Raw genomic sequence first — 225523 nt, forward strand, 5'->3', positions numbered from 1 at the left:
CGCCATCGCCAGCGAGCCGACCAGATGGTGCGTGTGGTGCACCCCGCCCCGCAACAGCCACAGGGCGTGGAGCGCGGCCCCGCAGAAGACGACCGACAGGACCACGGGCCGCCACGCCCCGGAGCCCGCCGGCACGGCCATCACCGCCATCCCGAAGCCCATCAGCGCCTCGCCCGCCGCGCCGCCGCGCGCCTCCCGGCTCGATCTGCGCACCCGCCGCAGACAGTAGGCACCGCTCACGGCGCACAGCAGTACGAGGAGCCAAGCGGAGAGGACGGCGGGCAGGGACAGCGCGGCACCGTGCACGGAGGAACCTCCCGGTTCGTCGGCGTCACGGGAAGAGATGCCCCGGCCCGGACGCCCGCACGCCGCCCCGGGTTAGGCTCTCCGTGCCGCACCGGGCATGTCATATGCCGCTGAGCAGAACGGAGCCCCCCGATGTCGTTCGCCCACCCGACCGCCCACCCCACCACCCTGAACTTCCGCAGTGCCGTGGAGGCGGACGTACCGGAACTGGTGGCGCTCGTCGAGTCGGCGTACCGCGGCGAGGCCAGCCGCGGGGGCTGGACCACGGAGGCCGACTTCCTGGACGGGCAGCGCACCGACCCCGACGGGGTCCGCGCGATCATCAACGCCGCCGACGGCGTCCTGCTCGCCGTCGAGCGCGCGGGCGAGCTCGTCGCCTGCTGCCAGCTCGAACACCGGGGCGACCACGCCTACTTCGGAATGTTCGCGGTCCGTCCCGGGCTCCAGGGCGGCGGCCTCGGCAAGGAGATCCTCGCCGAGGCGGAGCGCCGCGCCCGCGGGACGTGGGACGCCAGGGAGATGCGGATGACGGTCGTGAACGTACGGGAGGAGCTCATCGCGTACTACGTGCGCCGCGGCTACCGGCGCACCGGCGAGCTGAGCCCCTTCCCCTACGGTGACGAGCGCTTCGGCGTCCCGCTCCGCGACGACCTGGCCTTCGAGCTGCTGGTCAAGCCGCTGTGACCGGGGCCTGAGGCGACTGCGGTCGCGGGTACGGGTGCGGGTGCGGGCGGGGATGCCGGTGTCCGCGCGTCAGGCCGTGAACCGGCCCGTACTGCGGATCTCCGGGAAGTCGGTGGCCGCGCCGTCCAGTTCGAGCGCCCGCGCCAGCCGTAGCTGCTCCAGGGTGTTGACCGTCCAGGCGGTCACCCGCAGCCCGGCCCCGTGCGCCGACTCCACCGTCTCCAGGGTGAGCCGCCGCAGGTTCAGGGCGAGCGTTCCAACCCCCGTGGCCAGGGCCCGGTCCACGATGTCCGCGGCCCCGTCACCGCCGAGGTCCGCGACGAGCACGGTCCGGGCACCCGGCACCAGCCGGGCCGCCTCGGCGAGCACCGCGTCGTCGTAGGAGGCCACCTCCACCCGCGCGCTCAGATCGCGGCGCCGGACCAGCTCCGCCAGTGCGCCGACGGCGGCCCGGTCCTGGACCGACACCTGGAGCGGGGTCCGGACCGCTTCGAGGACCTCCTCGAAGACCGGCACCCGTTCGCCCTGGCCGGCGTCCAGCTCGCGTAGTTCGGCCAGGGTCAGATCGGCGACTGCCCCGGCACCGTCGGTGGTGCGGTCCACCTCGGGGTCGTGCAGGACGACGAGCACGCCGTCCTTGCTCAGCTGCACGTCCAGCGCGATGACGTCCATGCCGGAGCGTTCCGCACGGACGAACGACCGCAGGGTGTTCTCCGGTTCGACACCCATGACCCCGCGATGACCGATGGTGAGGAAAGTCAAGGTTCTCTCGCTTCCGTCGACGGCGGCTCTCCGCGCGGTCGCGGTGTCCCGACCGGCCGCGCGCGGTGAGGACGCATGCTAGTGCGCCGACGATGCGATGGGACCGCCCGTGCAAACCCCCGAAAACGGCCTGCGGCCGGTTCACGCCAGGGGTGTGCGCCGCCGAACGCCGGGCCGTGGTCGTGCCGCATCACCCGGGCGTGGGCGCGTCCCCGTCGCCTTGACGTTCCACTGACCGGCCCCGGCCCAGCATGGTGTCCTGCCGTGGGCGTGGGCGTGGGAGCAGCACCTCGGCGGGCGGTCGGTGACGGACGTCACCCGCTCGCCCCGCCGCTGATCGTCGGGGACCGCCGGTGGTCACCGATCCCGCTGAGGCCGCCGCCCGCCCACTTCGTCACCGCTGGTTGCGGTCCGCTCCGCGCCGAGGGGGTGGTGGGCGCAAGGAGGTTGCGCGGGGCCGGTGTTGCAGTGCGCGAGGACCGTTACGCGGGCCTGTTCCCCGCTCCCTCCTGCTCTCCGCACGGCTCCGCGCCGCCCGCAGAGCCACCGAGGAGACGGGTGTAGCCATCACCCGGAGGATGGTCAGACGGGAAGAATTACGGCGCCCATGGGGGTCGAGCAGGATAATTTCCTGAGCAATCTCTTGAGCAGGAGAGGCTTACATGCATACGCTGTCTATACGTGAGGTTCTCCTGTGGAGGAAGTGACATGACGGAAACTCTTGTGGCGGGTTCTGGCGGTGCGGTGATAACCGCCGGTGCGCGGGTGGTCGACCACCCTGCGTGGCCCGAGCTCAAGGCCGCCGTGGAGGAGATCCGCCCCTGGCAGTCCAAGGACGGTTCCATCGACTTCGACGCCGCGGACGCCCCCGCGCCGGTTGTCGTCGAGGCTGCCGTCGAGCGGGCGATCGCAGCGGTCGAAACGCTGTCGCCGCTGCTGCCGCACGCCACCGCGTACCACCAGGCGCTCGTCGGTGACCTGCGCAAGTGGGTCGCGGACGGCTTCAAGGTGCCGGACTTCCTGGACTCCCTGCTGGCCTTCCGCCCGGCCGCCGAGCGCGCCGACGGACTCCAGCACCTGGTCGTCTTCCCCATGTACACGCAGAACGGCAACCCGGACCGCAACTTCGAGGCCGTCGTGCTCAAGATGGTGTGGCCCGAGTGGCTCTCCGAGCTGGAGCGCACCCGGTACGACAACCCGCTCTTCCTCGGCATCACCTTCGAGGACTTCACCCCGGGCTACGACACCCACTCCGCCGTGCTCTTCCCGGAGACCATCGCCGTCCGCGAGGCCCCCGAGCGCTTCACCTGGGGCGGTATCTTCTGCGACCGCGAGGCCGCCCGCTACCGCAAGGTCACCGAGGCCGCCGTCGACATCCTCGGCATCGAGCTGCCCGATGACATCGCCCGCATGGTCGAGGACCAGGAGCGCTGCGAGAAGGCCTTTGTCCTGTGGGACATGGTCCACGACCGTGCCCACAGCCACGGCGACCTGCCGTTCGACCCCTTCATGATCAAGCAGCGCCAGCCGTTCTGGATGTACGGCCTGGAGGAGCTGCGCTGCGACCTCACCGCCTTCAAGGAGGCCGTGAAGCTGGAGTCCGAGGGCAACGAGCACGGCCGTGACGTGCAGTACGCCGTCCTGTTCGACCGGATGTTCCGCTTCCCGGTCTCGGGCGACCGCAACCGCAACTACGACGGTCTCGGCGGCCAGCTGCTCTTCGCGTACCTCCACAAGCACGATGTCGTGCGGTGGACGGACAACAAGCTGAAGATCGACTGGATGCGTGCCCCGCAGGTCACCAACCAGCTGTGCGGGGAGATCGAGGACCTGTACCGGGCCGGCATCGACCGCCCGAAGCTCGTCCACTGGTTCAAGGCGTACGAGCTGGTCTCCACCTACCTCGCCCCGCACCCGGGATCCAAGTGGGCCAAGGGCCCCGACGCCCTCGACCTGACGCAGCCGCCGCGCAAGCTCGTGGACGACGTGCTTCCGGACGAGTTTCCGCTGAGCATGTTCTATGAGGCGCTCGCCAAGAAGCTCAAGGGAGTGATCGCCGCCACGAAGGGCATCACTGCAGTGAACGCCGATTCGGACGAGCGGGCCGCCGCGTGAGCGCTCGCCCACAGGAGGCTGCACAGATGAACAGTGCTGGGAAGTCCGGGAACGGGAACGGCAGGCTCCAAGGGGCTGTGGTCGCGGTGGCCGGGGCCGGTGGCCCCGCCGGCCGCGCCGCCCTGATCCGTCTCGCCGAGGCGGGTGCCGTGGTCGTGGCGTCCGACGCCGACGCGGCGCGGCTCGCGGAGGCCGTGGACGCGGCCCGCTACGCCCACGGTGGCGCCACCGTCGTCGGTGACACCGTGGACCTGCTCGACCTGGACGCCACCAAGGCGTGGGCTGAGCGGACCGAGAAGGAGTTCGGCCGGGTGGACGGCCTCGTCCACCTCGTCGGCGGCTGGCGCGGTAGCGCCTCCTTCACCGAGACGGACCTCGCGGACTGGAACTTCCTCGAGAAGCTCTTGATCCGCACCGTCCAGCACACCTCGCTCGCCTTCCACGACGGCCTGCTGCGCAGCGACCGGGGCCGCTACGTCCTGGTCAGCCAGTCCGGCGCGCACAAGCCGGTGGCCAACAACGCCGCGTACAACGCCGGCAAGGCGGCCGCCGAGGCGTGGACGCTCGCCCTCGCCGACTCCTTCCGCAAGGCGGGGGGCGAGGAGGGCCCGGGCGCCGCAGCTGCGATCCTGGTGATCAAGGCACTGGTGCACGACGCGATGCGCGCCGAGCGTCCCAATGCGAAGTTCGCGGGCTTCACCGACGTCAAGGAGCTGGCCGAGGCCATCGCCGGCGTGTGGGAGCGGCCCGCCACCGATGTGAACGGACAACGTCTGTGGCTCACTCCGCAACCGTGAAGACCGATGCCCGTCGACACCACGATCCGGCGGTGCGTGGTTTCGCGAGCGACAACTACGCGGGGGTCCACCCGGAGATCCTGGAGGCCCTCGCCCTGGCCAACGGCGGCCACCAGGTCGCCTACGGCGAGGACGAGTACACCGAGCACCTGCAGAAGGTCATCCGCAGCCACTTCGGGCCGTACGCGGAGGCCTTCCCGGTCTTCAACGGAACCGGCGCGAACGTCACGGCCCTCCAGGCCCTGACCGACCGCTGGGGCGCGGTGATCTGTGCCGAGTCGGCGCACATCAACGTCGACGAGGGCGGGGCGCCGGAGCGGATGGCCGGCCTCAAGCTGCTCACCGTCCCCACCCCGGACGGCAAGCTCACCCCCGAGCTCATCGACCGGCAGGCCTGGGGCTGGGAGGACGAGCACCGGGCGATGCCGCAGGTCGTCTCGATCACCCAGAACACCGAGCTGGGCACGGTGTACACGCCGGACGAGATCCGGGCCATCTGCGAACACGCGCACGGCAACGGCATGAAGGTCCACCTCGACGGGGCCCGGATAGCCAATGCCGCCGCTTCGCTCGACGTGCCGATGCGCACGTTCACCAACGCGGTGGGCGTGGACGTGCTGTCGTACGGCGGCACCAAGAACGGCATGATGTTCGGCGAGGCCGTGGTGGTCGTCAACCCGGACGCGGTCCGGCAGATGAAGCACATCCGCAAGATGTCGATGCAGCTCGCGTCCAAGATGCGCTTCGTGTCGGTGCAGCTGGAGGCGCTGCTCGCGAAGGACCTGTGGCTGCGCAACGCCCAGCACGCCAATGCGATGGCGCAGCGGCTGGCGGCGGGCGTGCGCGAGACCGACGGGGTGGAGATCCTCTACCCCGTGCAGGCCAACGCGGTCTTCGCGAAGCTGCCGCACGAGGTGTCGAGGCGTCTGCAGCAGCGTTACCGCTTCTACTTCTGGGACGAGGTCGCCGGCCACGTACGTTGGATGTGCGGCTTCGACACCCTGGAGGAGGACGTGGACGGCTTCCTCCAGGCACTGAAGGAGGAGCTGGCCCGCTGACGCGACCGCCCTTCACATGCGAATAGATGTGCCCTCGATCGTAAATTCATTGATCTACGGTCGGGGCATACCTATGGTCCGGGCCATGCAGCTCATCCCGCAGAACCCGCACATCCATGCGTACGTGTCGCTGACGAGGTCATCGACCACGGCCACCCGCTCGTACGGGAAACGGCCGAGGCGCTCTGGACCGCCACCGGGACGCACATTCATACGCCAGGGTCGCATTCGAGTTCGTTCGTGACACCATCCCCCACTCCGCCGATTCCGGGGACCGTACGCCCCGAACTCGGCGAGGTCGACTACCCCGAGCTGTACGCCGCCCCGCACCCGGCCCCGCTCAAGGCCCTCCGGGAGTCCGCCGAGCGGTCGGAGCCGTGGCGGAACCTTCCGACGGCGCTGTAGCCGCCGCGGCGGCCGGTACGGGCCGCTGCCGCGCGATGAGGGCGTGCAGCGGGGCGGCCGCCAGGATCAGCGCGGAGATCCCGGCCAGCAGGGCCTGGGGCGGCGCGGAGGCGGCGAACCCCACGAGGGCCGCGCCGACCGATGCGGCGGTCAGCTTGAGCCCCGCACCGAGGGTGAACACCTGGGTCCGTACGGCGTCGGGGGCGTATGCGGAGCGGATCCGGAGGGTGGCCGTCAGCAGGGGGCCGTCGCACCACCCGGCGGCGGCGAACAGCGCCGCCCCGACGGCGACGGAAGGGGCGAACGCGGCCGCTGCCAGGGCCACTCCGGTGCCCGCCATGGCCCAGTGCGCCAGGCGCCCCGGATCGACGGTCGTGATCCGTCCGAGCGTCAGCGAGCCCGCCAGGGCGCCCACTGCGAAGGCCGTCATCAGCATGCCCCCGGCGCCCGGACTGCCGAGGCGCGCGGCCAGCAGCACCGAGGTCGTGGTGAGCATGCCGATGCCGACGAAGGCCAGCGTCGTGGCCGTGGTGATGGCCCGCAGTTCCCGGATGCGCCACAGCGCTGCCAGTCCCGCGCCCAACCCCGGCGCGTCCGGCGCTGCGTCCCGGTGCGGCGGCGCCCCGTACGGGAGGGTCGCGGCCAGCGCCGCCGCGAGCGCCCCGGCCAACGCGAGCACCGCCATCGCGGGCGCGACCCACCCCAGCGCGGCGGCCAGGCCGATCGCGGCCGGGGCGGTGACGGCTGCCGCGTTGTAGGTGGAGGCGTCCCAGGCGTAGGCCCGATCGCGCTCGGGTCCCGCCGGGACCAGGCCGGCGACCAGGCTGGACATCCCGCCGGTCACCATCGGTCCGCAACTGCCTCCGAGCAGCGCCACCGCGAGCACCAGGGCCGCCGGGGCCCGGCCCAGCAGCAGGGCCAGTGCCGCGACCGCGCAGGCGAACCCGGCCAGCGCGCCCACGTGGAACATGCGAGGTCGGCGGGTCCGGGCCGCAGCGGCCCCGGTGAGGGGAGCAGCCACCACGTGCGGCGCCAGCCAGGCGGTCAGGACGAACGCCCCGTGCGCGGCGCTCCCGGTGCGCTCCAGGGCGAGCAGCACCACCGCCAGGCTCGTGCCCTCCGCGGCGAACCGCGCGGCCAGTGCTGCTGCCAGGTACCGCCCGAACCCCTGCATCCCCGGCCCTCCGCGATGTGTGACCCGCTGGCTGTAACGTGATGGCAGTGCAAGACGTTACGCGACGCGGGTGCGGGGCGAAAGGACGTGGGATGAGCGACTCCGGACAGGGCTTCTCGGTGGTTCGGCGGGTGATCGACCTCTCCGAGGCGGTCCGTGTCGACCCCGACGTCCCGCGCGCCGGGCTCGCGGCGCTGCTCGCGCGGCACGGCGAGCGCCCCGCCGACCTGGCGGAGGGCGTCTTCACCGAGACGGCTGCGGCCGAACTGCGCGCCGCAGCCCGGCGGATGGCAGCGGTGCTCGTCGAGACCGACGAGGACCGCGCCGCCGGAGCCCTCAACGACCTGTTCGAGCAGTACGGAGCCCGGCCCCGCCTGACCCGGCACGACGGTCACCCCTGGCACCTGCACGTGGACCGGGGGCAGGGGGCCGGGTGGGGTGAATGGTTCCTGGCCTCCGGGGCCCTTGCGCTGTCCCAACTGCTCACCGAACACGGGCGGATCGTGTGGGGCGCCTGCGCCGCCGCGGGCTGCGGGAGGTTCTTCCTCGGGACCGGCCCCGGGAGCGCCCGTCGGTACTGCTCCACCACGTGCGCCACTCGGGCGCGGGTCGCCGCTCACCGGCAGCGCAAGCGGGCCGAGAGGGAGACTGGACGATAGGAAAGTTTCCTGTCGGATACGTTGTCAACTTGGCATGCCCATGGGTACTTTCGGCGGCAGGAATTTCCTGTTCCGCCCACCTCCGACCGGAAGGCGCTTCATGCGTTACGGAGTCCCCACCGGGCTGGCCGCCCTCGCGCTCGGTTTAACCGCAGCCCTGGCCCTCACCCCCATGGCACACGCCGGCCCCCCGCGACCTGCCGACGCCCCCGCCCCGGCCGCCGCCCCCGCGCAGTTCGTCCACCCCGGAGTCCTGAACAGCCGCGCCCAACTGGACTTCGTACGCACCAAGGTGCAGGCCGGGCAGCAACCGTGGAAGGCGGCGTTCGACGCCATGCTCGCGAGCCCGTACAGCTCGCTCTCGCGCACCCCCGCACCGCGCGCCGTCGTCGAGTGCGGCTCGTACTCGAATCCCAACATCGGCTGCTCCGACGAGCGCGAGGACGCCATCGCCGCGTACGGCGACGCGCTCGCCTGGTACGTCACCAGGGACGCGAAGTACGCGAAGAAGTCGATCGAGCTGATGGACGCCTGGTCCGCGAAGCTCAAGGACCACACCAACAGCAACGCCCCGCTGCAGAGCGGCTGGGCCGGTTCCACCTGGCCGCGGGCCGCGGAGATCATCAAGTACACCTACACCGGAGGCTGGCCGAACCAGGGGCGGTTCGCGACCATGCTGCGCGACGTCTACCTGCCCGAGGTGATCGACGGTCGGCCGAACAGCAACGGCAACTGGGAACTGATCATGATGGACGCCGCCGTCGGCATCTCCGTCCACCTCGACGACCGCGCCGCCTACGACAAGGCCATGAGCATCTACCGCGGCCGGGTCCCCGCGTACTTCTACCTGGCGTCCGACGGCCCACAGCCGAAGTACCCGCCGCGCTCCGGCATCGACACCCGTAGCGAGCTGATCGACTACTGGCACGGGCAGAGCAGGTTCGTGGACGGCCTCGCACAGGAGACCTGCCGGGACTTCGGCCACACCGGCATGGGGATCGCCGCCACCATGCACGTCGCCGAGACCTCGCGGATCCAGGGCCGCGACCTCTACCCGGAGTTCAAGGACCGCTTCCGCCACGCGCTCGGCTTCCACGCCACCTACGAACTCGGCGCGCCGGTGCCCTCCTGGCTGTGCGGAGGGAACCTGACCAAGGGCATCGGCCCGTCGACCGAGGTCGGCTACAACGCCCTCCACACGCGCCTGGGCGTGGGCATGGAGAACACCCGCAAACTCACCGAAGCGCGGCGCCCGGCCGGCACCGAGAACCACTTCGAGGCGTGGGAGACCCTGACCCACGCCGAGAACCCCAACTGACGGCGGGCACGCCGCGGGCCCCGTCGTGAACGGCGGGGCCCCAGGATCACCCGACCCGGTGGTCCGGAATCAGCCCGCTTCCTTGACCTGCGCGGCGGTCGGCGCGGTGCCCCCCAGGTGCGCCGGCAGCCACCAGGAGTCCTCAGGACCCTTGGGGGCGGCGGGGTAGGCGCGCTGCGCCGCCTCCAGCAGCTCCTGCACCCGCTCGCGCAGACGGCGGGTGATCGCCCCGGCGTACTGGTCGGAGGGCGCCTCGATGGGCTCGCCCACCCGCATCGTCACCGGGATGTGGCTGCGCTTGAGGTTCTTCGGACGCCCCTTGGTCCACAGCCGCTGGGTGCCCCACAGCGCCACCGGGATCAGCGGGACGCCCGCCTCCTGGGCCATCCGCGCCGCGCCCGACTTGAAGCTCTTGAGCGTGAACGACTGGGAGATCGTCGCCTCCGGGAACACGCCGATGATCTCGCCCGCACGCAGCGAGTCCAGGGCGTGCTGGTAGGCCGTCTCACCCTGTTTGCGGTCCACCGGGATGTGCTTCATCGCGCGCATCAGCGGCCCGGACACCTTGTGGCGGAACACCGACTCCTTCGCCATGAAGCGCACCAGGCGCTTTTGCGGCCGGGCCGTCAGGCCGGCGAAGATGAAGTCGAGGTAGCCGATGTGGTTCGACACGAGAACCGCCCCGCCCTTGCGTGGGATGTTCTCCGTGCCCTTCATGTCGATACGGATGTCCAGCGCCCGGAAGAGGGTGTGGGCGGCGCCGATCACCGGAGGGTAGACGAGCTCAGCCATGAGGGGGAGACCCCGCTTTCTGCCTGGGGAGGTGCTCCCGGCCGGAAGTTACGGCTGCGTAGGTACGCGGCCCTTGGGGATCGTGCCCCATACGCGGGCTGCTGGCCAGTCCAGACGTCCGTGCCCGAGGAGATTCTCGTCACGCCGGGAATGCGGCGCGTGCCCGGGGCGCTCGGATCAGCGTACGAACGTACTTCGATGATGCGTGAACGGGGTCCGCGGCGAGGGCGGCCGACCGCCCGACCGCGGCGGTGAACAGCAGCGACGGGAGCAGGAGTGCGCGAGGACCGGGGCGGCAGCGGCGCGGGTGCCGAACGGCCGGACACGGGGCGCCGGGGCGCGGTGGAGCTGGGTGCGCAGCTCGGGGAGCGGGCCAGCCTGGTGCAGTTCTCCAGCGCCTTCTGCCAGCCCTGCCGGGCCACCCGGCGGATCCTCGCCGAGGTGGCGGACATGATCGAGGGCGTCGAGCACATCGAGATCGACGCCGAAGCCCGTCTCGAACTGGTGCGCGCCCTCGGCATCGAGAAGACTCCGACCGTACTGGTCCTGGACTCGGCGGGCCGGATCGTCCGGCGTGCGAGCGGCGTGCCGCGCAAGGCCGATGTGATCGCTGCCCTGGGTGCGGCGATATGACGGGCGCGCCGGTACACGCGCCCGCACACAGCGTGACGCGCCTCGCATCTGCCCGTTGCGGCTTGACTGTGTACACGAGAGATCGCCAGGCTGGCGGTATGCGGTATGAACTCCTGCTTTACGGGCGGGTCCACGTGGACCTCGTCCGCCACGCGAGCGCGCGCTGTCGGGTCTGTGCACGACCCCGGCCCCTGACCTGATCCCGCCCGCGCCCGCCCGCCGCCTTCGCGGCAGAAGGAAGCACCTCCATGACGGCCCCGACGGCCCAGTCCGCACGTTTCAGCTCCGGTCAGCCCGGCTCGCCCGATCTGCTCCGCTCCGTCTTCCGGCAGCACGCCGCGGGAGTGGCCGTGATCACTGCCGGGGATGGCGGCCGACCGGTCGGGTTCACCGCGACCTCACTCAACTCCGTGTCCGCCGACCCGCCGCTGCTGTCCTTCACCATCGCCACCGGGTCGTCCAGCTGGCCGGTGATACGCGATTCCGAGCACCTTGGCGTCCACATACTCGGCGAGCACCAGAAGGAACTGGCCGGTCTCTTCGCCCGCAGGGGGGCCGACCGTTTCGGACCCGCCACCGGTTGGGCCGAGGGTCCGCACGACGTTCCCCTGCTGGACGGCGTACTGGCGTGGCTGGTGTGCCGCGTCGTGGCGCGGGTGCCGGCCGGGGAGCACCGGGTGATCATTGCGGAGGTCGTGGTCGGGGACCCCGTAGGGGAGGGGCGGCCCCTGCTGTACCACCAGGGTCGCTTCAACGCGTTGCGCGACTGAATCGTCCCTGCTGGGGCGGGTTCGGGTGGCGTTGGACAGATCACAGTTCGCGAGCCTTGCAACCGTGGGGGACCCACGGTGTACTGACGAGTAACATTCCCTTCGGGGCGCGGGCCGCCCCGACCGGGATCCGCCCGACAAGGCGCCTATGCTGCCTGCACAAGGCGGTATCAGAAAAAAGACGATGCGGTAGGAGAGCCGGCGTGAGCCTGAGGATCGTTGTCTGTGTGAAGTACGTGCCCGACGCCACCGGCGACCGGCACTTCGCCGATGACCTGACGGTCGACCGCGACGACGTCGACGGTCTGCTGTCGGAGCTCGACGAGTACGCCGTCGAGCAGGCGCTGCAGATCGCCGAAGAGGCCGACGACGCCGAGATCACCGTCCTGACGGTGGGCCCCGAGGACGCCAAGGACGCGCTGCGCAAGGCGCTGTCCATGGGCGCCGACAAGGCCATCCACGTCGAGGACGACGACCTGCACGGCACCGACGTCATGGGCACCTCGCTGGTGCTCGCCAAGGCGATCGAGAAGGCCGGCTACGACCTGGTCATCACGGGCATGGCCTCGACCGACGGCACCATGGGCGTGCTCCCGGCGATCCTGGCCGAGCGCCTGGGCGTCCCGCAGGTCACCCTGCTCTCCGAGGTCAAGGTCGAGGACGGCACCGTGACGGGCCGCCGCGACGGCGACTCCGCCAGCGAGCAGCTGGAGGCTTCCCTCCCGGCGCTCGTCTCCGTGACGGACCAGTCGGGCGAGGCCCGCTACCCGTCCTTCAAGGGCATCATGGCCGCCAAGAAGAAGCCGGTGGAGTCCTGGGACCTGGAGGAGCTGGAGATCGAGTCGGACGAGGTCGGCCTTGAGGGCTCCTGGACCGCGGTCGACTCCGCGGCGCAGCGTCCGGCCCGCACCGCCGGCACGATCGTCAAGGACGAGGGCGAGGGCGGCAAGCAGCTGGCCGAGTTCCTGGCCGGCCAGAAGTTCATCTAAGAGCTTCGGCCGACACCCTCTCGATCGCCCCCTGACTACTTCGCATTCGCAGGAGCACTCCTATGTCTGAAGTCCTCGTCTACGTCGACCACGTGGACGGTGCCGTCCGCAAGCCCACCCTTGAGCTGCTGACCCTCGCCCGCCGCATCGGCGAGCCCGTCGCCGTCGCCCTCGGCGCCGGTGCCGAGAACACCGCCGCCGTGCTCGCCGAGCACGGTGCTGTCAAGGTCCTGACCGCCGACGCCCCCGAGTTCGCCGAGTACCTCGTCGTACCCAAGGTGGACGCGCTCCAGGCCGCGTACGAGGCCGTCTCCCCGGCCGCCGTGCTCGTCCCGTCCTCCGCCGAGGGCAAGGAGATCGCCGCGCGCCTGGCGGTCCGCATCGGATCCGGCATCATCACCGACGCCGTCGACCTGGAGGCGGGTGACGAGGGTCCGGTCGCGACGCAGTCCGCGTTCGCCGCGTCCTTCACCACCAAGTCCCGTGTCTCCAAGGGCACCCCGGTCATCACCGTCAAGCCGAACTCGGCTCCGGTCGAGGCCGCCCCCGCTGCCGGCGCCGTCGAGGCGCTGGCCGTGACCTTCGGCGCCCTGGCCACCGGCACCAAGGTCGTCTCCCGCACCCCGCGCGAGTCGACCGGCCGCCCCGAGCTGACCGAGGCCGCGATCGTGGTCTCCGGCGGTCGCGGCGTCAACGGCGCCGAGAACTTCCACATCATCGAGGAGCTCGCGGACTCCCTCGGTGCGGCCGTCGGTGCCTCGCGCGCCGCCGTCGACGCCGGCTGGTACCCGCACACCAACCAGGTCGGTCAGACCGGCAAGTCGGTCTCCCCGCAGCTGTACATCGCCTCCGGCATCTCGGGCGCGATCCAGCACCGGGCCGGCATGCAGACCTCGAAGACCATCGTGGCCATCAACAAGGACGCCGAGGCCCCGATCTTCGACCTGGTGGACTACGGCGTGGTCGGCGACCTCTTCACGGTCGTCCCGCAGCTGACCGAGGAGATCAAGGCGCGCAAGGGCTGACCTGCGCTCCTCTTCGTAGCCTGACCTTTCGGGGCCGTGCGGTGTTCCTCACCGCACGGCCCCGAGTCGTTGGGGCGCGGTGGCGGAGGGACCATTGACGGGGCGGAACCCCGACACTAAATTCTGCTATGCGGATCTAATCTTCCGTTAAGCGGAAATGAGGAGTGTGCACGATGGGTCAGCAGGAGAAGGTGGCGACGAGCCTCGCAGGCGTGGTCAGCGAGGGCATCAGCGCCTCCCTCGCGCCGGTGGACGCGGAGCTCGCGCGCCGCTATCCGGGCGACCCCGGCACCCGCCAGCCCGTCCACACCGTCTACGTCCCCGGTGACGTCTTCGGCGCGGACACCATCCGCTCCTGGGGCGACCAGGCCCTAGCGGCCCTCGACGAGCACGCCCCGGACGCCGCCACCTTCGCCCGGGTGCTCGGCATCAGCGACGAACTGGCCGTCCCCGTCTACGAACGTGTCCGCGCCAAGCTCCGGCGCGAGCCCATCGAGGACCTCCGGGTCGACTTCGAGGACGGGTTCGGGGTCCGCTCCGACGAGGAGGAGGACCAGGCGGCGGCCCGCGCGGCCCGCCTCGTCTCCGAAGCGTTCTCCAACGGCACGAACGCCCCGTACATGGGCATCCGCATGAAGTGCATGGAGTCCAACGTGCGCGACCGCGGCATCCGCACCACGGACGTCTTCCTGTCCGGGCTGCTGGAGCACGGCGGCCTCCCGGACGGACTGGTCCTCACCCTCCCGAAGGTCACGTACGCACAGCAGGTCACGGCTTTCGTGAAGCTGCTGGAGGCCTTCGAGACCGCCCGCGGGCTGCGTCCGGGCCGGATCGGGTTCGAGATCCAGATCGAGACCAGCCAGTCGATCCTGGCCTCCGACGGAACCGCCACCGTGGCCCGGATGATCGGGGCGGCCCAGGGGCGCGCCACCGGCCTGCACTACGGCACCTTCGACTACAGCGCCTGCGTGGGCGTTTCCGCCGCGTACCAGTCCAGCGACCACCCGGCCGCCGACCACGCCAAGGCGATCATGCAGGTGGCGGCCGCCGGCACCGGCGTACGCGTCTGCGACGGCTCGACCAACGTCCTGCCGATCGGCACCACCGCGCACGTCCACGAGGCCTGGAAGGTGCACTACGGCCTCACCCGCCGCGCCCTCGCCCGCGCCTACTACCAGGGCTGGGACATGCACCCCGGCCACCTCCCGACCCGCTACGCGGCGGTCTTCACCTTCTACCGCGAGGGTCTCCAGACCGCTGCCGCGCGCCTGAAGGCGTACGTGGCCAAGATCGAGGGCGAGGTGATGGACGAGCCCGCCACCGCTAAGGCCCTGGCCGGCTACCTGGTCCGCGGCCTGGACTGCGGCGCGGTGGGCGCGGACGAGGTCACCGCCCTGACGGGGCTGACCCGCGCGGAACTGGACGCCTTTGCCATCCCCCGCCGCTCGGCGACCCTGACCGCGACTTCGTAGGTCCCGCCCGCCGCGGCCCGATCCGGGTCGCACGCGCCGTGCCGAACACCGGCTGTGGGAGATGCTTGACGCCGCTTGCGGTGTCGACGAGTCCAATCCCGTACCCGCCCCCGCGGCCACCCCTTTGCAGCTTATGGCGGCCGACGCGATGCAGCCTGCCGAGCCCGGTCAGACGGACGGCGGGAGTTCGCCCGAGCCGCGGGGGATCAGCCGGGTCGGGAGTTCGATCCGGGTCGCGGGGAGGGAGGCGCCCGCGAGGCGTTGGAAGAGCCGGTCCGTGGCCACCCGGCCCAAGGCCGCCGCGTCCTGGGCGACCACCGTCACGCCGGGGCGCAGCAGGTCCGCCAGCTCGAAGTCGTCGAAGCCGACCAGGGCCACCGGCCGCGGGTGCTCGGCCAGGACCCGTACCAGCGTCACCGTCACCCGGTTGTTCCCCGCGAAGACCGCCGTGACGGGGTCGGGACCCGCCAGCATCGCGCGGGCCGCCGCGGCGACGCGGTCCGGGGAGGTCGAGCCGAGGGATTGCCAGGCGTCCGCCGCCCGCAGGCCCGCGTCCGCCATGGCCGTACCACGGTCTTCAGGCCCACGCCCGCACGGGCCGCCACGTCCTTCATGGTCGGCCGGTTGCCGTAGCGGGGCTCGGACGGGCGGCGGCTCTGCGGCACGGGACGAAAACCTCCGGAGGTGGGGGCGCGGCTGCGACCTTGAGGATAAGCACTGGGCCGGTGACCGGGTTTCCGTGGCAGGGTGATGCGGGCAAGCCACTGGGGGCTCCGGACGAGCCATGGGGAGAGGGGTAGACGTGATTGTCTGGATCAACGGCACATTCGGCGCCGGGAAGACCAGCACGGCGCGCGAACTGACCGCAATCCTGCCGGACAGCACCCTGTACGACCCGGAGCTCATCGGCGACGCACTACGCCAACTGCTGCCGGGCAAACGCCTCGCCGAGGTCAGCGACTACCAGGAGCTGCCGAGCTGGCGGCGCCTGGTGGTGGACACGGCCGCCGCGATGCTTGCGGAGCTGGGCGGGGTGCTGGTGGTGCCGATGACGCTGCTCCGACAGGAGTACCGGGACGAGATCTTCGGCGGGTTGGCGGCACGACGGATCGCGGTGCGACACGTGCTGCTCGCCCCGGAGGAAACGATCCTGCGCGAGCGGATCGCGACGCGGGAGGAGCCAGGGGACCCGGAGGACGTGGACGTACGGGTGCGACAGTGGGCGTACGACCACATCCCCGCCTACCAGCAGGCGTTGGGCGGCTGGCTGGCCGCGGACGCGCACGTCATCGACAACGGCGCGCTGAGCGTGCGCGAGACGGCGGAGCGGATCGCCGACGCCCTGCGCACGGACGCTGCCGGGGTGTGCGACATCGTCCAGACACCGGAACCGACGCGGGAGACGGTGGCGGCCGGGGTGCTGCTGTTCGACGACGAGGACCGGGTGTTGCTCGTCGATCCGACGTACAAGCCGGGTTGGGAGTTCCCGGGCGGGGTCGTCGAGGCGGGCGAGGCACCGGGCTGTGCGGGGGTGCGGGAGGTGGCGGAGGAACTGGACCTGGACCTGGGCACCGTGCCGGAGCTGCTGGTCGTGGACTGGGAACCGCCGGTGCCTCCTGCGTACGGGGGCCTGCGGCTGCTGTTCGACGGGGGCCGACTGTCGGCGGAGACGGCCTCCGGCCTCCGGCTGCCGGGACCGGAGTTGCGGGCGTGGCGCTTCGTGACCGAGGAGGAGGCGCACGGGTTGCTGCCGGCGGTGCGCTACGAGCGGCTGCGGTGGGCGCTGAGGGCACGGGAGCGGGGGCGCCCGTTGTACCTGGAGGGGGGCCGGCCCGTGCCGTAGCCCTGCGTGCCGTAGCTCTGCGGGCCGCGGCCCGCGCTGCGACCGCTCGGCCGCGGCGCGGGACCCGTCGGGCGGGGACCGCGTCCAGTGGTCAGGGGAGCGACGGTTCCGCGGCCGTGGCTGCGCGGAGGGTGGCCGCCGCGTCCCTCGTCAGCGGGTCGCCGTGGCCGAAGCACACCACCGACGGCGACAGCCCCGCCAGCCGGCGGAACGAGGCCAGGGCCCCGGTGCGGTCCACGTTGAAGACGCCCAGCACCACCCCGTCCACCCCTGCCATGCAGTCGCCCACGAACAGCACGCCGTGGGACGGCAGGTGGATCCCGATGCTGCCCGGAGTGTGCCCCGGGGCATGCACCACCACCGCGCCGTCACCGAAGGGGAGCACGTCGCCGTCCTCCAGCTCGCGGTCGACCCGGGTCGGCGGCGCCTGCGGGACCGTCAGACCGTGCTCGTACAGCGGTAGTTCCCAGTCCAGCAGGACCGGCTCGGGGACTGGGAGCTCGCCCCGGATCACCGGGGCCTCCAAGCGGTGCGCCAGCACCTCCGCGCCCCAACGCGCGGCGAGTTCCTCCGCGGCGCCGACGTGGTCACGGTGGCAGTGGGTCAGGACGATCCGCTCCAGCCGCCCCGGGTCCAGCCCGAGGCAGCGGATCGCGTCCTCGACGGCACTCGCGGAACCGGCGTGACCGGAGTCGATCAGGGTCAGGGCTTCGCCGTCGCGCCACAGGTACGCCTGGCCGATCGGGAAGCGCAGCATGTGGAGCCGCTGGGGGAGTACGTCGACGAGATCCATACGACGAACGTAGACGCGCCGCCCCCGCTCCCGGCCGGCCTTTCACCGGGAGCGGAGTTCGCCCGTAGCGCAGGTCAGGCGCGCTTGGACTCCGCGTAGTTGACGAGGAACAGGGCCTCCGCGACCGACAGGCGTTCGAGCTCCTCCGGGGAGACGCTCTCGTTCACCGCGTGGATCTGCGCCTCGGGCTCGCTCAGCCCGATCAGCAGCATCTCGGCCTCCGGGTACAGCGACGTCAGCGTGTTGCACAGCGGGATCGACCCGCCCATGCCGCTGACCTGCATCTCCTGGCCGGGGTAGGCCACCTGCATGGCCGCTGCCATCGACGCGTACGCCGGGCTGTCCGTGTCCGCCTGGAACGGCTGGCCCTGGCCCACGACCTCCAGCTCCAGGCGTGCCTGCCACGGCGTGTGCGCCACCAGGTGCGCCTCCAGCAGCTTGATGGCCTCCGCCGTGTCCACGCCCGGCGGCACCCGCAGGCTGATCAGCGCGCCGGCGCTCGCGTGCACCGACGGGGTCGCGCCGGTCACCGGCGGGCAGTCGATGCCGAGGACGGTGACGGCCGGGCGGGCCCACAGCCGGTCCGCGATCGTGCCCTCGCCGATCAGCTCGACCCCGTCCAGCACCTTCGCGTCGGCCCGGAAGTCCGCCTCCGGGTACTGGAGGCCCTCCCACACCGCGTCCGAAGCCAGCCCGTCCACCGTGGTCGAACCGTCAGCAGCCCGCAGCGAGTCCAGCACCCGGATCAGTGCGGCCAACGCGTCGGGGGCGACGCCGCCGAACATGCCCGAGTGCAGGTTGCCGCCGAGAGTGTCGATCTTCACCTTGATCAGCGTCATTCCGCGCAGGGTGGCCGTCACCGTCGGCAGGCCGAGCCGGAAGTTGCCCGCGTCACCGATGACGATCGTGTCGGCGGTGAGCAGTTCCGGGTGCGCCTCCGCGTACTGCTGGAGGCCGCCCGTGCCCTGCTCCTCCGAGCCCTCGACGATCACCTTCACGCTCACCGGCACGCCATCGTTGGCCTTCAGCGCGCGCAGCGCCAGCAGGTGCATGATGAAACCGCCCTTGCAGTCCGCGGCGCCGCGCCCGTACCAACGGCCGTTGCGCTCGGTCAGTTCGAAGGCGGGGGAGATCCAGGCGGCGTCGTCCAGCGGTGGCTGCACGTCGTAGTGCGCGTAGAGGAGGACGGTGGGTGCACCCTCGGGCCCAGGCAGGAAGCCGTAGACCGACTGGGTGCCGTCCGGAGTGTCGAGGAGCGCCACGTCCTGGAAGCCCTCGGCGCGCAGTGCGTCAGCCACCCAGTTCGCCGCGCCCTCGCTCTCGCTCCGGGGGAACTGGGCCCAGTCCGCCACCGACTGGAAGGCCACCAGCTCGGTCAGCTCCTGCTGGGCGCGGGGCATCAACGAGGCGATGGTCTCGGCGATCGGATTCTGGGACATGGGCACGCTCCTCTTGGGTGCGACGTTGTGGTACGTGTACGCCTCCCGCATCCGCGTGGTGGGCGTTTGCCGGGTACGGCGAAAGACAGTCTCGATCCTCGCACAGCGAGACGGGCCGGTCTCGCGCCGTAGGATTTCCCTGCATCGGAGCAACCGCATGATCAGGAGCAGCAGCACATCGTGAGCAGCGACGACAGCAGTGACGGCGTACCCGACACGTCAGCAGGGCAGGCCGCTCAGGGGGCGGGGGACGAGATGGCCGGGGGGACCGGCGAGGTGTGGGACGTGGTCGTGGTCGGGGCCGGCCCGGCCGGTGCCTCGGCCGCGTACACGGCGGCGACGGCCGGGCGGCGCGTCCTGCTGCTGGAGAAGGCCGAACTGCCCCGGTACAAGACCTGCGGCGGCGGGATCATCGGCCCTTCGCGCGATGCCCTCCCGCCCGGTTTCGTGCTGCCCTTCAAGGACCGCATCCACGCGGTCACCTTCTCCCTGAACGGGAAGCTGACCCGGACCCGCCGCTCGCGGCAGATGCTGTTCGGGCTCGTCAACCGGCCGGAGTTCGATGCGGCGATGGTCACCGAGGCCGAGAAGGCCGGTGCGGTCGTCCGTACGGGTACGGCCGTCGCGCGGGTCGAGCAGCACGGGGCGGCGGTGCCCGACCGGCGTACGGTCGCCGTGGTGCTCGCGGACGGGGAGACCGTCCTGGCCCGCGCGGTGGTCGGCGCGGACGGCAGTGCGAGCCGGATCGGCGCGCACGTCGGGGTCGAGATGGATCAGGTGGACCTCGGCCTGGAGGCGGAGATCCCCGTTCCGCAGACGGTCGCCGAGGACTGGAAGGGCCGGGTGCTCCTCGACTGGGGCCCGTTGCCCGGAAGTTACGGCTGGGTCTTCCCGAAGGGCGACACCCTCACCGTCGGGGTCATCTCGGCGAAGGGCGACGGCGCCGCGACCAAGCAGTACCTGGAGGACTTCATCGCCCGGCTCGGACTCGCCGGCTTTGAACCCGCCCTCTCCTCCGGGCACCTGACCCGCTGCCGCAAGCCCGATTCGCCGCTCTCGCGAGGCCGGGTGCTGGTGGCGGGCGACGCGGCCGGACTGCTGGAGCCGTGGACCCGCGAAGGCATCTCCTTCGCGCTGCGCTCGGGCCGGCTGGCCGGAGAGTGGGCCGTGAAGATCGCCGAGGCGCAGGACGCGGTGGACGCACGCCGCCAGGCCCTCAACTACGCGTTCGCGGTGAAGGCCGGGCTCGGCGTGGAGATGGGTGTCGGCAAGCGGATGCTGACCGCCTTCGAGGCCAAGCCGGGGCTGCTGCACGCGGTGATGACCGGCTTCCGCCCGGCGTGGCGGGCCTTCGCCCGCATCACCCGGGGTTCCACGACGCTGCCCGAGCTGGTGCGGACGTATCCGCTGGCCCGCAAGGCCCTGCACGCCTTGGACGGCAGGCAGGCGCGCACCCGCGCGCAGGAGCCGGGGCAGGGGAACAGGCCTCGGCCGGGGGAGCAGCAGGCTCAGCCGGGGGAGTAGCTCCAGGGCTGGATCCGGGGAGCAGGTCCCGGACCGGGTGCCGGCGCCCTCCGGGGAACGGCGTACGCAGGATCGCGGCGGTCCTGCCCGTATGTGCGGGCAGGACCGTCTTCGTTTCGATACGGACAACCGGGCGGCGCGGGGCGCCTCGTGCCGGTCAGTTCGACACCGTGATCCGGAAGACCGGGTGGTCCCCGACGGTCGCCAGGATCTGCGCGTCGCTGGAGTCCGCGGTGACGCCCTGGAAGTACTGGTTGACCTCCCAGCCCCACTTCTTCAGGTACGCGCGGATCAAGGGGACCTTCAGTGCCGGGTCGGTGACCTCGGTGGCCGTGAACGCGCGCACCTTGCGGCCCACCCGCAGCTCGCCGCGGCCCGCCGCGCGCATGTTGCGGACCCACTGGGAGTGGCCGCGCGCCGAGACCAGGTACTGCTCGCCCTCGTACGTGTGTGGGTTGACCGGGATCCGCTGCATCTGGCCGGACTTGCGGCCTCGCACCGACAGCTCGGCGGAGCCGGCCAGGCTGATGCCGATCCGGGCGAGCTTACCGAAGAGGGAATTGAAGCGGGTGGCGAGCGGGCCGGCCTGGACGTAGTACGGGGTGGGCGCACTCATGACTGCCTCCGGACTGTGGGAGAGCGGTGCTCTCGCTTGAGATCAGTGTGCACGGATCGCCGCACCAAAGCAAGAGCGCTGCTCTCGAAAAGGGGCTGTGCTCCCATTTTTGGGCACTGCTCTATAGGCGTGGCACACTGCTCGCATGAGTACCGTGCGCGGGGCCCGGGAGCGGGCCCGTATCGAGGTCACCGGCGCCATCAAGGACGAGGCGCGCCGCATGCTCGCGGCCGAGGGCGCCGCCAAGCTCTCGCTGCGCGCCGTCGCCCGTGAGTTGGGCATGGTCTCCTCCGCCCTCTACCGGTACTTCCCCAGCCGTGACGAGCTCCTCACCGCGCTCATCGTCGACGCCTACGACAGCGTCGGCGCCGCCGCCGAGGAGGCCGATGCCCGTGCCCTCGCCGTCGGCGCCCCGCCCCGCGCACGCTGGATCGCGGTGTGCGAGGCCGTCCGTGTCTGGGCACTGGAACACCCGCACGAGTTCTCTCTCATCTACGGCTCCCCGGTCCCCGGCTACCGCGCCCCCATGGACACCGTCGGCCCCGCTTCCCGGGTCGGCAACGTCCTCATCGGTGTCGCCCGTGCCGCCCACGCGGGCCGCGGGCTCGCCCTCCCGCCGCTGCCCGCCGGTCTGCGTCCCGAAGCCGTCCGGATGACCGCCGACTTCGCCGAAGGGTTGCCCCCGGAGGTCACCGCAGCCCTGGTCGCCGCCTGGGCACAGTTGGTCGGCCTCGTCTCCTTCGAGCTGTTCGGCCAGTTCAACCGTGTCGTCGAGGACCGTGACGCCTTCTTCACGCATGCCGTGGGCCAACTGGCCTACGGGGTAGGGCTGCCCGCCGCATGACCGCGGCCACGCGGCCACCGGCGGCCGTCGTCGCCGGGGCAGTGGGGCCCACTACCCGCACGATGTGTTCGCGGGCGCCGTTCTGGCCGCTACGGCGGCCCCGGTGCTGCCGCTCCTCGTCCTGACCGCTGCCGTGCGGGCCGGGTCAGCGCTGCTCGGGGGCGCACGCGGCCGCCGTGCCGGGCATGCCGGGCAGGACGTTCCTCGGCGACGATGAGTTCAACGCTTCGATGAGCGGGTACGCGGTGACCGTTGCGGCGGCGGCCCCGGCGCTCCTGCCAGGGCCCGCAGCTTCCGTTGCCGTAGGGTGCCCCGACCGTCAAAGCCAGGAGTAGGCCCCGGACGGGCACGCTGCCCTCGGTCGCCGCCTCCAGCACGGGCCTCGCCCATGAGGGCCCGCCCGCCTCCGCACCAGCACGCGGTAGCCCGTCGCCGACGCACCTCTGGTTGTAGCCCGTCGCCGACGCACCTCCGGTGACGTGCACCGCCCCGTCGGTTCCAGCCGCCGCCCGGCACCAGCAGGAGCAGCGACCCTCCCCCTGCGACCGCCAGCACGGTCGCCGCCGACAACCTCCGCCCCCATCCGTAGTGCCTGATCGTGTTCATGGCTTCGACGCCAGGTGCGACGCAGCGCGGGCATTCGGCCGAACGGCGACCCGCGACCCCGACGATCGTCGGGGTCGCAGCGCCGGGGCGCCCCCGCGGACCGGTCAGACGATGGCAGCCGTCTGGGTCCAGTGCCGGGCCAGCGACTCGTCCCCGGTCACCTCGGGACCCGCCAACGGGAGCCGGTTCCACAATGCCGCGTACAGCCACGAGGCCACGCCGGTCACCTCGCAGTCCGGCGCCTCGCCCGTGTCGCCCTGCACCGTTCGGGGCGGCTCTTGCGACACGTGTACGGTCCATACCGCGCCCGTGTCCGCGGAGCGGATCCGCAGCACCCGCGGCTCCTCGGCCCGCACCCGGCTGCGCGGGCGCGCGTGGAAGCCGGTCAGCAGTTCGTCCACGCCGTCCTCGGCGAACTCGGCTGTCACCGGGGTGTAGAGCGCCCCGAGCGCCGCCTCCGCGTCCATCCGGTGCACGGTCGTCTCGTGCGCCTGGCGCCGCGCCCAGAACGCCAGCGGCGAGGGCGCGGCCGTCGGCAGGAAGGTCCAGCACTGCACGTCGGCCGGGGCCTCGGTCAGGGTCCGGACCAGTGCCGCGTGACCCTCGCGGTACCAGGCCAGCAGCTCGGCGCCGGTCAGCTCCGGGGCGTCCGGGAACGGGCCCGGTTCCACGATCGCGTCCCTGACGTACCCGGCCGCCCAACGGTGCACCGCGCCCGTGTGCCGCAGCAGGTCGGCGACGCGCCACCCCGGACAGGTGGGGATCAGGGCGTCCGTACCCGCGCGTTCGGCCACGTCGGCGAGCAACTCGCCTTCCCGCGCAAGGGTTTCCACATACTCGCTGATCTTCATGCGGGCAGTGTCCCACCGAGCACTGACAATGGAGCCATGGACGGGGAACTCTTCCCGCGCGAGCGTACCGAGATCGCCCCCGGCGCCGTGCACGTGCCCGACTGGCTCCCGCTTGAGCGCCAGCGGGAGCTGTTGCAGGCATGCCGCGTCTGGGCGCGCCCTCCCGCGGGGCTGCGCACCGTACGGACTCCCGGGGGCGGGACGATGACCGCCCGCCAGGTGTGCCTCGGACTGCACTGGTATCCGTACGGGTACGCCCGTATGGCGGTGGACGGCGACGGGGCCCCGGTCAAGCCGCTGCCCGGCTGGCTCGCGCAGCTGGGGCAGGAGGCGGTGGCCGCCGCGTACGGAGAACCGCCGCGGCCGGGCGCCGGCACCGGGGAGGCGTACGACATCGCCCTGATCAACTTCTACGAGGAGGACGCGCGCATGGGCATGCACCGCGACGCCGAGGAGAGGTCCGGGGCGCCGGTCGTCTCCCTCAGCCTCGGCGATGCGTGCGTCTTCCGCTTCGGCAACACCACCTCCCGCGGCCTCCCGTACCGGGACGTCCAGCTACGCAGCGGTGATCTGTTCGTGTTCGGCGGCCCGGCCCGGCGGGCCTACCACGGGGTGCCGAAGATCCTGCCCGGTACCTCACCGCCCGAGCTCGGGCTGACCGGACGGCTGAACATCACGCTCCGGGTCGGCGGGCTGGAGACCCCCCTCGACTGAACCGCGGCTCCGCGCACACCGCCGATCATGCGAGGATCGCTTCCATGAACGGCAACGGGGCCCCGCCACGGGTGGGGGATGTGACCACGGTGTCCGCGGTGTCCGCAGCGTCCGCAGCGTCCACGACGGCTTCGACGTCTTCGAGGACCAAGCTGGAGCGGGGTCGGGGTGCCCTCGGTCCGGCGCTGGAGCTCGTCCACACCGGTCGGGCTCCGACCCGCGCCGTCCTGACGGCCGAGCTCGGCGTCACGCGCGCCACGGCCGGGGCGGTCGCCGCCGAGCTGGAGGCGCTGGGCCTGATCCGCGTCGACTCCCGCCCCGGCGGTGCGGGCGGCACCCAGGGCCGCCCCTCGCACCGGCTCTCCATCGACGAGAACGGCCCCGTGGCGCTTGCAGCGCAGGTCCACTCCGACGGGTTCCGGGCCGCGCTGGTCGGGCTCGGCGGGCGGATCGTGGCCACCGCCCCCGGCAAGGTCACCGTCTCCGCCGACCCGGCGCAGGTGCTGAGCGCGGTCGTCGAGGCGGGCGCGGCGCTGCTCGCCGACACCGGCCGCCGCTGCATCGGCGCGGGGCTGGCGGTCCCGTCGGCGGTGGCGGAGCCGGACGGTACGGCGCTCAACCCACTGCACCTGGCTTGGCCGGCCGGGTCTCCGGTGCGGGCCATCTTCACGGAGTGCGTGAGGGCGGCCGGGATCGATGGCCCGGCCCTGGCCGGGAACGACGTGAACCTCGCCGCGCTGGCCGAGCACCGGCACGGCGCCGGGCGCAGTGCCCAGCACCTGCTGTGCGTGGCCACCGGCCACCGCGGCGTCGGCGGGGCGCTGGTCCTGGACGGCCGCCTGCACACGGGGAGTTCGGGTCTGGCCCTGGAGGTCGGCCACCTCACCGTCAACCCGGAGGGGCGGGCCTGCCACTGCGGCGGTCGCGGCTGCCTGGACGTGGAGGCGGACCCGTTGGCCTTCCTGACCGCGGCGGGCCGCACCCCCGGCCCGGAGGTGTCTCTGCTCCAGCAGGCCCGGGACCTGCTGCGCGACGAGTACACGGAGCCGGCGGTGCGGGCGGCGGCGGAGGAGCTCATCGACCGGCTGGGCCTGGGCCTCGCGGGGCTGGTGAACATCCTGAACCCGGACCGCATCATCCTGGGCGGGTTGCACCGGGAGCTACTGTCCGCGGACCCCGAGCGGTTGCGCGCGGTGGTCGCGGACCGCAGCCTGTGGGGGCGCAGCGGGGGAGTGCCGATCCTGCCGTGCACGCTCGACCACAACAGCCTGGTGGGTGCGGCGGAACTGGCGTGGCAGCCTGTCCTGGACGATCCGCTGGGGACCTTGGGGGCGGCGGCCTAAGCGGTCTCAGGGAAGTGGGGTGCGTTTCCGCGTCGTTCGGTGCGTGCCTCACTTCCCCGAGCCCGCTTAGCAGGAGGGGCCGGTGCCCGGGCGGTGCGAGCGCTGCGTTCCGGACGAGCGTTGCGTTCCGGACGGGCCGGTGGCGCGCTGCCGGGACTGCCCGCACGGACGAACGAGCCTGCATCCCGTGCCGGGCCGCTTCGACGGCCGACCCCGTGGCCGCCCTGCTGCGCGAGCGGCCCGCGGCGCGGCCTGCCGGCCGCGTACGCCGCTCCCCGGACGCACGACGTGACCGCCGAGGTGTACTGCGGCACGGGCTCGCTGCTGCCGCCGCCGCTGCCGCTGCCGCTGCTAACGATGGCGTCCACGGGCCGCGGTACCGCGCACCACCCGGGCCGACGGCGAGGCGCAGGCCGCGCGCCGCGGCCCCGCGCCCACCCTCACCCTCCTGACGCTGCCCGGTCCGGACGGCTCCGGGGAAGGGCGGCGGGGAAGGTCGGGGCGGGCACGGGGCCGTGGCGACGGTGGAGGCCGTCGCCAAGGCCCGACCGGCACGGTGCGCCTCTGGCCGGTGGGGTGCGGCGGCGGAACCCTCACCCGGGCCTGGCGCCGACCGAGGCCGCCACCGACAGGCCGGCCGGTACGGCGCCCGGGTCCACGGCGACGACCACCGCCGGCGCGGGCTCCCGTACCTGCTTGGCTCCGCCCCGCGTCGGGCGCCGTTGCGCCGATGTGGCCGGGGCGGCAGGGGCGGCGCGCAGTGAGAACCACACCACCTTCCCCGGACCGTCGGCCTGGTGCCGAGCACCCCAGGCCTCGCTGACGGCCGCCACGAGGGCGAGTCCGCGCCCGCAGGTCTCCAGTGCGTCAGCGGCGGCTTCCCGTAGCACGGGAAGCCGCGGATCGCTGTCGTACACCGAGACCGTGAGCCGTCCGAGCCGCAGCTCGATCTCGACCGTGCAGGTCTTGTCCGGTTGCGCGTGGCGGTGGACGTTGCTCAGCAGCTCCGTCACACCGAGCGCAGCCCGGTCTATGAGCGGATCGAGCTGCCAGTGGCGCAATTGCGCGGAAACGATCCTCCGGATCTGTCCGATCCGGGACGGCAAGGCCTGCAGTTCGACAACGCAGTGCCTGCGTGAGTGACTGATCACGGCTGCGACTCCCCGACATGAGTGTTACGGGTGCTGCACCCTCAGTAATGCTCCACCAGGGTCACCCACGGTGCGCGTGTATGCAACCGAACGCGATCGAAAGCGATCCGCATGGATACCCAAAGTGACTGTTTGTGCAGGTGAGGGAGGTACATTGCGAAAGCAGGGGGCGAAGCAACGCATGAAGGAGCAAGGCGCATGAGCACCACCCGTACCTCCGGTCCGACGGTCACCACCATCGACGTCGACCGTAGCGACGCGGACTACCGCGCCTGGCTGAAAGAGGCCGTCCGTAAGGTCCAGGCCGACGCCAACCGCTCCGCCGACACCCACCTGCTGCGGTTCCCCCTCCCCGAGGAATGGGGCATCGACCTCTACCTCAAGGACGAGTCCACGCACCCGACGGGCTCCCTCAAGCACCGCCTCGCCCGCTCGCTCTTCCTCTACGCGCTGTGCAACGGCTGGATCCGCCCCGGCCGTCCGGTCATCGAGGCCTCGTCCGGCTCGACCGCCGTCTCCGAGGCGTACTTCGCCAAGCTCATCGGCGTCCCGTTCATCGCCGTCATGCCGCGCACGACCAGCCCGGAGAAGTGCCGCCTCATCGAATTCCACGGGGGCGAATGCCACTTCGTGGACGACCCGATGAAGATGTACGAGGAGTCGGCCGACCTCGCGGCCCGGACCGGCGGGCACTACATGGACCAGTTCACGTACGCGGAGCGGGCAACGGACTGGCGCGGCAACAACAACATCGCAGAATCGATGTACCAGCAGCTGCGCCTGGAGCGGTACCCCGAGCCTGCCTGGATCGTGGCGACGGCCGGCACCGGCGGTACCTCCGCGACCATCGCGCGCTACGTGCACTACATGCAGCACGACACCCGCATCTGCGTGCCGGACCCGGAGAACTCGTGCTTCTTCGACGGCTGGACCGCCAACGACCCGAACGCGAGCAGTGGTTGCGGTTCGCGCATCGAGGGGATCGGCCGTCCGCGGATGGAGCCGAGCTTCGTTCCGGGCGCCATCGACCGGATGATGAAGGTGCCGGACGCGGCGAGCGTCGCCGCATGCCGCGCGCTGGAGCAGGCCATCGGCCGCAAGGCGGGAGGCTCGACCGGTACGGGCGTGTGGAGCGCGCTGAAGATCGTCTCGGAGATGGTGGCGGAGGGGCACAAGGGCAGCGTGGTCACGCTGCTGTGCGACCCTGGCGACCGCTACCTGGACAAGTACTACTCGGACGACTGGCTGGCCTCGCAGGGCCTGGACATCGCCCCGTACGCGCAGACGATCGAGAACCTGCTGGCGACCGGGGTCTGGCGCGAACCCTCGGCCTGACCCGGGCCCCCCGGGCCCGGGCCCTGGCCCTGGCCCGGGCCCGTTCCCGGGCCCGTTCCCGTTCGCGGGCCGACGCGTCGCGGTCCCGCCGGTCCGAGCGTGCGGCGGACCTCCCGCGTTACTGGCCGGCCTAGCGCTGCGCGGACAGGCGGGCGTCCAGGGCCCGTACCGCGGAGCGGAAGGAGTGCCCCAGGCCGGGACGGGTGCCTGCGAGGGCGAGCCGGAAGAGGGCCGGGCCGTCCGCCGCGAAGGTCCAGCGGAGGTGGGTGCCGGACCCGGGGTCGGCGGGCGTGAGCCGCCACTCCTCCAACAGGGCGCGGACTCCCGGGGCGTTGGTCTCATCGACCCGGTACGCGTACCGCTGCTCCGGATCCGCCGCCATGATCGTCTCCTGGAAGCGGACCCCGCCCATCAGCCGGACCTCCCGTCCCGAACCCCCGTGCGTCGGCCGGGCCAGGGTCACCGCCCTGAACCAGTGCGGCCAGCTCTCGACCTCCTCGGCCAGGGCCCGGTACACGGCCTCGGGCGACGCAGCCGTCCGTGCGGCGAAGGTCAGGCGGATCGGGGCGTCCTCGATGAAGTCCAGCCCCACCGGGCGGAGTCGGCGAGCCATGACGGTCCCTCCTGGAGGTGACGATCGGAACACTCGTGTGGTCGTGGTGCGCGTACCCTAGCTGACGGACCATTAGATGTCCGCTGCAGGACCGGGCAGGACCGGGCAGGACCGGGCGGCAGCGGGCGCGGGCGCGGGGCCGAGGGCGGGCAGGACGCGCGCGCACGGCCCGGAAGGTCACCCGGACGTGCTCTAGGCGTGCGGTCCGCCGCGCGGGATGCTGGATCCGCGCTGATCCCGCCCCGCGAGCGGAGGCCACCGTGCCGGACACCCCCAAGCCCCCGCATCCCCTGGCCGTCGAACTCCACACGCCCCCGGGGCCCTTGGCCCTCGAACTCCGCGTCCACGGAGTCCACGGCGCGGCCCCCGACGAGTTGCTCGGTGATCCGCGCACCGTCCGGATCACCGGGGACTCGACCGCCGCCGTCTTCCGCCGCGCCGTCGACGCCGACGCCGAGTCCCACCCCGAGAGGTACGCCGGCCGTCCCGTGACCGAGGCCTACTGCTGGGCCCGGCTCACCTCCGGCAACGGCGCTCGCGCCCTGTGGCTGCTGCTCCTGCCCTTCATGGTGGTCAACCTCGCCCACTGGGCCCGGCCGGCCGCGCCCGTCACCGGTCCGGCACCGTGCGCGGTGCGGACGTACGGGCTCCTCGTACGGATCCTCGCCCTCAGCCTCACCCTGCTGCTCATCGCCGCCGCCTGCGAGGTCGCACTCGATCTGCTCGCCTGGCAGTGCGCGGGCTCGGACACCTGCACCGGCCCCCGCTCCTGGCTCCGGTTCATGGAGCCCGGCGGTTGGTGGGGCCAGCCCGGCCGACGCCTCGCGCTCGGCGCGCTGGTCCCGGCGGCACTGACCGGGCTGCTCTGGTTCCTGTCGAACCGTACGTGGAGCGCGTACGAATCCCAGCCACCGCCCGCGGGAACGGCCGTTCCCGTGACCGGAGGAGACGGTACGCCCGCGCTCGGCCGGCCCGGATTCTGGTACGGCCGGCGGATCGTGGCCCGGTTGCGCGCCGCCCACACCGCCGCCGGGCTGCTCACCGTCGCGGTCGCCGTCGCCGCACCCACCGCCCGCTACGACCGCCGTGCCGGCACCCCCGTGCTGGAGGCCCTCGGCTGGGCGCTGGAGGTGCTGCTCGCCGCAGGCGCGGTCGCCGTCGCCTGGGTCGTCTGCCGGCGCGGCCGGACCGAGGTCCGCGCCGACCACCGCCTCGACCGGGCCGCCGTCACCCTGCTGCCCGGCGCCGCTCTCGCACTGCTCGCCGCCGTACTGCTGTACGCGGGCTGGTCGCGCCCCGGCTGGACCTCCTCCGGGAGGCTTCCGGGCGACTTCGCCTTCGGCGCGCTGATGCTCGGCCAAGGGGGCTGCGTCCTGCTCCTCGCAGCCGTCGCGGTCCGCCTCTACCGGCTTGCCCCGGACCCGGCGACCGCCCTGTACGGCCTCGGCGGTCCCGCCATCGCCATGCTCGGCTGCGCGCTCGGCGGGGTGATGTCCGGCGGCGTCGCCCAGCGGGTCGCCGACTGGCTCGACGGTGGTGCCGCCCCGGGAGCGGCCGGCCCGGCGGTGCCCGCGCCGCCGGTGCTGCTGTCCTGGCAGGCCGCCGTCTTACCGCCGCTGCTCCTCGTCCTGGCCCTGCTCGCCGCCTGGTTCGCGGTGCGCGGTGCCCGCGCCCGGCGCCGCATCGCCGCGGTCGTGGCCGCCGAGTACCCGGGAGAGGCGCCCGACGAGGACCGCAGCCGCCGGATCGCCGGGGCCCGGGCCGCCGCCGCGCTCACCGACGCGGTCCCCTGGTTCGTGGCCGCCGTCTCCGGGATCACGCTGCTGCTCGGCGCGGGGGCCCTCGCCGGAGCACGGCTCAGCGGACAGGTTCCGGGCGAGGCCGCCCGGGGCGCGCACCCGCTGCTGGAGACCGCCGCCCGCGTCGCGCAGGACGCCGGGTCGTGGCTGATCGGATTCGGCATCGCCGCGTTCGTCACCTGGGGGCGCCGCGCCTACCGGGATCCTGCCGCACGCCGCACCATCGGAGTGCTGTGGGACGTCGGCACCTTCTGGCCGCGCGCGGCCCACCCCTTCGCGCCGCCCTGCTACGCCGAGCGCGCCGTCCCCGACCTGACCTGGCGGATGACCGGCTGGACGGGACGCACCGGCGGTCGCCTGGTGATCTCCGGCCATTCCCAGGGCAGCGTGCTCGCGGCGGCAGCCGTCTGGCAGTTGCCGCCGCACGTCCGTCGCCGGGTCGCGCTGCTCACGTACGGCTCCCCGCTGCGCCGGCTCTACGGACGCTGGTTCCCCGCGTACTTCGGCGCGGGGCCGCTCGCGGCGCTGCACCGGGACGTGGACTGCTGGCGCAACCTCTGGCGCGCCACCGACCCGATCGGCGGCCCGGTCCTCGCGGATACCGATGCCCCCGCTCCCGGTGACGGTGCGCCCGCTGCTGCGGGCCCGCCCGGTTCCGTTGACCGGGGGCCGCTCGCAGACCCGCTCGCCTACGGGCGCAGCGCCCGGTACCCGCTGCCGGCGCCGATCCTCGGCCACTTCGACTACCAGGCCGATCCCGCCTTCGCCGGCGAACGCGACGCCCTCCTCGCCCGGTTGGCCCACCCGGATCACCCGGCCAAACATGCCATGCCGGCATGGCCCGCACTGCTTGACGCCGGCGACGTCCCCGGTCCGCCCGCCGTACCGGCCCCGAGGGAGGTCAGCAAGGAGCCGGCAGCGCCGGCAGATCCTCCGGGAACAGCAGAGTGAGCTCGTCCGTGCCCGGGTCCGACAACTGCGCCACCCGCCCCGCATGCCGCTCGACCATCGACTCGAAGGTCTGGCGCGCGGTTCGACCGTTGCCGAAGGCCGGTCCCTTCGGCAGCTCCGTGAAGTACGTCAGCAGCGCCTCCGCGGTGCCCTCGCCGAGCCGGTACTCGTGCTCCTCCGCCTGCTGTTCCACGATCCGCAGCAGCTCCTCCGGCCGGTAGTCGCTGAAGGTGATGGTCCGCGAGAAGCGGGAGGCGACCCCCGGATTGACGGTCAGGAAGCGGTCCATCTCTTCCGTGTACCCGGCGACGATCACCACGACCGCGTCCCGGTGGTCCTCCATCAGCTTCACGAGGGTGTCGATGGCCTCGCGCCCGAAGTCACGGCCCGAGTCCTCGGGCGCCAGCGCGTACGCCTCGTCGATGAACAGCACGCCCCCGCGCGCCCGCTCGAAGGCCTCCTGCGTGCGGATCGCGGTCGATCCGATGTGCTCGCCGACCAGGTCCACTCGGGAGACCTCGACCAGGTGGCCGCGCTCCAGGACCCCGAGGGAGGCGAGGACCTCCCCGTAGAGCCGGGCCACCGTCGTCTTGCCGGTACCGGGGGAACCGGTGAAGACCAGGTGGCGGCGCACCGAGGCGGCCTTGAGGCCCGCCTGCTGCCGCCGCCGACCCACCTCGATCATGTCGGTGAGTGCCCGCACCTCGCGCTTGACGCTCTCCAGACCCACCAGTGCGTCGAGTTGGCCCAGCACCTCGCCGGAACCCCGCCCCGCGGCCTCCTGCTCCATCCCGCCGGTCGGGCGGGGCGACGGCACCTGATCCGTTTTCGCCGCGGAGTCCTGGACCGCGGCGACCGTACGGATGCCCGCGCGCTCGCTGGTGAGGGCGCCGCCCGTCACCGGCTGGGCGGCGAGCCGGGCCCCCGACTCGTCGCTGGTGCACTCCTCGGCGACCGGGCCGTCCTCCGCGAACTCGTACCCCCCGCGCGCGCAGCGCTCGGTGCGGCAGCGGGTCAGCGTGGTGCGGCAGCCGTCGATGACGTGGAAGCCGAAGCCGGAACTGCCCGTCACCCGGCAGGACCGGAAGCTCCCTCGGCCCCCGGCCGACACGTAGAACCCGGCTTCGGAGGGGGAGTTGACCGTGCACCGTTCCAGGGTGGGATCGGCGCCCTTGGTGACGATCACCCCCGTCTGGACCGCGTCGATCGTGCAGTTGGCGAGGGTGCCGCCGCTGCCGTGGTCGCGGAACCAGGCCCCGGTCGCGGCTTCCCGGATCCGGCAGTCGTCGACCTGCGCGGTCGCCCCGTCGCTCACCGAGACGGCCGTGTTGCGCACCTGGGACAGATCGCTGTCGACCACGTCGGCGCGTGAACCCCGGTCCAGCACGAACACTGCGTCCGGCACGTCGTGCACCCGGCAGGAGCTCAGGGAGACGGTGGCCCCGTCGCTGATCCATACCGCCGGATAGTCACCCGTGCTGTCGTGGATCTCGCAGGACTCGGCATCCACCCGCGTGCCCGGATCCCACACGGACAGACCGTTGCGGCCGAACCGGCGGACGGAGGTGCGGCTGAGCGTGAGCACCGAACGGGACCGCAGGTCCACGGCGTTCTCCGGAATGTCGTGGATGTCGCAGTCGGTGAGGCTGAGCACGGCGTCCGTGTCGAGCGTGACCCCGTCCGCGGTGGTGCGGTGCACCGAACAGTCGGTGAGGCGGGCCGCCGCGCGGGCGGCGATCTGGACACCGGTGCCCTTGATCTCATAGACCTCGCAGCCCAGCGCCTCCAGGCCGGAACCTTCGCCGGTGACCGCTATGCCCGCGCCCGAGGCGTGGTGGATCCGGCAGCGCTCCAGACGCGGATGCCCGCCGCCACGGACGGAGACCCCCGCCTGCCCGGCCGCGACGACCTCGCATTCCTCGAACACCCCGCCGCCCCCGTCCAGCACGGCGATCCCGACGCCCGTCGGGTTCTCCACCGTGCACCGCCGCACCACGGGTTGGGCTCCGCCCCGCACCTCGATGCCGGCCGCGGACCGGGTGGTCACCCGCAGGTCGGTGAGCTCGGGGCAGCCCTCCTCGACGAGCAGTGCGGGCGTCGCCCGATCCTGCCCCTCCAGGTGCAGGTCCTGCACCACGGCCGAGGCGCGCACCGTCAGCGCGACCCCGTCGAGCGGGGCGATCCGCACCGAACCGACCGAGCCCTCCGGCCCGCGCAGGGTGACGGCACGGTGCAGCACCAGGTTCTCCCGGTAGGTGCCGGGTGCGATGGACAGCACGTCCCCGTCACTTGCCGCGGCGAGCGCGGCGGCCAGCGTCGGATACTCACCGGAGCGGCGCCGCCAACGCGAAGACCCGCCGTACGTCACCTGGACCGTGCCCTGTGCCATGGTGCTGTCGTGCCCCCGCCCTCGTACTCGCCCTGTAGAAGCGACTGAAACCGTCCGAGCCGCTCACCGTCGTGGCAGCGATCGATCCGGCCGCTCCACCGTAGCGCGCGCGGCGCCGGTGGGCCGCCAGGTCAGCTGCCCGCGCCCGCCCGGCCCCAGTCCGGTCCCGCCGCGGCCCACGCGCGGTCCAGTAGAACGTACCGCCGATACATGAGCCGTCGTACGACGAGTCGCCGGAGCGTCTCCACCAGTGCGGCCGCGCCGAGAGCCGCCGCCAGGCCCACCACTGCCGCGTGGACACTGGCGGAGGACGGGTCGAGCGGTCGCCCGACGAGCCGGCCCTGCATATCCGTCCATATCCGGAACCGTTCGCCCGCGCGGGGCGGTTCCTCGGCTGCCGGCACCGTCCCCTGGTGGCTGCTGCCGTCGGGCGCCGTCCATGACGCCACGATCTGCGTGCGTTGCGGGGTCTGATGCTGCGCCGCCGGTTCCGGGCCCGCCCCCGCGGGTGGTTCCGCAGCCGGCCGGACCACCACCGCCGGTACCAGGTGCCGCTCCTGCTGTTGTTCGCGCGCGGCCCGCTGGAGCGTGCCGTCCACCTCCAGCCCCGCGACCGTGCCGACGGCCGGGGCCACCAGCAGGACGCACACCAGAGCGGCGAACGCCACCCACGCCTCGAAGAGATCGGTCGGGCGGCGCAGTGGATTGCGCCGCCAACGCCATACACCCGTTGCTGTTTTCACGGTCCGGCACCCCCTTGCCTCCGTCTGCCTGCGGTCCAAGCCTCCCGCACGCCCCGGTCACCCGCATTCCGGCACGTGCGGAGGGCCTGTCACCCGATCCGGTCCGGTGCTCCCGGACACCGAAGCCGAGCTCCCGCACCTTCCCGCCACACCTGTCGATTGATCCAACGGCCCGGTCGCGGTACTTGGTTCCTGCCTTCCCCCAGAGCCCCCCGAAGGTGTCATTCCGAGGGGACGTCCGCGCGGCCCCGCTCATTCCAGGACACGGACCTCGTCGCCGACGCGTACCGTGCCCGCCCGCACCGGGACCAGCTGTCGCCCGAAGGCCAGTGACTTGCCGATCCGTCGGTGCCGGGCCAGGGTCTTGAGCGGCTCCTTGCCCCGTTCCGCCGTCGCCTGGTCGGTGGTCGTGACGATGCACCGCCCGCACTCCCGGGCCCCGCGGAAGACGGCGTCGCCGATCGCGATGCGCCGCCAACCGTCCTCCGCCCACGCCTCGGCGCCGGCGACCACCACATTGGGGCGGAAACGGTTCATCGGCAGCGGACCCTCCTCGGGATGGTCCCCCTGTGCGATCAGCGAGTTGAGGGCGTCCAACGATGCGCGGGTGGTCAGCAGCACCGGATAGGCGTCGGCGAGGCTCACCGTCTCGCCGGGAAGCGCGTAGTCCGGGTCCACGGGCCGTCGTACGGCAGGGTCGTCCATGTACACCAGCCGCGCCGGCAGCCCGAGGTAGGCGCTGAACCAGTCGGCCGCGGTACCCGCCGCGACCACGGTCTCGATCTTCTTGCCGAACAGTACGACCGCCTCCAGCGGCCCCGGCTGCGGCACCTCCACCACCAGCTCGCCCATGCCCGGTGCCGACAGTGCGACGGCGCCGCCCCCCAGCGGACGCGCCGCGGCCAACGCCAGCCGTGGCTGCTGGCGTTGGGTGATGACCGTGCCCTCGGTGTCGACCAGTGCCCAGCGCCGGTCCCCGGACAGACCCCAGGGCTCCACGGCCACCTCGTCGGGAGCAGTCCCCGCTACCGACTTGACGGGGTGTACGTGGAGCTCCTGGACACACAAGTTCGACATGGGAGCATCCTGCCAGGAGCTCCCGCCGCAGCCCCAGCGAGTATCCGTGGGGCCGGTCAGTAGGCGCGCCCCTGGTACGGGCGGCCGTACGGGTCCTCGTAAGAGGCGGCCGGGACCGGCGCCGGAACCTGCATCGGGCGCGGGGCGGCCGGCCGCATCGCCTCGTACCCGGTGCCCGTGGCCATCGGCCGGGGCGGCTGCGGCTGGGCCTGCTGCATGTAGCCCGCGCGGGCCGCGACCGGCTGCTGCTGCGGGATGTACGGAGCGGGCGCGTTCTGCAGGGGCATCGGTGCGGGCGCCGCCTGCTGCTGGTACGGGTACCCGTACGCCGGTGCTTGCTGCTGCTGCGGCATGGCCGGCGGCAGCGCGGGCAGCGATGAGGCGAGGGCCGGGAGGTACCCACCGCTCGAGTAGCCGGCGCTCGGAGAGTCGTAAGCGGCCGGAACGCGGATCGGGGCGATCTGCGGAGTGCCGCGTTCGGCGACGAGGGAGTCGTAGATGGGGGTGTCCGGGAAGGAGGGCGCGGAGTAGTAACCGCCGCCATAAGTGGAGCGGGGGGAGGTCATGGGACCTAAGTTAAGCCCACGACTTCACCGGGTCCATAGCGAGGTGTGACCAACACCGCGCTGACCTGCATCTTCGCAGGTCAGGGCCACAGCTTTCACTTCACGTTCACGTGCACGATTCGCCACTTCCACCCCAGCTTGTTCCTACTCGTACTCACCGGTTGGGTGTTGCACCGAGTTGCTGCTGACGCAGCGTCACAACACGGTGACCTGGGATGACATCGGTTCGTGCGGCCACGAGCCGTTTCACGCGTCGCTCGGACGGGCATAGGTCCTCCCCTTCCAAGCCGCCCCGCGTCCCCGGTAGTGCTGGACGGCCGAGTCGACGGTCATCAACAGGTACAGGAACGCCGTGAGCGGAAGCAGCGGAGCCAGCGCCGCCGGCTGCCGGTAGTAGCGCAGCATCGGGAGGTACGTGCCGGCCATCAGCAGCCAGGCGACCCCGCCGGCCCACGCGGTACTGGTACGCCCGGTGGCCAGGCCGGCGAAGAGGGCGACCGGCGGGACGAGGTACACGAGCGCGAGCCCGGCCACCGTCCCGGCCAGCAGTAGCGGCTGGTGGCGCAGTTGCGCGTAGGCGCTGCGCGCGATCATCTTCCAGAGGTCCGCGAGGGCGGGGTACGGGCGCACGCTGTCCACCCGCTCCGCCAGCCCGAGCCAGATCCGCCCGCCCGAGCGCTGGACCGCGCGGGCGAGGGAGACGTCGTCGATGACGGCCTGACGGATCGAGTCCGGTACGCCGGCCCGTACGGCCGCCTCGGTGCGCAGTAGGACACAGCCACCGGCCGCGGCGGCGGTCCGGCCGGTGGGGCGGTTGATCCAGCGGAATGGGTAGAGCTGGGCGAAGAAGTACACGAAGGCCGGTACGACCAGGCGCTCCCAGGGGCTGACGGCACGGAGGCGGGCCATCTGGGAGACGAGATCGAGGCCGGCGCTGGTCGCGGCCGACACCAGCTCGCGGAGGCTGTCGGGCTCGTGCGCGATGTCGGCGTCGGTGAGGAGCAGGTAGTCGGGCTCGGTGTCACGGGCGGTCCGGGCGAGCGCGATGCCGTGCCGCAGCGCCCACAGCTTGCCGGTCCATCCGGGGGCGGGGTCGCCGGGGGAGGCGACGGTGAGGGGCAGCCCGGGGTGCTCCCGGGCCAGGCGCAGCGCGAGGGTGCCCGTCCCGTCGGTACTGCCGTCGTCGACCAGGATGACCTCGGCTTCGCCGGGATAGTCCTGGGCGAGGAGCGAGGGCAGGCTGCGGGGCAGCACCTCGGCCTCGTCCCGGGCCGGGACCACGACGGCGACGGACGGCCAGTGGGCGGGGGCGGAGCGGGCAGGGAGCCGGACATCGGTCCGCCAGAACATGCCCTGGGCGCACGTGAGCCAGATCCAGACGGCGAGGGAGGCGTAGGCGGTGCAGAGAAGGCCCATGCCGGCAGTGTGCCGAACCCCGCGGGGCGCGTCGCGCATTCGGGTGGGCGCGGGAGCAGCGTGGCGCGGGGCGGACGTGGCGGGTCGGCGGGGAGGGGTCCGGGCCGGAAGGTGTGGGCCGGGCCGCGGGAGGTGTGGGCTGGGCCGCGAAGGCGCGGGCCGGGGCATCCCGCCCCGTCCGCGCCTCCTCCGCCCGGTGCGTCGATTAAGGTGACCAGGTGAAGATCGCCCTCATGGACTCCGGAATCGGCCTCATCGCGGCGGCCGCGGCGATGCGGCGGCTGCGGCCGGACGTGGATCTGGTCCTCTCCTCCGACCCCGCCGGCATGCCCTGGGGGCCGCGTACTCCGGCCGACCTGACCGAGCGGGCCCTAGGCGTGGCCCGGGCCGCCGCCGGGCACCGTCCGGACGCGCTGATCGTGGCCTGCAACACCGCCACCGTGCATGCCCTGCCCGCGCTCCGGGCCGAGCTAGAACCCGGCATTCCGGTCATTGGCACCGTGCCGGCGATCAAGCCCGCCGCCGCGCCGGGTGGCCGCATGGCCATCTGGGCCACCCCCGCCACCACCGGCAGCCCCTACCAGCGCGGGCTGATCCGCGACTTCGCGGCCGGGGCGCGCGTCACTGAGGTGCCCTGCCCGGGACTCGCCGACGCCGTCGAGACCGGCGACGACGCGGCCGTCGCTGCGGCCGTCGCCGCAGCCGCCGCGCTGACCCCGGCCGACGTCACCGACGTCGTTCTCGGCTGCACCCACTACGAGCTCGTCGAGGAAACCATCCGCGCCGCCCTGGCCGAGCGGACCGGTGGCGCGGAGCTCAGCTTCCACGGCTCCGCCGAACCCGTCGCCGTCCAGGCGCTGCGCCGCCTCGGCGCCCTCCCCGAGCCGGGACTGCCCCGCACCGGCTCCCTGACCGTCCTGCTCAGCGGACAGGAGGGTGCACTGCCCGCCGCCGCGCTCGGGTACGCCGAGGGGCGGCTGCTCGTGGGGGAAGGTGCGGTCGTCGGGCGATGACCCCGCAGGGCCTCGCCCTCGTCGCGGTCGCCACGGAGCCGGCCCGGACCCGCTGCCACGGTGAGGACCACACCGTGGCGTCCGTGGCCCGTGCCCGGGACGGCCGGACCGTCCAGGGCGTGAACGGGTACCACTTCACCGGCGGTCCCTGCGCCGAGCTCGTCGTCCTCGGTGCGGCCGTCGCCCGGGCGTCGATGCGCTCGCCACGATCGACGCCGTCGGGGACGGCGATCTTGGCGTGCTCCCGCCGTGCGGCTGCTGCCGTCAAGTGCTCCTCGACCTCCACCCCGGGCTGCGGGTGATCGTCGGGTCCGGCGACCTGCTGCGGTCCGTGCCCGTGGCGGATCTGCCCCCCCGAGGGCTACGTCCGCCCTGCGAGCGCCTGAGCCAACTCGCACAACTCGTCCGCGCCCAGCACCCGGCCCCCGAACCCGGGCAGCGGCACGTGCAGCGGCCCGGTCCACTGCCGCGGGATCGCCGCCTGGCCGTAGCGGGCGCCGGCCAGGGTGCCGGTGACCGCCGCCACGGTGTCGGTGTCCCCGCCGAGGTCCACGGCGGCCCGTACGGCCCCGGCGAACCCGGTGGTCGTGCGCAGCGCCCACACCGCGGAGCCCAGGCACGGCCACACGGCCCCGTTGAACTCGGTGGCCAATCCCGGATGCCAGTCGGGATCGAGCACGCGTGCGTACCGCTCGCGGTGGTCCGGGTGGACCGCGCCGAGCGCGTCGGGGACGGCGGCCAGCGGATCGCTTCCGTCCAGGGTCACCCGTACGAGTTCGTGCAGTACGGCCGTGCCCTCCCAGGCCGCCGCGTCGCCGTGCGTCAGGGCCGCGATCCGCCGGGCGGCGTCCATGGTCGCCTCCCGCCCGGCTGCGGCGAAGTACACCGCCGAGGTCGAGGCCCGCATGAGGGAACCGTTGCCCGCCGCCCGTGCGTTGAGCTGGAAGTGAAGCGCGGCGGCCAGGTCCCAGGCCTCCCCGTTGGTCAGCACGTCCTCGGTCTGGAGCCCGATGTCCTTGGGGGCTCCGGCCGCCCAGCGCTGGAACCGCCCGAAGATGTCCGCGAGTTCGAGACCACCGTGCTCCAGTAGGGACTCACCGACCAGCACCGCCATCTGCGTGTCGTCGGTCGCCTCGCCCGGATCCCAGCCACCGCCCCCGCGCATCTCCTCGCCGCGTGCGCTCAACTCCCCGGCGGGGCCGAACTCGTAGGGCGCACCGAGCGCGTCGCCGACGGCCGAGCCCAGTACGGCGCCCACGGCGCGGTCGAGTCGAGTGATCACGGTTCCTCCTCGGGCTGGTTCGGGGCACGCGCAGGCCGGTACACCGTGTGCGAAGCCTTCCAGATCGTCCGGGCCGGGCTCGACCGGCCCGCCCCGGCCCCACCCCGACTCGCCCCGGTTCGGCCCAGGTTCGGCCTGTGCGGGTGCTACGCGCCCGCCAACCGCCGTGCCAGCTCTTCGCCGGACACGTCCTCCAGGTGGGTCAGGAAGACCCACAGGTGCCCGGACGGGTCGCGGAGGATGGCGGTCCGGTCGCCGTGGAACTGATCGGCCGGGGGTTGGAGCAGCTCCGCACCCTCGGCCGTCGCCGTCCGTACGAGCGCATCCACGTCCGGTACGTAGACGTGCAGGGCGGCGGAGGTGCCGCCCAGCGCCGGCGGGGCGGAGAAGGGGCCCTCGGAAGCGTCCCCGAGCATCAGCACTGCCTCACCGATCCGTATTTCCGCGTGCAGCACCCCGCCCCCCGGGTGGTCGAGCCGGACGTCCTCGACCGCGCCGAAGGCCCGTCCGTAGAAGGCCAGTGCGGCGGCCGCGTCGGCCACCATGATGTGCGGCACCACCGCCGTGCGGTAGCGCTCCGGAATGATCTGCGCCGTCGGCGCGTGCCCTGCCGTGTGAGTCGTCATGCGGCGACCGTAGAACCTGAAGTTTGCTTGAGGTCAACACCGGACGGTCACGCCGACGACCGCGCGACCGCGCATGACCGTGCACGACCGCGCATGAGCGTGCACGGCACGTACCGAGAGCGCGGCGAGCGAGGCGACTGCGGCCACGGACAGTGGCGCAGATGCGGAACGTGAGTACGCTGCTACACATGACGGTTCACCCCCCGGGTCCGCTGTGGACGGGCCGGGCCTCCAACCGCGCGCAATGGGTGCTCGCCGCGGCCGGTGCGGCCTGCCTGGCGCTCGGCATCGAGCTCGCCGTCGACTCCACCTGGACTGCGGGCATCGTCCCGCTGCTGATGGCTGTGATCGGCTGTGTCGCGGTCGGGCTGCTGATCCTCTACGGCACCCTCGCCTTCGTGTACGTCGCCGTCACCGTCGACTCCGAGGCCGTGGAGGTCCGCTGCGGCCACATCGGGCTGCCGCGCCGGAAGATCCGGCTCGCGGAGGTGACGTCCGCCGAGTTCCTCCCCCGCATCACCCCCCAGCAGTGGGGCGGCTGGGGCTACCGCTGGCGCCCCGACAAGGGCACCGCGGTCATCGTCCGGCGTGGTGAGGGCCTGGAACTCAGGCTCGTCGACGGCAAGCTGTTCACCGTCACCGTCGACGACGCCGAGCACGCGGTCCGCGTCATCCGCACCCACCTGCGTGCCCTCACCCAGTGAAGGTCCGCTCCCGCCCGATACGGGTGGGGACGTACACTCCGCCAAATGAGCAGCAGTGTCACCCGAGAGCCCGGCCGCGCAGCCGAACCGGACGCCGGAACCGAAGCCGTCGCATCCCCGAAGAGGGGGCGGGCGGCTTCCTGGTCGGTGCGGGCCCTCCTCGCCGCCGGCTCCGGAGCACTGCTCTACCTGAGCTTTCCGCCCCGCCCGCTGTGGTGGCTCGCCCCCTTCGCCCTCGCCGTGCTCGGCGGCTGCCTCCACGGCCGCCCAGCACGCGCCGGCTTCGGCCTCGGCTTCCTGCACGGCCTCGGCTTCCTGCTGCCGCTGCTCGTCTGGACCAGCGAGGGCGTCGGCCCGGTCCCGTGGATCGCCCTCGTCACCCTCGAAGCCCTCCTGGTCGGCCTCACCTGCCTCGGGATCGCCCTCGTCAGTCGCCTCCCCGCCTGGCCGCTGTGGGGCGCCGGCGTGTGGATCGCGGGCGAGGCGCTGCGCGCCCGGGCCCCCTTCGGCGGCTTCCCGTGGGGGAAGCTGGCGTACGGCCAGGCCGACGGCTTCTTCCTGCCGCTCGCCGCCCTCGGCGGCACCCCACTGCTCTCCTTCGCCGTCGTACTGTGCGGGTTCGGGCTGTACGGGGCCCTGCGCACCGCCCGCAACCACCCGCGCCGGGCCACCGCGGCCCTCGCGGCGCTCACCGTCGCAGCCCCGATCGGCGCGGCGTTCGCGGCCCGCCCCCTGGTCTCCGACGCCGCCGAGGACGGCACGGCCGTGGCCGCCGTCGTGCAGGGCAACGTCCCGCGCGCCGGGTTCGACTTCAACGCCCAGCGCCGCAGGGTCCTCGACAACCACGCCAACCGCACCCTGGAGCTCGCCGAGGACGTCGTGGCCGGCCGGGTCCGCAAGCCCGACTTCGTGGTCTGGCCGGAGAACTCCTCCGACATCGACCCGTACACCGAGCCCGATGCGTACGGCGTCATCGACCGCGCGGTCAAGACCATCGGGGTGCCGGTCGCGATCGGCTCCGTCCTGGCCCCGGAGACCGGCCCGCTGCGCAACACCATGATCCTCTGGGACCCGGTCAAGGGCCCCACGGACACCTACGACAAGCGCAAGATCCAGCCCTTCGGCGAGCGCATCCCGATGCGTTCCTTCGTCCGGCTCTTCAGCGCCGACGTGGACCGGGTGCGGCGCGACTTCGGCCCCGGCAAGGAGCCGGGCGTCTTCGCCATGGGCGGCAGCCGGGTCGGCATGGTCACCTGCTTCGAGGCCGCCTTCGACGACGCCGTCCGCTCCACCGTCCGGGCCGGCGCGCAGGTGATCGCCGTACCGAGCAACAACGCCACCTTCGGCCGGTCCCAGATGACGTACCAGCAGCTCGCCATGGACCGGGTCCGTGCGGTCGAGCACAGCCGGACCGTGCTCGTCCCCGTCACGAGCGGGGTGAGCGCCGTCATCCGCCCCGACGGGAAGATCGTCCAGCAGACGGAGATGTTCACGGCGGACGCGCTGGTCGCCGAGATCCCGTTGCGTTCCACGCAGACCCCGGCCACCCGCGTCGGCCCGCTAACCGAGTACGTGCTGCTCGTGCTCGCCGCCGGCGGCCTCGGCTGGACCCTCCTGCGCCGGGTCCGGGCCCGCCGGATGTCCTGAGCGGAGTCGGCGCGCGCAGCCTCGTAGGGTCGGGGGATGACCACACCTGACTTCATCCGCGCGATCCGCGCCTCCGCCGGGAACCAGCTGCTCCTGCTGCCCGGCGTCACGGCCATCGTCTTCGACGACCGGGGGCGGGTGCTGCTCGGCAGGCGTTCCGACACCGGGCGGTGGTCCGTGGTCGGCGGGATCGCGGAGCCGGGGGAGCAGCCCGCCGAGACCGCGGTGCGCGAGGTGTACGAGGAGACGGCGGTGCGCTGCGTCCCCGAGCGGGTGGTCCTGGTCCAGATGTTGCAGCCGATCACGTACCCGAACGGCGACGTCTGCCAGTTCCAGGACATCACCTTCCGCTGCCGGGCGACCGGCGGAGAGGCCCGGGTCAACGACAGCGAGTCGTTGGAGGTGGCCTGGTTCGAGGTGGACGCCCTGCCGACGCTGGAGCCGTTCGCGGTGGACCGCATCCACCGTGCCCTCCAGGACGGGCCGACCTGGTTCGAGTCCCCGTCCGGGGGCTGACAGCGAGCCCGGAGCGGGCCGGTCGGAGGCCCCGGCCCGAGGGGTGGACCAGAGCGGGGCCGGTCGGAGGATCAGCCCGCCGAGACGGCCGCCTCGCGGTAGAGCTCCAGCGCCTGGTCGCCCATCACCGCGCTGTACGAGACCTCCGGGACGGTGCCGCCGGCCTCGTAGCCGCCGAGGACCCCGGCCAGGGCACCGTCCGCGAGCCAGGGGCTGCCGCTGGTACCGCCACTCAGGTCGGGGCAGTCGATGCGGCGCTGGGTGTCGGAGAACAGGCTGGTGGTGTTGGCGCAGCGCAGCGGAGTCTCGTCGGTGCTGGGGTATCCGATGATCGCCACCGTCACATCGGCCGGCTGCTCGGTGACCACCGGGAAGCCGCCCACCGCGTCCTCGATCCGCCGGGCGCCGCCGTCGGCCGGGGCGACCGTGGCGAAGGCGACGTCATCGTCCGGGTCCTGCCCGTCCGTCCAGCTCGGGGCGACGTACGTGCCGGTCAGCTTCCACAGCCCGTACGGGGCAGTGCCGTCCCGGTAGCCGGGTGCGAACACGGTGGTGTCCGGGTGGTCCAGGCAGTGCGCGGCGGTGGCGATCACATTGCGGTCCGCACTGCGCACCACGGCCGCGGTGCAGAAGTGCCCGCCGTCCAGGCCGCCGGCGAACAGGGCTCCCACCCGGTTCGCCGCTGCGTCGGACCCGGCCTCGGCGGTGACCCCGAGCGGCGGCACCGCCGCCGCGTCGGGCAGGTCCACGCTCAGTAGGGCGGCCATCGCGGCCAGCGTCGGCAGGATCCGGTAGGCCCGCCGGCTGTGCGCGGCGCGGTGGGCCGGTCGGGAGGGCATGAGCGCGATCATGCACCGAGCCTGCCCACCGAAACTATGTCCGGAGCTCGGAGTTCCATATGAATGCGCTGTGAATCGCGTACGGAATGCGGACCCGCGCGCCGCGGGCGACGGGGCTCCGCAGGCGACGGGGCTCCCCGCGCGCGAGACTGACAGGGGCTGCCGAAGGGTCAGGAGGTGTCCCGTCATGACCGCACGGCACCGCACGCCGGTGATGTTCATCCATGGGCTCTGGCTGCATTCCACGAGCTGGCAGGGCTGGGCCGACACCTTCAGCGACGCAGGGTACGAGCCCCTGCTGCCGGAGTGGCCCGGCGAGCCCGACACCGTCGCCGAGGCCCGCCGCAGGCCCGACGACCAGGCCGGGGTCGGCCTGGTCGAGATCTCCGACGCACATGCCAGGATGATCCGGGCCCTGCCCGCCCCGCCGGTCCTCGTGGGGCACTCGGTGGGCGGCTTCATCGCCCAGCACCTGCTCGGCGAGGGCCTCGCCGCGGCTGCCGTGGCCATCTGCCCCGGGCAGATCAAGGGCGTCATGGCCATTGCCCCGGCCCAGGCCAGGTCCACCTTCGCCGTCCTGCGCGACCCCGGCAACACCCGACGGGCCATCTCCCTGAACCGGGAGCAGTTCCGCTACGGCTTCGCCAACGCCGTCACGGAGCAGGAGTCCGACGAGCTCTTCGAGGAGTGGACCGTCCCGAGTCCCGCCCGCCCCCTCTTCCAACTCGCCCTCGGCAATTTCACCCCGCACTCCCCGGCCCGGGTGGACACCCGGAACGAGACCCGCGGCCCGCTGCTCCTGCTCTCCGGCAAGCTCGACCACACCGTCCCGGACCTGCTGATCCGCTCCACCTACAAGCAGTACCGGCACTCGCGAGCGACCACCGAGTTCCAGTGCTTCGAGGACCGCGGCCACTCCCTGATCATCGACCACGGCTGGCCGGACCTGGCCCGTGCCTCGCTGTCGTGGCTGGGATCGCACACTCAGGCGGCCCACCCCCGGGCGGCCTGAGCACCCGCCTTCGGCGTTCGTACGCGCACACCCGCGGCGAAACGACCGGCCGGTCTATGGACGACACGGACGGTTTCCGGACCGGCTGTTGTGCACCGCGGAGCGTGATCGCCGGACCCCACCGCCCCTAGCCTCGCCGCAGGAGCACGAACGAGGGGCGGTACCCGGTGAACTGGCTGATCCACGACTACCGCGAGAGCGATCTCGCCGCTGTCGTCCACCTGATCGACACCACGGCCGAACTCGGCCAGGAGTCCGTCTTCTCGCTCGCCGAGTGCATCAGCGCCCTCACCGACCGGCAGCCCTGCGTGGTCGCAGTCCACCAGGGAGTCCCGATCGGCGCGGCCCTCGCCTGCGTCACCGGCGAGCGGGCCTGGGTGATGCGCATCGCGATCGCCGCCGGCTGGCGCGGCCGGGGCCTGGCCAGTGCGCTGCTCGTGGAGCTGGAGCGGCGGCTCATCGCCGCCCGCGTCGGCAGGATCGCGTACGTCCTGCCCGAGGAGGACCTGTTGGGGGAGGGCCTGCTCAACGCCGGCTACACGCGCCAGCCCGCCGTCGCCTACTTCGAGAAGACCGAGCCGCTGCACGGACCGGCGGCCGGCCTCCTCGACGACCTCGGCGGCCGATTCCTCCCCAACGACCTGTGGTCCAAGGTCGCCGGCATGGAGACGGAGAAGGACCTCATCGAGCGGCGCGTGGTGCTGCCGCTCGCCGAGCCCGAGCGGGCCGCCGCGCACGGCGTGCAGCCGCCGCGCGCCATCACCCTCTTCGGCCCGCCCGGAACCGGCAAGACCACCTTCGCCCGCGCCATCGCCTCCCGACTCGGCTGGCCGTTCGTGGAACTCCTGCCCTCCCGCCTCGCCGACGAGGGCAACCTGGCGGCCGCGCTGCGCGACGCCTTCGCCCGGATCGCCGAGCTGGAACGGGTGCTCGTCTTCATCGACGAGGTGGAGGAGATAGCGCCCGTGCGCACGGAGCCCGCGCAGCCCGGCGGGATCCACGGGGTGACCAACGAACTGCTCAAGCTGATCCCCGGATTCCGGGAGGGCGACGAGCGACTGCTCGTGTGCGCCACCAACTCCGTCCGCTCCCTGGACCCGGCCTTCCTGCGGCCCGGACGCTTCGACTACCTGATCCCGATCGGCACCCCGGACGCCGGGGCGCGCGCCGCGATCTGGTCCCGCCACACGGCGGGTCGGGCCGACGTTGACGTGGCCGCGCTGGTGGCGGCGAGCGCGTTGTTCACCCCGGCCGACATCGAGCACGCGGCACGGATCGCGGCTCAGGTGTCCTTCGAACGGGACCTGGAGGCGGTGGGCGCACGGGGCACGGCGGCGACCCAACCCGGCGCGTCCACGGGGGACTACCTGGCGGCGGTCGCGCAGTGCAGGCCGACGGTGACCCCTGCGATGACGGGCGAGTTCGAGGCGGACATCACCGCCCACGCCCGCTTCTGACCGGCCTGCCACGGACAGGTCGCGCGGTGGCCCGCAGCTGCTCCCCCGAGCGGCTGCGGGCCACCCCCGCGGACGGGGCACCCGTACGGGTTCCTACGGCTGGCGGGCGCAGCGGTACGTGAACTGCGCCGCGGCGGTGCGCTGCCCGGGCGACAGCAGCTCGACCCTGGCCTCTGCCGCGTAGGTGCCGCGGCCCTGGAAGGTCCACAGCAGGTGCAGCCGGGCCTCTTCGTGCCCGCGCGGCACCCGCTCGGTCAACTGCTCCGACCGTGTGCCGTCGCTGCGCACCCACCGGTACGTGAGGGTCCCCGGACGCCCGTTGGTCCGTACGACGGCCACCACGTCGGCCGTCGCGTCGCAGCCGGGACCCTGTGGATCGGCGATCGCCACGCTCACGTCCCGCACCTCGAGGGCCGGGCCGTACCGCTGCCAGGCCAGGTAGGCGAGCACCGCGAGCAGCACGACGGCGGCCAGGGTGTACCGGCGCCATTCGCCCAGCCGCCGGCGCCGTACCGGTGTGGCGACCACCGGGAACGGAGCGGGCATGGCCGCGGTCACCCCGGGCCCGAACCGCATGACCGACCCCTCGACCCGGTCGGGCACGGCCTCCTGCGGCTGCGGCGGACCGCTGAACCAGTGGCTGCCCAGGACGGTGGCGCTGTAGTCGTCGTCGCTCATGAGATCGTGCACCGCCTGATGAAGACCTGGGCCGTCGAGGAACCGTTACCGGCGGCGGGCTTGGTGGTGGCCCGCACGCCCCAGTAACAGCCCCGGCCGGAGAAGGTGTGCGCCTGGCCGAGCGACACCGCGGCGCCCGGCTGGTAGATGAGGGTGTCCGGTGAGCCGTCGGGCGTGCCGAGTTTGCCCGCCGCGTCACCGGTGAACCACTCCAGCACCACCGTCACCGGGCCCGTGCCCTTCGCCTCGACGGTGACGGTCGCCTGGCCGACCCACGACCCCGTCTGGCGGATCGTGACGGACACCGCCCCGACGACCACCGTCGGCTTCGGCGAGGGCGGCGGGGTGGTCGGCGGCTTCGTCGTGGGCGGGGTGGTCGTGGGCGGCGCCGACGGCGAGTAGCTCGGGCTCGGGGTGAGCGAGGGCGAAACCGACGGGGAGGGGGAGGGGGAGGGGGACGGGGAAGCTGACGGGGACGGCGTGGTCGAAGCGCTCGGCCCCTGAGCCGGCGTCGGGCCCGTACCGGAGGGGCTGGCGCTGGACGTCGCGAACGCGTTCAGCGCCGAGGCCCCGCCGGGCTCCGCGCCGGCCGCACTGTAGGTGAGCGCGGCCACCGCTCCCAGGACCAGCGCCGCGCCGGCCGCGATCAGGCCGCGCTTGCCGGGGGCCCAGCCGGAGCCGTTGCCGAGGGAGGTCGTCGCCACCGCCGTGGTCCCGGAGGCCGGGGCGCCGGCGGAGGGGAACAGCAATGGCAGCAGCGCGGCCAGTGCCGCGAGCTTGCGCTGCCCGCGCTCCTCCCAGTCCGGCCCGTAGGCGGCCAGCGCCACGCCCTCCAGCTCCGTCACGAACGCCTCGGCGTTCTCCGGCCGCTGCTCGGGGACCTTGGCCAGACCCCGACGGATCAGCGGGCGCACCGGCTCGGGCGCCTCGGTCTCCGGTACCGGCGCCTCTATGTGCTGGACGGCGAGCTCCGCGAAGTTCTCCCCGGCGAAGGGCTTGCGCCCGGTCAGGCACTCGAAGAAGGTTGCCGTCGCCGCGTACACGTCGGCCGCGGGCGAGGCCGGCCGGCCTTGCCACTGTTCGGGGGCCATGTAGGCGGGCGTGCCCGCCACCCCCGGCGTGGTGCCGCGCCGGGCCGCGATCCCGAAGTCGACCAGCTTCGAGGAGCCGTCCGCCGCCACCAGGACGTTCTCGGGTTTGTAGTCACGGTGGACGACGCCGGCCCGGTGCGCCGCGGCCAGGCCCAGCAGCGAGCCCTTGAGCACCACCAGTGCGGCCTCGGGGTCGGCTTGCCCGGCCTGCTTCAGCAGGGCGCGCAGGGAGATCCCGTCCACCAGCTCCATCACGATGGCGGCGCCGCCGGGCGAGTCCGTGTGCTCGACGTATTCGTACATCCGAACCACGTACGGCGTGTCCAGTCCGCCGAGCAGTCGGGCCTCGGCCCGGAACTCCCCGACGAACGCCGGGTCCTCGCGCAGCCGGTCGCTGAGGTACTTCACCGCGACCGGTGTGCCCGTGGCCTCGTGGACGGCGAGGACCACCCGGCCACTGGCGCCCGAGCCGAGCTCCCGGACCTGCGCATAGCCGGGCACCGTCCACACGTTCTTCATCGTCTGCCCCCGTCCGTGGCGTCACCGAGTTTCGAGCGCGGTCACGCTCCGACCGGCCACACCCAGGGACACGTTTCCGCCACGGCTGGTTCCCAACCCTGCGGGGTATTTCACAGGGCGGTTACGCCGCGGCCCGCGCCGCGCCGATCATGGCGTGCAGCCGGTCGGCCGCCGCCCGCCCGAAGGCCGGGTCGTTGATGTGGGTGTCGTAGTCGTAGAGGCGGGCGGTGCTGCCCCGCAGCCCCTCGCGCAGCGCCGTGAACAGGGCCCGGTCCGCGGTGGGGTCGTAGTACGGGCCGCCCGGCGCACCGAGCGTGGACAGGCCGCGCAGCGGGAGGCAGACCGCGGTGGGCCCGGTCGCCGGGCGGAGTTTCGCGGCGATGCGGCGGCCGAGTTCCGTGCACTCGGCCTCGGTCGTACGGATCACCGTGATGGACGGGTTGTGTACGCGGACCCGCCGGTAGCGGACCCGTTCGGGCAGCGAACCGGGCGGCCCGAACTTCACCATGTCCAGCGCTCCCAGGCTCACCACCTGCGGGATCCCGGCCCGCCCGGCCGCGCTCAGCCGGTCGGGGCCGGCCGTCAGGATGCCGCCGCACAGGTCGTCGGCGAGCTCGCTGAGCGTGAGGTCGAGCACGCCCGCGAAGATGCCCTGGCCGGCCAGGGTCTCCAGGGTGCGTCCGCCGGTGCCGCTGACGTGGAAGACCAGCACCTCGTAGCCGAGTTCGGTCATCCGCTCGCGGGCGGCGTCCACGCCGGTCGTGGTGACGCCCGCCATGCTCGCCGCGATGAGTGGACGCGAGCCGGCTCCCAGCCGGGCCGGGCGGCGCAGCTCCAGGGAGGCCCGTTCGAAGGCCTTGGCCATCCCGGCAGCCGCCTCCACCGCGTTCGCCAGGACCGGCGCCGAGATGCTGTTGATCCCCGCGATGTCCACCACGCTGTACATCATCGTGATGTCCGAGGATCCGACGTACGGGGCCACGTCCCCGGACGCCATGGACGAGACCATAAGCTTCGGCACGCCCAGCGGCAGTGCGCGCATCGCTCGGGTGGCGATGGAGGTGCCGCCGCTGCCGCCGATGGCGAGCACCGCGTGGAGCCGGCCCTCGGCGTGCAGGCGCAACAGCGTCGCCTCCGCGCCTTCGGCCATCGTGGTCACGGCCGCGCCCCGGTCGGCGTCCGCGCGCAGGTGTGACAGTTCCGTTCCCGCTGCCCGGGCCACCTCCTCGCGCGGCACATCGGCGGGCACCCGGGGTTCGCCCATGATCCCCGCGTCGACCATGATCACTTCGACGCCGGTGCGCAGCAACCCCTCGCGCAGCCAGCCGTACTCGACACCCTTGGTGTCCAAGGTTCCCACCAGCACGACGCTCGTCATATGTGCAATGTCCATGCAGCTGGGGTTTGTTGGCAAGTCAAGGTCGAGTCAACCCTCCAGTAGCCCCAACAGCCTCTCCAGGAAAGGAATCTGAGAGAGAATCAGCTTCTTTCTGGCCACGGAGGGAGCGAACCAGGCCACCCGGTCCAGTTCGGGGAACTCCTCCGTCCGACCCGATCCCGGGGGCCACTCCATCGTGAACGTCCCGGGCGCCATCAGCGTCGGATCGAGGTCCGCCCGCACGGCCCAGATCGTGACCAGCTTGCCGCCGGGAATCCGCAGCTCGCCCAACGGCAGGTACGGGCCGTCCGGCGGCGGCAGGCCGATCTCCTCGGTGAACTCGCGGCGGGCCGCGTCGAGCGGGGCTTCGTCCGCTTCGTACTCGCCCTTGGGGATGGCCCAGCCCCCCTCGTCCTTGTGCTCCCAGAACGGGCCGCCCATGTGGCCGAGCAGCACCTCGACGTCGCGGTCTGTAGGGGCGGTCGGTCCGGGGGCCGTGCGGAACAGGAAGAGTCCGGCGCTGCGCTTCTGCGTCATGCGTCCATGTATGCCCCGCGAGCGCGCGTGCCAGCGCCGCGATCCGCGGTCAGCGGCCGGTGGTCGGCCGTCCGCTGCCGGCGGTCAGTGGTCGTGCGGGCCCTGCCGGTGCACCGGCCCGTGCGCGTCCGCGCAGTGCGGATCGGCCGGGTCCTCGCCCGGGCGGCCGACCGTGAGCAGGGCCTCCTGTGCATGGTCCACCTGGAGGGTGGTGTGCGTGATCCCGTACTCCTTGTCCAGCAGCCGCTCCAGGTCGCGACGTACGGCGTGGCAGTCGCCCGCCGGCTCGACCAGGACGTGCGCCGACAGCGCCGCCTGCCCGGAGGTGATGGTCCAGATGTGCAGGTCGTGGACCTCGGTGACGGGCGGGTGTCCGGCGAGCCGGTCACCGACCTCGTCCGGGTCCAGATGGGCCGGGGCGGCCTCCAGGAAGATCCGGCCGGACTCGCGGACCAGCCCGTAGCCAGCCTTGACCATCAGCACCACGACCACGAGCGTGGCGATCGCGTCGGCCTGGACGAACCCCGTGGTGAGTACGATCAGGCCGGCCGCGGCGGTGCCGATGAAGGCGAACAGGTCGTTCAGGATGTGCTGGTAGGCGCCCTCGACGGCGAGCGAGGAGCGGTTCGCCTTCGAGATGCACCAGGCGGCGGCGATGTTGACGACGATGCCCGCGAGCGCCGTCGCGAGGACCAGCCCGCCCGCCACCGGCGGCGGGTCGACCAGCCGCCGGACCGCCTCGTACGCCAGCCAGAGCGCGAGCAGGAGCAGGGTGAGGCCGTTGGCCTGGGCGGAGAGTATCTCCGCGCGCTTGAGGCCGTATGTGAATCCGCCGCGCGCCGGGCGGGCCGCGAGCCGCATCGCGATCAGGGCGAGGACGATCGAGACGGCGTCGGTGAGCATGTGGGCGGCGTCGGAGATCAGCGCCAGCGAATGGGCCACGACGCCGATGGCCACCTCGACCGCCATGAACGCGCCGATCAGGCCGAGGGCGATGGCCAGCCAGCGCCGGTCGGCATCGGCGGAGACGCCGTGACTGTGCCCGCCGTGGCCTCCGTGATCGTGGCCGGCGGCAAGGCCGCGGTCGTCGTGCGCGTGATCGTGCCCACTCATGGCGTCCCCCGTGTGTTCGGTTCCGACGCGTGAAGTGAAGCGCACCGTCAGGCAATGGGCAAAGGCTGCAACGGGGACCGTTGTCATTACCCATAAGAGGTCGCTGACCTGCGGTTATGCTGGCGCGGTCGGATCGTGGGAAAATCTGCTCATGGCCCAGCGCCCCGGTGTGCCGACCGCACCCGAGCTCGTCCTGGAAACCGACACGGGCACCACCGCGATCAGCCCGGGCCGGACGTACCACGTCGGCCGGGACCCCCTCTGCGAGATCTGCCTCGACGACGCCCGCGTCTCCTGGCACCACGCGATCCTGCGCCCCGAAGGCGACCACTGGACGGTGGAGGACGAGAACAGCACCAACGGCACCTGGGCCGACGGCCACCGCATCCACGAATGGAGCGTCGGCGCCGGCAGCGAACTGCGCTTCGGTAGCGCCTCCGACGGCCCGCGCGCGCTGCTCCTCGGCCCCGCCCCGACCGGCACGCCCGTCGGCTCGCGACCGTCATCGGTTTCCAACCCGTCCCTGACCGGTACCTTCCGCCAGCCGACCACCGTACGCCCGCTGCCCGCCCGGACCGCCGTCCGCATCGGCCGGGCCCCCGAGAACGACCTCGTCATCGACGACCTCGTCGTCTCCCGCCGGCACGCCGAACTGCACGCCCTCGCCGACGGCAGCTACGAGATCGCCGACCTCGGCAGCCACAACGGCACCTTCCTCAACGGCACCCGCATCGAACGCGCCCCGGTCGCCGAGGGCGACATCATCGGCATCGGCCACACCGCCCTCTGCCTCGTCGGCGACCAGCTTCAGGAGTACGTCGACACCGGCGAGGTCTCCCTCGATGTCCAGGACCTCTCCGTCGCCGTCGACCACGGCCGCAAGACCCTCCTCGACCGCGTCTCCTTCCCCGTGGGCGCCAAATGCCTGCTCGCCGTCGTCGGCCCCAGCGGAGCCGGCAAGTCCACCCTCCTCGGCGCCCTCACGGGACTGCGCCCCGCCGACCACGGCACCGTCGTCTATGACGGCCGCGACCTCTACCGTGACTACGCCGAACTGCGTAGCCGCATTGGCCTCGTGCCCCAGGACGACATCCTGCACGCGCAGCTCACCGTCCGCCGCGCCCTCACCTACGCCGCCGAACTGCGCTTCCCACAGGACACCGCCCCGGCCGAACGGCAGGCCCGCGTAGACGAGGTGATCGGCGAACTCGGCCTCCAGCAGCGCGCCGACCAGCCCATCCACAGCCTCTCCGGCGGCCAGCGCAAACGCGTCTCCGTCGCCCTGGAACTCCTGACCAAGCCCTCCCTGCTCTTCCTGGACGAGCCCACCTCCGGCCTCGACCCGGGCATGGACCGCTCCGTGATGCACATGCTGCGCGGACTCGCCGACGACGGCCGCACCGTCATCGTCGTCACCCACAGCGTGCTCAGCCTCGACGTCTGCGACCGGCTGCTGGTCCTCGCCCCGGGCGGCCGGATCGCGTACTTCGGGCCGCCCGAGGAAACCCTCGACTTCTTCGGGTTCGCCCAGTGGCCCGAAGCCTTCGAAGCCTTCGAGAACCAGCAGGGGCGGGACTGGGCGGGCGAGTACCGCCGTTCCCCGCAGCACCGCACGTACGTACGGAACGCCACGCGGCAGCCCCGCGTCGGCGGGGACCACGTCGAGCCGACCGGCTTCGTCGCCCCGCCGCCCAAGGCACAGAGCTGGGGCTCGCAGCTCTCCACGCTGATGCGCCGCTACGCCGCCGCACTCAGCGCGGACCGCACCTTCCTCGTCATCATGATCGCGCTGCCGTTCGTCATGGGTGCGATGGCCCGGGCGCTGGCCGGCAACACCCTCACCGCGGAGACCGCGATCAACGCCCTGCTCATCCTGTGCGTCGGCGGCGTGCTGACCGGCGCCGCCAACGCCGTGCGCGAGCTGGTCAAGGAGCGCGTCATCTACCAGCGGGAGCGGGCCGTCGGACTGTCCAGATCCGCCTACCTGATGTCCAAGGTGATGGTGCTCGGCGCCATCACCGTCGCCCAGGGTGTGGTGCTGACGCTCGTCGGACTGTTCGGTGTGGACCTCAACGCACCGGACGGGAAGGGGGTCCTGCTGCCCCCACTCGTCGAAATCACCATCGCGGTGGCCCTGTTGTCCTTCACCGCGATGATGCTCGGCCTGCTGGTGTCCGCCCTGGTCAGGAAGGAGGAGGTCACCATGCCCCTGCTGGTCCTCCTCGCCATCGTCCAGGTCGTCTTCTGCGGTGCCCTGTTGCAGCTGGACGGCGTACCGGTGATCGGGCAGCTGGCCTGGCTGGTGCCCTCCCGTTGGGCACTCGGCGCCATGGCCGCCACCATCGACCTGGGTGCGATCGTGCCCGGGAAGCTCACCGACGACCCGCTCTTCGCACACAGCGTCGGCGTGTGGCTGCTGGACCTCGGGATGCTGGTGGCGCTGTCCGTCCTGTTCGGGGTGCTGGTCGTACGGCTGCTGCGCCGCCACGAGCCCGCGATCATGCGGAAGTAGGCGCGATGACCAGCTTGCCCGGGCCCGTCGACTTCCACCCCTCCCACGTGGTCCCCCCGGAGGGGCTGCCCGCCTGGGAGGAGCCCGACACGTCCCGCCAGACGGTGTCCCTGGACCCGTTCTTGCCCGTGCAACTGCTGTCCCGGCGCGGGGAGTGGGGCGAGATCCTCTGCGCCAACGGCTGGTCGGCCTGGGTCGACGGCCGGCTGCTGGTCGCCGTGCCCCAGCCGCCGCCGACCGGCGGGCGACCGCTGACGCGCACCGAGGACCCTCTGCCCCTGCTCGTGCGCAGCGCCGAGGCCCTGGACCGCTACCGGCGGGCCGCCGAGGAACTCGCCTCGGGGCGGGGGGACACCGAGGCCTTCCGGCGGGCGACCCGGGGGCTGCGGGTCGGGATCGTGGTCGACGCAGAGTCCGTCTGGCTGTACGAAGGGTCCAGCGGACGGTGGATGTACGGAGACGGGACCCGCCTGATGACGTACGCCGTCGGCGCGAGCCCGGGGGACCCGGCCGCGCAGGAGCCGTACGCGTCCCCGGAGCAGCGGGAACCGTCGCACGTGGCGGAGGCGGGGCACGCCGAAGGGGCCGACATACGGCCGGACACGGCGCAGCGCCCACCGGCCGGCCCGGAAGCCGGGCACGAACCGACGCGGGTCGTGACGCCGCCGGAGAGCGGAGGACGGTGATGACCGCCGAATCCCTGGGCGGGCGGCCGTCCGACCTGCGGGGCAAGCAGATCGCCGGCTACGTGGTGGAGAGCGAGATCGGCCGCGGCGGCATGGCGGTCGTCTACCTCGCGCGGGACCTGAAGCTGGACCGGCGGGTCGCACTGAAGCTGCTCGCGCCGGAACTGGCCCGCAACGACGTATTCCGGCAGCGCTTCGCCCACGAGTCGAAGGTCGCGGCAGCCATCGACCACCCGCACATCGTGCCGGTCTTCGAGGCGGGGGAAACCGACGGGCTGCTCTACATCGCGATGCGGTACGTACCCGGGCAGGACCTGCGCGCGATGCTGGACCGGACCGGGCCGCTGCCGGTGGAGACCGCCGCCCGGATCGCGGGCCAGGTGGCCTCGGCCTTGGACGCGGCGCACGACCACGACCTGGTGCACCGGGACGTGAAGCCGGGCAACATCCTGGTCGCGGCGGGAACGGACAGCGAACACCCCGAGCACGTGTACCTGACGGACTTCGGACTGACGAAGAAGTCGCTGTCGCTGACCGGGTTCACGAGCGTCGGGCAGTTCGTGGGCACCCTGGACTACGTGGCGCCGGAACAGATCTCCGGGAAGCCGGTCGACGCGCGCTGCGACGTCTACAGCCTGGGGTGCGTCGTGTACGAGACGCTGACCGGGAGCCCGCCCTTCCAGCGGGACGACGACATGGCGTTGCTGTGGGCCCACCAGTACGATCCGCCGCCCCCGGTGAGCGCGCGGCGGCCCGATCTGCCGGAGGCGGTGGACGAGGTGCTGGCGAAGGCGTTGGCCAAATCGCCGGACGACCGGTGGAGCAGCTGCCTGGAGTTCACCAGGGCGCTGCGCCTGGCGGGAGCGCGAGCGGGCCCCGTGCCCGGCGAGGTCGCCCCGCGGCATCCGCCGACGAGGCTGTCGGTGGAGGCCCCGGGCCGCGACCCGGAGCCCGTGCCCGAGCCACCGCGCTGGGCGGCTCCGGTCTTCCGACCGCGAGGGCGGTGACGTCCACGGGTGCGTCGGGGCGGTCGGCTGCGGGAGCGCGGGAGCGCGGGACCGCGCACGGGCACGGCCAGGTCACTACGTACGGGCACGGCCAGGTCAGGCGGGGTCAGGCGAGGTCACCGGTCACCGGTCGACGACCGCAGGCTGTTCCTCGACTCCTCGACGAGACCGCGGCGGTGGATCGGGCGGGCCAGCAGGGCGCCGAGGAAGCCCGCGAGCGCGCCCCAGAGCAGGGCGAGGCCCACGTTGCGCCACAGCACGGGGCTGAGCTCCACCTTGGCGCCCAGCCCGCCGACGTCACCGATGCCGAGCAGGGACAGCCCGAACCGGGCCTGGAGGGCGGCCAGCAGGCACGTCGTCAGGGCGGCGAGGGCGAGGGCCACGCCCAGGTGCAGCGCGTGCTGCCAGGGTCGGACGTGAGCGGGGGAGCGTACGGCTGCCACGAAGCCCGCGCCGAGCAGCAGCGCGGCGGCCACGACCACCAGCCACCAGGCCCGGGAGTCCCGCTGCGCGAGCGAGGCCACGTCTACCGTGGACAGGTCGGGTCCGCGCAGTACCTGGTCCACCAGCCGTGGCATCGGTAGCCCGAACGGACCCTCGACCTTGCCCTCCCAGGCTCCGCCGAGACCCAGGGTGAGCGCGGGCCAGGCGAGGTTCGGCAGGCCGAGCAGGATCACGGCGAAGGTCCGCGACGCGTGGCCCTGCGTGGCGGCCACCACCAGACCGACGCCGACGCCGAGGACGACGTACGCGAGGAGCAGCGCCACGGTGGCGAAGGCGGCGGGCCGCACCGCTGCGTGGAAGCGGACCAGCTGGGTCGGGAGCGGTGCGCGACGCGAGATCAGCAGGGCGATCAGCAGCAGGCCGAGTATCCAGAGCAGTCCGAACAGGAGCGTCGCCGGGACCGCGGCCCGGAAGCCGACCGTCGGGGCGGAGTCGAGGAGTTCGCCGATGTCCCCCAGAGGGGAGTCGCCGGTGGAGATGCCGAAGGTCTGCCGGGCGAGGAGCGCCGTGCCGGTCAGGGCGAGCAGCCACAGCACGACCAACGGGACCGCGTGGGCCAGCAGTTCGCGAGGCCGGGCCACGGCCCGGTTGTGCAGGGGGCGCAGGAAGAGGGAGCCGACCGCGAGCGCGCCGGCGAGGCTGACCGAGAGCGGGAGGAAGGACAGGCTCGCGTCGGCCTCGGCCAGGAAGCCCGCCCCGCCGGTCACCTCGACCGTACCGCCGGCCGCCATCACGACGACCGCCGCGACCACCCGGGGGAACGCGCCGTCCGGCAGGTCCGTCGCTCCTGCACAGGCCAGTCCCGCCGCGGAGACGGCGATCATCGCCACGAAGCCCGCCACGACGGCGACGAGGGCGTCGCGCCATGCCCGCGCGGAGCCCTCGGATGTCGACCTTGGTGACGACGGACTGCTCACGGTGCCACGGTAGGCACGCTCGGCTTGCGGCCACCATCTGAACGGCGCACACAATGGTCCGCAGGAGTGCAAGAAATCCGGATATTTCCGTACGAGAGCTGCGGAACGTCCACAGCGGACCGGAACTCCTCCGCCTGGGAAGAAGAGCCCGTGACCACGCAACCTTCCGGCCAGGAGCCGCAGCGGCCGACGCAGTCCTCGCAGCCGCCGCCCTCGGCCTCGCCGTCTCAGCCGTCCTCGTCGGAGCGGCCCACAGGTCCGCCGTCCGGCCCGCTCTCGGGCGGGCAGCAGGGGCCGCCGTCGGCCCCGCCGCCCGCTCCGCCCGGGGCAACGCCCCCCGGGCCACCAGGGGCCGGCGGCCCCTGGTGGCGGTCCGTTCCCCGGCTGGCCGTCGTGCTCGTGGCGGTGGCCGCCGTCGTGACCCTGGTCGTCGTGCTCACCAGGCCGAGCGGTTCCCCCTCCGCCCGTGGCGAGGTGTTCCTCCAGCCCGCCGCGGCCACCGGCCCGGCCCCGTTCACCGAGTCCACCGCTACGAAGGAGGCCACTCCCGTGCCGCCGGCCCCGCCGTCGTCCACGCAGAGCGCGGCGCCCACCGCGGCCACCCGCAGCGTCAGCGGTTCGGCGCCCGGCCTGTACGGCGGTACCAAGGACGTGGCCAGCTGCGACGTGGAGAAGCAGGTCAGGGCGCTGTCCGCCGAGCCCGCCAAGAACGAGGCCTTCGCCGGTGCGCTCGGCATACGGTCGGCGGCCGTGCCCGGCTACCTGCGCTCGCTCACCCCCGTACGGCTCATGGTGGACACCCGGGTCACCAACCACGGCTACAACGACGGCAAGGCCACCCCGTACCAGGCGGTGCTCCAGGCCGGGACGGCGGTGCTCGTCGACGGCCGGGGGGTGCCGCGGGTGCGGTGCGCCTGCGGGAACCCGCTCGGTGCCCCGGTGGCGCTGACGGCCGAACCGAAGCGGCACGGGCAGCCCTGGCCCTCGTACCAGCCGTCGAAGGTGGTGGTCATCGCACCGTCGCCGACCGTCATCGAGAAGTTCGTGATCTACGACCACCACGACCGGCGGTGGTACGAGCGTGACCGGGGAGCCCATCAGCAGGGCAGGCACGACAAGCCCGTGGCGCCGCCGGTGTTCCCGACCCCGCCGGTCACGCCGACGCCTCCCTCCCCGGCGACCTCTTCGCCCCCGCCGACGCATCCGACCCCGCCGGTCACCTCGTCCTCCCCGGTGGAGTCCCCGGCCACATCTCCGGCCGAGTCCCCGTCGACGTCGCAGTCCGAGTCGTCGTCCGCGCCGCAGTCCGCGCCGCAGTCCGAGTCGTCGTCCGCGCCGCAGTCGTCGTCGGCGTCCACGTCCGGTTCCCCTTCCGGTTCCCCGTCGGGGTCCGTCACTCCGTCCGCCTAGGGTCTGGCGTCCCCCTCCGAGCCCCCGTCCACGGAGACGACGGTCCCGCCTTCCTCCGTGCTGGAGCCGACCTGAGAGCGCATTCACCCGCCCCCGGGTCGGAACCGACCACCGGTCGCGGGGGCCGCATCCCCGCCGGGAGCCTTGTGCGGGCGCCCGTCCGGGAACGGTGAGACCCTGACTGCATGGCCGAAAGGGGAGCGAGTCCCGAGGTCGACTGGCCCGCGCAGCCGGACATGAGCCTCGCGCTCAATCGCATGGGCACTTTCGACTGGGACCTCGACAGTGGGCAGATGCATCTGGACCCCACTGCCCTGGAAGTCCTGGACCTGCGCCCGGAGGAGTTCAGCGGAACACCCGACGGGTTGCGCGAGCGGGTGCCGCCCGCCGAGGCGGCCCGGCTCGACGCACGGGTCGCCCAGGCGCTCAAGGACGGCCGGAGCCATTACGGGGCGTACGTCCGCACCAGGGGACGGGACGGCACTGCGGTCTGGGCCCACATCCAGGGCCACATCCTGCGCGAGCCGAACGGCCGCCCGTACCGGATCATCGGCATCCTCCGCGACGCGGCCCACGACCCTGGGGAGCCCGGCGCAGGTGGGGAGCAGGTCGAGGGGCGGCGCCGGATGACCGGCGTCGTCGAGCGGACCAGCGCGATCCTGGCCCACGCCCGCACCGTCAACGACGTGACCGACGTCCTCAAGGACCCCGAGGCGCTCGGTCACCTCGGTGCCGTCAGCGTGATGCTCGGCATCGTCGAGGGCGGCCGGATCCACCTCGTCGCGGAAGGGCAGCTGGGTTCGTACGTCCCGGAGATCGAGTACACGCGCATCGACGCGCAGTTCCCGATGAGCGAGGCCGTACGGAACCTGCAGCCGGTCTTCATCGCCTCGCGCGAGGAGTTCCAGCGGGGCTATCCGGAGCTCTGGCCGTACATCGAGCCGCTCGCCGTGCGCAGCGGCGTGTACCTGCCGCTGATCGCCCAGGGCCGCGCCGTCGGGGCGCTCGGGCTGCTCTACACGAGGGAAGGCGACTTCACCACCGAGGAGCGGAACCTGCTCGTCGCGCTCGGCAGCGGCCTCGCGCAGAGCCTGCAGCGCGCCATCCTCTTCGAGCAGGAGCATGATCTCGCGGAGGGACTCCAGCGGGCCATGCTGCCGCGCCGGATCCCGGAGGTGCCCGGCGCCCGGATCGCCGTGCGCTACCGGGCCGCCGGGATGGGGCGGGACATCGGCGGCGACTGGTACGACGTCGTTCCCCTCGGCGAGGGCCGCGTCGGAGTGATGATCGGTGACGTGGAGGGGCACGACACGGACGCCGCCGCCGTCATGGGGCAGCTGCGGATCGTCCTGCGGGCCTACGTAGCCGAGGGGCACACACCCGGTACGGCCCTGGCCCGGGCCTCCACGTTCCTGCGGGAGCTGGAGACGGACCGCTTCGCCACCTGCACGTACGCCCAGGTGGATCTGAACACCGGCACGGTCCAGATGGTCCGTGCCGGCCACCTCGACCCGGTGGTGCGGCGCGGCGACGGCAGCTGCCACCGCGTCCAGGCGGCCGGCGGACTTCCGCTCGGGCTGCCGCAGCGCGAAGAGTCGGGCACCGGCTCCGGCTATCCCGTCACCACCCTCGAACTGCACCCCGGCGACACTCTGGTGCTGTGCACGGACGGCCTGATCGAACGGCCCGACGGCGACCCCGGGGCAGGCATGCGGGAACTCATGGAGGCGGTCTGCAGCGGGCCCGTGGACGTCGAGGAACTCGCCGACGTCCTGTGCGACCTGATCGGGGACGCCGGTGGTGGGGACGACATGGCCCTGCTCGTGCTGCGCCGCCGCGGCACCCCTGCCCCGCGCGGCGCGGGCCCGATGCGGCTGCGGCTCACCCCGGGAGACCCGGCGGGCCCGGCGATGGCCCGCCACCTGATTCGGGCGGCAGTGGCCGCCTGGGGCGCCTGGGCGCGGGCCGATGAGATCGAACTGTCCGCGGACGAGCTGATCACGAACGCCCTCGTGCACACCGACGGTGGCGGTCACGTCAACGTACGGACGACCTCGGAGGGTCGGATCCGGGTCGAGGTCGAGGACTTCAGCAGCGCCCTGCCGCGCCGGCGCGAGGCGGGCGACTGGGCGGTCTCGGGGCGCGGACTGATCCTGGTGGACCAGCTCGCGGACGAGTGGGGCGTGGAGCCCCGGGGCAGCGGGAAGTGCGTGTGGTGCGAGTTCGCCGTCCCGGGGCACGCCGCGGCGCCCGGCCACCACGCCGCGGCGCCCGGCCACCACGCCGCGGCGCACGACGCCTGACGCCTGACGGGGGTCACACCGCCGCGTAAGGGCCCTGCGCCGCCTTGACGGCCTGCATGGCCGTCAGCCTGCGGACGAAGAGGATCGCGAGGACCGCGGCGGCGACGGTCAGGACGTCGGCGACGGCTCCCACGGTGGCCGCGTCGCGCAGGGCTTCCGGGGTCTCGGCCCGCGTGTACCGCTGGTTGAAGAGAAGGTGGAACAGCAGCGAGGCGATCCACATCGCCCACCAGGCGCCGATCGGAGCGGTGGAGACGTGGCGGTAGGAGCCGTCGGGTCCCCACTGGGTGCTGGCGTTCCAGATCTGCTTCGCGATCCGGAACGGGATGAAGAGGTTGCCGACCGGGACGAACCAGCTGCCGATGGCCCAGCCGCGGGTCTGATCGAACGCGTCGGGCTGGAAGGTCTCGCCGTTCACGCGCACGCGGTGGAACCAGATGATGAAGACGACCGCCGTGGCCAGCAGGGTCAGCCGCTGGAGGCCGCCGGCGAGCGTGGTCAGGTCGTCCGCCCGGTCGAGCGTGGCGTCGGCGACCTTCGACGGGTCCGTGAGCAGGCGCTGCATGAGTGAGAACAGGTACACGCCGGTGGCCGCCGAGAGCAGGTTGACCACGGCCGCGATCGAGAGCAGCACGGTGAGGGCGATCGCCAGAGCCTGCGGGGAGCGCAGCACGGGGACGCCGGGCGGCGGCCCGGGGTACCCGGGGTGGGGCTGCCCCGGGTGGGCCTGCGCCGGGTACGGGTGTTGGGGCGGAGCCGGCGGGCCCGGTGGAGCGTTGAAGGACATGCGGTGTGTACCCCCCACGGGAACGTATGACGTGCGAACGGATGGCCGCTGAGCTGCGGCGGACGTGCATCGAACCATGCCAGCCCGGCATGCCGCGGCAAAATCCTTTCTCCGAGCCGGGCGTGAGTCCCCGGTGACGGGGTGTGACGGCGCGTGCGGGCGGTCACGGACGCTCCGAGACGCGGGGTCGGGGCGCGGGCGCGGCGCGAGGTGAAGGAACCGTGGAGTGGCCAAGTCCCCTTGGCTTGCGCGAAGTTGCCATGCATATGATCAGCACCAGCCGACGGGGAGGCGCACGGGATGGCAGAGCACATAGGCCAGGAGCGGGAAGTGGGCCGCGCGGGCGGCGCGGATCAGCTGGTGGACATGCGGTTGAACCACGTGCCGCTGGACCCTTCGGGCTCGGGCGGCGGATCCGCGGACTTCGCTTCGACGCCCGCGGAGAAGAAGGCTGCGGCGGGCACGATCGAGACCGAGCTGGAGCCGAACACGAAGAAGGCCGCGGAACACGCGGACGACGCCACCAGCACCGCCCAGAAGGGCTTCGAGGGTTGGGAGACGTCCGCCGCCCTGAAGAAGGTGGCGGACACGTGGGACCAGCAGGTGAAGACCCTGATGGGCCGCCTGTCGGCGGAGAAGACCGCACTGCGCGGAGCCTCGGGTCTCTTCGTGCGCAATGACACCGGACTGGGCAACCAGTTCCTCTCGTCGCCGTCGAAGTTGAACGGGCTGTAAGGGGTTCGGGTGCTGAATTACCACGAGGTCATGACCACGGATCTGGGCCTCCTGACCACGGCCGCCTCCAAGTGGGAATCGATGGCGGGCGAGCTGAAGAAGGTCGAGACCCGCTACGGCGACTCCGTACAGAAGATCACCATGGGCCAGAACTGGTCCGGAGTCAGCGCAGGGACCGCTCATTCGAGTTTCGCGGCGACCCGCTACGAGTACTCCGCCGCGCAGGTCCAGGCCAAGGCATCGCCAGCCTGCTGCGGGAGGCCCACGAGAAGTTCACCGACCTCAAGAAGAAACTCGAAAGCGCGCGCGATGATGCGATAGCCGCCGGCATGACCGTCTCCGAGCAGGGAACCGTTGCCTTCGACTACGCCAAACTCACTCCCACCGAGCGCAGTGCCTACCACCACGACCCCGACGGCCAGGCCACCATCCGCGAAGCGGTCACCAAGTGGCAGCAGCACATCGACGACCGGGTCAAGGCCGTCGCCGAACTCGACCAGAACGTCAAGATCGCCCTTGAGAGCGCCGTCGTCGACAGCAACAGGGACGCTTTCGGCAAGGGCGCGGACGAAACGTTCAACGGGTTCAACGCCTACGCCGAGGGCGACTTGTCGAAGGTCAAGAAGCCGGACGAGGCCAAGACCGAGACGAAGACCGACGGCGTCACGGTGACCGGTCCCGCCGCAGGCTTCTCCGTCAGCGGCACCAAGTACGGCAAGGAGGGCTCGGTCAAGGCCTACGCCGACCTCTTCCACGCCACCGCGCAAGGATCTGAGACTTACGGGGGGGCTGAAGCTTTCCGGGATCGAGGACGTCTACGGGGGCGCCCGAGCCACCGCGAACTACGGCTTCACCGGCAAGGGTGTCGTCGGCAAGGCCGAGGCGTCCGCGGGCATACGGATGCTGGAGGAGGGCCGGGCCGAGTACGGGCCCGTCGGTGCCTACGGACGGGTCGAGGGGTTCGCCGGCGCCGAGGCCGGGGTCAGCGTCAAGGCGACCAAGGAGGAACTCACCGTCGGTGCCAAGGCGTTCGCCGGAGCCAAGGCCACCGCGGCCGGAGGCGTGGAGGTCGGCGGGATCGGCTTTGGTGGGACGGCCGAGGGATGGGCCGGTCCCGGCGCGGAGGCCTGGTGGGGCGTCAAGAAGGACGATTCCGGCGTCTGGAAGCTCGGCGGCAAGGCGGGACTCTCGCCCGCCTTCGGCGGCGCAGTGGGATTCGAGATCACCGTCGATCCCGACAAGGTGGCCAAGACTGCCGGCGACGTGGCCGATGTCCTCGGGGACGGGGCAGAAGCGATCGGCGATACCGCCGGCTCGGTCAAGGACACCGTCACCGGCTGGTTCGACTGATGTACGTTCCCCTGGAAGGAGGGCCCCACATGCTCACGTCACTGCCGGTGCCGATCGAATTCCGGCTGCCGGAAGGCTGGCTCCCGGCCGCGCCTGCGGACGAGGCCGACGTCCCGGGCGTGGCCTTCGCCGCGGTGCATCCGCATCCGGACGCCGGCTTCACCGCCAACATCACCATCGACGGCGGGTTCCTCGCGGACACGGAGACGCTGGCCGGGCTCGCCGACGCGTCGGTCGAGCGGCTGGGCCAGGTCGCACAGTCGGTGACGGTGGCCCAGCGCCGCGAGCTCGGCTCCGAGGACGCGCCCGCCCTGACCCAACGGGTGACCTTCTCGGCCGTCGCGGGCGGCGCGCGCCGCGACCTCGTCCAGTCCCAGGTGTACCTGTCCATGTCGGACGTCGAGGACCCCCACAAGCGGGCGGCGATCCGTCTGGCCCTGACCGCCACCGCGGCCCAGCACGACGCCGTCCTCGAAGACTTCCAGGACTTCGTGCGCTCGGTGCGCCCGGACACCGGGGCGGAGACGTAGCGATGGGCCGGCTGTGGGACAAGATGACCGGCACCCGGTACCCCGGCGGCGGGGTCGCACCGCTGACCACCCTGGAGGTCCGGACCGCCCTGTTCGCGCTCAACGGGCCGGACGTGCCGTTCCGCGTGCGCAACGGCACCCCGAAGGAAGGTGCCGAACACCGAGCCGGCCCTCCGTCCCACGGGGCGAATGGCTGAAACGCGGGCAAACCACGGGGCGTTCACGCCTTCGCGGCCCGGCAGCAGGGCCCGAGGGGCGATCCTGCCCGTGTGCTGACCCTCCGTCCGCTGCTGCCGGTGCTGCTCGCCGTCACGCTCGCCGCCCTCGGTCCCCCCGCCACCACGGCTCCGGCGCATGCCGCCGGCTCCGGCACCGACTTCGGCTCCGACGGCATCGAGACGGCCCGTACCGGCCGGCAGATCGCCCCCGGCGTGCGGCTGGAGTCGTACGACCGGCTGGAGACCGACCGCTGGCTGCGGATCGACGAGCTCGTCGTCGACCTCGGCGGCAGCAGCGGCGTACGGGCCGAATACCTGGGTGGTCGCGGCCCGGCCACCGTCGCCGACACCGCCGCCCGCCACCCCGCCGGTCCCGGACGGCGCGTGATCGCCGCGGTGAACGGGGACTTCTTCGACATCCGCGGTACGGGTGCCCCGCTCGGCCCCGGCATCGGCGCCGGGCGGCTGCTGCACTCCTCCACCCCCGGCCCAGGCCCCGCCCCGGCCGTCGGATTCGGCGCCGACGGCACCGGTCGGGTCCTGCGCCTCGGACTCGGCGGAAGCGTCACCCTGCCCGGCGGAGCGGTTCGCGGGCTGGCCGGGTACAACGCGGCCCGGCCGCCCGCCGAGGGCCTGGTCGCGTACACCGCCGACTGGCCGGGCACCGCGTTGCCCGCCCTCGGCAGCGCCGTCACGGTCCGGGACGGACGGGTTACGGCAGCCGTCCCGCCGGTGGCCCCGCCCGCCCCGGCCGAGCGCCCCGAGCCCGGTACCACCCTGCTGGCTGCCACCGGCGCCGCAGCCGCCGTCGAACTCGCTGCCCTGCGACCGGGGGACGCCGTGGCAGTCGCCGCACGGCCCGTCCCCGTCGCCGGGCCGGTGCCGATCGCGGCGGTCGGCGGCAGGGAGGCGCTCGTCGTGGCGGGCGTCCCGCAGAACCACGACGGCGCACCGAACAACACCGCCGCCCCCCGTACGGCCGTCGGGCTCTCCCGCGACGGCCGAAGGCTGAGGATCCTGACGGTGGACGGCCGCCAGGCCGACAGCGGCGGCCTCACCCTGACCGCGCTCGGCCGGTTGATGCACCGGCTCGGTGCGTACGAGGCCCTGAACCTGGACGGCGGCGGCTCCTCGACCCTGCTCGCCGCTCTGAGCGGGGCCAAGGCCCTCGCGCTGGAGAACTCCCCGTCGGACGGGCAGCTGCGGCCCGTCCCCAACGGGCTCGTCCTCACGGCCCCGGCGGGCACCGGCCGCACCACCGGATTTCGCGTCGAACCCGCCGGCGGCACCACTGAGGAGCTCACCCGGGTCTTCCCGCGGCTCACCCGGACCCTCACGGCCACCGGGTACGACGCGCTGCTGGGCCCGGCCCCGGGCGCGCCGCTCTGGTCCGCCGACGGGGCCGGAACAGTCGACTCCGCCGGAGTGTTCCACGCTGCGCGCTCCGGAAGTGCGACGGCGCACGCCCAGCGCACGACGGCGCACGGCACGCTCCGCCTTGAGGTGCTCGGCCGACTGATCGGGGTCCGGCCCACACCGGCGCGCATCGGTCTCACGGCGCAGGGCGAGAGCACCGCATTCCATCTGATCGGATACGACGCACAGGGCACGGCCGCAGTCGTCGAACCCCGCGACGTCACCTTGGACTTCGACCGGTCGCAGTGGAGTGTCACCGACGACCGCCGAGGGGGCTTCACCGTCACCGCCCTCGTTCCGCAGGCCGCCGGGCGGCTGAAGGCCACCGTCCGGACCACCGGCGCGGCCAAGGCCGGCACTGCCCCCGGCACGACTGCCGAACTCGCCCTCGGCGTGGGCCTGGAGACCCGCCCCCTCGCCGAGCTGGCCGACGCCGCCGCCTGGACCGGCCCGGGCGCCTCCCCGGCCGCGGGGCACCCCGGCCCCGGGCTCGCCCTGGATCTGCCCGGGGCCGGAGCCCGGGGGAGCGCTGCCCCGCCGCGGCCCCTTCCCGTACCGGAGCTCGCCCGCTCGCTCACGCTCTGGGTGGACGGCGACGGCTCCGGGGCCCGACCCGCCGTGGAACTGGCCGCTGCCGGTGGGACCGCGGTCACGGTCCGCGGACCCGCCGTCGACTGGACCGGCTGGCGGGAACTCACCCTGCCGCTTCCGGCGACCGCCGAGCTGCCCCTCACCGTGACCCGACTCTCGGCGGTCGCGGGCTCCGGCCCCGGACGGTTGTCGCTCGACACGCTCGGCGTCCGGATCCCGCCGACCGGACCGGATCCCGCGCCGCCGGTGCGGGATCCGATCGTGGCCACCGAAGCGGGGATCCGGGCGCGGCCTTGGCGGTTCGCGGTCCAGCCGGTCGGGGGAGGTCGGGCGGGCACCGCGGACCCCGGTGCCGACTTCGTGCTGACCGGGGCCCGACACCCGGCGTTCGTCCACCGCGGCGTACGGTTCCTGTCGCTCGACACCACCCGGCGCACCGTGGCCGGAGGCGGTCTCGACCGGATGCGGGCCCTGCGCGACGCTCTGACGGTCGCCGCCTGCGAGCCCGACACCGGCGCACTGGCCGTCGTACGGGCGTATGCACCGGACACCGTGGACCGCAAGGAAGCAGCCCTGACGGCGCACCTGCTCGCCGAGTTCCGGCGCACCACCGGCAAACGCGCCGCGTTGATCACCATCGGCGCCCCGGCGTTCGCCGCCGGCCGGGCGGACGGCGTGCTGTCCGTCGCCGCCCCGCGCACCGGCCGGACCGCGGTGGGCGTCGACGCCTTCGCCCCCGGGGACTGGCTCGCCGTACGGCAGGTGTGTTAGAGCCGTACGAGCGTGACCTCGGTGGCCTTCACGCTCGTCCACACCTTCGTGCCGTCGACGAGGCCCAGTTCGGCCGCCGCCTCCGGCGTGATCTCCGCGACCAGATCGGGCACCTCGGCGGAGCCGACCAGTACGCGCAGCCGGCTGCCGACCGCGGTGATCTCCCGTACGGAGCCCTGCCAGACGTTGCGGGGACTGCCGCCCGGGCGGTAACGGTGCACGGACACCGCCTCCGGGCCGATGATCGCCAGCGCGGAGGCCCCCTCGGGCAGTGGCTCCGCCACCACCAGCCGGCCCCCGGTGGCCAGTACGAGTCCGTCGGCCGACGCGATGCCCGGCCAGGCATTGCGACCGAGCATCCGGGCCACCCACGGGGAACGCGGATGTCGGGTGACCTCGGCGGGCGGCGCGTCCTGGAGGGTGCGCCCGTCGGCGAGTACGAGCACCCGGTCGGCCAGCGACACCGCCTCGACGGGGTCGTGCGTGACGATCAGGCAGACTCCGCCGAAGCCGGCCAGGTGCGTGCGCAGCGTGTGGCGCACGTGGGCCCGGGTGGTCTGGTCGAGTGCGGCGAGCGGCTCGTCCAGCAGCAGCAGGCGGGGCCGGGCGGCGAGGGCGCGGGCCAGGGAGACGCGCTGGGCCTGGCCGCCGGACAACTCGGCGGGCTTGCGGGCGGCGAGCCCGCCGACGCCGAGCCGGTCCAGCCACCGCTGCGCCTCCCGACGCGCCTCGGCGCGCGGCACCCGGCGGGCCCGCAGCCCGTAGGCGGTGTTGGCCAGGGCGCTCAGGTGCGGGAACAGCGCCCCGTCCTGCGGGACCCAGGCGACCTGGCGCTCGTGCGGGGGCAGTGCGGTGACGTCGGTCCCGCCGAGCCGGAGTTCGGCGTGGGCGCGCGGGGTGAGGCCGAGGAGCGCGCGCAGCAGGGTGGTCTTGCCCGCGCCGTTCTCGCCGACGACGGCGATGGTCGTGCCGGGGTTGGCGTCGAGGGTGAGCTGGTTGAAGCCGGTGACGTCGGCGTGCAACGGCCAGTGGTCGACGTCGTTGCGGTCGCCGGATCGAACACCGGACCGAACATCGGACCGGTCGGTGGCGAGGGCGCCGGCCGGGTGGGCCGGCTCGCCCGCGTCGGCTGGCACGGCGGCCCGGGCCGGCAGGGCTTCGGGAGACGGCACCTCCTCGGGGACCCGCGACGCCCCGTCGGGCCTGCGGGCGCTGCGGGCGCCGGGGGCGCCGGGGGCGCCGGTCCAGCGTCCGCGCAGGGCGATCAGTACGCCCATGGCGATCGCGAGCAGCAGCAGGGAGACGGAGGTGGCGGCTTCCGGGTTGTCCTGGAGCAGCAGGTAGACCTGGAGCGGCAGGGTCTGGGTCGTGCCGGGCAGGTTGCCGGCGAAGGTGATGGTGGCGCCGAACTCGCCGAGCGCGCGGGCCCAGGTGAGCGCGGCCCCGGCGATCAGCCCGGGGGCCACCATCGGCAGGGTCACGGTGAAGAACACCCGGACCGGCGCGGCACCGAGGGAGGCGGCGGTCTCCTCGTAGCTCTGCTTGAGGCCGCCGAGCGCACCCTCCAGGCTGATGACGAGGAACGGCATGGCCACGAAGGTGGCCGCGACGACCGCGCCCGACGTGTGGAAGGGCAGGGTGACGCCGAACGTGTCCTCCAGCCACGGCCCGAGCAGTCCGCGCCGGCCGAAGCCCAGCAGCAGCGCCACACCGCCGACGGTCGGCGGCAGCACCATCGGGAGCAGTACCAGTGAACGGACGAAGGCCTTCCCCCTGAAGTCGACGCGGGCCAGCAGCCAGGCCAGCGGCACGCCGAGGAGCAGGGAGAGGCCGAGGGCCCAGAGGGACACGTACAGGGAGAGTCGCAGGGCCTGGACCACACCGGGGCTGGTGAGGTGGGCGTCGAGCTCGTCCCACTGGGTGCGGGTGAGGATGCCGATGAGGGGCAGCAGCAGGAACGCGACGGCGAGCAGTGCGGGCAGCGCCAGGGTCACGGGGGGTCGGGTGCGGGTGCGGGGTCTGCGCATGGGGGTTCCTGGCTGAAGCGTACGGGGGTGGGAACGGAGCGGCGCGACGCACCTGGAGGGGCCGCACCTGGAGGGACTCCCCCCCCCGAACGGGGCAGTGCCTCTCGGGCCTCGCGACTCCGGTGCCGGCTACGCCTTCTGGAAGCCCGCATCCTGGAGGATCTTCTGGGCCTCGGGGGTGCTCAGCCAGGCCACGAACGCGGCAGCGGCCCCGGCGTTCTCGGACTGCTTGAGCGTGGCGGCCGGGTAGGAGGCCACGGCGTTCTGGTCGTCCGGGATCTCCACGGTGTCGACCTTGCCTGCGGACTTGGCTGAGTCGGTCTTGTACACGAGGCCGGCGTCGGCCTCACCTAGTTCGACCTTGCTCAGCACGGCGCGGACGTTGGGCTCCTGGGAGACCGGCTTCACCTCGACCTTCTGGGCGTCGAGGATCTGCCTGCTGTAGCGCCCGACCGGGACCTCGGGGGCGGCGAGCACCACCTTGAGCTTGGTGTCGGCGAGGTCCTTGAGACCGGCGATCTTGAACGGGTTGCCCTTGCCGGTCGCGATGACCAGGCGGTTCTTGGCGATGACCGACGCAGCGTTGGTGTCGGCCTTGAGGCCGTCCATCGTCTTGGTATCGGCGGTGACCAGCGCATCGGCCGGAGCGCCCTGCTTCACCTGGGCGGCGAGTTCTTGGGAGCCGGCGAAGGAGAAGGTGATCTTCGTGCCCGGGTGGGCCTTCTCGTATGCGGCCCCCGCGGTCTTGAAGACGTCGGTGAGGGAGGACGCCGCGAGGACGGTGAGGTGCGCGGCCTTGGCTTCGGCGGCTTTGTCGTCGCTGCTGTCGCAGGCGGACAGTGCGGGCACGAGGAGGGCGGCGGTCAGCGCGGCGGCAAGGGCACTGCCGCGGTTCGGGGTCGGGGACACGTGGTGCTCCTCGGTCGGGTCGGTGCGGGCCGGGTGCCGGTTCCGCGCGGTGGTGACCCGCGCCGGTGACGGGCGGAGCGGGTGGGGGGACGCGTTCAGGTGCAGGTGCTGGCCGATCAGTGACCTGCCGGTCAGGTGCGGTCGATGTGCACGCTGGTGGACTTCACGCGGGCGGTGGCTTGCATGCCGACCTCCAGTCCGAGCTCCTCGACGGCCTCGCGGGTGAGGAGGGAGACCAAACGGTGGGGACCCGCCTGGATCTCGACCTGGGCGGCCACGTCCCCGAGCTTGACGGCGGTGATGAGGCCGGGAAAGGCGTTGCGGGCCGAGGTGTACGGCTCGTCGTCCTCGGCGGGCACGCCCTGCCCCACCTCCACGCAAAGGGCGGCGAGGTCGCGGCCGTCGACCAGTCGCCGGCCGGCCTCGTCGCGATGCGTCGCGACCCGGCCGGCGTCGGCCCAACGGCGGGCGGTGTCCGGGCTGACGCCCAGAAGGCGGGCCGCCTGCCCGATGGTGTATGACTGCATGTGCGACAAGGTAGGGGCACCTGTCCCGCATTTGCAATTCTATTGGGATGATCTACATGGCAGATGCTGCACCTCTTGGTGAATCCGCCAGAAGCATTCCGGATCCGCCGGACGCGCTCGCTAGAGTCGTGGCATGGCTGATGAAGCAACGGGAACTGCTGCGGGAACCGGAACGGCGACGGGCACGAGCACGGGCACGGTTCGGGTGGACGCCTGGATCTGGTCGGTCCGCCTCACGAAGACCCGCTCGGTCGCGGCGACCGCCTGCCGGGCGGGCCATGTGAAGGTCAACGGGGAACGCGCGAAGCCCGCGCAGCCGGTGCGGGCAGGGGACGAGGTACGGCTGTTCCACGCCGGGCGCGAGCGCATCGTGGTGGTCAAGCGGCCCGTGGCGAAGCGGGTGGGTGCGCCGGTGGCGGCCGAATGCTTCGTCGACAACAGCCCGCCCGCGCCGACACGCGTCGAGGCCGCGGTGGTCGGCATCCGCGACCGGGGTACCGGCCGCCCGACCAAGCGCGACCGCCGCGACATCGAATCCCTCCGCGGCCGCTGATACCCGCTGGCCCTGCCCTGCCCTGCCCTGCCCGGCCCCGTCCCCGTCCCCGCCCGTCCCCCGCTGGGCCTGACCGCTGGGGACGGGCGCGAGGGGACGGGCGTGAGGGGACGGCCGTGAAGGGGCGGGACCCCGAGGCCCCCGGTCAGGACTTGCGGTACGCGTAAGCCTCCGTGGCCGCGGAGGCGACCGCGTCCAGCGGCGCGCCCGCCGATGCCGAAACCACCGCCGCCACCGCGCCCTCCAGGAACGGTGCGTCCACCAGCTTGGACCCGGGGGGCAGCTCGTCCTCCAGTAGCAGGGCCTTCACGGTCAGCACCGAACTGCCCAGGTCGGCGAGGAGCGCGACCCCTGCGCCCCGGTCCACCTCGCGCGCCGCCGCCACGATGTGCTCCGCGCTCGTGCCCAGACCGCCGCCCGAGGCGCCGCCCGCCGCGGCCACGGGGACGACCGGACCGCCCGCCGCCAGACCCCGCGCGAGTTCGGCCACGGACTCGGCGACCGCCGCGCTGTGCGACACCAGTACGATCCCCACCACCGGCACGGTCATCCCGCGTCCGCCACGTCCGCGAGGGCGGCCAGCACGAGTGCTGATGACGTCGCCCCCGGGTCCTGGTGCCCGATGCTCCGCTCGCCGAGGTAGCTCGCCCGCCCCTTGCGGGCCAGTATCGGCACCGTCGCCCGGGCGCCGTTCTCCGCCGCGTCCCCGGCCGCCCGGTACGAGGTGCTCAGCGCCGCCACCCCCGGCACCAGCGCATCCAACATCGTCTTGTCGCCCGGCGCCGCCCCGCCCAACTGCGCCACCGCGCCCACCCCCGCGTACAGGGCCTTGCGGAGGTCGTCGTCGGAGACCTCGACCGCGTCCCCGAGGTCCTTGCCCGTTCTCCGCAGCAGCATCCCGTACAGCGGGCCCGACGCTCCGCCGACCGTCGAGATCAGGGTGCGCCCCGCGAGTTGCAGCACCGCCCCCGGTGTCGTGGGAGGGTCCGCCTCCAATGCCACCCGTACCGCCGTGAAGCCGCGCAGCATGTTGCTTCCGTGGTCGGCGTCCCCGATGGGGGAGTCGAGTTCGGTCAGCCGGTCCGCCTCGCGCTCCACCGCTGCCGCGGTGGTCGTCATCCAGCGCCGGAAGAAGTCCGCGTCACGCAATTCCGTCTCCTCGCCCTGTTCCGGCATCAGCCGGACGGTGCCCCGACAGCCTCACCTTACGTTCAGCGGCCCCAGCGCAAGGCTGCCGTCTGGACCGGCGCGTCCCACAGCCGCAGCAGTTCCTCGTCAACGCGGCACAACGTCACGGAACACCCGGCCATGTCAAGGGAGGTGACGTAGTTTCCGACCAGCGTCCGCGCCACCGGCACACGCCGCTGCGCCAACAGCCGGGCCACCTCCGCGTGGAACCCGTACAGCTCCAGCAGCGGCGTCGCCCCCATACCGTTGACCAGGGCGAGCACCGGCCCGTCGGCCGGACCCGTCTCCGTCAGCTCCTCCAGTACGGCGCCCACCGCGATCTCCGCGATCTCCCGGGCCGACATCACCGCCCGCCGTTCGCGGCCCGGCTCGCCGTGGATTCCGACCCCCAACTCCATCTCCCCGTCCGGGAGATCGAAGGTGGGGCTGCCCTTCGCCGGTGTCGTGCACGCGCTCAGCGCCACGCCGAAACTGCGCGAGGACTCGTTCACCCGCCGGGCGAGCGCCGCGACCCGCTCCAGCGGGGCACCCTCCTCCGCGGCAGCCCCGGCGACCTTCTCGACGAACAGCGTCGCCCCGGTGCCACGGCGTCCCGCCGTGTACAGGCTGTCGGTCACGGCGACGTCGTCGTTGACCAGCACCCGTTCGATCCGCAGGCCGTCCTCCTCGGCGAGTTCGGCGGCCATCTCGAAGTTCAGCACGTCTCCGGTGTAGTTCTTGACGACGAACAGCACGCCCTGCCCGCAGTCCACAGCCGCAGCCGCCCGCACCATCTGGTCGGGCACCGGCGAGGTGAACACCTCCCCGGGGCATGCCGCCGACAGCATGCCGTGCCCCACGAACCCGGCGTGCATCGGCTCGTGCCCGGACCCGCCGCCGGACACCACCCCGACCCTTCCTCCGACCCGCGCGTCCCGCCGTACGACGACCCGCCGCTCGACGTCGACGTCCAACTCGGGATGCGCGGCGGCCATCCCGCGCAGCGCGTCGGCGACGACGCTCTCGGCACTGTTGATCAGCATCCTCATGCGTATCTCCCGGTGAGGTTGAGGTGACTCTCTGAGCGGTCTTTTTCGCAGGTCAGAGCAAGTGATCGGTCCTTGGTGCCCGGAAGTGGGATCTGGCGGTACTGATGCTGACCTCTTGCTGACCTCTTGCTGCCCTCGGTGACGCCCAGCCAGGCGGCGTGCCGACTGCGCACCGCTCGCTTCGACGGTAGGCGAGCCCACCCCGCATCGACAGGCAGACGGGTTCCGCACCGGTCGGTGTTTACCCGTCAGGACCCTGCTCCAGCGGGCAGGGGAAGAAGCTGGCGGCGCGCACCGCGGCGCCGCACCGCGGGTCCGGGTGGTCCGAACCGGTGTCGGGCCGCGTGGGTCGGCCGGGGAGAGCGGCCCGGTAGTGGTGGCCGGGTTACGGTCGGTCCGGTCCGCGAGCGGTTGGCGAGCGGTCGGCATTGGCCGACGTACGGGAGGTACTGCTGTGTCGACTGCGGAGCCGCGATCCATCATCGCGCTGCTCCCGATCATCTCGGGACTCTCCCTCGCTTTCACGATCACGGCCGTCGACCCGCTGGTCCTCAGCCTGAACATGCCACAGATCAGCCGGGCGCTCGACGTGCCGCCCGACGTCATCGGGTTCCTGGGAGGCGCGGCGACGCTGGTCGTGGCCGCCGCCGTGCTCGCCGTGGGCAGTCTCGGGGACGCCTTCGGGCTCAAGCGGCTGCTGATGCTGGGGCTGGTCGGCGACATGGTCGTCAACCTGTTGTCCGCGCTCTCCCCCGGCTACGTGTTCCTGCTGGTGATGCGCCTCCTGGACGGCCTGGCGCTGGCCGCGATGCTGGGAGTATCGCTGGCCCTGCTCAAGGTATCGGTGCCGTCGGAGAGACGACCGGCGGCCATCGGCATCTTCATGGCCATCGAAATGGTGCTGTGCGGGCTGACCCCCGCGGTCGGGGGCTGGGTGGTGGACACCGTCGGCTGGCGGTGGCTGTTCCTGCTCGCCCCACTGCTGTCGCTGATCGCGCTCGGGCTGACGGCCCGGTACGTCGTCGAGCCCCCCGTCCTGAAGCGCCGCGCAGTGGACGTCGTCGGTGTCAGCCTGGTCGGCGTCACCCTGCTGACCCTCGTCCACGGCATCGCAGAGGCGGAGAACGGGATCTCCCAGGTCCAGGCCTGGCTGCCGTTGGTGATCAGTGTGGTCGCCGGCGTGCTGTTCGTGATCCGTGAGCGCCGGACACCGGAACCGGTCCTGGACCTGTCGCTGTTCCGGAGCGGCCCGTTCACCGTGGCCGCACTGGCCAGCCTGACGCTGAACTTCATCGTCGCGGGGTTCAGTTTCGTCCTGGGGCAGTTCGGCAGTGTGATCCTGGCGCTCTCCCCGCGCACGATCGGCCTGCTGTACCTGCCCGGCACGCTGGCGATCGCGGGCGCCGTCATCCTCGCCGGGCGCCTGATCGGGAAGTACACCCCCCGGCCGGTCCTCATCACCGGCCTGCTGGTGCTGGTCGCGGGCGGGTTGTTGATGACGGCCACCGCCGAGCCCACGATGGCGCTGTGGATCCTCGTACTGGCCACCTGGCTCACCAACCTCGGATCGCTGGTGACCTCCTCCGCAGTGGCCGAGACCATCCTCTCGCACGCCCCACCCGGAAAGTCCGGCGCCGTGGCCTCCGTTCAGCCGGCGTTCGGTATGACCGGCTATGCGCTCGGGCCCGCCGTCTACCTCCTTCTTCTCAACCTCTTCTTCCAACAGCAGTGGCTCAACGACGCCGAGGCGCGCGGTATGTCGGCGGCCCAGGCCGATCAGGCCGTGGACGCGACACGAAGCGCGATGGCGCACAGCCCGGGCACCGCCGGATACGACCCGAACCTGCTCCGGCAGTCCGGACTGGACCTCGGGCTGGACTTCACCAACGGCCTGAGGCTGACCATGCTCGTCGTGTCCCTCCTGCCGCTGGCCCTGGCTGTGGCGGCGTACCTGCTCATGCCCCGCCGCCGGACCCCCACCACGCCGTAGGAGCCGTCCGGTCACCGGGGCCACCCACCAAACCACGGGTGATGCGGCCGAGTTGGGGCAGAGCTCTGCTGAGGTCCCGGTCGGCCGCTCGTCAGGCGCCCGCTGCCCCGCCGGGCTGCACGGTCGGACACGGCGGGTCAGCATGGAAGGAAAAGCATGTTTCCCGAGTGGAGGTTCCCATGGTTGACAACGAAACTTTCGTCCGTGACATGTTCCAGGCGTGGAACGACCGGGACTACGACTCCATCGCCGCTTCCGTCGCTTCGGACTGCACCCTCATCGAGGAGGGCAGCGGAAGGACGTTGCAGGGTCCGGAGGGGTTCACCCAGCTCGCGAAAGCCATGTTCGATGCGATGCCCGACGGAAAGTTCACCCTCGACCACCTCACGTCCCAGGGAGACACGGTGGTCGTCGAGTACACGGGCAGCGGCACGCAGACCGGAGACCTGGTCCTGCACGCGGGCACCGTGCCCGCCACGGGGCGTCACGTCAAGGTGCACGCGTGCGACATCTACGAGGTGAAGGACGGCAAGATCCACGAGGGTCGCGCCTATCTGGACACCGGCGCCATCATGAGCCAGCTGGGTCTGACCAAGCAGCTCCAGAGCTGACCGGACGGCCGCGGCGGCTGCCCGCAGGGCGTCGCCGTGGCCCGGCCGGCACGATCGCACCTGGTCAGCTGTTCTGGGCGAACGGGGCCACGCCGTCCTGCTGAAGCGGGACCTGGCTCCTTAGGTGCGGCACTCGGCATTCGGCACGCGGTACGGGTGGTCGGTGCGGGCGTCGACGACCTGTGCCACGGGGTCCTGAAGACGCGGCGGGCTCAGCGGGACGCCAGGTTGCACCGCACGCCGACCACGCCCTCCACGGCCTCGGCGAGCTGGGTGGCCACGGGGATGAGGGCCGTATCGCGGACGCGTCCCGTCAGGGTGACGATGCCGTGCGTGACATCGATCTTGACGTCATGCTGCGAGACGGGGAAGACGCGCGAAACGACTTCGCTGCGTACCTCGGCGGCGAGTTCGTCGTCGGAGCGGAGGAAGACTTTCAGGAGGTCGGCGCGGCTGACGATGCCCTTGAGGGTTCCGTTGGCGTCGACGACGGGGAGGCGTTTGACGTGCCGGTCGGCCATCAGCCGGGCCGCTTGGGGGAGGGTGGCGTTCGGGCGGATCGTCACGGCCGGGGCGGTCATCAGCTCATCGGCCCGCAGCGAGCCCGCCTTCACGGTGTCGCCGAGGTGTCGCACGTGTTCGATGAGGCCGGGGCGGTGTGCGTGGAACTCCTCCTTGGGGAGGAGGTCGGCTTCGGAGACGACGCCGACGACACGGCCTTCGCCCTCGACGACGGGGAGTGCGGTGACCTTCCACCGCTCCATGGCGGAGACGATCTCCTTGAAATCTGCTGCCGGTGCGACGGTGACGACGGTCCTCGTCATGACGTTGCCGACGGTGCACGGGGTGGGGGTCATGGCACGGTCCTCAGCGGGCGGGGGCGAGCGGGGCGTCGCATCCGGGCCGTCCAGGCCGTCCGGGCCGGATCCTCGATGGAGTCCTCATGTAGCCATGGTGCGCCTCCGGGCCCCAGCCCTCCTGCGCGCATCCGGGGGCCGGGGTGTCCGCACTGGTGGGAGGCGGGTTCCGACGCGTGGCGTGCCACCATCCGCCACCGCCTCCTCTGCCATGCTTGCGCGGGCGCGCCAGCCGCCGTGGCCGGCAGCCGCGGTGCAGGAGCAGGGGTTCGATATGAGTGGCAGAGACCTGGAGCACACGGAGCGGGCCCTGCGGCGCGTGGCGCACATCCTCCGGCTGGCCCACACCGCCGTGAGCCGGGCGACGGCCCTGCCGACGATGCCCGGGGCCGGGCTGGAGCGGGGGATGGTCGCGCTGAGCGGAGCGCTGGGCGAGCTCCGGCACGAGACGGACGACCTGGCCGCGGCAGACGCCTCGGCCGGCACGATCGAGGATGCCGACCTGCGCTCCGTGGTGACGGACATGTACGTCGGTCAGGACGCGGGACGCATCGGTCTGCTGGTCCGACAGATCGGTGACATCGCGTGGGCGCGCCGGTCGAGGGGGCCGCTTCCCGACGCATTGCGGTTCCGCGTGCGTGACCTGGGCGATGACTGCCTCGCTCTGGTGGGACGGGCCGCGGACGTGGTCGAGCTGTCCGCCCCCCGTACGGTCATGGACCGGCAGGCGGAGGGCATCGACCGCCGCCAGCAGGAGCTCTGCCGCGTCCTGCTGTCCGGCGGGGACTCGCTCGCCGTCCGCGACGCCGTCGACGCGGCGGTCCTCGGCCGCTGCTACCAGGAGTGTGCCCAGCGCGCCGTCGCCGTCGCCCGTCACGTCGCGCTGCTCCAGGAGACCGCACCCGGGCGGTGAACGGGCCGGGCCATGGATCGGCGGCAACCCGGCCGGGGCGGTCCGGTCGGGGTACGGATCTCCCGTCGGGCGAGTCGGACGGTCACCGGGCGTACCCGGTGGGTGATGCTGGGAACCTGCCCGCGGTCGGTCGTGGACAGGAAAGGGAAGCGCGACATGGCCGCCAGTACCGATCTCGGATGGCAGTTCTGGGTCGACCGAGGAGGTACCTTCACCGACATCGTGGCCCGGTCCCCGGACGGCGGGCTGCTGACCCGCAAGCTCCTTTCGGAGAATCCGGCCCGCTACCGCGACGCGGCCGTCGCGGGAATCCGAGCGCTGCTCGGTGTCCCGGAGCACGAGGGGATTCCCGGCGGCGCGATCGATGCGGTGCGGATGGGCACCACGGTGGCGACCAACGCCCTGCTGGAGCGCACCGGTGAGCCGACCGCGCTCGTGATCACGCGCGGCTTCCGGGACGCCCTGCGCATCGGCTACCAGAACCGCCCCGGGATCTTCGACCGGGAGATCGTCCTCCCCGAGGCCCTGTACGAACGGGTGATCGAGGTGTCCGAGCGTGTGGCCGCCGACGGCGCCGTACTGGTCCCGCCCGACCTGGAGGGCCTCGCCGCCGAGTTGGGGCGCGCGTACGCCGACGGCGTCCGCGCCCTGGCGGTCGTCTGCATGCACAGCAGCCTGCACCCCGCGCACGAGCGGGCGATCGGCGCCCTGGCCCGGCGGATCGGTTTTCCGCAGGTCTCGCTGTCCAGCGAGGTCAGTCCGCTGATGAAACTGGTCCCGCGCGGGGACACCGCCGTCGTCGACTCCTACCTCTCGCCCGTCCTGCGCCGCTACGTGCACGAGGTGGCCGGGGAGCTCCACGGCGTACGGCTGATGTTCATGCAGTCCAACGGCGGTCTGGCCGAGGCGGGTCACTTCCGCGGCAAGGACGCAGTCCTGTCCGGTCCGGCCGGCGGCATCGTCGGCATGGCGCGCATGTCACAGCTGGCCGGTTTCGAGAAGGTCATCGGCTTCGACATGGGCGGCACCTCCACCGACGTGTCCCACTTCGCCGGCACCTACGAGCGGGTGTCCACCGCCCATGTGGCCGGAGTCCGGCTCCAGGCGCCGATGCTCGACATCCACACCGTCGCGGCGGGCGGCGGGTCCGTCCTGCACTTCGACGGCATCCGCTACCGCGTGGGACCCGATTCGGCCGGAGCGGACCCCGGCCCCGCCAGCTACCGCGCGGGGGGCCCGCTGACCCTGACCGACGCCAACGTGATGCTCGGCCGCGTCCAACCGGCCCACTTCCCGCACGTCTTCGGCCCCGACGGCGACCAGCCACTGGACCACGAGGTCGTGCGACGGCGCTTCACCGAACTCGCGGCGAACATCCACGAGCAGACCGGCGACCGACGCCTGCCGGAGCAGGTGGCCGAAGGCTATCTGGAGGTGGCGGTGGCCAACATGGCGGCAGCGGTCAAACGGATCTCCGTACAGCGGGGGCACGACGTCACCGGCTACGCCCTGACCTCCTTCGGCGGCGCCGGCGGCCAGCACGCGTGCGCCGTCGCCGACTCCCTCGGCATCCGCACCGTCCTCGTACCGCCCATGGCCGGAGTGCTCTCCGCGCTCGGCATCGGACTCGCCGACACCACCACCCTGCGCGAGCAGTCCGTGGAACTGCCCCTCGAAGAGCCGAGCATGCACCGGATCCAAGCGGTGGCGGGCGCCCTGGAAACCGCGGCCCGCACCGTACTCCACGACGAGGACGTCCCCGCCGACCGCATCCGGGTGACGCGGCGGGCACGGTTGCGGTACGACGGCACCGACACGACGGTCACGGTGCCGCTGGCCGACCCCACCACCATGACCGGGGCGTTCGAGGAGAGCCACCGGGCGACGTACTCGTTCCTCCTGGACCGCCCCGTGATCGTCGAAGCCCTCTCGGTGGAAGCGACGGGGCTCACCCCGCAACCCGATCTCGGCCGCCTTGCGGAGCCCGCCCCGGCCGCTGCGACCGCCGCTGCCACCGCCGTCGGCACCGGCGCCGCAGCACCGGACACCGTCCCCCTCCACACCGGTGGAACATGGCGGGAGGTCCCCCTGTGGCAGCGCGACCACCTGCGCCCGGGGACGGTCGTGACCGGTCCGGCCGTCATCGTCGAGGCCAACGCCACCACCGTCGTCGACCCCGGCTGGCGGGCGACCGCGACCACCACCGGGCATCTGCGCCTCGACCGGGTCGCCGGGTCCGGGGGAGCCGACGTCGAGACCAGGGCCGACCCCGTCATGCTGGAGATCTTCAACAGCCTCTTTGTGTCGATCGCCGAGCAGATGGGGGGCCGCCTGGAGTCGACCGCCCAGTCCGTCAACATCAAGGAACGACTCGACTTCTCCTGCGCCCTGTTCGATCCGGACGGAAACCTCGTCGCCAATGCGCCGCACATTCCCGTGCACTTGGGTTCGATGGGCACCGCCGTCAGGGAGGTGGTACGCCGCCGCTCCGGTGCGATGCGCCCCGGCGACGCGTACGCGGTCAACGATCCGTACCACGGCGGCACCCACCTGCCCGACGTCACCGTGGTGACCCCGGTCTTCGACGAGCGGGACGGCGCGCCGGGCGCGGAGATCCTCTTCTTCGTCGCCTCCCGCGGTCACCACGCGGAGATCGGCGGCCTGACACCGGGATCCATGCCGGCGAACAGCCACGAGATCGATGAGGAGGGAGTCCTCTTCGACAACTGGCTGCTGGTCGAGGACGGCAGGCTCCGGGAGGCCGAGACGCTGCGGCTCCTGACACGGGCGCCCTACCCGTCGCGGGACCCGGCGACCAACCTCGCCGACCTGCGGGCCCAGATCGCCGCCAACCGCAAGGGCGTCGAGGAAGTCGGCAAGATGATCGGCCATTTCGGTCTGGACGTGGTCCGGGCGTACATGCGTCACGTCCAGGACCATGCCGAGGAAGCCGTCCGCCGGACGGTCGTGGCGCTCGCCGACGGCGCGTACCGCTACGAGATGGATTCGGGCGCCGTCGTATGCGTACGCATCACCGTGGACCGCGAACAACGGTCGGCGACGATCGACTTCACCGGAACGTCGGCGCAGCTGGCGACCAACTTCAACGCGCCCACGGCGGTGGTGAACGCGGCCGTCCTCTACGTCTTCAGGACGTTGCTCGCCGAGGACATCCCGCTCAACGACGGATGCCTCAGGCCGCTGCGCATCATCGTCCCGGCCGGGTCGATGCTCGCGCCGGTCCACCCCGCGGCGATCGTCGCCGGGAACGTCGAGACCTCGCAGGCGATCACGGGGGCACTCTACGCAGCCCTGGGCGCGCAGGCCGAGGGCAGCGGCACCATGAACAACCTCACCTTCGGCAACGACCGGTGCCAGTACTACGAAACCATCGCCTCCGGTTCCGGTGCAGGCCCGGGGTTCAACGGGGCGTCGGCGGTGCAGACCCATATGACCAACTCCAGGCTCACCGACCCCGAGGTGCTCGAATGGCGCCTTCCGGTGCTGCTGGAGGAGTTCTCCGTACGCACCGGCAGCGGCGGCGGAGGCCGGTGGCACGGCGGCGACGGCACCGTGCGCAGGATCCGCTTCCGCGAACCGATGACGGTGAGCCTGCTCTCCGGGCACCGCAGGGTCCCGCCCTACGGCATGGCCGGTGGCGCCCCCGGCGCCCTGGGCGCAGGCCGCGTGGAGCGGGCCGACGGAACCGTCCTCCCGATGGCGGGTTGCGCCTCCGTCGACGTGGACATCGGCGACGTCCTCGTGGTGGAGACCCCAGGGGGAGGCGGCTACGGCGCCCCGACACGAAGCGACGACCAGAAGGCGGTGAGCGGTGATGAGTGACGGTGACGGCCGAACGGCTCCTGTGCAGGATTCGCGGCAGCCCGCACGGATGTTGGCCCTGGCCACGATCGGATTCACGCTCTGCTTCTGGGCGTGGGCACTGTTGGCGCCGCTCGGGCCGGCGCTCCGCGACGAGCTGGACCTCAGCTCCTTCGAGCAGTCCCTCGTCGTGGCCGTGCCGGTCATCGTGGGCTCGCTGGGCCGCATCCCGGTCGGCGCCCTCACCGACCGCTGGGGGGCCCGCCGGATGTTCCCCGTCGTGGCGGCCCTGACGGTCCTGCCCGTGCTGTACCTGGGACACCTGGCCGACTCCTTCGCAGAAGTGCTCGCGGGCGGGTTCTTCCTGGGGCTGGGCGGCACGACCTTCGCCATCGGCGTTCCGTTCGTCAACGCCTGGTACCCGCCCGAGCGGCGCGGCCTCGCCCTGGGAATCTTCGGCGTCGGTACCGGTGGCACCGCACTGTCCTCGTTCACCACCGTCCAGTTGGCCGACGCCGTCGGGCGGAGCTTCCCCTTCGACCTGGTGGCCGCCGCCCTGGCCGTGTACGCCCTGGCCGCCCGCATGCTGCTGCAGGACAAACCGGGTCGGGCCGTCACCACGGGGTCGATGCTCGCGCGGACCGCGGCCACGCTGCGGCTGCCCATCACCTGGCTCCTGGCCTTCCTCTACGCCATGTCCTTCGGCGGCTTCGTCGCCTTCAGCGTCTACCTGCCCACCTACCTCACCACCGCCTACGACCTCGGTCGCTCCGACGCCGCGTTGCGCACCGCGGGGTTCGTCGTCCTGGCCGTCGCCATGCGCCCGGTCGGCGGATGGCTCTCCGACCGGGCGCACCCCGTCCCCGTGCTCGTCGTGACGTACACGGTGGTGTGTGCGTGCGCGCTCGTCGCGATGTTTGAGGCGCCCTTGATCCCGCTCGGTACGGTCGTCTTCCTCGGGATGGCCGCCGCTCTGGGCGCGGGATCGGGCGCCGTCTTCGCGCTCGTCGCCCGCCTGGTGACACCGGAGCGGGTCGGGGCGGTCACCGGCGTCGTCGGAGCCGCCGGCGGCCTCGGCGGGTTCTTCCCCCCTCTGGTGATGGGTCTGGTCAAGAGCATCACGGACGACTACGCATGGGGCTTCGCCCTCCTTGCCGCCACCGCCGCCGGCGCCGGGGTGTTCTCGGCTACGGTCGTGCGGCGGCGCGCCCGCGCGGCAGAGCGGAAGTGAGCCGCCCGCGCAGGGTGCCCGTCGGCGCCTGGGGCCTCAGCCCGCCCCGCACCGCACCGCACGCGGCGCGGGCCCGCCCCCCGCTCAGGGGCGTCGCTCTCGGGCCCGCGTACCGGTGCCGGCGGCGAAGTCCGCTTCGAGACGGCCGCGCACCGCGGCGGTCAGGGACCGCAGTCCCGGGGAGGTTTCCGGAACGGGAGCCTCTGGAGCGTGGACGCGCCGTGCCGCCGCGGGTAGTTCGGCGAGGTCTGCCTCGAAGCGTGCCCGGGCGGCGGCGAGCGAGTCGGGCGGTCCGGTGCGGCGCCCGGCCCGCATCACCGTGTGCAACAGCGGTACGGCGCCCTCGGGAGGCTCTTCCTCCTGCAACGCGATCACATCGCGACCGCCGGGGCTCCGGTACACCTGCTTGGGGGCGGGTGCGGTGACCTTCGCGGAGGACAGCTTCATCACCGGCCTTCCGTCGTACTGCACCAGCTTGTAGGCGGCGTCGAGGTACGGGGCGTCGGCGGCGACGCCCACGCGCGTGCCGACCGCGAACACGTCGATCGGAGCCCCGTCGTGGACGAGCTCGGTGACGGCGTACTCGTCCAGGCCGCCGCTCGCGATGATCCGTACGTCCGTCAGCCCCGCGGCGTCGAGCTGGGCCCGGGACCGGTGGGCGAGCGCGCCCAGGTCGCCGCTGTCGAGACGGATGCCGCAACCCGGCCCCCGCCGCAGGTCGGCGAACACCCGGGCGGCGGTCTCCACGCCGCGCTCCGTGTCGTAGGTGTCGACGAGGAAGGTCAGGGGCCCCGGGTGGGCGCGGGCGAACGCCCGGAAGGCGTCCTCCTCACAGGCGAAGGACTCGATGTAGGAGTGCGCCATGGTGCCCGATGCGGGGATGCCCAGTGCGGTGGCGGCGGCCACGTTGCTGGTGCCGGCGAAACCGACCAGAGCACCGAGCCGGGCGGCCTGCCACCCGGCCTGAGGACCGTGGTTGCGCCGCAGGGAGAAGTCCACCACCGACCGCCCCTGCGCCGCGATCATGCAGCGCGCCGCCTTCGAGGCGACCGCGGTCTGGTGGCACAGCTGCGTGAGCAGGTACGTCTCGACCAGCTGGGCCTGGGGCAGGGGAGCAGTGACCTCCAGCAGCGGCTCGCCGGCGAAGACGAGACGGCCCTCGGGGACGGCACGGACCTCCCCGTCGAAGCGGAGGCCCAACAGCGGGGTCAGCTCCGCGGGCGGTCGGTGCAGCGCAGCGGCGAAGTCCGCCACGTCGTCCGCTTCGATCCGGAAGCGTGCGAGGTAGTCCAGAGCCGGCTCCAGGCCGGCCGCGACGAGGAAACCCCGCCCCGGTGGCAGCTCCCGGACGAAGAGGCTGAAGGTGGCCGGCCCGCGCATACCCTCTCGCAGGTACGACACGGCCATGGTCACCTCGTACAGGTCGGTGGTCGTCACCTCGGACATGTCCCCAGCCTGAACGGCGCGGGCCGGGGCCGCACGGGCCCATCGGGCCCCCGATTGCCCCGTGCGGCCCTGGCCGGAGCGCGGCGCCGGCGTTCTCCTTCAAGGAAACGGTCGGCCCGGCCGCAGTGAATCAGAGGGGTGTCCCATGAGCGTCCTGGTCTGTTACGCCACCGAGCACGGATCGACCCGGGAGATCACCGAGCGCATCGCGGCCCGGCTGCGCGCAGCGGACCACAGCGTCGAGGTGCGCCGGCTCTCCCCGCAGGAAGCTCCGCGACCCGACGTCACGCGCCACGCCGCCTGCATCGTGGGCAGCGCCGTCCACGACGGATCGTGGCTCGCCCCTGCCGTCGCGTTCGTCCGGGCCGAGCAGCGGGCCCTCGTCGGCGTGCCGGTGTGGATGTTCAGCGTGGGCATGACGGCCGCGCTGCCCGGTCCCCTGCGCCGGCTCGCCGCCAGGGGGCAGCAACGGCCGCTGGTCGAGATCGAGCGACTGCTCCGGCCGCGCGATCACCACCGCTTCTCCGGTGTGATCCGGCCCGAGCACCTCAGCCGTACCGGCCGGTTCCTGTTCCGACTCCTGGGATGCCGCTACGGCGACTACGTGGACGGGCGTGAGATCGACGCCTGGGCAGACGGGATCGCCCTGGCCCTGCGGGCCGACGCCACGGCTTGAACGGTGCCGCGGAGGCGCATCGGATTCCCGCCCGCCCGCCGGCGGGAGAGGGCCGAACGGCCCCATCCGGGACCTGATGGTCCGATGCGCCGAAGCCGTGTCGGGCGGACAGTGAAGGCATCCGGCACCTGCCCTGCGGGACCGATCGAAGGAGGAGGGCCATGACCTCGAAGCGGGTACTGGTCGCCTACGGCAGCAAGCACGGCGCCACCGCCGGCATCGCGGAGCAGATCGGAAGGTCGCTGCGCGAGGACGGCCTCGACGCCGTGGTGCTCCCCGCCGACGACGTGGACGACGTACGCGGATACGACGCCGTGGTGCTCGGCGGCGCTCTGTACGCAGGGCACTGGAGCGGCAAGGCGAAGCGTTGCGCCGAACGCAATGCGGACTCCCTGAAGCACCGCCCGGTCTGGCTGTTCAGCAGCGGCCCCGTCGACAGCTCCGCCGAGCAGCACGACATCGCGCCCGTGCCGGCGGTGGCACGGCAGATGGAGCGGCTCGGCGCACGGGAGCACGTCACCTTCGGCGGCAGCATCACCGCCAGTACGCCGGGACTCATCGCCCGGGCCATGGTCCGCAAGGGCAAGGGCGGCGACTTCCGCAACCCCGAGCGGATCCAGACCTGGGCTCATCACATCAGCGCCGAGCTCGCCGCTTCCCGGTGAGCGGCTCGGCAGCGTCACAGCGCGGAGGCGCGACATGTTCGAGGCCGACTCGCCCGGATCCGGGCCCGCACGATCACTGACCGTGAAGAGAGGTCCGCTGCACCGACTCCTCGATCGCCGTACGAACGAACTGCGGCGATCGGCCGACCGCATACGCGGCCATTGGCTCGCCGTCCTGGCGCTGTCCCCCCTCGTGGCCGTGCTGTGCGCGATCGCCGTCGGGCTGGCCGTCTGGCAGGCCGAGAGCCGTACGGCCCAGGCCGAGGCGCTGCACCGGCACCAGGTGTCCGCGACGACGGTCGGCGAGGCGGACCGCGCGCTCCCCCTGCGGTTCAACAGCACCCCGCTGGCGATGGCGCGGACCACCTGGGAGTACCCCGCCTCCCACCGGCACACCAACTCGGTCGCGGTTCCCGCCGGCACACCCGTGGGCGGGACGGTCAAGGTCTGGGTCGACGACGCGGGCCAGGTGGCGCCGGCACCCCGTGCCAGCGGTGAACTCGCCTCCACGGCCGTGGCCACCGGGGCGGGTGCCTTCGGCGTGGTCGTCCTGGCCGCCGGGGGCCTCGTCTGGCTGAGGCTGCGCAGCGTCGAGGCACGCAGCCTCGTGCAGTGGGACCGTGAATGGGAGTGCGTGGAGCCGCGCTGGTCCGGTCGGACGCGCCGAGGACCGGGAGCCAACGGATGACCGAGGCCGCCACCACCCCCCGGGAGGCCGGTCAGGAGCCGCTCCTGAGCCCGGACCCGCTGGAGCCGCTGCCGCTGCTGCGCCGTGAGCTCCACACCGGCCCGAGCGGCCTGTCCGCCCGGGAAGCCGCCCGGCGCCTCGCCGTCTACGGCCCGAACGAAGTCCGCCGCAAGGCGCGCCCGTCGCTGTGGCGCGAGCTCGTGAGGCAACTCGTGCACCCGCTCGCCCTGCTGCTCTGGGCAGCGGCGGCGCTGGCGTTCGTGGCCGACATTCCGGTGCTCGGCTGGGCCATCGTCGCCGTGGTCCTCGTCAACGCGGCGTTTGCGCTCCTCCAGGAACGGCAGGCCGAACAGGCGGTGGAGACCCTCGCCCGGTACCTGCCCGAGCACGCCCTGGTGATCCGCGACGGCCGCCCGTCGGCCGTGGAGGCCCGTGAACTGGTCCCGGGCGACCTGATCGTGCTGGAGGAGGGCGCCAAGGTCCCCGCCGACGCACGACTGACCGACGGAGGCATCGAGGTCGACCTGTCGATGCTGACCGGCGAGTCCACCCCCGCCGAACGCGTCGCCGGCCCCGGACTCCGCGGCGCCACGATGCTGCAGGAGCCGAACCTCGTCTTCAGCGGCACCACCTGCACGGAGGGCCAGGCACGGGCGATCGTGTTCGCCACCGGCGACCACACCGAGCTCGGCCGCATCGCCGCCCTGAGCCAGCGCACCCTGCGTGACCCGAGCCCCCTGGAGAGGCAGGTCAAGAAGGTCGCGTGGCTCATCGCCGGCGTCGCGGTCGCGATGGGCGTGGTGTTCCTGCTCCTGGGCGTGGTCGTGGGGCTGCCGCTGACCGACTCGCTGATGTTCGCCATCGGACTCCTCGTCGCGAACGTGCCCGAGGGCCTGCTGCCGACCATCACCCTCGCCCTCGCCGTCGGCGTGCGCGTCCTCGCCCGGCAGGGCGCGGTGATCAAACGGCTGAGCGCCGTGGAGACCCTGGGATCCACCAACGTCATCTGCACCGACAAGACGGGCACGCTCACGCAGAACCGGATGCGGCTCCAAGCCGTGTGGACTCCGGAGCACGGGACGGAAACCGGCCCCTGGACAGAAGCACTGCTACGGGCCGGCGCCCTGTGCACCATGGTCTCCCGGGACGAGCAGGGTGAGCTGCACGGAGACCCGACGGAAACCGCCCTCGTGGAGGGTGCCGGGGCCCCTACGGCGCCCGTGGACCTCGACGGCCGGGACGCCGGGCGCCGGGCCGTCTTCCGGTTCGATCCGAGGCTGCGCCTGATGTCGGTGGTCCAGGCCGACGAGGCGGGCGGCCTGCGCGTCATCGTCAAGGGCGCGCCCGAATCTGTACTCCGCTGCCTGTCGGACGGGGATACCGAGGTGGCCGCGACCGCGGCGGAAGGACTCGCGCGCGACGGCATGCGCGTCCTGGCCGTCGCCGTACGCGAGCTGCCGAGCGGGTCCGAACCGCCGGCCCGGCGGCAGGACGCGGAGACGGGGCTGCGCCTGCTGGGGCTGGTGGGCCTGTACGACCCGCCGCGTCCCGAGGTCGCCGACGCCGTACGGCGCTGTCACCAGGCCGGTCTCCTCGTGCACATCGTGACCGGAGACAACGGCGCGACCGCTGCCGCCGTGGCCCGCGCGGTCGGCATCGGCGTGCCGCGGCTGGCCGTCGTCGCGGAGTCCGAGTCGATCGGCGACCACGAACTGGACCGGCTCCTCGCGGACGGCGACGCGGAGGTCGTCTTCGCCCGTTCCTCGCCGGAGACGAAGCTGAAGGTGGCCGACGCCCTGCGGGCCCACGGGCAGATCATCGCCATGACCGGTGACGGGGTCAACGACGCCCCGGCGCTGCACCGCGCCCACATCGGCGTGGCGATGGGCCTCTCCGGCACGGACGTGGCGCGCGAGGCCGCCACCATGGTGCTGACCGACGACAACTTCGCCACCATCGTTGCCGCGATCGAGTCCGGCCGCCGCGTCTACGACAACGTCCGCAAGTTCATCGTCTACATCTTCGCCCACCTCACCCCCGAGGTGGTCCCCTTCCTGGTCTTCGCGCTGTCGGCCGGCGCCATCCCGTTGCCGCTGACGGTCCTCCAGATCCTCGCCATCGACCTCGGCACCGAGACCCTTCCCGCACTCGCCCTCGGCCGCGAACGGGCCGAGCCCGGAACGATGAACCGTCCACCCCGGCCCAGTAGCCAGAGCGTCATCTCCCGCGACATGCTCATCCGCAGCTGGGGCTACCTCGGCGCCGTCTCCGCGGTCCTGGTCATGGGCGCGTTCTTCTACGTGCTGTGGCGAGCCGGCTGGCACCCGGGCGACGCCACCGGTAAGGGCAGCCCCCTGCACCACGCGTACATCACCGCGACGACCGCCACCTTCGCCGGCATCGTCACCTGCCAGATCGGCACCGCCTTCGCCGCCCGCACCGACCACGCGGCCCTGCGCGACATCGGACTGTTCACCAACCCGCTGCTCCTGGCGGGCATCGCCTTCGAGCTCGCCTTCACCGCCGCACTCGTCTACGCGCCGCCGCTCCAAGGCCTCTTCGGTACGGCAGCCCTGCCGCTCGACGTCGTCGCCCTCATCGCGACCTTCCCGGTCCTCGTCTGGGGCACCGACGAACTGCGGCGGTGGGTCCGTCGCAGGAACCACAGTTCGAAGGCCTGAAGAACCCAACGGAGGAAACGTCATGTCACACACCGCTGAATGGAAGGTTCGTCTCTACCTCTTCGAGGACGACGCCCACACCACGAAGGCCCGCCTGGAACTGGACACCGGCGCGAACAAGCTCACCGGCCACGGCACGGCCCGGTGCGCTCCCCAGGACGAGGACGTGCCGGAGATCGGCGACGAACTCGCCGTCGCACGGGCCATGGAGAACCTGGCGGACCAGCTGAAGCGAGCGGCCTACGGAGACATGCAGGCCGTCGGTGCGCCGTCGCTCGAAGCCTCCCTCAAGCCGTACACGGGGTGGCTGGACATGGAGGCCTCCTAGGGGCCGTTCGGAGTTGAGGTCACGCGGCTGCCGGTCCGTGACCGCCGTCGCGCTCAGTCGTGGGCGACCACGGCGACCGGAGAGGTCGCGTGGTGCATCACCGCGTGTGTGATGGGGCCGATGTGGGTGCCGAGTGCGGTGTGGCGGATGCGCCGGCCGACGACCACGAGGGCCGCACCGGAGGCGGCGTCGAGGATCTGGATCGCCGCCTGGCCGATGGTCAGGCGTGGTTCGACGGTCACCGAAGGGAACTTCTCGCGCCACGGGCTCAGGATCTCGTCCAGCGCCGTGTCGATGCCGTGTTCCATCTCCGCGTACACCCCGGGGTCGAGCGCCGGCGCGTAGCTGAGGATCGGTGGCAGGGACCATCCGTGGACGACGATCAGCCGTCCGTCGCGACGGGCGGCCTCTTCGAAGGCGAAGGCGAGGAGCCTGTCACAGGGCCGGCCGACGTCCAGCCCGGCCACGACCGGCCCCCGCTCGGGGACGCTGTCCGACGGGGTTTCCTCCGTACGGCCCGCGGACCGTACGAGCACGACCGGGCGCTCGCTCTCGGCGATGGTGGCCGAGCCGGTGGATCCCACGAGGAAGCCGGCGACGCTACCGAGCCCCCGGGAGCCGAGCACGAGCATGTCGGAATCCTTGGCGGCGGACGCGAGGGCCAAGGAGGGCAGCCCACCCACCCGGCGCGTGGCGATCTCCAGCGCCGGGTGATCGCGGCGGAGTTCGGCGGCGATGTCGTGCAGCACGCCTTCGGCCCAGCGCTGGCGTTCCTCGGTGGTCGCGGCCGGGAAGAGGGGATCATCGAGCCACTCCTCGGCGTGCACCAGGTCCAGGGACGCACTGCGCAGCTCGGCCTCGCGGGCCGCCCAGCGGGCGGCGGCAGCGCTCTGGGAAGACCCGTCCAGGCCCACGGTTACTCGGCTCGTCATGCTCCACAACTCCTTCTGTGACGCGACTTGCGCCCCCTCCGCCAGACTGGCCCCGAGGGAGCTTTCCTGTTGAGGGGCCGGTCGGTCCCGCACGGGCCCGACCGGCCCTGTCCGCTCATTCGGCTCCATCGGCCAGACGTACCGCCGTCACCTTGTACTCGGGACAGGACGTGGCGGTGTCGACGTGGCCGGAAGTCAGCCGGTTCACCCCGCTGGCCGGGAAGTGGAAGGTGCAGAAGACCTGACCGGGGGAGGTGCTCGGGCCGACGCGGGCCACCAGGCGGGCCTGCCCGTGACGACTGTGCACGGTGACGGGCCGGCCGTCGCGGACACCGTGGTGCGCGGCGTCGTCGGGATGGATGTCGAGGTGACCGACGGAGTCCAGGTCGAGGTTGTCACCCCGCCGGGTCATGCTGCCGGAGTTGTAGTGGGCCCAGCTGCGGCCCGTGACCAGGATCAACGGGTAGTCCGCGTCCGGCACTTCACCCGGTGGGAGGTACGCCACGGCCGCCAGGTGGGCGAGGCCGTCCGCGGTGGCGAAGCGTTCCCGGTACAACTTCGGCGTGCCCGGACCGGCCGCATCCGGACAGGGCCAGGCGACGGCCCCGTCCCGCTCCAGACGTGCGTGGGAGATCCCGGCGAACAGCGGGGCCACTCGCGCGCACTCGGCCAGTGCGTCGGACGGGGTCGCACAGCCGAGGTCGCCGCCCATCGCAGTGGCCACGGCCTGTACGGCTGCGAAGTCGCTGCGGGCCTCGCCGGGCGGCCCCACGGCCGGTCGGACGCGCTGGAACCGGCGGTCGAAGTTGACGAAGGTGCCGTCCTTCTCCAGCCAGGACGCCGCGGGGAGCACGACGTCCGCGCGCTCGGCCGTTTCCGACGGGAACAGCTCACTGACGACGACGAACGGGCAGGCGTCCAGTGCCCGGGCCACGTTCTGCGTGTCCGGGTCCGTGGCGCACACGTCCTCGCCCATGACCCACAGGGCCTGTAGGGCCCCCGACCGGGCTGCTGCGAACATCTCCGGGATGCGCAGGCCGGGACGTGCCGGGACCGGCACGTTCCAGACACCCTCCGCACGTGCGCGGGCCACCGGGTCGGTGACCTTTCCGTAGCCGGGCAGCAGATCCGGCAGGGCCCCCATGTCGGAGGCTCCCTGCACGTTGTTCTGGCCGCGCAGCGGGTTGACGCCGAAGCCGCGCTCCGTGCCGACGGCGCCGCGGAGGATGGCCAGGTTGGCGAGCGAGCGGACGCCGTCGGTGCCGTGCAGGTGCTCCGTCACCCCCAAGCCGTAGACGATCGCCGGCCGTGCGGCCCGCCCGTAGAGACGGGCGGCGCCGATCAGGTCCGCGACCGGAACGCCGGTGATGGCGGCCACCCGATCGGGCGGGTAGTCGGCCAACAGGTCGGTGAGTTCGGGCAGGCCGCGGGCCCGGTCGCGCAGGAAGGGGGAGTCGACCAGGCCCTCGGCGATCAGCACGTGGGCCAGTCCGTGGAACAGTGCCACGTTCGTCCCCGGGCGCGGCCGTAGATGGATGTCTGCGTGCAGGGCCAGACCCACGGCCCGTGGGTCGGCGACGATCAGATCGGCGCCCTTCAGCGCGCGTTGGAGCAGCCGCGCCCCCACCACCGGATGGGCCTCCACCGGATTGGCGCCGACCACCAGCAGACAGTCGGCCTGCTCCACGTCGTCGAAGGAGTCGGTTCCGCCGGACAGACCGAAGGAGGCGACGAGGCCTGCTGCCGAGGGGGCGTGGCAGAGCCGGGAGCAGTTGTCGACGTTGTTCGTCCCGATGACGGTGCGCATGAACTTCTGGAAGAGGTAGTTCTCTTCGTTGGTGGCCCGGGCCGAAGAGATGGCGGCCACGGCGTCGGGGCCACCCGTCGCGAGGGCCTGCGACAGGCGGTCGGCCACGTGCCCGACGGCGGTGTCCCAGTCGACCGGTTCCAGGCGGCCCCCGCGGCGCAGCAGGGGACGGGTGAGGCGGTCGGGGGAGACGCGGTACCCGTAGGCGAAGCGACCCTTCACGCACGCGTGCCCGCGGTTGACCGGCCCGTCCCGGGCCGGCAGTACCGCTGCGACCTCCCCGTCGCGCACGACGACGTCGAGGGAGCACCCGACGCCGCAGTACCCGCACGTCGTACGGGTGGCACCGTCGGGGGCCGCGCCCGAGGTCAGCCCGCGGCCCGCACCGGGCTGGGTGAGCGCACCCGTCGGGCAGGTGTCGACGCAGCCGCCGCAGGACACGCAGTCCGACCCCGCCCAGGCCCCTCCGGTACCGGGGGCGACGACGGTGTCCGCCCCGCGGCCGACCAGGGTCAGGGCGAACGTGCCCTGCACGTCGGAGCACATGCGCACGCACCGGCCGCAGGCGATGCACAGGTCGGCGTCCAGCTGGACGTACGGGTGCGACGTGTCCGCGTCCCGGCCGCCCGAGCCGTGCGCACTCTCCGGCCCGATTCCCAGGGACCGGCAGACGTGCGCGAGCTCGGACGGGTTGCCCGCTGCCAGGGAGCGCGGCGGGAGGGCGGACACGATGACCTCCACCGCCCCCCGCCGCAGCTGCGTCAGGTCGTCCGCGGCCGTTTCCACCGACGCGCCGGCGGTGACCGCAGTGACGCAGGCGGCCACGAGCCGTCCGTCCGACCGCACCATGCAGGTACGGCAGGAACCCGCAGGGCTGAGCCGGTCGTCCGCACAGAGCGCGGGGAGCCGTACGCCCGCTGCTGCGACCGCGGACAGCACCGACGCCCCCTCGGGCACGTCGACGCCCACGCCGTCGACCTCGACCCGGATCACGCGTCCCACCCCGGCAGCCGGCCCCCGTACGCCCGCGCGAGGCTCCCGACCGCCGCCGGCAGCCGGCGGCCGAACGCGCAGAGACTCGCCTGCTCCATGACGCGCGACAACCGCGCCCACTCCTGTCCGGGCGCGGACCCCGCCGTGGCGAGCTCCCGCCCCCGGCGCGCGCCCACCCGGCAGGGCGAACACGCCCCGCAGCTCTCGGCAGCCGCGAACTCCCAGAAGTGCCGCAGCACCTCGACCGGATCGACACTGCGGTCCAGGGCCACGAGCCCGGCGTGCCCGAGCGCCGCCCCGCGGGCCGCCAGGTCGGCCTCGGTGAGGGGGACGTCCAAGGAGTCGGCGGACAGGAACCCGCCGAGCGGTCCGCCGATTTGGAGGACCGCCAGCTCCGCGCCGCCCTTCAGCCCGCCGCCCAGCTCGGTCACGATGTGTTCCACGGACGTTCCGATCTCGACTTCGTACGCACCGGGGCGGGCGAAGCGTTCGGACAGGCTGACGAGCTTGGTGCCGGTCTCCGAGGCGGTACCGCGCCGGGCGTACGCGGCGCCGCCCCGGCTGACGATCCAAGGGATCGCCGCCAGCGTCTCCACGTTGTTGACCACCGTCGGCCGGTCCCACACGCCCCGCTCCGTGGGGTACGGCGGCCTGACCCGGGCGCACCCGCGACCGCCCTCCAGGCCCGCGATGAGCGCGGTCTCCTCGCCGGCCACGTACGATCCGGATCCGCTCACCACGTCGACGTCCAGCGCGGTCGCCGTACCGTGCACGGCGGCTCCGAGGTGTCCGTCCTCGTAGGCCCGCGCCACGGCCCTGCGCACCGAATCCAGCGCACGCGGGTACTCGGAGCGCACCAACACCAGCCCTCGACCCGCCCCGCACGCGAAGCAGGCCAGAGCCAGGCCCTCCAACACGCGCTCCGGGTACCGTTCCAGGAGCAGACGGTCGGCGAATGAACCGGGATCCCCCTCGTCCCCGTTGGCCACCACGACCCTGTCCGGACCCGGGGCCCGTCGGACCGCCCCCCATTTGGCGGCGACCCGGAAGCCGGCCCCGCCGCGTCCTCGAAGACCGGACGCCGCGACCTCCCCGTACACCTCGTCGGCGCTGGCGCGGGCAACGGTCCGCGGCCACACCTGCCACGCGGTTTCGTCCGGCGTCCCGGCCACCAGCAGCACGGGGTCGCCGGTACGGTCGGACGCGGGGATCTCGGGAGCGGCGGGCGGTTCCCGGCCAGCCAGCTGTGCGGCGAGCGAGGCACCGGTGCACGGCACGGTGCCGTCCAGGGCTGCGGGGGCGGCGTAGCAGTAGCCGAGGCACCGGACGGCTTGCAGAGATGTCGCAGCGTCGGGGGTGACGCACCCCGCGCGCACGCCCAGTTCCTGTTCCACGGCATCGACGTGGCGCCCGCCGAGCGCGGCGAAGCACGCCGTGGCGGAGCAGACGCGTACGTGACGGCGGCCGTGCGGGGCCGTCAGGTCCGCGTAGTAGGTGGCGGGCCCGAGCGCCGCGGCGTGCGGCAGGCCGAACCGGTCGGCCACCTGCGGGGCCCAGTGCGCGGGAGCGGACGCCTGCTCCTTTCGGGCCTGCGCCAGGGACTGCACCAGCCGGTCTCCCGGCCAGCCCCGGCGCCGGGCAAGCGCTCGGGACGCATCGAAACGGTCGTCGTGGCGCGGAGTAGCCATGCCCCCATGATCGGCCCGGTCGCGGTGGTCCGCATCCGGCTCCCCGGCCACCGGGCGAGGGCGGCGGCCGGGGACCAGACTGGACGGGGGAGCCCGGCGTCGGGCGGATCGCGCTCCGGGGCCGGCCGAGGCGAGGAGAAGACCATGACCACTGCGCGGAACATCATGCACGCCGGCGCCACCTGCGTACAGGAGACCGAGACGCTCATGGACGCGGCGCGCCGGATGAGCGAGTTGGACGTCGGCGCCCTGCCGATCTGCGGCCCCGACGACCGCCTGCACGGCATCATCACGGACCGCGACATCGTGCTGAAGTGCCTGGCCAAGGGGAAGGACCCGCACCACATGACGGCGGGCCAGCTCGCGCAGGGCAAGCCCGTCACGGTCGACGCGGATGCCGACATGACCCAGGTGCTGCGGACGATGCAGGAGCACCGGATCCGCCGTGTGCCCGTGATCGCCGACCACCGTCTCGTCGGCATGATCAGCGAGGCGGACCTCGCCCGCCACCTGTCCGACGAGGAGGTGGGGCACTTCGTCGAGGCGATCTGCGCCTCCGGATGACCGGCTGCCGGATGACCGGCTGCGCTGGGCGCCCACCCGCCACGCGTGCCTAGGCGTGCGCGATGACGGCCACGGGTGCCTTCGCGTGGTGGAGGACCGCATGGGTGACCGGTCCGATGTGCGCGCCGAGCGAGGACCGGCGGATGCGGCGGCCGACGACGATGAGGCCGGCTTCTGACCCGCTCTCCAGCAGCTGTCCCGCCGCACGGCCGACGGCCGTGTGTGCGGCCACGTCCACGGTCGGGTACGCCGCGCGCCAGGGTTTCAGTACGTCGTCCAGGGCGGCGCGTGCGCTGAGGTCGAGTTGCGCGTGAACGCGCGGGTCGTACGCCGCCCCGTATCCCGCGAGCGGCGGCAGCGTCCAGCTGTGCACGGCGCGAAGGGTGCAGGACCGCCGGGACGCCTCCTCGAAGGCGAAGGCCAGGAGCGCGTCGCAGGGGGTGTCGGTGTCGACGCCCACGAGCACCTCGCGGTGCCGGTGGCTGCCCTGGGCGTGCGCACCGGCGTCCTCGCCGGCGCGCACCAGCACGACGGGGCGTTCCGTCATGTGGATGACCGCCATGCCGACGGAGCCGAGGACGAACCCCGCGAGGGTGCCGAGGCCCCGGGAGCCGAGGACGAGCATGTCCGCGCTGGCCGCGACGGCGGCCAGGGACGCGGCCGGCCGTTCGTCGAGCGAACGGGTGGCGACGTCCAGCCCGGGATGGCGTTCCCGCAGCTCGTCAGCGGTGTCGCGCAGCAGCGAAGCCGCCCACTGCGAGCGCATTTCGGCGCTCGTGACGGGGGAGATGTCCCGCGACGACGACCATTCCTCGCTGTGCACGAGGTCGAGCGGAACGCCGTGCAGGAGCGCCTCCCGCGCGGCCCAATGGGCTGCCGCGAGGCTCTCCGCCGATCCGTCGAGGCCGACGGCAATACGACCGGTCATGCTGCCTCAGCTCCTACGGCGTGACGGCCTCGTCGACCGTGCGCGGGTGTCCGGACGATGTGCTGGGAAAGGGTGCTCTGGGAGACGAGGACGACTCCTCGGGTCATCGGCTCGCGTGCCTCTCGATGTCTCACGGTCCCTTCCTACCGTTCGGTGACCTTCGGCACGCCGACCGACATGTCGTCCTCCTCGTAGGTGAGCCGATCGATGACGTCCACCACTCCGTCGACGCTCTGGCACAGCCGAAGGACGATGATGATGAGACTGCGCCGGCTCACCGTGCCGCTGAGGGTCACCACGCCGTCGTTGACCTCGACGGACAGCGCCGACGGACTGAGCCGGAGCGTGTGGACCAGGACGTCTTCGAGGATCTCTTCCTGGATCGCACGGTCCCGCCGCAGGAAGAGCTGGATCAGGTCGCTGCGGCTCAGGATTCCGATCAGCCGGCCGGTGTCGTCCACCACGGGCAGTCGCTTGACCATGTGCTTGCGCATGACGCGTGCGGCCCGGACGACGCTCCACTGCGGGGCGGCGGTGACGGCGGGGCTGCTCATGAGGCCGGCCGCGGTGGTCGTACCGTTGCCGCTACCGCGTCTGCGGAGCAGGTCGGCTTCGGAGACGACGCCCACGGGACGCTCCGACTCGTCCACGACGGGCACGGCCGTGATGTCGAACTCGTCGAGGAGCCGGGCGATCTCCTTGAACGTGGTACCGGGCTGGACGCTGACGGCGGTCGGGGTCATCAGGTCGGCGACGCTGCGGTGTCTCATGCTCGTCCTCCCTCAGGCGGGTACGTCGTCGGCGTCGAAGTGCGCCGTGACGTCCACGACTCCCGGGACCGTGCGGGCGACGCGCACCAGCACGTCCGTCAGGGACTGGTCCGGGACGGAGCCGTTCAGGTGGACGATGCCGTCGGCCACGTGGACGTTCACCAGGGCGGAGCCGACGGGAATGAGCTCCGCCATGATCATCTCGCGGAGCTCCTCGGCGATGTCGGCGTCGGGGCGCAGGTAGATCTTCAGTAGATCGCCCCGACTGACCACGCCCACGAGGCGGCCGTCGTCATCGACGACGGGGAGCCGCTTGAGGTGGCCGCGTGCCATCAGACGTGCGGCGCCGGCGATGGTGGCGTCCTTCGGCACCGTGACGGCCGGTACGGTCATCAGGTCGCCGGCGGTGACGGCGCGGGACTCGTCCGCGCCTTGCGCCTTGAGCAGCAGGTCGGCTTCGGAGACCACCCCGGCGACCCGTCCTTCCTGGGAGAGCACCGGCACCGCACTGATCCGCCATTGCCGCATGGTCTCCACGACGTCCTTGAACCGTGCTCCGCGATCGACCGAGATCACGGCGTGCGTCATGACGTCGTCGACGGTGCGCAGGTGCTTCATGGTTCCTCCCGGTGCGGTGACCCGCTAGGTCGAGCGTCGGCACCGCCGCCCCGCCCCGGGTAGGGCCATCCGGGACTCACCGGGGACTGAACGGCCCTGTTGCCCCGCCGCCGGCGGTGGTTCTATGGAATTGACGGAAAGAGTCCCTGTGAGGATGCGGAGAAGCGGCTCGTGGCCGTGCACCGCACGATCGGGACCCGCGAGAAGCGGGCTGGGCTCTTTCCGCCTCTACGTGTGGCCCGACGCTCCGCGGGGGACGGCACGGAGCCCCTCGCACGCGGGGCCGTCAGCCGTGGGTGATGACGGCGACGGGTACCGCGGCGTGGTGCAGGACGGCATGGGCCACCGGCCCGAGGTGCGCGCCCAGGGGCGAACGGCGCTGGTGTCGGCCGATGACGACGAGGTCCGCATCCGCCGACGACTGGACGAGGTGGCGGCCGGCGGGCCCCATGAACGCCCGGGAGATGACGTTCACCGACGGGAACTTGTGGCGCCAGGGCAGCAGCATGTCGTCCAGCATCTGCGTGACGCTCAGGCCGATGTCCCGTTCGTTGTCGGGGTCGAAGAAGGGGACGTACTCGTAGGCCGCGGGAAGCTTCCAGCCGTGGACCGCGCGCAGGGTGCAACCGCGGCGGGCGGCTTCCTCGAAGGCGAAGGAGAGGACCCTGTCGCCGGCTTCGTGAATGTCCACGCCCACGACGATCTCGCCGTACCCGGCCGACTCCGCGTTCCGCGGTCGGCCCGTTGCCCGTACGAGGGTCACCGGGGTATCGGTGGCGGCGAGCGTCGACATGGCCACCGAGCCGACGAGGAAGCCCGCCAGCCCGCCCAGTCCGCGGGACCCGAGGACGAGCAGCCCCGCGTCGGCGGCCTCCGCCGCCAGGGCCGCGGCAGGCCTGCCGGAGAGGCAGCGGATGGTGGCCTCCAGCTGTGGGTGGCGGCTCCGCACGTCCTCCAGGGCCTCGGTGAGGGCTTCATCGGCCCACCTGTCGGCGCCTTCGCGGCCCAGTCCCGGAACGGCCGGGCGCACGGGCCAGTCGACCGCGTGCACGAGTCTCAGCGGGACCTCCCGCAGAGCCGCCTCGCCGGCGCCCCAGCGGGCCGCGGCCAGGCTCTCCCGCGATCCGTCGATCCCGACGGTCACGTGGTGTTTCATGGCGGGAACCTCCTGAAGTCCGCGCGACCCTCGTGGCTCACCCGTACGGTCCATGCTCGGCCGTTGTCGTCACCAGGGCATGTCGTGGGCGCCCCGCTGTGGGGGAGTGACCAGGGAGTCGTCCACGCGCGCGGTCAACTGTGGCACGACCGCGACCACCCCTTCGAGCTGCCACGTGAGGCGGATCAAGATCGGGATGTCACTCGCCCGTTCGAGTCTGCCCTCCAGGGTGACGACACCGTCCAGCACGTGGGCGGTCACGGCGTCGGCGCTGAGCCCCATGGTGTCCGCGATCACGTCGTCGACCACCCGGCGGCGTATCTCCGCGTCGGGCCGCAGGAAGAGCCTGAGCAGGTCCCGACGCGTGACGATGCCGACGAGTCGGTCTTCGTCGTCCACGACCGGCAGTCGCTCCACACCACGGCGCGTCATCAGCCGGGCCGCGTCCGCCGCCGTCTCCTGAGCACGGACCGTCACCGCCGGCGCCGACATGGCCTCACCGGCGGTGAACCTCGCCGCGGGCGCGCTGACGGCGTCCGCGGGGACCCCGGCAGCGGGCACGTCCTCCGGTTCCGGATGTTCCTTCGCTTCCCGGCCGATCAGGTCGCTCTCGGAAATGACGCCCATCACCCGCTCCTCGTCGTCGAGGACGGGCAGCCCGCTGATGTCGTGCTGTGCGAGCAGCTTCGCGACATCCTTGAGTGAAGTGGCGGAGACAACCGAGACGACCTCGTCGGTCATCAGGTCTCCCACCTTGATGCGCTTCATGGAGACACCTCCTGTCGTCACAGCGATCCGTACGGACGACGGCGCCGGAGGCCGCTGAGAACCCACGATCCGCCAATGCACCCGAGATGAAGGAGGGCCGAACGGTCCGAAGCCGGGACCGATCGGACCCGCTCCTGGGAGCCGCACCGCACCTTCGGTACACGGGGCCACCAACGGGCCTGAAGGGGCCCTTGGGCCCGCCGGAGACCCGAGCGGCCCCGTGCGGAGGCGAGCCCGCGGTGTCAGCGTGATAGCTGAAGGTTGGCGGCACTCTGAGGAGGAACCATGGAAGGCACCACGAGCAGTTCGGAACTCGGCGCCGTCGTCGTCGGCGTCGACGGCTCCGAACCGGCCCGTCGGGCGGCGCTGTGGGCGGCGTCCGAGGCCGCGCGCCGTGAGCGCCCGTTGCACATCGTGTACGCGGCCGACACGGACGGCCGAGCGCTCTACGCTTCGGTGGAGACCATCGAGCGCGTCCGCAAGGCCGGCCGGGAGCTGCTGGACGAAACCGCCGCAGCGATCGCGGAGCAGCATCCCGAACTGGCCGTCACCACCGAGCTCGGCCGCGGCAAGCCCGTACCGAGCCTGACCCGGTCCGCGGCCCTGCGCGGCACCATCGTGGTCGGCAGCCGCGGGCTCGGCGGGTTCAGCTCCCTCATGCTCGGCTCCGTCGGCCTGAAGGTCGCGGCCGGAGCGACGACCCCGGTCATCGTGGTCCGAGGACCCGACGAGCGGGCCGAGGCCGGCGTGGTGCTCGCCGCGGTCCGCGACGAGAACGACCTCGACGTCGCGCGGTACGCGGCACGCGAGGCCTCGCTACGCAAGTCCTCGTTGCGCCTGCTGCACGTGTGGAACGTCCTGGAGTCGGTCGGGAACGTCGTGACCATGCTCGACAACGTGGAGGAGATCGCCGGCGAGGAGGTCCAGCACCTGACCACGGTGGCGGACCGGATCCGCGAGGAGTTCCCGGACCTGACCGTGCACGCGACCGCGGAGAAGAGCAGGTCCGTGGCCGGTGTTCTGGTCGAGGCCTCGCAGAACGCAGATCTGCTGGTGATGGGCGGCCGGCGGTCGTCCGGCTACATCGGACGCACCCTCGGGCGGGTGACCCACACCCTCGTGCACTACGCGGACTGCCCCGTGCAGCTCATTCCCCGGCGCGACGGCGAGGAGGGTGACCAGTCGTGATCCGGCGGCTTCCGTGCTCGTGCTCGGCGCCGCGGGCCGAGCCGCGGGCCGAGCCGTACCGCGGAGCTCCCCGGTGCACGTTCACCGGCCGTTCCCGGTACGGCGGGGGCGGACCGTCCGACAGACCCACAACGCTTTTCCGAAGGAGATGACGACGTGCCCGGACATGGCGACGAGAGTGGAATCCATGCCGTTGTCGGCGACGAAATCGTGGTGGACGGGCCGACCGTGGGCAAACACGGCCGTGACGGCGAAGTCGTCGGCCTGCGGCACGCCGACGGGACACCACCCTATGAGGTCCGGTGGTCCGATACCGGTCGCACCACCCTGTACTTCCCCGGCCCGGACGCCCACGTCCGCCACCTCGGGTCGGACGGCGACGGCGACGGCCACGGCCACGGCTGAGGTACGGGCCGGCGTCGCCCTCCAGCCCGCGCGTCGCGCCGACGCTCCGGAGCTACGGTGAAGGCGTAGGGGACGAGTTCCGTGCCGCGCCGCGGGAGGTGGACATGACTGGGGACCCCGCCGAGGGCAGCAGCCTCCCGCGGCTGAGGCTGGACGAGCTGATCGACGAGCTCCAGGTCCGCATCGACGAGGTGCGCGGCACCCGGGACCGGCTGAACGGGCTCCTCGAAGCCGTCATGTCCGTCGGCCGTGAACTGGACCTTCCCCAGGTCCTGCACGGAATCGTCGAAGCCGCCGTGGCGCTGGTCGACGCGCAGTACGGAGCCCTGGGCGTCATCGGCAGCGACAAGAAGCTCGCGGAGTTCCTGCCCGTCGGCATCAGCGACGAGCTTCGGGCCCGGATCGGCGAGCTGCCCTCGGGGCACGGCATCCTCGGCGAACTCATCCGGCACCCCGAGCCGTTGCGGCTCTCGGAGCTGTCCGAGCATCCCGCCTCGTACGGCTTCCCGGCCCACCACCCGCCGATGCACTCCTTTCTTGGCGTCCCCATCCGCGTCCGTGACGAAGTGTTCGGCAATCTCTACATGACCGAGAAGCGCGGAGGTGCGGAGTTCGACTCGGAGGACGAGTCGGTCCTGTCGACGCTGGCCGTGGCGGCCGGCATCGCCATCGAGAACGCCCGCCTGTACGAGGAGGTCCGGCTGCGGGAACGATGGCTGGCGGTCAGCGCGGACTTCACCAGTGCACTGCTCTCGGGCTCCTCGGAGTCCCAGGTGCTGGAAGGCATGCTGGAGCGGGTCAAGAACATCACGTCGGCCGACACGGGCGTCTTCTACCTCGTGGGTCCGAGCGGCGACCTGCGCGGATCACTCGCGCTGGGGGACGATGCGCGGGCCCATCGCGGGATCGTGCTGCCCGACGCCGAAGGCACCCTCGCCGCGGCAGCCCTGGCCGAGGACGGTCTGGTCGTCGTCCCGAGCGTCGAGGCCGACGAACGGATCACCGTGCGGACGGAGCGTTGGGACGGGTTCGGCCCGGCGGTGGCCGTCACGGTGGGGACCAAGGAGAGGCTGAGCGGCGTCCTGGCGCTCGCCCGCCGCCGCGACCGGACCCCGTTCGCCGCCCCGGAGGTCGCCGCGCTGCCCGGTTTCGCCAGCCAGGCCGCCCTTGCCCTGGAGCTCGCGGAACGTCGCCGGGACGTCGAGCAGATGAGTCTGCTCGCGGACCACGACCGGATCGCGCGCGACCTGCACGACCTGGCGATCCAACGTCTCTTCGCCATCGGAATGACCCTCCAGAGCGCCCAGCGCTTCGTCGAACACCCGGAGGCGGCCGAGCGGCTGGCGCGCGCCATCGACGACCTGGACTCCACCATCAAGATCATCAGATCGACGATCTTCGGCCTGCGGGAACACGAGGCTCCGGGAGCCGCTCCCCGGCTGAGGCTCCGCGCCGTGAAGGCGGTGGACGAAGCCGCCGGAGTGCTCGGCTTCGCCCCCGCCTTGAAGCTGGAGGGCCTCATCGAGACCGACGTGCCGCTGCCCGTGGCGGACGAGGTGCTCGCCGTGATCGGCGAGGCGTTGACGAACGTGGCGCGGCACGCCCGGGCGACCCGGGCCGAGGTCTCGATCTCGGTCGCCGAGGGCGTGCTGACCGTAAGCGTGAGCGACGACGGCATCGGGCTCCCCGACGGAGGCCGCCGCAGCGGACTGCGCAACCTCCAGGAGCGCGCCGACAGGCTCGGCGGGGAACTGTCCGTCTCGGGCAGGGGGACGGAGCGAGGCACCACGCTGAAGTGGCGGGTTCCGCTGACGAACCGGGCAGGGCCCCTCCCGTGAGCCGGACTGGCCCGGCCGGCCCGGCCGGCAGCGGCAGACAGGGGCAGACAGGGGCCGATCGGCCCCCCTGCGGGTCCCGACCGGCACCTGACCGACGGGGGGCGGCGGGTGGACGGTGGTGTCAGGCCCGCGGCCCCGTTCACGGGCCGCACCACTCGGTCTTCGCCGGAGGAGCGTGAGGACATGTACTGGTACGACCACGGCATGGGCGCATGGGGTTGGTTGTTCATGTCGTTCAGCGCGATCGTCTTCGTGGCCCTGATCGTCATCGTGACGGTGTTGCTGTTCCGCAACACGCCGCGCGCTCCGCAGGGTCCGCAGCCGCCTTCCGCGGCCTCGGCGGAGCAGCTGCTCGCCGAACGGTTCGCCCGCGGTGAGATCGACGACGACGAATACCAGAAACGTCTGACGACGCTGCGCCGGCACGGGGCCGGACCACCCGGTCCCTAGCGTGTTCCGGCAGCCTTTCCCCGCGAATCCGTCCGGACCCGGGAGGTCCCGATGAACGCCGACCCGATCGCCGACGAGACCGCCGCCCCCCTGCTCCTCGACGGTGTCCTGCCGGAATTCGCCTGTACCCGGGTGGAATGCGTGGTGGTCCCGGCACGGCCGTCCGTGGCGTACCGGGCCGCGCGCGATCTCGACCTCCTCACGGTCCACGGCCCGCTGCTCGACCTGGCCATGTGGGTCCGCGGCGTGCCGGACCGGGTCCGCCGCCGCCCGGTGCCCCTGCCCACGAGCCTGCGCATCGCCGACCTGTTCGACACCGTGGGCGACGAAGACCAGCCCTGGGTCGGCCTGGGCGAGGATCCCGGGCACGAGATCGTGTTCGGCGCCGTCGGCACGCCGTGGAAGCCCTCCATCACGTGGCGACGGATCGAACCGGAGGCGTTTGCCGCGTTCGACGAGCCCGGGTGGGCGAAGATGGCCGCCGCCCTCGTCGTCCACCCCCACGGGACGCACCGCTCGCTGCTCGTGTACGAGGTCCGGACCAGCTGCACCGATCCCTCGTCCACCGCCCGCTTCAGGCGCTACTGGACGTTCGTTGCGCCGGGGGTCGGGCTCGTCCTGCGGGGTGCGCTCCGAGCCGTGGCAGAGGCCGCTGCGGACGTCCCACGTTCCGAAGGAGATGACCTCTGATGCGTGCCGTGATCGTGTACGAGAGCCTGTTCGGCAACACGCGCCAGGTGGCCGAGGCGGTCGGCGCGGGCGTGCGGGAAGCCCATCCGGAGGCCGAGGTCGACTGCGTACGGGTGGACGAGGCCGGCCCGGAGCGGATCGGGACGGCCGACCTCCTCATCGTGGGCGGGCCGACGCACATGCGCGGGATGACTTCCGGCCTGTCCCGCAAGCTCGGGCTGCGGTCCGAGAAGGAGCAGGCCGATCAGGAGCCCGAGCAGCCCCGCCATACGGCCGAGGAAGGTGCGGAGGGCCCCGGCCTGCGCGACTGGTTCCATGAACTGGGCACGACACATGAGGCGATCCCCGCGGCGGCGTTCGATACCCGGGGAGACTTCCGGTTCGCCGGCGGCGCCGCCCCCGCCATCGCCCGCAGACTCCGCAGCCACGGCTACCGCCTCGCTGCGGACCCGGAGGGGTTCATCACCGACGACGCCGAGGGCCCGTTGCGCGAGGGGGAACTCGATCGGGCCCGGGCCTGGGGCGCGACCCTGGGCTGATCCGCCGGGACGACGCCGTCCGTCCAGCGCTGCCCCTGCCGGACGCCGGCCGGCGATCCACTCGGCCGGCGCGAACGACCCCTGACCCCGACCCGCTCGCGCACCAGGGAGGTGAACGGGTATGGCACATCCACCGGGACACCGACCGGCGCACGAGCCGGACCCGCCGGACCCGCCGGGCAAGGAGCGCAGTACGGCCGTGCTGGACGTGCGGGGCATGGTCTATGCCACCCAGCAGAACACCGTCGCAGCCGTGCTGGGGCGACGGCCGGGCGTGCTGGACGTCGAGGTCAATCCCGTGGCCCAATCGGCCACCGTCGTCTTCGACCCGCGGCGCACCTCGTTGGCCGAGTTGCGCGGCTGGGTGACCGAGTGCGGCTACCACTGTGCCGGCCAGTCGGTGCCCGCCCACCTCTGCGACCCGATGGACGAACCCGACCCGCCCGGCCCCGGAGTGGTAGCCGCAGGTGCACCGGCCGTGGCCGGTGAGCAGGAGGCGGAGGTCCTGCGGTCACCCCATGAGGTCATGGGTCACGGTGGCGGGGCGGGGACGTCGATGTCGGACATGGTGGCCGACATGCGCAACCGCTTCCTGGTCGCGCTGCTGTTCTCCGTCCCCATCGTGATCTGGTCCCCGATCGGGGAAGAGGTCTTCGGCTGGCACGCCCCCGTGCCGTTCGGGCTGCGCCAGGACGTCTGGGCCCTCCTCCTGAGCCTCCCGGTGATCTTCTACTCCTGCACGATCTTCTTCGACGGCGCCGTACGGGCCCTGCGCGCCCGGACGCTCGACATGATGGTGCTGGTGGCGGTCGCCATCGGAGCGGGCTGGCTGTACTCCCTCGTCGTCACGCTCACCGGGGGCGGCGACGTCTTCTACGAGGCCGCCACCGTGCTGGCCTCCTTCGTCCTGCTGGGCCACTGGTTCGAGATGCGCGCCCGCGGCGGTGCCAACGACGCCGTACGGGCCCTGCTCGACCTCGCCCCTCCCCGGGCCGTCGTCCTGCGGGACGGCCAACCCGTGGAGGTGCCCACGGCCGACGTGAGCGTCGGCGACCTGCTGCTGGTACGCCCCGGAGCGAAGATCGCCGCGGACGGGATCGTGGAGGACGGCGAGAGCGAGGTCGACGAATCGACCGTGACGGGCGAGAGCCTGCCCGTGCACAAGGAACCCGGCTCCGCCGTGGTCGGCGCCACGCTCAACGCCAACGGCACCCTGCGGGTGCGGGCCACCAGGGTCGGCGCCGACACGGCGCTCGCGCAGATCGTCAAGCTCGTCCAGGAGGCCCAGAACTCCAAGGCCCCGGGCCAGCGGCTCGCGGACCGCGCCGCGTTCTGGCTCGTCCTCGTCGCCCTCATCGGCGGCGCCCTCACCCTGGCCGTCTGGCTGCTCGCCACCGACGAGCCCTTCGGTACGGCGATGCTGTTCGCCATCACCGTCGTGGTCATCACCTGCCCGGACGCGCTGGGCCTGGCCACCCCCACCGCGATCATGGTCGGAACCGGGCTGGGAGCCGAACGGGGGGTCCTGTTCAAGAACGCCGCGGCCCTGGAGGCATCGGCGGGCATCCAGACCGTGGTCATGGACAAGACCGGCACCCTCACCAAGGGCGTACCCGAGGTCACCGACGTCATCACCGTCCCCGACCGGGCGGAGGACGACCTCCTGTACCTGGTAGCAGCAGTCGAGCGGGAATCCGAACACCCGCTGGCCGAGGCGGTCGTACGCTACGCGGAGGCCCGCGGCGCGCGCGTGGCGCAGGCCCGCCACTTCGAGAACTTGCCGGGCCTCGGGGCGAGCGCCGTCGTGGACGGCCACCGCGTCGCGGTCGGCAACCGTCGCCTGGCAGAGCACGAAGGCGTGGACCTGGGCCCGTTCGACGACCGGCGCGCGGAGCTGGCGGCAACCGGCCGCACCGTCGTCATCGTCGCCGTGGACGGCCGGGTCGCGGCCCTGATCGGCATCGCCGACGCACCGCGGGAGACCGCTGCGGACGCCGTGCGCGCCCTGCACGCCCTGGGCATCGACGTCGTCATGCTCACCGGAGACAACCGGGCCACTGCCGAACGGATCGCGCAGCGCCTGGGCATCGACACCGTCATCGCCGAGGTCCTCCCCGGTGACAAGGCGGCCACCGTCGCCGAGCTCCAACGCTCCGGCCGCAAGGTCGCCATGGTCGGCGACGGGGTCAACGACGCCCCCGCGCTCGCCCAAGCGGACCTCGGCATCGCCATCGGTGCCGGCACCGACGTCGCCATCGAGACCGCCGACCTCGTCCTGATGCGCTCCGACCCCCTCGACGTCCCCACCGCCCTGCGTATCGGACGGGGGACCCTGCGCAAGATGCGACAGAACCTGGGCTGGGCCATCGGCTACAACGCCATCGCCCTGCCCATCGCCGCCGGCGTCTTCGAACCGGCGACCGGCCTGATCCTCCGCCCCGAGATCGCCGCGCTGACCATGTCCGGATCCAGCATCATCGTTGCCGTCAACGCCCTCGCCCTCAAACGGCTCCGGCTGCCCCGTCCTGCTCCTGCGAGCCCGGCCGACGGAGGTGGTCGCCGTGGCCCGTGATGCGGCTCGGCTCCCGGCCCGCGGCACGGGCTCCCTCCCCGTCATCCATCCGGAGGCGACATGAACACGAACCGATCCCTGCCGCTCCGCGTCGCCCTGGTGGCCCCTGCGGTGGCCGCCGGTCTGGTCCTCACGGGCCCCGGTGGCGCCGGCGCGCACCCGGCCGGTAGCCCTACGGTGACCACGACCACGACCACGACCACGACCCCGACCACCCCGCCCCAGACGGAACGGCACAACCAGGCGGACGTCACCTTCGCGCAACGCATGATCCCCCACCACCGCCAGGCCGTCATGATGACCGCCATGGTCGAGTCCCACGGAGCCTCCGACCAGGTCAAGGCCCTCGCCGAAAGAATGGAGAAGGTACAGAAGTCCGAGATCGAGACGATGACCGGATGGCTCAGGGCCTGGGGGGAGAAGGTCCCCGTAGGCATGGGCGGCATGGGCTATACAGGTGAGATGCCCGGCATGGGGCACGGCGACGACGACTTCACCGGGCCCGGGATGATGAACGACGAAGACCTGCGCCGCATCGACAGGGCCGAGGGCAACGCCTTCGACACCATGTTCCTGACCAGGATGATCGAACACCACGAAGGCGCGATCGCCATGGCCAAGACCGAACAACAGCGCGGTGCCTACGGGCCCGCCAAGGCCCTCGCCGACGCCATCGTCACCTCCCAGACCGCCGAGATCGCCCAGATGCGCGCGATGCTCGGCGCGGGCTGACCGAAGGCGAGGGCGCCCCTCCCTGGGCGCGCCGGTCGGCGCCTTCGACCGGGACGGACCCGCCGTGTCTCGTTCCGCCTCATTCCGCCAGCTCCCGCACGTCCAACGGCAGCCGCCAGACGTTACGGCGGCGGACGGCGTCGAGTGAGGCCTGGAGCGGGGACGGCGGCACGGCCAGTACCGGGCAGGGCGCGTGCGCCGTGCAGTAGCGGGCCACCGAAGGCCGCAGGAAGCGGCGCAGCCCGCGGCGCGCGCCCGTCCCCACGACGAGGAGGTCCTCCGGGCCACGTACCGCGCCGACGAGTGCCGCGCCGGCCGTGCCGTGCACGGCGTGACCCACGAAGGCCACGCCCGGCCCGCCGGGGCCGAACGCCGTGTCGAGGGCCTCGCGCAGCCGCGCCACTGCCGCGGACCGCGAGGTGACCAGGACCGAGACGCCGACCGGGCCGCGGCTGCCGATGTCCCCGCCCGAGCCCTGCCAGGCCAGGACCACGCGCAGCTCCGCATCGCGCATCCGGGCCTCGGCAGCGGCCCGGTGCAGGGCCGTCAGACTGCCGGGTCCACCGCTGACACCGACCACGACTCCGTGTCGCATGGGTCCACCCCTCATCGACCTGCTGGCGTTTTCCATGCAAACGCCGGGCGGGGGAGCGTGATAATCCCGCTGACGGCTTTCTGACGCGGAAGCCACGCAGCATGACGGGTTCTTGACGCTTGACGTCAGCCGGCGTGGGCGTGGGCCGTGCCGGGTTGACGACGGCGGACGGGAGAGCGAACTGCGGCCACCCCTACTTCAATCGAGCACGCGTTCGATTGAACGGTTAGGCTGGATCCGTGCGTACGATTCCGGGCCTCCAGGGCTCCCTCTTCGACCAGGGCGACGAGATCCGCCTCGGCCCGCTCTCGGACCTGCGTCGCACCCTGCTCGGCGCCGGGGCCTGGGTCGACCACCTGCCGGGCTGGCTCTCCGGCGCCGACACGCTGTTCGAGCGGCTGGCCGAGGAGGTGCCGTGGCGGGCCGAGCGGCGGCAGATGTACGAGCGCGAGGTCGACGTGCCCCGTCTGCTGGCCTTCTACGAAGAGGGCCGGCCCCTGCCGCATCCGGTGCTCACCGAGGCCCGCGAGGCCCTGACCCGGCACTACGCCGGCGAGCTCGGGGAGCCCTTCGCCACCGCCGGGCTGTGTCTCTACCGTGACGGCCGGGACAGCGTCGCCTGGCACGGGGACCGCATCGGCCGGTCCGCCACCGAGGACACCATGGTCGCGATCGTCTCGGTCGGCGACCCGCGCGACCTCGTCCTCCGGCCCCGTGACGGCGGCGCCACCCTGCTCCGGCTGCCCCTGGGGCACGGGGACCTCGTCGTGATGGGCGGTTCCTGCCAGCGGACCATGGAACACGCGGTGCCCAAGTCCGCGCGCGCCGTCGGCCCGCGCATCAGCATCCAGTACCGCCCGCGCGGCGTCCGCTGAGCCGCCCCTCAACCGCCCCCGTCAACCGCTCCCGGGCTCAGTACCCGTACACGCTCAGCTCGACGATGGACGCGAAGAGGTGTTCCCAGACCTCGGCGGCGGGCGCGTCCGGATCGAGGGCGTCCGGCTCCAGCTCCGTCACCTCGCGGAGGAAGGAAGCGTGGCCGAGCTCGCCGGGGTACGGGTCCCAGCAGGCCCCTCCAGACGTGCCGCGTCGAGCGGTGAGGTGCTGGGCGCGGGGTCCACGAACCACGGCTCGCCCACCCCCGCGTCGCAGGAGCTGCTGTCGGCGCCGCCGGTCGGCCAACCGGCCTCCGCCGCCGCATTGCGTTCGACCACCACGATCCCGCGTGCGTCGGTGAGCAGGAACCGGCCCGCGCCGAGGGCCGTGGGTTCCTCCCAGGCGCCGGGGCAGTGCAGGGCCCAGGCGTCCTCGTCCCCGTCGAAGAGGAGCGGCCCGTCCTCCTCGGCCTCCTTCGTGCGCCGGACGGACTCCCCGTCGGCGGGTGCCGGGCACGGTGCGCCGGTGGCCAGGTCGAACCAGCGTTCCTCGGTCCACAGGGACGAGACCTTCAGCAGGCTCCGGCCGTCGGCTCCGTCGAGGACTTCGGAGCTGGGGTCCCCGCTGAGGTTCGGCTCCGCCCGGAAGGCCCCGACCGGGCGCCACCAGGCCCAGACGGTCCGCCACGGTAGTCCGGGCTCGGCCGCGGCGACCTGCTCGGCGTAGCCGTCGTGTCCCAGCACCTTGGCGGCGAAGTGCAGCCACGAGGCGAACTCCGCCCGCGACACCTGCGCCCGCCCGAACACCGCGTCCGCCTGGGCGAAGACCTCGCGGCCACCCCTCCGCCCTCCTTGGCGCCGGGCCATTCCCGCACCCGGGCGGGACCGGCCTCCAACAGGGCGGCGGGGGAGGAGAACAGGGCGTCAAGATCTTCACGAGGCATGCGGACATGGTGACACCGGGCACCGACAGCCCCGGATCCAGGGGGCGTTGGTCCACCGGCCGAGGGCCGGCGCGTCGCGGGCGCCTACGGTGCGCCCCGCGGGCGACTACGCGGCGCCGGGGTCCTTGGCCCGAACCACGCCGGGTCGGGCCGCGGACGCCGCCGCGTGCAGGGAGCGCAGGGCCAGCAGCAGAACGCCGATGTCGTCGAGGTACACCGGGTCCGGGATCAGGTCGACGGGCGAGACGGTGTAGATCACCGCCACCCAGAAGAGCGCCTTGTCGCGCAGCGGGATACCCGCGTCGATCAGCAGGCGCCGCGCCGCGAAGACCCGTACGAGCAGCACGGCGGCCGTGATCGCCAGCCCGAGGGCGACGACTGCGGTGACCGTCAACCAGACCGTTGCGTCCATGACACCCCTATACCCCGTTGGGGGCGATCATCCGCCGTGTTCGCGCAGTCGGCGGCTGACCTCGCCCAGCCCGTCGGCCAGCGCCTCCAGCTGCTCGGGGGTGAGCGCGTCGATCAGTGCCTCCCGGACCGTCGCCACGTGCCCGGGCGCGGCCTCTTCCAGTCGGGCGCTGCCGGCGTCCGTGAGGACGGCGAAGACCCCGCGCACGTCGGAGGGGCAGCTGCGGCGGCGGACCAGGCCCGCCTTCTCCAGTTGGGTGACCTGGTAGGTCAGCCCGCTCTTCGAATTGATCAGGCCATTGGCGAGTTCCGTCATCCGTAGCTCGCGGTCCGGAGCGGCGGCGAGTCGGACGAGTATCTCGTACTGCGGGTGCGAGAGCCCGGAATCGTCCTTCAGCTGTTGATCGAGGCGGCGGTTCACCAGTGCGGATGCGGCCAGGAAGCCGCTCCAGGCGCGCATCTCGCGCTCGTCCAGCCATCTCGTTTCAGCCATGCCCCCAGCCTACACGGGTTGTTCCAATTTGAATCACTGGTTAAGGTCGGGCTGGCGGTTCGAATTTGAACTACTCCATTACGAGCCACTCCATCCCCCGCCCCGAACCGCCCGACCGGAAGGATCCCCATGACCAGCCCCTCCGTCACCGCGACGAAGCCGCAGGCCGCTGCACCGGCCGTCCCGCTCGCCCCCTCCACGCCCGCCCACGACGTCGGACTGCTCCTGCTGCGCGTCGTCCTCGGACTCACCATGGCCGCCCACGGCACCCAGAAGCTCTTCGGCTGGTTCGGAGGCGGCGGCATCAGCGGCACCGGCCAGTTCTTCACCGCAAGCGGCTACCCCGCCGGCGACGCCATGGCCGTCCTCGCCGGCCTCACCGAGACCCTCGGTGGCCTCGGCCTCGTCGTCGGACTGCTCACCCCGCTCGCCGCTGCCGCCCTGGTCGGCACCATGATCAACGCGCTCGCCGTCCACGGCGCCGGGGCGTTCTTCGCCCCCGAGGGCATCGAGTACGAGCTGCTTCTGACCGCGGGCGCCGCCGCACTCGCGCTCACCGGCCCCGGCCGGTACGCCGCCGACCGCTTCCTGCCCGTCCTGCGCGACCACCGCCTGGCCCACGGCGCCCTCGCCGTCGCCCTCGGCGTGATCGTCGCCGCAGCGCTGCTCCTCGTACGCGACTGACCGGACGCGGAACGGGGCCCCCGGGCCCGGGTTGATTGGGCTCGGGCAATGGGGGGAACAGCGCACAAATGACACAACCCATCGAAGACTACGCACTCATCGGCGACCTCATGACCAGCGGGCTGGTCGGCCGCGAAGGGTCCATCGACTGGCTGTGCCTGCCGCGCTTCGACTCGGCGGCCTGTTTCGCCGCGCTCCTCGGGGACGAGGAGAACGGCCACTGGCGCATCGCGCCGGCCGGGGCCGCCGACGGCGAGCGGTGCACCCGCCGCGCCTACGTCGACGGCACGCTGGTCCTGGAGTCGTACTGGGACACCCCCGATGGCGGCTCGGTCAAGGTCACCGACTTCATGCCGCAGCGCGACAGCGCCCCCGACGTGATGCGCATCGTCGAGGGCCTGGCGGGCGAGGTCACCATGCGCAGCACCCTGCGCCTGCGGTTCGACTACGGGCACGTCGTCCCCTGGGTCCGGCGCTCCGTCGGCCAGCGGGTCGCCGTCGCCGGGCCCGACTCGGTGTGGTTCCGCAGCGAACCCCCCGTACGCACCTGGGGCGAGGACAACAGCACCCGCTCCGAGTTCACCGTCGTTGCGGGGGAGCGCGTCGCCTTCGTCCTCACCTGGCACGCCTCGCACGAACCGCGCCCCGAGCCCATCGACCCGTACGCGGCCCGGGAGATGTGCCTCGCCGACTGGCGGGACTGGTCAGCCCAGTGCCGCTACGAGGGCCCCTACCGGGAAGCGGTGATCCGCTCCCTGATCACCCTCAAGGCCCTCACCTACGCCCCGACCGGCGGTATCGCGGCCGCCGCCACCACGTCGCTCCCCGAGGAGCTCGGCGGCGTCCGCAACTGGGACTACCGCTACTGCTGGCTGCGCGACTCCACCCTCACCCTCGGCGCCCTCATCGCCACGGGCTTCCTCGAAGAGGCCCGCGCCTGGCGCGAATGGCTGCTGCGCGCGATCGCCGGCGACCCCGCCGACCTACAGATCATGTACGGGATCGGCGGCGAGCGGCGGATTCCCGAATCCGACCTGCCGTGGCTGCGCGGGTACGCCTCCTCCGCGCCGGTCCGGATCGGCAACGCGGCCGTGGACCAGCTCCAGCTCGACGTGTACGGAGAGGTCCTCGACTCGCTCTACCTGGCCAGGTCGAGCGGGCTGCCCGCGGAGAAGCACGCCTGGCAGATCCAACTGGCCCTCCTCGACTTCCTGGAGCGCAACTGGCGCCGTCCCGACGAGGGCCTGTGGGAGGTGCGCGGCCCGCGCCGTCACTTCGTGCACTCCAAGGTGATGGCGTGGGTCGCCGCCGACCGGGCCGTACGCACGCTGGAGCGGGACCCCTCGCAGCGCGGCGAGGTGGAGCGCTGGCGGGCCATGCGGGAGGAGGTGCACCGGGAGGTGTGCGAGAACGGCTACGACCCCGAGCGCAACACCTTCACCCAGTTCTACGGCTCCCGCGAGCTGGACGCGGCCGCCCTGCTCATTCCCCGGGTCGGCTTCCTGCCGCCCGACGACCCGCGCGTGATCGGCACCGTCGACGCGGTCCGTGCGGAACTCGGCGGCAACGGGTTGGTCCGGCGCTACAGCACCGAGGGGCCGTCGGTGGACGGGCTCCCCGGTGACGAAGGGGCCTTCCTGGCGTGCTCGTTCTGGCTGGCCGACGCGCTGCACGTGACCGGTCGGCAGAAGGAGGCGCGCGCCCTCTTCGAGCGGCTGCTGGACGTGTGCAACGACGTGGGGCTGCTCGCCGAGGAGTACGACCCCGTGCTGGGCCGCCAACTCGGAAACTTCCCGCAGGCGTTCAGCCACGTCGGCCTGGTGAACACGGCGATCACCCTGAGCCGGTAGGGCCAGGCCCCGGCCCCGCGCGGACGGCCTCGGCCTGCGGCAAGTTCGTCATCAGCATCGACGGGGGCGACGGGAGGTCCCCCGTCGCCCCCGTCGGCTCCGTCGGCCCGCTCCCGGCCCGTCGCGGCGGGAGCGGGAGCGGGGGCTCACGCAGCGGCCGGCTCGGCGTCCTCCGGGATGCTGACCAGCCAGCGGGTGTCCTGCCGCGGGCGCAGGTACAGCGCCCAGTAGAGCGTGGCGACGGCGGTGATCCCGCCGGTCCACAGCAGGTACTGGGTCTCCTGCTGGGTCAGGATGTACGCGAGCACGGCGATCAGCGCGATCGGTACGGCCGGCCACAGCGGCATCCGCCAGGCGGCCACGTGGCGGTGCGTCCCGCGCCGGGCGAACAGCGCGGCCACCGCGACCAGCAGGTACATGCCGGTCACCGAGACGCCGGTGACCCCGTACAGGGTGTCGAGGTTGACGAAGCACAGCGCCGCACCCGGGACACCGACGAGGAGGGTGGCCACCCACGGGGAGCCGAAGCGGCCGAGCTTGGACAGCGCGTGGTTGACCGGCGCGGGCCAGGCCTTGTCGCGGGCGGAGGCGAACAGCACGCGGGAGTTCTGGATCACCATCACGATGCCGGCGTTGATGATGGCGAGGGCGACGCAGAGGCTGACGAAAGTGCCGACGGCCGAGTTGGACCAGGCGGTGACCATGGCGCCGAGGTCGCCCTCGGCCAGCGCGTCGAGGTCCGGGGCGCCGACGGTGATGGCGATGACCGGGACCAGAATGACGGCCGTGGAGATGGCGAGGGTGGCGAGCACCGTGCGGGCGACGTTGCGCCGCGGGTGTTCGAGCTCCTCCGAGAGGTACACGGCGGTCGAGAAGCCCTGGGTGATGAACAGGGCGATGGCGAGCCCGGAGACGACCATCATCGCGGTCACCGTGGACGTACCGCCCTCACCGGCGACCACGCCGTGCACCAGCGCGTCGGTGCCCCGCTCGCTGTGCGCGAAGCCGAGGACGGCGACCAGCGCGGCGGCGATGACCTCCAGCACCAGGAAGATGCCGGTGATCCAGGCGTTGGCCCGCAGGTCGAGGAGGCCGGCGAGGGTGGCGAGCAGCATGACGCCGCCGCCCGCGACCGGGGCCGGTATCTGCACGATCGGCGCGAGGTAGTCGGCGGTGCCCATGGCGATCACGGGAGGCACGATCATCACGACGAGCAGGGAGAGGACGAAGACCAGCCACCCGGTGAGCCGGCCCGCCAAGGTCGAGACCATCGCGTACTCGCCACCGGCGCTGGGGATCAGGGTGCCGAGCTCCGAGTAGCAGAACGCGACGCCGATGCAGAGCAGCGAGCCGATGGCGATCGTGAGGGCGGTCCACGTGCCGAGACTGGAGAACAGGTCGGGTACGACGACGAACAGGGTCGAGGCGGGCGTCACGCACGAGAGCGTCAGCAGGGTGCCGCCGACGACGCCGATGGAACGCTTGAGCTTCTGGGGGACGGGCCCGGTGGCGGGGGCGAGGGCCTGAGGGGCGCTGATCGTTTCAGACATCGGTTCGGGGTTCCGATCGGCAGGTGCGGTGAACTGAGGTGCGGGAGCGGTATCGCCTCCGAGGCGGTGGTGAGCAAAGCGGTTCGAGTGGCTCCCGGGCCGTCATCGAAGCTCTGCGAGATCGGCAGGTCAAGAGCCGTTCTCCTGCGGATTCCATCGTTCCGACGCGGTGCGACAGGCTTGCGGTGGTGTGAAGACCGCGTAAACGCTGAGCAGAGTCCAGGTGCGGGAACCGCAACTCCCAGCCGGCAAATTTTCTTCCGCTTTGCCGACATGTGTTCGTGGCGACACCACCTGCCCAAGGGGTGGTCACCCCGCAGGAGCCGCACGGCATCGAACGAAGCGGATCGTATGATTCCGGGTCGTCGCGCTACGAGGTCACCGGCGCGCTACGAGGTCGCAGCAGGCCGGCGGCCCGGACGCGAGGCCAGCAGCAGGGCGATGTCGTCCGGCCGGTCGGTGGCGTCCCCCGCCTTGGCGACCAGCCGGTCCGCCATCTCCGTCAGCGGCCACGGTCGGGCCGCGGCCAGCGCCGCCCGCAGCCGCTCCACGCCGGTGTCGATGTCCGTGCCCGCCTCCTCCACCAGCCCGTCGGTGTACAGGGCGAGCACCGCGCCCGGCGCCAGCCGCAGCTCTGTCACGGGGTAGGCGGCATCCAGGTCGACGCCGAGCACCACCCCGCCCGGCAGGTCCAGCACCTCGGTCCGCCCGTCCGCGTGGCGCAGCAGCGGCTGCGGGTGCCCGGCCCGGGCGGCCCACGCGCGGCCCGACAGCGGGTCGAGGAGCACGTAGCAGCAGCTGGCGAACTGGCCGGGGTCGAGATCGATCAACAGCCGGTTGGTGCCGGTCATCACCTGCTCCGGCGTATTGCCGCCGAGCGTGAAGGCCCGTACGGCGCTCCGCAGTTGACCCATGGTCGCGGCAGCCGCCACCCCGTGGCCCTGGACGTCCCCGATGACCAGGGCCAGCAGGCCCTCGTTGGTCTCGACGACGTCGTACCAGTCGCCTCCCACGTCCATGCCGACGGTGCCGGGCAGGTACCGGGCCACCGTTTCCACGTGCTCGTGCACCGGCAGCCGGTGCGGCAGCAGCGCCGCCTGCAGCCCGCGGGCCCGCGCCGCCTCGGAGTCGTAGCGCTGCGCCCGCTCCAGGGCCTGAGCGATCAGTCCGGCCAGCGCGGTCAGCACCGTCCGCTCCTCGGGACTGAACCCGCGCGGCGCGTCGAAGCCGAGGATGCACGAACCCACCGGCCGGCCCGAGGCGATCAGCGGCAGGAACGCCCGCGCCCCGACGTGCGCGTCCATCGGGATACCCGGATATGCGGCGGCCAGGTGCCCCATCGACTCGAAGAACATCGGCCGGCCCGAGGTCAGGGTCTCCACGCCCGGCAGCCGGACGTCCAGCCCCACCCCCTCGAACCGGTCCAGGAAGCCCTTCGGGAAGCCCGTCTCCCACGCCATGTGCAGGTGCCGTTCGTTGAGCAGGTAGATCGCCAGCTGGCGGCCCCCGAAGGCGGGCAGCAGCTCCTGGGTGACCACCGCCGACACCTGGCGGGCGGTGACCGCCTCCGTCAGCGCGATCGCGAGGGCCACCGGCCGGTACAGCGCCGAGGCCCGGTCGGCCGGCGAGCCCAGACCCGCATCGGCACGGATCACCTGCCCGGGCGCGCGGGGAGGCTGCTCGCCCTCCCCGATCGTCACGGTCACCCCGTCCGGGGCCGGGTACAGGTCCACCGTCACCCAGTCCTCGTGCGGATGCCGGCTGCGCCGGGCCGCGAAGCGCACCCCCTCCGCGGACATGAACACGCTCCGGAAGTGGTCCTCGTACGCCGGCTGTCCGAGCCAGGGCACCGCCTCCCACACCACCCGCCCGCGCAGCTCCCGCCCGCCCATCCCCAGCAGGTCGGCGGCGGCGGAGTTCATGTACCGCACCCTGCCCTCACGGTCCAGCGACAGCACCGCCAGCGTGAGCCGCTCCAGGGCCTCGCGGGCCCCCTGAGCCCGTTCCGGAGGTGGTACGCACACCGGATCGCCCTTCCAGCGGACCGCGTCCCCGGCTGCGGTGAGCTCGGCGAGCGCCCCGGTCAGCCTCTTCGCGGCGGCCCGCATCCGCTCGCGGTCGGCGGCGTCGACCGGGACTCCGGGTGTCGCGGGGCGCAGGACGAACAGCACCCCGAACCGCTCGGACCCGCTGACGAGCGGCTCGTACAGCGAGGCGAAGGGGAACGGCAGCCCGGCCGCCATCTGCGGGAAGCGCTGGGTGGTGGCCTCCGCGTCGGGCAGGTGCACGGACTGGCCGGATCGGTAGGCCTCGGCGGTGGGGTACGGGCGGTTCACGTGCATCCGCCACCACGGACGGAACAGCTTGCCGGGCAGCCCCGTGACCACGGCCAGCAGCAGCGTCTCCTCGATGCCGGAACGCAGGTAGACGCCGCCCGCAAACCCGCCGACGGCCGGCACCGCATCAACACAGGCCCGCGCGAGCACCCGGGCCGTGGCGTCGGTTGTGGGGCGGCCGCTGTCCGCTCTCGCCGTCACACAGTCAGCATGCGCCTCCAACGTCCTATGCGGCACCCCGGCGCTCGTGCCCCGTGTTCCGGTAGCCGACCACCACCGCGACCGCTGCCAGCAGCAGTACGCAGGCCACCGTGCGCAGCGCGACCCCCATCGCGTCCGTGAAGGCGCCGACCTGCGCCGGATCGTGCGGATCGCCGTGGAAGCGGGAGGCCAGCACCGTGCCGACCACCGCCACCCCCAGCGCGGCTCCGATCTCCCGGGCCGCGGTGTTCAGCCCGGAGCCCAGCCCGGCTTGGTGCGCGGGCAGCTCGGCGACCACGGTCAGGGTCAGCGTGGGCGCGCACAGGCCCGTTCCGATCGACAGCACCAGCAGGTGGCAGGCGTACACCGGGTACGGGGTGCCCGCGTCGGCGGTGGAGACCAGCAGCAGGCCCGCCGCGATCAGGCCCAGCCCGGCGCCGACCGGCAGCCGCGGCCCGGTCCGCTCGGCCAGCCTGGCGCCGAGCTTCGGCACCACCGCCATGCCGATGGTGAGCGGGATGATCGCCAGTCCGGTCCGGGCGGGCGAGAAGCCCTTTGCGTACTGGAGGTACTGGGCGTTGACGAAGAAGAGCGAGAAGAGCCCGAAGAACCCGGCGCCGATGCCGAGCGCCCCGGCGCGCAGCTTGCGCGAGGCGAAGATCCTCGGGTCCAGCAGCGGATGCGCGGCGCGCAGCGCGTGGCCGGTGAAGGCGGCGAACAACCCTGCGCCGGCGCCGAAGGCGGCCAACACCGCCGTCGAGGTCCAGCCGTACGAGGGCCCCTCGACGATCCCGTAGACGACGGCGATCAGCGCCCCGGCCAGCAGCAGGGCCCCGAAGGGGTCGACGGAGGCTTCGGACCGCGCCGGCGTACGGGGGACGGCACGGGCGACGGCGACCGCGAGCAGCGCGCCGAGCGGCACGACCGACCAGAACAGGGCCCGCCAGGTCAGGTACTCCCCGGCCAGGCCGCCGCCGACGTTGCCCGCCAGGCCCCCGAGGCCGACGGCCAGCGTCCAGGTGGCCAGGGCCCGGCCGCGGTGCTCGGGCGGGCTCAGGTGGACCAGTACGGACATGGTGGCCGGCGTGATCAGGGCCGCACCCGCACCGCACAGGCCGCGTCCGGCGATCAGCGCCGCCGGGGCCGTGGCGAGTGCGCTGACCGCCCCGCCTGCTGCGAACAGCGCGAGCCCGGCCAGCAGGGCGCCTTTGCGACCGTACCGGTCGCCGAGCGCGCCGGCCGGGATCAGCAGCGCGGCGAAGACGATGACGTAGGCGTCGACGGCCCAGACCAGTTGGCCCGGGGTCGGGTGCAGGGCGGAGGCGGCGAGCTGCGGGATCAGCAGGTTCACGGCGGCGACCATGGCCTGCGCGACCAACACGCAGGCGCACAGGACGAGCAGCGCGGACCGGGTGAGGACGGGCTCGGAATCCCGCACCGCGCGGGCTGGCCGTACGGGATCAACAGGGCGTACGGGGTCTGCGGGGCTTGCGGGGCTTGCAGCGTCCCGTTTGCGGGCATGGCGGAGCACGGCTCCTCCTCGGAGTCGGTGACGGTGGAGTGGAACGGAACGGGGGAGGGGCCGCCGCGCGGCCCTCCGTCCCCCGTGGCCCACCGTAGGGTTGGCGTGACCTGCTTTCCAGTGCAACTTGTGCAAGGGATGAATGCGTGTGACGCAATCCGGGCTGGACCTCAATCTCCTCGTGGCCCTGGACGTCCTCCTGGAGGAGTCGAGCGTGTCCCGCGCGGCGAGCCGACTGCACCTGTCCGAGCCCGCCATGAGCCGCACCCTCGGCCGGATCCGCAAGGCCCTCGGCGACCCCGTACTGGTGCGCGCCGGCCGGACCATGGTCCCGACCCCGCGCGCCCTCGCCGTGCACGGCGAGGTCAGGGCCGTCGTGGAACGGGCCCGCGCGCTCTTCCTGGCGGGCGGACAGGTGGACCTGCCCACCCTCACCCGCACCTTCACCGTCATGGCCCACGACGCCTTCGCCGCCACCTTCGGGGCCACGCTGTTCTCCCGGGTGGCCAGGGAGGCGCCCGGGGTGCGGCTGCGCTTCCTGTCGGAGAGCCACGTGGACGTCCCGGCGCTGCGCGAGGGCGTCGCCGACCTGGAACTCGGCGTCGTGGACAGCCGTTCACCGGAGGTGCGCGTGGAGCACCTCTTCGACGAGCACATGCTGGGCGTCGTTCGTTGCGGCCACCCGCTGCTGCGGGGTCGGATCACCGCGCGCCGGTTCGCTGCCGCTGAGCACCTCATCGTCTCGCGGCGGGGCAGGCTGGAGGGCCCGGTGGACACGGCCCTCGCCGAACAGGGCCTGTCCCGCCGGGTGGTGGGGAGCGTGGGGTCGTTCCCCGCCTCCCTGTTCGTCCTGGGCCAGAGCGACCTCGTCGGCCTGATCACCACCCAGGCCGGGCCGCTCGCCGCCGGACTGGGACTGGAGACCTTCGAGGTGCCGCTCGACCTGCCGACGTTGCCCTTCGGCATCGCCTGGCACCCGCGCCACGACGCCGACCCGGCCCACGCCTGGCTGCGCGCCTGCGCCCGCGAACTGCTCCCGGCGGACGCCGGACACCCCGTACGCCGTACGCACTGACCCGAACGCCTCCCCGTCCGGGGGACGGGCCGCGGCTCGGGCCCTTGCCGACCCCGACCCGGGGCACGATACGCACGCGTCCCACCCCGGCACGGAAGGCAGAGCATGCGGTTCCAGTACGACACCATCGGCGAGCGGTTCGTGGAGCCGAAGAACACGGCGGCCTTCTCGGCGGCCGACACCCACACCCTGCTCGGGGCGCTCGACGCCCTCGGCGGGGTGCGCGGGCTCGACACCCTCGACCTCCCCTGCGGGCACGGCTACAACACGCGGCTGCTGGCCCGCGGCGGGGCCCGCCGGACCGTGGGCGTGGACATCTCCGAGGAGATGATCCGCCTGGCCCGTGCCCACGGAGTGCACGGCCCGGAAGGCGGGGACGGCGCCGGCCCGGCCGTCGGGACGCCGGCCGCGCGCACGGCCCCCGCCCCGGCCGCACCCGTGGAAGCCGCACGCGTCGCACCCGCCGAAGCCGCACCCGCCGAAGCCGTGCAGATCGAAGCCGCGCAGATCGAAGCCGCGCAGATCGAGTACGTGGTCGCCGACGCGGCCGAGCTACCGCAGATGGGGCCCTTCGACCTGGCCACCGCCGTGTACCTGTTCAACGACGCGACCGACCGGGCCGCGCTGCACGCCATGTTCCGGTCCATCCGGGCCAACCTGCGTGACGGCGGCCGTCTGCTGGCCATCGTGCCCAACGCCGGCGCGTACCCGAGCGTGGACTGGTCACCGTACGGGGTCCGGATCGTCGACCGCGTTCCGGAGGGCGACGCACCGCTGCTGAAGGCGCAGTTCCTGACCCAGCCCTCGGTGGACTTCGAGTTCCGCGAATGGGCGCACGCCGACTTCGCCGAGGCCGCCGTGGAAGCGGGCTTCTCCACGGTCGGCTGGCAGCCCAACCGCACCCCGCCCGCGGACGGGGTGCGGGACGAGGCCTACTGGACCGCCTACCGTGCTTGGCCGATCAGCTCGCTGATGACCTGCACGGCCTGACGGCGCGCCCGCCGACCCGGCCGGCCGTCACTCGTCGGCGACGGTCCTGATCAGCTCGACGATCCGGCTCCGGGCCGCCCGCCCCTCGGGGACCGGCAGCAGGGGGTACAGGTGCGGCAGCCCCGGCTCCTCGTGGAACTCCACCTCGACCCCGTCCGCCCGGGCCCGTCGCAGCAGTTCCCGGCTGTCGGTGGTCAGCACGTCCCGGGTGCTGGTGAACACCGTCAGCGGCGCGAGTCCCGCGAACGAGCCGTGCAGCGGGCTCACCTGCGGGTCGTCGGTGTCCAAGGTGCCGGCGTACAGCCGGCCGGCCTCCAGCAGACCCGGCCGGGCCTGCACCGGGTCGGCCGCCTCGATGGCCGCCTGGTCGGGGTGGCTCATGGTCAGGTCCAGCCAGGGCGAGATCAGTACGATCCGGGACGGCTGCGCCCCCGTGCGGTCGCGCAACCGCTGGGCGGCGGCCAGCGCCAGCCCGGCCCCCGCGGAGTCCCCGATGAGCACGGTACCGCCCGCTCCGCCGCTCTCGATCAGGCCGCTGAGCAGGTCCGCGGCCACCGGGACCGTCCGGTCGGCCGTCCCGCGCGGAGCCAGTATGTACGCCGGTACGACGACCCGCGCCTGCGCCTGCGTGACCAGGGTCCGGATCATCGACCAGTGCGGCCGGACCAGCTCGTTGATGTACCCGCCGCCGTGCACGTACAGCACCCGGGCCACCGGTTCGACCTCGCGCGGCGAGGCGTCGTACACCGGCCAGGCGCCGACGAAGGTGCGGGAGACCTCGGCGATCCGCCCCAGGGAGCGCGGCGGCAGGTGGGACGCCGGCCGACGGGCCGACTCGGCCACCTGAGCGCGCACCGCTTCGGCACTCGCGAACCGTCTTCGCCGTCCCGCCGCGATCAGCGCGACCGAAAGCGCCCTGCTGCGCAGACTCGGCACGCCCCTCACCTCCCCATCCCCTGCCCCGACCGCAGGCCCCTGACCAGGCCACAGCCCTTCACGTGAGGAGCATAGGCGTGAAGCTGGGCTGTCGACCCGCTTAAGAAATCCTCGATGGACTGATCACCTCCGCGCTCGGCAGATTGGTGCCCGTCGATACGTCGCACCAACCCCAGTGGTCGCTGCGTCCCCTCCCCATGCCTGGAGCCACCCCATGAAGGCACTCGTCAAGCACAAGGCCGAGCCCGGGCTGTGGCTCATGGACGTTCCCGAGCCGGAGTACGGTCCCGGCGACGTGCTGATCAAGGTGCTGCGCACCGGCATCTGCGGCACCGACCTGCACATCCGCTCCTGGGACGGTTGGGCGCAGGGCGCCGTCAAGACCCCGCTGGTACTCGGCCACGAGTTCGTCGGCGAGGTCGCCGCCCTCGGCGCTGACGTCCACGACATCGAGATCGGCGCGTTGGTCAGCGGAGAGGGCCACCTGGTGTGCGGCAAGTGCCGCAACTGCCTGGCCGGTCGCCGCCACCTGTGCCGCAGCACGGTCGGCCTCGGCGTCGGGCGGGACGGCGCCTTCGCCGAGTACGTCGTCCTGCCCGCGCAGAACGTGTGGGTGCACCGGACCGCCGTCGACCTGGACGTGGCGGCGATCTTCGACCCGTTCGGCAACGCGGTGCACACCGCGCTGTCGTTCCCGCTGGTCGGCGAGGACGTGCTGATCACCGGTGCCGGCCCGATCGGGATCATGGCGGCTGCCGTCGCCAAGCACGCCGGTGCGCGCAACGTCGTCATCACCGACGTCAGCCCCGAGCGCCTCGACATCGCCCGTAAGGCGGGCGCCACGCTCGCGCTCGACGTCTCGCAGGCGACGATCGCCGATGCACAGGCGCAGCTTGGCCTGCGCGAGGGCTTCGACATCGGTCTGGAGATGTCCGGCCGCGCCGAGGCCATGCGCGACATGATCGACAACATGACGCACGGCGGCCGGATCGCCATGCTGGGCCTGCCCGCGCAGGAGTTCCCGGTGGACTGGGCGAAGGTCGTCACCTCGATGATCACCATCAAGGGCATCTACGGCCGCGAGATGTTCGAGACCTGGTACGCGATGACGGTGCTGCTGGAGGGCGGGCTCGACCTCAGCCCGGTCATCACCGGTCGTTACTCGCACCGTGACTTCGAGGCCGCGTTCGACGAGGCGGCGACCGCCCGCAGCGGCAAGATCATCCTGGACTGGACCGCGTAACCACGCGCACGGGGACCGGCAGCTCCGTCCCGTTCGGTCCTGCCCCGTCCCGTCGGTCCCGCCCGCGACGTCCCGTTCGCTCCGCAGACCATTTCCCTCCGGCCGGGCCCTGCCCACCCTCCCCCTCCGCGGGGCCCGGCCCCCTCCTTCCTCTCCCTCCGCCGCACCAGGAGAAAGCGAGCACCGCACCATGTTCGAGACCGTCCGCGAGGACCTCCGCACCACCCTCGACGAGATCCGCGCCGCGGGCCTGCACAAGCCCGAGCGGGTCATCGGCACCCCGCAGAGCGCGGCTGTCGCGGTGACCGCCGGTGGCGCTCCCGGTGAGGTCCTCAACTTCTGCGCCAACAACTACCTGGGGCTGGCCGACCACCCCGAGGTGGTCGCGGCCGCCAAGGACGCGCTGGACCGCTGGGGCTACGGCATGGCCTCGGTCCGCTTCATCTGCGGTACGCAGGAGGTGCACAAGGAGCTGGAGGCACAGCTGTCCTCGTTCCTCGGCCAGGAGGACACGATCCTCTACTCCTCCTGCTTCGACGCCAACGGCGGCGTCTTCGAGACCCTGCTCGGCGCCGAGGACGCGGTGATCTCCGATGCCCTCAACCACGCCTCGATCATCGACGGCATCCGGCTGTCGAAGGCCCGCCGCTTCCGGTACGCCAACCGCGACCTGACCGAGCTGGAGGCGCGCCTGAAGGAGGCCACCGAGGGCGGTGCCCGCCGCAAGCTGATCGTCACCGACGGCGTGTTCTCCATGGACGGCTACGTCGCCCCGCTCGCCGAGATCTGCGACCTGGCCGACCGCTACGACGCCATGGTCATGGTCGACGACTCGCACGCCGTCGGCTTCGTCGGCCCGGGCGGCCGCGGTACGCCGGAGCTGCACGGGGTCATGGACCGCGTCGACATCATCACCGGCACCCTCGGCAAGGCGCTGGGCGGCGCGTCCGGCGGCTACGTCGCGGCGCGGACCGAGATCGTCGAGCTGCTGCGCCAGCGCTCGCGCCCGTACCTCTTCTCCAACTCCCTCGCCCCCGTCATCGCGGCGGCCTCCCTGAAGGTCCTGGACCTGCTGGAGTCGGCGGGCGACCTGCGTGAGCAGCTCGCCGCCAACACCGCGCTCTTCCGCACGAAGATGACCGAGGCCGGCTTCGAGATCCTCCCCGGCGACCACGCCATCGCCCCGGTGATGATCGGCGACGCGGCGGAGGCGGCCAAGATGGCGGAGCTGCTGCTGGAGCGCGGCGTGTACGTGATCGGCTTCTCGTACCCGGTGGTGCCGATGGGAGCGGCGCGGATCCGCGTCCAGCTCTCGGCGGCCCACTCCACGGCGGACGTCGAACGCGCGGTCGCGGCCTTCGTCGACGCCCGGACGGCGCTGTCGGCTTCCGGGGCCTGAGAAGCCTGCTCCACCTGCGAGAATGGTGGGGTGATCGACCCCCGCCGGCTGCGCATCCTGCGGGCCGTGGCGGACCACCGAACGGTGACCGCCGCGGCCGCAGCCCTGTACCTGACCCCCTCCGCCGTGTCCCAGCAACTCGCGGCGCTGGAGCAGGAGAGCGGCCACGCCCTGCTGACCCGCAGCGGCCGGGGGGTACGGCTGACCGCGGCCGGCGAGATCCTGCTCGGGCACGCCCACGAGGTCCTGGCCCAGCTGGAACGGGCCGAGGCCGAGCTCGCGGCCTACGCGGGCGGCACGGCGGGCGATGTCACGGTGGCCGCCTTCGCGACCGGCATCGCCGAGGTCCTCGCCCCGGCGATCGCCAGCCTCGCGCGCGAACACCCGGGCATCCGCCTGCGGGTGCGCGACGCGGAGGGCGACCAGAGCCTGCCGCTGCTGTTGGGCGGCGAAGCCGACCTCGCGCTGGCGGTCGAGTACCGCGGCGCCCCGGGTGCCGACGACGGCCGCCTCTCGATCCTGCCGCTGTACGCCGAACCCTTCGACGCGGTGCTCCCCTCGGGGCACCCCCTGGCCGACCTCCCCGAGGTCTCGCTGGCCGACCTCTCCGACGCGGAGTGGGTGGGGCAGTACCCGGGGAACCCGTGCCACGACGTGACCCTGCTCGCCTGCGAACTGGCGGGCTTCCAGCCGCGGTTCCTCCACTCCTCCGACGACTTCCGCGCCGTGGCGGCCCTGGTCGGCGCCGGGGCGGGGGTGGCCCTGGTCCCGCGCTCGGCGCTGCGGGGCATGGACCTCAAGGAGGTCCAGGTCCGTCCGGTGGCGGGCGCGGCGCCGACGCGGAGGGTCTTCGCGGCCACCCGCCGCGGGGCGGAGTCGCACCCGTTGATCGCTCCCGTCCTGTCGGCCCTCGGCCGGGAGGCGGGGAGACTGCCCACGCACTGAGCGGTCGGGCCGCGCCTGACCCGATGCGCGCGGGCCACCGCTCCCCGCGCCTCGCCTCGCCCCGGCCGTGCGGGCCCCCGGGCCACTGGCGCGCCGTCTCGGCCCGGCTGCCCGGGTCACCGGTCGGTTCTGCTGCCCCGAGGCCCAGCCGTGCGGGCCGGCCGGGGCGCCGGTCCAACCGCCTCGATGGCCCGACCACCGTACGCCAGCGGACCCGCCGCTCCGGTTCCCCGCCGGCGCAGCCGGCCCTGCGTTCCTCGGGGTCGCGGCGCCCCTAAACCCTCCGCACCTCCACACCCGCCGCCTCGAATCCTTCCGCGACCGAATCCGGCAGGCCGGTGTCCGTCACCAGGACGTCCACCGATCCCGTGGGGCAGATGCGGGCGAAGGCGCGGACTCCGAGCTTGCTGGAGTCCGCCGCGATGACCACCCGGCGGGCCCGCTCGCACAGCAGGCGGTTCATCGCAGCCTCGTCCTCGTGTCGGGTCGCTGCCCCGTCGGCCGGGTCGAAGGCGTCCACTCCGACGACCGCCGTGTCCATCGTGAGCTGCCCCAAGACCTGCTGGGCCAGCGGACCGGTCAGCTCGTACGACTGGGGGCGGGCGACCCCGCCGGTCAGGACGATCTTGAACTGCGGTCTGATGACCAGCTCGCCCGCGATGTTGAGGGCGTTGGTCACCACCGTCAAGGCGGGTGAGCCCTCGGCCAGGTCCGGGCGAGCGGCCAGGGCGCGGGCCACCTCCGTCGTGGTGGTGCCGCCGGTCAGGCCGATCACCTCGCCCGGGGTGATCAGCGCCGCCACCGCCTCGCTGATGCGGTGCTTCTCGGCGGCGCGGCGGGAGGTCCGGTAGCGCAGGGGGAGTTCGTACGAGACCCCGTGGACCACCGCCCCGCCGCGGGTGCGGACCAGTAGCTGCTGCTCGGCCAGCTGGTCGAGGTCGCGCCGGATGGTCGCGGCGGACACGCCGAGTGCCTCCGCCGCCGGCTCGACCTCCAGCTCGCCCCGCTCCACCAGGAGGTCCAGCAGCGTCTGCCAGCGTTCCTTGCGGGTCATGGACCCCACGGCGATCGACCCCCTCGGGTGTGGTCCGACGGATCTCCGTCGGGTGCTCCATTGGCGTACCCGATGACATTAACTCAGGCGATCACGCCCGAGATGCTTGAAGTTGCGCGAAATCGACCGCTACCTTGCAGGAAAACGCATCAACAGGGCTAGGGAGCCACCATGAGCCACGTCGCGTACGAGTTGGGCACGCAGCCCGAGTGCTGGGAACGGGCTGCCGAACTGGCCCCGGCCCAGCGGCCGGTGCTGCCGAAGCCGGGGGAGCGCACCGCGATCGTCGGGTGCGGGACCTCGTACTACATGGCCCAGGCCGCCGCCGTCCTGCGCGAGGAGGCGGGCCAGGGGGAGACTGACGCCTTCCCCGCCTCGGAGTTCCCCCGGCACCGGCGCTACGACCGGGTCGTGGCGCTGACCCGGTCCGGCACCACCACCGAGGTGCTGGAACTGCTGGCCGGGCTGCGGGAGGCGGGCGTGCCCACGACCGCCGTCATCGGTGATCCGGCAACCCCGGTGATGACCCTCGCCGACGAGCTGGTCGTCCTCGACTTCGCCGACGAGCAGTCCGTCGTGCAGACCCGGTTCGCGACCACCGCCCTGACGCTGCTGCGCGCCCACGTCGGTCGGCACACGGTCGGTGCCGTCGCCGACGCCCGGACCGCGCTGACCGAACCGCTGCCCGAACAGGCCCCGAGCCGGAGGCAGTTCACCTTCCTCGGCCGCGGATGGAGCGTGGGCATCGCGAACGAGGCCGCGCTCAAGATGCGCGAGGCGTCCCTCTCCTGGGCCGAGTCGTATCCGGCGATGGAATACCGGCACGGGCCGATCAGCGTCACCGGGCCCGGCTCCCTCACCTGGTCGATCGGCGAAGCCCCCGAGGGGCTCGCCGCACAGGTGCGCGCCACCGGGGGCCAGTGGGTGGCGGGTCGGCTCGACCCGCTCGCCGAGCTGGTACGCGTCCACCGGCTCGCGATCGCCGTCGCGGCCCACCAGGACCTGGACCCCGACCAGCCGCGGAACCTGACCCGCTCGGTGATCCTCACCGCCGGCGAGGAGGCGGTCCGATGAGCCTCGTCCCGGCCGGAAAGCTCGTTGTCGAGGCGGCTGCCGGGGGCCGCGCCGTCGCCGCGTTCAACATCATCACGCTGGAGCACGCCGAGGCCGTCGTCGCCGGGGCGCAGCAGGCCGCCCTGCCGGTCATCCTGCAACTGAGCGAGAACGCCGTGAAGTTCCGCGGTGGACAGCTGCTGCCCATCGCGCGTGCCGCCGCCGCCTGCGCGGAGGCCGCCACGGTTCCGATCGGCCTGCACCTGGACCACGTCAAGAGCACGGACCTGCTCCGGCAGGCCGTGGACGCGGGGTTCAGTTCGGTGATGTTCGACGCCGCGCAGCTCCCGTACGCGGAGAACCTGGAGGCCACCCGCTCCGCCGTCGACTGGGCGCACGCCAACGGGCTCTGGGTGGAGGCCGAACTGGGTGAGGTGGGCGGGAAGGACGGCGCCGCCCCGCTGGACCCGCACGCGCCCGGCGCCCGGACCGATCCGGACGAAGCCCGCCGGTTCGTGGCCGACTCCGGCGTCGACGCGCTGGCGGTGGCGATCGGCAGCAGCCATGCGATGACCAGCCGTACCGCCTCGCTGGACCACGTGCTGTTGGCCCGGCTGGCCAAGAGCGTGGACGTGCCGCTGGTCCTGCACGGCTCCTCGGGCCTGCCGGACACGGAACTCGCGGCAGCGGTGGCGGGGGGCATCCGCAAGGTCAACATCGGCACCGCCCTGAACCTGGCCATGACCGAGGCCATCCGCACCCACCTGACCCCGGCGGACCCCCGACCGTACCTGGCGGCTGCCCGTACGGCGATGGCGGCGACGGCCGCAGCCATGATCACCGCCCTGAACTGAACGCGCCCGAGGACGCGGGGTCATCGGGGGAGGAACCGGGCCTGGTGGCAGCGGATGCTGTGCCACCGGGCCCGGTCCGGCGTCGCGCCACGGTCCAGGGTCCGGTCGGCCTCGATCGCCGTCACGTGGCGGTCGGTGGAAAGGACGAGGGTGACGAACAGAGCGGTGTGGCGTGTCTCGGCGGTCTCGTAGTAGTACCAATCGGCCGTGACGTTGCGGCCACCGGCCAGGAAGGGGCGCTGCAGGAAGTCCTGCACGTCGAGCGGGAAGTGGCCGATGACCCCCTGCGCCTCCGGCGGATCGAGGACGAGCCGCTCCACCCGTACGCCCGACGGACCCGGGCCCGGGCCGGTGCTCGTACCCGGCTTCGGTGACCCGCCGTCGAACGAGCGGTGCCGCAGCGACCCCGGCTCCACCCGGGTCCGCTCGCCCCGGTAGCCGAGTTCGGCGCCCCGCGGCGCCGGATCGACCCGGCACAGCCCGCGGTCCCCGAGCAGCACCGCGAACGGACGGCCGTCGGGCGTGAGCCGGGCCCACCAGACGAGGACCGTGCCGGCCTTCTCCAGCGTCCTGGAGCGTACGTCGGCCGGCAGCAGGCTCCAGCACCTCTCGCGGTCGGGTACCTCGGGATCGACGGGCAGGGCCCCCGGCTCGTGGATCTGGGTCACGCCCCCGGGCTGCTCCGGCCGGGCCGCGGGCAGCCCGTCGGCGGGCGGTGCCGGTGACCGCTCGGCCGGCGAGCGGTCGGCCGGTGACCGGTCCGCCGCGGGGTCTGCTCGCCGGTTGCGTGCGGACATCGCGCGTTCCCATGCGGCGATCTCCTGCTTGCCCGCCTCGTTCATGCGTCCCCCGGAAGGTGCTCGAACTCGCTCTGCCCAGAAGGCCATTGTCGGACACCGGCCTGCGCCTGTCAGCGAGCGACGCAAACGGGGTCCCGCGAGTCCTTCCGCATTCTTGGAACACGTTCTACTCTGTGCGCCGCCACCACAGCGACCGGCTGGACCGCGAGACACCCGGAGGGGCCGTGCACCTCGAATACACGCCTGAGCAACAGCAGTTGCGCACCGAGCTGCGTGCCTACTTCGCCGAGCTGGTGCCGCAGGACGTCCACGCCCGCTACCAGGATCCGGCCGCCCAGAAGCGCTTCTACCGGGAGACCATCCGCCGGCTCGGGGCCGACGGATGGCTCGGCGTCGGCTGGCCCGAGGAGTACGGCGGGCGCGGGATGACGCCCATGGACCAGTTCATCTTCTTCGACGAGGCCGCGCAGGCCGTCGTACCGCTGCCGCTGATGGCGCTCAACACCGTCGGCCCGACGATCATGCAGTTCGGCACCGAGGAGCAGAAGGCGTACTTCCTGCCCAAGATCCTGGCCGGCGAGATCGACTTCGCCATCGGCTACAGCGAGCCCGACGCCGGCACCGACCTCGCCGCCCTCAAGTGCAGGGCCGTTCGCGAGGGCGACGAGGAGACCGGTACCTACGTGGTCAACGGGCAGAAGATCTGGACCACCAACGGCGATACGGCCGACTGGGTCTGGCTCGCGGTCCGCACCGATCCGGACGCTCCCGCGCACAAGGGCATCACCATGCTCCTCGTGCCGACGTCCGACCCCGGCTACTCCTGCACCCTCATCAACACCCTCGCCTCGCACGACACCACCGCCAGCTACTACGAGAACATCCGTGTTCCGGCGAGCCGCCGCGTCGGCCAGGAGAACAAGGGCTGGCGCCTGATCACCAACCAGCTCAACCACGAGCGCGTCACGCTCGCCGCCCACGGCACCATGGCCATCCGGGCCCTGCACGACGTGCAGCGCTGGGCGGCCGAGACCAAGCTCGCCGACGGGCGCCGCGTCGTCGACCTCTCCTGGGTCCGCGGCCTCCTCGCCCGCACCCACGCCCGGCTCGACGCGATGAAACTGCTCAACTGGCAGATGGTCAACGCGGTACAGGACGGCACCTTGACCCCGCAGGACGCCTCCGCCGTCAAGGTGTACGGATCCGAGGCCCGCAGGGACGCGTACGCCTGGCTGATGGAGGTGGTCGGCTCCGCGGGCTCCCTCAAGGACGGCTCCGCGGGCGCGGTCCTGCACGGCGAACTCGAACGCGGTTACCGCAGCGCCGTCATCTTCACCTTCGGCGGCGGCAACAACGAGATCCAGCGCGAGATCATCTCCTGGATCGGCCTGGGCATGCCCCGCGTCCGCCGTTAGGGCCTTTGCCGGATCGCCGCGGTGGCAGGATGTTCCCCCGGAGGCGAACGGCATTGCTGGGGGCGGACCTTGCGTGAGCTCATCTATCTGAGTACGTACAAAAACTGTCGATCTGCGCGCAGTGCACCCAGAGCAGCAGTTCGAGGTCGTCGACGGGGAAGCGCCGACCGGCGCCTGTCGCGTACCCGTCAAGGCCGCCGCGGCCACGGCGATGCGGCTCCGGACGGACGGGACCGCCACGGAAGGGCGGTTCGAGGCCGCGCTCCCGCGGCCAGCGGCGCGGGGCATGGCAGGGGCCGGGTGTTGCCCCGCGCGGTGATCGAGGAAGCGGACGAGCCCGTCGCGCACGCCCGGGCGGGCACGGGCCGACCGTCCGGCTCCTTGGCCAACGTAGCGAGGACGGCGACGACCGGGTGGATCCTGCAACTGCGGCGACCCAAGGACCTCGTCGACCCGGCCGATCAACCTCTGGAACTGGCCGAAACCTGCTGTGGCGCCCGGTAGCAGCCTTGGCTTACGGTTCCCTCCCCGACGACGCGCACAGGCTGTACGGACGTGCCGCACCGCCCCCACCCGTCGTCAGCCGGCACCTGCGCCTCACCGGTACCCTGCTGCGCAGCATTCCCGCAGGTCTGCGGTGGCAGGTGCCGCCAGGTCACATCTTGAAAGCGATGCGCCGCACGGGCCCCGGGAGCCGCCCCTCGGCGTACACACTGCGTACATCAGCGGCCATACTGGACCGGCCGGGGAGGGCGTAGGACGTAGCACGACAACGGGGGCGGCTTTAAGACATGGCGGAGTCCAGACTGATCCAGGGCCGTTACCGGTCGCTCGATCTGATCGGGCGCGGCGGCATGGGCGAGGTGTGGCGAGCCCGGGACGAGTCGCTCGGCCGGCAGGTCGCCGTGAAATGCCTCAAGCCGCTCGGGCCGGAGCAGGACAACCACTTCACCCAGGTCCTGCGCGAGCGCTTCCGCCGCGAGGCACGCGTCGCCGCCTCCCTCCAGCACCGCGGGGTCACCGTCGTCCACGACTTCGGCGACGACAGCGCCACGGGCGGCCCGCTCTACCTCGTCATGGAGCTCCTCGACGGCCGCAACCTGAGTCAGCTCCTGGAGGACAACGGGGCGCGCCCGCTCCCCGTCGACGTGGTCGTCGACATCGCGGAACAGTTGTCCGCCGCCCTCGGCTACACCCACGACCAGGGCGTCGTCCACCGCGACCTGAAGCCCGCCAACATCATGCGGCTCACCGACGGCACGGTGAAGATCTGCGACTTCGGCATCGCCCGCCTCGCCCACGACATCGGCTTCACCGCCAAACTCACCGGCGGCGCGATGGCCATGGGCACCCCCCACTACATGTCGCCCGAACAGATCGCGGGCGGCGAGGTCGACCACCGCAGCGACCTCTACTCCCTGGGCTGCGTCCTGTACGAGATCGCCACCGGCGCCCCGCCCTTCGACCTCGGCGACTCCTGGTCGGTGCTGGTCGGCCACCGCGACAACGCCCCCGTGCCGCTCCGCGACCACCGTGCCGAGCTGCCGGAATACTTCGAGCAGGTGGTTCTGGACCTCCTGGCCAAGCGACCCGAGGACCGCCCCGGCGACGCCCGCCACCTGCACCGTCGGCTCGTCGAGGCCCGGCTCGGCCCGGGCGGGCTGCCCGGCGCCCAGGCCCCGCTGCCCGCATGGGCCCACGGGATGACCGCCGGCCGCAAAGCGGGCATCGACGCCCGTCCCGCGAGCGGCGAATGGGCCGTGCTCACCGGCTCCTGGACCGCCGTGCGCCCCAGCGGCGGACACCGGATCCTGCGCCCCGCAGCCGCCGAGGACCCGCGGCTCACCGCGCCGTACGGGGTCCCGCGCACCCCCGGATCCGACGGGAACGGCTTCGACGGGGCCGGCCCCGACGCCCTCGCCGCCGGCCACACCCGCGCCTTCGCCCTCAGCCGCGCGGGTCGCCCCGAGGAGGCCCTGGCCGCGTACCGGGCCGTCGCCGAGGGGCGCACCCGCGTGCTCGGTGCCGACCACCCCGACACCCTCGCCGCCCGGCAGGAGATGGCGTACGAACTGGGTCGACTCGGACGCCACCAGGAAGCCCACGACATCTACCGTGCGGTGCTCGTCGCCCGGGAGCGCAGCATGGGCCCGCTCCATCCCGACACGCTGCGCTGTCGCCACAACCTGGCCTGCGCCCTCGGGGCGCTGGGCCGGTTCGCGGACGCCCACCGCACCGCCGCCGAGGTCGCCGCCGACCGGGCGGCTGTGCTGGGCGCCGAACACGCGGACACGCTGCTGACCCGGTACGAGGTGGCGTACGCGCTGGGCCGCCTGGAGCGCTGGCAGGAGGCCTTGTACGGTTTCCACCAGGTGGCCGCCGTACGGGAACGGGTGCTGGGCCGGGACCATCCCGACACCCTCGCCGCCCGCTACGAGGTCGGCATCGCGCTCGGACGCACCGGGCACGCCGCCCAGGCCCTGGACCTGTTCCGGGGCCTGGTCCGCGACCGCACCCGGGCGTACGGGGCCGCGGACCCGGAGACGCTCCGCGCCCGGCACGTGCTCGGCGTCAACCTGGGCCGGCTCGACCGCTGGGAGGAGGCCGTGACCGAGGCCCGACAGGTGGCCGCCGCCCGGGCCGCGGTGCTCGGTGCCGAACACCCGGACACCCTCGTCAGCCGTCGGGAACTCGCCGTCGGCCTGGGCCGGCTGGGCCGCTGGGACGAGGCCCTGCCGGTATACCGGGAACTCTCCGGCATCCGCGAGCGCACCCTCGGGGACGACCATCCCGACACGGTGCTGGCCCACGCCGACGAGGCGTACTGTCTGGAGCGGCTCGGCCAGGTGTGCTACCAAGAGCCATGACGAGCTTCGGGCGCGATGTATACGACGACGTGATCGTGGGCGGCGGACACAACGGACTGGTCGCCGCCGCGTACCTGGCCCGGGCGGGCCGCTCGGTGCTGGTCCTGGAGCGGCTCGGCAACACCGGCGGCGCCGCGCTCTCCACCCGTCCCTTCACCGGAGTGGACGCCCGCCTCTCGCGCTACTCGTACCTGGTCTCCCTGCTCCCGGCGAAGATCGTGCGCGAGCTGGGGCTGAACTTCGCGGTCCGGGGGCGCACGGTCTCCTCGTACACCCCCGTCGAGCGCGACGGCCGGGCCGGCGGGTTGCTCGTCGGCGGGGACGAGGCCCGCACCCGGGAGTCCTTCACGCGACTGACCGGTTCGCAGCGGGAGTACGAGAGCTGGCGCGCCTTCTACGGGAGGACCCGACGGCTCGCCGGGAAGGTGTTCCCGACGCTGACCGAGCCACTGCCCACCCGAGCGGAACTACGGGCCCGGATCGACGACGAGGCGACCTGGCGGATGCTCTTCGAGGAACCGATCGGGCGGGCCGTCGAGGAGCACTTCGCCGATGACCTGGTCCGCGGCGTCGTGCTCACGGACGCCCTGATCGGCACCTTCGCTGACGCGCACGACCCCTCGCTCGCCCAGAACCGTTGCTTCCTGTACCACGTCATCGGTGGCGGCACGGGCGACTGGGACGTCCCGGTCGGCGGCATGGGCGCCCTGACGGACGCCCTGGCCGCGGCGGCACGGGCGGCCGGGGCCGAGATCGCGACCGGGCGCGAGGTGATCAGGATCGACACGGACGGGAGGGCGCCGGCCGAGGTGACCTTCCGTACGGCGACGGGCGAAGGGCGCGTCGTCGCGCGGACGGTGCTCGTCAACGCCTCACCGCGAACCCTGGCCGAGCTGCTCGGCGAGGAGGCGCCGTCGCCCGCGGCGGAGGGGGCCCAGCTCAAGGTCAACATGCTGCTGCAGCGGTTGCCGCGGCTCCGGGACACCTCGGTCGACCCCCGCGAGGCCTTCGGCGGCACCTTCCACGTTGCCGAGGGGTACGCGGAACTGGCGCGGGCCTACGCCGAGGCCGTCACCGGGGAACTGCCCTCGGTGCCACCTTCCGAGATCTACTGCCACTCCCTGACCGACCCCTCGATCCTGGGGCCGGAGCTCGTGGCGCAGGGGTACCAGACGCTCACCCTCTTCGGCCTGCACACGCCGGCCCGGCTGTTCGAGAAGGACAACCAGGGTGCGCGCGAGGTACTGCTGGCCGGCACCCTCGCACAGCTCGACGCGCACCTGGCCGAGCCGATCACCGACTGCCTGGCATTCGACGCGGACGACCGACCCTGCATCGAGGCCAAGACCCCACTGGACCTGGAGCGCGAACTGCGCCTGCCCGGAGGGCACATCTTCCACCGGGACCTGTCCTGGCCGTACGCGGACGGCGACGGGCACGGGGGCGCCCCGAGCGGAGCGGGCCGCTGGGGCGTGGAGACCCCGTACGCCAACGTCCTGCTGTGCGGCGCGGGTGCAGTGCGCGGCGGTGGCGTCAGCGGGGTCCCCGGCCACAATGCGGCGATGGCCGTGCTGGGGCACTGACCGCCGTTACGCGGTGAGTGCGGTGGCCTCGATGACGACGACCGGGATCTCCCGGTCGGTCTTGCCCTGGTACTCGTCGTACGCGGGCCAGTGCTTGATCATCACGGGCCAGTACGCGGCCCGCTCCTCGGCCGTCGCGGTGCGGGCCGTGCCTTGGAGGATCTTCGGGCCGACCTGGATGCGGACGTCGGGCCGGGCGGTGAGGTTCCTGTACCAGAGCGGGTGCTCGGGCGCGCCGCCCTTGGAGGCGACGACGAAGTAACGGCCGTCGGCCTCGCCGTAGATGAGCGGGGTGCGCACCGGGTCGCCGGAGACCCGGCCCACCGTGGTGAGCAACAGGGTCTGGGTGCCGTTCCAGTAGTGGCCCTCGGCCCCGTTCGACTCGACGTACTGCTTGACGTGGTCGAGCTGCCAGCCCGGCTTGGGGTCCTTCGGGTGGTCCCAGTCGATGTGGGTGGTCGCCATGTGCCTGTACCTGCCTTCGTCGTCGAGCTGCCTGCGGGGGTTGCCCGCGGGGTTGAACCGTCAACGAAACTCAACGAAGGTCAACGGCGCCGGGCACGGTTTTATGCCGTCGGCCGTGGTGCTGGTGCCGGTGCCGGTGCCGGTGGGGTCGTGGTTGTGGGCGTGGCCGTGGTTTCGGGGAGGACGAAGCCGTCGAACAGGTCGTCCAGCGCGCGCAGGGCGGCGCGGGCCGGGGTGGCGCGTACGGCGAGGTCGCGGGCGGCCACCGCGAGGGGGTGGGCGAGCGCGGCGAGCTTGCCCGCCCTGCGGGCGCGGATCCGGATGGCGTTGGTCCGGGCACATCGGGCCGCGCTGTAGGCGGCCAGGGCGGCCGGAGTACCGGCCCCGTCCGCCGCGTCCAGCAGGTGCGCGAGGACGACGGCGTCCTCGACGGCCTGGCAGCCGCCCTGGCCGAGGTTGGGGGTCATGGCGTGGGCGGCATCGCCGAGCCAGGCCAACCGGCCGCGGTGGTATCGGGGGAGCGGAGCGGCCAGGTCGTACAGGTCGTGCTGGAGGACGGCCGCCGGGTCGATCCGCTCCAGCAGCGCGGGGATCGGATCGTGCCAGGAGCCGTAGCGGCGCAGGAGCTCGCCCCGGACGTCGGCGGGGCGGTGGCCCTCGGGTACGACGGCCGTGGCGTAGAGGTACGTGCGGCCGTCGGTGAGCGGGACGAAGCCGAAGCGCTGGCCGCGGCCCCAGGTCTCGGCGGAGGCCGGGGAGCCCTCGGGCAGGGCGTCGCTGGCCAGTACGGTCCGCCAGGCCGTCTCCCCGCTGTAGTGCAGCCCGGGGTGGTCCGGGAAGTACGCACGGCGGAGCGGACTGTGGATGCCGTCGGCGGCGAGGACGACGTCAGCGGTGAGGTCGCCGGCGGAGGTGCGCACCACGGGGGTGGTCTCGTGGGCGCCGTCGACGCCGGTGACGGTCACTCCGTGGCGGATCGCGGAGTCCGGGAGCGCGGCGGCCAGGCTCGCGGCGAGGGTCGGGCGGTACACGGCGAGCGGGGGTCGGCCGTAACGGGCAGCCAGCGTGGCGGTGTCGGCGCGGTTCAGCCAACTGCCGCCCTGGCGGCGCAGGCCCATGGCGGCCGGGACGGCGCGGCCTGCGGCGAGGCCGGCGTCGAAGCCGATGGCCTCGAAGGCGCGCAGGGCGTTGGGAGCGAGGACGATTCCGGCGCCGGTGGCGGACGGTCGGGGGGACCGCTCGCACACGGTGACCCGCCAGCCGCGGCGGTGCAGGGCCACCGCCGCGGTGAGTCCGCCGATTCCTGCTCCTGCCACCACCGCATGACGCTGAGACATGACGGTCCTCCCCTGGACGATCCATCCTCTACATCCGTAGAGGTAGTGGCGTCACTCTACAGCTGTAGAGTGACGCCATGTCCACCCCTCCTGCCGGCCGTGCCGGCCGAGCAGACCGCAGAACCCTGATCGCGGACGCGGCGATCGACCTGGTGGCCGCCGCCGGACTGCGGGGTCTGACCCACCGGGCCGTCGACGCCGCGGCGCAACTGCCGGCCGGCAGCACCTCGTACTACTTCCGTACGAGGACGGCGCTGATCGGCGCCTGCTACGGGCGGCTGGCCGAACTGGACCTCGGTGACTTCGGTGACGCAGGTGACGCAGGTGACGCAGGTGACGCCGGGGGCGTGGTGGACGTGGTGCGTGCAGCGGGTGACGGGGATGGCGGGGGTGACGGCGGTGACGCCCCGGCCGCGATGGTGGAACGGGAGGCGGTCGCGGTGGCGCTGGCCGGGGTGCTGTACCGGTGGCTGACCACCGGGCGGGCACGGCAGCTGGCCCGCTTCGAGCTGAGCCTGGAGGCGGCACGGAACCCGGATCTGGAGCCGGAGTTCCACCGGGCGGGAGAGCTCGCCCGGGCCCGGACCGCGGAGGTCCTCGCGGCGCTGGGTGCGCGACGGCCTCGGGAATCCGCGGACCTGCTGGTCGCCTGGACCGACGGACTGCTCCACGACCGGCTCGTCGGAGCCCTCGCCCGCTCCCGCCCGGCCCCGGATCCGGCCGAACTGACCTCGGTCGCCCGCCGGATGCTGGATGCCGCCCTGGGGCTCTGAAGAGGTCGCGCAGGTAGGCGGCGCGGTGGTGGTACCCCGCTAACAGAACGGCTCGGCGTCTTCACCAAGCTCAAGCAGATCGCGCTGGATGCCTACGGCCGGCAGCCTTGGGCGAAGCCGGGTGTCAGCCTGGCCGATGTGGGTTGCGGTATTGCTGACCGCCTCGGCCGGTGCTCCCGGCCCTGACGTCGGACCGGCTTCCGTCCTTGGTCGGGGCGGTGCCGCCCGGGCGTGGCCCAGTCTCTCCTGCGTTCACTGCCTCAGGAGTTCGGCGAAGCGGTCCAGTGCACGATCGGTGCGGTGGCGGTCGCCGGTGGCTGTGAGATCGAACAGCAGACCGCGGACAACGGCCATGACCAGCGTGGGTGTGACGGTGTCGTCAGAACCGGTGGAGACGTCGCGGAACGTGGCGCCGAGGGTGTCGAACCAGTCCGTGATCGCCTGGCCCCGGTCGGGGTAGGTCTCGGGGTGGCCCAGGCCATCGGCGTGCACCTCGAAGAACAGCCGGACGAACGGCGCACGTTCGTCCGCGCTGATCCACGCCCAGATGCCACGCAGCCGTTCCTGAGCGGAGCCCGTCGCCGGCGGAAGGTGTTCGGCCAGGCGCACCGCACCTCGGCGGCGGGCCTCGGCGAGGACCGCAGCGACCAACTCCTGTTTGCTGCCGAAGTCGTAGAGCAGCATCCGTGGGCTGGTGTCGAGGGCCGTGGCCAGTGGTCGCAGGCTCAGCCCGGCCAGGCCGTGTGCCAGCACGTAGTCGGTCGCCCGCGCCAGTGTGCGCTCGCGCCGGGCTGGATCCACGGGTCGCCCCACGGTGATCTCCTTCCAATAGCTCTGAAGTGAAACAGTGTCAGCGAATATATGGTACGACTGTTTCAATAACGAGGGGAGACCACCTTGCACGCCTTCGACCGAGCACTCGTCCTGGGTCCGGGGAGTCACGTCGGCACGGCCTGGATGGCCGGGCTGGCCCACGGATTGCGCCGCGACGGCGTGGATCTGGGCGAGGCCGACCTGATCGTCGGCACGTCGGCCGGCGCGATCGTCGGAGCGATACTCGCCACTGGGCAGGACCCGGGGCGGCTCGCGACTTCAAATCGCCCGGCGGCTCACAGGCTCAAGGCGGACCCCGGGCGGATGGGCCAGGTGTTCGCCGTGCTCGGAGACCGCAGCCTGGGACCCGGCGAGGCCAGACGTCGCGTCGGCCGGCTCGCGCTCGACAGCACCGACCCCCAGGCCGACGAGGCGCTGATCGCGGGGCGCGCCGCCTTGATCGGTGCGGACGAGTGGCCGGAGCGGCGACTGCTGATCACCGCGGTGGACGCAACCACCGGTGAGCCCGTGGTGTGGGACCGCGACAGCGGCGTTCCGTTGGTGCGCGCGGTGGCGGCGAGTAGCGCCTTCCCCGGAGCCGCGCCGCCCGTTGCCATCGACGGTCGGCGGTACATGGACGGCGCGCTGCGGTCGGGCCCCAATGCCGATCTCGCTGCCGGAGCCCGCACGCTGGTCGTGGTCGAGCCGATGGCCCACCTCTTCCCCCGCGAGCCACTCAACCAGCAGCTGGCGGCCGTGGAGGCGGACACCGTGGTGACCATCAGCCCCGATCCGGCCTCGGTGCGCGCTTTCGGCTCGGACCTGGGCGACCTGGCAGCCTGGGAACCGGCCTACCGGGCGGGTCTTCGCCAGGCCGGCGACGTCGACGCGCAACTCCGCTCCACGTGGGGAACAGAAGCCGACGCGGGCTGACCGCCGACCAGGTCGGTGATGCGTGGGCGGTGGCTGCCCGGCGGACGGCTCGCCGCGTAGGCCGCCCCTCGGGTCGCACAGCGGCGAATCGACCCCACGGTGGTTCAGCCTGCCATGACGGCAGACGCCCGCCCCGACGCCGGCGGCTGGCGCGTCTACGCGGACCCGGCGGGTCACCCGTTCTGCCTGGCGGCCACTGAATCGGAACGGCTCGTGTGACGGGGCCGACCTGCCGACCGTCCTCCCCCGGCGCCACGGCCGCCGCCGTCCGGTCGGTCGGTCAGTCCGCCGAACGGGTCCAGCCGACGGCCTCGATGCGGGACGCGTCGGCCGGGCGGTCCTCCGTGAACCGGAGCCGCGCCGGTTCCGCCACCCGTACGACGTCCACGTACACCCCGCGGCCGACGTAACGGCCGGTGGCGGTGTGGCGGAAGCGCAGGCGCACCGGACGCCCCGCCCAGGCGTCGAGCGGGGCTTCGAGGCGGTGCCAGATGCGGCCCGACCAGCCGCCTGCGGAGCCCTGCGGCCATTGTTCGGGGGAACCGCCGGTGGAGCGCAGGGTGCTGAACGGCAGCGGCTCCCAGTTGCTCCCGTCGGCCGACGCCTCGACGTGGAAGGAGCCTTCGCCGGGCACGGTGTCCCACCACACGCCGCACCGCAGTCGGGCGGCCGTCGTGGCCGGGGTCAGCGGTGGCAGGGTCAGGGTGCCGGAGCCGCCGGTCTCCATGCCGGAGTACCAGGCCGGGCCGCCGTGCTTCGTTCGGACCGGGACGGCGCGGGCGAAGCGGTTGCCGACCGCGACCCGCGGCGCGCTGCCGGCCCGCCAGGTGCGCACGGGGTGGACGGAGTTGCCGAGCAGGACCAGGAAGGAGTCGGTGGACGGGTCCAGGACCAGCGAGGTGCCGGTGAAACCGGTGTGGCCGGCGGAGTGCGGGGTGGCCATGGCCCCCATGTACCAGTGCTGGTAGAGCTCGAAGCCGAGGCCGTGGTCGTCGCCGGGGAAGGCGGTGTTGAAGTCGGTGAACAGCAGCTCCACGGAGGCGGGGCGCAGGATGCGCTTGCCGGCGTAGGCGCCGCCGTCGAGGAGGGTGCGGGCGAGGACGGCCAGGTCCCAGGCCGTGCCGAAGACGCCGGCGTGGCCGGCGACGCCACCGAGGGCGTGGGCGTTCTCGTCGTGGACCTCGCCCCAGACGAGTCCGCGGTTCAGGCCGGACCAGGGCGGGCGCTGCACCTCGGTGGCGGCGGTGACGCGACGCCAGGAGAGCGGTGGGTTGTAGCGAGTGCGGTGCATCCCGAGCGGAGCGGTGATCTCGTCGTGGAGCAGGACATCCAGAGTGTGACCGGTGATCCGTTCCAGGAGCAGCTGGAGTGTGATGAGGTTCAGATCTGAATACCGGTACACCGTCCCCGGGTTTTCCTGCGGACGCACGGACCACAGCAGCCTCAACTGCCCCGCACGGGTGGACTGCTGGTAGAAGGGCGCCCAGGAGCGGAGCCCTGACGTGTGGGTGAGCAGTTGGCGGACGGTGATCAGTTCTTTGCCCCCGCCCGTGAACTCGGGCAGGTACCGGTCCACCGGGGTCTCCAGCTCCAGCTGGCCGCGCTCCATCTGCTGCACGGCCAGGAGCGAGGTGAACAGCTTCGTCAGTGACGCGAGGTCGAAGACGGTGTCCTCGGCCATCGGGATGCGCTCCGCCGCCGGGAATTCCCGCACCCGGTCGGTGCGGCCGTCGTAGTCCGCGTACCGGACCGCCTCGCCCATCGCGCGGTGCAGGGCGACGGTGCGGCCCCGGCCGGCCAGCACCACGGCCCCCGCGTAGTACGGGTGCTCGGGGGACGGGCCGAGGAAGCGCCGGGCCTCGTCCGCCACCCCTTCCAGGTGCCTCTCGATCAGCCCTGCCTGTCGTGCGGACCCGTACCGCAGCCTCAACCCCTGGAGTGCGCGCCGTTCGGCCGGGCTCCCCGCGGCGCCCGCGGCCCCGGGCAGCGCGGCTTGGAGTACGAGCACTCCGCCGAGCGCCAGCAACCGGGCTCCGAGCCGCCGCCGACTCACCCCCGTCCCGGCCGCGCCTGCCTGCGCGTGGGGCTCGCGCCAGGTGCGGTCCTCGGCTACCGCTCCGCTGCGCGCCCCCACGCCGGCCCCGGCAAGCGCCCCGCCCGCGGTCCCGGCCCCGGCCCTGCCCGCGGTCCCGGTCCCGCCCGCGGACGCGGCGCCGGCCTCGGCGTCGGGGCTAGCGCCTGCGTCAGCCGGGGGATTCGGCTGTCCATTGTGGGCCCGCGCTCCGGCCGGAAGCTCGCTCGCGTTCCCGCCGAGGGGTGTCACGGCCGCTCCCGTGGCGCCCCTCCCGTCTGCTGCCCCGTGGTCCTCCATGACCGGTCCTCCCGTCAGTGCCGCACCCTCCCGAAGTATCTGCCCGTCGGCACGACGGGCCCCGCACCGACGGGCCCGTAAAGAATCTGACGCTGCATCAGAAAATCTCTTCCCTCGGCCGCCGCGCTGCGGCATGCTGCCGCCCATGGAGACGGAGCTGAGCAAGAAACTGGGAGTCGAACACGCCATCTTCGGTTTCACGCCCTTCCCGGCGGTTGCCGCGGCCATCACCCGCGCGGGCGGATTTGGCGTCCTCGGCGCCGTCCGCTACACCGCCCCCGACGACCTCAAGCGCGACCTCGACTGGATGCAGGCGCACACCGGCGGCAAGCCGTACGGTCTCGACGTCGTCATGCCCGCGAAGAAGGCCGTCGACGGCATCAGCGAGGCCGACATCGAGGCGATGATCCCGGCGGGGCACCGCGCGTTCGTCCGCGACACCCTGGCCAAGCACCACGTCCCGGAGCTCGCCGAAGGCGAGGCCTCCGGCTGGCGGATCACCGGCTGGATGGAGCAGGTCGCCCGCAACCAGCTCGACGTCGCCTTCGACTACCCCATCAAACTCCTCGCGAACGCCCTCGGTTCCCCGCCCGCCGACGTCATCGCGCGCGCCCACGACCACGGTGTCCTCGTCGCCGCCCTCGCGGGCAGTGCCAAGCACGCCCGCCGTCACGCCGACGCCGGCATAGACGTCGTCGTCGCCCAGGGCTACGAGGCCGGCGGCCACACCGGCGACATCGCCACCATGGTCCTGGTCCCCGAGATCGTCGAGGCCGTCGCCCCGCTCCCGGTCCTCGCCGCCGGCGGCATCGGCAGCGGCGAGCAGATCGCCGCCGGGCTCGCCCTCGGCGCCCAGGGCGCCTGGCTCGGCTCCCTCTGGCTCACCACCACCGAAGCCGACCTGCATTCCCGCGCCCTCACCGAGAAGCTGCTCGCGGCCGGTTCCGGCGACACCGTGCGCTCCCGCGCCCTCACCGGCAAGCCCGCACGCCAACTGCGCACCGAATGGACCGACGCCTGGGACGACCCGGACGGCCCCGGCGCCCTTCCGATGCCGTTGCAGGGCCTCCTCGTTGCCGAGGCCGTCTCGCGGATCCAGAAGTACGAGGTCCAGCCGCTGCTCGGCACCCCCGTCGGCCAGATCGTCGGCCGGATGAACACCGAGCGCAGCGTCCAGGCCGTCTTCGACGAGCTCACCAGCGGCTTCGAGCGTGCCCTCGACCGCATCACCCGCATTGCGGGCCGGGCCTGAGGGGCGAGGACCATGACCGACACGAAGCGTCCCAACGGCTTCTGGGCGCAGGCCGCCGCCGACCCGGAGCGCACCGTACTGATCACCCCGGAGGGCGAGGAGTGGAGCGCCGGCCGACTGCACGCCGACGTCAACCGCCTCGTCCACGGGCTGCGGGCCGCGGGCCTGAAGAAGGGCGACGCGTTCGCCGTCGTCCTCCCCAACGGCGTCGAGTTCTTCACCGCCTACCTCGCCGCCTCCCAGGCCGGTTTCTACCTCGTCCCCGTCAACCACCACCTCGTCGGGCCCGAGATCGGCTGGATCGTCTCCGACTCCGGCGCCAAGGTCCTCATCGCCCACGAGCGCTTCGCCGACGCAGCCAAGGCCGCGGCCGACGAGGCGGGCCTGCCCGAGAGCCACCGCTACGCAGTCGGAGCCGTGGCGGGTTTCCGCCCGTACCCCGAACTCCTCGCCGCACGGCCCGCCACGCCCCCCGAGGGCCGGACCCTGGGCTGGGTCATGAACTACACCTCCGGTACCACCGGGCGCCCGCGCGGCATCCGCCGCCCGCTGCCCGGCAAGCTCCCTGAGGAGACGTACCTCGGCGGCTTCCTCGGGATCTTCGGCATCCGGCCCTTCGACGACAACGTGCACCTGGTCTGCTCGCCGCTCTACCACACCGCGGTCCTCCAATTCGCGGGCGCCGCCCTGCACATCGGACACCCGCTCGTCGTGATGGACCGGTGGACCCCGCAGGAGATGCTGCGGCTCATCGACACCCACGCGTGCACGCACACCCACATGGTCCCGACGCAGTTCCACCGGCTCCTCGCGCTCCCGCAGGAGACGAAGGACGCGTACGACGTCTCCTCGATGCGGCATGCGATCCACGGGGCCGCGCCCTGCCCCGACCACGTCAAGCGGGCGATGATCGACTGGTGGGGCAGCTGCGTGGAGGAGTACTACGCGGCCAGCGAGGGCGGCGGCGCCTTCGCCACCGCCGAGGACTGGCTGAAGAAGCCGGGAACGGTCGGGAAGGCCTGGCCGATCAGCGAACTCGCCATCTTCGACGACGAGGGCAATCGGCTGCCGCCCGGCGAACTCGGCACCGTCTACCTGAAGATGAACACCGGCGGGTTCAGCTACCACAAGGACGAGGGCAAGACGAGGAAGAACCGCATCGGCGACTTCTTCACGGTGGGGGACCTGGGGCTGCTGGACGAAGAAGGTTACCTCTTCCTACGCGACCGCAAGATCGACATGATCATCTCGGGCGGGGTGAACATCTACCCGGCCGAGATCGAATCAGCCCTGCTCACCCACCCGGCGGTCGCCGACGCCGCGGCCTTCGGGATTCCGCACGCCGATTGGGGCGAGGAGGTCAAGGCGGTCATCGAACCGGCCGAGGGCTTCGTGGCGGGGGACGCCCTCGCCGCGGAGATCCTGCACCACTGCGAGGGCCAGCTCGCCGGCTTCAAGCGCCCCAAGTCGATCGACTTCATCGAAACGATGCCGCGCGACCCGAACGGCAAGCTGTACAAACGGCGGCTGCGCGATCCGTACTGGGAGGGGCGCGAACGCGCCGTGTGAGCGACCGCCCCGGCGACCGGGCTCCGCCCCGTGGCCACGACACCCCCCGGCTCCCGGCTCCGGGCGCCCGGAACCGGGGAGCGTCGCCGCGAGGGGCGCCACGCCCGAGGATTCGTGAGAAGTGCCACGTCACCGCATCGGAAGCGCCCCTCGCGCCGCACCGAGAGGACACTTCTGGCAAGTTGGCTGATATGCCTACGGGAACCCGCACATCCCCCCTGACCGACTGGACCGTCGTGGTCCCCGTCGTGGCGCTCGTCGCGCTCGTCTTCAGCTGGGGGCGCGATCTCCCCGGACTCGTCGTGGCCCTGGTCGCCCTGTGCCTGGGTGGCGCGGTGCTGGCGGCCGTCCACCACGCCGAGGTGGTCGCCCACCGAGTGGGTGAGCCCTTCGGCTCGCTCGTCCTCGCCGTCGCGGTCACCGTCATCGAAGTGGCTCTCATCGTCACTCTGATGGCCGACGGCGGCGAGAAGACCGCTTCCCTCGCCCGGGACACCGTCTTCGCCGCCGTCATGATCACCTGCAACGGCATCGTCGGGCTGTCCCTGCTCGTCGGCGCCCTGCGCAATCGGGTGGCCGTCTTCAACGCCGAGGGTTCCGGCGCGGCACTGGCCACCGTCGCGACCCTGGCCGTCCTCAGCCTGGTCCTGCCGACGTTCACCACCACGAAGCCGGGGCCGGAGTTCTCCAACGCCCAGTTGACCTTCGCCGCCGTCGCCTCGCTCGCCCTGTACGGGCTGTTCATCATGGTGCAGACGGTCCGCCACCGGGACTACTTCCTGCCCGTGGCCGTCGACGCCACCGCGCAGGACGAGGCCACCACGGACCCCGTGGACGAGGCGGGCCACGCGGAGCCGCCCACCTCCAAGGCCGCCCTGGTCAGCCTCGGCCTGCTGCTGGTCGCGCTCGTCGCCGTCGTCGGCGACGCCAAGGCCGTCTCGCCCACCATCGAGGCGGGCGTGGTCAAGGCGGGGCTGCCCAACGCCGTCGTCGGCGTGATCATCGCCCTGTTGGTGCTGTCCCCCGAGACCCTGGCCGCGGTCCGCGCCGCCCGCCGCGACCGCGTTCAGACCAGCCTCAACCTCGGCTACGGCTCGGCCATCGCGAGCATCGGCCTGACCATCCCGGCCATCGCGCTGGCCTCGGTCTGGCTCTCCGGGCCGCTGCTGCTCGGCCTCGGCCCGATCCACATGGTGCTGCTCGCGCTGACGATCGTGGTCAGTGCCCTCACCATCGCCCCGGGCCGGGCCACCGTGCTCCAGGGCGGCGTGCACCTCGTGGTGCTGGCCGCGTACCTGTTCCTCGCCGTGAGCCCGTGAGCCCGTGAGCCCGTGGGTGCCCGGCGGGGGCGGGCCGCAGCCGTCCCCGCCGGGTCCGGGTCGGCTCAGCGGCGCTCGTGCGCCCGTACCACCGTGAGCTGCGGCGAGGCCAGGATGTCCCGCTCACAGAACCGCGAGGTCACCCACCGCTCCTGGGAGAACAGCCGGGTCTGGTCGGCGTAGTGCGGCGAGGCCGGGTTCGACGACTGGCTGTACGTCAGCAGGGTGCGCGCCACCGGACAGCGGCCGCCGTCCCAGCCGACCGCTTGGATGTGGCTGGAGCCGTGCACGACCTCCGGATAGCCCCCGGCCGCCGCGTTCCACGGGGCCTCGATCTTGTTCCAGACGCCCAGTGCCTCGGTGCCGCCCGCGACCGGAAGGCGCTGCCCGCCGCGCACCACGAACTGGTGCTCGCCCAACGGCGCGTCCAGGGCGATGCCCGCCGCCGTCAGCTCCGCGACCGTGTCCGCGAGTGCCCGCCCGATCCCGGGTGCCGCCGGGTCGAGCGTACGGGGCGTGCGTACGGGATCGGCCGCCGAGAACGGCACCAGCCACAGGTCCTTGGCCGCCGTGCCCGCCGTGAGCCGGCGCCAGAACCGGTCGAAGAGCAGCGCGCCGCGGCTGGCACTGTCGGCCGTGCGGTCCCAGTCCGCCAGTACCGCGCACGCGGCCGACACGTCCACCGCGGCGCCGTTGCTCGCGGTCGCCGTCCCGCCCGGCAGCGCCGCGCATGCCTTCGCCGCGTCGGCAGCCGCCAGGTCACCGGCCGGGACCCGGTTGGCGAACTGCTGCTGCTGGAGGTCGGCCACGGTGAGCCGGCCCTTCCCGGCCATGGCCGCCACGTCCTCGACGGCCCCGCGGGTGCGCAGCGACCGCGGGGCGGAGACGTTGCCCCAGATCCGCTCGTATCCGGTCAGCGGTCGGTCGGCATTGGCCAGCCAGGCGCTGTCGTTGGAGTTCTCGGCAACGCGGGGCAGAGTACCGCGTCGAAGCGAGGCAGTGATCAAACAGGTGAGCGACGGGCGGAACGGGTCGGCGGCGATGGCGACGTTGACGGACCGGAAGAAGGCGTCGTGCCGGTGAACCTGGGTGTGCCCGTGGCAGCGAGCACATTCAGCACACCGCGCCGGTCGATCCAGGCCCTTCCCGCCTCCACGTCCGCGATCCAGGCCTCGGCAAGGCCGGTGAGTGCTGCCAGGCGGGCCGACTCAAGGCCCCGGGTGGTCGCCATCGGTGGCTCGACCCGCTGTGGCCCGCCGGCCACTGGGTACCCGAACAGATCGCCGCGGCGGGCGGCGAGCCGCTGCTGGCCGAGCCGGGTGAGCACACCAAACCGATGACGTGGGAGGCGGTACGCGAGGCGCACCCGGACGTGATCCTCGTCCTGCCCTGCGGCTTCCCGCCCGAGCGGACCCTGACGGAGCTCGACCTGCTCACGTCGCTGCCCGGCTGGGAAACAGCTGCCAGCTGTTCGGGCAGGGGATGTGTGGGTGCTGGACGGCCCCGCGTACTTCAACCGGCCGGGCCCCCGCGTGGTCCGCGGCGCCGAGGTGCTCGCCTACGTGTTCCACGGTGTGCGGGCGGGGGACCCTGTGACCGCGGCGGAGGCGCTCCGGCTGGGCTGAGCCTGGTGCTTACCCCCGGTCGCGGGCGACCGGGTAGGGGATGAAGGTGCTGCTGTTCTCGTCGACCGCGAGCGGGCGGCCGAGGGGCGGAACCGCGCGCTGCGGGCAGTCGAGGCGTTCGCAGAGCCGGCAGCCCATGCCGATGGGGGTGGCCGCCGCGGCGTTGCCGAGGTCGAGCCCGTCGGAGTAGACGAGCCGGGGCGCGTGGCGGATCTCGCATCCGAGGCCGATGGCGAAGGTCTTGCCGGGTTCGCCCGAGCCGCCGCGGTGGCGGGTGACGGCACGGGCGGTCCACAAGTACCGCTGTCCGTCGGGCATGGCGGCGATCTGTACGTGGATCCGGCCGGGCGCGGCGAAGGCCTCGTACACGTTCCACAGCGGGCAGGTGCCGCCGGCCCGGGAGAAGTGGAATCCGGTGGCGGACTGTCGCTTGGACATGTTCCCGACCCGGTCGACGCGGACGAAGGAGAAGGGAACGCCACGCAGCCTGGGGCGTTGCAGGGTGCTCAGGCGGTGGACGAAGGCGGCTTGACCTATGGAGAGGCCGCCTACTTCGGCCTGGGTCCTGAGGGCTGTCCCGTAACTGATCTTTGGCACGAGAGTGGCAGGCTGAGATCGGATCCTGGGTCCCACCCTTTGGGAGAGGCGTCGACCTCGGTTCAGCCCTGTGATCGCACGACACAGCAGCGGATGGCAGGGGCCGTCCTCCCGGCAACGTGTGGATCCACCCGCCCGGGGAGATGAGCAGGGCCCCCTGTTATCGTGCGCCGATGTCAATGATCAGGCAGATCCAAGTGACCTTCGACTGCGCGGGACCTGCGGGCCTCGCCGCTTTCTGGTGCGAGGTGCTGGGGTACGTCGTACCGACAGTCCCGGAGGGCTTTACCACGTGGGAGGAGTACCACCACTCGCTGCCGCCTGAGGATGAGATCTACTTCGCGTGCACTGATCCCTCGGGTGTGGGCCCGCGCGTGCTCTTCCAGCGAGTTCCCGAAGGCAAGGTCGTCAAGAACCGCGTGCATCTCGATGTGCGGGTCGGCACCGGCCTCGTGGGTGACGAGCGCCTGGCCACACTCGAGGCCGAATGCGCACGGCTGATGGCGCTCGGCGCGAAACACGTGCTGACGCAGCGCGCCGATGGCGTCAACGAGTCGTGCATCACGATGCAGGACATCGAGGGCAACGAGTTCTGCCTCGCCTGATTCTCGGATCACGTCGCCCTGCTCGAGGAGCCATCCGCCAGATCCGTCAGCGACCAGGTCCCGGCGGCCGGCGCCCGCGCTGCGGGTAGCTGCGGAGATCGGCCCGCGCTCGTACGTGATTCGCCGCACCCGCGCCTTCGTCCCGCGGGCAGTGTTCTCGGGGATCTCCCAGGCCAGATGCGCCTTGGACGGGTAGTCGCCAGGGTCGGCATCCTCAGCGAGGACCGGAAAGTAGAACCCGGGATCAAGGGCGCGCAGCCGGACGCGCCCCTTCTCGGAGTCCCAGGCCAGCAGGTACACGGCGTCACCGAGCAAGACCGCCTTCCGCTCGGCGGCCTGCATCCGCAGGGGCAGCAGCTCCGTCTCAGCCCACTCCCGAAGGCGCTGTTGGACCTTCGCTGCCGCGATCGCTTCTGGCATCGGATCCTCTTCGCCCGCGTGCTCGGCACACGGCGCCACGATCTGCTGGTTCTTTCCGAGCAGGTGCGCGAGGGTGGTGTTCACGAACACGGCCGCATCACCGAACTCACGTCGCTCACCACCGGCTTCGTTGCCGGTGAGGACGGCCAGCTCACCTGCCTGGTTGGAGTCGTATGCAGCAAGGATCTTGTAGGCCGCCAGGCGGCGGGCCGCTTCGGGTGGCAGCCAGCCCGGCCGAGCCGCCGGAGAAGGGGCCCGGTGGGGAAGCCGGTGCTGGCGGTGGTCATCATCGGCTTGTAGTTCAGCCACGACCAAGCGTCGGATACGAACGTGCGCAGGCCCAAGGGTCCCACTCCTCAACGGCCCCGCGCCGAGATCAGCCTAGGCCACCTGGTAGCGGCGGGCTGGAGGAGAGCGACAGGCCGCAGGATCGCGGCTACCAGGCGCGTTGCATCGTCGTGGGGCGGCCCCGGCGTGACCGCCCCACCACTACTACCGGCGCTGCTCGTAGATCACCAGGAACGGGGAGACGAATCCCGACGCCTCCAGCGGGGTCACGTCCCCGACCAGGACCAGCAGGACGCCGGCCGCCAAGGCCCCTCCGTACATCCACGCCCTCGCGGGGTCGGGTTCGCTGGCTTCGACCTGCACCGTGCCATCGCTCATACTTAGTGTGCTCCTGTTCTTCGCTGGACATGGGTATCGGCAGCCACAGCGCCTAGTACTCCAGCCGTAGATCGTGATCTTCATGGCTGGGCGGCTGCTTGCCGTCGGTAGTGGCAGTCGCGGGCGCGGGCCTGGTGTCGGCGTCGCCAGTGTGACCAGCGGAGTCGGTGCGCGAGGTCGTGGGCCCGGCTGTTCAGGGTGGTGAACAGGCGTTGGATCTCGTTGCAGGTCGGTATGGACCGAGGCCGGCCTGTGGCGTCGGCTGCACCGGGCGGTGCTGGACGAACTCGGGAACGAACGGCTCGTTGGATCTCGAAGGATGTGAGGGCCGCCGGGAGCGGCCCGGAACTGAACTGGTGCAGCACACGTCTCCCGCACCATGATCTCAAGTGAGCGCCAAGAGCACACGATCTCCACCAAGCTGGTCTCGCCGTCCGCAGTGAGTGCGGAACCGTCGAAGACCAACGACTACAACAGCTTCGCCGAGGCGTACGAGGCCGCAAACGAAACCAACCTGGTCAATGCCTACTACGAGCGGCCCGCGATGCTGGCCCTCGCTGGAGACGTGGCCGGCCGACGGATTCTCGACGCCGGCTGCGGCTCGGGGGCCCTGTTTGCCGCGCTGCGCGACCGTGGCGCCGTTGTGAGTGGCTTCGACACGAGTGCCGGGATGCTGGAGCTGGCTCGGCGGCGGCTCGGCGGCGGTGCAAACCTGCAGGTGGCGGACCTGGGCAGCCCGCTTCCTTACGCTGATGACACATTCGACGATGTAACGGCGTCCCTGGTGCTGCACTATCTGGAGGACTGGGGGCCGGCGCTGGCCGAGCTGCGACGCGTACTCAGGCCCGGCGGTCGGCTGATCGCATCTGTCGACCATCCCTTTGCCATCAACCTCATACACCGCGAGGCCGGTCGCGAGGCCGAGCACAACTACTTCGACACCACCAAATGGACCGTGGAGTGGACCATTGGCGGCCATACCGCCCTCGTGAGCAGGTGGAACAGGCCGCTGCACGCGATGATCGAGGCTTTCATCGGGGCCGGTTTCCGGATTACGGTCATCAGCGAGCCGGAGCCTGATCCCGCCGCCCGCGAGATGTTCCCCGAGGCCATAGCGGCCAAGCCGCGCTTCCTGTGCTTCCTGTTCTTCGTACTGCAGGCCGACTAGTACTCCAGCCGTAGGTCGTGATCTTGCTGGTCGGGGCCGGTGCGGAGACGGCTGCGGCCACCGTTGATCATCGTGAGTTGTGTCGACCAACGAAGATCAGGCGGTGGCCGCAGGTCACAGCGTAGTGCCTGCCCGGTGGCGGTCGATGTTCGACCAGCTGACGGGCCGCATCGCGGGCCGGTTCGCGCGGGTCGAACCACGCCGCCACGCAACGGCGTTGGTGCTGGGCCTGCTGGCGGACCTGCCAAGGAAGAACTGCTGGACGCTGGCCGAGCACGCGGGCGACTCCACCCCGGACGGCATGCAGCACCTGCTGCACCGCGCGAAGTGGGACGCCGACGCGGTCCGCGACGACGTACGCGCCTACGTGGTCGAGCACCTGGCCGATGACGAAGCCGTGCTGGTGGTCGACGAGACCGGCGACCTGAAGAAGGGCACCGCCACGGTCGGCGTCCAGCGCCAGTACACCGGCACGGCGGGCCGGATCGAGAACTCCCAGGTCGCCGTCTACCTCGTCTACTCCGCCGCCTGCGGGCATGCCGCGATCGACCGGGCCCTGTACGTCCCGCGCTCGTGGACCGACGACCTCGACCGCTGCCGGACCGCCGGCATCCCCGAAGACCTCACCTTCACGACCAAGCCGGTACTGGCGGCTCGGATGATCACCCGGGCCCTGGATGCGGGAACGCCCGCCCGCTGGGTCGCCGGCGACGAGGTCTACGGCGACAACCCGCACCTGCGGGCCGCGCTGGAAGACCGCCGGACCGGCTACGTCCTGGCAGTCTCCAGCACCCACCAAGTCACCACGGTGGCAGGGAAGTTCCCGGCCAAGGCCATCGTGGCGAAGATCCCGAAACGGGCCTGGCAGCGGCGCTCGGCCGGAGCGGGCGCCAAGGGCGAGCGGTACTACGACTGGGCCCAGGTCGACATCCACGGCCCCGCCTACCGGCCCGGGCACTGGTGGCTGCTGGTCCGCCGCAACCGGAGAAGCGGCGAACTCGCCTTCTACCGCTGCTTCTCACCCCACTCCGTCCCGCTGTCCGACCTGGTGCGGGTGGCCGGACGGCGCTGGACGGTGGAGGAGACCTTCCAGGCCGGCAAGGGCCTGGCGGGACTGGACGAGCACCAGGTCCGCCGCTGGACCTCCTGGCACCGCTGGGTCACCCTCGCGATGCTCGCCCACGCCTTCCTCGCCGTCACCGCAGCCGCCGAACGCCGCGACCACCCCGCCCCCGACGACCTGATCCCCTTGACCTGCAACGAGATCCAACGCCTGTTCACCACCCTGACCAGCCGGGCCCACGACCTCGCGCACCGACTCCGCTGGTCACACTGGCGACGCCGACACCAGGCCCGCGCCCGCGACTGCCACTACCGACGGCAAGCAGCCGCCCAGCCATGAAGATCACGATCTACGGCTGGAGTACTAGGAACCCTGTGGAAGCCGCGAGGCGGTTGAGACGGCGACGCATGTCAGTGCGCTTGCCGCCTCAACCGTCAGTCATCACTCGATACAAACCCCCCGTTTTCGCCGCGCCAGATGACCTCAACGCACAGGGACGCGCAGAGATCGAGAAGGTCCTCGCGTGGCTTGTCAGGAACTAGCACCGCGAGCCGTGGTGTGGGGTTGAGGAAGCGCCGGTAGTCCATCAGGGCCCCGATGGCTGCTCGTACCGCGCTGCGGGTGGCGCTGGACTTCACTTCGATCAGCCGGTTCTCGGTCTTATCAAGAAGATCGATCACCAACGCGCCGGCTTCGCCTGCGACGTTGATCTGCATTTGGGATACGTCACGCCCCAGAGAACGCAGGTGGTGGGCGTACTCCTGGAGCAGCAGACCTTCCGTACGGGCGGTGGAAGGCCGCATCACCCTAGTCACAGGCTCTCGGGATAGACGCAGAGGTGCAGCCTGAATTGTCAGTTCCTGTGCTGGTGTAACTGCGAGCCGAGGTCCGTAGGTGCTGACCTTCCCCACCGGGCGAAGGCGGAAGATGATCACGCTTCGCATGGCTCCGTCGTAGCCGACCGCGTCCGCCTTGTAGTGCGGGTTGGACGGGTCAAGTTCGAACCGGCCGACGTAACGGTACAGCCTTGGGCTGCCCGGGTCCGGCGCCAGGATGAAGAGGTGCAGCTGGCGGCCATCTTGCTTGTGGTTGGCCAGGGAGCGGTTGCCCTGCTTCATGACCTGATCGCCGGACGCGCCCAGGCCCATGAAGTGGTAGCAACCGTCGGAGCCCCAACCTTCGAGTTCGTTGGTCTCGGTGGACGGTCCCGTGAAGAGCATGATCCTGTCGCTCGTCTTGGACGGCGAGATCCCCCCTTGGGTGGGCCCCCCGTACAGCGCGCGTACTTCCTCACGGGTGATGTCGCAACCCAGCGGCAGTGAACCGTCGTCCATCGCTCCTCCTCTCTCGGCCGTGCTTACAGGATAGATAATCCAGCCTGGAAAACCAGGCTGGATTATCGAGGTGGAGCCTGGATCTGGTCGGGGACTGGCCCAAATCGACCGGGCAAATGCCCACTAAGCACCTCAAAGAGGGAGGCTTGCGTGTTATGTAAAAGTTACCTGCGGCCGTTGAGGCGGTCGTCACTGCACCCCGAAGTCGGCACAGAGCCGTGCTGCGGACTCGCGAGCTCCGTCAGGGCGTGGACAGCTGCATTGGTCGCTCTACATGCAGCAGCCGCCCTCAAGACGGCGGCGTCTGGGACTGGACGTGGATCACCGACCACCGCATCTTGGCCGCCCAGCTGTGCGGAATCGACCTCAGCAGGATCGTGGTGGCGGTCGACCCGGCTGGCGGCGAGTCCGCCATCGGGGACGAGACCGGCATCATCGCTGCGGCGCGCGACACGGACGGGCACCTGTACCTCCTTGATGACCGCAGCGGCAACCTAGCGGCGGGGGCGGGGTGCGCCGGTGCGGACGTTGCGGGCGACATTGCGCGTGATCTCCTCCTCGCGCACTGCGTGCTCAAGGGCGGACTTGAGGACCGAGTGGATGTACGCCAGCGTCAGCAAGGAATATCGGAAGACAGCCCCGTGGCGGCAGCCGCTGTCAGCACGTCGCACTGCAACGTCTCACGGCACTGGTCCGTCTTCGGGCCGGTCACAGCGGCGATGAAGGCCCTCGAAGACTCCATGGTCGTAGGCGACGTACGCGCCGTGGTTCGCAAGGTCGGGGACCAGGAGGAGCTGTCACCCAAGGCGTGGAAACGCATGGGCAGGCCCAGCACGAACCACGGGAACCGCTTCACCCTCGACGTGGCGCGCGCCCACACGCGGACCGGGGACCTGTCGGCCGCGATGGATGAGCTGACCCGAGCCCGGTAGGCGGCACCGGAGTGGATGCGGCACCAGAACATGGCCGCCGAGACCATGCAGGAGATCCTGGGCAAGCGCAAGCGCACCCTCACAACAGAGATGCGCGAGATGGCCGACTACCTGGGCGTCGTCGGATAGCTAGCACGCAACGCGATACTTCCGGCACGGTCCGCCGCCAACTGGCATGCTTCATGGATGGAGTGATGGACAGTCGGCCCCTACGGTCGCCGTATTCCATTCGGCGACCCAGGTGGGGGTGCACGGTGAGCACATCCAGGACCGACGCGGACCGCGTGCGCCGCAGAGATCTCCACGACGCGGCAGCAGGCGTGACCGGTCCTCGCTTACTGCCATGGACCACTTAGGACGGGAACCCCTGCTACCTCAGTACCGACGGCAGGGGTTACCTCTCCTCACTGGCCGACAGCATCGAAGAAGTACAACTCGACATGGGCGAAGAACTCCTGGGGTACGCCCGTCAGGTCGTCGCCCCCGGAGCCAAGGAGTTGTCGGCCGTCGAGTACCGATGGCTCGCCTGCCGGCTGACCGAAGCCCTGACCGACCCTGGGTATTCAGCGGAATAGGGCGGCCTGACGGATCAACAGCGAAAGGTGCCGCCTGGCCTGCGACGATGTGAGTGTTGAGTTCGCATCACGGCACGAATCTGGGGCACCTTTCTGGTGGCGAAGACTACTGGATGGGACCGGGGGCTGGTCGTGACGGCCACCTGCAAGGGATTGATCGGGCACGCGGGTGCGGTGCTGCTGCGACGGCTGGCGGACCGTACAGGGCTGACGGCCGCTCTCGCGGGGGTGTTGCCGGCCGACACCGCAACGGGCTGGCGGGAACGGGCCTCGGTGGTGGTTCAGCTCGCGGTGGCGATCGCGCTCGGCGCGACGAATCTGAGCGAGGCCGAACAGCTTCAGGCCCATCATCAGGGCCTGTTCGGACCGGCGGTCTCCGACTCCACCACACGCCGCACGCTGGCCGCGTTCGATACGGCCACGCTCGCGAGGATCGCGAAGGTGCGGGCGGGAGTGCGCCGTCACGTGTGGTCGCTGTTGTGTCTGCGACCCGGCGGGTTCCCCTGGCTGACCATCGCGGGCAAGCGTCTGAACGGCTGGATCGTCATCGATCTGGACGCCACGATCACCACGGCCGCCTCGAAGAAGGAACAGGCGGCCGCGACGTTCAAGAATTCCTTCGGGTTCCACCCCCTGGCCGCATGGTTCGCGAACACCGGCGAGTGTCTGGCGATGCTGCTTCGGCCCGGCAACGAGGGATCGAACACCGTCACCGACCACATCACCGTCCTGAACGAGGCACTCGCCCAGACCCCCGGCGCCTCCACGGCCAAGATCCTCGTCCGCGTCGACGGGGCCGGCGCCACCCATGGTCTCCTGGAACACCTCGTCGCGCTGAACACGATGCGCCGCACCGTCCGCTACACCGTCGGCTGGAAGATCACGCCCGAGGACGAGAAGGCGATCGCCTGCCTGCCCGAGCAGGCGTGGGAGACCTCCCTGAACCAGGACGGCACGCTCCAGGAGGGCTACTTCACCGCAGAGCTGACCGGCCTGAACACCCGGAACGGCTGGCCCGAAGGGACACGGCTGATCGTCCGCCGCGTCAAGCCGTCCGGCCGGCAGATCAAGAACCTCACCGCGTTCGAGCGGCAGGCCGGCTGGCGGTACTCGATCACCGCGACCAACATCCGCAAGATGACCCGGATCCCCGGCTCCCACCAGGCTCAGCGGCTCGACGCCGTGCACCGCTCCCACGCCGGCGTCGAAGACCGCGTCCGCACCAACAAGAACATGGGCCTGGCGAACCTCCCCTCGAAGTCCTTCCCCGTGAACCGCGCGTGGATGCTGACCGCGAACCTCGCGTGTGACCTGGACGCCTGGCTCAGGCTCCTGGCCCTGCACGACCAGGCGGACCTGGCCGACGCCGACCCCGACACCATCCGCTTCCGCCTCTACCACCTGCCCGCCCGCCTCGCCCGTCACGCGCGACGCCGCTGGTCGCGGATCGAGCAAACCTGGCCCTGGGTCCACGCGTTCACCACCGCCTGGACCCGGATCGACGCTCTCCCCGCCATCACCTGACGGCCGACACCTGATAGCAGCGAGGACCAAGAAGGAGAACACGAGTACGTCCCGGGAGTAGTGGAACCCCGGCGCAGCCGCAGCGACACGCGAAGGCCCCACCCGACACCAGCCGGGACAAACCGGGCGAAGTCGCCACCTCGCACGGCAGCGATCACCGCTGACGAATCGAGGTTAACGTCGCACGACGGGTTCGGGAGGAGGTCTCTGGGAAAAGGAGCAGCTCCGCTGCCACCTCGCCCGGCGGCCCACCTCACACTGCCGCGCCAAGTGACCCGTGTTCTCCCGGGGTTCCACGTTAATGATCATTACCTGCGGTAGCGCCTTACGGTGGTCCGCGACCAAGCGCATTACGCGCGAGTAACAACGGTGGCTGTCGCCGCCGTGCGGGGAACGCGGCCCTTGTGGCCGCGTCGTAGGGAACGCATGTTTCAGCACGTCAAACAGAAGATCGTCATACTCCTCACCGTCCTGAGCCTGACGGTGGGGGCGGCCGGTACGGCTGCGGCCGCGGAGCCGCCGCTCGACCGCCCGGCCACGCTGTTGGAGATCGCCGCCCGGGTCTCGCAGTACGCGAACTGCAAGAAACTGCCGCTGCTTGAGCGGCCGAAGTGCGCCAAGGAGTTCGCGCTCAAGTCGATGAAGGTCGGGCTCGTTCTGGGCGTGGTCCTCTACACCTTCAAGGACGCGATGGAGGCCGACGAGCAGCCGGCCTTCGCCGAGATCACGAAGGAGGTGGCCGCGCTCCAGAAGCTCCAGCCGGAACTCCTGCTCCACCCGACGGCGGAGACGGACCCGAAGAAGAGGCAGGCGGCGCTGGAGCAGTTCGTCAAGACGTTCAAGGCGGCCAAGCCGGCCGTGGACTCGCTGCGCACCAAGCTGGAGCTGGCGGCGCGCGTCAGCGGAACCGCGAGCGACTCGGTCGAGATGCTCGCCTTCATGACCGCCGTCCAGTTCTTCCCGCCGGGTGAGGAGCGGCCGCCGGTCGTTGCCGACGGGTCGTTCGGCCGGTGGATCGACGACGTCCTCGGTGCCCTGGACCAGATCAACCGTGGCCTCGACGAGACGAACGAGGCGCTGGACGAGATGAACGGCATCATGGTCGATGTCAACAAGAGCATCGACGGCATGAACGAGGGCCTGAAGCAGGCCAATCGGGGGATGGCCCAGCTCAACGAGGGCGTCGGCCAGATGAACGAGGGCATGGGGCAGATGAACACGGCCGTCGCCGGGTTCAACAAGGCCGCCGACAAGATCCTCGCCGTGCCGGACTTCAAGTTCGACTTCTCCCAGGTCGCCGACCGGGTCGGTGCGCACCCCCAGTCGCCCGAGGAGCGCGCCGCCGAGAACCGCAGGGTGGGCATGGTGCTCGACCTACTCCCCGGCATCAGCAGCGGCAAGGGCGTCGTGGAAGCCATCACCGGGGATGACCTGGCGACCGGTGCGCGCCTGAGCACCATCGACCGGGTCGTGGGCGGGCTCGTCGTGCTGAAATGGGTCAAGACCGGTGGCACGCTCACCGCGGAGGCCATCCGTGCCGCCCGCAAGACCGAGAAGGTCGCCGGGTGCTTCAACAGCTTCCCGGCCGGTACGCCGGTGCTGATGGGTGACGGGGCGACCCGTCCCATCGAGCAGATCAAGGTGGGCGACACCGTCCTCGCGGCCGATCCCGAGACGGGTGCCGGCGGCCCCCGCCGGGTCGACGGCACGATCTACACCCCCGACGACCGTGACTTCACCGGCATCACCGTCGGTCAGGGGGCGGGCTCCCTCACCGCTACGGACCACCACCCGTTCTGGGTGGAGAACCGCGGGCAGTGGACGGACGCCGCCGACCTCAACTCCGGTGACACCCTCCGCACGCCGGACGGCACCGCCGTCGCGATCGACAAGGTCACGCACTGGAAGGAACTCCAGGGCGCGTACAATCTGACGGTCAATGACCTGCACACGTACTACGTGCTCGCGGGTGCCACGCCGGTTCTGGTCCACAATTCCGATGGACTGTGCAGCAGGCCGGCCGCCATCGCGAAGGCGACCGGCCTTTCGGTGAAGCAGGTAAAGGATGCGATCCACAAGGTGAAGGCCCAGGGAGCGTGGCGCGGGATCGGCGGCAACAAGAACCCGGACATGCTCATCGACCCCAAGACCGGAGAGGTCTACCCCCAGATGCCCGACGGTTCTCCCGGTGACAGCATCGGCAACATCTTCGACCACATCCCGGGCCGGTCGTGATCGAGGACCTCGGCGACCGCTGGCGCATCGGACTGCGGGGCAGCCCGGTGCTGGCCGTCTCCCGTACGGAGGCGGCCCTCTCGGTGACGTTCGCCGACGAGGTGGTGCTCACGGTCTCCGGCCCCGTACTCCTGACGGACGGGCCGGCAACCGCTCCGGGGGCCGTAGCGGTTGCCGGTGAGGAGTGGGGCCGACTCGTCGGTGCCACCGTCCTGTCGGCGATCGTCTTCAAGTTCGGCTCCCTGCGCCTGGTGTTCAGCACCGGCCATCACCTGAACGTCCGGGGCGCGGAACCCGGTACGGAGGCGACCCTGCGGAAGCCGGGAGCGTTCCGCTGGTCGTGCCGTCAGGGGGTCGGTGAGATGGAGACCCCCGGGGCGCAGGACTAGGCAGTGTCTGATGGCTCTTGCCCGGCATGGTGGATCTACCGCTGTTCCGGGCAGGAGTCCGGCATGGTGCGTCGGCATGAACCAGCACGCCCTGACGAGAGCAGACACCCCGCAGGGAACTGGTCATCCGCTCCTTGCGTTCATGCGAGCGCCCGCCCGGTGGCAACGTGCGACGGCTTCCCGGGCGGGCTCCATCGCCGATCACGCCTGCCCCCCCATGCCCGGAAGATACGGGCCCTGGGACCGGGCCTACGACCTGTTCAGGCGCTGGCAGCGGGACGGAACGTGGGCCAGGATCCTCACCCGGCTCCAGACCGAGGCGGACGCAAAAGGCCTGATCGCCTGGGATGTCAACGCCGATTTCACCGTCTGCCGGGCTCATCGGCACTCACCGGCCGGGCGGACTTTCCAGTGATGGGCTGCGTCGGTACGCGTGCTGGCCTCGAGTCGGGATTGAGTACCGGTGGCAGAAAGGAGATCGGAGCCGGAGGCCTATGCCGGAGGAGTCCTTCGGGAGGGGCCCATCCACGACTTCGGCGAGCAGTCGTCCCACCTCCGCCCAGGATGTACCTGCCGCCAGGCAGGCTTGGACGAGACGGGCCGTGCTCGAGGCCAACTCCTGGGACTGCTCCCACGCCTCGTGCGCTCTCCTCACAGCCTCGTAGTGCTCTTCGATGCAACGGGTCAGTGCCGCTACGTACTGACTATCTGTCACACCCATTGAACGCCGGAACTCCGCTGGAGACACGGGTCAGCACGCTCTACCATCGGGCGGAATATCCAAGAGGGAAGACACGGCAGAGGCCAAGGGTGACTCGGACCATCGGCGCGTACGAAGGTCACCAGGCCCCTGAAGTACTGGACTCGCCAGCCCTCGTCACGCTGGAACTCAAGTTTTTCAATGGCAACTGACGGGCCCACAGGGCCTCCCGCGCATCAGGTGCTGATCCACACCTGCAACGACCCTCGGTCGAACGAGTGAAGGCTCACCGAAGGAACGCCGTCCTGTGACGCCTCGCCGCTGAACGCGCCGCGTGAGGAGAGGAGGACTCGAGGCGTCAGGGGCGGCGGGCGAGGACGTCGTCGATGCGAGAGGCACGGTGGACCCAGGCCGCAGCGGCCAGTGTCATGTAGCCAAGCACGGTGTGGATGTCGTCCCGGCGGGCTTCGAGGGGCAGGTGCCAGATCCCTTCGTGGTGAGCGATGGGTATGGGCGGAACGCAGCTCCGGAACAGGCCGGACAGCGGGTACGTACACCGAGGTTGTAGGGGCGCGCCAGGCACCCCAGTACGAGCCCAGCCCGGTGCAAGGAGGAGCACCGCCGTCCCCTGTCATCAGGTTCCTTCTCTCGCAGCTCCCAGCGGCCCAGGAGGTCCATGTACGCGCGCGGGAGGAGCCAGCCCTCCCCGGACCACTTCAGGAACTGACGAGGCCGGGTACCTGCGATGTTCTGCAGGTACTGGTAGCGGCTGCTGAACGCGACGAACTCGTCCCACTCCAGACCGCTCGGCGGGCCATTCGCATGGAGAGCCCGCCAATCGCCCGGCTCGACATGACCGGCCGCCTGGACGTGCCTGTGACGGCCCTCCAGGGCCTCCTTACGGAGGGCCTGGTTGAACACCCACGAGACCAGTCAGCCTCGCCAGGTGGGCCGGGCCCACTCCTCAAGGCCGCACTCCTGCCGATCGCCGAACGTGAGCACCGCCACGTCGACGACGTCGCCCAGCGACCACGGCCAACCCGGCGAGTTCCCGGCCGGCAGTGCGGATATCGCGTTCGTCTTACATCCAGCGGCCTTTGTGCTTGTAGCAGAGCACCGGGACGTCACCGAAGAAGACGTGGCCGTGCTGCAACAGGGCTCATATGTGGGGGAGTTCGTCGGGATCCAGCAGGACCGAGCCGCTCTGGGTCAGCTCCGAGAAGAGGGAGCGCGCGTATGGCCGAATGGTGGCAGCCATCCAGGACCAGCAAGACCCGGTCCTGCCCGCACCCGCCCTGACCTGCTGCTATTTACACGTCAAAGCCGCGTGATAACTATGCCTTGATCATGGTCTTGGAGTTCTCGACGTACGGTGCGTCGCGCAGCGTCGGCGCCCTCCCCGGGCCGAACACCCCGGGCTGCACCGCGTCCGGGTCCGAGCCGAGCGCGCAGTCGCCGCGCGCACCGTCGATGACCGCCAGGCCCGCGACGGGGTACGTGGCCCTGCCGAGCGGGGTGGAGCAGTGGGCGACGAGTTCGTCGGTGATCCGGGGGAGCACCTGGGACTGGGTGAACAGCGTGCCGCCGGCCGAGTCCGCGGCGACGGTGTTGACCCAGGGCAGGCCCTGGGTGCGCTTCAGCGCGTCCTGGAGACCGGCGACCGAGCGGGCCTTGCCCAGGGCGAGGGCGGTGTCGGAGCCGCGCAGGTTCGCCGCGTTCGGATCGTTCAGCGCGTACGCCGTACCGGCCGTCCAGGGCAGCGGCAGGCTCGGGCCGAGGCCGGTGATCACGGGTCCGTAGCGGGTCCACCACTGGGTGCGGGTGACGGGGGCGCCGTCCGCCACCGGGACGCTGACCGTCCGCTGGGTCATCTTCTCCGGCTTTCCGTCGACCAGGTAGGTCGTCGGGTCGGCCGGGTCCAGGGTGAGCTGGTGCAGGTTGACGGGGGTGCCGGTGGCCACGGTGTGGCTCCAGGCCACCTTCTCGTTGAAGCCGATGTTCACCACGGCGGTGCCCAGCAGGGAGGCGCCCGAGACGTTCAGTTCGCCGGGTATCGTCTGCTGCGACTGCCAGAACCGGCGCCCGCCCTGCCAGGGGTAGTGGGGGTTCCCGAGCAGCAGGCCGCGGCCGTTCGCCGTGGTGGAGCCGGCGAAGGCCACCGCGTTGGAGCCCATGTCGTAGCGGCCGGTGTCGAAGAAGGCCCGGGCGGCCTCGGCGGCGGTCGCCGGGTCGACCTCGGCCGCCGGCGAGGTACGAGCAGCCGCGTCGGCGGGCCGATCAGCCGTGGTGCCGGCTCTGGCGCCGGCCGTCGTGCCCGGCGGCCGAGCCGCGGCGATGTTGTCGACGGCGCGCCCCTGACCGCCGAGCACGGAGATGGCGAAGCCGCGGGAGGCCACGTCGAGGGCGCTGACCGGGTGCACCCAGCGTGCGCCCTTGCAGGCCGGGTCGGTGATCTCGTGCTGGGCCAGCCAGGCGTTGTAGCCGGCGGCCCAGCCGCGCATCAACTCCTTGAGGTCCCGGGTGGGACCGGCCGGGGCCGGCGTGGCGAGGAGCTTCTCGATGGTGCCGGACTCGCGTACGCCTTTGAAGTACAGGTCGCTGGTCAGGTTCTTGGCCGCGGAGGAGAGCGAGCCGTCGGGCGCCGCTTCGGCGCCGAACCAGCGCGAGCGCTCGCCGGCGACGGTCACGAATCCGTCGGCGAGCAGACAGACCTGGTCGGAGGCCTGGGCCCAGCCGGTGCCGAAGCCGAGGTTGGCGTAGTCGCGGGCCAGGATGTGCGGGACGCCGTTCTCGGTGTACCGGATGACGGCGGACAAGCCGCCGCCCGACGGCCCGCGGTCGGCAACAGCCGCGGCCGAGGCCTGCGGAACTGCGGCCGTGACGGCAAGCAGGGCGGCTCCGGTGAGAGCGGTGCGCCGGAGGAGCGGGCGGGTGCGGAAGTGCAACATGCCTCCCAAGTAGCCTGCGGGTGGGCCGGATTGGCCGGTGAAAGGGGTGCGCGTGTGCGCTCACACTCATGCAGGCGTTCTGGCGGTATGTCAACATCCCGTTTGGTACCCCGAGGTGGCGGTCCGCTGTCGCGGACGACGGTTCGGGTGGCCCGACGGGTCGGACGGGGCGGGCCATTGACGACGCGGGACGGGCACGGTTTCCTGCGGTCATGAACGATCTTCGTATCGAACGGGTGGACGGCGACGGCCCCGTGCTCCTGGACTGGCAGCAGGTCCACAACCTGATCATCCCCACTGACCCGCTGTCGCTCGACGACGTGCGGGAGCGCGCCGGGCGCAACCTGCTGGACGTCGCGTACCTCGACGACGTCCTCGTCGGCTGCTCGACGGTGCGTCCGCCGAGGGACGGTGCCGCCGTGGCCACGGTCATCGCCCGGGTGCTCCCGGCCCACCGGCGTCGGGGGTTCGGCGCTCAGCTCTACGCGCAGGGGCTTGCGGCGGCGCGCGGACTCGGCGCCGAGACGATCGAGACGGTGGTCCTGGAATCCAACGGGGACGGTCTGCGTTTTGCGCTGGAGCACGGGTTCGTGGAAGTGGAGCGGTACCTACTGCCCGGTGACAGCGTGCGCTTCATCGACCTCCGGCTCGCCTGAGCGGCACCCTACGGGACCTGCACCCTCCCGCCCCGCCCCGTCCCGCCCCTGCTTCCCCCCGCCTTCGCACTACCCCGTCTCACTCACCCGGCTCTCGCTCGGGTGCGAGGTCGGTGCGTCGGAGGCGGCGCAGGGTGAGGTGTTCGTGGATCACGCGGCCCACCAGGGCGCCGCCGTAGACGACGAAGCCGACGCCGACCAGCCAGGACTGGACGACGAGCAGCGTGCCGAAGGGGCCGTAGGTGACGGCGTTGGAAGCGATCAGCGGGGAGAACACCAGCTGGGAGAAGACCCGCAGGCCGAGCAGGCCGAGGCTGGTCGCCACCGCGCCCGGCAGCAGGGCGCGCCAGCGGACCCGGCCGCCGAGCAGCAGCCGCTGCGAGCCCCAGAAGAACAGGCAGGTGCCGAACAGGTCGCCGCTGGTTCCGAGGACCGTGCCGAACGCGTTGTGCGACGGCGCGGGGATCTCGACGAGCAGCGCGAGGTAGCAGACCAACAGGGCGAGCCAGACGACGTGCCGCCACATGGTGTGCCAGCGGGCGGTCGGCAGGTCCCAGACCTTCTCGTACCCGGTCTGCACGGCCGAGCCGAAGGTCAGGCCGAAGACGGCGAGGGCCGCGAGCCCGAATGCGGTCGTCCGTTCGAGTGCCAGGTCGGCCGCGCTGAACAGCATTTCGACCCGGGCCCGGGAGGACTCCGTGACCCCGAGCGCCTGGCCGAGCCAGCGGCCGAAGCCCGAGCCGCTGCCGGGGGCGGCGGCAGCCACGACCACCAGCAGCGGCACCAGGGTCAGGAACCCGAGCGCAGCGAAGCCCATGGCCCGGTGCATGAGCTCCATCTCCCGCCCCCGGCTCCACACCAGCCCGGCCATGGAGGCCTGGAACCGGTCGTGGAACTGTCGGAGGATCGAAGTCACGCCTCTTGGACTACCCCCACGGGCCCGCAGGCTCTCGGAGGCTGCACCGAAGTGGGCCCGAAGGGGTGGTTTCGGCCGCCCGCGCGGCAGTCGGCGGAATGCGCTCAGCCCTTCGTGCGGCGCCGGTACTCCTCGGTCGGCAGGCCCCCGACACCCCAGTCCTCAAGGGCGACCTCGTCGATGAGGACGAACGTGGTGGCGGGGTCCTTGTCGAGGACGCGGACCAGGAGATCGGTGACACCGGCGATGATCTCGGCTTTCTGAGCGGCGGTGGCGCCTTCACGGGTGATCTTCACGTTGACGTACGGCATGTTTCTTCCTGTCTGGGCGGTGGCAGCTGAAGGGCGAGGGGCGGGAGCGAGCGGGCCAGGATCAGGGGCGGCCGGTGACGTGGCCGCCGTCCACGCGCAGGACGTGACCCGTGACGAACTCGGCGTCCGCGAGGTAGAGGACGGCCTCGGCGATCTCGGAGACCTCGCCGACGCGGCCGAGCAGTGCGAGGCCGCCGTACGCGTCCACCTCCACTCCCGCGTGCAGCGGGGTGCGGACGATGCCCGGCGCGACGAGGTTGACCCGGATCCCCTCGGCCGCGAGCTCGGCCGCCAGGCTCGTGGTGAGGCCGTGTACCCCGGCCTTGCTCACCACCGGCGCGGAGGCCGGGTACCCGGCGATGCCGTGTTCCACCAGGACCGTGCCGATGTTGACGACGCTCCCGCCGCGCCCCTGCTCGCGCACGGCGCGCACGAAGGCCTGCGTGGTGAGGTAGGTGCCCTTGAGGTTGTGGGTGAGGTAGCCGTCCAACTCCTCCTCGGTGACGTCGGTGAAGGGCCGGGACGCGAAGGTGCCGGCGTTGTTCACGAGGACGTCGACGCCGCCGAAGCGGTCGAGCGCGGTACGGACGAGGGACTCGCCGGTCGCGCGGTCGGCGATGGTGCCCGCGACCCAGGCCGTGCGATCCGGGTGGCCCAGCGCCGCCGAGGCCTTGGCGAGGCGGTCCGCGTCGCGGCCGTTGAGGACCACGTTGGCACCGCGGGCCAGGAAGGCGCGGGCGATGTCCAGGCCGATGCCGCTGGAAGAGCCGGTGACCAGGGCGGTGGGGGTGTGCGTGGAGGTGCGGGCGGTGCTGGCGTCGGACATGGGTCGGCTGCCTTTCGGGCTGATGGGGTGCGTGCGTCGAAGTGACGGACAAGCACCAACGTAGGAGCCCCGAACCCATAAGGCCACGACGGATTTTGAAGCATGTGATAATCCCGTGTTATGGATGTGGATCTGCGTGACCTGGAACTTCTGGCCGCCACCGCCGAAGCCGGATCGCTGACCGCGGCCGCCGAACAGCTCTACGTGAGCCAGCCGGCCCTCAGCCAGCGGCTCACCCGGCTGGAGGACCGTCTGGGGATGAGGCTGTTCGACCGGGTGGGCCGCCGTCTGGTGCCGAACGCGGCCGGCCGCAGGATGCTGGTCGCGGCCCACCGCATCCTGGGCGAACTGGACTCGGCCACCCGGGAACTGCACGACATGCGCGACGGCCGGGACCGCCGGGTGCGGTTCGCCGCGCAGTGCAGCACCACCTTCCCGTGGCTGCCCCCGGTGCTGCGCGCCTTCCGCGCGCGCCACCCGGAGGCCGAGGTGCGGATCGAGACGGTCGCCGACGACGCGCCCATCACCGCCCTGCTCGCCGACCTCGTTGACGTCGCGCTGGTCACCAAGCCGGACCTGCAGATGGACCGGGTGGACCTGATCCAGCTGTTCGAGGACGAGATGGTGGCCGTGGTGCCCGCCGCACACCCCTGGGCGTCCCGCCGGCACGTGACGGCCGCCGACTTCACCGGCGTGGATCTGGTCCTGTACGACGTCTACGACCAGAACCGGATCCCGTCGAACCCGCTGCCGATCCCGGCCCAGGCCCGCCCCGCCCGGATCACCACGATGCCCCTGGTCACCGACCTGGTGATCGAGATGGCGGCGGGCGGCCAGGGCATCGCCGTACTGCCGAACTGGGTGGCGGCACCGTACGCGGCCTCCCACGGTCTCGCGCTGGTGCAGATCGGCGCCCGGCCCCTGACGCGCACCTGGTTCTGCGCCACCCGCCCCGGTCCCCGACCGTCCCACGTGGAGGCCTTCGTCGAGGAGCTCGTGGCCCGCCTCGGCCCCGTCGGGGCCAGCTGACGAGGATCAGGGCGTCGAATCGCGCAGGTCCACCAACCGCTTGATCTTGCCCACCGAGCGTTCCAGCGTCTCGGGGTCGACCACCTCGACCCCGACGGAGACCCCGATGCCCTCCTTGACCGCCCGGACCACGGCGGCGGCTGCGGACTCCCGCTGACCTGCATCCGCTTCGCGGCGCGCCTCCACCCGTACGGTCATGGCGTCCATCCGGCCCTCCCGGGTCAGCCGCAGCTGGAAGTGCGGGGCCAGGTCCGCGGTCCGCAGCAGGATCTCCTCGATCTGGGTCGGGTAGAGATTGACCCCCCGCAGGATGATCATGTCGTCGCTGCGGCCGGTCACCTTCTCCATCCGGCGGAAGGCCGGCCGGGCGGTGCCGGGCAGCAGACGGGTCAGGTCGCGGGTCCGGTAGCGGATGACGGGCATGGCCTCCTTGGTGAGCGAGGTGAACACCAGCTCCCCGGGCTCGCCCTGCGGCAGTACTTCGCCGGTGAACGGGTCCACCACCTCCGGGTAGAAGTGGTCCTCCCAGACATGCAGACCGTCCTTGGTCTCCGCGAACTCCTGCGCCACACCGGGACCGATCACCTCGGACAGGCCGTATATGTCCACCGCGTCGATGTCGAGGCGCTGCTCGATCTCCCGGCGCATCTCCTCCGTCCACGGCTCCGCACCGAAGATCCCCGTTCTCAGGGACGTGCTGCGCGGGTCGATCCCCTGCCGTTCCATCTCGTCCAGCAGCGTGAGCATGTAGGAGGGCGTCACCATGATGACCTCCGGCCGGAAGTCCTGGATGAGTCGGACCTGACGGTCCGTCATCCCGCCGGATGCCGGAATGACCGTACAGCCGAGCCGCTCCGCCCCGTAGTGGGCGCCGAGCCCGCCGGTGAACAGCCCGTACCCGTAGGCGATGTGCACGATCTGGCCCGGTCTGGCGCCCGCCGCCCGGAGGGACCGGGCCATGACGTCCGCCCAGGTGGAAAGGTCCCCGTCGGTGTACCCGACGACGGTGGGGCGGCCGGTGGTGCCGCTGGAGGCGTGGATGCGACGCACCTCGGAGCGGGGAACGGCGAACATGCCGAAGGGGTAGTGGTCGCGCAGGTCGGCCTTGGTGGTGAAAGGGAACAGGGCCAGGTCGGCGAGGGAACGGCAGTCCTCAGGGTGGACCGCGGCCTTGTCGAAGGCCTGTCGGTAGAAGGGCACCTGCTCGTAGGCACGGCTCAACGTGGCACGCAGCCGCTTCAACTGGAGAGCGGCCAGCTCGTCACTGCTCAACCGCTCGCCGTCGTCGTGAACACCTGCGTGCGCCGTCATGCCGTCACCCCATCGCGAGCCGAGAAAGCCGACCGATCATTCGGTAGATTGCCGCAGCTCCGCAGGTAAATCAATGACTCGAACGAGTGATCGCATGGTGAAGTGGTGCCGTGTCGATCTTCCACAGATCACGCCGACCGCCCGGTCCGGGTCGTCCGGGCGGGGCTCTGCGCACCACCCCTGGCTCGGCGACCCGCACTGGTTCGCGGACCGGGTGGAGGCTTCCTCGCCACCGGGCTCTGAGCGGCGGCCGTCCCGGCGCGGGCGTACGGTCGAAGGAGACGTCCCCGTCGAAGGGGCGCGAAGGGAGGCGGCGGCGATGTCCGTCATCGACCCCGCAGTATCGGTGCCGCTCAGGGCCTCCGGCGCCCGCCGCCTGGTGGGTCTGCTCGACGAAGCGGTCCAGCTGCTGGAACAGCCGGGTCCGCTACGGCTCACCGAGGAGCAGGTCGCCGTACTGGGACAGGGTGCGGACCGCGAGGAGCTCGCGGCCCGGCTCCGTGACCTGGCGGCCGAACTGCGCGCCCACCTCTGAGCTGCTCCGGCTCCGGCTCCGAATCGGCTCCGGATCGATTCGGCGGGCTACCGGGCGCCGCCGTCTCCCTGTGCCGTCAGCCGTTCTCCGCGAGCCGCGTCGTCCGCCTCCGTCGCCACCGACTTCGCCCAGCGGTAGTCCGCCTTGCCGCTGGGGGAGCGTTGGATGGCGGGCGCGATGACCAACTGTCGCGGGATCTTGTACCCCGCCAGCCTGGTCCGGCAGTGGCTCTGGATCTCGTCCAGGGTCGGCTCCGCAGCGCCCGCCCGGACCTGTACCACTGCGGCGACGTGGGAGCCCCACCGCGGGTCCGGGACGCCGGCGACGAGCGCGTCATACACGTCCGGATGGGACTTCAACGCCTGCTCGACCTCCTCCGGGTAGACCTTCTCGCCGCCCGTGTTGATGCACTGCGAGCCGCGCCCGAGCACCGTGACGATGCCCTCCTCGTCCACCGTCGCCATGTCGCCGAGCAGCACCCACCGCTCGGAGCCCTTCTGGAAGAAGGTCTCGGCGGTCTTGGCCGGGTCGTTGTAGTAGCCGAGCGGGACGTGGCCGCGCTGCGCGAGCCGCCCCGGTGCGCCCACCGGCACGGGCTCGTGCGTCACCGGATCCACCACCTGCGTCCGGTCGTTGACGACGAGGCGGAAGCCCTTCTCCGGGCCCGAATCGTCGGCCGCCCTACCGTTGGAACCGGACTCGGAGGAACCGAAGTTGTTCAGGAGCAGCACGTTCGGTACGAGCCGCTGGAACTCGGCCCGCACCGAATCCGACATGATCGCCCCGGACGAGGACACGCTGAACAGCGAGGACAGGTCAGTTCCCCTGAGTGGGCCGTTCAGGGCGTCGATGAGCGGCCGGAGCATCGCGTCGCCCACCAGCGACACGCTCGACACCTTCTCCTTCTCGATCGTGCGGAGCACCTCCTCGGGCACGTACTTGCGGTGGATGACCACCCGCTGGCCGTAGTTGAAGGCGATGAAGGAGGTCAGCGTCGAGGTGCCGTGCATCAGCGGGGGAGCGGGGAAGAAGGTGAGCCCGGCGCCGCGCGCCGCGACTCGCTCGGCCAGTTCCTCGGGCCGTTCGACCGGTTCGCCCGAAGGCTCGCCGCCGAAGAGCCCCGCGAAGAACAGGTCCTCCGCCCGCCACATGACGCCCTTGGGCATGCCCGTGGTGCCGCCGGTGTAGATGATGAACAGGTCGTCGGGGGAGCGCGGCGGGAACCCGCGCGCGGGCGAGCCCGCCGCCGCGGCGTCCGCGTACGGGACCGGTGCGAGCGCGGGTTCCGGAGCGCCCCGTGGAGCCGCGCCGACGCGGATCAGGTGGCGCAGTTTCGGCGCCTGCGGGAGGGCTGCCGCCACCCGCTCGGTGAACTCGCCCTCGAAGACGAGCGCGGCGAGGTCGGCGTCGTTGTAGAGGTAGACCAGCTCCTCCTCCACGTAACGGTAGTTGACGTTCACCGGTACCAGGCGGGCCTTCAGGCAGGCCAGCACGGTCTGTAGGTATTCGATCCCGTTGTAGAGGTGCAGCCCCAGGTGCTCGCCGGCCTTCAGCCCGCTGTCCAGCAGGTGGTGTGCGATGCGGTTCGCCGCGGCGTCCAGCTCCGCGTACGTCAGGCGGCGCTCGGCACCGGTGCCGGGGTGGTCCACGTACACGAGGGCCTCGCGGTCCGGGACCACGTCGACGACTGACTCGAACAGGTCGGCAAGGTTGTACTCCACCGTTCCTCCTCACCCCCGAAATGCCCGTGGCTGTTCTGCTCGGCGGTCATTAGAGCGCCGCGCGGCCGAAGTGGGAAGGGCGAGGCCCAAGAAATCTGACTGTGTGTCAGAAAACTATTGAACTGCACCCGCCCCTCCTGCAACCTGTTCTAGGTCTTGAGACGGGAGGACGGCAATGGGTGGGACCGAACACCTCACCGTGGAGCGTCACGGCGCCACGCTGGTGCTCACCATGAACAGGCCCGAGGCGAAGAATGCGCTCTCGCTGCCGCTGCTGGTGGGGCTGTACGACGGCTGGCTGCAGGCGGACGCGGACGACACCGTCCGTTCGGTGGTCCTGACGGGCGCGGGAGGCGACTTCTGCGCCGGAATGGACCTGAAGGCACTGGCCGGGAGCGGGATGGCCGGCGACCGGTACCGGGACCGGCTCAAAGCCGACCCCGACCTGCACTGGAAGGCGATGCTCCGCCACCACCGGCCGCGCAAGCCCGTGATCGCGGCGGTGGAAGGCTACTGCGTGGCCGGCGGTACGGAGATCCTCCAGGGCACGGACATCCGGGTCGCGGGTGCGGGTGCCACCTTCGGACTGTTCGAGGTCAGGCGGGGCCTGTTCCCGATCGGCGGCTCCACGGTCCGGCTCCCGCGCCAGATCCCGCGGACCCACGCACTGGAGATGCTGCTGACCGGCCGACCGTACTCCGCCGAGGAGGCGGCACGGATCGGGCTGATCGGCCGGGTTGTCCCCGCGGGGATGGCGCTGGCCACGGCCCTGGAGATCGCGGAGCAGGTCAACGCCTGCGGGCCGCTCGCCGTCGAGGCGGTCAAGGCCTCGGTCTACGAGACGGCCGAGCTGCCGGAAACGGACGGACTGGCCGCCGAACTGGCGCGCGGATGGCCGGTGTTCGACACGGCCGACGCCAAGGAGGGGGCCCGGGCGTTCGCGGAGAAACGCCCGGCGGTCTACCGCCGCGCCTAGCCGCTGGCCGCGGGTCGAACGGTCCACGCCGCCACGGGCCGAGGCCCCTCCGTCCCGGAGAGTCCCGCCCAACCCCGGCCACCGCGGCCGGTCGGCCATCCGGCCACTCGGGCGGTCGGTCTCGGTGGAGCCGGCTGGCCGGGGCGCCGAACTCGGCGCGTCCGGCGGGAGGCGGTGCACGGACAGTTCGACCAACACCCCGCGACGCCCCCGTCCGGGAGAATCGGAGAGACCGCCATGACAGCCGCGTCCCCGCCAGAGGTGCTGCGCGCCCCCCTCGTCGTCGAGTTCCCCTTCACCCGCTCCCTCGGTCCCGTCCAGAGCGCCTTCCTGACCGGGCTGCGCGAGCGCGTCGTCCTCGGTGTGAAGACCTCCGACGGCGCGGTGATGGTCCCACCGGTCGAGTACGACCCCGTCACCGCCGAAGAGCTCCGCGAGCTCGTCGAGGTCGCCGCCACCGGCACCGTCACCACCTGGTCCTGGAACGGCGCCCCGCGCCCCCACCAGCCCCTCGCCACCCCCTTCGCCTGGGTCCTCGTCCGCCTCGACGGCGCGGACACCGCGATCCTGCACGCCCTCGACGCCCCGGGGCCCGACGCCGTGCACAGCGGGCTGCGGGTGCGCGTGCGCTGGGCCGAGGAGCGGACCGGTGCGATCACGGACATCGCCTGCTTCGAACCCCACGAGGGTCCCGAAGGACGAGGAGCCGTACCGCACGACGGGCAGTTCGCCGGCGCGGGCGCCGTCACCGGCATCGTCGCCGAGGCCCGCCTCGACTACACCTACAGCCCCGGCCGCGCCCAGACCGCGTACATCAACGCCCTCGCCGAGCAGCGGACCGTCGGAGAACGCTGCCCCTCCTGCCACAAGGTGTACGTGCCCCCGCGCGGCGCCTGCCCCACCTGCGGGGTCGCCACCACCGACCGCGTCGAGGTCGGGCCGGCCGGCACGGTCACCACCTACTGCATCGTCAACATCAAGGCCAAGAACCTGGACATCGAAGTCCCCTACGTCTACGCCCACATCGCCCTCGACGGCGCCGACCTCGCCCTCCACGGCCGGATCGGCGGCATCCCGTACGACCGGGTCCGGATGGGCCTGCGCGTCGAGCCGGTGTGGACCGAGGGCGGCCGTTACCCCGACCACTACCGTCCCACCGGCGAGCCGGACGCCGACTACGACGCGTACAAGGAGCTCATCTGATGTCCCGCTACGCGCGCGAGGTCGCCGTCGTCGCCTTCGCGCAGAGCGACCACCTGCGCCGCACCGACGAACTCAGCGAAGTCGAAATGGTCATGCCGGTCCTGCACCAGGTGTTGGCCCGGACCGGTCTGAAGGCCGGCGAGATCGGCTTCACCTGTTCCGGGTCCAGCGACTACCTCGCCGGCCGGGCCTTCTCCTTCACCATGACCCTCGACGGGGTGGGCGCCTGGCCGCCGATCTCCGAGTCGCACGTCGAGATGGACGGCGCCTGGGCCCTCTACGAGGCCTGGGTCAAGATCCAGACCGGTGAGGCGGACACCGCGCTCGTCTACGCGTACGGGAAGTCCTCGCCGGGTTCCGTGCGTGACGTCCTGACCCGGCAGCTCGACCCCTACTACGTGGCACCACTGTGGCCCGACTCGGTGGCCCTGGCCGCCCTCCAGGCGCAGGCACTGATCGACGCGGGCGAGACCGACGAGGCCGCCCTCGCCGCCATCGGCGCCCGAAGCCGGGCCGCCGCGGAGGCCAACCCGCACGCCCAGCTCCGCGGCGCCGTCGGGCAGGGCGCCTACCAGGTCCGGCCGTTGCGTACGGGCGACTGCCCGCCCATCGGCGACGGCGCAGCCGCCGTCGTGCTGGCGGCCGGTGATGTCGCGCGCCAGTTGTGCCGGCGCCCGGCCTGGATCACCGGCATCGACCACCGGATCGAGGCGCACAGCCTCGGCGTGCGCGACCTCACCGACTCCCCGTCCACCCGGCTCGCCGCCGAGCACGCGGGGGTCTTCGAGCGGCCGGTGGACACGGCGGAACTGCACGCGCCGTTCTCTTCCCAGGAGGTCGTACTCCGCAAGGCGCTGGGTCTCGGTGACGGCGTGGCCATCAACCCGTCCGGCGGGCCGCTGGCCGCCAACCCGGTCATGGCCGCCGGACTGATCCGGATCGGCGAGGCAGCCGCCCGGATCCACCGCGGCGCGTCCGACCGGGCCGTCGCGCACGCCACCTCCGGTCCCTGCCTACAGCAGAACCTGGTCGCCGTCCTGGAAGGGGACCGAGCATGAGCAAGGAGCCCGTGGCCGTCGTCGGCATCGGCCAGACCAAGCACGTCGCCGCCCGCCACGACGTGTCCATCGCGGGGCTCGTCCGCGAGGCCGCGGCCCGGGCCCTCGCGGACGCCGAGCTGACGTGGGCGGACATCGACGCGGTCGTCATCGGCAAGGCCCCCGACTTCTTCGAGGGCGTGATGATGCCGGAGCTCTACCTGGCGGACGCCCTCGGCGCGGTCGGCAAGCCCATGCTCCGCGTGCACACGGCCGGTTCGGTCGGCGGCTCCACCGCGCTCGTCGCCTCCAACCTGGTCGCGGCGCGCGTCCACCGCACCGTCCTCACCCTCGCGTTCGAGAAGCAGTCCGAATCCAATGCGATGTGGGGCCTGTCGCTGCCCGTCCCGTTCCAGCAACCCCTGCTGGCGGGCGCCGGCGGATTCTTCGCCCCGCACGTGCGCGCGTACATGCGGCGCACCGGCGCACCGGACGCCGTCGGCTCGCTCGTCGCGTACAAGGACCGGCGCAATGCGCTGAAGAACCCGTACGCGCACCTGCACGAGCACGACATCACCCTGGAGAAGGTCCGGGCCTCGCCGATGCTGTGGGACCCGATCCGGTACTCCGAGACCTGCCCCTCCTCGGACGGGGCCTGCGCGATGGTCCTCACCGACCGGGCGGGCGCGGTCCGTTCGCCCAGGCCGCCGGCCTGGGTGCACGGCGGTGCCATGCGCAGCGAGCCGACGCTCTTCGCGGGCAAGGACTTCGTCTCCCCGCAGGCGGGCAAGGACTGTGCGGCCGACGTCTACCGGCAGGCGGGCATCACCGATCCCAGGCGGGAGATCGACGCCGTGGAGATGTACGTCCCGTTCTCCTGGTACGAGCCGATGTGGCTGGAGAACCTGGGCTTCGCGGAGGAGGGCGAGGGCTGGAAGCTCACCGAAGCCGGGGTCACCGAGCTCGACGGCGACCTCCCCGTGAACCCCTCCGGGGGGGTCCTGTCCACCAATCCGATCGGGGCCTCCGGCATGATCCGCTTCGCGGAGGCGGCCCTCCAGGTCCGTGGTCAGGCCGGGGAGCACCAGGTTCCGGGTGCCCGCCGTGCCTTGGGGCACGCGTACGGCGGCGGCGCGCAGTTCTTCTCGATGTGGCTGGTGGGGGCGGGGGAGCCGACTTCCTGATCGCGACGGAGGCTGCGGATGCGGTACCGGACGGGCCGAAGGTGACTCACCGTGGCCTGTGCGGCATCCGTCGCGATGGTTACCCTGGCTCCCGGACGACGTACCGGGAGGAGCACGCACGTGGCCGAGAGCATGACTTCGCAGCCTCTGGCCGGCTGGGGCAAGCCGGACCTCGATCTCAGCGGGGCGGACTGGCAGTCGAGCAGCCGGGGAGCGGGAGACGTCCAGATCGCCTTCGTCGAGGGGTTCATCGCGATGCGCAACAGCGAGCGCCCCGAGAGCCCCTCGTTGATCTTCGCGCCGGACGAGTGGCGCAAGTTCGTCCTGAACGCGCGGGGCGGCGAGTTCGACCTTACGTAGCCGGAGACCGACCGGCCGTCGGCCTCCGGCCGGCAGCACGGGAAAGGGCCGGGCATCCCCGCGGGGTGCCCGGCCCTTCCGTAGGGTCCGGGCCGGTTCAGCCGGGGGTCGCCGCGGGGGACGGGCCGTCCTTGCGATCCGGGTTCATGCAGTCGAAGACGACCTGGCCGGACACCGCGTCGACGTAGAAGTCCCCGTCGTAGTGGCCGCCGGTGACCAGGGCGTCGAACGTCTCGCTGGACACCCACCGGGCGCCGGTGGGCAGGACGTCGCGGATCTTCTCCGGTACGTCCTGGGGTACGGCCGCGGCGAAGGCGTACGAGGGATCGTCGAGGTACGCACGGACAGCGGCCACGTCCTGGGGCCTGAGCACCCCGAACAGCCGTACGTCCGTGGGTCCGGGAGCACCTGCCAGCCGCCCAGCGGAGGCCGGCTGCATACCGCACCAGGTGGTGGACCCGATCCGGCCGAGTTCGGGAAACCTGCTGGCGATCGGATCGGTCTCCGTGCGCACCGTGCACGTTCCCGTCAGCCGGCCGTGGCCCGAAGCCGTGGGCGGGGCGGCGTGCGGGGCGCCGCCCCGCCCGGTGCACGCGCAGAGCACCGCGCCCACCGCCACCGCGGACAGCACACCGCGCAGGAGCCCGGTCCCCCTCATCGACGCTCCCCTTTCCCCTGCCTACCGGAAGTCGACGAGCCTATCCGGCCCCGTCGTACCCCTCCACCGCACGCGTCCACGCCGTCGCCAGGACCAGCAGCCACACCAGTTGGACGGCCGTGGCCTGCCGGTCCACGGTGCCCGCCACCAGGACGACGGCCAGTGACGGCCCCACCCGCAGCAGCGCCCCGCGCACCCCGCGGCCCGAGCAGGCCGTTGCCGTCCCCGTGATCACCAGGTACACCGCCGGACTCGCGCACAGCAGCCACCGCACGGACGCCGGAACCGGGTGGGTGGTCCGTGTACTCCACCGAGTCGCCGAGGGCAGCCGCCAGCACCGTCACCGAGCCCGCCACGAAGCAGTGCAGCGGCAGGACCAGCCGGACCGGAAGGCGTCCCGCGCCAGGAGCGGCACCCCGTTCGCCCCGTGCCGCAGCGACAGCGACCACAGCAGGAGCGGCAGCAGGAACGCGCCGGCGCCGACCCCGTAGAGCGCCGCGTCCCATGCCACCTGGGAGGCCGCGGCCACGAACATCACCGCGTACAGGGCGACCTCGTCCCCACCCGGATCGCCGCGCAACAGGTGCGCCAGCTGGGCGACGCCCGCCACCGCCGTCAGATCGAAGAACAGCTCCAACCAGGAGGCGTGCCGCTCGCCGTCCGCAGGCGCCGACTCCGCAGCCGCTGATTCGGTCATATCGGGATGACAGGGAGGCGGGGCGCGCGAGTGGCGAGAGCGACGTGCGGAGTCTCGTCGTGCACGCCAACGCCGCCGTACAAGCGAAACAGGCCACCCTTTCGGCGCAGGAGGAGCACCCGAAAGGGCCGGATCCCAAAGAAACCGATCTTTCCCGGCCGAGTGCCTTCCCCAGCGCGTACGCGGGCGTACGCTGATCACCCGAACAGGCCTGGGGGGTACCAGCCATGACGGAACGCCATACCCGAAGACGGCGGAAAATGTTCGAACGTACTGCGGAGCTCGACACCGTGGACGAGGCACTGGACCAACTGACCGGTTGCAGCCCGGGCAGCCCCGGCGCCGGCGGCGCGCTGCTCGCCTTCTCCGGCTCCGCCGGCCTCGGCAAGACCACCCTCCTCGCCGAAGTACGCCGCCGCGCCGTCGCCCGCTCCTGCACCCTGCTGGCCGCCCGCGGCGGCGAACAGGAACAGAGCCAGCCCTTCCACGTCGCCCGCCAGCTCATCCAACCCCAACTCGCCGCACACTCCGATAGCGAACTGCGCGCCGCCCTCGGGAGCTGGTACGCCATCGTCGGCCCCGCACTCGGCCTGTGCGCCCCCGAACAGGGCGCCCCACCCGACCCCCAGGGCCTGCGCGACGGCCTCGACTGGGTCCTCACCCACCTCACCGTCCAGCGCGCCCCCGTCGTCCTCGTCCTCGACGACGCCCACTGGGCCGACCCCGAATCCCTCTCCTGGCTCGCCGCCTTCGCCCCGCGTGCCGAACACCTCCCGCTACTCCTCGTCGTCGCATACCGCCCTGACGAACTGCCCGGGCACGCCCAGGCCTTCCGTACGCTGCCCGGCCGTGCAGGACAGCGCCCCCTGGCCCTGGCGCCGCTCACCCAGGCCGCCGTTTCCACCCTGGTCCGCGAGGCCGTCGGTGACCACGCCGACGACGCCTTCTGCCGGGAGGCCTGGGCCGTCACCAACGGCAACCCCTTCGAGGCCGTCGAGCTCACCGCCAAGGTTCGCGACAAGGACCTCGCCCCCACCCGGGACAGCGCCCCACTGCTGCGCGACCTCGCCGCCGCCCAGCGCGGCAGCGGCCTGATAGCCCGCCTCGAACGCCTCGGGCCCTCCACCGTCCGCTTCGCCTGGGCCTGCGCCGTCCTCGGCACCGCCATTCCACAGGAACTCGCCGCCCGGGTCGCCGGACTCGGCCCCGAAGAGGCAGCCGACGCCACGCGCCGGCTGCGCGAGGCCCGCATCCTGTCCGCGCCGGGCGAGGAACCCCACTGCGGACTGGAGTTCGTGCACCCCCTCATCGCCACCGCCCTCTACCGGGCCATCCCCGACGCGCTACGGGTCGCCCTCCACGGGCAGGCCGCCGTGGCCGCGATCGACGCCGGACTCGGCCCCTCCGCCGCCGCTCGCCACCTGCTGGAAACCTGCCCCCAGAACGACCCCTGGGTGGTGCGGACCCTGCGCGCCGCCGCCGCCGAGAACCTACGGGCCGGCGCCCCCGAGGCCGCCCGCCGCCAGCTCGCACGGGCACTGCGCGAGCCACCGGACTTCGCCGAGCGCGCCGCCGTGCTGTACGAGCTCGGCTGCGCCTCCCTGCTCACCGAGCCCGCGAACACCGTGAACCACCTACGGGCCGCGCTCGCCGAACCCTTCGACGACCCCGCCCTGCGCCAGGGCATCGTCATCCGCCTCGCCCAGGTCCTCGCGCACAGCGACCGCCTCGCCGAGGCCTCGGAATCGCTCGCGCGGGAGATCCCGTACACCCAGGACGTCCGGGCCCGACTGCGCCTGCAGTCGGAGCAGTTCATGTGGGACGCCTTCGACGCGGCCGAGCCGGACTCCCCGGCGCGCTCGCGCCGGCTGGCCGGGCTCGCCGACCGGTTGACCGGCCGCGACCTCACCGAGCGGTACGTCATCGGGCTGCGCGCCTGGGACGCCTGCCTGCGCGGAGAGCCGGTGGACGTGGTCCTGCACCACGCTCGGCGCGCCCTGAGCCCGGCGCTCAGCTGGGCGCACGAGGACCGCGGCTTCGAGGTTCCGGCGCTCACCGCCATGGTCCACATGTACGCCGACCGGCCCGGGCGGGCCGAGGAACTGTTCGAAGCAGGCACCGCCGAGTTCGAGCGGCAGGGCTGGCGCGGGGCCCACCTGTCCTTCGCCTACAGCCTGCGCGCGTACGTCCGCTACCGGCGCGGGCGGCTCGTCGAGGCCGAGGAGCTCGCCCGGGCCGGGCTGCACCTCGCCGAGCGCGTCGGCCGCCGGACGCCGGTGCACTGGTACGCCATCGCGATCCTCGTTACCACCCTGCTGGCGCGGGGGCGGGCCGATGAGGCGTGGGAGCTCGCCCGGGAGCACGCGTACGCAGAGCCCTTCCCGGCGGCGGTGGTCTTCCCCGATTCCCAGACCGTGTACGCCGAACTGCTGCTGGCTCGTGGAGAGACGAAGGCGGCGGCAGCGGAGCTGGAGGCCGTGGACCGCAGACTGAGCCCGCGCGGGATCCAGAACCCGTCCTGGTGCCCGTGGCAGCTGCTCCTCGCGTGCGCGGTGTCAGGGGAAGAGCCGGCGAGGGCGCGTGACCTGGCGGCCGACGCGGTACGACGGGCTCGCGCGTTCGGGGCCCCGTCCGGCATCGGACAGGCGCTGCGGGTGGCCGCGCAGGTGGCGGCCCCGCAGGACCGGGTGCCCCTGCTGACGGAAGCGGTGGAACTGCTGTCGGCCTCGCCGGCCGGATACGAGCTGGCGTGTGCGCTGGCCGCGCTGGGAACGGAACTCGGGGACGTGGAGGTGCTGGCGCGGGCCGTGGTGACGGCGCGCGAGTGCGGGGCGGACGGGCTGGAGCGGACCGCGACGAACGCCCTGCTCGGGCTCGGCGGGCAACTGCCCTGCGGGCCGGCCCGCGAGGAGCGCCTGACCGACGAGGAAATCCGTGCGGCGGAGCTGGCCGTACGGGACGATCCGGCGGTGCGCGACCGGGACCTGTCCGCGGTCTTCCGCAAACTGGGCACGGACCGCTCCGGACTGGCCGACGCACTGGAGGCGTCCGCCCGCAGCACAAGGTGATGCACACGGCATCCCGAGGGGGCAGGGTGACGTCCATGGATCATAACGAGAGGCTCTCCCACTTCCACGACGAGACACTGGCATTCGAGAAGGCAGTCCAGCGGGCGATCGCCGACGCGGGCGACGGCCCGCTCCCCCTGGTGCCCTCCTGCCCCGGCTGGTCGGTGTCCGACCTGCTCGGGCACCTGGGCGCGGTGCACCGCTTCGTCGGTCGCATCCTGCACGACCGGCTCTCCGAAGCCCCGGACCGCACCGACCCCGCCCTCTTCGAGCACCCCGAGGGCCCGGCGGCGCGCGCGGCCTGGCCGCTGCCGGAGCAGGCGCCGAACCGCGGGCCGTTGCCGGAGGCAGTGGGGGAATGGTTCGCGGAGGGTGCGCGGAGGCTGGAGGGCCACTTCCGCGCGCTGGGCCCGGACGTACCGGTGTGGACCTGGTCCCCGCACACCGCGGACCACACCAGCGGCTTCTGGCTCCGCATGCAGACCATCGAGCTGGCGGTGCACCGCTGGGACGCCGAGTCCGCGACGGGTCCGGCGGTGCCGATCCACACGGACATCGCCGTGGACGCGGTACCGCAGAGCTTCGAGACGATGGCCCCGTTCCGCCGGACGTGGACCGACGCGCCGGCGGGGCGGGGGGAGCGGTACCGCTTCCGGCGGACGGACGGGCCGGAGTCCTGGACGGTCACGTTCTTGGGCGAGGAGGTCCGGGTGGAAAACGGGGGCACGGACCCGGTGGACGTCGAGGCCGCGGGCACCGCCTCGGACCTGCTGCTCTTCCTGTGGCAGCGGACACCGGCGGCTGCGCTCCGGGTCACGGGTGACGAGGACATGCTGACGCACTACTTCACCCTGGTCCCCCCGGTGTAGTGCTGTGGCCGGGAAGGTTTGCTGGTGGGCCCGCGGCGTGCGGTGCGGTGCATCGCGAGGCGGAGGGTCACGACTCGTACGTACGTGCGTGGTCCGACAACGCGGCGAGGCGCCGTGCCGGCGTCGCGGCCGGTGAACCTCTCCGGTCACAGCACTATCCTGCGCCGTCGCTTCCGCGCGGAGGTGGGGAGCCGGGCGGACGAACGAGGACGGTGGGGAACGGCGGGGCGGGAGGGGGCTCCGCGCCCCGGCGCCCCCGCGGGCCCGCTCGGGCGGCCTCCGTTCCGGTGGGTTCCGCCTCGGCGCCCCGGCGCCCCCGGGGAGGGCCCGGGGCCGGAAAGCCGCCCGGCCACGTACCATGGCGGCATGTCCTTCCTCCGCCGCAACCGCGCCGCCACTCCCGCCGGCCCGGACTTCGACGTCCTGGCCATGGACCCGGGGGACTGGCCGGGCAATCTCGGGGCCGGGCTGCTGCCCGCGCCCGACGGCACCTGCCAGGGCGTCTTCCTCCGCTACGACCTGTTCGGCGGACGCGGCCCCGCAATGATCATCGGCAACCTCCCCGAGGGCTCTCCGGCCCGGGACCTCGCCGAGGGCCAGGTCCCCTTCGAGGTGGCCCAGCTCCTCGACGCCCTCGAGAACGAGGAGGACGTCCAGGTCGCCGGTGTCGAGGACTGCCCCGTCATGCAGGGCGACAACCTCCTCATCGTCCGGAAGATCAAGCTCTCCGAGGGCCGGATCAGCTGCGTCCAGTTCGACCGCAGCGACAACGTGCTGGTCACCATCGCCAGCTGGGACCGGCCCATCACCGACGACCTGTACGCCCTCCTGAAGCCGCTCCCCGCCGAGCTCTTCCAGCAGGGATGAGCCCGGTCGGCGGCCACGCGGTCGGCGGCTACGCGTCTGCGATGTCATTCGCCGCCACGTAACCGAACGTCATCGCGGGGCCGATCGTCGATCCCGCCCCCGCGTAGCTGTGGCCCATCACCGCCGCGCTCGCGTTGCCCGCCGCCCACAGGCCCCGGATCACCGAGCCGTCCGGGCGCAGCGCGCGGGCCCGCGCGTCCGTGACGATGCCGCCCTTCGTGCCCAGGTCACCCGGCACGATCTTGAAGGCGTAGAACGGCGGGGCCCAGACCGGGGCCAGGCACGAGTTCGGCTGCACGCCCGGATCCGTGTAGTAGTGGTCGTACGCCGTGTCACCCCGGTGGAAGTCGGGGTCGGTCCCGTTCCACGCCTGTGCGTTGAACCGGTTCAGGGTGGCGCGCAGCGCCGCCGCCGGCACCCCGATCTGGCCGGCGAGCGCGTCCCAGGTCCACGCCCTCTTCGCCGCGCCCGCCTCGTACCAGGCGTCCGGAAAGACGAGGGTCGGCAGGACGTCCTTGAACAGGTACTTGTTGCGGTAGTTCTGATCCACGATCAGCCAGGCCGGAATGTGCGAGCCGGTCGCCGCCCGGTCCTTCTCGTACATCACGTGCACCACATCGCTGTACGGCGCGGCCTCGTTGACGAACCGCGCCCCCGCCCCGTTCACGATCAGCCCGCCAGGCAGGGTCCGTTCGGCCAGACAGAAGTACGGCTCACCCGGCAGCGGGATCGACGGACCCCACCAGGCGTCCTCCATCAGCGCCAAGGCCGCGCCGGCCCGCTGCCCCGCCCGGATGCCGTCGCCGGTGTTCTCCCGGGCGCCCACCGACCACTGGGTGCCAATGGGCTGCTGCTGGTACTGCGCCCGCATCTCCGCGTTGTGCTCGAACCCGCCCGAGCCGATGACCACCCCCCTCCGGGCCCTTACGACACCCCGTACGCCCTCCTTCTCCACCACGACCCCGGTGACCGCCCCGCCCTCCTGTACCAGGTCGACGAGCGGGCTGTTCAGCCATACGGGCACCCCGGCCTGCAGCAGCCCGGCCCGCAACCCGGCCGCCAGCGCCTGGCCCATGGTGAGCGGCTCCTCGCCGCACAGCGCCGCCTTCGTGCCGCGCGCCAGGCACTCGGTGGACACCGCCAGTCCTCTGGCGTTCACGGCCGCGAGGTTCAGCCACTTGTAGTCCTGGCTGAACACCACCATCCCGGCGGGCACCGGCATGTACGCCGGGTTCAGACGGGCGAGCTCGGGGCCCAGGACGTGGCCGTCGATTTGATCGGGCTCGATGGACCTACCGTTCGGCAACCCACCCGGCAGGTTCGGGTAGTAGTCGCTGTACCCGTCCATGTACCGGAAGCGCAGCGGGCTGTTGGCCATCACGAAGTCCAGCATCCGCGGTCCGTTTGCCAGGAAGGCCGCCTGGCGGTCGGCCGGCACGTCGGGCCCGACCACCGCCGCGAGGTACGCCGCCGCCTTCTGCGGTGTGTCCGGCACTCCCGCGGCCAGGATCACCGAGTTGTTCGGCAGCCAGATCCCGGCCCCGGAACGCGCCGCCGATCCGCCGAAGGTCGGAGCCTTCTCGACGACGAGCACGCTCAGACCCCGCTTGGCGGCGGTGAGCGCGGCGGTCATCCCGGATGCGCCGGACCCGACCACGACGACGTCGTACTCGCCGAGCGGGGCCCCGCCGTCGGCGCCGGCCGCCCGCGCCATGGCGGACGGCAGCACGGTGGCGACGAGCGCCCCCGCCCCGGCCCCCGCGAGGACCGTCCGGCGGGAGGGCGCGGCAGGGTTCGCGGGCTCGGGGCGGCCGGGTCCGGGGCGCGCCGGCTCGGAACTGACCGGCTCGGAACTGACCGGCTCGGGCCCGGCCGGCTCGGGCCCGGCCGGCTCGGGCCTGACCGGCTCGGGGCTCGTGGGCGCGGGAGTCACGGGATCGGGGCTTGCGGACATGGGCAGGCTCCAGCGGAGTGGGGAGGGCGGGTAAGGCGGGGATGGCGGCTCCAGCACGTCTGATGCTGAGTCAGAAAAGGTGTTCGCGGGATCATGTGATGTCAAGGCACGCGCAAGGGTGGCCTGCCGGCCCCACACGCACGAAATCCCGTGGTACGCACACCACATGCGTACACCACGGGATTTTCGTACGGGGTTCGGACCGCCGGGATCAGCGGGTTCCGACCGCCGCTCGGACGGCCCTGCGGGCCATGCCGCAGTCGTCGTGCAGGCGGCGCAGCAGCAGTCGCTGCTCCTCGCCCGAGGACAGGGCGCCCGCTGCCAGGGGCTGGGTCGGGGCGGTCGCCAGCATGGAGCGCTGGACCGCGGTCTCGCACATCCGGATCTCCCGGGTCAGTACGAGCATCAGGTTGACCAGGAAGGCGTCCCGGGCGGCCGCGCCGGCCGACTGGGCGAGCCTGCTGATCTGACTGCGGGCGGCCGGGGCGTCGCCCAGGACCGTCCACAGCGTGGCCAGGTCGTATCCGGGCAGGTACCAGCCCGCGTGCTCCCAGTCGACCAGCACCGGGCCGGCCGGTGACAGCAGCAGGTTCGACAGGAGCGCGTCGCCGTGGTTGAACTGCCTCTGGACGCCGGACAGTTTCAGCCCGCTCAGCAGCTTCTGGAGATCACCCAGATCCCGGTCGGTCAGCAGCCCCAGCTCGTGGTACCGGGCCACCCGCTGCGGGTAGTTCAGCGGATCCCCGAACAGCTCGGTCGGCGGACGCCACTGGTTCACCCGGCACACCGCGCCCAGGGCGGCCCGTACGTCGGCCCGCGGCGGAGCCTCCACGGGATGCCGCTGCAATGCCGCGACCCGGCCCGCCATCCGTTCGACCACCAACGTGCAGTTCTCGGGGTCCGCGGCGATCAGCCGAGGCACCCGGACCGGCGGGCGGTGTCGGACGAACGCCCGGTACGACGCTATTTCGTGCCGGTACCGCTCGCGCCACTCGGAGGAATGGTCCAGTAAAACCTTGGCGACCGCGGTCATCCGACCCGTCGTCCCCACCAGGAGGACGGACCGGCCGCTGCGCCGCAGAACCTGTACGGGCGCGAACTCCGGACAGATCCTCTGTACCGAGGCCAGCGCGGTGCGCAGCTGTGCTCCCTGCGGCCCCGACAGGTCGATTCTTCCGCTGAGCGGCTGTGGTCCGTTCCCCGGCATCCGACGCGCCCGAACGGCGCCCTGCGCCACGGCCGCCGGGCGGCCGGGGTCGAGGTAGGGGCCGCTGCCCGCCTGGAGCGTGCGGTGCGGCCGGACCGGGGCGGACACGGAGGACGTTGCTGCGTACATGGCGTTACGGATCCCTTCGTGCGCCGACGAGTTGCGTACGCCGCCCCGCCGATCCCGTACTTCACCCTGGGGAGTTCCGCCGGTGACCGGGTCGGGGAGGCGCATTCCTACCTGACACCCGGCTGTGGGTGGCGGACCATCTTGCGCGGCCTGGCGAAGCCTGGCGAATAGTCGCTGGGCATCTGACAGCGGGCTAGGGTCAAGTCAGCCGAGAACCTGGGGGCTTGACGTGAGCAAAGGACCAAACACCCGCCTGAACGACCTGTTCGGCCTCGCCGGCTGGTCGAAGGGCGAACTCGCGAGGATGGTCAACCGGCAGGCGGCGGCCATGGGCCACCACCAGTTGGCCACCGACACCTCGCGGGTGCGGCGCTGGATCGACATGGGGGAGACCCCGCGCGAACCGGTTCCCACCGTACTGGCAGCCCTGTTCACCGAGCGGCTCGGTCGTGTCGTGACCATCGAGGACCTCGGGTTCGTACGGCAGCGGCGCACCTCCAAACGGCAGCCGGACGGGGCAAAGGAGAACCCCGACGGAATGCCCTGGGCGCCCGAACGCACAGCCGCGGTCCTCACCGAATTCACGGGAATGGACCTCATGCTCAACCGTCGCGGGCTGATGGGCGCGGGCGTCGTGCTCACCGCCGGATCCGCCCTCACCCATGCCATGAACGACTGGCTGCACACCGATCCCACCCCCACCCGCGCCAAGGCCCCGCAGCGCCACGGCGACTCCTTCCAGGCCGACCCGGCCAGCTACGACCGCTACGAGGCCGCCCCCATCGGCTCGGAGGAGATCGACGCGCTGGAGCGCTCGGTGGAGGTCTTCCGCGCCTGGGACGCGTCGAGAGGCGGCGGACTCCAGCGCAAGGCCGTGGTGGGCCAGCTCAACGAGGTCGGCGGGATGCTCGCCTACCATCACCCCGACCACCTGCAGCGGCGACTGTGGGGGGTGGCGGCCAACCTGGCGGTGCTGGCGGGCTGGATGTCGCACGACGTGGGCCTCGAACCCACCGCGCAGAAGTACTTCGTCATCGCCGCCCACGCCGCCCGTGAAGGCGGCGACCGGCCGCGCGCCGGCGAGGCGCTGTCCCGGGCCGCCCGCCAGATGGTGCACCTGGGCAAGCCCCACGAGGCCCTCGACCTCATGAAGCTGGCACAGTCCGGCTCCGGCGAGCGGACCCTGCCACGCACCCGCGCCATGCTGCACACCATCGAAGCCTGGGCGCAGGCCGCCATGGGCAAGGGCCAGGCCATGCGCCGCACCCTCGGCGAGGCGGAGGACCTGTTCGTGTCGGACAAGGGCGACGTACCCCCGCCCTCCTGGATGCAGAACTTCGACGAGGCGGACCTGCACGGCATGCAGGCCCTGGCCTTCCGCACCCTCGCCGAACACGAACCCTCGGCCGCCCCGATCGCGCAGCGCCATGCCAGGGAGGCCCTGCGGCTGCGGTCCGGTGGCCACCAGCGCTCGCAGATCTTCGACTACATCTCCATGGCCTCGGCGTGCTTCATCGCCGACGACCCGGAGCAGGCCGACCGCTACGCCCGGCTCGCGCTGGTCTCGATGAACGAGACCTCCTCGCACCGGACCTGGGACCGGCTACGCGAGATGTACCGGCTGACCGGCCAGTACGCGGGGTACGGGCGCATCGAGGACCTGCGCGAGGAGATCAAGCTGGCCCTGCCGAACAGCCCGACGCAGCGCAACGCCTAGGTGTACCCGTGCGCGTACCGGCATCGACACCCGTACGGAGACGAGAAGGGCCACGCCTCCTGCGCGGCCCCGAAGCAGTACCCGTAGCGGTGTCCGTAGCAGTCTCCGCCCGTCCGTGGTCGGCGCTCAGACCCCGGCCCTGGCCGCCCCGACCCGGGCCACCAGGACGCAGGCGTCGTCCTCGCGCTCGCTCCGACCGAACTCCTCCACCACCATCCGCACGCAGTCCTGCGCCGACCGCGCGCCCGTGAACCGGGGTGCGAGGGCCAGCAGCCGTTCGGTCCCGTCCGCCCGGCCGAACTCGATGCTGTGCGGCGTCAGTGCATCCGTGTGCAGGACGAGTACGTCGCCCGGCTCCAGCCGTTCCTCGGCCTGCCCGTACGCCGCTCCGAAGGTCGCGCCCAACAACACGCCCTCCGGCGGCTGTAGGGCGCGGCCCGAGCCGCCGCGGAACAACAGCGGCGCGGGGTGGCCGGCCTGCGCCCAGGACAGTAAGCGGCGCTCGGGATCGTAGCGGCAGCACACGGCCGAGCCGAGCGTCGGCTGCACCGAGGCTTCGAGGAGCTGGTTGAGCCAACCCATCAACGGGCCCGGTTCGATCCCAGCCATGGCCATGCCGCGCAGGGCGCCGAGCAGCATCGCCATCCCGGAGGTGGCGGTCACCCCGTGACCGGTCAGATCGCCCACGGTCAACAGGGAGCAGCCGCCTGGCAGTTCCAGCGCGTCGTACCAGTCGCCGCCGACCAGGGCGCTGGTCGCGGAGGGGAGGTAGTGCGCGGCCACGTCGAGCGCGCCGGTGGTGTGGTGCGGGAACCGCAGGGAGCCGCGCCACGGGGGGAGCACGGCTTCCTGCAGCTCGACCGCCAGCCGGTGTTCGGTCTGCGCGATCTCCTGCCGGCGCTGGAGCGAGTCACGGGACTCGCGTACGGCGCGCTGGCTACGGCGCAGTTCACTCACGTCCCGCAGCACGGCCCACATGGAGGCCGTGCAGCCGTCGGAGTCGAGCACCGGCTCGCCTCTCATGTGCAGCGTCCGGACCCGGCCGTCGGCGCGGACGATGCGGAACTCGCCGTCGATCGGTTTGCCGTCGACCAGGCAGGCCGTCACCATCGCGGTCAATAACGGCTGGTCCTCGGAGAAGAGGGTGGAGCCGAGCTCGTCGAGGGGGAGGGGGCCCGCCTCGGATGACCGGCCGAAGATCTGGAACAGCTCCTCGGACCAGCTGACTTCGTCGGTGAGCAGGTTCCACTCGGCGCTGCCGACGCGGGTCTGCTGGACCTCCGGGCCGGTCGCGGACGCCGCGTGCGGCAGTTCGTCGAGGTCGGCGGTGGGGAGGTCGGCGGTGGACGCCAGTCCCTCCTTGAGCTGGCCCAGGTGCTCGCGCAGGTCGTCGAGGTGGTGTACGGCGAGGTCGCACAGCGCGCGCTGCCAGCGGCCCCGGGCGTCGTCTTCGTCCACGGTGTCGCGGCGCACCGCGTCCACCTCGCCGCGCAACCGCCGGGTCTGTGAGATCAGTGCGTCCACCGACCCAGGCTCGGGCGGCTGCGCGGGACGGTCCGCGAACAGGTGGGACGGCATGAGAACTCCGATACAGGCGCGGCACGGCCAAGTCTGAAGGAAGGACCGGTTACGACTGTGGCACAGGCCACGACGGCCTGTAAGGAGTTTGGCAACATCCGCAAAGGGCTTGCTCCAGGCATATGCCAAAGGCCTTTCAGCCTCTACCCGCCCGTACGAATACTTCCGGCCAAGGGTCGGCGGAGCTAGACGGACAGCGGCACCGGGTGCACCTCCGCAGCCGGGTGGCCGGTCAGCTTGTGGATGCGCTGGACGGCATCCGCGGAGGGCGCCTCGGAGAGGCAGTACACCGTCCCCGACTCGGGGTCGGCCCAGGCGTGCTTGAAGTGCACGCCTTCCTGCGCCTCAACCTCCAGGTCCGCCCGGTGGGCGGCCGCCAGCTGCTCGGCGGTGATGCCCTTCATGCCGGTGTGCACATCCATGAAGGTCGCCATGGCCGCACACCTCCTCACTGTCTCGGTGGGTACCTGGTCTGCTCCTCCCATCGTCCACCTGCGGCCTGAATCCCGCTGATCCGAAGCGACGCTTCGCTCGTACGAGCGAGATGAACGAACGGGTGGACCGCCGCACGCCGGCCGTCAGCTCCGGGGCGGTACCCCTCGAACGGAGGACCCGCCCTGCGCCTTCGCTCCCACCGCGCCGGCGATCGTTACCCTACGTGTCGGTAATGAATCGGGAAGGGCCGTACGCGGGCCCCGTCCATGGGTAGGGACAGCAGCATGACCGGGCAGAGCCGTCGTTCCCTCCGCACCCACCTCGGCAAGGTGCCGACACTGGCCCTCGTCACCCTCGGCGTGCGTCGGACGAGAGCGAGAGGGGGCCCCGGCGACTCCCCCGTCGTTCCCGGGGCCCGACCGCTCGTGGCCCAATCTTGGCGGGCGGCGGCCGGCGCAGCAGGATCCGTCCTGCCCAGTGAGAGGGCGAGACGGGTGTCAGGACGCACAGTGGGCGGCGGGTGGTCGAATGCGGCGGCGTGATCCGGACCGTAGGGAACCTCCCGTTTCGCAGCTTCGCGCCCCGATGATTCCCGCCCCACTGATGCCGGCGACGACGTCCTCGGCCACGGACCGGTCCCGCATCCGCTCCGAAGACGTGCTCAAGGTGCACCGGCTCGCCCACTTCGGAGGCTCGGCCGCGGTGGTGCAGTGGCTCGGCGCCCGGCTGGGCGGCTGGACCGGAGTGGTGGACGGCGCGGTAGCCACCGCTCCCGAGCTCGCCCGCCGCGGAGCCGCGGAGATGGCCGCCCGGGGCGTACGGTCGGCCGTCCTGCACGGCGAGGGTTCGGCCGCCCTGCTGTTCGCGCTGGACGACGGCCGGGCGCTGGCCGCCGTACTGGACCTGCCGCACCCCCCGGGAGCCTCCGTGCTGCTCGCGGACGCCGCCGTACCGCTCGCCCTGGTCCTGCGCGCCGAAGAGGCCGAGCGCCGCGAGGAACGGGCCGAGCTCGCCGAATCGCGGGCCCGCGAGGCCGTCCTGCACCTGCTGATGAACGGCCGGCTCTCCACCGCCCATCAGATCGCCGGAACGCTGCACCCCCCGTTGCCCGAGCCGATGCGGCTGTACGTGGTCGAATGCCGGGCCGGTCAGCGGGGCGAGGTGGCCCGGCTCTGCGAGGAACTGACGGCCGGCCGGGCCTGGACCGTGCGCTGCCCGGTGTACGTGCGCCACCTCATCGTGCTCGTCCCGGGCGATCCGGCGGCCACCTCGGCCGAACGCGATCCGCTGGCCGAGGCGCTCGTGGCGGTGGCCGGGGACTGCGCGGTCGGGGTCAGCGGACAGCTGGGGCTGCGCGAGGCCCCGGCCGCCTACACGCAGGCCTTCCACGCCCTGGCCGTCGCCCGCAGCCGCGGTGAGCGGTACGCCCGCTTCGGCCCTGGGCCCGAGGTGGAGCTGGCCGCCCACGCGGCCGGAACCGGCTGGGCGCGGGCCCTGCTCGCGCCGCTGCACGGCTACGCACCCCGGCGCCCCCAGGACCCCGGCGCACAGGAACTGCGGGCCACCGCCCACGCCTGGCTGGACTTCGCCTCGCACGCGACCCGGCTGCTGAAGATCCACCGCAATACCTTGGCCACCCGGCTGCGCCTGATCGAGTCGGTGCTCGACGTGGACCTCGCGCGGCTTCCCGAGCAGGCGGCGCTCTCGCTCGCGCTGCGGCTTACCCAGGGCGGAGCGGGTGGCGGGGCAGGGTCCCTCCTCGACCGCGAGGGCGCCACTCCCGCCGACCTGGACGGTGTACTGCGTCATCCCGACCTGGCGGCCTGGGCCCGGACGCACCTGGCGCCGCTGACGGGTCCGGACGCCCCGCCCCGGGCCCGGGAGACCGTACGGGAGTGGCTGCGCCACGACGCCCATCTGGTGCCGACAGCAGCCGCGCTCGGCATCTCGGTGCCGGGCACGCGCAAGCGGCTGACCCGGATCGAGGTCCTCCTGGACCGCTCGCTGCTCCAGTCGCCGAGCGCGCGCTACGACCTGTGGCTGGCTCACCGGGCCGAGGAACTGGCCGGGCTCGCGGCATGACACAGCCTCACATAGGGTCACATTTAGTGGAATATGCACGATCATTCCGAGATGAGGCGTATCAATCTCAAGCGCGTGCTGGTGGGCGAACCCCTCGACACCGCGCGGCTGGGCGAGACCCTGCTCCCCAAACGGCTCGCACTGCCGATCTTCTGTAGCGACCCGCTCTCCTCCGTGGCCTACGCCACCGAGGAGATCCTGCTGATCCTCGCTCTCGGCGGCGTCACGTTGCTGCACCTCACCTGGTACGCGGCCGCCGCCATCGTCTTCCTGCTGGTGGTGGTCGTCGCCTCGTACCGACAGACCTGCCACGCCTACCCCGGTGGGGGCGGTGCCTACGTCGTGAGCTCCGAGAACCTCGGCCAGACCGCCGCTCTGACCGCCGCCAGTGCGCTGCTCGTCGACTACGTGCTGACCGTCGCCGTCTCCGTGGTCTCCGGCGTGGCCGCCATCACCTCCGCCGTCCCCTCTCTCGGCGACCACGAAGTCGCCCTGTCGGTGGGGTTCGTGATGCTGCTGATGCTGATGAACCTGCGCGGTGTACGGGAGTCGGGCCGCGTCTTCGCCGTTCCGACCTACGGCTTCGTCCTGGTCATCTACCTCATGTTCGCCGTGTCGGCGGTCCGGATCGCGAGCGGCCAGACCATCCGCGCCGAGTCCGCCGGATTCCCGATCACCGCAGAAGCCACCTTCACCGGCCTGGGCCTGGTGCTCCTCACGATGCGCGCCTTCGCCTCGGGCTGTACGGCGCTGACCGGTGTCGAGGCGATCAGCAACGGCGTGCCGGCGTTCCGGAAACCCAAGAGCCGCAACGCCGCGAACACCCTTGCCGCGATGGGCGCCCTCTCGGTCACGATGTTCCTCGGGATCACGGTCCTCGCCATGGTGTACAAGGTGCACGTAGCCGCCGACCCCACGGAACTGGGGCTCCCGCCCGGCACGCCGATGTCGACCGCGCTCGCCCAGATCGGCCGCGCCACCTTCGGTGACTGGCACTTCCTGTTCTACCTGCTCCAGGCGGTCACCGCGGGCGTGCTGATCCTCGCCGCCAACACCGCCTTCAACGGCTTCCCGATGCTCGCCTCGATCCTGGCCAAGGACAGGTATGCGCCGCGCCAGCTCTTCAACCGCGGCGACCGGCTCGTCTACTCCAACGGCATCGTGCTGCTCGCGCTCGCCGCCGGCGCCCTCATCGTCGCCTTCGACGCCGAGCTGACCCGCCTCATCCAGCTCTACATCATCGGAGTCTTCGTCTCCTTCACCCTCTCGCAGGCGGGCATGGTCCGGCACTGGAGGCGGGAACTCGCCTCGCCCGCCACGCCCGGGGAGGAGCGGATCCACATCCACCGCCGGCTCGGGATCAACGCGGTCGGCGCCACCCTGACCGCGCTGGTCCTGATCATCGTCCTGATCACCAAGTTCACGCACGGCGCCTGGCTGGTCGTCATCGCGATGCCCGTGCTGTTCCTCGGCATGAAGGGGATCCGCCGGCACTACGACCGGGTCGCGGCCCAGGTCGCCGTGGTCCCCGGGGTGACACCGCGCAAACCCTCCCGCCACCACGTCCTCGTGCTGGTCTCCGCCGTGCAGGCTCCCACGCTGAAGGCCCTCGGCTACGCGCTCGCGCTACGGCCGGACACCCTGACCGCCGTCACGGTAGCCGCCGACGAGGAGACGGCGCAGCGGCTGCGCGGGGCGTGGGCGGAGCACGCCCCGGGGGTGGCGCTGAAGATCCTGCACTCCCCGTACCGCGAGGTGGTCGGGCCGGTGCTCGCGCACGTGCAGGAGCTCGCCGCCGAGGGGACGGACATGCTGTCCGTGGTGATCCCCGAGTTCGTGGTCGGCCGCTGGTGGGAGCAACCCCTGCACAACCAGAACGCGCTGCGTTTGAAGGCGAGGCTGCTGTTCACCCCGGGGATCGCAGTGATCGACGTACCCTACCTGCTGGAATCGGCCAGGTCCGCCGTACCGCCCGAGCCGGCGGCGCCGCCGACCCCCTAGCCGGGCGGGCCCCGTTCACCTGTTTCGGCGCGACGGGCGTCCGGGCGGCCTCGGGCCGGCCGGGGCCGGCTCGCCCGCGGCCCGCTGGAGCACCGCCGCGTGGGCCAGCGCCAGTTCCACCACGTGCGCGGGGTCGGACAGGGTGCGGCCGGTCAGGTGCTCCAGGCGGCGCAGTCGGTTGGAGACGGTGTTGCGGTGGCAGAACAGCCGCCCGGCGGCGTACGTCGTCGAGCCCTGGCAGGCCAGCCAGGTACCCAGCGTGTTCAGCAGCACCCGGCAGTCCTCTGCGGGAAGTGCCAGCACCGGCCCCAGCACCACCTGCCGCAGCCGACCGGCGAGCTCGGCCTGGGAGGCGACCAGCGCCGTCGGCAGTCGCTCGTCCAGCAGGGCGGTGAACGGGCCACCGGACACGGGGGCGGTGCGCAGCGCGAGCGCTGCCAGCCAGCGCGCCCGGGCCAGGTCGCCGGGGGCCTCCACGACCGGGCTGACCCCGGCCCGCACTCCGAGCGGATCCAGCAGCTCCCGTACGGACTCCAACGGATGGTGGCCCAGGTCCACCAGGCCGGTTTCCCCGTCGGCCCGGATCCGCCACAGCACGCGCAGGCCGCTCGCCGTCGGATCGGCACCGGGCCGGCCGGAACCGCCGGGGACGCCCCCGCCCCCCGACCCCTGGGTGCCGCCGGAGCCGAGCACGACGACCGCGAACCGCCCGCGCTCCGCAAGCCCCAACTGGGCCGCAGCCTCCGAGACCGCCGGCCCGTCCGGCAGCCCCGCACCGTCCAGCAGCGCGTCCAGGAGGGCCGCCCGGCGCTCCCGGTCACGCTCGCAGCGCGCGGCCTCCGTGCAGCGGTACGCCTCGGCCACGGCGTCGGTCATCTGGTCCAGTACGTCCCACAGCGCGGACGCGGCCGGCAGCAGCCGGGGCAGTGCCGCCGGGTCGTGCGCGGTCACGGCCTCCGTGAGGGTCTGCCACAGCAGTCGCCCGCCGCGCCGGTAGGTGCGCAGCAGCGAGGCGAGCGGCAGACCCTGTTCGGCACGGAGCGTGCCGGTGGCCCGCGCGTCGGAGAGCTCCACGGGCAGGCCCCGGACGCTACGGACCAGGCCTTCGACGGACTGCCGCAGGTTGTGGTGGATCCGCTCGCGCAGCTCGGCCCGGCCGAGCAGGGCGGCGTACGAGGGATCCTCGGCCAGCGTCCGCTCGGCGAGCCGGTCCGCCGCCGAAGCGATTCGGCGGGACAGGTCCTCTCGTATCTCCTCGATGATCCGTTCCATGACCCGCAGGGTGACACGTGCGGGGGGCCGGTGGGGAGGGCCTGGACCCTGCCGGGTCTGCCGAGCTGTTCGAGAACCGCCCCGGCTCCGCACTCGAGACCTCCTCCCGCGGGGCCCCACCCAGTGCGATGTCCGGAGACGAAGCATGGTGATCTTATGCCCGGGCGTGCGCGAGTCAGCTGGGATTACGGGCGGTAAGCGACTTTCATGGGGGTGCCAGGCCTCGCACCGCAGCAGGGGGAGTATCCATGGGCACCGAAGGCAGTCAGAAGGACAGCGCACCCACCCTGATCGGTTCCGTGCAGCGTGCACTGCGCCTCGTGGAGGCGATGCACGCCGAGGGCGGGGCGACGGCGAAACGGCTCTCCCGCCTCACGGGTATTCCGCTGCCCACCGTCTACCACCTACTGCGCACCCTGAGCCACGAGGGGTACGTCCGGCACGAGGGCGGTTCCTTCCGGCTCGCGGACCATCTTCCGCTTGCTTCGTGAGCCCCCGTGCGCCTCTTGCGCCCGGCGAGTGGCCGGCGGGCGACCGGCGGGCCGTGACCGACGGTTTGACCCCGCGTGATCAACATTCGTGATCAGAAGTCGACCGGTTCCGGCCAAGCTGCCACGCGGTTCCGTGCATGTTCCCGCGGAAAATGCCAGAAGCCCCTTTCGCACTGTGGAAGTTGAGTAAGTTCCCTCCTGTCGCGCCGAAGACCGTGCACCACGCACGTCTGGCCGGGAGGGGAGCCCGCGTGCCCGGGATCGACGAATGCCTGCTCGAAGCCATGGCCCTGCCTGGTGCGCGGGGGGCCGCGCTGGTCGACTGGAGCAGCGGACTGGCCCTCGGCACCGCCGGGGAGTCGCCCGTCGGCGACCACGAGACCACCGCCGCCGAGACCGCCGAGCTGGCCCGGGCGGCGGCCGAGTACGAGTCCTTCGCCCAGGCGGTCCCGGAACCCGCACCGGGTGAAGCCGGCCAGCCCGTAGAGGACGTGATCGTCACCACCCGGACCGGATACCACGTCCTCCGCTTCGTCGAAACGAGCTTCGACAGCAGCGTCTTCCTCCACTTATGGCTCGACCGTACCGACGGCAACCTCGCGCTGGCCCGGCACAGACTCCGTGCGCTCGCCGAGGAGCTGGTGCTCAGATGACCCGCACGCAACTCAGTGGCCTTGCCGCCGTCTCCCCCTTGTTGAACCGGCTGGCCGCCGAGCGCGCCACCGGCGCCCTGCTCCGCGACCGCGGCACCCTCTTCCTGGAGGACGGCCGCGTCGTCCACGCCGAGAGCCCGGCCACTCCCGGCCTCGACGTCCTCCTCACGACCGGCGGAGGCCTTGCCCCCGAGCGGTGGCGCGAGGCGGTGGACCAGGCCGGTTCGCGCCGCCAGGTGGCCCGCTTCCTCGTGGACAGCGGCGGACTCGCCGGCGGCGAACTGGAGATATGCCACCTCGCCGCCATCTTCGACGCCGCCTTCTTCGCACTGTCCCCGGGCAGCGGGCCCTCCCGGTTCCGGCGCGGGGCCACCCACTGGATCGGCTCCGTGCGGTCGGTCCCGGCCGCCGCCGTCGAACGCGAGACCCGGCGCCGGCGGGAACTGCTCGACGCGGTCTGGCCGTACCCCTTGCTGGACACCTCCCCCGTAGTGCCCCGGGCCGCCGCCCCCGGACAAACCGTCACCGCCCGCCAGCGGATGCTACTGGCCCAGGCGGACGGCGTACGGACTCCCGCGGACCTCGCGTGGGTGCTGGGCAGGCCGGCGTTCCACACGCTGCTCGACGTACGGCGCCTCGCGGCGGCCGGATTGGTCGAGACTCCGCACCCACCGGTTCTGACACCAGCGGAAACACCCCTGCCCGACTGGATGACCGAGACCCAATCCCCGGACGTGGCGCTGCTTCGCCGGTTACGCGACGCACTGGAGGCAAGCCTGTGAGGCTCCCGCTGCGACCGGCTCTGCGCTCCGAGCGCGCCGACCGCTCCGAGCGGAGGCAGCCCGAAAGGAGAAAGGACGACATGAGCACGGCGATGATCCCCGCCGAGGCAGAAGCCGACATAGTCGCCGAGCTCCGTCGGCTGCGGGCCCGAGTTCCCCAGCTCACCGGCGCCCTCGCCGGAAGCGCCGACGGCCTGGTGCTCGCGCAGGACAGCGCCGCCACCGAGGTGGAAGCCGTCGCAGCCCTGACCGCAGCCGCCCTCGGGGTGGCCCAGCGACTGAGCGACAGCACCGGTCAGGGCAGCTTCCGCGAGCTGCTGATACGGGGCGAGCACGGATACGTGGCCACCTATGCGGCCGGGGAGGCAGCCGTCCTCACCCTGATCGCGGAGCCCCGCGTCAACGTCGGCCGGCTCCACCTGGAGGCCCGCCGTTCGAGCCTGCGGATCGCGGAGCTCATCGACCACGTCCTCGGGCGCCGCGGCCCCGAGGTCCCGTCCGCCTGAGCCGACCTGCCGGCACCCTGCCGAACCGGCACTTCGTGCACATCCGTGCGGGCCGTACGAACCGGCACACACCCTGTTGGAAACCGTAGAAGAAAGAGGAACACCTGATGGCAAACGTGGAGACAGCCCTCAAGGAAGCCACCACCATCATCGACGGTGCGCTCGGCGTCGCCCTGGTCGACTACGACAGCGGCATGGCCCTCGGCACCATCGGCGGCGGCAAGGAACTCGACCTCGGCGTGGCCGCGGCGGGCAACACCGACGTGGTGCGCGCCAAGGTCCGCACCATGGACATGCTCGGGCTCAAGGACGAGATCGAGGACATCCTGATCACCCTCGGAGGCCAGTACCACCTGATCAGGTTGCTGAAGGGGCGCGGCTCCAAGGGGTTCTTCCTCTACCTCGCGCTCGACCGCAGCCGCGCCAACCTCGCGATGGCCCGTCACCAGCTCAAGACGATCGAGGCTGAGCTCGAAGTCTGAGCAACCGTTCGGTCCGACCCCGACGCCGAGGTGGCGGGCGGCTGAATTCTTTGCCGTCCGCCCCGGGGGCCCAGGGTTATATGTCCAGGATGGGGCGACTTTATCATCCCGTTACCGAGTAGGATGCTCTCATCAACTGATCATCGAAAAAGCTTGAATCGCTGGAGAACCCGCCACCCATGCCCCCGCGCCTGAGCATCGTCGTCCCCGTCTACAACGTCGAGCTCTACCTCGACGAGTGCCTGGAGTCCATTGCCGCCCAGACGTTCGAGGACTTCGAGTGCGTCCTCGTCGACGACGGGTCCACCGACACCAGCGCCGTCATCGCCAAAGCCTTCGCTGCGAGGGACAAGCGTTTTCGAGTCGTCATGCAGGAGAACGCCGGACTCGGCGCCGCCCGCAACGTCGGTGCGCGGCACATCTCCAAGGACAGCGAGTTCCTGGCGTTCGTCGACAGCGACGACACGATGCCGGACTACGCCTACGAGCGCCTGATCGCCGCCCTCGACGAGACGGGTTCGGACTTCGCCGCCGGCAACGTGAAGCGCTTCCGCTCCGTCGGCATGCAGCAGTCCTGGGGGCACCGGGTCGCGTTCGCCAAGACGCAGCTGAAGACCCACATCTCGAAGTTCCCGGCTCTGGTCACCGACCGCACCGCGTGGAACAAGGTCTACCGGCGCAGCTTCTGGAACGAGCACGGCTTCCAGTACCCGGAGGGCATCCTCTACGAGGACGCCCCCGTCAGCATCCCCGCGCACTACTTCGCCACCAGCGTCGACGTCATCAGCGACTGCGTCTACCACTGGCGCGTACGCGAGACCGGCGAACGCTCGATCACCCAGCGCTCCACCGACCCGGTTTCCCTCATCGACCGAGTGACCTCGGTCCGCCTGGTCCGCGAAGCGCTGAAGGCCAAGGACGACGCCAAGTACGCCCGCTACCTGCGCGATTACGACCGCAACGTGCTGAGCGAGGAGCTCCCGCTCATCTACAAGTACGTCGCCGAGGGCGGCCCGGACTTCCGCGCCGCCTTCGTCAAGGAGGTGGGCGGACTCATCCGGGAGATCGGCACCGACACCTGGTCCGGACTGACCGTCGCCGACCGCCTCAAGGCGTACCTGGCCCGCGAAGGCCGCGTCGAGGACTTCATCGCCCTCCAACACCACCAGCGGGACTACGTCTACAGCGTTCCCGTCAAGGGACTGGCCCGACCGCAGGCCGACTACCCCTTCCTGCGTGGGCGCCCGCCGGTCCCCGCCAAGATCCTCACCCTCGGCCCGCGCGAGCGCCGCGTCGTCAGCCGCCTGGAGCAGGCCGTCTGGAGCGACGGCAAGCTGCTGCTCCGCGGCTACGCCCTGCCCGGTCACCTCGGCGCGGAGAGCCGTCTCGGCTCGCGCAAGATGCTGGTCTTCCGCGAGGCGGGCAAGCGCCGCCGCACCGTCCTCAGCACCCGCACCGTCGCCTCCCCGATGGCCACCGTGAACTCCCCGCACCTCGCCCTGCGGCACGCCGACTGGGCAGGTTTCACGGCCGTCCTCGACCCCACCGTCTTCCAGTCGGGCGGCAAGTGGAACGACGGCATATGGACCACGTCCGTCGCCGTCACCGGCGCCGGCGGTCTGCACCGCGCCCGCCTCAAGGGAGGCGAGTCCGACAGCGGCCAGAACCCGCCCGCCCATTGGGTGGCCCCGGACGTCCGCATCGTCCCGAACGCCGCCGGCGCCCTCACCGTGCAGGTGGAGGTCGTCCGTGCCCGAGCCCTGGACGTCCGCCCCGCCGGTGACGACGCCGTCGAGGTGACCGGCGAGCTCGCTGCCGAGGTCGGCGCCGGCGCGACCCTGCGTGCGGAGCACGCCACCACCGGCACCGTCCTCTCCTTCCCGCTGGAGACCGCCGCCCCCGGCGGCGCCGGCCGGATCCCGTTCACCGCCCGGATCCCGCTGGCCGGACTGGCCGCCGTGGCGGACGCCCCCTGCGAACCCGGCGACTGGACCCCCGAGCCGTGGAGCCTGACCGTGGTCGGCACCGACGGTCGTAACCACCGGCTGGCCCACGACGAACGAGGAGGCTTCGCCGGCCTGGTGGTGCTCCTGCCCGGTGGGGACACCGACCGCGCCCTCTTCGTCAAGCGCGGCAACACCGGACACCTCACCCTCGCGGTGCAGCCCTCGCCGCCGCTGGTCGACTCGGTCGCCACCCAGGACGGCACCGTGACCTTCGAAGGCCGGTTCGTCGCGCCCGCCGACGAGCCGTACGAGCTGGTCCTGCACGACGTGACGGGAGCCGAGTTCAGCTACCCCGTCACCCGGGACGGCGACCGTTTCACGTGCTCCTTCGAGCCCGTGCTCCCCGAGGCGTACGCCGGCCGCACCACGCTGCCGAAGGGCCGCTGGTGGCCCACCCTGCGTCCGACCGCCCTGGGCGGCACCACGGCCGGCCTGCTCGGCGTCGACCGCGGGGCCCCGCTCCAGTTCGCGCCCACCGCCCTGCACTCGGGACCGCACGCCTTCACCACGGAGGGCCGCCGGATGCGGGTGGAGGCCCGCTTCTACGACCGCATCGCGCTCGTCGCCGACCCGCTCCTCAGCCCGCACGACCGCTCCCGGTACGCCCAGCGCGTCATCCGGTTCGAGACCTACCCGGCCCAGCGAGCCCTGCCGGTCAAGGACATGGTCGTCTACGACGCCTTCCAGGGGACGGGCGCCGGCGACTCGCCCCGCGCCCTCCACGAGGAGCTCGTGCGGCGCGGCGAGAAGCTCGACCACGTCTGGCTCGTCCGCGACGGACGCGCCGAGGTCCCCGCGACCGCCCGCGCCGTCCAGTACGACAGCGTGGAGGCCTGGGACGCCCTGGCCCGCGCCCGCTACTACGTCGTCAACGACAGCGTGCCGCTGCGCTTCCAGCGCCGCGCCGGCCAGGTCGTCGTCCAGACCTGGCACGGGACGCCGATCAAGGAGATCGGCCACGACTTCATCCACGACTACTACACGAGCCCCGAGATCCTGGAGGCGCTGGAGCACGACAGCGCCCAGTGGTCGCTGCTTGCCTCCCCGAGCTCGTACGCCACGCCCGTCCTGAAGCGGGCGCTGGGCTACGACGGCGAGGTGATCGATTCGGGCAGCCCGCGCACGGACGCGCTCGTACGGCCCGACGCGCAGCGGATCGCGGAGGTCAGGCGGCGGCTCGGCCTGCCCGAGGGCAAGAAGGTCGTCCTGTACATGCCCACCTGGCGGGAGAACCGCCAGGGCTGGGCCGGCGGCTACAAGCTCGACCTGCAGATCGACCTCGATGCTGCACGGCGCGAGCTCGGCGAGGATCACGTCCTGCTGATCCGCGGCCACCACTACGTGACCGAGCAGGTCCGCGACGGGGGCCGCGACGGTTTCGTCCTCGACGTGTCCCGCTGGCCCGACGCGACGGACCTGCTGCTGGTCGCCGACGTGCTGATCTCGGACTACTCCTCCGTGCTGTTCGACTTCGCACTCACCGACCGGCCGATCCTGCTGTTCACGTACGACCTGGAGCACTACCGCAGCACGCTGCGCGGCTTCAACTTCGACCTGGCGGCGAAGGCGCCCGGGCCGCTGCTGGCGGACTCGGCGAGCCTGATCGAGGCCGTGCGCAACGCGGACACCGTCGGGGCGGAGTACCGGGAGGCGCGGGCCGCGTTCCGCGCCGAGTTCTGCGACCTGGACGACGGCCGCGCCGCCGAGCGTGTCGTCGACCGGATGCTCGCTCTGGGGGCCGACCCCGCGGTGTGAGCCGTACGAGTGGTTTCAGGACGCGATGAGGACTGGCCCCGGGCCCACCGATGAGTTTCGGGCCCGGGGTCGGTCTGTAAGGGGTAACGAGAGGAACGGGACGGTGCCCACCGGCACGCACTCGACCACGCACTCGACCACACATTGCGCCTGGAGGCGGTCATGAGCAGCAGCAACGGATTCACCACGTGCCTGTGGTTCGACGGCAACGCGGAGGCCGCCGCCCACTACTACCTGTCCGTTTTCAAGGACGGCAAGCTCGGCCGGATCGGGCGCTACACCGAGGCGGGTCCCGGCCCGGCCGGTGAGGTGATGGTCGTCGAGTTCGAGATCAACGGCCAGAAGTTCGTCGGTCTCAACGGCGGCCCGCAGTTCCCCTTCACCGAGGCGATCTCGTTCCAGATCCACTGCGCGGACGAGGCGGAGTCGGACTACTACTACGAAGAGCTGACGAAGGACGGCGGGGAGGAATCCGCCTGCGGCTGGGTCAAGGACAAGTTCGGGGTGTCCTGGCAGGTCATCCCGCCCGGGGCCATTGACCTGGTCACAGACCCGGACCCGGAACGGGCCGCCCGGGCCACTGCGGCGATGCTGAAGATGAAGAAGCTGGACGTGGCGGAACTGCGACGCGCGGCCGAGGCCGCCTGAGGCCGCTGGGGCCGCGCCCGGTTCACCGCGTGCTACGCGTCTGATCCGGAGGGCGGGCCCGGGGGCGGGCCGAGATCACCGATCCGGGCCAGTAGAGCGGGCAGAGCGGTCCCGATCGGCTCGCGGATCACCTCGTCGGCGAGGGCGTCGTACGGGGTCTCCTCGGCGTTCACGATGATCAGGCGGGCCCCCGCCTCGGCGGCCATACTGGCCAGCGAGGCGGCGGGCTGCACCTGGAGCGTCGTCCCGACGGCGATGAAGACGTGACAGCCCTTGGCCACGGCCACGGCCTTGCTCAGCACCTCGGGGTCGAGCCGCTGGCCGAACATCACGGTCGCCGACTTCAGGACCCCGCCACAGGCAAGGCAGCCGGGATCCGGCTCTCCGGCGGCGACGCGCGCCAGCGCTTCGTCCATGCCCGACCGGGCGTGACAGGCCGTGCAGACCACCGCCCGTGCGGTCCCGTGCAGCTCGAACACCTTGCGCGAGGGCATTCCGGCGAGCTGGTGCAGCCCGTCCACGTTCTGCGTGATCACCCGCACCGGCGTACCGCCGCGCTCCAGCTCGGCCACGGCCAGATGCGCGGCATTCGGCCGCGCAGCGAGCGCCTCGACCTCGGCACGCATCCGCCACGAGCGGCGTCGGACCTCAGGATCGGCCATGTAGTACGCGTACGTCACGACCTTCTCGGCTTCAGGATCCCGGCGCCACAGCCCCTGCGGCCCCCGATAGTCCGGAATCCCGGAATCGGTGGACATCCCGGCCCCACTGAACACGACAACGAGCGGCTTCCCCATGGTGCGACCCTACGTACGACCGGTACGCAACCGCGAGCCCGTTTACCGGGGGCCGGCAACCGTGGCCCACACCCGCGGCCCACGATCCCCGGCCGCCGGCGCGAACGGAGCCCAGCCGAGGGAGGCCGTTTCGGCGGTGAATCCCGCCCCCACAGGAGTGAGATCCGCGGTCCACCCCCGGCTCCGAAGACCCCCGGTGGTTACACATCCGGCATGAAGATCACGCCGTACAGCCTCGGTGCCCTGCTGCTGACCCTGCTCGCGTTGCCGGCCCCGACCCCCGCCGTCGCCGATCCCACCCCGGTCGTCGCCCACCGTCGGCACAGCGCCGCCGAGATCGCCACCTTCCTCACGTCCTTCTACGGCCACCACGGCCCCTCCACGCACGACCGCGACCAGCGCGTATCGCAACTACTCAAGGAGAAGCAGGCATACAGCCGAAACGCGGACGTCCTGCTCTGCGCCCAGGACGAACCCCAGGACATCGCCATCGGCGCGGTCACCATCGCCCCGTTGGCCGGTATCGGCTGGGCCACCGTCACCACCCACTGGGGAGCGGGCCGCACCGACACGTTCACGGCGTACGTGCGCCTGGACTCCCGGCCCATCAAGCTCGACGACGTGATCTGCGCCGGCTGACCATCCGTACGCCGTCTGGTACAACACCGGACATGACGGGATTCGAGATCACCGGCGCGAGCGCAGCCGACATGGAACTCATCCGTACCTGGGCCGACGAGGAAGGGTGGAATCCGGGGGACTCCGACCGGTTCGCGTTCGCGGTCGCAGATCCGACCGGCTTCCTCGTCGGCCGGATCGACGGCGAGCCGGTGGCGTCCATCTCGGCCGTTCGCTACGGGACCGGCTTCGGGTTCATCGGCTTCTACATCGCCCGCCCCGCGGTCCGCGGACAGGGCTACGGGATCCAGCTGTGGCACGCCGGGATGAAACGGCTCGACGGGCGGCTGATCGGCCTGGACGGCGTCGTCGACCAGCAGGGCAACTACCGCAAGTCCGGGTTCCGTTCGGCCTGGAACAACGTGCGGTACGAGGGCGTGCCGCGGACGGACGACGCGGGAACCGGCGGTACCGGTACCGGTACCGGTACCGGTACCGGTACCGGTACCGATGCCGGTGCCGGCGCGCGTGCAGGTGCAGGTGCAGGTTCCGGGATCGAGGTGGTGGACGCGGCCTCGCTGCCCTTCGGGCTCCTCGCCGCCTACGACCGCCGGTTCTTCCCCGAGGCGCGCGACGCCTTCCTGTCCGCGTGGACCAGCCTGCCCGGCCGCACCGCCCTCGCAGCCGTCCGCGACGGCCGGATCGAAGGCCTCGGCGTGATCCGCCCGTGCAGCGGAGCCTCGCGGATCGGCCCGCTGTACGCGGCCACCCCGGCCGTCGCCGCCGCACTGCTGCACCGGCTCGCGGAGCACAGCCCTGACGGAGCGGTCGCCGTGGACGCGCCGGACGCCAATCCGGCGGCCACCGGCCTGCTCTCCGGCCTGGGACTGGTTCCCTCGTTCGAGGCCGCCCGGATGTACACGGGTCCCGCCCCGGAGGTCGAACTGGCCGGGATGTACGGCGTGACGAGCCTCGAACTGGGCTGACGGGGCGGGTCACTTGCCGGGCCGGAAGGCCGTCGCGGATCGCGAGGGGGCCGGACGAAAGGGGGCCATGCGGGAGATGGGGCGGCTCGTGAACCGGCGGACGGACTCGCTGCACGAGGCCGAGCCGCGGTTCCGGAAGGCCGCCAGGGATGGCCGCCCGTTCGCGCGGTGGGAAGCCGGGCGGCGGTCGCACGTCGCCGCCCGGCCGGTCGGGTGGGCCCTGGGCCCGGTCAGAAGCCGAACAGTGCGCCGGCGGTGTGCCGCAGGCCGCACGGGTTGCCGAAGGTGTACGAGTAGGAGAACCGGTGACCCTGCCACACCCCGTCGGCGGTCACCGTCATGGGATTCCACTCCCGGGTGCAGTCGACGTTGCCGCGCGGTGCGGTTACGGCGTCCAACTGGGCCGAGTGTGCACGTAGTTCGGCGCAGGCGCGGGCCGGGGCCGGGTGCGTCCCGCCCGGGGTGGGCGCACACACGAGGGTGACGGCGCGCAGCGCCGTGCCATAGGTGGCGTCCTCCCCGGCCGTGATGCTCAGGACGAGGGCGGACGGCGCGTACAGGCTCTCGGTGGCGGACGGTGCGGCGTCGGCAGCTCCGGGCCAGGCCAATGCCGTGAAGACGGTGAGCGCCATGGCGGCGGAACCGAGGCCGAGACCCTTTGCGATGGACCGCATTTCGAACTCCCTTTGCGTGGTTGCTTCGGATAGCGGACAGGAGTCTTGCCCAGACCCGCCGCGAACGCCCGTTCGCACCCCTATTTTCCGTCACTGATCGTGAGCGAATGTATGCAGACCGCAGCGGTGCCGGGGTGCTGACCTGTACGGGACCGGGCCGCCGAAACGGCCGAACACACGCGCTGAAACATTTTCCCGGGAGGGTCCGCCCGGCCTGCGGGGGTTCGCCGGCGGTCTACCGGGACGACCCGATGCGCGGGGCGTAGAGGTCCATGAGCCGGGTGCGGGTCTGCTGGAGCCGGATCGCGAGCACCCGCCCGACCCAATGCCCGATGGCGGACCCGAAGGCGGGGTCGGCGTCCATCATCATCCGTACGGCGGTCGCGTCGAACTCGTACGACCGGACCGGGGTCATGGCCTCCGCGCTCAACTGCCACCTGTACGGCGGGAAGAGCCAGGACCAGCCCACCAGCTCACCGGGGCCGAGGTTCTCGACGGGCGCGGGCCGGCGGCCGGGTACGGGGATCTGGAGCGTCACCGTGCCGGATCGCACGATCCAGAACGACTCCGCGACGGCGCCCTCCTCGAAGATCGTCGCGCCTTCGGGGAAGTTGACCTCACGCGCCTGGGACATCAGCCGTCCGCGGTGCTCGGCGGAGAGGACAGCGGAGATTCGGATGGGGGAAGGTGTGCTCACGACGGCCTCCGATCAGGGCCCCCCGCTACCCCCAGTGTCGCCGACACCCGTACGATTTCACGCGCGGCACATCCCCCCGATTCTCCGGGCCCCCGGCACCTCCCACCGGCCCCGCGGGACAGCGCCTGCCCGCGGGGCTGCGCCCGCCAGGGTGTGCCTTGCCCGGCCGTGCTGGCCGAGTGGCTCCAAGGGGCACCCGGCACGTGCGCCCCTGCCGCGCCGCGCCGGTCCGCCAGCGCCTACAGGATGCCTTCGGCGGTACGCCCGGTGCGTACGCCCTCAGGGGGCTCGTGCCCGCCCGCAGGCGTCTGTCGGGTTTCCCAGCGGTACGCCTGGCGTGGGCACTCTTGCAGGGCGGTGCCTGCTGGCACCTCCAGAGCATGCCCGACGCGAACGCCCGTCGTGATCACCCTTGCCGGGGCGTGCCTGCCGGCCCGCGGCTGCTGCGCTACGTGTGGTCGGCCGCGTCCGCCGAGCGCTTCCGGCGGTACGCCCGGCGCGGACTTCTCCGGCGCGCGGTCGTCTCCGGCGCGGAGACGACCGGCGGGGTCACTCCTCGACGTTGGCCTCCAAGCAGGCCAGCTCCATCGCGTCGAGGACCGCCTCGTGGCTGCGCCGGCTCAGCTCGGCGACGTTCTCGATCTGCGCCGTGGCCCAGGCCGCCAGGGTCATGACCAGCACGCGCAGCCCGTCGGTGCCGTGCTCGGCCAGGATCGCGTCGGCGACGATCATCGCGTCCTCGGGCACCTGCTCCGGCGGCTCTAACCCGGCGAGACCCCGCAGCATCGTGAGGGTGCGGCGGGAGATCTCCGGAGTCATCCTCGCCAGCCGCATGTCTTCTTCTTCGTCCATCCGCCCCACCCTCCCGTGCATGCCCGGCCCCCCAGGGCACGGTAGAGGGAGCCGGCCCCGCGCGGGGCGGTTTCGCCAGGGTGGCCCCACGCAAGGGCCTGCGGCGGTCGACGGCAGCAGCCGCGCGACCTCCCCCACGCCCCCTCCCCGAGCTGCCCCCCGCCCCGGCTACCCGATGCGGTCCTCCGCCCGGATCGACCGTGTCCTCGTCCCGCTAGCCCGGGCCGCTCGCTCGCACTGATGAGCGTCAAGGGCAGGAGCGGAGAGTCCGACCGCGGGCCGCCGCGTCGTCGTGGCGCATCCGGGCCGGGTGGAGTGCCCGCCGATGCCGATGCGCCCCACGGCGCGTGGGTACGGCACCCGGCACGGCGCCGGCCGGCTCGCGCCGCAGCATGCCGCCGCTTCGTCCGACCGTGGCCCGGAGGTCGAACTCGCGTTCTCAGAGGGGGAGTACGGCCGAATATGACTGGTGGTCACGGGGCGGAAAGTCGCCGATCCGCTGGGTTCCCTGCTCGGCGACCGGCCGGTAACTTGGCCGCGGCGCCCGTTCGGTGCCCGTTCGATGTCGTCCGGCACACGCCCGTCCGGGCCGGACGTCCCACCCCCCACCCCCCCCTCGCAGGAGCCACATGAAGAGCCTCATACGCGCGGTCCTCGGCGCACTCGTCCTGCTGGCGGGAGCCCTGCCCACGGTAGCCGCACCCTCGCCCGCCCTGGCCGCTCCGACGGCTTCGACGGCTCCGGCGTCCGCGGGAGAGGCGTGGACCCCGCCGCTGTCCACCCGCGGCCGCTACATCGTCGATGCCCAGGGCAACCGCTTCCGGCTCCGGTCCGGCAACTGGGACGGTGCCCAAGGTTCCTGGAACGGCTCCGGCGATCGCAACGACCCCGCCACGCACCACGCCGGCCAGAACTCCTACGGCATCCCGATCGGCCTGGACCGGGTGCCCCTGCCCACCCTGCTGGCCGATTTCCGCGCGCTCGGCCTCAACAGCATCCGGCTGCCCTTCTCCAACGAGATGCTCCGCACCACGAACCCCGTGCCGGACGCGGCCGTCGCCGCCAACCCGGCCCTGCGCGGCCGTACTCCGCTCCAGGTCTACGACGCCGTCGTGGCCGCGCTCACCGACGGCGGGTTCGCCGTCATCCTCAACAACCACACCGGCACCACCCGTTGGTGCTGCGGTCTGGACGGCAACGAACGCTGGAACAGCGGCCGTTCCACCGCGCAATGGGCCGACGACTGGGTGTTCCTGGCCCGCCGCTACCGCGACAACCCGCGCGTGGTGGGGGCGGACCTGTACAACGAGGTCCGCCGGGACACCTTCGACGACCCCAACTGGGGCCTCGGTGACGGCCACGACTGGCAGGCCGCCGCCCAGGAGGCCGGAGACCGGATCCTCTCCGAGGCCAATCCGAACCTGCTCATCGTGGTCGAGGGCATCAACTGGACCGGCATCCCCCTGGACGGCCTTCCGCACGGCCGCCCCACCCTCACCCCCGTGCGCACCCTGTCGCACACGCTCGTGGTGTCCAACAAGCTCGTGTACTCGGCCCACTTCTACGGCTACACGGGCCCCCGGCACACCGGCGCCACCGGCCTCGGCGAGACCCATGACGCGCGCTACCAGGACATGAGCCGGGCCGAGCTGGAGCAGACCCTCTACGGCCAGGCCCTGTACGTTTCGGCGGAGAGCGGCACCCACTTCACCGCCCCCGTCTGGATCAGCGAGTTCGGCATCGGCGCCGATGAGACGGGTACTGCCCCGCGTGCCTGGTTCCAGCACCTCACCGGCTATCTGAGCGCCGTCGACGCCGACTTCGCGTACTGGCCGCTCGTCGGCTGGAGCAGCACCGCGCAGGGCACCCCGGGCGGCGATGCCTGGGCGATGCTCCGCTACGACGCCTCCGGCCTCCGGTCCGGCGTGCTCGACGCGGCGGACTGGCGTACGCAGCCGTGGTCCGGCCTCGTCGCCACCGCGGGGCGCACCGGGCCGGTCCCGGCCACCCCCGCCTGGTACCAGTTGGCCACCGACCATCGCGACCACAACGCCTCGCTGCGCACATTGGCCACCGGTGACTGGGACAGCGGGGCACGCAAGGCGGTGTGCCCCGACGGCGCCCGCCTGGCCGGCCTCGGCCACACGGGCGGCCGCGGTCTGTGCAGCACGTCCGACCTGCGGGCCCCGACGGGCGGGCACACGGTGGTCCGCGACGAGGCGTACGTCCCGCCGGGCGGCGACTGGGCCTCCGGCTACACGAAGTTCCAGTGTCCGGCGGACCAGTTCCTGATCGGCTACAGCCTGCGCGGCGAGCGGGTCTCGGCGGCTCTGTGCGCCCCGGCCCGGTCGGCCCTGCCGGCGGCCGGCCGGACGCTCTGGTTCGACCGTGGTGACAACCGCCCGCCGGCCGCTCCGGGCGGCGAGTTCGCGTACGGCGCCTACAAGGGCCAGTGTTCGCCTACCGAGTACGCCGCGGGCATCGCCTTCACCACGCGGCTGGCGTCCCGGCCGGGCCCGGCGGCGCTCCTTTGCCGTCCCCTGCCGCCCGCCTGACGGCGCCCACCGGCGCCCACCGGCCCCGCCGCCCGTGGCGGGGCCGGCTCGGCGCTCGTCGGTTCCGTCGTCGGTTCGGCGGCCGGGAACCGCGCTGGAGGCCGCCCGACCGTGGCCGTCACTCGGGCTGGACCACGGCGAGGCCCCACCGTATGCCCGCGTCCGACGCGGTCACCCGGACGCCGAACGAACCGGACAGCCCGTCGCCCACCGGTACGGTCCGCCGCGCCACGGACCCGGCCGGGCAGTCGAGCGTGAAGGTTACCGGCGTGTACCCCGGGACGTCGGTGGCGTCGAAGCCCACCTCGACGCTCCCCCCGCCCTCGCAGGCGACCGTGATCTCGGTGCTCAGGTGGGCGTTGAGGCCGCCGCTGACCAGGCCTCCGGATCCGGTCCACGCCGGCAGCCACACGACCGCGTCCGGCCCCTGGTACGGCAGGAGTTCCCCGCCGTCGGCTGCCTGCGCGAGACCCGTGCCCCCGACCAGCGCCACTGCCGTTGCCACGGCCACGGCCGTCATCGCCGCCACGCGCGCGTGCTTCATGGTTCCCCCTCGGATCGTTTGCGACCTTTCCGCCACGACGTTATCGACCGCCACTGACAATGAATGCGCGGCGCGGGTCGGAGGGTGGACCGCACGCCCGCTCACCCCCGTACGGATCCCGCGGCGGTGAGCAGGCCGGGGAGCTCGCGCATGTCGGTGAACAGCACCGTGCCCGGGCCGGCGAGGTCGGCTGCCGCGGTCAGGCCCCCTGCGTATCCGAAGGAGCGCATGCCCGCCGCACGGGCCGCTTCGACCCCCGGGCGGCTGTCCTCGACCACCACGCAGGCCGAGGGTGCGACGCCCATGCGCCGGGCGGCGTGGAGGAAGAGGTCCGGGGCGGGTTTGCCGCGCTCGACCTCGGTGGCGCTGTGGATGCGGCCCGCGAAACGCTCGTACAGGCCGGTGCGACCGAGGGTGTGCCGCATCTTCTCGTGGGTTCCGCTGGAGGCGACGCAGGTCGGGAAGGTGATGGCGTCGAGGGCCTGGGGCAGGCCGTCGACCGGGGTGAGTCCGGCGTCGACCGCCTCCGCGTGCATCCGTGCGAACCGCTCCTCCCATTCCCGGGCCGCTGCCGCGCCGAGCCGGTCCGCGACCAGCTGTCGGTTCGAGGCGCTGGAGCGGCCGATGAACAGGCTGATGGCTTCCTCCTCGGTGAGCGGCCAGCCGAGTTCCGCGCCGAGCGCGACGTTCACGCGGGTCGCGATCCGTTCGGTGTCGACCAGTACGCCGTCGCAGTCGAATATGACGAGTTCGATCGGTTCGCGCGCTGCCGCGGGCCGGTCGGGTTCGGTGGGCACAGGTGGAGTGATCATGGGGGAAGCGTAGGCCGGGGCCGGGCAGGGCGTGCTGGGGCGTCGGTTCGGGAACCCGGTGGAGCTCGCGCCCCACGGTCCATGGCGGTGCAATTTGGCATCCGATACGTCAAGTGTGGTGAACCCATCCGCACATCGCCCTAGGGTGCGCACGTACGCACGGTCGTGACCGGCTGTACGCCTGTTCCGGCCATCTCCGCACAGTGACACCGAACTTGGGGGGTTCATGCGCAGATCCAGAGGGCTGGCGGCCGCTCTCGCCCTGTCCCTGGCCGGGACCGGCGCGGGCATAGGCCTCGGCCTCGTCCCGCAGGCGGCGGCCATCACCCCACCCGTGGCGTTCACCGCCGATGCGCTGTCCACCTGGCAGCCCAACGGCGTCGTCTGGGCCCTTGCCGAAGCGGGCGGCACGGTCTTCGTCGGCGGCACCTTCTCCACCGTACGTCCTCCCGACGGGGCCGGCGGAACCGAACAGACGGCGGTGAACTTCGCGGCGCTCGACGCCGCGACCGGCGCCCCGACCTCCTGCCAGCTGTCCTTCACGGTCGGCGGCGGCACCGCCACCGTCCGCGCCCTCGCCCTCTCACCGGACAAGAAGACGCTGTACGCGGGCGGCTACTTCGGCGCGGTCAACGGCACCCCGGTCTCCAGCCTCGCCGCGATCGACGTGGCGACCTGCACGGTGAAGACCTCCTTCCGCCCGGCCTTCGCGGCCACCGTGCGGGCCCTGGCCGTCACGAACGACACCGTCTACGCGGGAGGCGACTTCCTCACCGTCTCCGGTCAGCAGCGCGAGCGCTTCGCCGCCGTCGGCGCGACCGACGGTGCACTGCGGCCCTTCACGGCCAATGCCGACGAGCCGGGCCGTGCCGTCGAGGTCACCCCGGACGGCAGCAAGGTCGTGCTCGGCGGCGACTTCTTCACCGTCAACGGCACGAACACGCACGCATTGGCCGTGGTCGACGCCACCAGCGGCGCGCTCGCCAAGGCCTACCCCGGCTTCATCGAGACCAACTCCGTCGTCAAGGACATCGCGACCGACGCGACCGGCTTCTACACCGCCAACGAGGGCACCGGCGGCGGAGTCTTCGACGGCAGGATCGCGCTCAACCTCAGTGACTTGGGCCAGCGCTGGCGCGACACCTGCCTCGGCGCCACACAGGCCGTGCTCCCGTACCAGAACGTGCTGTACAGCGCCTCGCACGCACACGACTGCTCCAGCGTGGGCGAGTTTCCCGACGGCCAGCGCCACCACCTGCTCGCGCAGCCGACCACCACCGTCGGCAAGCTGGGCTGGGCCCCCGACACCAACGACGGCATCGGCGAGGGCATCGGTCCGCGGGTGATGACGGTCGGTTCCAAGGGCGGCGTCGCGTACCTGTGGGTCGGTGGCGAGTTCACCACCGTCAACGGGACCGCGCAGCAGAGCCTGACCCGGTTCGCGTCCACCGGCGACACGGGTGCTCCGACCGTCCCGGTCGCGAGCGCGGCGAGCTTCAAGCCGGGTGAGGTGCAGGTGCGCTGGCGCACCAGCCTCGACCTGGACGACAGCGCCCTGACGTACCGGGTCTACCGGGGCGGCGCTGCCACGCCGATCGCCACGGTCACGGCGGACTCGCTGTTCTTCAGGCGTCCGCAGGCCTCGTGGACCGACACCACCGTGACGCCGGGCCAGTCGTACACGTACCGGGTGACGGCGACCGACGCGGCCGGAAACACCAGCGCCCTGTCGGCGCCCGTGAGCGTGACGGTCGCGACCTCCGTCGACGGGTATCCGAACCAGGTCCGCACGGACGGCGCCCAGCTGTTCTGGCGCTACGACGACTCGGCCCTGCCGAACGTGGCCGACTCCTCGAACGGCGGCAACCAGAACGGCGTGCACCTGAACGCCCCGTCCCTGCGCCAGACGCCCGGAGCGGTCACGGGCGCGAGCACGGCGATCGGCTTCAACGGCACGGACACCCGGGTCTACGGCGACCTGCGCCAGACGGTGGGCAGCAGCTACACCATCGAGACCTGGTTCAAGACGAACACCACCCGGGGCGGCAAGCTGTTCGGCTTCGGCAGCAACCAGGTGCGCGGCAGCAATCAGTACGACAAGCACATCTACATGACCAATGACGGCCGGCTCGTCTACGGCGTCTACACCGGTGCCACCCGCACCATCACCACCAGCGGCGCGTACAACGACAACACGTGGCACCACGTCGTCGCCACCCAGGGGCCGGGCGGCATGGTTTTGTACGTGGACGGCGCCCAGAAGGGCACCCTCGGCGTCACCGCGCACGAGAACTACTCCGGCTACTGGCATGCCGGCGGCGACAGCCTCGGCGGCTGGCCGGACCGTCCCCTGAGCGAGTTCTGGGCGGGCCAGCTCGACGAGACCGCGGTCTACCCGAGCGTCCTGAGCGCGGCCCAGGTGCAGAACCACTACGCGCTGGCCTCCGCCCCAGCCGACTCGGTCGTCCAGGTGACGGCCACCGAGGACACGTACGCCAATGCGGGTGCTCCGGACGGCAATTACGGCACGTCGTCCTCGCTCGCCGTACGGGGCACCTCGCTCTACACCAGCTACCTGCGCTTCAACCTGCCCACCGCACCGGCGGGCACGGTGCTGAAGTCAGCCGCCCTCAGCGTGAAGACCAGCACGATGACCGGCGCCGGAACGGCCGACACCATCTCGGTGGTCCCGGTCACCGGCACCTGGACCGAGGCCGGCACCACCTACAACAACCGCCCCGCTACGGACCCTTCGGTGCTCGGTAGCTTCGCGGGCGTCCCCGACGGTTCGGCGGTGCACACCACCGGGCTGACCACGACCGCCCTCGCCGGAGCCCTGGGCACCAGCTACAGTCTGGCGCTGACCAGCACCGGTACGGACGCACTGTGGCTGTGGTCCTCCGAGGCCCCGGCGAACGAGGGGACACCGCAACTCACCCTGACCTTCGGCGCGCCGTAGCCGGAGCAACAGCAACGGGGAAGGGGCGCGGGCCGTTGCGGTCCGCGCCCCCTCTCGCGCGGGCGGGGCCGACCCGCCTCGGGGCCGACCCTCTCAGACCCGCCCCCCGAAGACGGCGTTTAGGCCATCGCGTAGGTGAACTCGTACGCGACGGACGGGGCACCGGAACGGTACGTGAACGAGCCGGAGCCCGACAGCCCGGCCAGCTCGCCCGTCGCGGAACCGGGAACCACCTCGAAGGTGCACCGGGTGCCGGCGGCGTCGAAGGCGCCGCGCTGCTCCAGGACGAACGTGCCCTTGCGGCCGTCAACGGCGCCCGACAGCAGCTCCATGCCGGTGAAGGAACCGACGCCCTCCCCCGTGTACGTGAACGTGTAGCCGGCACTGGTCGCCTCGGCGGCGATCCCGCCGGCGAAGGAGTTGACGACCGTCGAGCGGGCGAGGCGCGGGGTGGAGCCGGCCGAACCGATCGGGTGCTCCTCCCATTCGGCGAACGTGAAACGGCCGGTGGTACGGGTGGACATGGCGGACCTCCTGGTTCACGGCCGGGCGGAGTTCCCCGGCGCGAGAACAGCCTGACCGCGGTACCTGACACCCCCTGTCAGGTACCGCGGTCAGGTAGCGGGAACAATGGCCCCATGCGCGCCGACCGGCTCCTCTCCCTGCTCCTCCTGCTGCAGAACCGCGGCCGGATGACCGCACCCGAACTGGCCGCCGAGCTGGAGGTGTCGGTCCGCACCGTCTACCGGGACGTCGAAGCCCTCGGTGCCTGCGGCGTCCCGGTCCACGCCGAGCGCGGACCCGCCGGCGGCTACCGGCTGATGGACGGCTACCGCACCCGCCTCACCGGCCTCACCGACGCCCAGGCCGGCTCCCTGTTCCTCGCCGGCGCGCCCGGCCCCGCTCAAGAGCTGGGCCTCGGCGCCGATCTGGCCGCCGCCCAGCTCAAGCTCCAGGCCGCGCTGCCCGCCGCCCTCGCCGACCGGGCCCGCCGGCTCCAGGACCGCTTCCACCTGGACGCCCCGGCCTGGTTCCGCGACGCCGACCCCGTCCCGCACCTCGCGCAGATCGCCCAGGCGGTCTGGGACCAGCGCGTATTGCTCACCCACTACCGCCGTTGGAACGGCGAGGAGCGGGCCGGGCGCCCGCTCCACCCGCTCGGCCTCGTCCTCAAGGGCGGCATCTGGTACCTGGCGGCCAGCGCCGCCGACGGGCCCGTACGCAGCTACCGGGTCTCGCGGTTCCTCACCGTGGACACCGCGGCGGACGGCTTCGAACGCCCCGCCGGCTTCGAACTCGCCGCGTACTGGGCCGAGTCCGCCCGCCGGATGGAGGAGGCGTGCCGGCAGCAGACCGCCCGACTGCTGCTGTCCCCGCGCGGGCGGCGGCTGCTGCCCATGCAGTTCGGAGCGGCCGGCGCACGCGCCCTCGCCGACGCAGGCCCGGCCGACCCCGCGGACCCGGACGGCTGGATCCGCGTCGACCTGGAGGTCGAAACCCCGGCCGTCGCCGTCGGTGACCTGCTCCGGTTGGGCACCGAGGCGGAGGTCCTCGGGCCGCCCGAGCTCCGACAGGCCCTTGCGGAGACCGTCGCCGCGCTGGCCGGGCGGTACGGCTGAAATCGGTTGTGCTCCCGGCTCCGGCCGGAGACGATCACGGCATGACGATGCGAAAGGGCGTACTGCGCCCGGGCCGATGAGGCCCCTACCGCCGGCCCACGGACCGGCCGACTGCGTACAGACCTGGATCCGGGAGGCCCGCCGCGATCCTGCGGGCGCCGGCTACGGGGTCGCACGGAATGCGATCTTCGATGCCGTCCGGGCGGACCGGGCCGGCCCGGTGGCCGTCCGGCTGCTCGCCTCCACCACCGATGCGCGGGGCGACGTACGCCTCCTGCTGCTCCGCCTGCTGACCGACCTGTGCGGCAGCGACGGCGCCGTATGGCCCGAAGCGGCGTCCGCCGCCGTCGCCCGGCTCCGGGACCCGGACGAGCCCGTGCGGCGGGCCGCGGCCTGGCTGCTGGCCGAAGCGGACCACCGATGGGCCGAAGAACTGCTGACCGGCCCGGGGCCGGAACCGCGGCCGGAACGGGGGCCGGAACGGGGATCGGAACGGGAGCGGGCCGGGCCGGCACCGGATGCCGTCGTCCGGCTGGCGTTGGCCGAGGCCCTCCTCCTACGACCGACCGTGCAGGTCCGGCAGCGGATCCGGGAGGCGCTGCGGTCCGACCGCGACCCGGCGATCCGGCTGCGGGCCGCCCCGCGGCCCGACACCGACGCGGTGCTGGCAGACCTCGACGCGGGTGGGGCACGGCTCGGCGGTCCCGGTGGCCGGGTTCGGTGGGCCGCGGGCACCGTGTGGGGGCTGGCGGCCCGATCGGGAGCCGAGGAGACGTGCTACGAGCACGTCGGGCTGCTCACCGCACGGACCACCGCGGTGGCGCAGCGCGCGGCGGTCGACATGGCGGAAGAGGCCCTGCGGGAATGGCGGGCCGCCCCGCGAGCGCTCGCCCCGCAACTGCGGCCGCTGCTGGGCCCCGGAACGCACCCCGAGGTGCGGGCAGCCGCCGCCGCAGTGGTCGGGGCCCCGCTGGAGAGCGCCCGGCTCTGTGCTGGCGAACTCGCCGACCTGCTCGACGAACTGCCCCGTACGGCAGCCCCGGCACTCGCCCGGATCGGCGACGCCAGGGCGCTGGCGCAGCTGAGCCGGCTCGTCGCCGAAGGCACGCCCGGGCCGGAGCTGGCGGATGCTGCGACGGGCCTGGCCGACGCCGGCGTCGACGTCGGACCGCTCGTGGCGGCAGCCGCGGCCTTCCTCGACCGGCACGAGGACGGGAAGAAGGCCGCCGTGGTGGCCGGCGTCGGGGCCGCCGTGGGGGTGCTGCGTGCCTGCGGACCCGCAGCGGCGGCCGCCGTACCGCAGGTGCTGCGCCTGCTCGGTCCGGACGAGGACGCGGCGGTGCGCACCCGGGCCGTCCTGGCGCTCGGGGCGATGGGCCCGGGTGCCGCTGCCGCCGTGCCGTTGCTCGCAGGCCTCGCCGGGCGACTCCGCACCCGATTCGAAGGGCATGTCGAGATGACCCTCGTCCGGATCACCGGTGACCGGCGCAGGGCGGAACGCGTCTTCGTGATGCTGCCCGAGGGACGCCGCAACCTGACGCTGGCCGCCGACCTGCTGAGGTGGCTCGCAGGGCACGGCGGGCTCGACCCGCACCACGTTGCGTACCTGCGTGAAGCCGCCGCCCGGCCGGAGCAGCAGCCCGTTCACCCGGTGTGCGTGGGCACCCTGTGGCAGCACGAGGGGCCGGCCGCCGTGGAGCTCGCCCTCGACCTGCTGCCGCGCTTCATGGGCAGCGATCTGCACGGTCCGTACGTCTGCCGGGTCCTGGGCGACATGGGTGCGAGCGCCGCACCGGCCGTGCCCGCACTGCGCGAGGTGGCCGAGCGCCGGGTCCGGGTGCCGATGTGCATCGGCGACTCCGACCAGGAGGTGCGGGCCGACGAGCGGCTGGCGGGGGCGGCGCGGGAGGCCCTGCGACGGATCGGCGACGCCACTGCAGGCCGTGACCGGGCGCCTTACTAGGGTGGGGACGATACGCGATCCGTGGACAGATGGGGGAGCCGGAATGGGAATGGTGCTGCGCGAGGTGCGCGACAGCGATCTGGACGTGTTCTGGGAGCAGTTCACGGACCCCGAGATCCAGTACATGACGGCGGTGACCCGCGCGTACCACTACGACCGGGCACGCTTCGACACGCACTGGGCCAAGGTGCGCAGCGACCCGGCCGTGACGCTGCGCACGGTGGAGGTCGACGGTGTGGTGGTCGGACACGCCGCCGTGTTCGGGCCGCCGCAGGAGCGCGAGGTGACGTACCTGATCGGGCGCGCCCACTGGGGACACGGCCTCGCCACGCAGGCACTGTCCGCGCTGCTGCGACTGGAGGACACCCGGCCGCTCCACGGTGCGGCCGTGGCCGACAACGCGGGGTCCCTCCGGGTGATGGAGAAGTGCGGGTTCACCGCTACCGGTCGCATCCGGGAGTTCGCCGACGCCCGCGGCGAAGAGGTGGACCTGGTGCTGCTCACCCTCGACCGGCCGGTCGGCTGACCGGTCGATCAGCCCGGTGTGGTCGCGCCGTACTCCCAGCGGACCTCGCCGTCCGCGAGGTGCGGGGTCGGGGCGAGGCCGCAGGCCGCTGCGACGGCCGCCGAGGCACGGTGGTCCGGATGGACGTGCGCGATCAGCCGGCCGACGGGCAGGTCCACCAGCCAGCCGGCCACCGCCCGGGCCGCTTCGGTCGCGAACCCGCGGCCCTGCCAGGGGGTTCCGATGATCCAGGCCAGTTCGGCCGTGTCCCGTGCGGGCGTCAGGGTGGCCTGCACGGTACCCACCAGCCGCCCGTCCGCGCGCAGCTGCAGCACCCAGTTGCACCACACGTCGGCCGGATCGGGAGACCCGGCCGCCAGCCGGGCATAGCGCTCCCGCAGTGCACCGGCCGTCAGGGGCGCACCACCGATGAACTCGTGCAGAGCGACATCGCCCAGCACGGAAGCCATCTCCCCGGCGTGCTCGACGCACAGCGGAAGCAGGTCCAGACGTCCGGTGGTGAGCCCACCGGCGACGACGGCACGGGGCGAAGGCCGCCGGACCTTGGCGGTCGCGCCCGGGCGGGGGACGCCGTCCACGGCCAGGCAGATGCCGAAGACGCGGTCGTGAGCGGTCCAACCGTTGACGCGCCCCCGGTTGTTGCTGATCCGCACGCGTCGACGCGGGGTGTCCACGGCGGAGACCAGGTGCAGGTACACCGTGCCCGACACCCTGGCCAGCACGATGTCGCCTATCTCGACGAGCATCGGATCGGCCGGGGCGACCCGTACGCGCTGCCGACTGTAGATCAGCGGCACCATCGAGTCGCCGGTCGGCCGGAACTCGACGGTTTCGCCCCGGCCGATGCGGTCCGCCATCGCGTCGAGCATGCCCATCGGGCGAGTCTGCACGGTACGACGGTTGTGCGGTACCGGATTTCACGGGGGTGGGTCGCACGGCGGCTCGGACGGGCGCGGCGCGGCCGACCCCGCGTACCCCGGACGGCCTCCCGGACGGTCAGCGCGGGGGCTCCACCTCCAGGAAGCGCCGGCGGCGCGGGCCCCGGTACAGCAGACAGCCCCAGCCCAGCGGTTCCAGGGCGGCCGCACAGGCCGTCAGGCGTTCCTGTTCCTCCTGTACGGCCCCGCCGCCCGGTGGGCTGAGCCAGGTCACCTCGACCCGCCCGTCCTCGGACGGTGCGGGCGCCACCCGGTATCCCGTCCGCGTACGGCGGCCCTCCGCGTCCACGGCCGAGGGGGTGATGCCCGAGGCCTCCAGTACGAGGGCCACCGCGCGCGGCATCTGCCGCAGCTCCCACGGCGCGGGAACCGCCGTTCCCGCGGGGCCGTTCACCAGGCGGCGGATCTGCAGCAGGCCCTCGTAGGCCGTGCGGACCTCGGCGGTCCGAGCCGCCCCGGCGGACCGCTCCGGTCCGTCGCCGGTCGCCGGCTCGAAGCCCTGCCCTTGTGCCGTCTCCGGCTCCACCAAAACCCTCCCCTCCTCCCGGTCTGAGTACCTCACACCCAACGACCTGAGTACCCGCCCCGATTCCCCGCGCCCCGGCCGCTGGTCGAATGGGGCCATGACCTCCGACGACGCCGCCCGCACCGGGCTCCGCCCGCGCCGCATGCAGCACGTGACCACTGCCGGCTCCGCCCTGGCCGTGGCGCTGGTGCCGCTCGTGGTCGGCGTCCTGGTGGCCAAGGGCATGGCCGCCGACCCGCACACCCCCGTCAACGCCCTCATCACCAGCGGCGGCCAGCGGGCGGGCCTGCCCCGGGCCGAGTGGCGCCGGCGCGGCCACGACACGATGCGCCGGCTGCGCACTGCCCGCCGGGGCACCGCCCGACGGGCAGTGCGCCTGCGGCCGGCGTCCCTGAGGACGCGGAACCCGGAGTCGGGGCGCGCCGTCTAGACGGCGGGTGCGAGCGGCTCCTGGAGTTCCGTGACCCACTGGTCCCGGTCCTCCGGGCAGGACAGCGTCAGCTCGCGCGCGTACCCCGCCGAGCGTTGGCCGTTCGTGTCGATCCACCGGGCGAGGGCCTGGGCGGTGGGCAGTACGCCGTCCATCGAGCCCCGGTGCACCACGGTCGCGGCCCGCTCGACCCCGGGCAGCTCGACCACCCGGACGGCGCCCCCGAGGTCCTCGGCGCGCACCGCGGCCCCCACCGGCAGCCCGGCATGGACGAGGACGGTTCCGCCCTCCGCCCCGGGTGCCTCTTCGTAGTACGCGATCCCGGGGCCGGTCGGAACCACCCCGGCGGCTTCGATCCGGCGGCAGAGCTCGTCGTAGAGCGGGCCGATGACCGGCCCGATGTCCTGCGGCTGGTAGCTGCCCGCGACCCCGGTCAGCTCCGCGAGCCGGACGGGCGGGAGGCTCTTCACCACGATGTCGACGGCGGACATGGATCCCTCACTCTCGATGGTCCGGAGCCTCGCCTCGACTTCGGTCAGCCGGGCCGCCGCGGCGGCCATGGCCGACTCCAGTTCCGCCTGCCGCAACCGCAGCATGCCGCGCAACTCCTCCGCGCCCAGCCGCTCGTCGAGGATCGACCCGACCTGGTCGAGGCTGAAGCCGAGCTCCTTGAGCGCGATGACACGGTTGAGGCGGGCGAGCTGTCCGGCCTCGTAGTAGCGGTAGCCGCTGGCAGGGTCCACCCGTGCCGGGCGCAGCAGCCCGATGGCGTCGTAGTGGCGCAGCATGCGGACCGATACCCGGCCGTGCTTGGCGAAGTCTCCGATGGTGAACATGACGCCTTCCAGTGCAGGCCCTGACACAGGGAGAGAGTCAAGGCCTGCCAGGATAAGTGGCTCACCGGAGGGCGTACGCGCTGGTCAGCGCCCGTACTGCCCGATGCATAGATCCATGATCGACGGCGGTACGGCGTCTTCGGCGGCCGTGCACGGCTCGTCCCCTCCCGCTGCCCCCGCCGACGCGGCCGGCTGTCGGGCGGTGCGGTGCGGGCCGGGTTGGGGCGGGTGCCCGTGCCGGGGCGCCGCCGGCGCTTTCACGGGCCGCGCGGCGGGCGGCCGGGCGGCCTTGGCCGGCGGCTGCGTCGGGGTCGCCTCCGGGAGTTCTCCCAGCGGCAGGGGCGCGGACCGCGGGAGCGGCGGGGCCGCGTCGCGAGGGGAGGCTGCGGGGGAGGCACCGGGCGCGGCCTGCGCGTCCGGCGAGTCAGCGGGCGCAGCGGTGCCGCGCGCCGGGGCCGGAGCTGCGTCCGGGCCCACGGGCACGCAGCCGGTGCTCGCGAGCAGCGCGACGAGGGACAGGGGCAGGACCCGGCGTAACTGCATCCGACCACCATGCCGTACCGTCGTCCGACCGGATCCCCGCGCTCACGCATCCGGGTGATGCAGCCACCGCGTCACCGCGGGTTCGCCCTGGAGGTCCGGCCCCTGCGGCCCGCCGCAGGGTCCGGACAGGCGGACGGATGGGGTACTTCGGACAGCAGGCTTGACCCGGGCGGCCCCGGGAGGAAAGAGTGCGCCGATCGCGCACTCAAGAACCATCGCATGAGCTGCACTTCGGAGATGTCTCATATGTTCATATCGGTCTGCTCTTCGCTCGACCCGATGACGACCGGAGGCGCCTGCGTACCGGGCGTCGGTACGGACACGGTCCCGGCCGCACGGCGGCGCAGGGCCTGACCGGCCGGGCGGGGACCGACGGCGCACCGCCGCGCCGGTCCCGCCCGCCGGGAGACAACCGTGTCCCACCACTTCGATGACAGCGGGGGCGTCCCCGACGACCGCCTGCTCGTGCGCCCCTACGTCGCCTCCTCCGGGCAGCCGTCGCCGGTGGCGGCGCCCGCGTGGCCGCAGTCCGGACCCGTCCCCGTCTCCTTCGGCATGCCCGAGGACCGAAGCGGGGGCCCAGCGTCGGCTCCCGAGCCGGTTTCCGAGCCGGCTCCCGACGAAGTGCCGGCGGGCGTCGGTCCCCGCGCCGGGCGTGGGCGGGGGCGCGAACGCGAACGCGGCAGCCGGCTCCCGCTGATGGCCTTCGCCCTGCTCGCCCTCGGTGCGGCCGGTGGGCTGGTGCTGCTCCTGAACGGTTCGGACCCGAAGCCGCAGCGGTCCGTGGCGCCACCGGAACTGTCCCTCCCGGTCCTGCCGGCACGCAGCCCGGGTGTCGACGCCGGACCCTCGGCCGCGGCGTCCGTACGCCCCTCCGCCCCGAATGCGTCGGCGTCGTCCAGCCCGTCCGCGAGCAAGAGCCCGAAGCCGACGCTGCCGAGCGCATCGGCCGCACAGCCGTCCGCGGGATCCAGCGGGACGTTGCGGATGGGCGACCGGGGGGCGGAGGTGACCGCCCTGCAGGAACGGCTCTACAGGCAGGGGTTCACGTACGTCGCCGTCACCGGCGTCTACGACAGCCAGACCAAGCGCGGGGTCGCGCAACTCCAGCGCGACCGCGACATCAAAGGGGACCCACCGGGCGTCTACGGTCCCGCCACCCAGGCCGCTTTCGGAACCTAGAGCCGGAGCCGGCGCCGCGACTTACGCTCGGGCCCGGTGCCGGCCCTGGGCCGGGTGCGGCCTGGTGGAACGCGCGGGCTGCGCATGGCCCGCGGCTGCCCCCGGCCATGCGCAGGGCCTGATCGTTCTGGGTCTCCCCCGAGGGGCGAGGGGGCGCCGCGGTGGCGGCGATCGCGGCGAGGGTCATGGTCTGGGCGCCGGTCAGAACGTCTGGGTCCGTTCGGATGGGAGCCCCGCGTCCCCGCTGCCGGAACGCGTCGCACCTGCCCGTCGCAGGCAGCAGGGCTCGCAGCGCTGGTGTCCGGCCCGGGCCTGTCCGGCGGATCGGATGGTGCCGGACAGGCCCGGGCCGGAAGGACTCAGCGCTTGAGCGTGAAGGTGAAGTCGCCCGAGAGCTTGCCGCTCAGGCGGACTGTCGACACGAGGTTCCCCTCGGCGAGTAGTCTCTCGACCTCGGCTCGCGAAAGGCCGAAACCTTCGGCGATCAGTCGCACCGGCCGCACGGGTATCCGCGCTGCGAAGCGGACCGAGACCTCGATTGCCTCACCCTCCGCCTGATGGGCCTGATCCGGCGCGCCGCCGTCGAGGCGCCAGGCGTTGTCCCAGTCGAGGGCGATGCGATTGCGGCGCCGCACGGCCGGGTCCTGGAGCAGCTCGGCCGCCAGGCCGAGGTCGTTGTCGTGCAGCAGGTTCAGCAGCTCGGGTCGTACGGAACGCACGTTCATCCGCTCCAGGACGGTGAGCTTGGTGGTGTCCCCGCACTCGGTGCACAGTGCGAGGAGCCAGACGTCGAGGAGCTTGTGGTTCGCGTTGACGCGGAATTTTCCGTTCGCCCGGAAGCGCCCGGAGGCGCACCTGTGGCAACGGCGGAGGACTATCGGCAGGCAGGTGGGCACGACCACCCAGGTTTTGGACACAGAGGTACACCGGTTCCAGTGAGAAGACCGCAGCGAAAAGGAGCACGTCGCACAGGTGCGACGCGCGACGGATCAGCGCTCGGGGGGTCTCACTTGGTGTACAACGGAACGTCCTTGAGGGGGCGACGGTGGGCGGCAGAACGGTAACGGCGCGCAGGAGTGCGGCTCCACTGATTTTTCGGGCGGCACCGCCGCTTTGCTGCGCCACCTGGCATTGCTGCCGGATGCTCCCGTCGAGAAGGCCCAGAGCTGAGCAGGGGGAGACGGGTGTGTCCCCGGGATGTGGTCCGGGCCAAGCGCGGGTCGCGGCGTAGAGGACGTACTCGCCGGGGCTGCCGAGGGTGGCGGCCGTCGAGGAGACGTTCACGATGGCCCCGCCGCCGGCCTCCGCCATGTCCCGGGCGGCGCGCCGGCAACACAGCAGGTACCCGAGCAGGTTCGCCTCGACCACGCGCCGCAGGTCCTCGGTCGTGGCGTCGGCGAGCCGGCGGCCAGCCGCGCACAGGTCGCGGCGCCGATACCGCGGCTGCCCCCGCTGACGACGGTGACCGGACGACGCGGCGCGGGACCTCCTGCGTTACGGGACGGCGGGGCACGGCCCCTGGCACGGCGGGTCAGGCTAACACCGCGATAAAGGCTGGACCAGCAAGAATGCCGGGGCTGAGAGTGGACGCCGTCGCACACGACACCGCCACATCAGAGGAGTTGCGTCCATGTCGACCTTGCGGGTCACCGCCGAAGAGCTGACCGTCCACGAGCATCCGAACGCCGATGCGCTGGAGCTGGCGCAGGTGGGTCTCTACCGCGCCGTCGTCGCCAAGGGCGTCTACCGCACCGGCGAGTTCGCGGTCTACATCCCCGAACAGGCCGTGCTGCCCGCCGGTCTGATCGAGGAGCTCGGCCTGACCGGCCGCCTCGCCGGCAGTGCCGCCGACCGCGTCAAGGCGGTCCGCTTGCGCGGCGAGTTGTCGCAGGGGCTGGTGTGCCGACCACGTGCGCTGGCCGAGGTGGACCTGGTCCGGGCGGCCGAGGAGGGTACGGACTTCGCGGAGCTGCTCGGCATCACCAAATGGGCACCGCCCGTCCCCACGACCATGAACGGCGAGGTCGAGGCCGCCCCCGAGCTGCTCTCGTGGGTCGACATCGAGAACCTCCAGCGCTACCCGCACGTCTTCGAGCCCGGCGAGCCGGTCGTCCTCACCGAGAAACTGCACGGCACGGCCTGCCTGCTGACGTACGTGGCGGACGGCGGGCACCTGCTGGTTTCCTCCAAGGGCTTCGGATCCAAGGGGCTCGCGCTCAAGGAGGACGAACGCAACCTTTACTGGCGGGCCGTGCGCGGCCACGGCGTGCCCGAGGTCGCGGCGGAGTTGGCCGCCCGGCTCGGCGCGACGCGCGTCGGCATCTTCGGCGAGGTGTACGGCGCGGGCGTCCAGGACCTCGGGTACGGAACCGACGCCCGTACGGCTGCTGTGGGGCCGGGCTACGCCGTCTTCGACGTGTCCGCGGAGATCGACGGACAGGTCCGGTGGTTGGACCCCGAGCAGCTGTTCGCGTACGGGGAACTGCCCCTCGTACCCAGGTTGTTCGAGGGGCCGTACGACCTCGACGCGGTGCTGGAACTGGCCAGCGGCCGGGAGATGGTGTCCGGCCGGGCCCTGCACCTGCGCGAAGGCGTCGTGATCCGACCGGTGGCGGAGCGCTACAGCCCAGTGCTGGGGGGACGTGCCATCGCGAAGGCGGTCAGCCCGGCGTACCTCACCCGCAAGGGAGGTACGGAGTACGAGTGACCCGGAGCACGAGTGGCCCCGGGCACCTCGCTGCGTCGCTGGACCCGCCCGTTCCACATCGGCTCCGCCCGCCCCGCCCCGCCCCGGCTCCGCCCGCCCCGCCCCGCCCCGGCTCCGCCCGCCCCGCCCCGGCTCGGCTCGGCCCGCCGCGCCGGGGCGGAGTCCTTGTGGCTCAGGTGTGTGCCGGCGGCGCTGAACCGGGACTTCGCGTGAGGTCGAGCGGGAGGGGCGCGTTGGCGCCCGTCTTGAACTCGACGGTGGTGAAGACGAGTGTGGTCGTCCCGGTGTTCTCCAGGTCGTGGAGCAGGAACTCGTCCGCGCCGAAGGTGAAGTGCCGGGTGTCGCCCTGCGCGTAGGCGACCTCGCGGGTGGTGCCGTCGTGGGTGTGCTGGCGGCTTCGCCCGGGGGTCACCGCCGTCCAGAAGTAGTCCAGCACGTGCCGGTGGGCGGACACCCGCTCGCCCGGCGCGAGCCGGATCTCCCAGACGCGGACCCGGTCCGTCTCGCTGAGCAGTCGCTGCCCTACGTGACCGTTGAAGGCGCTTTCGGTGAACTCCGCCCTTAGCTCGGGTGACCAGCCGTCGAAGCCGGAGCCGATCAGATCGCCGGCGAGGGTACGAGGGGTGTCAGACAAGGCGGGCACCGCCGTCCACATGCAGCACGGTGCCGGTGACGAACGGGTTGGCGATCGCGTAGAGGACGGCGCGCACCACGTCGTCGGGGGTGCCGGTCCTGCGGGCGGGGTTGCGGCCGGCCACGCCGCGCAGGAACGCGTCCTTGTCCTCGCCCAGCCTGTCCCAGGCTCCGGAGTCGATGATGCCGGGCGAGACGGCGTTGACCCGCAGCGGCGCCAGCTCGACGGCGAGCGCCTCCACCAGGAAGGACAGTGCCCCGTTGGTGGTGGCCATGACCACGCGCTCGGGGACGGGCCGCCAGGCCGCGACACCGGAGAAGAAGGTGAGGGAGCCTCCCTCGTTCATCCTCCCCGCCAGGTGCTTGGCGAGCAGGAGCGGCCCGAACACCTTGGCCGCGAACGCCTGCTGGACGTCG

General features: G+C 72.3%; 198 protein-coding genes and 11 pseudogenes (2 of these 209 running past the window's edge). 116 read left to right on the top strand and 93 right to left on the bottom strand.

The window, feature by feature from the left end; genetic code table 11:
* Positions 1–306: the 5' portion of a DUF5134 domain-containing protein gene (locus tag ABZZ20_RS01070; RefSeq protein WP_356865381.1), read on the bottom strand. The gene continues 240 nt to the left of window position 1, outside the view; 306 of the gene's 546 nt are visible here — the first part of the coding sequence; the start codon lies at positions 304–306; its stop codon lies beyond the left edge, outside the window.
* 132 nt (positions 307–438) lie between these two features.
* On the opposite strand from ABZZ20_RS01070, the gene ABZZ20_RS01075 reads away from it, so the two are divergent.
* A complete protein-coding gene (locus ABZZ20_RS01075) occupies positions 439–990 on the top strand; it encodes a GNAT family N-acetyltransferase (RefSeq protein WP_356865383.1) in 552 nt (183 codons plus the stop codon).
* Positions 991–1059: 69 nt separating this feature from the next.
* Here ABZZ20_RS01075 and ABZZ20_RS01080 read toward each other — a convergent pair whose 3' ends face one another.
* Positions 1060–1752 carry a glycerophosphodiester phosphodiesterase family protein gene (locus ABZZ20_RS01080; protein ID WP_356865385.1) on the bottom strand — a complete coding sequence of 231 codons (693 nt, stop codon included), beginning with the start codon at positions 1750–1752 and terminating at the stop codon, positions 1060–1062.
* A gap of 708 nt (positions 1753–2460) precedes the next feature.
* Here ABZZ20_RS01080 and ABZZ20_RS01085 point away from each other — a divergent pair.
* From ABZZ20_RS01085 to ABZZ20_RS01100, 4 genes and pseudogenes are all read left to right on the top strand, one after another.
* A complete protein-coding gene (locus ABZZ20_RS01085; RefSeq protein WP_356865387.1) occupies positions 2461–3867 on the top strand; it encodes a DUF6421 family protein in 1407 nt (468 codons plus the stop codon).
* 26 nt (positions 3868–3893) lie between these two features.
* The gene (locus ABZZ20_RS01090) at positions 3894–4664 is read left to right on the top strand and encodes an SDR family oxidoreductase (RefSeq protein ID WP_356865389.1); all 771 of its coding nucleotides are present in this window, start codon (positions 3894–3896) and stop codon (positions 4662–4664) included.
* Positions 4661–5722, top strand: a complete 1062-nt coding sequence (locus ABZZ20_RS01095; RefSeq protein ID WP_356865391.1) for a low specificity L-threonine aldolase — start codon at positions 4661–4663, stop codon at positions 5720–5722. The genes ABZZ20_RS01090 and ABZZ20_RS01095 overlap by 4 nt, the downstream gene beginning before the upstream one ends.
* Positions 5723–5807: 85 nt before the next feature.
* Positions 5808–6127: pseudogene (locus ABZZ20_RS01100) on the top strand (hypothetical protein).
* Here the strand turns inward: ABZZ20_RS01100 and ABZZ20_RS01105 are convergent.
* On the bottom strand, positions 6063–7301 hold the full coding sequence (locus ABZZ20_RS01105; protein ID WP_356865393.1) for an MFS transporter: 1239 nt from the start codon (positions 7299–7301) through the stop codon (positions 6063–6065). The pseudogene ABZZ20_RS01100 and the gene ABZZ20_RS01105 overlap by 65 nt on opposite strands.
* A 92-nt stretch (positions 7302–7393) precedes the next feature.
* Between ABZZ20_RS01105 and ABZZ20_RS01110 the strand changes: the two genes are divergently transcribed.
* Together ABZZ20_RS01110 and ABZZ20_RS01115 are read left to right on the top strand one after the other, a co-directional pair.
* The gene (locus ABZZ20_RS01110; protein WP_356865395.1) at positions 7394–7960 is read left to right on the top strand and encodes a CGNR zinc finger domain-containing protein; all 567 of its coding nucleotides are present in this window, start codon (positions 7394–7396) and stop codon (positions 7958–7960) included.
* Positions 7961–8060: 100 nt separating this feature from the next.
* Positions 8061–9278 carry an alginate lyase family protein gene (locus tag ABZZ20_RS01115; protein WP_356865397.1) on the top strand — a complete coding sequence of 406 codons (1218 nt, stop codon included), beginning with the start codon at positions 8061–8063 and terminating at the stop codon, positions 9276–9278.
* Between the two features lie 69 nt (positions 9279–9347).
* Here ABZZ20_RS01115 and ABZZ20_RS01120 read toward each other — a convergent pair whose 3' ends face one another.
* On the bottom strand, positions 9348–10070 hold the full coding sequence (locus tag ABZZ20_RS01120) for a lysophospholipid acyltransferase family protein (protein WP_356865399.1): 723 nt from the start codon (positions 10068–10070) through the stop codon (positions 9348–9350).
* Between the two features lie 342 nt (positions 10071–10412).
* Here ABZZ20_RS01120 and ABZZ20_RS01125 point away from each other — a divergent pair, with 342 nt between their 5' ends.
* The 5 genes from ABZZ20_RS01125 to ABZZ20_RS01145 all read left to right on the top strand — a co-directional run bounded on the left by ABZZ20_RS01125 (position 10413) and on the right by ABZZ20_RS01145 (position 14959).
* Positions 10413–10703, top strand: a complete 291-nt coding sequence (locus ABZZ20_RS01125; protein ID WP_356866108.1) for a thioredoxin family protein — start codon at positions 10413–10415, stop codon at positions 10701–10703.
* Positions 10704–10951: 248 nt separating this feature from the next.
* The gene (locus ABZZ20_RS01130; RefSeq protein ID WP_356865401.1) at positions 10952–11473 is read left to right on the top strand and encodes a flavin reductase family protein; all 522 of its coding nucleotides are present in this window, start codon (positions 10952–10954) and stop codon (positions 11471–11473) included.
* A 203-nt stretch (positions 11474–11676) separates the two neighbouring features.
* Positions 11677–12462 carry an electron transfer flavoprotein subunit beta/FixA family protein gene (locus ABZZ20_RS01135; protein WP_352211922.1) on the top strand — a complete coding sequence of 262 codons (786 nt, stop codon included), beginning with the start codon at positions 11677–11679 and terminating at the stop codon, positions 12460–12462.
* Positions 12463–12524: 62 nt separating this feature from the next.
* The gene (locus tag ABZZ20_RS01140; RefSeq protein ID WP_356865404.1) at positions 12525–13487 is read left to right on the top strand and encodes an electron transfer flavoprotein subunit alpha/FixB family protein; all 963 of its coding nucleotides are present in this window, start codon (positions 12525–12527) and stop codon (positions 13485–13487) included.
* Between the two features lie 173 nt (positions 13488–13660).
* Positions 13661–14959 carry an aldolase gene (locus tag ABZZ20_RS01145; RefSeq protein ID WP_356865406.1) on the top strand — a complete coding sequence of 433 codons (1299 nt, stop codon included), beginning with the start codon at positions 13661–13663 and terminating at the stop codon, positions 14957–14959.
* 168 nt (positions 14960–15127) lie between these two features.
* Here the strand turns inward: ABZZ20_RS01145 and ABZZ20_RS01150 are convergent.
* Positions 15128–15523: pseudogene (locus ABZZ20_RS01150) on the bottom strand (substrate-binding domain-containing protein); the annotation flags it as partial.
* A 238-nt stretch (positions 15524–15761) separates the two neighbouring features.
* Here ABZZ20_RS01150 and ABZZ20_RS01155 point away from each other — a divergent pair.
* Positions 15762–16802 (top strand): NUDIX domain-containing protein, encoded by a 1041-nt coding sequence (locus tag ABZZ20_RS01155; protein ID WP_356865408.1) that lies wholly within the window; start codon positions 15762–15764, stop codon positions 16800–16802.
* A 91-nt stretch (positions 16803–16893) separates the two neighbouring features.
* Here ABZZ20_RS01155 and ABZZ20_RS01160 read toward each other — a convergent pair whose 3' ends face one another.
* The gene (locus ABZZ20_RS01160; protein ID WP_356865410.1) at positions 16894–17595 is read right to left on the bottom strand and encodes an MBL fold metallo-hydrolase; all 702 of its coding nucleotides are present in this window, start codon (positions 17593–17595) and stop codon (positions 16894–16896) included.
* 74 nt (positions 17596–17669) lie between these two features.
* The gene (locus ABZZ20_RS01165) at positions 17670–19034 is read right to left on the bottom strand and encodes a dipeptidase (RefSeq protein ID WP_356865412.1); all 1365 of its coding nucleotides are present in this window, start codon (positions 19032–19034) and stop codon (positions 17670–17672) included.
* 255 nt (positions 19035–19289) lie between these two features.
* Here ABZZ20_RS01165 and ABZZ20_RS01170 point away from each other — a divergent pair, with 255 nt between their 5' ends.
* Positions 19290–20558, top strand: a complete 1269-nt coding sequence (locus ABZZ20_RS01170) for a geranylgeranyl reductase family protein (RefSeq protein WP_356866110.1) — start codon at positions 19290–19292, stop codon at positions 20556–20558.
* Between the two features lie 157 nt (positions 20559–20715).
* Here ABZZ20_RS01170 and ABZZ20_RS01175 read toward each other — a convergent pair whose 3' ends face one another.
* A complete protein-coding gene (locus ABZZ20_RS01175) occupies positions 20716–21174 on the bottom strand; it encodes a nitroreductase/quinone reductase family protein (protein WP_356865414.1) in 459 nt (152 codons plus the stop codon).
* Positions 21175–21319: 145 nt separating this feature from the next.
* On the opposite strand from ABZZ20_RS01175, the gene ABZZ20_RS01180 reads away from it, so the two are divergent.
* The gene (locus ABZZ20_RS01180; RefSeq protein ID WP_356865416.1) at positions 21320–22018 is read left to right on the top strand and encodes a TetR/AcrR family transcriptional regulator; all 699 of its coding nucleotides are present in this window, start codon (positions 21320–21322) and stop codon (positions 22016–22018) included.
* A 710-nt stretch (positions 22019–22728) separates the two neighbouring features.
* Here ABZZ20_RS01180 and ABZZ20_RS01185 read toward each other — a convergent pair.
* Entirely contained in the window at positions 22729–23475 is a 747-nt protein-coding gene (locus ABZZ20_RS01185; protein ID WP_356865418.1) for a maleylpyruvate isomerase family mycothiol-dependent enzyme, read from the bottom strand.
* A gap of 36 nt (positions 23476–23511) precedes the next feature.
* Here ABZZ20_RS01185 and ABZZ20_RS01190 point away from each other — a divergent pair, with 36 nt between their 5' ends.
* Positions 23512–24189: an alpha-ketoglutarate-dependent dioxygenase AlkB gene (locus ABZZ20_RS01190; RefSeq protein WP_356865420.1), complete on the top strand. Its 678-nt coding sequence runs from the start codon at positions 23512–23514 to the stop codon at positions 24187–24189.
* A 44-nt stretch (positions 24190–24233) separates the two neighbouring features.
* The gene (locus tag ABZZ20_RS01195) at positions 24234–25532 is read left to right on the top strand and encodes an ROK family protein (protein ID WP_356865422.1); all 1299 of its coding nucleotides are present in this window, start codon (positions 24234–24236) and stop codon (positions 25530–25532) included.
* A 593-nt stretch (positions 25533–26125) separates the two neighbouring features.
* Here the strand turns inward: ABZZ20_RS01195 and ABZZ20_RS01200 are convergent.
* Positions 26126–26683, bottom strand: coding sequence for an ATP-binding protein (locus ABZZ20_RS01200; RefSeq protein ID WP_356865424.1), 558 nt, complete (start codon positions 26681–26683; stop codon positions 26126–26128).
* 198 nt (positions 26684–26881) lie between these two features.
* On the opposite strand from ABZZ20_RS01200, the gene ABZZ20_RS01205 reads away from it, so the two are divergent.
* A complete protein-coding gene (locus ABZZ20_RS01205) occupies positions 26882–28018 on the top strand; it encodes a PLP-dependent cysteine synthase family protein (RefSeq protein WP_356865426.1) in 1137 nt (378 codons plus the stop codon).
* Positions 28019–28148: 130 nt separating this feature from the next.
* On the opposite strand, the gene ABZZ20_RS01210 is transcribed toward ABZZ20_RS01205, so the two are convergent.
* Complete coding sequence (locus tag ABZZ20_RS01210; protein WP_356865428.1) at positions 28149–28631, bottom strand: SRPBCC family protein; 483 nt, start codon at positions 28629–28631, stop codon at positions 28149–28151.
* 290 nt (positions 28632–28921) lie between these two features.
* Between ABZZ20_RS01210 and ABZZ20_RS01215 the strand changes: the two genes are divergently transcribed.
* Entirely contained in the window at positions 28922–31381 is a 2460-nt protein-coding gene (locus ABZZ20_RS01215; RefSeq protein WP_356866111.1) for a hypothetical protein, read from the top strand.
* Here ABZZ20_RS01215 and ABZZ20_RS01220 read toward each other — a convergent pair.
* The 5 genes from ABZZ20_RS01220 to ABZZ20_RS01240 all read right to left on the bottom strand — a co-directional run bounded on the left by ABZZ20_RS01220 (position 31332) and on the right by ABZZ20_RS01240 (position 37572).
* Positions 31332–33770 (bottom strand): right-handed parallel beta-helix repeat-containing protein, encoded by a 2439-nt coding sequence (locus ABZZ20_RS01220; protein ID WP_356865430.1) that lies wholly within the window; start codon positions 33768–33770, stop codon positions 31332–31334. The genes ABZZ20_RS01215 and ABZZ20_RS01220 overlap by 50 nt on opposite strands.
* 131 nt (positions 33771–33901) lie before the next feature.
* Positions 33902–34513 (bottom strand): hypothetical protein, encoded by a 612-nt coding sequence (locus ABZZ20_RS01225; RefSeq protein WP_356865431.1) that lies wholly within the window; start codon positions 34511–34513, stop codon positions 33902–33904.
* Positions 34514–34765: 252 nt separating this feature from the next.
* A complete protein-coding gene (locus tag ABZZ20_RS01230; protein WP_356865433.1) occupies positions 34766–35590 on the bottom strand; it encodes an MOSC N-terminal beta barrel domain-containing protein in 825 nt (274 codons plus the stop codon).
* 56 nt (positions 35591–35646) lie between these two features.
* Positions 35647–36156 (bottom strand): DUF6643 family protein, encoded by a 510-nt coding sequence (locus tag ABZZ20_RS01235; RefSeq protein WP_356865435.1) that lies wholly within the window; start codon positions 36154–36156, stop codon positions 35647–35649.
* Between the two features lie 246 nt (positions 36157–36402).
* Positions 36403–37572 (bottom strand): glycosyltransferase, encoded by a 1170-nt coding sequence (locus ABZZ20_RS01240; protein ID WP_356865437.1) that lies wholly within the window; start codon positions 37570–37572, stop codon positions 36403–36405.
* A gap of 218 nt (positions 37573–37790) precedes the next feature.
* On the opposite strand from ABZZ20_RS01240, the gene ABZZ20_RS01245 reads away from it, so the two are divergent.
* Both ABZZ20_RS01245 and ABZZ20_RS01250 read left to right on the top strand, forming a co-directional pair.
* On the top strand, positions 37791–38585 hold the full coding sequence (locus ABZZ20_RS01245) for an aspartate/glutamate racemase family protein (RefSeq protein ID WP_356865439.1): 795 nt from the start codon (positions 37791–37793) through the stop codon (positions 38583–38585).
* A pseudogene (locus ABZZ20_RS01250) lies at positions 38582–38940 on the top strand (cytidine deaminase); the annotation flags it as partial. The gene ABZZ20_RS01245 and the pseudogene ABZZ20_RS01250, both read left to right, overlap by 4 nt.
* A 6-nt stretch (positions 38941–38946) precedes the next feature.
* On the opposite strand, the gene ABZZ20_RS01255 reads toward ABZZ20_RS01250, so the two are convergent.
* Both ABZZ20_RS01255 and ABZZ20_RS01260 read right to left on the bottom strand, forming a co-directional pair.
* Positions 38947–39864 (bottom strand): ADP-ribosylglycohydrolase family protein, encoded by a 918-nt coding sequence (locus ABZZ20_RS01255; protein ID WP_356866113.1) that lies wholly within the window; start codon positions 39862–39864, stop codon positions 38947–38949.
* Between the two features lie 149 nt (positions 39865–40013).
* Positions 40014–40493, bottom strand: a complete 480-nt coding sequence (locus tag ABZZ20_RS01260; RefSeq protein ID WP_356865441.1) for a VOC family protein — start codon at positions 40491–40493, stop codon at positions 40014–40016.
* Positions 40494–40681: 188 nt separating this feature from the next.
* On the opposite strand from ABZZ20_RS01260, the gene ABZZ20_RS01265 reads away from it, so the two are divergent.
* From ABZZ20_RS01265 to ABZZ20_RS01275, 3 genes are read left to right on the top strand one after another with little or no spacing between them, the layout of a single operon-like run.
* Positions 40682–41197, top strand: a complete 516-nt coding sequence (locus ABZZ20_RS01265) for a hypothetical protein (RefSeq protein ID WP_356865443.1) — start codon at positions 40682–40684, stop codon at positions 41195–41197.
* Between the two features lie 45 nt (positions 41198–41242).
* The gene (gene lnt, locus ABZZ20_RS01270; RefSeq protein WP_356865445.1) at positions 41243–42844 is read left to right on the top strand and encodes an apolipoprotein N-acyltransferase; all 1602 of its coding nucleotides are present in this window, start codon (positions 41243–41245) and stop codon (positions 42842–42844) included.
* A 36-nt stretch (positions 42845–42880) separates the two neighbouring features.
* A complete protein-coding gene (locus tag ABZZ20_RS01275) occupies positions 42881–43360 on the top strand; it encodes an NUDIX domain-containing protein (protein ID WP_356865447.1) in 480 nt (159 codons plus the stop codon).
* Between the two features lie 71 nt (positions 43361–43431).
* Here ABZZ20_RS01275 and ABZZ20_RS01280 read toward each other — a convergent pair whose 3' ends face one another.
* A complete protein-coding gene (locus ABZZ20_RS01280) occupies positions 43432–44211 on the bottom strand; it encodes a trypsin-like peptidase domain-containing protein (protein ID WP_356865449.1) in 780 nt (259 codons plus the stop codon).
* 175 nt (positions 44212–44386) lie between these two features.
* Between ABZZ20_RS01280 and ABZZ20_RS01285 the strand changes: the two genes are divergently transcribed.
* On the top strand, positions 44387–45211 hold the full coding sequence (locus ABZZ20_RS01285; RefSeq protein WP_356865451.1) for an alpha/beta fold hydrolase: 825 nt from the start codon (positions 44387–44389) through the stop codon (positions 45209–45211).
* A 167-nt stretch (positions 45212–45378) separates the two neighbouring features.
* Positions 45379–46668, top strand: a complete 1290-nt coding sequence (locus ABZZ20_RS01290) for a bifunctional GNAT family N-acetyltransferase/ATP-binding protein (protein ID WP_356865453.1) — start codon at positions 45379–45381, stop codon at positions 46666–46668.
* Between the two features lie 93 nt (positions 46669–46761).
* On the opposite strand, the gene ABZZ20_RS01295 is transcribed toward ABZZ20_RS01290, so the two are convergent.
* From ABZZ20_RS01295 to ABZZ20_RS01315, 5 genes are all read right to left on the bottom strand, one after another.
* The gene (locus tag ABZZ20_RS01295) at positions 46762–47346 is read right to left on the bottom strand and encodes a hypothetical protein (protein ID WP_356865455.1); all 585 of its coding nucleotides are present in this window, start codon (positions 47344–47346) and stop codon (positions 46762–46764) included.
* Positions 47343–48956, bottom strand: coding sequence for a serine/threonine-protein kinase (locus ABZZ20_RS01300; protein WP_356865456.1), 1614 nt, complete (start codon positions 48954–48956; stop codon positions 47343–47345). The genes ABZZ20_RS01295 and ABZZ20_RS01300 overlap by 4 nt, the downstream gene beginning before the upstream one ends.
* Before the next feature lie 121 nt (positions 48957–49077).
* Positions 49078–50334 carry a Tm-1-like ATP-binding domain-containing protein gene (locus tag ABZZ20_RS01305; RefSeq protein WP_356866115.1) on the bottom strand — a complete coding sequence of 419 codons (1257 nt, stop codon included), beginning with the start codon at positions 50332–50334 and terminating at the stop codon, positions 49078–49080.
* 48 nt (positions 50335–50382) lie between these two features.
* On the bottom strand, positions 50383–50871 hold the full coding sequence (locus tag ABZZ20_RS01310; RefSeq protein ID WP_356865458.1) for an NUDIX domain-containing protein: 489 nt from the start codon (positions 50869–50871) through the stop codon (positions 50383–50385).
* Between the two features lie 84 nt (positions 50872–50955).
* On the bottom strand, positions 50956–51984 hold the full coding sequence (locus ABZZ20_RS01315; protein ID WP_356865460.1) for a cation diffusion facilitator family transporter: 1029 nt from the start codon (positions 51982–51984) through the stop codon (positions 50956–50958).
* Between the two features lie 151 nt (positions 51985–52135).
* On the opposite strand from ABZZ20_RS01315, the gene ABZZ20_RS01320 reads away from it, so the two are divergent.
* From ABZZ20_RS01320 to ABZZ20_RS01330, 3 genes are read left to right on the top strand one after another with little or no spacing between them, the layout of a single operon-like run.
* Entirely contained in the window at positions 52136–54496 is a 2361-nt protein-coding gene (locus ABZZ20_RS01320; RefSeq protein ID WP_356865462.1) for an FHA domain-containing protein, read from the top strand.
* 5 nt (positions 54497–54501) lie between these two features.
* The gene (locus tag ABZZ20_RS01325) at positions 54502–55182 is read left to right on the top strand and encodes a hypothetical protein (protein WP_356865464.1); all 681 of its coding nucleotides are present in this window, start codon (positions 54502–54504) and stop codon (positions 55180–55182) included.
* Positions 55182–56189 (top strand): serine/threonine-protein kinase, encoded by a 1008-nt coding sequence (locus tag ABZZ20_RS01330; RefSeq protein WP_356865466.1) that lies wholly within the window; start codon positions 55182–55184, stop codon positions 56187–56189. Before ABZZ20_RS01325 ends, ABZZ20_RS01330 begins: the two co-directional genes overlap by 1 nt.
* Before the next feature lie 116 nt (positions 56190–56305).
* On the opposite strand, the gene ABZZ20_RS01335 is transcribed toward ABZZ20_RS01330, so the two are convergent.
* Positions 56306–57610, bottom strand: coding sequence for a streptophobe family protein (locus ABZZ20_RS01335; RefSeq protein WP_356865468.1), 1305 nt, complete (start codon positions 57608–57610; stop codon positions 56306–56308).
* 150 nt (positions 57611–57760) lie between these two features.
* Between ABZZ20_RS01335 and ABZZ20_RS01340 the strand changes: the two genes are divergently transcribed.
* On the top strand, positions 57761–59020 hold the full coding sequence (locus ABZZ20_RS01340) for a DUF6777 domain-containing protein (RefSeq protein ID WP_356865470.1): 1260 nt from the start codon (positions 57761–57763) through the stop codon (positions 59018–59020).
* Between the two features lie 185 nt (positions 59021–59205).
* Positions 59206–61323 (top strand): SpoIIE family protein phosphatase, encoded by a 2118-nt coding sequence (locus ABZZ20_RS01345; RefSeq protein ID WP_356865472.1) that lies wholly within the window; start codon positions 59206–59208, stop codon positions 61321–61323.
* A gap of 13 nt (positions 61324–61336) precedes the next feature.
* Here the strand turns inward: ABZZ20_RS01345 and ABZZ20_RS01350 are convergent, their stop codons facing one another.
* The gene (locus tag ABZZ20_RS01350; RefSeq protein ID WP_356865474.1) at positions 61337–62110 is read right to left on the bottom strand and encodes a DUF4328 domain-containing protein; all 774 of its coding nucleotides are present in this window, start codon (positions 62108–62110) and stop codon (positions 61337–61339) included.
* A 300-nt stretch (positions 62111–62410) separates the two neighbouring features.
* Here ABZZ20_RS01350 and ABZZ20_RS01355 point away from each other — a divergent pair, with 300 nt between their 5' ends.
* Entirely contained in the window at positions 62411–62845 is a 435-nt protein-coding gene (locus tag ABZZ20_RS01355; RefSeq protein WP_356865476.1) for a hypothetical protein, read from the top strand.
* A gap of 203 nt (positions 62846–63048) precedes the next feature.
* Here the strand turns inward: ABZZ20_RS01355 and ABZZ20_RS01360 are convergent, their stop codons facing one another.
* Positions 63049–63600 (bottom strand): hypothetical protein, encoded by a 552-nt coding sequence (locus ABZZ20_RS01360; protein ID WP_356865478.1) that lies wholly within the window; start codon positions 63598–63600, stop codon positions 63049–63051.
* A gap of 145 nt (positions 63601–63745) precedes the next feature.
* On the opposite strand from ABZZ20_RS01360, the gene ABZZ20_RS01365 reads away from it, so the two are divergent.
* From ABZZ20_RS01365 to ABZZ20_RS01380, 4 genes are all read left to right on the top strand, one after another.
* Positions 63746–64195: a hypothetical protein gene (locus ABZZ20_RS01365; protein ID WP_356865480.1), complete on the top strand. Its 450-nt coding sequence runs from the start codon at positions 63746–63748 to the stop codon at positions 64193–64195.
* A gap of 29 nt (positions 64196–64224) precedes the next feature.
* Positions 64225–64725: a hypothetical protein gene (locus ABZZ20_RS01370; protein ID WP_356865482.1), complete on the top strand. Its 501-nt coding sequence runs from the start codon at positions 64225–64227 to the stop codon at positions 64723–64725.
* Between the two features lie 2 nt (positions 64726–64727).
* Positions 64728–64922 (top strand): hypothetical protein, encoded by a 195-nt coding sequence (locus ABZZ20_RS01375; protein ID WP_356865484.1) that lies wholly within the window; start codon positions 64728–64730, stop codon positions 64920–64922.
* A 72-nt stretch (positions 64923–64994) separates the two neighbouring features.
* Positions 64995–67721 carry a phosphodiester glycosidase family protein gene (locus ABZZ20_RS01380; RefSeq protein ID WP_356865486.1) on the top strand — a complete coding sequence of 909 codons (2727 nt, stop codon included), beginning with the start codon at positions 64995–64997 and terminating at the stop codon, positions 67719–67721.
* On the opposite strand, the gene ABZZ20_RS01385 is transcribed toward ABZZ20_RS01380, so the two are convergent.
* The 3 genes from ABZZ20_RS01385 to ABZZ20_RS01395 form a co-directional block, all read right to left on the bottom strand.
* Positions 67718–69748 (bottom strand): ABC transporter permease, encoded by a 2031-nt coding sequence (locus ABZZ20_RS01385; RefSeq protein WP_356865488.1) that lies wholly within the window; start codon positions 69746–69748, stop codon positions 67718–67720. The genes ABZZ20_RS01380 and ABZZ20_RS01385 overlap by 4 nt on opposite strands.
* Before the next feature lie 129 nt (positions 69749–69877).
* Complete coding sequence (gene modA / locus ABZZ20_RS01390; RefSeq protein WP_356865490.1) at positions 69878–70657, bottom strand: molybdate ABC transporter substrate-binding protein; 780 nt, start codon at positions 70655–70657, stop codon at positions 69878–69880.
* 131 nt (positions 70658–70788) lie between these two features.
* Positions 70789–71184 (bottom strand): helix-turn-helix transcriptional regulator, encoded by a 396-nt coding sequence (locus ABZZ20_RS01395; protein WP_356865492.1) that lies wholly within the window; start codon positions 71182–71184, stop codon positions 70789–70791.
* A gap of 133 nt (positions 71185–71317) precedes the next feature.
* Between ABZZ20_RS01395 and ABZZ20_RS01400 the strand changes: the two genes are divergently transcribed.
* The gene (locus tag ABZZ20_RS01400; RefSeq protein ID WP_356865494.1) at positions 71318–71737 is read left to right on the top strand and encodes an RNA-binding S4 domain-containing protein; all 420 of its coding nucleotides are present in this window, start codon (positions 71318–71320) and stop codon (positions 71735–71737) included.
* A 145-nt stretch (positions 71738–71882) separates the two neighbouring features.
* Here the strand turns inward: ABZZ20_RS01400 and ABZZ20_RS01405 are convergent, their stop codons facing one another.
* From ABZZ20_RS01405 to dhaK, 3 genes are all read right to left on the bottom strand, one after another.
* Positions 71883–72287 (bottom strand): PTS fructose transporter subunit IIA, encoded by a 405-nt coding sequence (locus ABZZ20_RS01405; RefSeq protein ID WP_356865496.1) that lies wholly within the window; start codon positions 72285–72287, stop codon positions 71883–71885.
* A complete protein-coding gene (dhaL, locus tag ABZZ20_RS01410) occupies positions 72284–72886 on the bottom strand; it encodes a dihydroxyacetone kinase subunit DhaL (protein WP_356866116.1) in 603 nt (200 codons plus the stop codon). Before dhaL ends, ABZZ20_RS01405 begins: the two co-directional genes overlap by 4 nt.
* 62 nt (positions 72887–72948) lie before the next feature.
* On the bottom strand, positions 72949–73953 hold the full coding sequence (gene dhaK, locus ABZZ20_RS01415; protein ID WP_356865498.1) for a dihydroxyacetone kinase subunit DhaK: 1005 nt from the start codon (positions 73951–73953) through the stop codon (positions 72949–72951).
* A 454-nt stretch (positions 73954–74407) separates the two neighbouring features.
* Here dhaK and ABZZ20_RS01420 point away from each other — a divergent pair, with 454 nt between their 5' ends.
* Positions 74408–75943 (top strand): MFS transporter, encoded by a 1536-nt coding sequence (locus ABZZ20_RS01420; RefSeq protein ID WP_356865500.1) that lies wholly within the window; start codon positions 74408–74410, stop codon positions 75941–75943.
* Positions 75944–76122: 179 nt separating this feature from the next.
* The gene (locus ABZZ20_RS01425; protein WP_356865502.1) at positions 76123–76554 is read left to right on the top strand and encodes an ester cyclase; all 432 of its coding nucleotides are present in this window, start codon (positions 76123–76125) and stop codon (positions 76552–76554) included.
* Positions 76555–76766: 212 nt separating this feature from the next.
* On the opposite strand, the gene ABZZ20_RS01430 is transcribed toward ABZZ20_RS01425, so the two are convergent.
* Positions 76767–77411, bottom strand: a complete 645-nt coding sequence (locus ABZZ20_RS01430; protein ID WP_356865504.1) for a CBS domain-containing protein — start codon at positions 77409–77411, stop codon at positions 76767–76769.
* A 274-nt stretch (positions 77412–77685) separates the two neighbouring features.
* Here ABZZ20_RS01430 and ABZZ20_RS01435 point away from each other — a divergent pair, with 274 nt between their 5' ends.
* From ABZZ20_RS01435 to ABZZ20_RS01445, 3 genes are all read left to right on the top strand, one after another.
* Entirely contained in the window at positions 77686–78324 is a 639-nt protein-coding gene (locus ABZZ20_RS01435; protein WP_356865506.1) for a hypothetical protein, read from the top strand.
* Positions 78325–78480: 156 nt separating this feature from the next.
* On the top strand, positions 78481–82167 hold the full coding sequence (locus ABZZ20_RS01440; RefSeq protein WP_356865508.1) for a hydantoinase B/oxoprolinase family protein: 3687 nt from the start codon (positions 78481–78483) through the stop codon (positions 82165–82167).
* A gap of 49 nt (positions 82168–82216) precedes the next feature.
* Complete coding sequence (locus tag ABZZ20_RS01445) at positions 82217–83377, top strand: MFS transporter (protein ID WP_356865510.1); 1161 nt, start codon at positions 82217–82219, stop codon at positions 83375–83377.
* Positions 83378–83461: 84 nt separating this feature from the next.
* Here ABZZ20_RS01445 and ABZZ20_RS01450 read toward each other — a convergent pair whose 3' ends face one another.
* On the bottom strand, positions 83462–84823 hold the full coding sequence (locus tag ABZZ20_RS01450) for a nicotinate phosphoribosyltransferase (protein WP_356865512.1): 1362 nt from the start codon (positions 84821–84823) through the stop codon (positions 83462–83464).
* A gap of 145 nt (positions 84824–84968) precedes the next feature.
* Between ABZZ20_RS01450 and ABZZ20_RS01455 the strand changes: the two genes are divergently transcribed.
* The 5 genes from ABZZ20_RS01455 to ABZZ20_RS01475 all read left to right on the top strand — a co-directional run bounded on the left by ABZZ20_RS01455 (position 84969) and on the right by ABZZ20_RS01475 (position 89861).
* Positions 84969–85499, top strand: coding sequence for a flavodoxin domain-containing protein (locus ABZZ20_RS01455; RefSeq protein WP_356865514.1), 531 nt, complete (start codon positions 84969–84971; stop codon positions 85497–85499).
* A gap of 161 nt (positions 85500–85660) precedes the next feature.
* Positions 85661–86164, top strand: a complete 504-nt coding sequence (locus tag ABZZ20_RS01460) for a flavodoxin domain-containing protein (protein ID WP_356865516.1) — start codon at positions 85661–85663, stop codon at positions 86162–86164.
* An 82-nt stretch (positions 86165–86246) separates the two neighbouring features.
* Positions 86247–86852, top strand: coding sequence for a hypothetical protein (locus tag ABZZ20_RS01465; RefSeq protein WP_356865518.1), 606 nt, complete (start codon positions 86247–86249; stop codon positions 86850–86852).
* A complete protein-coding gene (locus ABZZ20_RS01470; protein ID WP_356865520.1) occupies positions 86849–89533 on the top strand; it encodes a cation-transporting P-type ATPase in 2685 nt (894 codons plus the stop codon). Before ABZZ20_RS01465 ends, ABZZ20_RS01470 begins: the two co-directional genes overlap by 4 nt.
* Before the next feature lie 22 nt (positions 89534–89555).
* Positions 89556–89861 carry a DUF1876 domain-containing protein gene (locus tag ABZZ20_RS01475; protein WP_356865522.1) on the top strand — a complete coding sequence of 102 codons (306 nt, stop codon included), beginning with the start codon at positions 89556–89558 and terminating at the stop codon, positions 89859–89861.
* Positions 89862–89914: 53 nt separating this feature from the next.
* Here ABZZ20_RS01475 and ABZZ20_RS01480 read toward each other — a convergent pair whose 3' ends face one another.
* From ABZZ20_RS01480 to ABZZ20_RS01490, 3 genes are all read right to left on the bottom strand, one after another.
* Positions 89915–90793 (bottom strand): universal stress protein, encoded by an 879-nt coding sequence (locus ABZZ20_RS01480; protein WP_356865524.1) that lies wholly within the window; start codon positions 90791–90793, stop codon positions 89915–89917.
* Positions 90794–90908: 115 nt separating this feature from the next.
* Entirely contained in the window at positions 90909–93593 is a 2685-nt protein-coding gene (gene fdhF, locus ABZZ20_RS01485; protein ID WP_356865526.1) for a formate dehydrogenase subunit alpha, read from the bottom strand.
* Entirely contained in the window at positions 93590–95281 is a 1692-nt protein-coding gene (locus ABZZ20_RS01490; protein ID WP_356865528.1) for an NAD(P)H-dependent oxidoreductase subunit E, read from the bottom strand. The genes fdhF and ABZZ20_RS01490 overlap by 4 nt, the downstream gene beginning before the upstream one ends.
* Before the next feature lie 144 nt (positions 95282–95425).
* Between ABZZ20_RS01490 and ABZZ20_RS01495 the strand changes: the two genes are divergently transcribed.
* The gene (locus ABZZ20_RS01495; RefSeq protein ID WP_356865530.1) at positions 95426–95845 is read left to right on the top strand and encodes a CBS domain-containing protein; all 420 of its coding nucleotides are present in this window, start codon (positions 95426–95428) and stop codon (positions 95843–95845) included.
* Positions 95846–95894: 49 nt separating this feature from the next.
* On the opposite strand, the gene ABZZ20_RS01500 is transcribed toward ABZZ20_RS01495, so the two are convergent.
* The 5 genes from ABZZ20_RS01500 to ABZZ20_RS01520 all read right to left on the bottom strand — a co-directional run bounded on the left by ABZZ20_RS01500 (position 95895) and on the right by ABZZ20_RS01520 (position 100085).
* Positions 95895–96773: a universal stress protein gene (locus ABZZ20_RS01500; protein WP_356865532.1), complete on the bottom strand. Its 879-nt coding sequence runs from the start codon at positions 96771–96773 to the stop codon at positions 95895–95897.
* A gap of 143 nt (positions 96774–96916) precedes the next feature.
* Entirely contained in the window at positions 96917–97543 is a 627-nt protein-coding gene (locus tag ABZZ20_RS01505) for a CBS domain-containing protein (RefSeq protein WP_356865534.1), read from the bottom strand.
* A gap of 12 nt (positions 97544–97555) precedes the next feature.
* Entirely contained in the window at positions 97556–98161 is a 606-nt protein-coding gene (locus ABZZ20_RS01510) for a CBS domain-containing protein (RefSeq protein WP_356865536.1), read from the bottom strand.
* A 286-nt stretch (positions 98162–98447) separates the two neighbouring features.
* Positions 98448–99317, bottom strand: a complete 870-nt coding sequence (locus ABZZ20_RS01515; RefSeq protein ID WP_356865538.1) for a universal stress protein — start codon at positions 99315–99317, stop codon at positions 98448–98450.
* A gap of 69 nt (positions 99318–99386) precedes the next feature.
* Entirely contained in the window at positions 99387–100085 is a 699-nt protein-coding gene (locus ABZZ20_RS01520; protein ID WP_356865540.1) for a CBS domain-containing protein, read from the bottom strand.
* A gap of 285 nt (positions 100086–100370) precedes the next feature.
* On the opposite strand from ABZZ20_RS01520, the gene ABZZ20_RS01525 reads away from it, so the two are divergent.
* From ABZZ20_RS01525 to ABZZ20_RS01560, 8 genes are all read left to right on the top strand, one after another.
* Entirely contained in the window at positions 100371–101273 is a 903-nt protein-coding gene (locus tag ABZZ20_RS01525; RefSeq protein ID WP_356865542.1) for a universal stress protein, read from the top strand.
* Positions 101274–101429: 156 nt separating this feature from the next.
* Complete coding sequence (locus ABZZ20_RS01530; protein ID WP_356865544.1) at positions 101430–101678, top strand: DUF1918 domain-containing protein; 249 nt, start codon at positions 101430–101432, stop codon at positions 101676–101678.
* Positions 101679–101782: 104 nt separating this feature from the next.
* Positions 101783–103516 (top strand): GAF domain-containing protein, encoded by a 1734-nt coding sequence (locus ABZZ20_RS01535; RefSeq protein WP_356865546.1) that lies wholly within the window; start codon positions 101783–101785, stop codon positions 103514–103516.
* 183 nt (positions 103517–103699) lie between these two features.
* Entirely contained in the window at positions 103700–103966 is a 267-nt protein-coding gene (locus ABZZ20_RS01540) for an SHOCT domain-containing protein (protein WP_356865548.1), read from the top strand.
* Between the two features lie 51 nt (positions 103967–104017).
* Positions 104018–104656 (top strand): hypothetical protein, encoded by a 639-nt coding sequence (locus ABZZ20_RS01545; protein WP_356865550.1) that lies wholly within the window; start codon positions 104018–104020, stop codon positions 104654–104656.
* Positions 104656–105195, top strand: coding sequence for a flavodoxin domain-containing protein (locus ABZZ20_RS01550; protein WP_356865552.1), 540 nt, complete (start codon positions 104656–104658; stop codon positions 105193–105195). Before ABZZ20_RS01545 ends, ABZZ20_RS01550 begins: the two co-directional genes overlap by 1 nt.
* 121 nt (positions 105196–105316) lie before the next feature.
* Positions 105317–107767, top strand: coding sequence for a heavy metal translocating P-type ATPase (locus tag ABZZ20_RS01555; RefSeq protein ID WP_356865553.1), 2451 nt, complete (start codon positions 105317–105319; stop codon positions 107765–107767).
* A 60-nt stretch (positions 107768–107827) separates the two neighbouring features.
* Entirely contained in the window at positions 107828–108499 is a 672-nt protein-coding gene (locus tag ABZZ20_RS01560) for a DUF305 domain-containing protein (protein WP_356865555.1), read from the top strand.
* A gap of 79 nt (positions 108500–108578) precedes the next feature.
* Here ABZZ20_RS01560 and ABZZ20_RS01565 read toward each other — a convergent pair whose 3' ends face one another.
* Complete coding sequence (locus ABZZ20_RS01565) at positions 108579–109094, bottom strand: universal stress protein (RefSeq protein WP_356865557.1); 516 nt, start codon at positions 109092–109094, stop codon at positions 108579–108581.
* A gap of 239 nt (positions 109095–109333) precedes the next feature.
* On the opposite strand from ABZZ20_RS01565, the gene ABZZ20_RS01570 reads away from it, so the two are divergent.
* Positions 109334–109969, top strand: coding sequence for an alpha-ketoglutarate-dependent dioxygenase AlkB (locus tag ABZZ20_RS01570; protein WP_356865559.1), 636 nt, complete (start codon positions 109334–109336; stop codon positions 109967–109969).
* A gap of 138 nt (positions 109970–110107) precedes the next feature.
* On the opposite strand, the gene ABZZ20_RS01575 is transcribed toward ABZZ20_RS01570, so the two are convergent.
* The 3 genes from ABZZ20_RS01575 to ABZZ20_RS01585 all read right to left on the bottom strand — a co-directional run bounded on the left by ABZZ20_RS01575 (position 110108) and on the right by ABZZ20_RS01585 (position 111817).
* Positions 110108–110836: a hypothetical protein gene (locus tag ABZZ20_RS01575; RefSeq protein WP_356865561.1), complete on the bottom strand. Its 729-nt coding sequence runs from the start codon at positions 110834–110836 to the stop codon at positions 110108–110110.
* Positions 110837–111019: 183 nt separating this feature from the next.
* Complete coding sequence (locus ABZZ20_RS01580) at positions 111020–111325, bottom strand: YkvA family protein (RefSeq protein WP_356865563.1); 306 nt, start codon at positions 111323–111325, stop codon at positions 111020–111022.
* Between the two features lie 27 nt (positions 111326–111352).
* Positions 111353–111817, bottom strand: a complete 465-nt coding sequence (locus ABZZ20_RS01585) for a MarR family transcriptional regulator (RefSeq protein ID WP_356865565.1) — start codon at positions 111815–111817, stop codon at positions 111353–111355.
* Positions 111818–111946: 129 nt separating this feature from the next.
* On the opposite strand from ABZZ20_RS01585, the gene ABZZ20_RS01590 reads away from it, so the two are divergent.
* Positions 111947–112501, top strand: a complete 555-nt coding sequence (locus ABZZ20_RS01590) for a DoxX family membrane protein (RefSeq protein WP_356865567.1) — start codon at positions 111947–111949, stop codon at positions 112499–112501.
* Between the two features lie 68 nt (positions 112502–112569).
* Positions 112570–114351 (top strand): glycoside hydrolase family 15 protein, encoded by a 1782-nt coding sequence (locus ABZZ20_RS01595; RefSeq protein WP_356865569.1) that lies wholly within the window; start codon positions 112570–112572, stop codon positions 114349–114351.
* A gap of 146 nt (positions 114352–114497) precedes the next feature.
* Here the strand turns inward: ABZZ20_RS01595 and ABZZ20_RS01600 are convergent, their stop codons facing one another.
* From ABZZ20_RS01600 to ABZZ20_RS01610, 3 genes are all read right to left on the bottom strand, one after another.
* Entirely contained in the window at positions 114498–115901 is a 1404-nt protein-coding gene (locus ABZZ20_RS01600; RefSeq protein WP_356865571.1) for an APC family permease, read from the bottom strand.
* Between the two features lie 389 nt (positions 115902–116290).
* A complete protein-coding gene (locus ABZZ20_RS01605; RefSeq protein WP_356865573.1) occupies positions 116291–118438 on the bottom strand; it encodes a SpoIIE family protein phosphatase in 2148 nt (715 codons plus the stop codon).
* Between the two features lie 25 nt (positions 118439–118463).
* Positions 118464–119876, bottom strand: coding sequence for an MFS transporter (locus ABZZ20_RS01610; RefSeq protein ID WP_356865575.1), 1413 nt, complete (start codon positions 119874–119876; stop codon positions 118464–118466).
* Between the two features lie 226 nt (positions 119877–120102).
* Here ABZZ20_RS01610 and ABZZ20_RS01615 point away from each other — a divergent pair, with 226 nt between their 5' ends.
* On the top strand, positions 120103–121035 hold the full coding sequence (locus ABZZ20_RS01615) for a LysR family transcriptional regulator (protein WP_356865576.1): 933 nt from the start codon (positions 120103–120105) through the stop codon (positions 121033–121035).
* Positions 121036–121140: 105 nt separating this feature from the next.
* Positions 121141–122025, top strand: a complete 885-nt coding sequence (locus tag ABZZ20_RS01620) for a class I SAM-dependent methyltransferase (RefSeq protein WP_356865578.1) — start codon at positions 121141–121143, stop codon at positions 122023–122025.
* A 27-nt stretch (positions 122026–122052) separates the two neighbouring features.
* Here the strand turns inward: ABZZ20_RS01620 and ABZZ20_RS01625 are convergent, their stop codons facing one another.
* A complete protein-coding gene (locus ABZZ20_RS01625; protein WP_356865580.1) occupies positions 122053–122961 on the bottom strand; it encodes an alpha/beta hydrolase in 909 nt (302 codons plus the stop codon).
* Between the two features lie 214 nt (positions 122962–123175).
* Between ABZZ20_RS01625 and tdh the strand changes: the two genes are divergently transcribed.
* From tdh to ABZZ20_RS01640, 3 genes are all read left to right on the top strand, one after another.
* Positions 123176–124204 carry an L-threonine 3-dehydrogenase gene (tdh, locus tag ABZZ20_RS01630; protein ID WP_356865582.1) on the top strand — a complete coding sequence of 343 codons (1029 nt, stop codon included), beginning with the start codon at positions 123176–123178 and terminating at the stop codon, positions 124202–124204.
* Between the two features lie 190 nt (positions 124205–124394).
* A complete protein-coding gene (locus tag ABZZ20_RS01635) occupies positions 124395–125603 on the top strand; it encodes a glycine C-acetyltransferase (RefSeq protein WP_356865584.1) in 1209 nt (402 codons plus the stop codon).
* 30 nt (positions 125604–125633) lie between these two features.
* A complete protein-coding gene (locus ABZZ20_RS01640; protein WP_356865586.1) occupies positions 125634–126548 on the top strand; it encodes a LysR substrate-binding domain-containing protein in 915 nt (304 codons plus the stop codon).
* Between the two features lie 274 nt (positions 126549–126822).
* On the opposite strand, the gene ABZZ20_RS01645 is transcribed toward ABZZ20_RS01640, so the two are convergent.
* Positions 126823–127602: a DeoR/GlpR family DNA-binding transcription regulator gene (locus ABZZ20_RS01645; RefSeq protein ID WP_356865588.1), complete on the bottom strand. Its 780-nt coding sequence runs from the start codon at positions 127600–127602 to the stop codon at positions 126823–126825.
* A 171-nt stretch (positions 127603–127773) separates the two neighbouring features.
* Here ABZZ20_RS01645 and ABZZ20_RS01650 point away from each other — a divergent pair, with 171 nt between their 5' ends.
* Entirely contained in the window at positions 127774–128676 is a 903-nt protein-coding gene (locus tag ABZZ20_RS01650; RefSeq protein WP_356865590.1) for an SIS domain-containing protein, read from the top strand.
* A complete protein-coding gene (locus tag ABZZ20_RS01655) occupies positions 128673–129509 on the top strand; it encodes a class II fructose-bisphosphate aldolase (protein WP_356865592.1) in 837 nt (278 codons plus the stop codon). The genes ABZZ20_RS01650 and ABZZ20_RS01655 overlap by 4 nt, the downstream gene beginning before the upstream one ends.
* A 20-nt stretch (positions 129510–129529) precedes the next feature.
* Here the strand turns inward: ABZZ20_RS01655 and ABZZ20_RS01660 are convergent, their stop codons facing one another.
* Positions 129530–130351: a hypothetical protein gene (locus ABZZ20_RS01660; protein WP_356865594.1), complete on the bottom strand. Its 822-nt coding sequence runs from the start codon at positions 130349–130351 to the stop codon at positions 129530–129532.
* Between the two features lie 182 nt (positions 130352–130533).
* On the opposite strand from ABZZ20_RS01660, the gene ABZZ20_RS01665 reads away from it, so the two are divergent.
* The 4 genes and pseudogenes from ABZZ20_RS01665 (at position 130534) to ABZZ20_RS01680 (ending at position 136174) form a co-directional block, all read left to right on the top strand.
* A complete protein-coding gene (locus tag ABZZ20_RS01665) occupies positions 130534–131724 on the top strand; it encodes an acyl-CoA dehydrogenase family protein (protein ID WP_356866118.1) in 1191 nt (396 codons plus the stop codon).
* A 479-nt stretch (positions 131725–132203) separates the two neighbouring features.
* A pseudogene (locus tag ABZZ20_RS01670) lies at positions 132204–132482 on the top strand (DUF2236 domain-containing protein); the annotation flags it as partial.
* A gap of 33 nt (positions 132483–132515) precedes the next feature.
* Positions 132516–134591, top strand: a complete 2076-nt coding sequence (locus ABZZ20_RS01675; RefSeq protein ID WP_356865596.1) for a serine/threonine-protein kinase — start codon at positions 132516–132518, stop codon at positions 134589–134591.
* On the top strand, positions 134588–136174 hold the full coding sequence (locus tag ABZZ20_RS01680) for an NAD(P)/FAD-dependent oxidoreductase (RefSeq protein ID WP_356865598.1): 1587 nt from the start codon (positions 134588–134590) through the stop codon (positions 136172–136174). Before ABZZ20_RS01675 ends, ABZZ20_RS01680 begins: the two co-directional genes overlap by 4 nt.
* A gap of 6 nt (positions 136175–136180) precedes the next feature.
* On the opposite strand, the gene ABZZ20_RS01685 is transcribed toward ABZZ20_RS01680, so the two are convergent.
* Both ABZZ20_RS01685 and ABZZ20_RS01690 read right to left on the bottom strand, forming a co-directional pair.
* Positions 136181–136639 (bottom strand): nitroreductase family deazaflavin-dependent oxidoreductase, encoded by a 459-nt coding sequence (locus ABZZ20_RS01685; RefSeq protein WP_356865600.1) that lies wholly within the window; start codon positions 136637–136639, stop codon positions 136181–136183.
* Positions 136640–136740: 101 nt separating this feature from the next.
* Positions 136741–137976 carry an FAD-dependent monooxygenase gene (locus ABZZ20_RS01690; protein WP_356865602.1) on the bottom strand — a complete coding sequence of 412 codons (1236 nt, stop codon included), beginning with the start codon at positions 137974–137976 and terminating at the stop codon, positions 136741–136743.
* A gap of 77 nt (positions 137977–138053) precedes the next feature.
* On the opposite strand from ABZZ20_RS01690, the gene ABZZ20_RS01695 reads away from it, so the two are divergent.
* On the top strand, positions 138054–138749 hold the full coding sequence (locus ABZZ20_RS01695; protein ID WP_356865604.1) for a TetR family transcriptional regulator: 696 nt from the start codon (positions 138054–138056) through the stop codon (positions 138747–138749).
* Between the two features lie 252 nt (positions 138750–139001).
* On the opposite strand, the gene ABZZ20_RS01700 is transcribed toward ABZZ20_RS01695, so the two are convergent.
* Positions 139002–139562 carry a TetR/AcrR family transcriptional regulator gene (locus ABZZ20_RS01700; RefSeq protein WP_356865606.1) on the bottom strand — a complete coding sequence of 187 codons (561 nt, stop codon included), beginning with the start codon at positions 139560–139562 and terminating at the stop codon, positions 139002–139004.
* 84 nt (positions 139563–139646) lie between these two features.
* Here ABZZ20_RS01700 and ABZZ20_RS01705 point away from each other — a divergent pair, with 84 nt between their 5' ends.
* Positions 139647–140495 carry a patatin-like phospholipase family protein gene (locus tag ABZZ20_RS01705; protein WP_356865608.1) on the top strand — a complete coding sequence of 283 codons (849 nt, stop codon included), beginning with the start codon at positions 139647–139649 and terminating at the stop codon, positions 140493–140495.
* A gap of 280 nt (positions 140496–140775) precedes the next feature.
* Here ABZZ20_RS01705 and ABZZ20_RS01710 read toward each other — a convergent pair whose 3' ends face one another.
* Positions 140776–142548, bottom strand: a complete 1773-nt coding sequence (locus ABZZ20_RS01710) for a serine hydrolase (RefSeq protein WP_356866120.1) — start codon at positions 142546–142548, stop codon at positions 140776–140778.
* A gap of 463 nt (positions 142549–143011) precedes the next feature.
* On the opposite strand from ABZZ20_RS01710, the gene ABZZ20_RS01715 reads away from it, so the two are divergent.
* The 3 genes from ABZZ20_RS01715 (at position 143012) to ABZZ20_RS01725 (ending at position 147006) form a co-directional block, all read left to right on the top strand.
* Positions 143012–144118 (top strand): nitronate monooxygenase family protein, encoded by a 1107-nt coding sequence (locus tag ABZZ20_RS01715; protein ID WP_356865610.1) that lies wholly within the window; start codon positions 143012–143014, stop codon positions 144116–144118.
* 12 nt (positions 144119–144130) lie between these two features.
* Entirely contained in the window at positions 144131–145687 is a 1557-nt protein-coding gene (locus ABZZ20_RS01720; protein ID WP_356865612.1) for an acyl-CoA synthetase, read from the top strand.
* A 191-nt stretch (positions 145688–145878) separates the two neighbouring features.
* Positions 145879–147006: an ionic transporter y4hA gene (locus ABZZ20_RS01725; RefSeq protein WP_356865614.1), complete on the top strand. Its 1128-nt coding sequence runs from the start codon at positions 145879–145881 to the stop codon at positions 147004–147006.
* Between the two features lie 65 nt (positions 147007–147071).
* Here the strand turns inward: ABZZ20_RS01725 and ABZZ20_RS01730 are convergent.
* Both ABZZ20_RS01730 and ABZZ20_RS01735 read right to left on the bottom strand, forming a co-directional pair.
* Positions 147072–147971: pseudogene (locus ABZZ20_RS01730) on the bottom strand (penicillin acylase family protein); the annotation flags it as partial.
* 38 nt (positions 147972–148009) lie between these two features.
* Positions 148010–148372 carry a hypothetical protein gene (locus ABZZ20_RS01735; protein WP_356865616.1) on the bottom strand — a complete coding sequence of 121 codons (363 nt, stop codon included), beginning with the start codon at positions 148370–148372 and terminating at the stop codon, positions 148010–148012.
* 124 nt (positions 148373–148496) lie between these two features.
* On the opposite strand from ABZZ20_RS01735, the gene ABZZ20_RS01740 reads away from it, so the two are divergent.
* Complete coding sequence (locus ABZZ20_RS01740; RefSeq protein WP_356865618.1) at positions 148497–148631, top strand: hypothetical protein; 135 nt, start codon at positions 148497–148499, stop codon at positions 148629–148631.
* Between the two features lie 9 nt (positions 148632–148640).
* On the opposite strand, the pseudogene ABZZ20_RS01745 reads toward ABZZ20_RS01740, so the two are convergent.
* Positions 148641–149147, bottom strand: a pseudogene (locus tag ABZZ20_RS01745) (short-chain fatty acyl-CoA regulator family protein); the annotation flags it as partial.
* 254 nt (positions 149148–149401) lie between these two features.
* Here ABZZ20_RS01745 and ABZZ20_RS01750 point away from each other — a divergent pair.
* Together ABZZ20_RS01750 and ABZZ20_RS01755 are read left to right on the top strand one after the other, a co-directional pair.
* Positions 149402–149833, top strand: coding sequence for a VOC family protein (locus ABZZ20_RS01750; protein WP_356865620.1), 432 nt, complete (start codon positions 149402–149404; stop codon positions 149831–149833).
* Between the two features lie 177 nt (positions 149834–150010).
* Positions 150011–150553, top strand: coding sequence for a hypothetical protein (locus tag ABZZ20_RS01755; RefSeq protein ID WP_356865622.1), 543 nt, complete (start codon positions 150011–150013; stop codon positions 150551–150553).
* A 192-nt stretch (positions 150554–150745) separates the two neighbouring features.
* Here the strand turns inward: ABZZ20_RS01755 and ABZZ20_RS01760 are convergent, their stop codons facing one another.
* Complete coding sequence (locus tag ABZZ20_RS01760; RefSeq protein WP_356865624.1) at positions 150746–150919, bottom strand: hypothetical protein; 174 nt, start codon at positions 150917–150919, stop codon at positions 150746–150748.
* 80 nt (positions 150920–150999) lie between these two features.
* Positions 151000–151149 (bottom strand): annotated as a pseudogene (locus ABZZ20_RS01765) (IS701 family transposase); the annotation flags it as partial.
* Positions 151150–151298: 149 nt separating this feature from the next.
* On the opposite strand from ABZZ20_RS01765, the gene ABZZ20_RS01770 reads away from it, so the two are divergent.
* Positions 151299–152087: a class I SAM-dependent methyltransferase gene (locus tag ABZZ20_RS01770; RefSeq protein WP_356865626.1), complete on the top strand. Its 789-nt coding sequence runs from the start codon at positions 151299–151301 to the stop codon at positions 152085–152087.
* A gap of 145 nt (positions 152088–152232) precedes the next feature.
* Positions 152233–153489 carry an IS701 family transposase gene (locus ABZZ20_RS01775; protein WP_356865628.1) on the top strand — a complete coding sequence of 419 codons (1257 nt, stop codon included), beginning with the start codon at positions 152233–152235 and terminating at the stop codon, positions 153487–153489.
* Positions 153490–153584: 95 nt separating this feature from the next.
* On the opposite strand, the gene ABZZ20_RS01780 is transcribed toward ABZZ20_RS01775, so the two are convergent.
* Both ABZZ20_RS01780 and ABZZ20_RS01785 read right to left on the bottom strand, forming a co-directional pair.
* Complete coding sequence (locus tag ABZZ20_RS01780) at positions 153585–154484, bottom strand: restriction endonuclease (RefSeq protein ID WP_356865630.1); 900 nt, start codon at positions 154482–154484, stop codon at positions 153585–153587.
* Between the two features lie 497 nt (positions 154485–154981).
* Positions 154982–155107: pseudogene (locus tag ABZZ20_RS01785) on the bottom strand (site-specific integrase); the annotation flags it as partial.
* Between the two features lie 96 nt (positions 155108–155203).
* Between ABZZ20_RS01785 and ABZZ20_RS01790 the strand changes: the two are divergent.
* The 5 genes from ABZZ20_RS01790 (at position 155204) to ABZZ20_RS01810 (ending at position 160139) form a co-directional block, all read left to right on the top strand.
* On the top strand, positions 155204–155416 hold the full coding sequence (locus tag ABZZ20_RS01790; RefSeq protein ID WP_356865632.1) for a hypothetical protein: 213 nt from the start codon (positions 155204–155206) through the stop codon (positions 155414–155416).
* Between the two features lie 440 nt (positions 155417–155856).
* Positions 155857–155991, top strand: coding sequence for a hypothetical protein (locus ABZZ20_RS01795; protein ID WP_356865634.1), 135 nt, complete (start codon positions 155857–155859; stop codon positions 155989–155991).
* Positions 155992–156087: 96 nt separating this feature from the next.
* Positions 156088–157515 (top strand): IS1380 family transposase, encoded by a 1428-nt coding sequence (locus ABZZ20_RS01800; RefSeq protein WP_356865636.1) that lies wholly within the window; start codon positions 156088–156090, stop codon positions 157513–157515.
* A 426-nt stretch (positions 157516–157941) separates the two neighbouring features.
* Positions 157942–159750: a polymorphic toxin-type HINT domain-containing protein gene (locus tag ABZZ20_RS01805; protein ID WP_356865638.1), complete on the top strand. Its 1809-nt coding sequence runs from the start codon at positions 157942–157944 to the stop codon at positions 159748–159750.
* Positions 159747–160139, top strand: a complete 393-nt coding sequence (locus ABZZ20_RS01810) for a DUF6188 family protein (protein WP_356865640.1) — start codon at positions 159747–159749, stop codon at positions 160137–160139. The genes ABZZ20_RS01805 and ABZZ20_RS01810 overlap by 4 nt, the downstream gene beginning before the upstream one ends.
* Positions 160140–162194: 2055 nt before the next feature.
* On the opposite strand, the pseudogene ABZZ20_RS01815 reads toward ABZZ20_RS01810, so the two are convergent.
* Positions 162195–163787 (bottom strand): annotated as a pseudogene (locus ABZZ20_RS01815) (penicillin acylase family protein); the annotation flags it as partial.
* 212 nt (positions 163788–163999) lie between these two features.
* Between ABZZ20_RS01815 and ABZZ20_RS01820 the strand changes: the two are divergent.
* Positions 164000–164443, top strand: a complete 444-nt coding sequence (locus ABZZ20_RS01820; protein WP_356865642.1) for a GNAT family N-acetyltransferase — start codon at positions 164000–164002, stop codon at positions 164441–164443.
* A 79-nt stretch (positions 164444–164522) separates the two neighbouring features.
* Here ABZZ20_RS01820 and ABZZ20_RS01825 read toward each other — a convergent pair whose 3' ends face one another.
* From ABZZ20_RS01825 to ABZZ20_RS01835, 3 genes are all read right to left on the bottom strand, one after another.
* Positions 164523–165314: a YhjD/YihY/BrkB family envelope integrity protein gene (locus tag ABZZ20_RS01825; protein ID WP_356866122.1), complete on the bottom strand. Its 792-nt coding sequence runs from the start codon at positions 165312–165314 to the stop codon at positions 164523–164525.
* A gap of 149 nt (positions 165315–165463) precedes the next feature.
* Positions 165464–165670, bottom strand: coding sequence for a 4-oxalocrotonate tautomerase family protein (locus ABZZ20_RS01830; protein ID WP_356865643.1), 207 nt, complete (start codon positions 165668–165670; stop codon positions 165464–165466).
* 61 nt (positions 165671–165731) lie between these two features.
* The gene (locus ABZZ20_RS01835; RefSeq protein WP_356865645.1) at positions 165732–166496 is read right to left on the bottom strand and encodes an SDR family oxidoreductase; all 765 of its coding nucleotides are present in this window, start codon (positions 166494–166496) and stop codon (positions 165732–165734) included.
* A gap of 120 nt (positions 166497–166616) precedes the next feature.
* On the opposite strand from ABZZ20_RS01835, the gene ABZZ20_RS01840 reads away from it, so the two are divergent.
* Entirely contained in the window at positions 166617–167525 is a 909-nt protein-coding gene (locus ABZZ20_RS01840; RefSeq protein ID WP_356865647.1) for a LysR family transcriptional regulator, read from the top strand.
* A 6-nt stretch (positions 167526–167531) separates the two neighbouring features.
* Here ABZZ20_RS01840 and paaK read toward each other — a convergent pair whose 3' ends face one another.
* The gene (paaK, locus tag ABZZ20_RS01845) at positions 167532–168836 is read right to left on the bottom strand and encodes a phenylacetate--CoA ligase PaaK (protein WP_356865649.1); all 1305 of its coding nucleotides are present in this window, start codon (positions 168834–168836) and stop codon (positions 167532–167534) included.
* A 319-nt stretch (positions 168837–169155) separates the two neighbouring features.
* On the opposite strand from paaK, the gene ABZZ20_RS01850 reads away from it, so the two are divergent.
* On the top strand, positions 169156–169371 hold the full coding sequence (locus tag ABZZ20_RS01850) for a hypothetical protein (protein ID WP_356865651.1): 216 nt from the start codon (positions 169156–169158) through the stop codon (positions 169369–169371).
* Positions 169372–169418: 47 nt separating this feature from the next.
* Here the strand turns inward: ABZZ20_RS01850 and ABZZ20_RS01855 are convergent, their stop codons facing one another.
* Positions 169419–171092, bottom strand: a complete 1674-nt coding sequence (locus tag ABZZ20_RS01855) for an acyl-CoA synthetase (RefSeq protein ID WP_356865653.1) — start codon at positions 171090–171092, stop codon at positions 169419–169421.
* A 175-nt stretch (positions 171093–171267) separates the two neighbouring features.
* On the opposite strand from ABZZ20_RS01855, the gene ABZZ20_RS01860 reads away from it, so the two are divergent.
* The 5 genes from ABZZ20_RS01860 to ABZZ20_RS01880 all read left to right on the top strand — a co-directional run bounded on the left by ABZZ20_RS01860 (position 171268) and on the right by ABZZ20_RS01880 (position 175852).
* A complete protein-coding gene (locus tag ABZZ20_RS01860) occupies positions 171268–172068 on the top strand; it encodes a crotonase/enoyl-CoA hydratase family protein (protein ID WP_356865655.1) in 801 nt (266 codons plus the stop codon).
* 237 nt (positions 172069–172305) lie between these two features.
* On the top strand, positions 172306–173271 hold the full coding sequence (locus tag ABZZ20_RS01865) for an OB-fold domain-containing protein (RefSeq protein WP_356865657.1): 966 nt from the start codon (positions 172306–172308) through the stop codon (positions 173269–173271).
* Complete coding sequence (locus tag ABZZ20_RS01870) at positions 173271–174329, top strand: thiolase domain-containing protein (protein WP_356865659.1); 1059 nt, start codon at positions 173271–173273, stop codon at positions 174327–174329. Before ABZZ20_RS01865 ends, ABZZ20_RS01870 begins: the two co-directional genes overlap by 1 nt.
* Entirely contained in the window at positions 174326–175492 is a 1167-nt protein-coding gene (locus ABZZ20_RS01875; protein ID WP_356865661.1) for a thiolase domain-containing protein, read from the top strand. Before ABZZ20_RS01870 ends, ABZZ20_RS01875 begins: the two co-directional genes overlap by 4 nt.
* Positions 175493–175612: 120 nt before the next feature.
* Positions 175613–175852, top strand: a complete 240-nt coding sequence (locus ABZZ20_RS01880) for a DUF397 domain-containing protein (RefSeq protein WP_214944595.1) — start codon at positions 175613–175615, stop codon at positions 175850–175852.
* Between the two features lie 97 nt (positions 175853–175949).
* Here ABZZ20_RS01880 and ABZZ20_RS01885 read toward each other — a convergent pair whose 3' ends face one another.
* From ABZZ20_RS01885 to ABZZ20_RS01895, 3 genes are all read right to left on the bottom strand, one after another.
* Positions 175950–176510: a hypothetical protein gene (locus ABZZ20_RS01885; protein ID WP_356865663.1), complete on the bottom strand. Its 561-nt coding sequence runs from the start codon at positions 176508–176510 to the stop codon at positions 175950–175952.
* A 40-nt stretch (positions 176511–176550) separates the two neighbouring features.
* Entirely contained in the window at positions 176551–176784 is a 234-nt protein-coding gene (locus tag ABZZ20_RS01890) for a hypothetical protein (protein ID WP_356865665.1), read from the bottom strand.
* 66 nt (positions 176785–176850) lie between these two features.
* Positions 176851–177207 (bottom strand): low temperature requirement protein A, encoded by a 357-nt coding sequence (locus ABZZ20_RS01895; protein ID WP_356865667.1) that lies wholly within the window; start codon positions 177205–177207, stop codon positions 176851–176853.
* Between the two features lie 260 nt (positions 177208–177467).
* On the opposite strand from ABZZ20_RS01895, the gene ABZZ20_RS01900 reads away from it, so the two are divergent.
* The 3 genes from ABZZ20_RS01900 (at position 177468) to ABZZ20_RS01910 (ending at position 182011) form a co-directional block, all read left to right on the top strand.
* A complete protein-coding gene (locus tag ABZZ20_RS01900; protein ID WP_356865669.1) occupies positions 177468–180275 on the top strand; it encodes an AAA family ATPase in 2808 nt (935 codons plus the stop codon).
* Positions 180276–180310: 35 nt separating this feature from the next.
* Positions 180311–181144 (top strand): maleylpyruvate isomerase family mycothiol-dependent enzyme, encoded by an 834-nt coding sequence (locus ABZZ20_RS01905; protein WP_356865670.1) that lies wholly within the window; start codon positions 180311–180313, stop codon positions 181142–181144.
* A gap of 366 nt (positions 181145–181510) precedes the next feature.
* A complete protein-coding gene (locus ABZZ20_RS01910) occupies positions 181511–182011 on the top strand; it encodes a hypothetical protein (protein ID WP_356865672.1) in 501 nt (166 codons plus the stop codon).
* A 28-nt stretch (positions 182012–182039) separates the two neighbouring features.
* Here ABZZ20_RS01910 and kstD read toward each other — a convergent pair whose 3' ends face one another.
* Both kstD and ABZZ20_RS01920 read right to left on the bottom strand, forming a co-directional pair.
* A complete protein-coding gene (gene kstD, locus ABZZ20_RS01915) occupies positions 182040–183725 on the bottom strand; it encodes a 3-oxosteroid 1-dehydrogenase (RefSeq protein ID WP_356866124.1) in 1686 nt (561 codons plus the stop codon).
* Between the two features lie 451 nt (positions 183726–184176).
* Complete coding sequence (locus tag ABZZ20_RS01920; RefSeq protein ID WP_356865674.1) at positions 184177–185301, bottom strand: aminoglycoside phosphotransferase family protein; 1125 nt, start codon at positions 185299–185301, stop codon at positions 184177–184179.
* Positions 185302–185530: 229 nt separating this feature from the next.
* Between ABZZ20_RS01920 and ABZZ20_RS01925 the strand changes: the two genes are divergently transcribed.
* A complete protein-coding gene (locus tag ABZZ20_RS01925) occupies positions 185531–187018 on the top strand; it encodes a hypothetical protein (protein WP_356865676.1) in 1488 nt (495 codons plus the stop codon).
* A gap of 126 nt (positions 187019–187144) precedes the next feature.
* On the opposite strand, the gene ABZZ20_RS01930 is transcribed toward ABZZ20_RS01925, so the two are convergent.
* Positions 187145–188596 (bottom strand): SpoIIE family protein phosphatase, encoded by a 1452-nt coding sequence (locus ABZZ20_RS01930; RefSeq protein ID WP_356865678.1) that lies wholly within the window; start codon positions 188594–188596, stop codon positions 187145–187147.
* Positions 188597–188781: 185 nt separating this feature from the next.
* The gene (locus ABZZ20_RS01935) at positions 188782–189030 is read right to left on the bottom strand and encodes an SCO4226 family nickel-binding protein (RefSeq protein WP_356865680.1); all 249 of its coding nucleotides are present in this window, start codon (positions 189028–189030) and stop codon (positions 188782–188784) included.
* Between the two features lie 604 nt (positions 189031–189634).
* Between ABZZ20_RS01935 and ABZZ20_RS01940 the strand changes: the two genes are divergently transcribed.
* Both ABZZ20_RS01940 and ABZZ20_RS01945 read left to right on the top strand, forming a co-directional pair.
* The gene (locus ABZZ20_RS01940) at positions 189635–191113 is read left to right on the top strand and encodes a helix-turn-helix domain-containing protein (RefSeq protein ID WP_356865682.1); all 1479 of its coding nucleotides are present in this window, start codon (positions 189635–189637) and stop codon (positions 191111–191113) included.
* A gap of 51 nt (positions 191114–191164) precedes the next feature.
* Positions 191165–193114, top strand: coding sequence for an APC family permease (locus ABZZ20_RS01945; protein ID WP_356865684.1), 1950 nt, complete (start codon positions 191165–191167; stop codon positions 193112–193114).
* Positions 193115–193129: 15 nt separating this feature from the next.
* Here the strand turns inward: ABZZ20_RS01945 and ABZZ20_RS01950 are convergent, their stop codons facing one another.
* Positions 193130–194386 carry a helix-turn-helix domain-containing protein gene (locus tag ABZZ20_RS01950; RefSeq protein ID WP_356865686.1) on the bottom strand — a complete coding sequence of 419 codons (1257 nt, stop codon included), beginning with the start codon at positions 194384–194386 and terminating at the stop codon, positions 193130–193132.
* Positions 194387–194634: 248 nt separating this feature from the next.
* Between ABZZ20_RS01950 and ABZZ20_RS01955 the strand changes: the two are divergent.
* From ABZZ20_RS01955 to ABZZ20_RS01985, 7 genes and pseudogenes are all read left to right on the top strand, one after another.
* Positions 194635–194844 (top strand): annotated as a pseudogene (locus tag ABZZ20_RS01955) (helix-turn-helix domain-containing protein); the annotation flags it as partial.
* Between the two features lie 284 nt (positions 194845–195128).
* Entirely contained in the window at positions 195129–195530 is a 402-nt protein-coding gene (locus ABZZ20_RS01960; protein WP_356865688.1) for a hypothetical protein, read from the top strand.
* Positions 195527–196312: a transcriptional regulator gene (locus tag ABZZ20_RS01965; RefSeq protein WP_356865690.1), complete on the top strand. Its 786-nt coding sequence runs from the start codon at positions 195527–195529 to the stop codon at positions 196310–196312. Before ABZZ20_RS01960 ends, ABZZ20_RS01965 begins: the two co-directional genes overlap by 4 nt.
* Before the next feature lie 92 nt (positions 196313–196404).
* Positions 196405–196818, top strand: coding sequence for a roadblock/LC7 domain-containing protein (locus ABZZ20_RS01970; protein WP_356866126.1), 414 nt, complete (start codon positions 196405–196407; stop codon positions 196816–196818).
* 107 nt (positions 196819–196925) lie between these two features.
* Positions 196926–197300, top strand: coding sequence for a hypothetical protein (locus tag ABZZ20_RS01975; RefSeq protein WP_356865692.1), 375 nt, complete (start codon positions 196926–196928; stop codon positions 197298–197300).
* Between the two features lie 179 nt (positions 197301–197479).
* Entirely contained in the window at positions 197480–201061 is a 3582-nt protein-coding gene (locus ABZZ20_RS01980; protein WP_356865694.1) for a bifunctional glycosyltransferase family 2 protein/CDP-glycerol:glycerophosphate glycerophosphotransferase, read from the top strand.
* Positions 201062–201223: 162 nt separating this feature from the next.
* Positions 201224–201709, top strand: coding sequence for a VOC family protein (locus ABZZ20_RS01985; protein WP_356865696.1), 486 nt, complete (start codon positions 201224–201226; stop codon positions 201707–201709).
* 32 nt (positions 201710–201741) lie between these two features.
* Here the strand turns inward: ABZZ20_RS01985 and ABZZ20_RS01990 are convergent, their stop codons facing one another.
* A complete protein-coding gene (locus tag ABZZ20_RS01990; RefSeq protein ID WP_356865698.1) occupies positions 201742–202506 on the bottom strand; it encodes a Sir2 family NAD-dependent protein deacetylase in 765 nt (254 codons plus the stop codon).
* Positions 202507–202719: 213 nt separating this feature from the next.
* Between ABZZ20_RS01990 and ABZZ20_RS01995 the strand changes: the two genes are divergently transcribed.
* Both ABZZ20_RS01995 and ABZZ20_RS02000 read left to right on the top strand, forming a co-directional pair.
* Positions 202720–203145: a hypothetical protein gene (locus ABZZ20_RS01995; protein WP_356865700.1), complete on the top strand. Its 426-nt coding sequence runs from the start codon at positions 202720–202722 to the stop codon at positions 203143–203145.
* A gap of 32 nt (positions 203146–203177) precedes the next feature.
* Positions 203178–204110 carry a GNAT family N-acetyltransferase gene (locus tag ABZZ20_RS02000; RefSeq protein WP_356865702.1) on the top strand — a complete coding sequence of 311 codons (933 nt, stop codon included), beginning with the start codon at positions 203178–203180 and terminating at the stop codon, positions 204108–204110.
* A 230-nt stretch (positions 204111–204340) separates the two neighbouring features.
* On the opposite strand, the gene ABZZ20_RS02005 is transcribed toward ABZZ20_RS02000, so the two are convergent.
* The 3 genes from ABZZ20_RS02005 to ABZZ20_RS02015 all read right to left on the bottom strand — a co-directional run bounded on the left by ABZZ20_RS02005 (position 204341) and on the right by ABZZ20_RS02015 (position 206333).
* The gene (locus tag ABZZ20_RS02005; protein ID WP_356865704.1) at positions 204341–204784 is read right to left on the bottom strand and encodes an SSI family serine proteinase inhibitor; all 444 of its coding nucleotides are present in this window, start codon (positions 204782–204784) and stop codon (positions 204341–204343) included.
* Positions 204785–205019: 235 nt separating this feature from the next.
* On the bottom strand, positions 205020–205481 hold the full coding sequence (locus tag ABZZ20_RS02010) for a cyclic nucleotide-binding domain-containing protein (protein WP_356865706.1): 462 nt from the start codon (positions 205479–205481) through the stop codon (positions 205020–205022).
* Between the two features lie 549 nt (positions 205482–206030).
* A complete protein-coding gene (locus ABZZ20_RS02015) occupies positions 206031–206333 on the bottom strand; it encodes a hypothetical protein (RefSeq protein ID WP_356865708.1) in 303 nt (100 codons plus the stop codon).
* Positions 206334–206962: 629 nt separating this feature from the next.
* Here ABZZ20_RS02015 and ABZZ20_RS02020 point away from each other — a divergent pair.
* Positions 206963–208888: a cellulase family glycosylhydrolase gene (locus tag ABZZ20_RS02020; RefSeq protein ID WP_356865710.1), complete on the top strand. Its 1926-nt coding sequence runs from the start codon at positions 206963–206965 to the stop codon at positions 208886–208888.
* 118 nt (positions 208889–209006) lie between these two features.
* Here the strand turns inward: ABZZ20_RS02020 and ABZZ20_RS02025 are convergent, their stop codons facing one another.
* Positions 209007–209432 (bottom strand): hypothetical protein, encoded by a 426-nt coding sequence (locus ABZZ20_RS02025; RefSeq protein WP_356865712.1) that lies wholly within the window; start codon positions 209430–209432, stop codon positions 209007–209009.
* A 101-nt stretch (positions 209433–209533) separates the two neighbouring features.
* The gene (locus ABZZ20_RS02030; protein WP_356865714.1) at positions 209534–210244 is read right to left on the bottom strand and encodes an HAD family hydrolase; all 711 of its coding nucleotides are present in this window, start codon (positions 210242–210244) and stop codon (positions 209534–209536) included.
* A gap of 226 nt (positions 210245–210470) precedes the next feature.
* Here ABZZ20_RS02030 and ABZZ20_RS02035 point away from each other — a divergent pair, with 226 nt between their 5' ends.
* On the top strand, positions 210471–213203 hold the full coding sequence (locus ABZZ20_RS02035) for a DNRLRE domain-containing protein (RefSeq protein ID WP_356865716.1): 2733 nt from the start codon (positions 210471–210473) through the stop codon (positions 213201–213203).
* 119 nt (positions 213204–213322) lie between these two features.
* Here the strand turns inward: ABZZ20_RS02035 and ABZZ20_RS02040 are convergent, their stop codons facing one another.
* Positions 213323–213727 (bottom strand): DUF3224 domain-containing protein, encoded by a 405-nt coding sequence (locus tag ABZZ20_RS02040; protein WP_356865718.1) that lies wholly within the window; start codon positions 213725–213727, stop codon positions 213323–213325.
* 114 nt (positions 213728–213841) lie between these two features.
* On the opposite strand from ABZZ20_RS02040, the gene ABZZ20_RS02045 reads away from it, so the two are divergent.
* From ABZZ20_RS02045 to ABZZ20_RS02055, 3 genes are all read left to right on the top strand, one after another.
* Positions 213842–214822: a WYL domain-containing protein gene (locus ABZZ20_RS02045; protein WP_356865720.1), complete on the top strand. Its 981-nt coding sequence runs from the start codon at positions 213842–213844 to the stop codon at positions 214820–214822.
* A 76-nt stretch (positions 214823–214898) separates the two neighbouring features.
* Positions 214899–216785, top strand: coding sequence for a hypothetical protein (locus ABZZ20_RS02050; RefSeq protein WP_356865722.1), 1887 nt, complete (start codon positions 214899–214901; stop codon positions 216783–216785).
* Between the two features lie 43 nt (positions 216786–216828).
* Positions 216829–217311: a GNAT family N-acetyltransferase gene (locus ABZZ20_RS02055; RefSeq protein WP_356865724.1), complete on the top strand. Its 483-nt coding sequence runs from the start codon at positions 216829–216831 to the stop codon at positions 217309–217311.
* An 8-nt stretch (positions 217312–217319) separates the two neighbouring features.
* On the opposite strand, the gene ABZZ20_RS02060 is transcribed toward ABZZ20_RS02055, so the two are convergent.
* Together ABZZ20_RS02060 and ABZZ20_RS02065 are read right to left on the bottom strand one after the other, a co-directional pair.
* Positions 217320–217799 (bottom strand): GNAT family N-acetyltransferase, encoded by a 480-nt coding sequence (locus tag ABZZ20_RS02060; RefSeq protein WP_356866128.1) that lies wholly within the window; start codon positions 217797–217799, stop codon positions 217320–217322.
* Positions 217800–218307: 508 nt separating this feature from the next.
* Positions 218308–218778, bottom strand: coding sequence for a hypothetical protein (locus ABZZ20_RS02065; RefSeq protein ID WP_356865726.1), 471 nt, complete (start codon positions 218776–218778; stop codon positions 218308–218310).
* Between the two features lie 94 nt (positions 218779–218872).
* Between ABZZ20_RS02065 and ABZZ20_RS02070 the strand changes: the two genes are divergently transcribed.
* Positions 218873–219205 carry a hypothetical protein gene (locus ABZZ20_RS02070; RefSeq protein WP_356865728.1) on the top strand — a complete coding sequence of 111 codons (333 nt, stop codon included), beginning with the start codon at positions 218873–218875 and terminating at the stop codon, positions 219203–219205.
* Here ABZZ20_RS02070 and ABZZ20_RS02075 read toward each other — a convergent pair.
* Positions 219202–220041 carry a MerR family transcriptional regulator gene (locus tag ABZZ20_RS02075; protein WP_356865730.1) on the bottom strand — a complete coding sequence of 280 codons (840 nt, stop codon included), beginning with the start codon at positions 220039–220041 and terminating at the stop codon, positions 219202–219204. The two genes, ABZZ20_RS02070 and ABZZ20_RS02075, sit on opposite strands and share 4 nt — an antisense overlap.
* Positions 220042–220125: 84 nt before the next feature.
* On the bottom strand, positions 220126–220584 hold the full coding sequence (locus tag ABZZ20_RS02080; protein ID WP_356865732.1) for a hypothetical protein: 459 nt from the start codon (positions 220582–220584) through the stop codon (positions 220126–220128).
* A 414-nt stretch (positions 220585–220998) separates the two neighbouring features.
* On the opposite strand from ABZZ20_RS02080, the gene ABZZ20_RS02085 reads away from it, so the two are divergent.
* Entirely contained in the window at positions 220999–221766 is a 768-nt protein-coding gene (locus tag ABZZ20_RS02085; RefSeq protein WP_356865734.1) for a peptidoglycan-binding domain-containing protein, read from the top strand.
* A gap of 359 nt (positions 221767–222125) precedes the next feature.
* Here the strand turns inward: ABZZ20_RS02085 and ABZZ20_RS02090 are convergent, their stop codons facing one another.
* Complete coding sequence (locus ABZZ20_RS02090) at positions 222126–222683, bottom strand: DUF1062 domain-containing protein (RefSeq protein WP_356865736.1); 558 nt, start codon at positions 222681–222683, stop codon at positions 222126–222128.
* A 295-nt stretch (positions 222684–222978) separates the two neighbouring features.
* Positions 222979–223202, bottom strand: a pseudogene (locus ABZZ20_RS02095) (SDR family NAD(P)-dependent oxidoreductase); the annotation flags it as partial.
* Positions 223203–223396: 194 nt separating this feature from the next.
* Here ABZZ20_RS02095 and ABZZ20_RS02100 point away from each other — a divergent pair.
* The gene (locus tag ABZZ20_RS02100) at positions 223397–224473 is read left to right on the top strand and encodes an RNA ligase (ATP) (RefSeq protein WP_356865738.1); all 1077 of its coding nucleotides are present in this window, start codon (positions 223397–223399) and stop codon (positions 224471–224473) included.
* Between the two features lie 172 nt (positions 224474–224645).
* Here ABZZ20_RS02100 and ABZZ20_RS02105 read toward each other — a convergent pair whose 3' ends face one another.
* Both ABZZ20_RS02105 and ABZZ20_RS02110 read right to left on the bottom strand, forming a co-directional pair.
* Positions 224646–225107 carry a hypothetical protein gene (locus tag ABZZ20_RS02105; protein WP_356865740.1) on the bottom strand — a complete coding sequence of 154 codons (462 nt, stop codon included), beginning with the start codon at positions 225105–225107 and terminating at the stop codon, positions 224646–224648.
* Positions 225100–225523: the 3' portion of an SDR family oxidoreductase gene (locus tag ABZZ20_RS02110; protein ID WP_356865742.1), read on the bottom strand. Its footprint extends 317 nt past the window's final position; 424 of the gene's 741 nt are visible here — the last part of the coding sequence; the start codon falls outside the window, past its right edge — the gene reads right to left on this strand; it ends in the stop codon at positions 225100–225102. The genes ABZZ20_RS02105 and ABZZ20_RS02110 overlap by 8 nt, the downstream gene beginning before the upstream one ends.

Origin of the sequence: Streptomyces sp. NPDC006430 (assembly GCF_040612395.1) — a bacterium.
Lineage (GTDB): Bacteria > Actinomycetota > Actinomycetes > Streptomycetales > Streptomycetaceae > Streptomyces.

Excerpts from the sequence above, each read along its gene's own strand:
- ABZZ20_RS01475 (WP_356865522.1), top strand. The coding sequence starts at position 89,556 with ATGTCACACACCGCTGAATGGAAGGTTCGTCTCTACCTCTTCGAGGAC.
- ABZZ20_RS01980 (WP_356865694.1), top strand. The coding sequence starts at position 197,480 with ATGCCCCCGCGCCTGAGCATCGTCGTCCCCGTCTACAACGTCGAGCTC.
- ABZZ20_RS02080 (WP_356865732.1), bottom strand. The coding sequence starts at position 220,584 with ATGCAGTTACGCCGGGTCCTGCCCCTGTCCCTCGTCGCGCTGCTCGCG.
- ABZZ20_RS01905 (WP_356865670.1), top strand. The coding sequence starts at position 180,311 with ATGGATCATAACGAGAGGCTCTCCCACTTCCACGACGAGACACTGGCA.
- ABZZ20_RS01510 (WP_356865536.1), bottom strand. The coding sequence starts at position 98,161 with ATGAAGCACCTGCGCACCGTCGACGACGTCATGACGCACGCCGTGATC.
- ABZZ20_RS01260 (WP_356865441.1), bottom strand. The coding sequence starts at position 40,493 with ATGACGACTCACACGGCAGGGCACGCGCCGACGGCGCAGATCATTCCG.
- ABZZ20_RS01620 (WP_356865578.1), top strand. The coding sequence starts at position 121,141 with ATGCGGTTCCAGTACGACACCATCGGCGAGCGGTTCGTGGAGCCGAAG.
- ABZZ20_RS01175 (WP_356865414.1), bottom strand. The coding sequence starts at position 21,174 with ATGAGTGCGCCCACCCCGTACTACGTCCAGGCCGGCCCGCTCGCCACC.
- ABZZ20_RS01140 (WP_356865404.1), top strand. The coding sequence starts at position 12,525 with ATGTCTGAAGTCCTCGTCTACGTCGACCACGTGGACGGTGCCGTCCGC.
- ABZZ20_RS01480 (WP_356865524.1), bottom strand. The coding sequence starts at position 90,793 with ATGACGAGCCGAGTAACCGTGGGCCTGGACGGGTCTTCCCAGAGCGCT.
- ABZZ20_RS01110 (WP_356865395.1), top strand. The coding sequence starts at position 7,394 with ATGAGCGACTCCGGACAGGGCTTCTCGGTGGTTCGGCGGGTGATCGAC.
- ABZZ20_RS01595 (WP_356865569.1), top strand. The coding sequence starts at position 112,570 with ATGACACAACCCATCGAAGACTACGCACTCATCGGCGACCTCATGACC.
- ABZZ20_RS01315 (WP_356865460.1), bottom strand. The coding sequence starts at position 51,984 with ATGAGTGGGCACGATCACGCGCACGACGACCGCGGCCTTGCCGCCGGC.
- ABZZ20_RS01375 (WP_356865484.1), top strand. The coding sequence starts at position 64,728 with ATGGGCCGGCTGTGGGACAAGATGACCGGCACCCGGTACCCCGGCGGC.
- ABZZ20_RS01310 (WP_356865458.1), bottom strand. The coding sequence starts at position 50,871 with ATGACGCAGAAGCGCAGCGCCGGACTCTTCCTGTTCCGCACGGCCCCC.
- ABZZ20_RS01165 (WP_356865412.1), bottom strand. The coding sequence starts at position 19,034 with ATGTCCCAGAATCCGATCGCCGAGACCATCGCCTCGTTGATGCCCCGC.
- ABZZ20_RS01460 (WP_356865516.1), top strand. The coding sequence starts at position 85,661 with ATGACCTCGAAGCGGGTACTGGTCGCCTACGGCAGCAAGCACGGCGCC.
- ABZZ20_RS01590 (WP_356865567.1), top strand. The coding sequence starts at position 111,947 with ATGACCAGCCCCTCCGTCACCGCGACGAAGCCGCAGGCCGCTGCACCG.
- ABZZ20_RS01180 (WP_356865416.1), top strand. The coding sequence starts at position 21,320 with ATGAGTACCGTGCGCGGGGCCCGGGAGCGGGCCCGTATCGAGGTCACC.
- ABZZ20_RS01395 (WP_356865492.1), bottom strand. The coding sequence starts at position 71,184 with ATGCAGTCATACACCATCGGGCAGGCGGCCCGCCTTCTGGGCGTCAGC.
- kstD (WP_356866124.1), bottom strand. The coding sequence starts at position 183,725 with ATGGCGCGGGCGGCCGGCGCCGACGGCGGGGCCCCGCTCGGCGAGTAC.
- ABZZ20_RS01345 (WP_356865472.1), top strand. The coding sequence starts at position 59,206 with ATGGCCGAAAGGGGAGCGAGTCCCGAGGTCGACTGGCCCGCGCAGCCG.
- ABZZ20_RS01755 (WP_356865622.1), top strand. The coding sequence starts at position 150,011 with ATGCGCCTTGGACGGGTAGTCGCCAGGGTCGGCATCCTCAGCGAGGAC.
- lnt (WP_356865445.1), top strand. The coding sequence starts at position 41,243 with ATGAGCAGCAGTGTCACCCGAGAGCCCGGCCGCGCAGCCGAACCGGAC.
- ABZZ20_RS01470 (WP_356865520.1), top strand. The coding sequence starts at position 86,849 with ATGACCGAGGCCGCCACCACCCCCCGGGAGGCCGGTCAGGAGCCGCTC.
- ABZZ20_RS01805 (WP_356865638.1), top strand. The coding sequence starts at position 157,942 with ATGTTTCAGCACGTCAAACAGAAGATCGTCATACTCCTCACCGTCCTG.
- ABZZ20_RS01870 (WP_356865659.1), top strand. The coding sequence starts at position 173,271 with ATGTCCCGCTACGCGCGCGAGGTCGCCGTCGTCGCCTTCGCGCAGAGC.
- ABZZ20_RS01450 (WP_356865512.1), bottom strand. The coding sequence starts at position 84,823 with ATGTCCGAGGTGACGACCACCGACCTGTACGAGGTGACCATGGCCGTG.
- ABZZ20_RS01975 (WP_356865692.1), top strand. The coding sequence starts at position 196,926 with ATGGCAAACGTGGAGACAGCCCTCAAGGAAGCCACCACCATCATCGAC.
- ABZZ20_RS01330 (WP_356865466.1), top strand. The coding sequence starts at position 55,182 with ATGACCGCCGAATCCCTGGGCGGGCGGCCGTCCGACCTGCGGGGCAAG.
- ABZZ20_RS01850 (WP_356865651.1), top strand. The coding sequence starts at position 169,156 with ATGTCCGTCATCGACCCCGCAGTATCGGTGCCGCTCAGGGCCTCCGGC.
- ABZZ20_RS02015 (WP_356865708.1), bottom strand. The coding sequence starts at position 206,333 with ATGGACGAAGAAGAAGACATGCGGCTGGCGAGGATGACTCCGGAGATC.
- ABZZ20_RS01455 (WP_356865514.1), top strand. The coding sequence starts at position 84,969 with ATGAGCGTCCTGGTCTGTTACGCCACCGAGCACGGATCGACCCGGGAG.
- ABZZ20_RS01910 (WP_356865672.1), top strand. The coding sequence starts at position 181,511 with ATGTCCTTCCTCCGCCGCAACCGCGCCGCCACTCCCGCCGGCCCGGAC.
- tdh (WP_356865582.1), top strand. The coding sequence starts at position 123,176 with ATGAAGGCACTCGTCAAGCACAAGGCCGAGCCCGGGCTGTGGCTCATG.
- ABZZ20_RS01425 (WP_356865502.1), top strand. The coding sequence starts at position 76,123 with ATGGTTGACAACGAAACTTTCGTCCGTGACATGTTCCAGGCGTGGAAC.
- ABZZ20_RS01775 (WP_356865628.1), top strand. The coding sequence starts at position 152,233 with ATGTTCGACCAGCTGACGGGCCGCATCGCGGGCCGGTTCGCGCGGGTC.
- ABZZ20_RS01885 (WP_356865663.1), bottom strand. The coding sequence starts at position 176,510 with ATGAGGGGGACCGGGCTCCTGCGCGGTGTGCTGTCCGCGGTGGCGGTG.
- ABZZ20_RS01370 (WP_356865482.1), top strand. The coding sequence starts at position 64,225 with ATGCTCACGTCACTGCCGGTGCCGATCGAATTCCGGCTGCCGGAAGGC.
- ABZZ20_RS01685 (WP_356865600.1), bottom strand. The coding sequence starts at position 136,639 with ATGGCGACCACCCACATCGACTGGGACCACCCGAAGGACCCCAAGCCG.
- ABZZ20_RS02025 (WP_356865712.1), bottom strand. The coding sequence starts at position 209,432 with ATGAAGCACGCGCGCGTGGCGGCGATGACGGCCGTGGCCGTGGCAACG.
- ABZZ20_RS01240 (WP_356865437.1), bottom strand. The coding sequence starts at position 37,572 with ATGGGCCTTCTCTGCACCGCCTACGCCTCCCTCGCCGTCTGGATCTGG.
- ABZZ20_RS01720 (WP_356865612.1), top strand. The coding sequence starts at position 144,131 with ATGACCGACACGAAGCGTCCCAACGGCTTCTGGGCGCAGGCCGCCGCC.
- ABZZ20_RS01575 (WP_356865561.1), bottom strand. The coding sequence starts at position 110,836 with ATGGCCCGGCGCCAAGGAGGGCGGAGGGGTGGCCGCGAGGTCTTCGCC.
- ABZZ20_RS01945 (WP_356865684.1), top strand. The coding sequence starts at position 191,165 with ATGAGGCGTATCAATCTCAAGCGCGTGCTGGTGGGCGAACCCCTCGAC.
- ABZZ20_RS01320 (WP_356865462.1), top strand. The coding sequence starts at position 52,136 with ATGGCCCAGCGCCCCGGTGTGCCGACCGCACCCGAGCTCGTCCTGGAA.
- dhaK (WP_356865498.1), bottom strand. The coding sequence starts at position 73,953 with ATGAGGATGCTGATCAACAGTGCCGAGAGCGTCGTCGCCGACGCGCTG.
- ABZZ20_RS01820 (WP_356865642.1), top strand. The coding sequence starts at position 164,000 with ATGAACGATCTTCGTATCGAACGGGTGGACGGCGACGGCCCCGTGCTC.
- ABZZ20_RS01090 (WP_356865389.1), top strand. The coding sequence starts at position 3,894 with ATGAACAGTGCTGGGAAGTCCGGGAACGGGAACGGCAGGCTCCAAGGG.
- ABZZ20_RS01560 (WP_356865555.1), top strand. The coding sequence starts at position 107,828 with ATGAACACGAACCGATCCCTGCCGCTCCGCGTCGCCCTGGTGGCCCCT.
- ABZZ20_RS01795 (WP_356865634.1), top strand. The coding sequence starts at position 155,857 with ATGGGCGAAGAACTCCTGGGGTACGCCCGTCAGGTCGTCGCCCCCGGA.
- ABZZ20_RS01995 (WP_356865700.1), top strand. The coding sequence starts at position 202,720 with ATGAAGATCACGCCGTACAGCCTCGGTGCCCTGCTGCTGACCCTGCTC.
- ABZZ20_RS01280 (WP_356865449.1), bottom strand. The coding sequence starts at position 44,211 with ATGATCGCGCTCATGCCCTCCCGACCGGCCCACCGCGCCGCGCACAGC.
- ABZZ20_RS01235 (WP_356865435.1), bottom strand. The coding sequence starts at position 36,156 with ATGACCTCCCCCCGCTCCACTTATGGCGGCGGTTACTACTCCGCGCCC.
- ABZZ20_RS01860 (WP_356865655.1), top strand. The coding sequence starts at position 171,268 with ATGGGTGGGACCGAACACCTCACCGTGGAGCGTCACGGCGCCACGCTG.
- ABZZ20_RS01715 (WP_356865610.1), top strand. The coding sequence starts at position 143,012 with ATGGAGACGGAGCTGAGCAAGAAACTGGGAGTCGAACACGCCATCTTC.
- ABZZ20_RS01550 (WP_356865552.1), top strand. The coding sequence starts at position 104,656 with ATGCGTGCCGTGATCGTGTACGAGAGCCTGTTCGGCAACACGCGCCAG.
- ABZZ20_RS01680 (WP_356865598.1), top strand. The coding sequence starts at position 134,588 with ATGACGAGCTTCGGGCGCGATGTATACGACGACGTGATCGTGGGCGGC.
- ABZZ20_RS01525 (WP_356865542.1), top strand. The coding sequence starts at position 100,371 with ATGGAAGGCACCACGAGCAGTTCGGAACTCGGCGCCGTCGTCGTCGGC.
- ABZZ20_RS01965 (WP_356865690.1), top strand. The coding sequence starts at position 195,527 with ATGACCCGCACGCAACTCAGTGGCCTTGCCGCCGTCTCCCCCTTGTTG.
- ABZZ20_RS01650 (WP_356865590.1), top strand. The coding sequence starts at position 127,774 with ATGAGCCACGTCGCGTACGAGTTGGGCACGCAGCCCGAGTGCTGGGAA.
- ABZZ20_RS01580 (WP_356865563.1), bottom strand. The coding sequence starts at position 111,325 with ATGGACGCAACGGTCTGGTTGACGGTCACCGCAGTCGTCGCCCTCGGG.
- paaK (WP_356865649.1), bottom strand. The coding sequence starts at position 168,836 with ATGACGGCGCACGCAGGTGTTCACGACGACGGCGAGCGGTTGAGCAGT.
- ABZZ20_RS01985 (WP_356865696.1), top strand. The coding sequence starts at position 201,224 with ATGAGCAGCAGCAACGGATTCACCACGTGCCTGTGGTTCGACGGCAAC.
- ABZZ20_RS01840 (WP_356865647.1), top strand. The coding sequence starts at position 166,617 with ATGGATGTGGATCTGCGTGACCTGGAACTTCTGGCCGCCACCGCCGAA.
- ABZZ20_RS02045 (WP_356865720.1), top strand. The coding sequence starts at position 213,842 with ATGCGCGCCGACCGGCTCCTCTCCCTGCTCCTCCTGCTGCAGAACCGC.
- ABZZ20_RS01505 (WP_356865534.1), bottom strand. The coding sequence starts at position 97,543 with ATGAGACACCGCAGCGTCGCCGACCTGATGACCCCGACCGCCGTCAGC.
- ABZZ20_RS01285 (WP_356865451.1), top strand. The coding sequence starts at position 44,387 with ATGACCGCACGGCACCGCACGCCGGTGATGTTCATCCATGGGCTCTGG.
- ABZZ20_RS01540 (WP_356865548.1), top strand. The coding sequence starts at position 103,700 with ATGTACTGGTACGACCACGGCATGGGCGCATGGGGTTGGTTGTTCATG.
- ABZZ20_RS01440 (WP_356865508.1), top strand. The coding sequence starts at position 78,481 with ATGGCCGCCAGTACCGATCTCGGATGGCAGTTCTGGGTCGACCGAGGA.
- ABZZ20_RS01900 (WP_356865669.1), top strand. The coding sequence starts at position 177,468 with ATGTTCGAACGTACTGCGGAGCTCGACACCGTGGACGAGGCACTGGAC.
- ABZZ20_RS02005 (WP_356865704.1), bottom strand. The coding sequence starts at position 204,784 with ATGCGGTCCATCGCAAAGGGTCTCGGCCTCGGTTCCGCCGCCATGGCG.
- ABZZ20_RS01940 (WP_356865682.1), top strand. The coding sequence starts at position 189,635 with ATGCCGGCGACGACGTCCTCGGCCACGGACCGGTCCCGCATCCGCTCC.
- ABZZ20_RS01130 (WP_356865401.1), top strand. The coding sequence starts at position 10,952 with ATGACGGCCCCGACGGCCCAGTCCGCACGTTTCAGCTCCGGTCAGCCC.
- ABZZ20_RS01230 (WP_356865433.1), bottom strand. The coding sequence starts at position 35,590 with ATGTCGAACTTGTGTGTCCAGGAGCTCCACGTACACCCCGTCAAGTCG.
- ABZZ20_RS01790 (WP_356865632.1), top strand. The coding sequence starts at position 155,204 with ATGAAGGCCCTCGAAGACTCCATGGTCGTAGGCGACGTACGCGCCGTG.
- ABZZ20_RS01950 (WP_356865686.1), bottom strand. The coding sequence starts at position 194,386 with ATGGAACGGATCATCGAGGAGATACGAGAGGACCTGTCCCGCCGAATC.
- ABZZ20_RS01675 (WP_356865596.1), top strand. The coding sequence starts at position 132,516 with ATGGCGGAGTCCAGACTGATCCAGGGCCGTTACCGGTCGCTCGATCTG.
- ABZZ20_RS02070 (WP_356865728.1), top strand. The coding sequence starts at position 218,873 with ATGACCTCCGACGACGCCGCCCGCACCGGGCTCCGCCCGCGCCGCATG.
- ABZZ20_RS01185 (WP_356865418.1), bottom strand. The coding sequence starts at position 23,475 with ATGAAGATCAGCGAGTATGTGGAAACCCTTGCGCGGGAAGGCGAGTTG.
- ABZZ20_RS01265 (WP_356865443.1), top strand. The coding sequence starts at position 40,682 with ATGACGGTTCACCCCCCGGGTCCGCTGTGGACGGGCCGGGCCTCCAAC.
- ABZZ20_RS01895 (WP_356865667.1), bottom strand. The coding sequence starts at position 177,207 with ATGACCGAATCAGCGGCTGCGGAGTCGGCGCCTGCGGACGGCGAGCGG.
- ABZZ20_RS01555 (WP_356865553.1), top strand. The coding sequence starts at position 105,317 with ATGGCACATCCACCGGGACACCGACCGGCGCACGAGCCGGACCCGCCG.
- ABZZ20_RS01170 (WP_356866110.1), top strand. The coding sequence starts at position 19,290 with ATGGCCGGGGGGACCGGCGAGGTGTGGGACGTGGTCGTGGTCGGGGCC.
- ABZZ20_RS01935 (WP_356865680.1), bottom strand. The coding sequence starts at position 189,030 with ATGGCGACCTTCATGGATGTGCACACCGGCATGAAGGGCATCACCGCC.
- ABZZ20_RS01495 (WP_356865530.1), top strand. The coding sequence starts at position 95,426 with ATGACCACTGCGCGGAACATCATGCACGCCGGCGCCACCTGCGTACAG.
- ABZZ20_RS01545 (WP_356865550.1), top strand. The coding sequence starts at position 104,018 with ATGAACGCCGACCCGATCGCCGACGAGACCGCCGCCCCCCTGCTCCTC.
- ABZZ20_RS02075 (WP_356865730.1), bottom strand. The coding sequence starts at position 220,041 with ATGTTCACCATCGGAGACTTCGCCAAGCACGGCCGGGTATCGGTCCGC.
- ABZZ20_RS02000 (WP_356865702.1), top strand. The coding sequence starts at position 203,178 with ATGACGGGATTCGAGATCACCGGCGCGAGCGCAGCCGACATGGAACTC.
- ABZZ20_RS02020 (WP_356865710.1), top strand. The coding sequence starts at position 206,963 with ATGAAGAGCCTCATACGCGCGGTCCTCGGCGCACTCGTCCTGCTGGCG.
- ABZZ20_RS01220 (WP_356865430.1), bottom strand. The coding sequence starts at position 33,770 with ATGGCACAGGGCACGGTCCAGGTGACGTACGGCGGGTCTTCGCGTTGG.
- ABZZ20_RS01205 (WP_356865426.1), top strand. The coding sequence starts at position 26,882 with ATGAGCACCACCCGTACCTCCGGTCCGACGGTCACCACCATCGACGTC.
- ABZZ20_RS01825 (WP_356866122.1), bottom strand. The coding sequence starts at position 165,314 with ATGGCCGGGCTGGTGTGGAGCCGGGGGCGGGAGATGGAGCTCATGCAC.
- ABZZ20_RS01145 (WP_356865406.1), top strand. The coding sequence starts at position 13,661 with ATGGGTCAGCAGGAGAAGGTGGCGACGAGCCTCGCAGGCGTGGTCAGC.
- ABZZ20_RS01600 (WP_356865571.1), bottom strand. The coding sequence starts at position 115,901 with ATGTCTGAAACGATCAGCGCCCCTCAGGCCCTCGCCCCCGCCACCGGG.
- ABZZ20_RS01515 (WP_356865538.1), bottom strand. The coding sequence starts at position 99,317 with ATGAAACACCACGTGACCGTCGGGATCGACGGATCGCGGGAGAGCCTG.
- ABZZ20_RS01750 (WP_356865620.1), top strand. The coding sequence starts at position 149,402 with ATGTCAATGATCAGGCAGATCCAAGTGACCTTCGACTGCGCGGGACCT.
- ABZZ20_RS01760 (WP_356865624.1), bottom strand. The coding sequence starts at position 150,919 with ATGAGCGATGGCACGGTGCAGGTCGAAGCCAGCGAACCCGACCCCGCG.
- ABZZ20_RS01275 (WP_356865447.1), top strand. The coding sequence starts at position 42,881 with ATGACCACACCTGACTTCATCCGCGCGATCCGCGCCTCCGCCGGGAAC.
- ABZZ20_RS01660 (WP_356865594.1), bottom strand. The coding sequence starts at position 130,351 with ATGAACGAGGCGGGCAAGCAGGAGATCGCCGCATGGGAACGCGCGATG.
- ABZZ20_RS01120 (WP_356865399.1), bottom strand. The coding sequence starts at position 10,070 with ATGGCTGAGCTCGTCTACCCTCCGGTGATCGGCGCCGCCCACACCCTC.
- ABZZ20_RS02035 (WP_356865716.1), top strand. The coding sequence starts at position 210,471 with ATGCGCAGATCCAGAGGGCTGGCGGCCGCTCTCGCCCTGTCCCTGGCC.
- ABZZ20_RS01490 (WP_356865528.1), bottom strand. The coding sequence starts at position 95,281 with ATGGCTACTCCGCGCCACGACGACCGTTTCGATGCGTCCCGAGCGCTT.
- ABZZ20_RS01970 (WP_356866126.1), top strand. The coding sequence starts at position 196,405 with ATGATCCCCGCCGAGGCAGAAGCCGACATAGTCGCCGAGCTCCGTCGG.
- ABZZ20_RS01830 (WP_356865643.1), bottom strand. The coding sequence starts at position 165,670 with ATGCCGTACGTCAACGTGAAGATCACCCGTGAAGGCGCCACCGCCGCT.
- ABZZ20_RS01295 (WP_356865455.1), bottom strand. The coding sequence starts at position 47,346 with ATGAGCGACGACGACTACAGCGCCACCGTCCTGGGCAGCCACTGGTTC.
- ABZZ20_RS01350 (WP_356865474.1), bottom strand. The coding sequence starts at position 62,110 with ATGTCCTTCAACGCTCCACCGGGCCCGCCGGCTCCGCCCCAACACCCG.
- ABZZ20_RS01300 (WP_356865456.1), bottom strand. The coding sequence starts at position 48,956 with ATGAAGAACGTGTGGACGGTGCCCGGCTATGCGCAGGTCCGGGAGCTC.
- ABZZ20_RS01305 (WP_356866115.1), bottom strand. The coding sequence starts at position 50,334 with ATGACGAGCGTCGTGCTGGTGGGAACCTTGGACACCAAGGGTGTCGAG.
- ABZZ20_RS01400 (WP_356865494.1), top strand. The coding sequence starts at position 71,318 with ATGGCTGATGAAGCAACGGGAACTGCTGCGGGAACCGGAACGGCGACG.
- ABZZ20_RS01105 (WP_356865393.1), bottom strand. The coding sequence starts at position 7,301 with ATGCAGGGGTTCGGGCGGTACCTGGCAGCAGCACTGGCCGCGCGGTTC.
- ABZZ20_RS02040 (WP_356865718.1), bottom strand. The coding sequence starts at position 213,727 with ATGTCCACCCGTACCACCGGCCGTTTCACGTTCGCCGAATGGGAGGAG.
- ABZZ20_RS02100 (WP_356865738.1), top strand. The coding sequence starts at position 223,397 with ATGTCGACCTTGCGGGTCACCGCCGAAGAGCTGACCGTCCACGAGCAT.
- ABZZ20_RS01645 (WP_356865588.1), bottom strand. The coding sequence starts at position 127,602 with ATGACCCGCAAGGAACGCTGGCAGACGCTGCTGGACCTCCTGGTGGAG.
- ABZZ20_RS01565 (WP_356865557.1), bottom strand. The coding sequence starts at position 109,094 with ATGCGACACGGAGTCGTGGTCGGTGTCAGCGGTGGACCCGGCAGTCTG.
- ABZZ20_RS01770 (WP_356865626.1), top strand. The coding sequence starts at position 151,299 with ATGATCTCAAGTGAGCGCCAAGAGCACACGATCTCCACCAAGCTGGTC.
- ABZZ20_RS02050 (WP_356865722.1), top strand. The coding sequence starts at position 214,899 with ATGAGGCCCCTACCGCCGGCCCACGGACCGGCCGACTGCGTACAGACC.
- ABZZ20_RS02030 (WP_356865714.1), bottom strand. The coding sequence starts at position 210,244 with ATGATCACTCCACCTGTGCCCACCGAACCCGACCGGCCCGCGGCAGCG.
- ABZZ20_RS01690 (WP_356865602.1), bottom strand. The coding sequence starts at position 137,976 with ATGTCTCAGCGTCATGCGGTGGTGGCAGGAGCAGGAATCGGCGGACTC.
- ABZZ20_RS01325 (WP_356865464.1), top strand. The coding sequence starts at position 54,502 with ATGACCAGCTTGCCCGGGCCCGTCGACTTCCACCCCTCCCACGTGGTC.
- ABZZ20_RS01520 (WP_356865540.1), bottom strand. The coding sequence starts at position 100,085 with ATGAAGCGCATCAAGGTGGGAGACCTGATGACCGACGAGGTCGTCTCG.
- ABZZ20_RS01355 (WP_356865476.1), top strand. The coding sequence starts at position 62,411 with ATGGCAGAGCACATAGGCCAGGAGCGGGAAGTGGGCCGCGCGGGCGGC.
- ABZZ20_RS01695 (WP_356865604.1), top strand. The coding sequence starts at position 138,054 with ATGTCCACCCCTCCTGCCGGCCGTGCCGGCCGAGCAGACCGCAGAACC.
- ABZZ20_RS01780 (WP_356865630.1), bottom strand. The coding sequence starts at position 154,484 with ATGGACGACGGTTCACTGCCGCTGGGTTGCGACATCACCCGTGAGGAA.
- ABZZ20_RS01115 (WP_356865397.1), top strand. The coding sequence starts at position 8,061 with ATGCGTTACGGAGTCCCCACCGGGCTGGCCGCCCTCGCGCTCGGTTTA.
- ABZZ20_RS01615 (WP_356865576.1), top strand. The coding sequence starts at position 120,103 with ATGCGTGTGACGCAATCCGGGCTGGACCTCAATCTCCTCGTGGCCCTG.
- ABZZ20_RS01635 (WP_356865584.1), top strand. The coding sequence starts at position 124,395 with ATGTTCGAGACCGTCCGCGAGGACCTCCGCACCACCCTCGACGAGATC.
- ABZZ20_RS01365 (WP_356865480.1), top strand. The coding sequence starts at position 63,746 with ATGCTGGAGGAGGGCCGGGCCGAGTACGGGCCCGTCGGTGCCTACGGA.
- ABZZ20_RS01930 (WP_356865678.1), bottom strand. The coding sequence starts at position 188,596 with ATGCCGTCCCACCTGTTCGCGGACCGTCCCGCGCAGCCGCCCGAGCCT.
- ABZZ20_RS01195 (WP_356865422.1), top strand. The coding sequence starts at position 24,234 with ATGAACGGCAACGGGGCCCCGCCACGGGTGGGGGATGTGACCACGGTG.
- ABZZ20_RS01990 (WP_356865698.1), bottom strand. The coding sequence starts at position 202,506 with ATGGGGAAGCCGCTCGTTGTCGTGTTCAGTGGGGCCGGGATGTCCACC.
- ABZZ20_RS01920 (WP_356865674.1), bottom strand. The coding sequence starts at position 185,301 with ATGTACGCAGCAACGTCCTCCGTGTCCGCCCCGGTCCGGCCGCACCGC.
- ABZZ20_RS01865 (WP_356865657.1), top strand. The coding sequence starts at position 172,306 with ATGACAGCCGCGTCCCCGCCAGAGGTGCTGCGCGCCCCCCTCGTCGTC.
- ABZZ20_RS01655 (WP_356865592.1), top strand. The coding sequence starts at position 128,673 with ATGAGCCTCGTCCCGGCCGGAAAGCTCGTTGTCGAGGCGGCTGCCGGG.
- ABZZ20_RS01535 (WP_356865546.1), top strand. The coding sequence starts at position 101,783 with ATGACTGGGGACCCCGCCGAGGGCAGCAGCCTCCCGCGGCTGAGGCTG.
- ABZZ20_RS01445 (WP_356865510.1), top strand. The coding sequence starts at position 82,217 with ATGTTGGCCCTGGCCACGATCGGATTCACGCTCTGCTTCTGGGCGTGG.
- ABZZ20_RS01875 (WP_356865661.1), top strand. The coding sequence starts at position 174,326 with ATGAGCAAGGAGCCCGTGGCCGTCGTCGGCATCGGCCAGACCAAGCAC.
- ABZZ20_RS01075 (WP_356865383.1), top strand. The coding sequence starts at position 439 with ATGTCGTTCGCCCACCCGACCGCCCACCCCACCACCCTGAACTTCCGC.
- ABZZ20_RS01190 (WP_356865420.1), top strand. The coding sequence starts at position 23,512 with ATGGACGGGGAACTCTTCCCGCGCGAGCGTACCGAGATCGCCCCCGGC.
- ABZZ20_RS01500 (WP_356865532.1), bottom strand. The coding sequence starts at position 96,773 with ATGACCGGTCGTATTGCCGTCGGCCTCGACGGATCGGCGGAGAGCCTC.
- ABZZ20_RS01430 (WP_356865504.1), bottom strand. The coding sequence starts at position 77,411 with ATGACCCCCACCCCGTGCACCGTCGGCAACGTCATGACGAGGACCGTC.
- ABZZ20_RS01385 (WP_356865488.1), bottom strand. The coding sequence starts at position 69,748 with ATGCGCAGACCCCGCACCCGCACCCGACCCCCCGTGACCCTGGCGCTG.
- ABZZ20_RS01210 (WP_356865428.1), bottom strand. The coding sequence starts at position 28,631 with ATGGCTCGCCGACTCCGCCCGGTGGGGCTGGACTTCATCGAGGACGCC.
- ABZZ20_RS02055 (WP_356865724.1), top strand. The coding sequence starts at position 216,829 with ATGGGAATGGTGCTGCGCGAGGTGCGCGACAGCGATCTGGACGTGTTC.
- ABZZ20_RS01835 (WP_356865645.1), bottom strand. The coding sequence starts at position 166,496 with ATGTCCGACGCCAGCACCGCCCGCACCTCCACGCACACCCCCACCGCC.
- ABZZ20_RS01085 (WP_356865387.1), top strand. The coding sequence starts at position 2,461 with ATGACGGAAACTCTTGTGGCGGGTTCTGGCGGTGCGGTGATAACCGCC.
- ABZZ20_RS01585 (WP_356865565.1), bottom strand. The coding sequence starts at position 111,817 with ATGGCTGAAACGAGATGGCTGGACGAGCGCGAGATGCGCGCCTGGAGC.
- ABZZ20_RS01405 (WP_356865496.1), bottom strand. The coding sequence starts at position 72,287 with ATGACCGTGCCGGTGGTGGGGATCGTACTGGTGTCGCACAGCGCGGCG.
- ABZZ20_RS01160 (WP_356865410.1), bottom strand. The coding sequence starts at position 17,595 with ATGGATCTCGTCGACGTACTCCCCCAGCGGCTCCACATGCTGCGCTTC.
- ABZZ20_RS01725 (WP_356865614.1), top strand. The coding sequence starts at position 145,879 with ATGCCTACGGGAACCCGCACATCCCCCCTGACCGACTGGACCGTCGTG.
- ABZZ20_RS01435 (WP_356865506.1), top strand. The coding sequence starts at position 77,686 with ATGAGTGGCAGAGACCTGGAGCACACGGAGCGGGCCCTGCGGCGCGTG.